Below are 230,686 nucleotides of genomic sequence, written 5' to 3'. Positions count from 1 at the left end.
GTGATGAACGCGGCATTGCCGGCTGCTTTGAAACTGGCCAGCGAAACCCGTATAGTACTTAATCGCGAATATGAGATAGATAAGGCTACGCTTCACGATAAAGAATTTTTAATTGTTGAGGCCCTTGAAATTCAGCCTGAGCTTACCATTAGCGATATTACTAAGCTGCTGGGCCAAAAAACCGTAATGCCTATATTGAAAATGATGTTTGAAAAGAACATCATCAACATATCAGAAGAAGTAAGTGAGCGTTACAAGCCCCGCAGGCGGACTTTCATTACGCTGAACCCGGTTTATAGTAACCAGGATAATTTACGTGAGTTGTTCCCAATACTGGAAAAACGCGCGCCAAAACAGGCCGATGCTTTACTGGCCTATATTAAATTGTCCCGTCATCAAAAAAATATCACCAAAAACGAGCTCATTGAAGAAAGCGGGGCAGGGGAGTCGAGCATTAAATCTCTTATTGAAAAAGAGATCTTTATTTCGGAAGATAGAAGTGTCAGCCGTCTGCATTTCGAAGAAGAGGACGAAGCCGGTGACAGTTTTGAATTAAGTGAGCAGCAAACTGCTGTACTGCAAAGCATCCGCGAGCAGTTTAAGGAAAAGGATGTTACGCTGTTGCATGGTGTCACCTCATCTGGCAAAACCCAATTATATGTGAGGCTGATAGAGGAGATGATCCATAATGGTAAGCAGGTGCTTTACCTGTTACCGGAAATAGCACTCACAACCCATATTATTGAGCGATTACGGATGTATTTTGGTGCCGATATAGGTGTGTACCATTCACGCTTTAATGATAATGAACGCGTAGAGGTTTGGCAGAAAGTTTTAAGCGGCGAATATAAAATTGTACTTGGCGCACGTTCGTCGGTGTTTTTGCCTTTTGCAGATCTGGGCCTGATCATTGTTGATGAGGAGCATGAAACTTCCTATAAACAATTTGATCCCGCCCCCCGCTATAATGCACGTGATGCCGCTATATTTTTAGCTAATATGCACCAGGGTAAAGTGCTTTTGGGGTCGGCTACGCCATCGTTTGAAAGCTATTACAATGCGCGTACACATAAATATGGATTTGCCGAACTAACCGAGCGTTTTGGTGGTGTTGAACTGCCTGACGTGCAGGTGGTAAGCATTGCGTACGAAACTAAACAAAAAACCATCCAGTCGCACTTTACCAGTGTATTGATGGACGGTATAAAGCAGGCGCTTGAGAATAAAGAGCAGGTGATTCTGTTCCAAAATCGGCGCGGCTATGCACCCATCCTAATGTGTAAAGTTTGCGCCTATACACCAAAATGTATCAACTGCGATGTAAGTCTTACTTACCATAAAAGCAGTGGCAAGCTGCATTGTCATTATTGCGGGTACAAGGAAGATACACCATCTATTTGCCCGGCTTGTGGCTCTACCCATTTAGAGTACAAAGGTTTCGGTACCGAAAAAATTGAAGATGAGCTTAGCGTTTTATTACCCGAAGCCCGGATTGCCCGTATGGATTTGGATACTACCCGCTCAAGAAACTCCCTGCAAACCATCCTCAATGATCTGGAGGAAAAAAAGATAGATATATTGGTGGGCACCCAGATGGTAGCCAAGGGGCTCGACTTTTCGGACGTAACGCTCATCGGCATCGTCAATGCTGATAGCTTGCTGAAGTTTCCCGATTACAGGGCCAATGAACGTGGTTTCCAGTTACTTGCGCAGGTAAGCGGCAGGGCAGGCCGTCGTGGGAAGCAGGGTAAAGTGGTGGTGCAAACCTATGATATTTACCACCGGGTATTGAAGCAGGTAATTGATAATAACTATACCGATCTTTATTTTACGGAGATGGAAGAGCGGAAAAGCTTCAAATACCCGCCATTCTACCGCATTATTAACCTGGATATCAAACACAAAAACCCGGATATACTTTATAACCAGGCCGAATACCTGGGCGCACGCCTCCGTGAGCATTTCGGCGAACGTGTGATAGGGCCGGAGCAGCCGCTTATCAGCAGGATCCGCAATTACTACATTAAAAGCATTATGCTCAAGTTTGAGAAGGACGGGATCTCTATCATAAAAGCGAAATCTGTATTACGGGATATAATTACTCAATATTATACAACCAAGCTTAGCACGGGAAGTATCGTACAACCCGATGTTGATCCGTATTGAAGCGTTTAATTGGAATTGTCAAAAACACGTCATTGCGAGGTACGAAGCAATCGCACATAAGCATGGCCGCCATGTATAGTTCGCGATTGCTTCGTGCCTCGCAATGACATGTAGGAGAGGTGTAATTATTTTTCCAACTCCAATCCCCAGTCTTTCCCTTTATCTACAGCGGGAACTCCCTTGTCCATCCAAACTGGCATAGGGGCACCTTTCAAAAAGTGATCGAAAAATTGCTGCTCACGAATGGTGATATCTTTTTTGTTTTGGCGCAAAACAAGGTTGTGGGCCTCGCCATTATACTGTAACAGCCAAACAGGTTTACCTAACCTGCGTAGCGCTGTAAACATTTCAATACCCTGGTACCAGGGTACGGCCCCGTCGGCATCGTTACTCATGATCATTACCGGCGTTTTAACTTTAGGAAGTTGGAACAGGGGCGAGTTTTCGATATATAACTCCGGCTTTTCCCAAATTGTAGCACCTATGCGACTTTGCGATTTTTCATATTGAAATTGCCTGTTTAGTCCCGATTCCCACCTGATGCCGCCATAGGCCGAAGTCATGTTGGCTACCGGCGCGCCTGCCCATGCAGCCGCATACATATTGGTTTGCGTAATGAGATAAGCTACCTGGTAACCGCCCCAGCTTTGGCCCTGTATACCAATATGAGCCGCATCTACCCAACTATTCTTCTTCAGAGCCTCAACTCCCGAGTTGATAAAATCAACTGCGGAAGCACCCGGGTGACCGGTTTGATAGCTGATATCAGGCGCGAAAACCAGGTAGCCGTTACTAACAAAGAAGGAAATAGGCAAACGGGAAGGCGTAGGGGCCGGAGCTATATAATTGAAAAGCCCGTCCGAAAGTTTTTCGTAAAAGTAAACCACCATCGGGTATTTTTTAGTCGGATCGAAATCTTCAGGTTTATATAATATTCCGTTTGATTGATAGCCTTTTGGCGTAGTCCATTTAACAAGTTCGGCACTACCCCAGTTGTACTCGTTTTGTTGTGGGTTGATGCTGCTTAGTTTGATTTGCTTCTTCAGATCAGATGATACGTAAAGATCCGGCGACTGCTTATAGTTTGCCTTGGTATAGATATATACTTCGGCATTTTTTGCTTTCAGTAGGTTATCATAACTCATTGGTGCCATGCCAACTTTTTCAGGCTGGTTATTAGCCTCCGGGTATTTCCAGAAATATCCCCATTGCTTGGTTTCTTCATTCTGAGCTAAAAGCCACATCGGTGCTTTTACCGGGATAAATTTTTGCTCGGGATCGGTTTGATCATACCTGATGATGAGCTTGTTTTTGCGACCGATGCCCTTGGTGAAGTTAAACGCGTCGCCTGTTGCCGGATCAAAGCGCCAGATATCATATCTGTCATAAATAAACACAGCCTTATCTCCAGCCAGCCACCCCGCTAATCCATAAGCCGAAGCGTAGCCTGGTACGTCATTTAGCTCGTCGCCCATTTTAGTGCCTGTCGCTTTGCTCAGGTTTATTTTTTGCCCCGTCGCGATGGTGTAGCAATACCAGGCCTGATCTTTAACATCAAACCAAAGCACATAATTGCCATGAGGAGAGATATAGTAACGGCCCATAGATGTATTAACGAGCCTATGATTACCACTTTTGGTATCGATTAAAATAGCCTGTTGTTTGGTGCTGCCTTCCCACTGCGCAGATACGCGGGCTCCGGTATCTGTAAGGCCTAAAACATAACGGGCATCCTTGTTTTCGGCGGTTAATATTTCGGGAATGGCCTTGCTGCCTAACTGAACAGTTTTGCTGCCGGTTTCTTCGGGTTTAATGACTGCCAGATAGCTTCGTTTTAATTCAGTTTGCAGGTTTTTAAGCTGCTGGGGCTGTAAATAGTCGTCTTTGTAGTTCCAGATATCCAGTTTGGCCACTTCAAAATCAACAAGGGTTGTATCGGCAGGTTTAGGAATAGGGGCGGTGCCAAAGAAAAGGTTATTGCCACTTTTACTGAAACTTACCTTACCATCGCCGCTTACCGCCCAATTGTTGGGTATACCGGCAAACCCGGCGGCCGCAATAACATCCGCGCTATCTTTTGTTGTATTATAATAATAAAGCTTGAAAAGTTTCACTAAGGCCTTTTCCGGGTTCTTTTCAGCAGTAAAAGCTATTTGCCTGCCGGCATCGTCAATGCTGATGTTATGGTAATTGCCACGGCCGGTACTCAGTCTTTTGACTGTGTTTTTTTCTGAGTCGAACAGATACAGGCCGGATGTAATTTCTTTTTGTTTGGCTGCTGCTGTAACGGCAAAGGCTATCCATTTGCCGTTTTTGCTTACCTGGTATTCGGTAACATATTTAAAGCTGCGTTCGGTGCCTGTTTTTAGTTTTCTAACCGTAAGGTCTGCACCTTCATGGGTAGGTGGGGCTACGGTTGCTGCTACCGCTTTCTTTGATGTATCGCCGGTTGCTGCTTTCCTGAGTGTATCGGCTGTTGCCAGATAGGCGATAACGGGTGCATCCTCCGCTACTTTAAATGAACGGATAGCCGGCACTTTAGTAACAGCTGAAGATCCCAACGCAACTATGCCTAAGGTATCTTTTGGGAAATCGGCCTGCTTTTTTTTCTTGATTTTGGCCTGCCTGGTATCCTTGTAAAAGGGGCGGATCAGGCATACGGCAAATTTCGAATCGCTGGTTAGTTTTACTGTGTCAGCGCGTGGTATCGTTAGTGTCCCTGTATTTTTAGCTGTTTTGATGATAAGCTCGGCATCCCCCTGTTGTGGTTTTATTACATAGCCTATCCATTTGCCATCATTACTGATACGCTGACCGGCTACACTTTGCCATCCATCAAAAACGCTATGGTCTAAGGGTTTTTTGCTTGTCTTTTGGGCAAAACCATGAAGGCCAAGAGCCAATAACAGGCTGGTTGAAAGTAAAAGTTTACGCATACAGGATAGATGTCAAACCTAAATATGCTTAAAACTTATGGTTAAAAGAAATTAACTATGGTAAAGTTACAATTGATGTTGGATAGCTATATGTGGTTATATGTGTCAGAAGGTTTACTAAATAATCTGTTTGTTGCCCGAAAAACCTTGTTTAAGGCGCTCAACAACTGACGTTAAACCGGTGGCTGATTGTGCCCATATATCTAAAGTGTTTAATACCGCCGGATTGTTGACTGATTGTTTATTCGCGGCCAATACTTCTACATAAATGTCGAGTAGTTTTTTTGAATTGGTTAAAGGTTTTTCGGCCATGTTACCAATGCAGGCCGCGAGTAATTTTTCCAGCTCAACGTCATGGGCAGACGAAATATGAAGCATGCCGGAAAGAATAAGGTCTGTAAAACGCTTAAGCGGTGCAAGCCCGTTCTGTTCGTGTTTACCGATTATTTTCCCCAAGTGTTGGCTATCTATGTTTTTTTCACGAACTCCTTTTATCCACAATTCGGCTGCATATAACCGAACGGTTTTATCGTTAAGCAGCATACATGTTGCAATAAACAAATGCCCCATCAAACCATATACATAATTTAAGGTCATTAAAGTTTCGAGGCTGCTGATAACCAGCCGCTTTTCATTTTCTCCTGCTAAATCAAAATAGCGAAATGCTTCTTTGTTAATATAGGCAAGCCAATGCTCGGGCCAGTTTGGATTCAGGTATATAAATCGTTTGATATCATTGTGTTCGGCAGAGAGGTGTTTGTATTTCAATTCCAGAAAGTCAAAATAACCGTCGTCGTCCGCAACCGGGGTTTTATTGCCGGTGAGCTTACCCCACAAGCTTTTTATACCAGAAATGGCGGGACTTACACTTGTTTTATCAATAGACACGGTTACGGTGCTCCGGGTAGCAGGTACCTTTTCATACACACGTTTTTGATAGTTATATTGTTCTTGTTCGTAATGCTCGATATAAGATGACCACGAAAAGTTGGCTAAAAGGTATGCCTGATTCCACTTGCTGTACTGTAACCATTGATGTGCATCATCGCGTCGGTGTGTTAATGCGGCTGCAAGCCAAACTGGTTTAAGCTGATATGTAGGTTTGGGCTGATGCTCTTCGCCTAATATAAATCCTATCAAGTCACGTGCTTCTCCTTGTAAAAGCGCGTTTGCAAGTGAAAGTGCATCAGTATGTTTATCAAAAAAACAACGCATTACAGCTACCTGGTAATCCATCATCCCCGGTCTTGTCCTTTGGTTTTGATATATGCTGATCCTGCGGATTAACTCTTCAATTGAAACAAGACAAGGCTCATGGGTTGGCGTTGAGAGCAAGGGAACCTGAACTTTATGCTCCAGGATCCATAAAGCATTAAGCAAAACATACTTATGTGGTTTGTAGCCCTTTGAATGGGTAAACACATCCCATGCCTTAATCCCGCTGTCAAACCACTTCGTATCCCGCTTCTTTTCTTTTAATTTATCACGATGCGCGTTGTGAAGCTCCTTGATTGAGCGTGCAGCAGCGGGATAAAATTCAATAAGCAGTAAACCATAGCTTGTGAGGAATTTGGCAAGCATGTTATCCAGGTAGCCCCTGGTGCTCACCCAATCATCAGTAATGGTTTTAAATGCCCGTTGAAAGGCCGGCAGCAATTTCCTGATATTCTCTTCGCTCATTTGATCCTGAAATTGAAGAAGCGCCGCAGGTAAAAGATCAAAATGATAAGCCTCATTTTGATCAAATGCCTGGCTGGCCAGGTACACAAGCTCATCAAAGTTTTGCGGGAAGGCTATAGGCTGCCGGTATGCAGGTTCAGTTATTTCAATGAAATTGGCGGCTTCATCATCAGCCGGTTCCTCAGGCATCAGAAAAGGTTCGAGGATAGTTTTAGCCTCAAACAACAGACCTTGCTGATAAGCCGAAACAGCTTCCCAAACGTCTAACGAAGAGCTATCGGCATATTTTGAAATAAGCTTTGCGGCGCGTACCTGTAATTTATCATCCTGGTGAAGGAGTGCCTGGCTCGCCAATATGCTTATTTCGTTTCGCTTATCCTGATGTTTTTTTGCCAGCTTTTCCAAAATCATCAAGGTATTGGTTACCGTTGTTTTTGATTCTGAAGAGAGCACAAGCGGACAATGCTCAAAAAAAGCGATCTCGTCAAAGCCTTCATCGCTGGCTATATCTTTAAAATATTTTAATGCTGCATTTATCGGTTTGGAATGTGGTGAGTTAAAAGTGTTTAATAAATCCTGCTGCAAATCAATTAGCTCCGGCTTTGTGGGTTCAAGTTGTATAAGCAGGTCTACAAACCAGCCACACAGGCTTTGATTAAAGTTGCGGTTAATGGCGGCTGTAGTGGCATTTAATATTTCGCTACGCGATAAAAGGCCCTTTCCTATAAAATCAAGTATGGTTTTTATCCAGAATTGCTCGTTCCCATCAGACCAATGAATTTCATTGCTGTATTCAAACACGTACCAAAAATGTTTTTGCAAAGTAACAGGCCGTTCAAGAAGTAATTGCGGTTCGTAATTTTTTCCTGTTTGAAGAGGACTAAAAATAACACGCGGTAAAAACCGGCCAATTAACTGAGCCGATTCCGTAACATATCCACCTTCTACCAATTCCATATACCACTTATAGTCGATAAAATGCGGGATAAATTCGGTTTCGGCAAAGCGGTTGATATGATCGCTGAACCATGTGGGACAATACCAGGGTAATATAGTTTCAAGAACATCTTTTTGAACAATCCCAATGTTAAGAGCCCGTTCAAAATCTTTTCTATTATAAACTATAAAGTGAGTAATACCAAGAATACGACGCTGGGTGTCGGTAGAAAGATATCCATATTGATCCCCACCCCATCTCGATTTGCCGGTAATACCGAATTTAAAATATTCGGCATCAAGCTTTTTAAGCTCAGGAACAAATTTCTTTTTGTCAGCGTCGGTCAAAGACTGCAGCAAGGGGAGAAGGTCTTGCTCCCGTTCTTTTTTTAAAAGTTTTACATATTGCTCTACAAAGTCGCTCATTGCTATATGTACTTATTTCGCCAATAATTTTTTTACAGCCAGGATATGTTTGCAAATACCGCGCTCGCCCTGGTTTTTACTGAACCACATACAAGTACAGCGTTCTTCGTCATTTTCCAACAATACCATGTGGTGTACACCGCTTCCTTCCACTTCGGCTTCTACCCGGTTTCCCGTGTTTGATTTGATGAGCACTTTGCCTTCGGCTATTAACTTTTCGGCATCTTTTAAGCGTGGGTTTAAAGTTAGGATGCGACTGGTTTTAAAGGGCAAACGACGATAAAAGAAGTTGTTCTCATCCAAATCGAAACCTAATAAACCTATAGCGGAGAGACGCCCTGTTAAATTTTCAACCTTTTTTATGTCAAGCCCTTCATTTACAGCAAGCAGGGTAGGGTTAAACTCCTGGTTAGCATAGCTATAGCTGTCCATCAGTTCGATCCAGTTTTGCGGTACGTCCTCTACCAGCGATTCCAATGCGGCACCCTCACCAGAAAACCCACGCCAGCTGTCCCTTGATATAGATAAACTGAACCGTACCGGGCCGATGTAAACTTGCCAGGTGGTGGATTGCTGGTCTTTATGAACGAAAACCTGTAACTGATCGGCAATAAGCAATAGTGGTTCAATAAGTTTTAAGCGATGAACACCGCCAACAGTTATAGCGTTACCCGCCTGCACCGGCGAAAATACCGGCTTCCCGCCCCGCACCAATAAATAATAATCTGATTTAGGTTTCCCTGTGGGGATACTTTTAAATAATTGTATGGCTTGCAGCCTGTTGAATTTGTAAGCCGGTTTGGATTCTGATAAGAACACCTGCACACTGGTTAAGCCCTTGATCCATTTGGTTGGCAAGGGGACCTTTCTTTCAATCACTTTGCCCTCCTCGCGGTGCAATGCTACTTCTTTCTTGCCTATGGATAGCAATACCTCCTCATTTTTCCGGACGCTGCTTAGCGCAGATAGCATCGGTTGATTAAAATCAACATTGGTGGTACCGTTTTCCAGGAACTCTCCGTCGTGTCCGTCGCCTAATACATCAACCCGGGCATAAACACCCGCGCAATGCGAAAAACCTTCAAACCTGATCTTTTCATTACCCGCTGTTACAATCGGGTCTTTCAGCATCATCAAATCGTAGGGAGATAAGCTAAAGTTTGATTTAACTACGTTTGATAAGGTGAGGAGGCAGCGGGAAACAACATAAGGATCGGTTAGTTTACCCCAGAAAAAGCAGGAGGCATCTTTTTTCTGAACTTCGCTGTATTGCGCCAGAAAAAGCTCGTCGCTGTTGTTTACCTTGCTTAACGACGAAAGCTGGTTGTATTGGTATGTTAAGGTATCGGACATGGAGATAGTTTAGGATGCAATCGCTAAATTAAAAAAATAAAGGTTAGCTGCCATAGCAACTAACCTTCGTCTTTTACCTTTATTCTTCCGCCTTAAAAACTTAGCACATTGCTTTGTTTAAAGCGCGGATAGCTTCGTTAAAATCTTCGCGGGCCACTAAAAACTGGATGTTTACCATTCTTAATGCAAAGCCGCCGCTTTTGATATTGATGCCTTTTTGAGCAAGCGCTGTAGCTGCTTTCGCCAGCAAGCCTGGCTGATCCATATTGGAACCGATCAGGCAAACCATCGCCATTTTTTCGACGGTTACTTTTTCATAATTGTCTTCCAGTTCGCTGATCAATTTTTTATTGAGGTCTTTTTCCCATATCACAATTGAAATGCTGTTGGCGCTGGTAGCTTTAAAGCTGTAGCTGACACCAAACTTGTAAAACAGCTGCATGATGTGAAAATCGGTACCTACGTTGCCAACCATTGAAGGGTCGTAAATATCAATCATTACTACTTTTTCAGTACCGGTAATAACTTCCACACGTTTTTTATCGCAAATGTATTCGCGGGTAATTAACGTTCCCGGGTGCTCCGGCTGGAAGGTATTTTTGATCCTCAGGTCGATGTCGTTTATTTCCAGCGGTTTTGACGCCTTAGGGTGGATAGCTTCCATGCCTACATCGGCCAGCTGATCGGCAACGTCATAGTTGGTGTTACCTACCGGGAAACAGTTTTCAACGCCAACCAATTGAGGGTCGGCAGTACAAAGGTGGTACTCCTTGTGAATGATGGCTTCCTGTGGTTCTACAGCAACGGCAATTTTGCTGAAAGTAACCTCAGAATATCCACGGTCAAATTCGCGCATAATACCCTCGGTACCTTTAGCATAGCCGGTAACAATGGTGATGGTTTTTGAAAAATCGATATGGGTAAGGTCTTTTTTTATACGCTGATCGATGGTTAACGCGCGATGATCATGAAATCCGCTCAAATCAACCAGCGTCGCGTTAATCCTCATGTTTTGCAGGATATTGGTAAAGTTAAAAGCCGAGTGACTTTCACCTATAGAAGCCAGGATTTCACGGGCCGCCTGCAAAATACCTTCCTTGCCTACATAACCGGATGCCAATATATTAGCCAAGTTTTCAAGGTAAGTTTGCGCGTCCTTAATTCTTGTTTCAATGTACTTGTCGGCTTCGGCTATGTTCAGGCCAAGGCTTTCATAAGTTTTATTGATCTGCTTTAAGCGGGTAATAAGTTGTTTTAGCGGTGTATGGAAATCCTTGTAGTTGGCAAGCTTGTGATATACACCCGGAGCGCCTGTCTTTTTGTTTTCGAGCAGGAGGTTAGTTACTCCTGAGAATGCCGATACTACAAATATGCGGTTGTAAAGCTGGTCGCCGCTGCGTTCAAACAGGATAATGTTTTTGATCACATCACCCAAAGCGGTCATAGATGTACCGCCAATTTTTTCTACTGTTAACATTTTATATTGAAAAGATCAACAGCCAAATACCATAACTATACCAAAGTGTTGTAGCTATTTATAATTAATTGAATGTAAATAGCTTGTATCTGAACTGCTTTTTTTAAAATAACTCATTTTGATAAGCCCTATCAAAACGATCGAAATATAATGATTAAAAAACTTTAAGCCGTTGGCCGCAGGCTTTCCGCTTAAATTAACTATCCTTTTTATACAGGTCGCCGGCTTTTTCGGCAGACAGGCGGATCCCTTTGATCATGGCCGAGCTGAAGCCATGGTGTTCCATCTCGTTGAGGCCCGCAATGGTACAACCGCTTGGGGAAGTTACCTTATCAATTTCCTGTTCCGGGTGCGATGCCAGTTGTAATAGCAGGTCGGCCGCGCCTTTGGCGGTTTGTGCCGCCATCTTTAATGCATCATGTGCATGGAAGCCAATCTCCGTTCCGCCTTGTGAAGCAGCGCGGATAGATCTTAGGAAAAACGCAATACCGCAAGCGCAAAGAGCAGTGGCGGAGGTCATCAACTCCTCGTTGATTTGTATGGTAACACCTACCGTATCAAAAAGCGATTTGGCCAGGTTGATATTTTTGTTTGTGCCAGTATCGGTAGCGATACAGGTCATGGAATGGCCGATAGCAATAGCCGTATTAGGCATAGCACGGACTATTTGCACGTTAAGGTCAAGATGCTGGCGAATATCGGCACAGCTAACGCCGGAGATAACAGATATCAATAATTGTTTATCCGGTTTTAACGATGGCTTAATTTCGTCTAATAGTTTATTGAGTTGCTGCGGTAGTACGGCTAATACAATAATATCAGCTTTACGTACGGCACGCAGGTTGTTATCTGACACCAGGTACCCCTGCTCAGCATATTGAGATAGCGCGGCTACATTACGGCGGGTCAACGATATTTGCTGGGGTTTACAAATCCCCGATTTAACTAAACCTTTGGCTAATGACAGGCCTATATTACCGGAGCCTAATATTGAAATGTGCTGTTGTGAGTTCATGCGTTTTTAGTTAAACGTGTTCCAAATGGTTTGTTATCCTTCAATTGACCAAGATCATCTGATTTGCCGATAATTACCGCTTTTACACCGCAAGCAATCGCAGTAAAAGCATTATCAAGTTTAGGCAGCATTCCGCTATGTATTATCTTTTCCACTTTTAAATCCTCATAATGCTGAGGGTTAATTTCCCTTATCAACGATTCTTCGTCATTAATATCTTTTAACACACCTTTTTTCTCAAAACAGTATATCAGTGTGGTGTCATACAATCCCGATAACGATACCGCCAGGGCCGAAGCTATGGTATCAGCGTTGGTGTTTAGCAATTGCCCTTCACCATCGTGGGTTATGGCGCAAAAAACAGGGGTAAAGCCTGCTTCCAGCAAGCGACTAATGTTTTCGGGATTGATAGAGTCTTTAACAATATCGCCCACAAAGCCATAGTCTATTGTTTTTACCGGTCGTTTAACTGCTTTAATAAAGTTACCATCGGCGCCGGTTAAGCCTATGGCATTATTGCCGAAGCGTTGCAGTTGCGCTACTATATTTTTATTGATGAGGCCGCCATAAACCATGGTAACCACTCTTAACGTTTCAATATCGGTGATGCGCCTGCCATCAACCATTTTAGATTCGATACCTAAATCTTCGGCCATTTGCGTGGCCACTTTTCCACCTCCATGTACCAGGATCTTAAGGCCATCAAGGGCTTCAAAGTCCTTTAAAAAATGATACAGGTTTTCGGAGTTATCGATGACGTTTCCACCAATTTTGATTATATAAAGGCCCTTATTAGGGGATAATTTATCCGTTTTGATATGATCTGTATCAATTTTATTCATTCCAGCTGTCAATATAACTCTTTTAGTGCCAAATTTCCACTTTTTTGAGCAGAAAGTTGTTAAAATTACGAAAATATAGTGTGTTTTTTCAAAAAGTGATTTAAAAATGAATGATTGAATTTGCAGTTTAAGTTTACAATTTGATTATGAAAGATTTAGTATTATTGGAAAACTTTAAGGCATCATCCTTGCTTATATCTATCTATGGAGCAAAAAAAGAATACCAGGCCACGGGTGGCAATTATTGGGGGAGGATTTGGAGGGATACAATTAGCTAAGAAATTAAAAGACGCGCCTGTTGATGTACTGATGATCGACAAGCACAATTATCATACCTTTCAGCCCTTATTGTACCAGGTTGCAGGAGGCTCCATAGCTGCAGACTCAATCGGTTTCCCTTTAAGGCGGATTTTTACCAGGCAAAATAATTTCCGCTTCGCGCTTGCTGAGGTAAAGAAGATCAATCCCGAAAGTAATACACTCGATACCGATATCGGTACTATTTATTACGATTACCTGGCTATTGCTACCGGCTCAAATACCAACTTTTTCGGCAACAAAGAGATAGAACATTTTGCAATGCCGATGAAGAATATCCCGGAGGCTTTAAACTTAAGGAGCCTGATCCTTCAAAATCTTGAAACATCGCTGGTATCTAAAGATCCCGAAGAAAAAGCTGCCTTGATGACTTTTGTTGTTGTTGGCGGAGGCCCAACCGGTGTGGAATTATCTGGAGCACTTGCCGAAATGCGCGAGTTGATACTCATGAAGGACTATCATGGCTTACGCAAACACAGCATGAGGGTTTATCTTGTTGAAGGCAAAGCCGAATTACTCGCTTCCTTTTCGGCTGGTGCAAGGGCAAAAGCCAAAAAGTTTTTGGAAGATATGGACGTAACCATTTACAATAGCGCTCATGTGCAAAGTTATAATGGCTACGAACTCAAGATAGATAATGGTACATCGCTTTTAACCCGTAACGTACTTTGGGCGGCAGGGGTAAAGGGCGAGGTGCCGGAGGGGATTTCTGCTGATAATATAGTGCGAGGTAACCGGATCCTGGTTGATGAGTTTAACAAGGTAAAGGGCTACGAAAATATTTATGCCATAGGCGATGTTGCCGCCATGATCACCGATGAATATCCAAACGGGCATCCCGGTGTTGCGCCGGTAGCTATTCAGCAGGGGCAAAATCTTGGCGAAAACGTTTACCGCATGTTTGAGCGTCAGCCGCTGAAGCCCTTTAAATACCGTGATAAGGGTTCATTGGCAACTATCGGCCGGAATAAAGCTGTAGCCGATTTAGGGAAAATTCATTTCCAGGGATTTTTTGCCTGGCTGGTATGGGGCTTTGTGCATATCATGTCGCTTGCAGGCTTTACCAATAAGGGGATCATATTTTTTAGCTGGGCCATTAACTATTTCACCAAAAACAGCGATAACAGACTGATCGTGCGCTTTTTTGACAATGAAACCCGGATGACAGATCCTGAATCAAGATAGTTACAAACAATAGTTCTTTTAAATCCTTACTTGTAAGTATTTATGGATCTGTTTGTTGTAATTGCTTTACTTGTTATTGTCAGCGCGGTTTTCTCATACCTGAACGCGCGCTTTATTAAGCTGCCGGGTACAATTGGCATTGTGCTGCTGGCAACCATCACATCTATAACCATACTTATTGTCGATAAGGTTGATTCGGCAATTGCCGATTATCTTGGTGCGCTGGCTAAAAGTATCAATTTTTCAAAAGCGGTGTTGAATATCCTGCTTGGTTTTCTGCTTTTTTCAAGCTCATTTAACCTGGATGGCCGGAAGCTGAAAAAAGAAATGCGACCGGTATTTGTACTGAGCACCTTGGGCGTAATTATTTCAACAGCCGTATTTGGGTTCCTGTTGTTTTATGCAGCCCCGGTTTTTCATATCCACATGCCATTGATCTATTGCCTGTTGTTCGGCGCTTTGATCTCGCCAACTGATCCGGTAGCTGTATCGGCAATTATCCGTAACTCGAAATTGCCTGCCAACCTTGAAACCATTATTTCGGGCGAATCCCTGTTTAACGATGGGATAGGCCTTATCCTGTTTGTGATCATACTGGAAATAGCCCGTGTAGGCGAAGAGAAAATTGAGCTGGCCAAAGTGACAGTACTAATAGTAAAGGAAATTATCGGAGGGGTAGTAGCCGGAGCTATCTTAGGTTACATTGCTCACCGGTTGATGCACGCCGTTAAAGATTTTCAGACCATTGTATTGATCTCGCTGGCACTGGTAATGGGCTTGTCGGTATTAGCTGTATTAATTGGTTTTTCACTTCCGCTATCGGTTGTTGTAGCTGGATTATTTGCAGGAGGGCAATCTATTAATCAGGACAATAAAGAAAAATCGCACGAGGCGCTTGAAAAATTCTGGAAATTGGTTGATGAGATACTGAACACCATTCTATTTGTGATGATCGGTCTGCAGCTGGTTAACCTGCCCTTTGTAAATAATTATTGGGTTACGGGGAGTATTTCTATTATTACTGTACTAATAGCGCGTTGGCTTAGTATAGCGTTACCGCTCACGTTTTTAAAACAAACCCTTAAGGTAAACTATAGTAATATCAATATCATGACCTGGGCGGGATTGCGCGGGGGTATTTCCATAGCTTTGGCTTTGTCGCTGCCTAATACACCGTACCGGCACCTGATTTTATCGGGAAGCTATTTTATTGTGATATTCTCGGTAATAGTACAGGGATTAACGCTCAATGCTATGATTAACCGGGCATCAAGAAAGGTGGAAGGATAGCGCTTACTTAATATGCGACATGTATTTACCGATCTCTGCTTCAACCGTATCACTACTATTACTTAATGCTTTGGTGATATTCTCCCGCTCCACTTCGCTACGGTTTTGACTCAGCTTTTGTTTACCCTGAAGATCGTCAACTATGATTTCAAAAGCTACAATACCTTTCATCATCCGTTGCTTGTACTCGTCGGGTAGGTTATTCCATTGGATGAGGTAATCGGCCTCATAGTTGCTAATCATTTGGACTAACAGATTGGCAGTTTGTTCACCTTCAGGCAAAATTGTCGCTTTGCCATAGGCATGCACCGCAATGTAATTCCAGGTAGGTACGTTGGTATCCTTTTCGTAATGCTTGGGCGATATGTAAGCATGAGGCTCGGTAAATATCACCAAAATATCTTTCCCAATAATTTCATTTGCCTGGGGATTGGCCTTAGCGAAATGAGACGACAGTACAATTTTGTCATCGCGTTTGCTTACCAAAAAGGGAATATGGGTTGCAAACGGAACATTATCGGTGGCTGTAACGATAGTAGCAAAACTATAGCGCCGCATAAAGTTGATGGCTTCCTGCTCATCTGTTAACTGAAAATGTTTAGGAGTGTACATCTGGAGAAAAGATTAAAGAAGGGAAGAAGCACGAGTCAAGACTGACGCAGTCTGACTCGTGCTTATATAAAAGTACTTTATTTACAAACTTTCCAGCATCTGTTTTAGCACAGCTTGGGCCGCCCAGACGCGATTGCCGGCTTCGTGTACCACAATTGAGCTTGGGCCGTCTAATATTTCGTCAGAAAGCTCCAGGTTACGGCGTACCGGTAAACAATGCATTACTTTGGCATTGTTGGTTTGCTCCAGCTTTTTGTTGGTAAGCATCCATTCTTCATGTTTGCCCAATATGTTACCATAAGGCTCATAAGCCGACCAGTTTTTTACGTAGATGAAATCTGCCCCGGCTAAAGCCTCGTCCTGATTATAGCTGATGTTTGCACCTTGCGTAAAATCAGTACAAAGTTCATAGCCTTTAGGCTGTACAATGGTAAAATCAACATCAGCTTTGCACATCCATTCCGAAAACGAGTTCGGAACAGCTTGAGGTAGTGGTTTAATATGCGGTGCCCAGGTTAATACCACTTTAGGACGTGCTGTTTTCTTTAGCTCTTCAATGGTAATTAAATCGGCCAGGCTTTGCAGCGGGTGACGGGTTGCCGATTCCAGGCTCACAACCGGCACTTTGCAAAACTCCACAAACTTATTAAAAATCATCTCGCTGTAATCTTCCTCACGATTTCTTAAGCCGGGGAACGAACGTACACCAATAATATCAGCATATTGACCCATAACACCTGCGGCTTCACGGATATGCTCAACTGTAGTGCCATCCATAATTACACCGTCGCGCAGTTCCAATGCCCAACCTTCCTTGTCTATATTAAGCACCATTACGTTCATACCAAGGTTCATGGCTGCTTTTTGTGTACTCATACGGGTACGCAGACTCGGGTTTAAAAATACCAGGGCAAGCGTTTTATTTTTACCAAGTTGCTGATGGGCAAATGGATCCTGCTTAAGCGCCAATGCCTCTTTTACAAGTGCGTTAACGTCAGTTACGTCATTAACAGAAGAAAATAATTTCATTGGTTTGAATATTATAGCGGATTATTGATTCAATACATTTACAAAAGCTTCCAGGAACCTATCAGCATGGGCCTTGGTTAAGTTTAACGCAGGTAACAGCCTGATCACGTTGGGTTTGGCTTCGCCTGTAAATATGTGGTGCTTGTTTAACAGTTCTTTACGGGCATGGGCTAATTCCTCAGGTAATTCGATACCGATCATCAAACCGCGACCACGAACTTCTTTAACCTGCTCCAACTTGTTAAGCTCTTTTATCAAGTAACCACCAACTTCAGCCGCATTTTGAAACAGGTTATCTTGTTCAATGGTTTCAAGAACAGCTAAACCTGCGGCGCAAGCCAGGTGATTGCCTCCAAAAGTAGTACCTAACATGCCGTAAGCAGGCTGGATTTTTGGCGAGATAATAATGCCCCCAACAGGGAAACCATTACCCATGCCTTTAGCCATACTGTAGATATCGGCATCAACACCAGCAAAATCATGCGAGAAAAATTTACCGGTACGACCGTAACCGCATTGAACCGAATCGGCAATAAATACGGCATTGTACTGGTCGCACAATGAACGGATCTTTTGCAGGAAGCTTTCAGGGGCAACCTGGATGCCGCCTACGCCCTGAATACCTTCAATAATTACCGAAGAAATTTCGTTGTTTTTAAAGGCTTCTTCTAAAGCTGCTTCATCTGCCCATGGCAAAAAGATCACATTGTCAGTTTCGTTGATAGGGGCAACGATCTTAGGGTTATCAGTTACAGCAACAGCTAACGAAGTACGGCCATGAAATGATTTGCTGAAAGCGATAACTTTCTTTTTACCGTTGTAAAAGGAAGCCAGTTTTAAAGCATTCTCATTTGCTTCAGCGCCAGAATTACACAGGAATAACTGGTAATCTTCCTTGCCTGAAACCTTACCTAACTTTTCGGCTAATTCTTTCTGAATCGGAATCTCAATAGAGTTAGAATAAAAGCCAAGCTTATGTAATTGATCTTCTAATCTTTTTACATAATGAGGGTGCGTGTGACCAATTGAGATTACAGCATGACCACCGTACATGTCAAGATATTCAGTATCGTGATTATCGTACACTAAACTTCCTTGGCCTCTTACTATGTTGATGGGATTTATAGGATATACGTCAAATAGATTCATTGCTTAAATGGGATAAAAATTAGTACTTAATTAATAACAGAACTTTCAGAATTCGGCGAGCAGCTCCGTTAAAAGCCGATCGCCTTAAGTCGTAAGCCTGCGCGCTCGTTCAGTCCGAACAATAAGTTCATGTTCTGTACTGCCTGGCCTGATGCGCCTTTAAGTAAGTTATCCATTATGCTGATAATGAATATTTTGTTATCGTGTTTTTTTACCTGGATAAAGCATTTGTTGGTGTTTACAATCTGCTTTAGATCGATATTGCGGTTAGTTACATGCGTAAACGGATGACCCTCGTAATAACTTTGGTAAAGTGCTAAAGCCTCTTCTTCGCTTAAATCGCTTTCGGTATAAATTGAAGCAATAATGCCGCGGGTAAAATCGCCACGGTAAGGTATGAAGTTGATAGCCTTATCAAAGCCGGCTTGTAACTGCCTTAACGACTGACCAATCTCATTCAAATGCTGGTGACTGAATGCTTTGTAAACAGAGAGGTTATCGTTACGCCAGGTAAAGTGTGAGGTGGGCGATAAGCTTTGCCCCGCACCGGTGGAACCTGTTGTAGCGGTAACGTGCACTTCATTATTTAACAAGCCTTTTGAAGCTAAAGGGAGCAGTCCCAATTGCAAACAGGTAGCAAAGCATCCCGGGTTAGCAATATTAGCAGCCGTTTTAATGGCCTCACGGTTTAATTCAGGTAAGCCATAAACAAAGTTTTTGCCATTTAAAGTTGAGTTTTGATTGAGCCTGAAATCCTGGCTCAGGTCAATGATCTTAACCGTATTGGGGATAGCGTTTGCTTCCAGAAACTTTTTGGCATCGCCATGGCCAACACAAAGGAAAAGTACGTCAACATCGGTAGAAAGTTCGGCGGCAAATTTCAGATCGGTATCGCCAAACAGGTCGGTATGTACTTCGTAAACATAGTTACCAGCGTTGCTGTTACTGTGAACAAAAGCTATCTCCACGTTAGGATGGTTTATCAGGATCCGAAGCATTTCGCCCCCGGTGTATCCCGCTCCGCCAACTATGCCTGCACGCACCTTATTTGATTTCAATTCTGTCATTGTTTGTAGATGGATATGAATATAAAATAAACTCAAGATCGCTCCGGTCGTTATTGCCGATAAAATGCTTTTGACCGGGATGGATCTCGATGCCCTGTTCTGGCTTCAATACTGTAACCTCGCCGTCTATCGAAAATGTAGCACGTCCTTTTAAAATGAAAAATACCTGTGTAGCTTTCTCGTGATAATGCAATTGTTCGGCAGTGTCTGGTGGCATTAACTCCTGCTTAACGGATAACGCTTCTGTATCAATGAAGGTCCATCCATGACAATCGTCGCCCCAGTTATAATGCTTTAGGCATTCACTTTTTGAAAACGCTGTATTAATCATTTTGGCCGTTAACCTTGTGGTAGATCATTACCTGGTTGCCAAATATTTTTGAGAAACCTTTAACGTCTTCGCCACTCCATGCATTGTTCATTTCGCCGTAGCTGCCAAATTTGTTCGACATCAAATCATAAGGTGATTCGATACCAATTACCTGGAAGCGATATGGGTGCAACTGAACAAATACTTTACCGGTAACATTTTTCTGTGTATCAGTTAAAAAAGCTTCCATGTTGCGCATGATAGGGTCATGGAACTGACCTTCATGCAGCCAGTTGCCATAGAAAGATGATAACTGATCTTTCCATGTAAGCTGCCATTTGGTCAATACGTGTTTCTCTAAAGTATGGTGAGCTTTAATGATGATCATTGGAGCTGCGGCTTCAAAGCCAACGCGACCTTTAATACCGATAATAGTATCACCAACATGGATATCCCTGCCAACGCCATAAGGCTGAGCGATAGCCTGCAAGGCCTGGATAGCTTTAGTTGGGTGATCGTATTGTTCGCCGTTGATGGCAACCAGTTCACCTTTTTCAAAGACAAGCTCAAGATCTTTAACTTCTGATTCGGTAACCTGAGTAGGCCAGGCTTCTTCAGGTAGGCCCAGGTTTGAGGTAAGTGTTTCTTTACCGCCTACAGATGTACCCCAGATACCTTTGTTGATAGAATATTTAGCTTTCTCAAAGTTCATATCAACACCGTGTTTTTTCAGGTATTCGATCTCTGCTTCACGGCTCAGTTTCAAATCACGGATAGGGGTGATGATCTTGATATCAGGTACAAGGATATTGAAGATCATATCAAAACGCACCTGGTCATTACCTGCACCGGTGCTACCGTGAGCTACAGACTCAGCACCAATTTCTTTAGCGTAGTTAGCAATAGCAGTAGCCTGGCTTACGCGCTCGGCACTTACAGATAGCGGGTAGGTGTTGTTTTTTAATACGTTACCGTAAATTAAAAAGCGTACGCAGGTATTGTAAAAGTTCTCGGTTTCATCAACCACATGGTGCGAAGTAACACCCATTTTATAAGCACGTTCTTCAACGCCTTTTAACTCTTCCTCGCTAAAACCGCCGGTATTTACAATAACGGAATGAACCTCATAACCAAGATCCTGTGTTAAATAAATACAGCAAAATGAGGTATCTAAACCTCCGCTATAAGCTAATACTACTTTTTTCATTTTTTAAGGTTAAAGGCGAAAGGTTAAAGGTAAAAGGTTTCGCCTTGTACGTTTTATATTAATTATCGCTTCTCAAAAATTTAATAAACCCAATTAACATCGCTTTCACTTCGTTAATCGAGGTGTTTGTTTTGTCGTAAATTTCAGTTGGAATAAATCCCAGATCATAAATCAGATAAACAGTATATTCTACTTCGTGTGCAGACCCCAACGCATTATCCAGGTAATGAGTGAAATCTTTATCGGTATTTTTACCGCATCCCTCAACTATATTTAAAGGGATAGAATAAGTGGATCTACGTAGTTGATTGGTTAAGGCAAATTGTTCTTCACGAGGCATTATGGGCAATATTTCAGCATACACTTGCTTTGTGAGCAAGTGTGCCTTTTTCCAAACATCAAGTTTTTTATAATCTCTCATTATGATGCAGCTACCTTTAACCTTTCGCCTTTAACCTTTTGCCTAAATCCTAAACATCGTGTTTTATACGTTTTTTAATGGCGTTCTCAATGCGCTCAAGCAATGTTGCCTTATGCGTGATCCGCTGCATCTTTTCTTCGTACTCTTTTTGTTTTTCGGCTGGATCAAAAAGCATCGCGGTACACATGCAGTTTTTGCGGCCTTTGCTGGTTAAAATGTCAAAGTTTACGCAGCTTTTGCAGCCTGCCCAAAAGTTTTCGTCCTGGGTAAGTTCAGAGTAGGTTACCGGTTCGTAGCCAAGCTCCGAGTTGATCTTCATTACCGCTAATCCGGTTGTTAAGCCGAATATTTTGGCATCAGGGTATTTGGTGCGCGATAACTGAAAAATGCGGTGTTTAATAGCTTTAGCCAATCCCGCTTTACGAAACTGTGGATTAACTATAAGGCCCGAGTTGGCAACAAAGTCGCCATGGCTCCAGGTTTCAATATAGCAGAAACCTGCCCAGGTGCCATCTTTATGAAGGGCTATAACAGCTTTGCCTTCCAGCATTTTATTAGCAACATATTCGGGCGAGCGTGTAGCTATACCGGTTCCGCGAGCTTTAGCCGATTCGGCCATTTCATCGCATATCATGGTGGCATAGTCTACATGCTGTGCTGTAGCAACCTGAATATCAAAATCTTGTATTGTCATTTAAATAGATAATTACCGTGAAATTAATCGGCCTTTTAAAGCCTTAAATAATTAGATGGTTTTCTTAAAAAGAAGTTTAAAAAACTCTTTTTGTGTGGGCAGAGGAGAAATTAATTCAAGCCCGCGGCATGTAGGTCCTTCGTCGGAGAGGGCAGTTTAAAAAAACAGTTGAACCCAAGGCAGCAGCAACCGGAGCAAAACTTGCTCTTGTAGCGGGCTTATTTAAGCTTGGTATATTCATTTTTTTATTGAATTACTGTGTTTTTAATTTCGCTGCAAAATAGACTATAAAATTTTATTTATACAAGAAAAAAATGCGATTATTTGATGTTGGTTAAATGGTTGATTCGGTTGATTGAGTGAGTGGTTGGTTTATTGTGATAACTTGCAGATTTACAGCAATAACTATTCACTCAATCAACTTAATCAACCATTCACCTCCCAGCCATAATATCCGCGATAATCATATCCGCGTGGATGCGTGAATTTTCAATGAACCAAAGGTGGGTATCCAGACCGCCGCAAACCACCCCGGCAAGGTATAAACCGGGCATATTTGTTTCCATGGTTTCGGGGTTGTACTGAGGGATAAATTTATCTTCGGAAAGGATGATGCCAAGCTTTTTCAAAAACTCAAAATTAGGTTTATAGCCCGTCATCGCCATTACAAAATCATTGGGTATAGTAATAAGTCCATCGGGAGTTTTGATATCTACCTCAGTTTCACGAACGGCTTCCAAATTAGAATTGAAATAAACTTTGATGCTGCCTTCTTTAATACGGTTAATAATATCAGGCCTTACCCAATATTTAACCCTTTGGCTTACTTCGCTGTCGCGGATTACCAGCGTAACATCAGCCCCTTTACGGTAAGTTTCAAGGGCCACATCAATAGCCGAATTGCTTGATCCTACAACCACCACTTTTTGCAGTGTGTAATAATGTGGGTCCTGGTAGTAGTGTTTTACTTTGGGCAGATCTTCGCCCGGAATATCAAGGTTAACTGCTATATCATAAAACCCGGTTGACAAGATCACTTTTTTAGCACGATAAGTATCCTTTTTTGTGGTGATCACATAATGGCCATTTTCAGGTTTTACCCCGGTAACTTCCTCAAAAAGATGAATAGGCAGGTTGTTTGATAGTGCTACGCGGCGGTAATATTCAAGCGCATCGGCGCGGTTTGGTTTGGTATGGGTGGTAACAAATGGTACTCCGCCAATCTCCAGTTTCTCTGAGGTAGAAAAAAAGGTCATGGTTGAAGGATAGTTGTACAGCGAGTTTACCAGCGTGCCTTTTTCAACGATAACAAAACTTAAACCGGCTTTTTGTGCCGCAAGTCCGCAAGCCAAACCAATAGGACCGCCGCCAATAATGAGTATATCGAGCATTTATGTACAATTAAGAAATTAAAGAAATCATGAACCGGTGTAGGTTCGGGCATTTTGCCGGTGCGGCAAAAATAAGAAAATAAAAAAGGGTAAGCTACTTTTATCGCGCCGCTCAACTCTCTACCCTTGCTGTGTTCCCACCCTGGGGGAGTTCAAGAGGAGCTGGCCGTAAAAGACTTACCCCGGCGCAAATATAGAAAAAGGTAGCATTTATGATTAAGAAAATGTTAAAAAAGGCTTATCTGTTGATTTATAGAGGGATAATTTTTAAATTGCCTTGTTGAAGCAAGCTTATCAAGCCTTGTTAGCTCATTTTCGCCACCCCGAAACTCAAATTCTCGGTAAGTTTTGGCGTGTTGATCGATATCCAACAGTAAATTTTTCAAAATAGTAAGCCGGTCAACAACAAATTTTACCTTCATTTCTCTCTTTTGAAAATAGGGCCAAAGCCTTTCAAATTGTTCCGGCGTTATAGCTCTTGCTACTGTGATATGGGGAATAGTACTGCTTTCACCAACTATATCCTTGAGTAATTTAAGCCAATATTGGTTTTGTTCTGATAGTTTGAGCTTTGCAAAAATGGTTTTATTGTAATTGTTACCTTCATTGAAACAATCAAACCCGTCTATCTCAAAAACAATTGATGGCAGCAAGCTAAGTTTCCGGCCCAGGAAAGAGAAACCCTGAACGTCCACATCCAGCGGTTTGCGTGGATAATTATTTATGGTGATATGCGCCCTGGCATGCATGCTTGGGTAGTTGCCAATTAGGCGTTTTGATTCGCTTTTTAATTTACGGATCATGAAATCGACATGATCTGGTATCGGAAGGATAAAATGATAAAATGCGTAGTCCATGATTATTAAATTTTAATTGAATAAATTGATTTGATCGGGATCGCCGGCTTTAAGTAGTTCCAGTTCATCGCGGGTATAACCCGGGCCGGCCATGTTTTTAAACTCAAAAACTTTAAACTTATCCCATTTGGCAAAAGCGTCAAGCGTATCGCGTTTCAATATGGTAAGCTCTTTTACCCAAAATGGTTCAAGCAGCTTTTTATGCCTGAAATGGGGCCAAAGTGCATCAAAATCTTTTTCAGGGATGTCGCGCACTACCGTTATGTGCGGGATAAGATTCTTTTTGATGCGCAGCTTCTTTTTTAAGGTGTTAAACCATTTATCAGTAGCAGGGGTGGCGCGGATACTGGCATAAATAGTCATGCGGTTGTGCAGATGGGAGAAGTGATAAAATCCATCAAGGTGCAACAATACGGGTGGCAAAATATTCAATGCCTGCTCCATTAGCTCAAGGTTTTTATCGGCCATAAAAGGCTTTTGCCTTTCCAAATGCTGGATAGATATATGAGCCGGCGAATCCATACTTTTATAATTGCCGATAAGTCTTGCTGATGCTTTTTTGTAGCGTGCAATCTCATGTTTCACCGTTTCGGGCGGCGACAATAACATCAGGTAGTCTTCATATATACTCATCTGGCTAATAATTTCCTTAATTCAAAATTGCTAAAAAAATTAGCAAAATATCAAATTTATTTTCATTTTTGTTGTGTGGAAGCTAAACGTTATATCGTTCATATCGATCTTGACTCATTCTTCGTTTCGGTGGAGCGGAAGTTTCATCCCGAACTGATCGGTAAGCCAGTTATCATAGGTGGTTCGCCCGAGAGGGGAGTGGTGGCTTCATGCAGTTACGAGGCCAGGGCTTTTGGTGTGCATTCGGCTATGCCAACTAAGCAGGCGCTTAAGCTGTGTCCGCATGCCATCCTCATTAGGGGTTCGCACGGGCGCTATGGAGAAGCTTCACGCGAGGTTACACAGATCATTCATGATACCGTTCCTTTATATCAAAAAACATCGGTTGATGAGTTTTATATCGATTATACCGGCATGGATCGCTTTTTTGACTGCTACCATGAAGCTACTAAGTTGAGGCAGAAGATCATTAAAGAAACCGGGTTGCCAATATCTTTCGGTATGGCATCGGGTAAAACCATTGCTAAAATGGCTACCAACCAGGCCAAACCCAACGGACAGATGTTTGTAAAACATGGCGATGAAATAAAGTTTCTGGCTCCGCTTAATATTGGAAAAATACCTGGTTTGGGCGAGAGTACCCGGAATAGGTTATATCAGTACGGCGTTGAAAAAATTGGTGATCTGCAGCGTACCAATATCCGTTTTCTGGAAACAATTTTCGGCAAGTACGGTCATTCGCTTTGGGAAAAAGCCAATGGTATAGATCATAGCGAAATCGTATCTCATTCCGATAGGAAATCCATTAGCACAGAACATACTTTTCATACCAATGTATCTGATCCCCGTACGCTTGAAACTACGTTGGTATCCATGACCGAAGAGTTGTCGTCCAAATTGCGGCGGGAAAATAAGCTTTCATCATGCCTGGCTATCAAACTACGTTATGGCAATTTTGAAACACATACCCAGCAACAAAAAATAGCGCTTACTGCAGCAGAGCATATACTGATTCCCGGCGTTAAGAATTTGCTGAAAATGGCCTGGGACCAGCATCGGCCAATCAGGTTGATAGGTGTGCGTTTAAGCGATCTCTGCACAGGAAGCTATCAAATCAATCTGTTTGAAGATAATGAGGAACGCATTAAACTTTACCAGGCCATGGATCAGATCAATTTTAAATTCGGGGATAAAACCATCTGCCGCGCTGCAGGGATGGAGATAGGCACAAGGAATTTTAATCCGTTTATGAGGGGCTGAGTACCCCCTCTAAATCTCCCCCGAAAGGGGAGACTTCCCACCGCCGCCGCTCGGCTCCAGCCGAGTGGCAACTATCAATCGGCCTCTGGCCGCCATGGGAAATGTTCTTTTAAGTGACACAATGCGGCTATTGTTTTCAACCAATGGTCAAAGGTTTTTTACCGTTGGTCAAAGTAATTTTATGGGGTGGAAGGGAGTGGCTTCTTTTGATAAAAAAGAAGAAATTATGGAAACCACACAACGTCAAACTTACCTCGATTGGTTGAGGATTCTGTCAATATTGGGGGTGTTATTTTTTCACTCGGCAATGCCTTTTGTTGCTGAGGATGGATGGCATATTAAAAACCACGAAACCAGTAATCTAATGATGGAGTCAAATCATTTTTTGCACCTTTTTCGCATGCCGCTGCTCTTTTTTATTTCAGGTACCGTGAGTTACTACATGATGCAGCGGCGCTCTACACTCAGTTTTATCGGCTTGCGCTTCCGCCGGCTTTTTATTCCGCTTTTGGTGGGCATGTTCATCATTGTTCCGCCGCAGATCTATATGGAACGCTTAGCCAATGGCTACAAAGGATCATTCCTGGATTTTTATCCAAGTACATTTAGCTTTCAGCCTTATCCCAAAGGGAATTTCAGCTGGCACCACCTTTGGTTTATTGCCTACCTTTTTATTTACGATCTGATATTCGCGCCACTATTCACCTGGATGATCTCGCCAAAAAGTGATGGCTTTAAACAAAAACTGGCTGTTTTGGCTACCGGAAAATGGGTTTATTTATTGATGCTTCCCGGAATCCTCTGGTTTACTTTTACCAGTTGGAACCTACCCGAAACCAATGACCTGATCCATGATGGCAGTTATTTTGTTTACTGGTTGTTTTTTCTGCTGGCGGGTTTTATTTGTATCCTGCAACCTAAACTGATGGATAGCCTTGAACGCAACCGTCGTTTTGCCTTAACTATCGGCTTTTTAAGTCTTATGGTCTGGGAAGTTATGCGCTGGAACGGCGTTGAGCCATTACATGCTCACTGGCCTTTTCAAAATATTGCTTTTTCCTACGCCTTTACCGCTTTAAGGCCAATTATTGCCTGGGGATGGGTACTTGCTTTGGTTGGCTATGGTAAACATTATTTTAACCGCAGCCATAAAGTGCTCGGTTATTTAAACCAGGCTGTATATCCATTTTACATATTGCACCAAACCGTTATCGTTTTAGTGGCTTATTATATTGTACAAGTTCAAAACGAAAGCATTCTGTCTAAATACATTTATACAGTGGGTATTACTTTTTTTGTAACTGTGCTTATTTATCATTTACTGATAAGGCCTTATAATTTAGCCCGCTTTTTGTTTGGCATGAAGCCAAAAGATAAACCGGAAGCGTTGTCCCGTAATATGGTAACTGAACTTAAGCCACAACCTGTCCTTTCTGTTTGAAATTTGTAATTTGCTGATATGAAATTTTTCAGGAAATACATTTTTCCGGAATTGTATGGCTTATTGGTATATTTTACCATCAGGCTGTTACATGATACAGACCTTGGCCAGCATTTTTGGAAAAGGGATTTCTATGTCAATGGCATTGAAATGGCCTGTTCGATATTGGTGGGCTATCTGGCAATCTATCTTTTTGAGTGGCTTTTTAGGTACTATGACAGTCATAGGGGCGCGCCATTATCTTACCGGGACGTTGTACGGGAACTGATCATCTTGGTAGGTGTAAACCTAATATTGGTAAACGTAGTATTTGTTCCGATGGATATGGCCCTGCACGTAACCCAGGGTATTGATGAACTAATGCCCTGGGCAGATGTGGCCGATATTAACATGATCCCCACTTTGTACGCTATTATTTATTACGGCGTTGCACGTAGCAGCACCTGGCTTAAAGCCTATGTAAATAATAAAATGCAACTGGAAAAATTAACCAATGATCAGCTGGAAACCGAACTGAAATTTTTAAAGGCGCAATACCATCCGCATTTTTTGTTTAACGCCTTAAATACCATCTATTTTCAGATGGATGAAGATGTGCCCGGCGCAAAGAAAAGCACTGAGCTACTGTCAAGTTTGTTGCGCTATCAGCTTTATGATCAGCAACAACAAGTAACTGTAAAACAGGAACTGGAGTACCTTGAAAATTATATCAGGTTGCAACAGATACGAGCGAGCAGCAGAATGCAGTTGAATGTACATTTTGATGAACGCTTAAACGATCAATTAATTTACCCGTTGCTTTTATTACCGCTGGTTGAAAACGCCTTTAAATACATTGGCGGAGCGTACAAAATAACCATTGATGGAAGCATTATCGATGGTAAGTTTGTATTTAAAGTTTATAACGATACACCGGCAAATATGAAAGCGCCGGATAATTACAGCGGCATTGGTTTAGAAAACCTGAGCCGGAGGTTGCAACTACTTTATCCGGGCAAACATCAGCTCAACACAGGTCGTGAGAATGATCATTATACCGCAGTACTTGAATTGAATATATAAATTATGGCATTAATTAGCTGCATTATTACCGACGATGAGCCCTTTGCCCGTAAAGGGCTGGAGGGCTACGTTACAAAAGCCGGATTTTTTGATCTGAAAGCTCAATGTGAAGACGCGATGGAATTGGGCGCTTTGCTTGCTCAACAATCTGTTGATCTGCTGTTCCTTGATATCCAGATGCCGCATTTAACAGGCGTTGAGTTTATACGTTCGATGCCTAACCCTCCAAAAGTAATTTTTACTACCGCCTTTAAAGAATACGCTACCGACGGCTTTGATCTGGATGTGCTTGACTATCTGCTTAAACCCATCCCGTTTGAGCGCTTTATGAAAGCTGCCTTTAAAGCCAAAGACTATTTTGATTTGAGAAGTAACGCGGGTTCGGTCGATTACATTTTTGTTAAAAGCAATGGCAAGCTTGAAAAGATCGTTTTCGACGATGTGTTATTTATCAAAGGAATGGAGAATTATGTTGAGATCTATACATCTGCCCGCAAAATAATAACTCATAGTACCTTGCGGGCTTTCGCCGATAAACTGCCGGCCCGTAAATTTATGCAAACGCATAAGTCGTACATAATCGCCAGTAATAAAATTACCTCTATAGAAGGGAACATGCTGAATATTGGCGAATTTGAAGTTCCAATCAGCAGGCAGTTAAAAGATCAGGTGTTGCATGCGCTGATTAACCAAAACAGATAATCTTTTTTAAGTCAAAATCCCTAAGTCGAAAGTTCTAAGTCGGAGGCCTTTAAATCTTCATTAATCAAACTGCTCCTGTAGACGTACCAGTCTGTCAATCATCAGGTTTAGTTTCTCTTCCTCGTTTTTAAACATACGCGGTTTAAGATAAAAGGTAGTAAACAAAAACCACACAGCAATCGAACTGTAAGTCACTATTTTGAAAGCTAAAGATGAGTGTTCAAGTACTTCAACAAAGTACATGGCCAATCCTGCACTTATCATGAGTATATAGATATAGTAAAACCAACCTATTACCTTCGAACGGCTTTTTTGGTATTCTTTAAGGCTGTGTAAATATTCGGTTGGGTTTAATGTTGCGTCCTGTTTGCTCAGGATATGGTAATGACGTAAAATGAGAGAGAGGTACATGAGCATTGTAACCAATACTATTAATATACCTACAGTGGTTACGGTTGATTTAAATGCCAGGAAAAATGTAACAATAAACGCGAATGCCGCGATGGCCACCATGGCCACTATAGTCCAGTACAACTTAGTAGTTATGCTGCGAATCCCCTTCTTTACCTGCTTCAGCACCTCATCCACCGAAAGCTGATCTGGTTTTGGCTGTCCCTGCCAAACCGACATCAAATGATCAAAGTCTTTCATACTGGTTATATAACTCCGTTAATTTTTGTTTAATACGATAAATTTTCACCCTCAAGTTCCCTTCTGATATACCCGAAATTTCGGCAATTTCGGGGTATGGCACCTCATCAAGCACCATAGTTATAATAATCCTTTCTGATTCTTCCAGTTTTGAAATACACTTATATAGTAAAGCAACCTGTTCGTTTTTATCCGATAGTTCTTCGCGTTTTGTTTCTGCTAATTGTGGAGTAAGTTCGTCTTTGGCCTGGCGTTTTTCCGAGCGCAAATAGGTTAAACAGGTATTTACAGCAATCCGGTAAATCCAGGTTGATATCATGGCCTGGTTACGGAATTTGTCTAAATTTTGCCAAACCTTTAAAAAGGTTTCCTGTAGCAGGTCGTTGGCGGCATCGTCATCGCCGGTATAACCATAGCACAGATGGAATATCTTTTTAGAATTAGCTTCATATATCTGCTTGAATGCTGCTTCTTTGTTGGCCACTTCAGTTAATTTTATATTTAGACGATGTTAAGCTTTGTATGTTACAACAAATGATCATTCTTTTTAAACCAGCCCAGCTTAGTTTCAGCATCACTTATTAAATTGTTGTAACTGTCCTGGTAATCAAACTGAAGGTCCTCATGTAGTTTAACAATCAATCCACGGATTTTTTCTACCTGACGTATCAGTATCAATCTTAAAGGTTTGTATGATGTGCGCCTGTCGGCATACTCCACGTAATTCTCGCAAAAATTGATCAATAATTCAATTTCGGCACCTTTTGAAGCCATGAACTTGGTGTACTTACTTAGCAGCCTTAATATTTTACGCATGCCTTTTGCGGCGTTATAACTTAATGACGATAGCTGGCTGAACATAAACCCGGCTTCGGCTTTTACCTTTTCGATAAAGGCGGCTTCATCATGAGCTTCAAAGAGCAGGTAGGCGAGAAGTTCTTTGTTTTCCTTTTTATAGCGCGCTAAACGGAGCATTAATTCGGCCATCTGCTCGTTGGGCAGGTGCTGAATTTCCTTTTTTATATGCTGTAGTCCGTAGGCAGTAGTAGTCATGTTGTAAATAAGCGGGCAAAATACTAATTGTTTTTATAAAGTATGATAATGCTAAAACGTGGTAAGATGTTTTATTTGCCTAATGTGAGTTAGTGTAAAATAGAATATTCCGAAGCCTGTTTAAACCGACCGTAAATTTTGTAGTTTTGCAGGCTTATTAAATTAAATGAAAAAAAGCAGACTGACGCTCTTCATTTTTATCGCACTGATTTTGGGTGTGGTAGCCGGTTATATTTATAACACCTACGTTTTTGCCGATCTGAATAAACAGCTTAGTACCGCCGGTGCAACTATTAAAAGTATCGACAAAAATATAGAAGCATTATCCGATACTACGGTATCAGCCTATAAAGATCTTAAACTACAACGAATAGCCCAGGTAAAACTTCAAAGCCAGGCAACCGACGCCCGGGAAGATAAGCTTGAGCTTTATAATATACTGAGCAAGATTTTCCTTAACCTGATAAAAATGATTGTAGCACCATTGGTGTTCACCACATTGGTGGTGGGCGTTGCCAAGGTAGGGGATATTAAGGCTGTTGGCCGGATAGGGGGTAAAACAATGCTCTGGTTCATCAGCGCAACGCTGGTATCCTTATTATTAGGGATGCTATTGGTTAACTTGTTTGAACCAGGTAAAACCATGCACCTTCCGCTTCCTGATAGTCATTTGAGTACAGGTATCAAAAAGACGGCCTTATCATTAACCGAATTTGTTGGTCACGTTTTTCCTAAGAGTTTTATTGAGGCTATGGCAAATAACGAGATCCTGCAGATTGTGGTGTTCTCTTTGTTTTTTGGCGTCGCTACTGCAGCAATAGGCGAGCAGGGCAAAATAGTGATCAAAGCTATGGACGCCTTTGCCCATGTGATCATGAAGATTACCGGTTATGTGATGAAAATGGCCCCTTTAGCGGTGTTTGGTGCAATAACCGCGGTTGTTGCCAAACAAGGGATAGGTGTACTTTCAACTTATGGTATTTTTATCAGCGAGTTTTATTTTTCGCTGATCGTATTGTGGTCGGTGATTATATTGGCGGGATACATTGTATTAAGGAAGCCGGTATTCAGGCTGTTGAACAGTATTAAGGATGCCATGCTAATAGCTTTTAGTACTTCAACAAGCGAGGCAGCCTATCCAAAAGTGTTGGAAGAGCTGGAGAAGTTTGGTTGCAGTAATAAAATAGTGAGCTTTGTATTGCCACTCGGGTATTCATTTAATTTGGATGGCTCTATGATGTACATGACTTTTGCGTCGTTGTTTCTGGCGCAATCCTATGATATTCACCTTTCATTCGGGCATCAATTATCCATGTTGCTGGTATTGATGCTTACCAGTAAAGGCGTGGCAGGCGTGCCAAGGGCTTCGCTGGTTGTAATTGCCGGTACGCTGGCTATGTTCAATATTCCGGAAGCTGGTTTGTTTTTGTTGATAGGTATTGATCCATTGTTAGATATGGGACGTTCTGCTACAAATGTGCTTGGTAACGCTATGGCTACAGCGGTGGTAAGCAAATGGGAAGGAGAAGAGGTAGGTACCCCAATAATAAGAGAATAAAACATGACGTATTGCGAAGAACCATCAGTGAAACGATGGACAAGGCAGCAATGACATGTAAAATATATTTTAGAGATGGTGTGCAGAGGCCGCGTTAGGGATTGCAGTGAAAAGCCCACAGCGCGGAGTAAGGATTATGGGTAGGAAAAGCGAGGACTTGTAACGAAAAGCCCGAGCCGCAGGCAACGCCCACGTTACTAATAAAAAATAATAATCAATAACTTATAACTAAGTCATCATAGAGAACGAATATAATTAACCGACCTAATGGAGATTATTAAGAATTATAAATTGAACATAGCTCTTCATAATTTCTAATAAGCAGAGCCGCTTTGTATAGTTCGCGATTGCCTCGTGCCTCGCAATGACGATTCGGAAAAATCAATAATTCAGTAATTAAACAACTCAACAATTAAATATGTCTCCCCGTTTAAAAAAAGTGTTTTTAATCATGACCGTAGTAGTGCCGTTTATACTATACTGCGTGTATTATTATGGTATGATGATCAAGAATGCGCCATACCGTTTCGTTGATTTTCAATCGATCAGTTTTCAATATGGCCATAAGGATAGCCTGGTAAATAAATATGATTCGCATACCGGCATGTTTCAGTACCTCGACAGGCGCGATTCGCTGGTGAAAGAACATTTGCACTTGACTAAAGATGATCTGTTATACCTGCACCGTAAAGCTGCCGATTTAGGTTTTTGGGATTTTCCGTCGAAAGAAATCGGAGATACGTCGAAAGTTGCCGATGGCAAAGCGGTTAGGTATATCATTGAGTTTAAATACAAAGAGAAAACCAAACGTGTGATTTTTGACACAGACTATTTTGGCAATCCTAAATTGATTGATGCCAATCAACGACTGGTTGCTGAAATTCAGAAAAAACTCACTGATGTAGAGAATCGTGGTAAAAAATAAAATATTGGGATGTTGTTTATTAAATAATCAATCCCTATATTTGCACCTCGAAATTTAAAACAATATTTAACAAACATGTACGCAATAGTAAGTATAGCAGGACAGCAATTTAAAGTTGCAAAAGACCAGCAGATCTTTGTACACAGGTTACAGGGCGATGAAGGCGCTAGTATTGAATTTGACAGTGTATTGTTAGCAGAAAACGAAGGTAAATTCAAATTAGGTTCTGATTTGAAAGGTGCTAAAGTATCGGCTAAGATCGTGTCACATTTAAAAGGTGATAAAGTGATTGTCTTCAAAAAGAAAAGAAGAAAAGGTTACAAAAAGAAAAACGGTCACCGTCAGCAATTTACCAAGATCGAGATCACCGGTATTACATTATAATTAAAGGTTGAACCGGAGTTGTTCTGCAATTCCATAAAAGAAATAAAAAATGGCACATAAGAAAGGGGCCGGTAGTTCAAGAAACGGTCGTGAGTCGCATAGCAAACGCTTAGGTATCAAAATTTTCGGTGGTCAACCAGCAATTGCAGGTAATATCATCGTTCGTCAGCGTGGTACCAAACACAATCCAGGTTTAAACGTAGGTCTTGGTAAAGATCATACTTTATTTGCACTGGCTGAAGGTATCGTAGTTTTCAAAAAGAAAGCTGATAACCGTTCATACGTTTCAGTAGTTCCGTTTGAAGCTGCTGACGTTGAAGAAGTAGCTGCACCTGCACCAAAAGCTAAAAAAGAAGCCGTAGCTGTTGAAGCTCCTGCTGCTGAAGAAGCTCCAAAAGCAAAGAAAGCTGCTGCACCAAAAGCTAAAAAAGAAGAAGCTGCTGATGCCGCTGAAGAAGTAGCTGAGTAATCAGTTAACAGATATTAGGATATAAAAAATCCCGGTCAGGTTTTGATCGGGATTTTTTGTTTGGTGATTATTTTCAACAAGAAGACCTGAAAGAGTTAAAAGAGAGTCATTGTGAGTGATTTAAATCCGTTGGCCTGTGAAGAAGAAATGAAAAAAGGGCTATCGGTCTGAGCTTGTCGATGCATGACACCCATTTTGAAACATGTCATGGGTGGGTACGAAGCAATCCCAAACTATACAGAGTGGCTCTGGCTATCGGGGATTGCTTCGTACCAGCAATGACGTTTTTGTTTATAATATTGCTTTACGAAGCAGACCTGATTCTATTCAATAATCAATTTCTTCAGATAAAAGGTATCCGGGTCAATGACCGGCATGGTTTTGCTGGTTATTGTGATGCCCTTTTTATCAAGCGTATATCGTTTAGTAATACCATCTGCAGTAATATCAATAGGCAATGGCATGTCGATATTTAATAGCTGAACCTGGTATTTATCGCCACGTTGGGCTTTTACGTGTACTTCCAGTTTATTGATGGAATAAATATACAGATCGAATAACGGCTTTAGATCCTGGCCTGCGGCTTTGCTGAAATATTGGATCACGTCATCGGTACTGGCCAAATTACTGTAGGTATATCGCGGATCGGTAACGAAACCTTTAAGGGTAGGGAAGAAGGTACTGTCGCCCATAATATATCTCAGCGTATGCATAAAGAACGCGCCTTTGCCATAGATATCACCGTTATAAGCCGATTCCTCATCGATATCTTTCCCGATAACAAGAGGTATTTTATTGCCGAATGATAAAGCGGAATTTTGGAAGAATTTGATATAAGCTTTCTCTCCTTCAAATTCCCGTACATAAAGGGCATCGCCGTAAGTACAGATGCCTTCGTGGATCCAGTAATCGGCCCAATCCTTAGCGGTAACTTTGTTTCCCCACCATTCGTGACCAAATTCGTGATGCATCAGGCCATCATAATCTTCACCGCCAACTTTGGTGTACCTGAACTTAGCGCCATAGGCATTCATGGTTTGGTGTTCCATACCCAGGTGAGGCGTTTCAACAATGCCTATCTTTTCTTTTGCCCAGGGATATTCGCCAAAGTATTTCTCCTGTTCTTTGATAGTCTTTACAAAAATATCAAGATGGTGTTCGGCCTTGGCAGCATGTTCCTTTAATACATAAAATTGAATTGGTACGTTATGCCCATCGACAGTAGTGTACGGACGGGTTACTACGGTATAATCACCGGCATTAAACACTATGCTATAATTGTTGATAGTGTATTTGGTTTGCCAGTGAAATGTTGCTGTTTCTTTTTGTTTGGTTACGCCCTTTAATAAACCCGGGCCCGCAACCACCAGATCTTTAGGGACGGTGATGAACATATCCACGCCTTCATTGGGCTCATCCGAAGGATGATCTTTACAAGGGAAATACAATTTACCACCGGTACCTTCGGCCGTAATGGCCATCCACTGGTGCCCGGTTGAATCACGCGTCCAAATAAAACCATCGTCCCAGGGCGGGCGAACTGCCACGTGTGGTTTGCCGCCATAAATTACTTTTACGCTTGCTTTACCGGCAGGTAGTTCCTTAGCAGTATTAATAGTAATGAGGTTGTTTTTGTATTCAAAAGATTCCTGTTTACCATTTACCAAAACCTTGGTGATGGACAAAGAATCTAACAGATCAAAAAGTAAAACTTTAGTAGGCTTTGCCATGATCAAATCAATGGTAGTAAAACCATCAATGGTTTTCTGTACAGGATTAACAGCAAGCGAAATGGTATAATGCCGCACATCCATTATGGCTTGTTCCGGTTTTAGTTTTCCTCCTGATGTTAGGGTTTGGGCCTGTAAAATTGCAGCCTGTGTAATAATAGTAAAGAGGGTTAGCAGCGATTTCTTCATTTATTTTGCTCCTTCGTGAAATTTATGCCAATGGTATGTTTGCTTGGAGGTTTCAGCCATGATTCAGTTAGCTTTCGTGCTATCTAAAACTTGTACTGCCTGCATGGTAAAAAACTGTATGGGTACCGAGTATTTTGATTTGATAAAATGACCATCACGCATAGCCGGCACCCATCTCTCCGATAACGCGATAACCCTTAAAGCCTCTTTATTAAAAGGCTCAGTCATGCCTTTAACCACTTTCAGGTCGGTTAAACGGCCGTCGTTTTCAACAAAAAAACTTATGGTAACAATACCTTCACCACTGCTGACGTCCTTAGGCCATTTTAAGTTTTTGCTCAAAAAATTATGAAAAGCATTATCGCCACCACGAAAGTGTGGCGGTGTAAGTTTTTGAGCATTCGCGTTTATTGAACAGATCAGGATGGTAAGGATGGGTAAAAGTTTCTTCATCCTTAAATATAAATCAATTCTCCCTCACCAGCAAACCATCCGCAAAATCGCGAAGGTATTGTTTATGGTCTTCGGGTAAATTAATGGCATCAAGGGCAGCAAAGGATTTTTCGGCATAGGTCTGCATGGCTTCTTCTGCATGCTGCCTGATATCGAGCTGGTTGTAAATCTCTGTTATGGCCTTAACCTTTTCTGCATTATCAAACTCGGTGGCATTTAGCCAATGGTTTAACGTTTGTGCCTGAGCTCCTTTAGCCAGTTCAAGCGCACGGATCAGCAAAAAGGTTTTTTTATTGGAGATGATATCCCCGCCAACCTGTTTACCAAACTTTTCCGGATCGCCATAAACATCTAATATATCGTCCTGCAGCTGGAACGCGATACCCAGGTTTACACCAAACGCATCAATCAGGTCTGCGTCGGTTGAAGCAGCCCCGCCAACAATGGAACCAATTTTTAACGTGCCTCCCAATAATACCGCCGTTTTAAGGCGGATCATGTTGATGTACTCTTCAATACTTACGTCGTTACGTTGTTCAAAGCTCATATCAATCTGCTGGCCTTCACAAACGCCGGTGGCAGTATCGTTAAAAACGTCAAGCACCTTACGTAAAATGGCGTCGTCAACCTTCATCATCATTCGGTTGGCCTCTACCATCATGGCGTCGCCCGAGAGGATAGCCACATTGGCATTCCATTTTTCATGAACGGTTGCCTTGCCACGGCGCAAAGGGGCTTTGTCCATAATATCATCATGCATCAGCGTGAAATTGTGGAATACCTCAATAGCCAATGCCGGTTCAATAGCCTTTTCAACGTCGCCGCCAAAAAGGTCACAAGCCAGCAGGAGCAGGGCCGGGCGCATGCGTTTGCCGCCAATAGATAAAATATAGCTTATCGGTTCATACAAATCGGCAGGATAAGCCGGGTAGCTTAGTTTGCCAACTGCATCATTTATCAGTAACTGTAACTCTGTAAGTTGTTTCATTTTTTAAGTGGAACCTTGATTTTCCTGATTCTTTGATTTCCTGATATGAATTTGCCAATCATACCGGGTAATCCTGAAATCAAGTAAATCAAGGTTAATTTATCAATCCTGTACCAATATAAAATCTATCTGCTTCTTGGTCAGATCAACTTGTTTTACTTTGATCTTGACTTCATCGCCCAATTGATAGATCTTCTTTTTACGCTGGCCAATGATGGCGTAGTTTTTCTCGTCCAAAGTATAAAAATCGTCTGAAATATCGCGCAGGCGGATCATGCCTTCGCACTTGTTTTCGATGATCTCTACATACATGCCCCATTCTGTAACACCTGATATGATACCCATAAAGATGTTGCCAACCTGGTCGCGAAGATACTCAGCTTGTTTATATTTTACTGAAGATCGTTCTGCATCTGCCGCTTTTTTCTCCATTAAAGAGCTGTGCGAGCACAGTTTTTCATAAAACTCGGCATTGGCCGACTGTCCGCCATTTAAATAATGGAACAGCAACCTGTGTACCATCACATCCGGGTAACGGCGGATTGGTGAAGTAAAATGTGTGTAATGATCAAAGGCCAAACCGTAGTGGCTGCTGCTTTTAGTAGTATATACAGCTTTGGCCATAGAGCGTATGGCAAGGTGCGTTAATACGTTCTGTTCTTTTTTACCCTCAACATCTTCCATCAGATAATTAAGTGATTTAGCAGTTTCCTTGTCAGATTTCGTGTTGATCTTATACCCAAACCTTGCGGCAAACTGTGCAAAATTAGCCAGAGCGTCGGGCTTAGGCGAATCATGTACGCGATAAACAAAAGTGTATTTGTGTTTGCCTTTACCCATTTTGCTTACATGCTCGGCTACCTTACGGTTGGCCAGCAACATGAAATCTTCAATGAGTTTATGGGCGTCTTTACGCTCTTTTACATACACTCCAATTGGTTTACCGGTTTCATTAAGTTTGAATTTAACCTCGGTAGTTTCAAAGCTAATAGCGCCGTTTTTAAACTTGCGCTCGCGAAGTTTATAAGCTAACGCGTTTAACTTAAATATTTCTTCCTTAAAGTCGCCTTCGCCGGTTTCTATTACCTCTTGGACCTCTTCATAAGTGAAACGCCTATCAGAGTAAATGACGGTTTTACCATACCATTCGGTAACGATGTTGGCATTCTCGTCCAACTCAAACACCGCCGAAAAGCAAAGCTTTTCTTCTTTAGGGCGAAGGGAGCAAAGACCGTTTGATAATCTTTCGGGAAGCATCGGGATCACCCTGTCAACAAGGTAAACCGAAGTTGCCCTGTCCAAAGCTTCTTTATCCAAAGCCGAGTCAGGGATGATATAATGTGATACATCGGCAATGTGAACGCCAACTTCGTAATTGCCGTTTTCCAGTACGCGATAGGATAGGGCATCGTCAAAATCCTTGGCGTCAAATGGATCGATGGTAAAAGTGGTAATGTTACGGAAATCGCGGCGTTTGGCAATTTCTTCGGGAGTGATCACGTCTGGAATTTCTTCGGCATCATGTTCTACTTCGGCGGGGAATGATAACGGAAAACCATATTCGGCCAGGATGGCATTCATTTCCGTATCGTTTTCGCCCTGTGCGCCTAACACATGTTTGATACGGCCGATAGGGTTTTTAGCTTCTGTTGGCCAGTCGGTAATTTCGGCAACGGCTTTGATGCCATTTTTAGCACCGTTCAACTCGGAGATGGGGATAAAAATATCGTGCATCATCTTGCGGTCGTCGGGAATGAAGAATGCATAGCGCTCGGAAAGTTTAACCACGCCGGTAAACTCCATTTTAGCACGATGGATGATCTCAATAACTTCGCCCTCTTTATGTTTGCCTTTACTTTTGGCATATACGTAAACCTTAACACGGTCGCCATTAAGCGCGGTGCGGAGTTTGCGGGGAGCAATAAAAATGTCGCTCTCAAATTCGTCGTCGGTGACGATGAAAGCCGAGCCATCATTGGTAAGGTCTACCACACCTTCAATAAAGGTTTTAAGTTCAAGCAGCTGAAATTTGCCCGGGGAAATTTCTTTGAGTACTGATTTTTTGACCTCATCTTTTAAGATTTCATAGATGATCTCACGCGCTTCGGAATCACGAACGTTTAGTTTAGCAGAAACCTGTTTATAGTTGAGTGGCGTATTGCCGTTTTGTTCAAATATATCAAGTACCATTTGGGTAAGTACTTGGTGTATAGAAGAGTTGTTTTTCTTACGTTTAGACATAGGATAGTATTTGCATCAAAGATACTGAATTTTGAAGTGCCGGATTGATTCAATTAGTGAGGAGTATACTCCGTTTTATCAACCCGGTATCGAGGCGATCAATCTTTTGGTGTATTCTTCTTTAGGTCGGTAATATATATCATCAGGATAGCCTGTTTCAACTATTTCTCCCTTGTTCATAACCATCATCCGGTCGGAAATATGCTTGATCACAGCCAGGTCGTGGGAGATGAAAATGTAAGTAAGCTTAAGTTCATCCTGCAACTCGCGAATCAGGTTGAGTACCTGGGCCTGCACTGATACATCAAGCGCCGAAACAGATTCGTCACAAATGATGAACTTGGGCTGAAGTGCCAGGGCCCGCGCTATCACGATCCGCTGCCGTTGCCCGCCCGAAAATTCATGTGGATAACGGTTAAAGTGCGCTGGTTGCAGGTTAACCCGTTCAAGCAACTCAAGCACTTTACGTTTGCGAGTGGCATCATTGCTGTAAAACTGGTGTACCTGTAAAGGTTCCATAAGCGATTGCCCAACGGTAAGCTTAGGATTTAATGATGAATAAGGATCCTGAAAAATAATCTGGATATCTTTCCTGATCTGTCTCAACTCATTCTTTTTAAGCCCGCGAAGATCGGTTCCTTCAAAAGAAACCTTGCCCGACGTAGGTTCTATCAATCTTAAAATACTTCGGCCTAAGGTAGTTTTGCCACATCCAGATTCGCCGACCAGCCCTAAAGTCTCGCCCGGATATACATCAAAGCTTACGTTGTTTACTGCTTTTACAACGTGGTCTTTCCGTTTAAACAGGCCTGTATCCGTAGGGAACCATGTATTTAGTTTTTCGGCCTTTAGCAGCGGCTGTTGCGCATATAACCGACGTTTTCTTGCAGCAATTTCGATATCCGGATAATAGTATAACTCCCTGATGCTTTCAATAGTCACTGCGGGTTTTCCTTCGTCCAGGAAATCGGCTACAACAGGCAGCTTTTTTAAATGCTGCTGAGGGGTAGGGCGACAGGCCAGTAAGCCTTTGGTGTATGGATGTTTAGGGCTGGCAAAAAGCTCATCTACGGTAGCTTCTTCCACAATTTCGCCTTTATACATCACCAAAACCCTGTCGGCAATTTCCCTGATCACGCCTAAATCATGCGATATAAAGATAAGGCTCATGTGCCTTTCGGCCTTAAGCTTGTGCAGGAGCTCGATAATGGTTTTTTGTACCGTAACGTCAAGGGCGGTGGTAGGTTCATCGGCAATCAGTATCTCAGGGTTACAGGCCAAAGCCATGGCAATCATTACCCGTTGTTTTTGTCCGCCTGAAATTTGGTGGGGATAGCTGTCAAATATAGCTTCCGGCCGGGGCAGCTGAACTTCCTTGAACAAATCAATAGTTCTTTGTTTTGCTTCGGCTTTTGTTACACCCAAATGCAGCCGGATGGCTTCAGTAAGTTGAAAACCGCAGGTAAGTACCGGGTTAAGCGATGTCATCGGTTCCTGGAAGATCATGGCCACCTGGTTGCCGCGTACCTGCTGCATCTCATTTTCAGATAACCTGCACAGACAGACTCCATTTAAAAGCACAGAGCCGTTTATTACAGCCTGATCTTCATTCAGCAAGCGCATCAACGCAAGGGAAGTTACAGATTTGCCGGACCCGGATTCGCCTACAATGCCAATGGTTTCGCCCTTATCAAGCGTAAAGGAAATTCCCTTTACGGCCTCGAACTGGCTTTTACCATTCTTAAAACTAACCGACAGATCGTTTACTTTAAGCATCAGCCTACAACGGTTATAAATTCGTCGGGAATCAATTCTTCGCCCCGGTAACGCCTCAGCAATTGTGCTGTTGCAACCACATCCTTTTGGCAATACGTGCAAATACGTTCCAACTGGTTTTCATGCCAGTAAACACGACCTACATCGCTGCCGTCAATATCATCCTTGGAGGTTGGAATATTAAAAATAGTAGTGAGCAGGTTTAAGGATGTATAATGTTTGTGATCGCCAAATTTCCAAAGCTCCATGGTATCTAAATGGGCAACCTCCCAGGGCTTTTTGCCCGCTATTTGCAGTTGCTGCGGAAAGGGCATACCATTTACTAACAGTCTGCGGCAGATATATGGGAAGTCAAACTCCTTACCGTTATGGGCACACAAAACGAGGTTAGCGGGCTGACTGAACAACAGGTTCGAAAACTTGGTCAACAATTCTTTTTCATCGTGCGATGCAAACGACTTCACCCGCAAACCTACGTTCTTTCCTGCTGTAAAAATCCCGGCGGAAATGCAAACTATTTTACCAAACTCGGCCCAGATCCCGGCACGCTCGTAGTGAACATCGGCAGGTTCGTCTTTGCGCTGATGCCGGGTTTTTAGTTCCCATAAAACCTGCAGATTTTCGGGTAGCTGTTCGTGACTGCTGTACTGCGGTACAGTTTCAATATCAATTACCAGTAAATTATGCAGATCATACTGTTCAAGCATCCGGTTGAAAATTATGGAGGCAAGATAATGATAGTTTTTATCTTAAGTATGGATACGGCTTTGCATGCTGAATCAATTTTTAAAAATGGTATTTTAATGATGCTTTGAACCATTTAACTTAAAGCCAACACTAAACTGCAACGTTCCGGGATTGGTTTTATAGTTACCAAAATCAGAAATAACCTGGTATCCGTTAAGGCTTTTTTGATACACAGCCTCAAATAGTAACCTGTTAAACTGAACGCTTACGCCGCCCGATAAGCCGAAGTTTATTTTTTGATCGTACCTGGTTGTCTTTATTTTGTTTTGGGCATTAGCAAAGTATATAGTGTCAAGATTCATGTCCAGCCGCTGCAAACTGGTGTTGCTATTGATTTGTTTAATAGGGAGATTAATAACTGGTCCGCCTTTTATGCTGATATTGTTGTTGATCTTGTACATCACGTGGATGGGCACATTTACAAAATAAGCTTTTCGTGAATCGGTTACTTTGACAAATTGTGCAGAATCAACTTGGCTGAAACTCTTATTGTCATATGAGCCACCCAGATTAAGCGGCGTTAAAAATCGTACCTGCGCGTTTATGGCCCATTTATCGTTTAAATGATAGGTACCAAATAGCCCGGGATAAATATCAATAGGGAAACTACCATAGATATTCCTGTTTTGCGAACCTGGTGTAAAGCTTCCGGAAGTATTGGCACCTAATAAAAATCCCCAGTCCATATTAGCGAATACGGCCGATAACGGCCTTGACGATGTGATTTTAGCACCTTTTGCTTTGCCGTTTTTTGCTGATGGATTTTTATTTGCTTTGTTTTTATTGTTTGAGTTTTTGATTTGATTAGCGCTGCCCCGGACTGCTCTATAAGCATCAGTTATTACAAATTTTGATAGGGGCTGATTAGAGAATATCTGAGGCTTAATGAACGAATTATTGTTCATCTCGAATAATTGGGCCATGCTGGTTTTATTGGCTGAAAGCAGCATAACGTTGTTATTTGCAGAATTGCTATTCCGCGTTACCTCATCCGATGAACTTTCCTCAGATGTACCATTGGAGCTTGAATTTGTGCCTTTTTGGGAAATCGCGTTCTCTGCGGATACTTGTAAGTGATTACTTCGGTAATTTCCCGAAGTTAGATAACCAGTACTATTATGATTTAGCGATAAGGTTGAGTTTGCCTGTGTATTACTACCGTTAGCTACTTGCTGGTTTATCGCCGATTTATTGTTTTTTAAAGCTACGCTTCCGTGATTAATATTGTTGCTATTGACCTGGGCCGCAATTGTTACGCTATTATTGCTGTCTGTTTTATTGATGGATGGTGTTAATTTTTGTGAGGCGTATAAGCTATCAGTTTTGGTATTGAGGTCTATTGAGTCAATAGTCATAACGATATTTAAACTGTCTTTGCCTATTGCTTGCCTGTGTTTTTGGGGCTGATGGTGAGATGTATTTTGATGTTGCCTGGTTTTAACAATATAAATGACTGTGCCGCTAACTGTGGCCACAGTTAGCGAGGCTATTAATATCGATGTAGCTTTCATCGCCTTAATAGCTTTTATGGCTTTTGCCACTTTTGAAGCATGTGGAGCGGTAGCTAAAGGTAGCAAAGGTAAATGCTTATCAAGGATAGATTGCATTTCCTGCCATCCGCTTTGAGCTTCAGCATCAACCGGTAGCTGATCGCGTTTTTGCCGCCAAAGATCGGGGTCTTTAAATAAATCTTTCATCGTTTTATTTCACTCCTTTCTTTCGACTGGATGCTGCCTGGTTCCAGCAACTCTCTTAATTTTCTCTTCGCCTCGGCCAAATGCCAGCGGGATGTGCCTTCGCTGATACTAAGTTGTTCGCCTATTTCTTTGTGTGTAAACCCATCAAGTACTGATAGGTTGAAAACAGTTTGGGTAGCAAGGGGCAGGGTACGGATGCTTTGCAGAATATCTTCAAAATAAAGTTTCTCCAGGGCCGAGGCGGAGATGAAATAATCGTCATGCTCATGGATATCAAAACTTACGGTGTTAAATTTCAACTCCTTCCTGCACAGGTCAATTGAGGTATAGATCATGATTTTCCTGATCCATCCACCCAACTCGCCTTTTTCAATATCGAAGTTATTTACAGACTGGAAAACTTTCAGGAACCCGTTATTGAAAGCCTCTTTCGCCAGCTCTTTATCAGGTATGTAACTATAGCAAACGCGAAGCATCTCTGCATAAAATAATTTGTACAAGGCTTCCTGCGCCGTTCGGTCGTTATTGATACACCCTTTTACCAGCCTCTCTGTTTGCTTCTTGCTTAGGTTCATTCAAAAAAATCACGTTTAAATGATTGTAATTACCTCTTCGGATACAAGTCATCAAACGTTGGGTAAAATGTAGATTTTTTTTCAAATTATTTTTCCGCTATATGATTTTACAGGAAAATCGGTCATATCAGTCTGCCGAAGCAAACTGATATGATCGATTTCCTGATAGAATTAATTATCGTGTTAAGGTTTTAGGTGATATTACAATGCCTGTGGAATAATTCCAGTCGAAAGTGATGCTGTTTGCCGAAACGATGATGTTACCGGTATAAGTGGTACCATTAAGGGTTATTTTTAACGGGTGACTGCCGTTTACCAGATAGCTTTTTTGAAAGTTTATCGCTGCCACCATAGGGATATCGCCGGTACCGTGACAAACGAGAGGCTCCTGTACATTGAGAAAATCAATGAAGAAGTTGTTGTTTGCGTCAAGCGTGTTGTGGAATTTCAACAGGCCGTTTGAACAATACCGGTTAGTTGTTACCGCGTTGAAGGAAATGGCAACGCTATCGCCGGCAGCATTTTGATGATACCCGGGAGCCAACGTAATCTTGTCTCCGGTTAGGGCAACAAGCTGGCTGGTATCTGCCGGAGGTGTTTTTACAGTAGTATCGCCGGAGTTTTTTAGGGCATTGTTACTGGTTGCAATTTTTGGACTACTGATTACGTCATTTTTTTTAGTACATCCGGATACGATAAAAAAAGCCAGTAAGAAGGTTACAATGGAATAGGTTAGTTTTTTCATTTTAATTGATTTATGATTTTATTATATCATCGAATCAATTAGTGAAAACGTTGGGTGAACTCTGCTTTTATTTTTTTAATACCTCAAACCCTATGCTTATGGTGTTGCCATTTCCATCAACCAAAGTAAGGATATGCTTTCCCGGTGGTGGGTTCAAAGCCATTTGATGAAAGTCAGTGGTTTCGCCAACGTATTGATCATCCAAATGCCAGAAGATCTTCATACCAGGCTGGCGATGGGCAGCATTGCAGATCATGCGGCCGCGGGTGCCATCTGCTTCAAGGGGGACATATATTTTAGCACCGTTTTTAGGGTAGATCACTTCCATGGCGTTTCCGTTTTCGGCCTGGGTACAATCTGGGCGAAAAGGAGGCAGTACGTGGTATTGATAGTTCCTGGCCTTGTAATAATACTCCATAGATGGTGGCAGCACAAACCAGCTTTTGTTCAGGATATTATCCGGGGGCTCGCAGTTACCGTTTACCTGCCATTTGGCATCGGCGGATAGGTGAACCAATTGATGATACGGGCAAACCGGTGCTTTCAAGCCGCTTTTGGGCACATACTGCTCGTCAATATCCTGGCAGTATTGCCCCGCACGATAACCACTTTGCCTGCACACATTTATTTTTACCATTTCGCCCATGGGCATCTCAAACCAATCGCGCGATACAGGTAGCAACCTGAAGATCTCGAACAGGGCAGGGGCAGCGGTATTAATACCGGTTAATCCCGGTCGCCCTTCACCATCGGTATTTCCAACCCAAACGCCAACTACATATTGGGGTGTAACGCCGATAGCCCAACCATCCCGAAAACCGAAGCTTGTTCCTGTTTTCCAGGCGACACGTTGGCTTGAACTAAACTGCTGCCAAAGCATTTCTTCGCCCGGGCGCATCACTTCTTCCATAGCCTGAAACGTGTAATAAATGGAAGCGGCATCTAATAATCCAGATTTTTGGAGTTCCGGTTTGGCACCGGCCTTTTTTTCATAAACAGGGTTGTGAAAATCGGTGGGATCGTACTTGCTACTGTTTTTGTTGTAATGATTGAGTACACGGGCCATATCGGCGTAGGCACCGCTTAGTTCCCAAAGCGTATTTTCACCTCCACCTAAAATTAAAGACAGACCATAATGATCGGCAGGTTTAGTCAATGTGGTGATGCCTGCTTTGTGTAAAAAATCATAAAAGCGCTCGTATTTATACTGTTGCAACATTTTAACAGCAGGTACATTCAGTGATCTGGACAAAGCGCGCGAGGCAGGTACAGCGCCGTCATAACCCAGATCAAAGTTTTCTGGATGATAGCCGGCTATCATGGTGGGTACATCGGGCATCAGGCTATTGGGTAATATCAGCCCGTCATGCAGCATGGCGGCATAAAGCAGCGGCTTTAAAGTACTTCCAGGACTTCTGGGCGCATCTATGACATCAACGTCGCTTTCCATCTGCGGATCTTCCCGGTGCGCGATGTTGCCGGCATAAGCAAGTGTTGCACCCGTTTCAACGTCAAGTACAATAGCTGCTATGTTGTTGATATCATTTGCTTTTAACAAACTGTGATGCTGTTCCAGGATATCATTTACCTGCTGTTGCAATGATGATTTAATGCTGCTGGTAATGCGGGTATCACCATCGGGCTTTGCCTGGTGATCGGCTTTAAAGCGTTGCAGCAGGTGCGGGGCGAGTTGTGGTAAAGGCATCGGCCTGTCGGGTACGGGTTCCAGCCGGGCAAGGGCAGCAGTTGTGCTGTCTATAATACCGGCGTTATGCAATTTATCCAATAGGGAGTTGCGCTTGCGGAGCAGGATGGCCCTATTCCTGCCTGGGTGTACCAGCGACGGTGAATTGGGTAAAACCGCCATGGCAGCCATTTCGCCCCAGGAAAGCTTATCAGGGCTGCGGCCAAAATATCGCCAGGACGCTGCGTCCAGCCCGATAACGTTGGTGCCGAAGGGGGCATTGCTGGTATATAAAGCCAATATCTCGTCTTTACTGTAGGTTATTTCAAGGCGCATGGCCATGAAAATCTCTTTTAGCTTACTCCAGATATTGCGCTTATGTTTGGTGGCCAGCCTGATCACCTGCATGGTGATGGTACTACCGCCGCTGCTTACTTTTTTTGAGCTCAGGTTTTGTTTGATGGCGCGGCTAAAGGCAATAGGGTCAAAACCGGGATGGTGTTCAAAGCGTTTATCCTCAAAAGTGATGATACATTGCTTGAATTTTTCGGGTACATCTGCATTATAAGGAAAGCGCCACTGACCGTCGTTGGCAATGGAAGCGCCAAGTAATTGACCCTGATCATCGTCAATTACGTATGATGTTGGGCTATTAAATAATGGTTTGGGCAAACAAAACCAAAATATGAGGGTTAAAACAAACAAAAAGAAAAGCGAGACTATGACTTTAGGCTTTTTTAAATAACTTTTAGCTCGTTTTAGCACAAATTGCATTACTAAATATAAAAATATTAAGCCAGTTCAGGTTTATACAACTATAATTGTGGCAAAAATCTACCAGGCAATAATACAATAAATGACGATACAAAAATTATCAATTATTATCCCGGCTTATAACGAAGGTAACACCATACATTTAATTTTAGATAAAATTAAAACGGTAAACCTGATCAACGATATCGAAAAAGAAGTGATCATTGTAAATGATTGCTCAAAGGATGATACCGAAGCCGCCATTTATAAATACAAGCTTGGTAACCCCGAAATTAACATCCAATACTTTAAACATGAGGTAAATAAAGGCAAGGGGGCTGCCTTGCATACCGGTATCTCCAAAGCAACCGGCGATTACCTCATTATCCAGGATGCCGACCTTGAATACGACCCTGCTGAATATAACGATCTGTTAAAACCTGTAGTAGCGGGTTTTGCCGATGTGGTTTACGGTTCGCGCTTTATGGGGAGCAATCCTCACCGCATCCTGTTTTTTTGGCATACCATAGGTAACAGGTGGCTTACGTTTGCCTCAAACTGGTTTTCCAATCTTAACCTTACAGATATGGAAACATGTTATAAATTGTTTAATACCAGGATGATCCAATCTATTAAACTTACTGAAAAGCGTTTTGGGTTTGAGCCCGAGGTAACCCAGAAAATTGCCCGTGTACCCCGGATCCGGATCTATGAGGTGGGTATTTCATATTACGGCCGTACGTACGAAGAGGGTAAAAAGATAGGATGGAAAGATGGTGTAAGGGCCATTTACTGTATCCTGAAATACGGCTTGTTTAAATCGAAGTAAGATCGGTATCGTAAAACCTTAGAGCTGGCTCAGAGTCACTTTCGTAAGCTAATGTTGCCAGATTATCGCTGTCAAGTTTAAAGCTCACCAGCTTTATTGCTTCAGCTGAATTAACAATATCACTGTTTGTTAGATGATCGCCATCAAGGGAGGGGATGTTTTTAATCCTCTCGTCCAATCCCTGACTTGTGAGTTTTGTTGTAGCTTCTTTGCGCGTCCAGAGGAGGACAAACTTTTCTATCGACTCGGTTTGGTTGATAAAGCGGATTTCATCGGCACTGAAGTTGTCAGCAAGGATTTCTTTAAAGGCAAATGACTGGTCGATTTTCTCTGTATCGATACCAACTTTTGTTTGGGATATGGCAATGGTCACCCACTCATCTGAGTGAGATACGTTATAATTTACAATAGCCCCTGTTGTTTTTACGAAGGGCTTTTTATTGGGGCCTATCTCAAAACGGATATTTTCGGGCTTTTGAACCAAATACTTGCCTAAAATGATCCTTAGCGCGGCGCGGCTCACTATAAAACGTTGCCTATCTTTTTCCTGGTAATATCTGCCTGCGCGAGTTATTTCATCGGGCAGCAGCAATGTTTTAAGCTGCCCGATAAGCGAAAGATGGTCAGTAATCTTAATTCGCCATACATCAATATTAACGTCGATAGTTGGGTTGGGATTGGCATTTTGCAGCCAATCAACAGCATCGAGATAGTGTATTGCTACCTTTACTGTATCCATAACTTATTTCTTAGCAGCTTCATTGAGGCAATTTTGCAAAATTTTTGCAAAGATCTTGTCGTTAGGCGCTTTAAAAATTGAGTTATGCTCACCGGGAATAGGATGCACGTTGATACCTTTTAAAGCATAAGGTTGCCAGCCAAGGTATTCAAAATCATCCATGTAAAAGGTATGGTTATCAGCCCTGAACAATTCAATGGAGATATTGTAAGGCTTCAGCTGATAATTTCTTTCGGCTTGCTGGTTCATCTCATCTATCTTGTTTGAGTAGCCAAAAAAGCCTTCCTGGTTTTCATTTTTCTTAAATCGCCATAAAAGCCTCGTAGCATGGCGTTTAATGTTTTTTGTTTTGTCGGCTATATTTTGTGAAAGACCCTCCGGTGTTAAAAGATTATACTTCAGCTTACGTAAAAAGAACTTAGCCCGTTTGGTTTGCATGGTAAGCCACGGATCAAAAAATGGCGAACGGTATGCATAGGTATCAAACATGGCAAGCATTTTTACCTTTTTGCCTTGTGCCTCCAATTGTATGGCCATTTCATAAGCTATGATGCCGCCAAAAGAATACCCCGCAAGTGCATATGGTCCGTCGGGGTTTTGTGCTTGTATAGCGGAGATATAATGAGCAGCAATATCTTTAATCTCGGTAAGCGGTTCATCAACGCCGTTAAGCCCCTTAGCCTGTAAGCCATAAACCGGTTGGTCCGGGTGCATATTGATGGCCAATGCGTTAAATAACAAAACGTTAAGACCAGCCCCATGCACAATGTACAAAGGTGTTTTACTGCCGTTTGGTTTTATAGGTACCAGCGAATCCCATACTATGGATTTACCATCCATTTCAAGCATGAGGGATAGCTTTTCTATCGTGGAGTTTTCGAAAAGCGCGGCCAGGGGCAAACGTTTCTCTGTAAGTTTCTCAATGCGGGTCATTACCTGTACCGCGATAAGCGAGTGACCTCCCAGTTCGAAGAAGTTATCGTAAACGCCGATGTTCTCAATCCCTAAAAACTCACTCCAGATATCGGCAATCATTTTTTCCACGTCTGTGCGTGGTGCTACATATAAATTGATGTTTTCAGCAGTAGGAATAGCATTATTTTGGATCAGTGCTTTTTTATCAACCTTCCCATTTGGCGTAAGGGGGATGGAAGCAATAATGATAAAATCATCAGGTATCATGTAGTCCGGCAGGGAGTTTTTTAACGAAGTCCGCCAGTTTTTTATCAATGTGGATTCCTCTTCGGTAATGTAGTTGTCGTTTATAACAATATAAGCAACAAGTTTATTCACGCCATTTCTATCAGGCTGGGCTACAACCACTGCCTGCTTTATGTCTGGTTTGTTAATCAGGTGATACTCTATCTCCCCGGTTTCAATCCGATACCCACGGATCTTGATCTGCGTATCAGCACGGCCAAGGCATTCAATTTCACCATTATCCATAAACCTGCCTAAATCGCCGGTACGGTACATCTTAGCTCCCGGTTGTGCTGAAAAAGGATCTGCTATGAATTTTTCGGCTGTAAGTTCGGGCTGGTTTAAATAACCGGCTGCCAGGCCATCGCCACCAATAAATATTTCGCCTATGGTACCGGTATCCAGTGGATTAAGGTTCTTATCTAAAATATAAATTGAAGTATTATCGATAGGACGACCAATCGTAATCGCAAGATCTTCGGCCTTGATTTCCTTAATAGTCGACCAAATGGTAGTTTCGGTTGGGCCGTAAACGTTCCATAAAGATGATGCTTTGCCGAGGATCCTTTCGGTCAGTTCCTTAGGAAAAGCCTCGCCGCCGCAAATTACCTTTACCGGGGTATTTGTATCCCAACCTGCTTCAAGCATAATTCGCCAGGTATATGGGGTGGCCTGCATGGTAGTTATCCCTTCCGCACGTATAATATCAAGCAACGCGCGACCATCTTTTGCAGTAGCTGTATCGGCAATAATCACCTGGGCGCCACTCAATAATGGCAAAAAGAGTTCGAGTCCGGCAATATCAAAACTTATTGTCGTTACAGCAAGCAATTTATCCCCGGCGGTCATTCCAGGTTCCTTTTGCATGCTGTATAGGAAGTTCACCAGGCTGTGTTGACCGATCTGAACGCCTTTAGGCATACCTGTTGAGCCTGAAGTATACAGGATATAGGCAAGATCATCACCTGTAACCGTAACTTTCGGAGTATTGGTACTGTAGTTTGAAAGTTTGGCCCACTCAGTTTCTAAGGTAAGTTCGGTAGCGTTTGACTGGTAGAGGCCTTTGTATTTTTCAGAAGTTAGCAGTACCACTGCTTTAGAGTCGCCGAGCATATAATTGATCCGCTCGAGTGGGAACTGGGGATCAAGCGGAATGTAGATACCGCCGGCTTTCATAATACCCAGTATAACCGCCAGCATTTCTATCGAACGATCAATAGCAAAGGCAACCTTATCACCTTTTTTAACTCCCTTATCAATCAATAAAGCGGCTAACTGATTGCTGATATCATTTAGTTGCCTGTAAGTAAATGATTGTGTACCAGATTTTACTGCAACCGAATCACTTTGCCAGTTGATGAGCTGATATAAGGCTTTATCTTTAGGGTGAGCTATTGCCGTATTGTTCCAAACCTTGAGCTTTTCTATCAGCTCTTCCCGGTTAGAAGCGGGTATGGCACCTATTAATGTATCTGGCGCGGCTACCAGTTCATGGAGCAAAAAGCTAAATTCATCCATCATGGTGCGGATAGCATTTTCGCTGAATAACTGTGTGTTATATGACCATTCTAAAACTAAAGCTTCATCGCGACCCGAGATATTGACAAAGATCTCGAAGTTTTCATACTCACGCGGATTACTTATCAGATGATGCTTCAATCCATAAAAATTAACATCATCGTCCATCCCCATATCAATGTTAAACATCACCGGCACCAACGGAACCCGTGAAGCATCTCGGGGGATACTTAGCTTTTTAAGTAATTCGCCGAATGTGTACAACTGGTGATCATACGCATCGAGAATAGAGGAGTTGCGCTGTTTAAGATAACTGCGGAATGATTGATCGCCTTTTGGATAGCTTCTTAACGGAAGCAGATTGACGCAATGCCCTACCAAGTGGTAATTACCCGTGGCTGATTGGCCTGCGGCAGGTAAACCCAATATGATCTCGTCCTGCCCGGTTATTCTTTGCAGAAAAACTTCAAAAGCAGCTAATAGGGTGGTCACAAAGCTACTTCCGTTTGTCTTGCCCAATTGCTTCAGCGCCGAAGCAAGATGCTTATCAAGATCAAAATCAAGGCGATTGCTTTTATAAGTACGTACCGCCGGGCGAGGCAGATCGGCAGGCAAATCAAGCTGATAATTGCTTCCTTTAAATTCGTCTAACCAGTATTGCTCGTTGTTTTTATATTCCTGACTATCAGTAAATAAAGATTGTTCGTTTGAATAATTACTGAATGAAGACGCTTCCGATAATTCAATATATTCACCCTGGGCATAAGCGGAATAAAGCTTGCTTAAATCCTGCATCATGATACCTATTGACCAGCCATCGCAAATAATGTGATGCGCTATAAAAGTTAACCGGTGCTCGTTTTCATCCAATTTAATTAACTGAACTTTAAACAAGGGGCCGACAACCAGGTCAAAAGCAGTAAACGCGTTTTGGTTATTTTGCTCGGTAATAAAGGATTGCTGTTCCTCAGCACTCTTTCCCGACATGTCGGCGAACTTAAAATCAAGCGGTAATTCTTTATAAATACATATTGATTTACCATCGGCACTAAAAGCAGAGCGTAATGCCTCATGCATATTAGTGATTTCCTGTAAAGCTTCCAACATTGCCTCCTGGTCAAGCTGACCGGAGAGCTGTAACGAAAAAGATTCGTTATATGCACAGTTGGCTTCATTGCCGCCAATAATGCAGGACGCCCAGATCTCTAACTGAGGTTCGGTTGATGGCGCTATTGCGATAAGTTCAGGCCCCGCAAAAGGATCAAATTCAACCGGTATAATATCGTATAAGGTATTTGTAGTCAAGTTAGTTATTGCTGATCGTTACCTGTAAATATTTTCCTGGATTATTTGCATCGGTTACAAACCAGCCAGGGTTACCATCTTTATCGCGACCTAATTTTGCACCCGGTACAGGAGGTTCTGCAGGCAGGCCATTTTTAGCTGGTTCTGTTTTTACCGGTTCCGGTTTGTTAGTCGGCATAAAACCAGCCTCAATTAGCTCATAAACGCTATCGCTGAAAGCTTTGATGATCTGATCAACCTCTTCATTGGTATGCGCTGCTGTAATAAAGCAAGGGAACAGATCCCAGATATGGATGCCTTTAAGGCGCATCAGCGTAAACAGCAGTTCGCCGTAAGGCAGTTCGTAGTCAAATTTAATTTTCCATAATGAACCGAATGATGGGATATGCAACGGCAAACCTTCTTTTTCGCAAATTTCGTTTAGGGCATCTGCCAAACGTTTGGTCAAGGCATTAAGACCTTCCTGCAGGGCCGGACCTTTTTCCTTCATGTAGTTCAATGATGCTTTTGCGGTGGCTAAAGCCAAAGGATGTCGTACAAATGTACCTGCAAAATAGGTTACACCGGCTTGAGGCGATGAGTCGTCACCAAATTGCCAGTTGCCTCCATCAAGCGCATCCATGTATTTGCTGATACCCGCAATAGCGCCAATAGGCATACCACCGCCAATTACTTTACCGTAAGTACCCAGATCGGCTTTAATGCCAAACATGGCCTGTGCACCACCCGGGTGCATCCTGAAACCGGTGATCACCTCATCAAATATTAAAACGGTTTCCGACTGCCGGGTAATCTCCCTCACACGTTTTAAAAATTCAACAGGGCGGAAGTCTGGTCGACGGCTTTGGGCCGGCTCAACCAATACTGCTGCTAACTCATGCGCGCGTTCGGCTATAATTTTTAATGACTCTTCGGTACCATAGTCAAGGATCAGCATATTCTGCACCACATCGGGCATAATGCCCGGCGCAGCAGGTACGGTTTTTAATTTTTTAGTGCCACGAACAATAACTTCGTCGTTAATGCCATGGTATGAGCCATTAAATGCAACAATAAGTGAACGGCCGGTTACGGTACGCGCTATGCGCATTGCACCTAAAACTGCTTCGGAGCCGGTATTACACAAAGCAGCACGGTCAAAATTGGTAAACTCGCATATCAGTTTACTAACCTCACCCGCAAGTTCATGCTGTGGACCTATTTCGTATCCCTTTTCAACCTGCTCTAATACAGCTTGTTTTAATACATCGGTTTGGTAGCCAAGAAAGTTTGAGCCAAAGCCGTTTAATGCGTCTATATATTCATTACCGTCGATATCCCAAACACGATTGCCCTTTGAGCGGTTAACTACAAGCGGGTAAACAATCTCTTTGGTTAAAGGGCGGAAACCACTTACCACGCGCGGATCTGCCATGTATGGTCTGTCCTTTTGTGTTTGGGCTTTACTGCCTTTTGTTTTGGCGTTATATTTTTCTGTAAGATCTTTTAAAAATGCCTGCTGCTTATCGGTTAAACCCTGTACCTGTTTTTCGATACGTGCTGTTGCGCCGAAAGGTTTTTTTAATTCAACTTGCTCTTCAGGAGTAAAATCAGCAGCAAGTGAAAGTAAGGATTTAGCCGGCGTAACGGCAGGGGCTGGAGCATTATAAGTTTGCTGAGGCGGCGCCTGTGCGGCGGGTGCATTGCTTTGTATATAGGATAGCTGATTGGCCAGCAATTGCAACTGTTGAGATATTAAACTGATGGCGATGTCGTTGCTCCCCTGATTGGCGATAGGAAAGGCCGGAGCTCCGTTGGTACTAACGGTCTGCACATGGTGCTGAATTGCGGGTTGTGCACCTTGGTTAGTTTCGCCATGTTGAAACGCGGGGTTTACAGCAGGAGCAACCTGCGGCTGAAATGCATCGGCTGGTAAATTGTTATCCAGGTAAATTGCAAGCAGTTCGAGGCTACTATATTCTTCAAACAGTTTTCTGAACGTAATAGGTACGTTGAAGATCTTTTTTAGATTGGTAGCTATTTGTGTAAGCGAAAGCGAGTCGAAGCCTATTTCAATAAAGCTCATGCCCGTTGCTGCCATATCTATTTCAATACCGGCAGCATCTTCAAAGATCTCTTTAAGTTTATCAATTAAAATATCCTTCCTCATCAGTACAGGTTGCGTAGGTTTTGTATTTGTTTGTTGTTGGGTTAAGGTTTCAGGGACAATATTTATCGTTACGGCTGGTTCAAGCCAATACCGTTTATGATCAAAAGCATAGGTTGGGATGTCAATTTTTTTACGGTTTTGCGCTAAATAAGTTGCCTCCCAATTAGGTTGGATACCATTTAGCCATAGCTGGCCCAAGGCTTTTAACGAGCTATGATATTCTGTTAAGGTATCAGTTTGTTCAAAGCCCGCTATTACAGGGATATTCTTACCTGCGTTATGCTGACGGGCAAGCGTAGCTAATATGTTTCCCGGGCCACATTCAAGCAGCAAGCGGCTATCATCTTCCGCAATGGTATCAAGGGCATCGGCAAAACGAACGGTGTTACGCAGGTGTTGTGCCCAGTAATCAGGATCCGTTGCTTGCGCTTCACTTAACCAGGTGCCGGTTACAGTGGATACAAGAGGTTTAACCGGCTTGTTCAACTTTACGGATTTAACTACTTCTTTAAATGGCCCAACAATATCATCCATCATTAATGAATGGAAAGCGTGACTTGTTAAAAGCAGCCTTGCCGGAATTCCTTTTTCAGATAGCTCTGCCGCAAATGCTGTAATTGCACTCTCATGGCCTGCCACTACGCAAAGCTTTTTACTGTTTACTGCTGCTACAGAAAGCCCGGCAGGTAAGATGTCTTTTAGTCGTTCTTCTTCAATGCGTACCGAAAGCATTTGTCCGTGCGGAGCGCTGCTTACCAATCGTGCCCGTTCTGATATCAGTTTTAAAGCATCCGGCAGACTGAACACTCCGGCCAGATGTGCGGCTACAAACTCGCCTATGCTGTGCCCCATTAATATAGCGGGTTCAATGCCTTTGCTTATCCATAAGCGGGCCATAGCATATTCTAAAATGAATAGTGCCGGCTGGGTGTATAATGTGTTTTTTATTCTTTCTGCCGATTGCGGGTTTACAGCATCAGCAAAGATTATCTCAAGAAGATCGGTGTGTATAGTTCCCTGCAACAGATTAATACATTCATCAACCGCATCTTTAAAAACAGGTTCGTTCTGATACAGGTCATGACCCATATTTACATATTGCGACCCTTGTCCGGGCAACATAAATACTACCTCGGCAGGAATAGTGTTGAGCTTTTTAACAGATGAAGGATCTGTGTTTGAAGCATTGAGCTTTAATATCAGGTCGTCAGCATCTGTTGCCACTATAAAACGGCGATAATTAAAATCTGCACGTGTTGTTTGCAGCGTGTAAGCTACATCGTTAAGGTCAATACTTTTATTTTTCTGTACAAATGCGGCAAGTTTCCCGGCGTATTGGGCTAAGCTTTCTTCGCTTTTGGCCGACCAACTGATCAGCTTTGAAGGTTTGCCCGCAGCCGGTTCAATAGTTTCTGTTGTTTTATATTCCTCCAAAACAACGTGCACATTGGTGCCGCCTACACCAAATGAACTGATACCGGCACGTTTGAGTTCAGCATTCCAGGGTTTAAGTTCAGCGTTAACAAAAAACGGCGTATTCTCTATGTCGATATTAGGGTTAATCTTTTTGAAAAACAGCGACGGAGGGATTTGACTATGCCTCATAGCAAGCACGGTTTTGATCAGCCCGGCAACTCCTGATGCCGCGGTAAGGTGGCCAAAGTTACTTTTAACCGAACCTATAGCACAAAACTGATTTTGCTCCTGCTCGCCGAAGGCAAGGTTTAGTCCTTCAATTTCTATAGGATCACCTAATGGGGTAGCGGTGCCGTGCGCTTCTACATAACTTATGGTTGATGCATCTACTCCGGCATCGGCAATGGCCGCGGCTATGGCGCCGGCCTGTCCATAGGCGTTTGGTCCGCCGAAACTACCTTTTTCAGCTCCATCGTTATTTACGCCAATACCTTTTATTACGGCATAAATGGTATCGCCATCGCGCTGGGCATCGTCAAGGCTTTTTAAAAGCACTACGCCTGCGCCATCGCTAAAGACAGTGCCCGATGCTTCGGCATCAAAAGGGCGGCAATGCCCATCGATGCTCATCATTGCACCTTCCTCGTAAATGTGGCCGCTTTTAACAGGCGATGTTACCGATGCAGCGCCTGCGATAGCGACCTGGCATTGCCCGCTACGGATGCTGTTTACAGCCTGTGTAACGGCCAAAAGTGATGTTGAACAAGCCGAATATACCGCAACAGCAGGCCCTTTCAGGTTTAATTGGTAGGCCGTACGGGTAGCTATGTAATCCTTTTCATTTAAAGTACGTACCTGGAAATGACCAACAGTTTCAACAATCTCGGGGTTGGTTAATACATTGTTGTTGTAATAGGTGTTGTAACCACAGCCTGCAAATACACCGGTTAGTCCGTCATATTTTTGAGGCAGATGGCCTGTTTTCTCTAATACTTCCCATGCAAGTTCTAAGAATATGCGCTGTTGCGGGTCCATCAGTTCGGCAGCACGAGGATTAAAGCCGAAAAATCCCGCGTCAAACTCATCGGCGCCGTTGATGATGCCTCTCGCCCTTACATAGGCAGGGTTATTTTTTTCGTAAAGTGGAACGTATTTGTCTAATTCTTCCTGGGTAAAAAAGCTGGTGCCTTCGCGGCCATCGGCAAGCATTTGCCAAAATTCATCAATGGTATCAGCGCCCGGGAAGCGGCCTGCCATGCCAATGATGGCGACATCTGTATTGGCATCTTTCGCCCTCGTTTTTTGTGTCGAAAGGAGGGCGGTTTGTTTGCTTGCGCCGCCGATCAGCTTTGCGATACCGGCAATAGTTGGATATTGGTATAGTTTGGTAATTGGAACTTCGTAGCTAAAGCGCTGTTTTAGTAGCGCTACAGTCTTTAATGCAAGCAGGGAATTACCACCCAATTGAAAGAAATTATCATCGATGCCTACTTTATCAAACTGCAACAGCTCAATTAAAATGACGGCTATATTTTTCTCTGTTGGGTTTGATGGTGCTTTATAGAGCACATCGAGTTCGGGGCGTTTAATATCCGGTTTGGGCAGTGCTTTTCTGTCAACCTTGCCGCTGGTTGTTTTGGGTAATTCTTTCAACCAAACGTAAGCTGAAGGCAGCATAAAATCAGGAAGTTGTTCTTCGAGAGATTTGCGCACAGCTTCAGTATCTTCTTTATTTCCAGATGCTACAAGATAAGCTACCAACCGTTTTTGACCTGCGGCATCTGCGGGGGCGGTTACCACTGCTTGTTTTATATTTTCAAGCTGACTGATCAGCACTTCAATTTCACCAATTTCTACGCGGTTACCGCGGATCTTAACTTGTGTATCCCTGCGGCCAAGATATTCGATATTGCCATCGTTCATAAAACGGGCAAGGTCGCCGGTGCGATAGATCCGGATGGTTTTATCACCTTCTTTCCAGTCGATAAACTTTTCGGCTGTCATTTCGGGCCGGTTCAGGTAGCCGTTTGCCAGGCTTATACCCGAAACGCACAATTCGCCGGTTTCGCCGTCGGCCACTCTTGTGAGGTTTTCATCAAGCAATATGATCTCTGTGTTACTGATAGCAACACCTATGGATGGAAGTGGAGGCCATAAGGAAGCATCACCGTCCAGTCTTAACTCGGTAACTACGTGAGTTTCTGTAGGGCCGTACTGATTAAAAAGTACACATTGAGGAAGCGCATTAAAAAAGCTTACTATTTGCGGGGTGATCTTTAACTGCTCCCCGGCAGTCATTATTTCTTTTAAGGAAACCGGGATATGATTATTCGCTATCGCTGCCTCTGTAAGGTATTGCAATACAACAAACGGCAAAAATATACGGTTGACAGCATGCTTATCAATAAACTGTAACAGTTTAACCGGGTCAATCCGTAGCTCTTCATCTACCAAAAACAAAGTGCCACCGGTACCTAACGTAGCGAAGATTTCCTGGAAAGATACATCAAATGTTAAGGGTGCAAATTGTAAGGTATTGATGCCCGCGGCGGAGATTGAGTTTTCCTGCTGCCATAACAACAGGTTAACCAAAGCCGCATTGCCCATTGATACTCCTTTTGGGGTTCCGGTTGAGCCTGAGGTGTATAACACATAGGCTACATCAGCCAAATGAGTTTGCTGGAATGATTTAGTAGTAGGCTCAAAAGTTCCGTCGGCAAGCAGGATATCGACAGGCAAGCCCTCAAACAGATGCTTTTTATCCGAGGCCGCGATACACGCCTTTATACCCGAATCGGTAATAATGGTTTCAAGGCGATCTTTTGGATATTCCGGATCAAGAGGTAAATAACCTTTGCCGGCTTTTAGTATGGCCAGTACACCAATTATGGTATGAATGCTGCGGGTTGCACTAATTCCGATTATCTCCGAATCCGGATAAAAAGTTAAGATAGCGTCGGCAAGTTCATCGGCTTTTTTGTAAAGCTGATGATAGGTAACACTATCAGTGTTATGTACAACAGCAACGGCATCGGGTAATTTTATCCGCTGTTGTTCAAATAGGTCGTATACAGTTGGGGCAATAGATTCCCCACTTTTTAAAACAATCCCCGGCTCAATACTCATCAGGTTCAATAAGGTTTGACCGTTTGCAACGGTCGGAATATACTTTATAAATTAGTTGACAGGTAATTCAAAAAGCAACTGAAGATAAATTCTCTTAATGCTATCTTCTTTATATTAATTATTTTGATGCCCCCTTTTTATTTATTCAATGTATTAAACTATAAAATAATTATCCTGTTAACTTATAATCAATTATTTACTGTTTCCGTTGTACTTTTTCCCAAACCGCGCTTTGTTTCGTACTGAAATAGCGAATGATGCCGGCCAGTACCGCATAATTCATAACGCAGAAGTAATAGGGAATAAAAAGAACTTTAATGCGCAGTTGCCGCTTTTCCATAAGCAGCCCAAGCAAGGCCAATATATAAAACAATACCTGTGCCAATAGTAACAATTGCATGTCGGTTTCGTTTGGCTTAAGCGCCAATACAACGGTTAAAATAAATGATAGGATAAGCAGGAAGGGGGTGATTGTCCACCTCAAAACCCGGTGACTAACATACTGGAATGATAAAACCGGGTAGGGGAACGGATTAAATAGTTTTTTAAGCCTTAGTATAGATTGAATACCGCCCGCTGCTATTCTCACTTTCCGTTTTAACTCTTCCGAAACATTTTCGGATGCGGTTTCTGTGGCATATGCCTCCGGTTCGTAAACAATGCGGTAGCCTTTGGCTGCTATCAGCATCGATATCATAAAATCATCAAGTACGGTATCCGGCTCAACAGGTTGGTATAATGAGCGGCGTACACTAAACAATTCGCCCGCAGCACCCACAACCGAATATAGCTCGGAGTCCCATTTCTTCAATGCCGATTCATACTTCCAGTAAAAACCTTCACCGGCTGCGCTGGCATCGGCGTTTTCGTCAATGTGTACACGTTTTTCGCCGGCAACGGCTCCAACTGTGGCATCGCTGTAATGCCGGCAAATTTTTATTAAGGCATCCTTATTCAAAAACGTGTTGGCGTCGGTAAATACCACTGCATCGGTATCAACATATTCCATAGCGCGGTGTACGGCAGCAATTTTTCCCGCGCGTTCGGGCTTGTGCAATAATTGTATCTGGGGGTACCGGGCAATAATATCAGGTGTTTTGTCTGATGAGCCGTCGGTAACAAAAAGTAGTTTCAGTTTTCCTTCCGGATAATTTAACTGGAGGCTGTTTTTGATCTTCTGCTCAATAAAATACTCTTCATTGTAGGCAGCTATAACCAGGGTGCATGAAGGAAGCGTATCCGGATTTTCTGCGGGGAGTGCTTTCGTTCCCTTAAAAACTCTTTTGATCCTGATAATGATGTACAGGAAAATTCCGTATCCAACAAAAGTGTAAAAAACAATGAACAGGCTTATGGCTAAAATTATTTTCATGCTATGGTATTAATGGGGTATCCTAAATTGCTGCTGTTTTTTGAATGAGTAAAGTTCCACCATACTGCTTTAAAAAGCATAGGTATAAATCCGTATTGTTTCTCTTTAATATAATTGACCAGGTTTCGGGGCACTACTAAAAACAGGAAATAGAAATAAAAGAAGATCTTTTTAAACAACGGCGCATTCCGCCGGGTAAAAAGAATGCGGTTGCGGTTCATGAAGTACTCTTTAAGCTTGCTTTTTTTACCTACAGAAACCGATTCTTTATGGTAAATAAGTGCATCAGTACAAACCCACGCTTTAAAACCGGCTTTAATGATATGTTCGCACCAGTCAACCTCTTCGTAGTATAAAAAGAAGTTTTCGCACATCATACCAGCCTTTTCAATAGCTTCTTTCCTGATCATCATGGCAGCCCCATGGCAATAAGCAGTAGGGGCAGTTATATGATCAAACTGGCCTTCGTCCTTTTGCTTTAAACCAATAACACTATTACGGCAGGTATAATAATTCATGGGTGTGTAGCCGGCATATTGGATCAGGTTTTTATCGCTAAAATATTTGATCTTGGGCGATATCATGCCAACGGCCGCATTGCCATCCATCACCTCTGTAAGTTTTTCAACCAGGCCTGGGGTAAACTCGGTATCGTTGTTTACCATGAAAATGTAATCGCCTGTGGCAAGGGTAAGTCCGAGGTTATTACCGCCTGCAAAACCCAGGTTAATGTCCGAACGGATAAATATTATTTCCGGATATTTTATTTTCCAATCGGGTACAGGATTTATTTTACTCGCATTATCTACAACAATTATTTCCATATTGCTGTAAGTACTCGTATTTTTAATCGATAATAACATTTCTTCTGTAACAGTAGGCTGATTGAAATTTACGGTAACAACGGAAACTTTTTTCATCTGAGAGGGGTTATTATCAATAAAGCTTTTTACGGCTAATATCAGTAAAAGTTAACCAAATTATACTACGATATTCCTTTGAAGAATAAACTGCCAAATAATGATGAAGTGCTGCTTGATACCAAAGTTGATGAGCTGGTTCTACTGCTAAAAAAAGGAAATATTGATAAAGAATATATTAGGGCAATACAGCAAAAAATAAATAACGCCATTGAGCCTAATCCTTCTCCTCAAAAATTCGATGCCTTTAGCGAAGTAGATGAGGATCAGAGCCGTTTGGACATGGTAAATAACCTTGAGTTTTTGCTGGCCCAGCACCCGGTTGATAGTCGTCAGGCAAAAAAGCACCGGCTGCAGGAAAAGTTAAAGCATGCTGTTTTGATAGGGATAGCCATTACGATGATTGTACTTGGTTTAGCCATGATCATCATGCCTGCGCCGCCGTACTTTGAAATGTTTACCATTTTTTATTTTACAAAGGATGATGGTATAACTTTAATGGATGTTATATCGGTATTAATCGTGTTAACAGGCGTATATTTGTTTATAAACGCTTTACTGCGAAAAAGCAATTCCTGAATATCTGAATTATGCCGAAGCAGTCCCAAATATTACTGGTTGATGATAGCCCGCTTGTTTTAAAGGTTATTGGCCGGGCTTTGGAAAAAGAGGGTTTCATTTGCCATAAAGCGAATAATGCGGAGGAAGCCTTTGCATTGCTTAAAAATGATATCCCCGACCTGATCCTGTCTGATTACCAGATGCCGGGTGTTAATGGTTTTGAGTTCAGGCAAAGTTTAATGGCCGTGCCGGAGTTTAAGAACATTCCCTTTATGTTTTTAACATCGGTTACTGATCATGATCATATGATAGCCGGGATGAGTCTCGATGTTATTGATTATATTGATAAGGATACGCCGATAGCCTTTGTCATTTCAAAGATCAATAATTTCCTGAACAGCATTCGCGAAAGGCATGAGCATACTATACGTGAACTAAGCAGTGCCGCGATGGCGCTAAATCTATATTCAGTTCCGAAAGAAACGCCCCGCATAAATGGTTTTGAAATTGATTTCTGGCACAAATCATTCGAGAATTACCCGGGCGGAGATTTTATTGATGTGATATCTATTAATAACAGGTACACTTTTATTATCCTGGGCGATGTTATGGGGAAAAAGTGGGGAGCCTGGTTTTTTTCGTTTGGTTATCTGAGTTATATAAGGGCTGCGGTAAGGTTATGTGTTTCGGAAGGTGATGTATCGACCAGAAGCATCATGCAAAAGATCAATTCGGTCATTTATCATGATCCGGTTGTGAGCGAAGTATTATCAACACTGTCGCTTATTATGATTGATGCGGAAAGTGAGGAGTTGAGTTACACCGGTGCGGGCGATTTACCGCTCTTGTATTTCTGCAAGGCCAAAAATAGGCTTGACCGGATCTCTTCAGCTGGGCTACTGCTTGGAGTTAGTAAACAAGGTGGTTTTGATGAGCATCTGTTTACCATGCGGCCCGGCGATCAGTTAATGATGATAACTGATGGATTAATTGATAAAGAAACGCCTGCAGGTAAGAAAACCGATTTGAATAGCTTTACCAGCGAAATTGAGAGATATCTTGGTAAATCTGATTCATTCATGACCTTAAAAAATGATGGCTTTTTAAATGAAAAGGCCAATGAACAAATTGACGATTGCAGTTTAATATTTATTCAAAAAAACAGTTAAATGATACTACGTACACATTTGCTTGATAATGCACTAATAGCGGACATACAGCTTAAAGAGGCCAATTTATCAAATGCCGATCAGTTTAAGGCAGAATTGCACAGTCTCATCAATAGTGGAAATAAGTATGTTATAGTAAACTTTGAGCAGGTGATATACGTAGATAGTTCTTTTTTAGGTGCGCTGGTATCGGCACTTAAACTGGCCATGAACAACGGAGGTGATATTGCCGTGGTTGGTTTAAATAGCGATATCAGATCATTGTTTCAATTGGTGCGACTTGACAAAGTGTTCAAGATATATACAAATACACAGGAGGCTTTAACCGGGGCATAAATTAATTTACCACCTTGAAAAAGTTTGTTTTTAATAATGAAACCGAAGGTATTTATCCTTTAACAGTGCAGATCATCGGCTATATAAAAAATATTGCGAAAGATATAGTTGATGACGACGCGGATTTCAGGATAAAAACTATCCTGATTGAATTGCTTACCAACTCACTTAAGCACATGGGGACCGACGTAACCAATATCGGGGTTGATCTGAAAAGCAATAAACTATATATCAGTAAACAGGATAAGGGAAAACCGCTGCAAATTAATACCCGCCAGGCGATACTGACCTGGCCGCTGTTAACCAACAAACTGGCCCAAAACGAAATTGCCATTTATGGGGATGACTTTGGTACATTGAAGGGACGGGTGAAAAACAGCAATCACCTGGAGTTTTTTACCGAAGATTTTGATGTGCAATACGTTAGTAAAGAAACTGTTATGGGGTTGAACGAACACTACGGCCTCATGATCATCGCGCGCGCCAGCGACGCCTTTGATTACAAGCATAAACCTGGTACCGGGATAAATACCTTTACCTCGGTAATTGAACTTAAACAGCGGTAAATATTACTGCGTTATTTTCTGAAAACGTTTTTTAATGTTGAGGAAAGGTTTCTCATACCCAAAGTATGACAATGAAGCCAGTCCAATAGCACAGCCAACGGTGACGGTATATATGATTACGTTTTGCATAACCATATTCATAGTTGGGACATAATTATGTACAAGGTACAGGGTTAAAAACAGGGGGTATTTGTGCAGGAGGTAAATACCATACGAGATCTGCCCTATATAATCAAGTGTTTTACTTTTTATGGTATAAATGCTGGTTTCGGCCTGGCAAAGGTTAACAATAAGCAGCGAGGAAATGACAGCCAGCGGAACATCACCGTGTGGGATGTCATGGACTAAATACAGGTAAACATACGCCAGAAAAATAATGGATAGCGTCACCTGCATATAAGGCTTAAACATCAGATCAAACAGCGGCTGCAATTTAAATTTAAACGATGGGTGCCTTGTATTATGAAATATAACGGCCACAGCCGCGCCAATCATCATGTTGTCAAAACGGGCATAATAAAAAAACTGGCTGAATATTTTCCAAACAGGGTTTTCATGATTAAGGTTGTTAATGCTTAACTGTAATGCCCAAATCAATACAATGAAAATCAGGAAGGCATAAAGGATGTTTTTAGGCTTCTTTATCCTGAAGAAATGCGGGTGAAAAATATAGAATTGTTCTTCAGTACCTATCGACCAGATAGGATTGAAAATTTCCGGCAGCATTTGCAGGCAGAATGCCAGGTTAGGCATAAAAAATACAGATAACCAAAGTCCCGTTGTTACGCCTGTTCCCGGATAGATAAAAAAGCCTACAACCACCAATAAAAAATACAATGGCCAGATCCGGAGCATACGCCTTACATAAAAGGCTTTAAAGTTTACTGCCGAAAAATTGCGCTTTTCTTCTAACAATAAGTAGGTTATCAGAAACCCGCTTAGTGCAAAGAAGATGGTAACGCCTGTTTTGCCAAAATTTAGTATTGTCAGGTGAGGGATCCGCGCTACGTGAAAATCAACCTTATGCAGCTCGATATGGGATATCACTACCATAAGCGCAGCAAGAGCCCTTACTCCATTTAAATTGGAGAAATAAACTCTTGCTTTGCCTGTTGATTTTAAATTCTTTTCGGTAGTAGTAGTATTCATAAGTAGCACCGTCGGTAAAGCTAATTTTAACTAAAAGTTTTAACACGGTTGGTTTATTGGCAGATATGTGACGGTTGGCTTAACTTTTTGCCACCCTGTCCAGACACTTCTGCAGTACTTCGGCAAATTCCTTGTCATTTGGCGGAGCAAATATGGTGTTGTGCTCACCCGGAATCTCGTGTACATTCACACCTTTAATCGCGAACGGTTTCCAGCCTAAAAACTCAAAATCTTCCATATAAAAAGTCCGCTTTTTAGCCCTGAATAGGTCGAGGGTTATGTTTAACGGTTTCAATACGTAGTTGCGTAATGCTTTTTCGCTTGCCTCATCAATCTCGTTATCATAAGCAAAAAAACCTTCGCGTTTTTGGTTAGGCTTAAATACCTTCCAATAAAGTTTAATCATCTGGCGCTTAAGCATCAATCCTTTGTACTCAATGGTACGTTTAGGGTCTTCGGCCAGTAGCACAAAGCTGTGGGCGAATTGCTTAGCACGAAGCGTTGTTTTATCAACTATCTTTTTAGCCTTGCTGTCGTTTATATCTGAGCGATCAGCATAAGTATCAAACATGGCAACCATTTTAACCTCTTTGCCGGCCGCTATAAGTTGATTTGCCATTTCGTAGGCGATAATACCACCTAATGAATAACCCGCCAATGCATACGGCCCTTCGGGGTTTTTAGCTACGATCTCGGCAATATAGTTTGCTGCTATCTCTTCCATTACGTCCAAAGGTTCATCAATGCCGTTCAAACCGCGGGCCTGCAAGCCGTAAACCGGTTGCTCGGCATCCATATTCATGGCAAGGGCATTAAATAATAATACATTTAAGCCTGCACCGTGAACAATATACAAAGGCATTTTACTGCCAGTTGGCTTAATAGGCACCAGCGATTCCCAGCTGATCACCTCATCGCCCTCAAGTCGCGCGGCAAGTTTTTCGATTGTCGCGTGCTCAAATAGGGTAGCTAACGGTAAACGCTTGCCGGTTTCCTGCTCAATAGCGGCCATGATTTTCACCGCAACTAATGAACGACCACCCAATTCAAAGAAATTATCCAGGATACTGATCTGCTCAATACCCATGTTTTGCTGCCATATTTTGGCAACTAACTTTTCGTTATCGGTACGTGGGGCAACAAATTCACCTTCACGATATATGATGTTATAATCGGGCTTAGGTAATGCCTTACGATCTATTTTACCGTTTGGAGTAATAGGTATCGCGTTCATCACCACAAAATCATCCGGAACCATGTATTCAGGTAAAACTTCCAGCAAGCCTTTTTGCCATGCATCAAACTGGTTTTTAAGGTCGAGGCCTTCTTTAGGCTCAGGCGTAATTACGTAAGCTACCAGGCGTGGCATTCCCGGAGTATCTTCACGGGCTATAACTACGGCCTGTTTAATATTATTCTGCTTTAACAGGTTTTGTTCAATTTCTTCCAGCTCAATGCGGTAACCACGCACCTTAACCTGGTGGTCGATACGGCCAAGGCAAACAATTTCGCCATCCTGCCTTATCTTGCCCAGGTCGCCGGTACGGTACATGCGGGCGCCTTCAACGGTTGAGAATATATCTTTCACAAAACGCTCGGCCGATAATTCTGCACGGTTAAGGTAACCAACAGCAACACCATCACCGCCGATATAAATCTCACCTATTGAACCATCGGTAAGGTTATTAAGTGCCTCGTCTAAAATATAGATCTGGGTGTTGGCAACAGGTTTACCAATGGTGATATCTTCATCGCTGGTAATCTGTTTTATGGTGGAGTAAATGGTTGTTTCAGTTGGGCCGTAAAGGTTCCAGATCTCCTCACATTTGGGCAAAAGTTGTGTAACTAAATCCTTTGGAAACGCCTCGCCACCACAATACACCTTTAACGGCAATTTGCTGTCCCAGCCGGATACCAGCATCATGCGCCAGGTAAAAGGAGTGGCCTGCATTACAGTCACATCTTCTGCTTTAACCAGGTCAACCAGGGCACGGCCGTCTTTTGCCGTAGCCGAATCGGCTAACAAAAGCTCTGCACCGGTTATCAGCGGTAGGTATAAATCCAAACCGGCAATGTCGAAAGAGATGGTTGTTACAGCCAGTACCTTATCGGCAGTAGTCATGCCTGGTACCTTTTGGCAACTTAATAAAAAGTTAATCAGGTTAAAGTGCCGGATCTGTACACCTTTAGGTTTACCGGTTGAGCCTGATGTATACAGGATATAAGCAAGGTCTTCGCCGCTTACGCCGGTTTCAGGTTCGGTAACAGGATATGATGGAAATTTCTCTAATGCCGCCTCAATCAAAACCTCAATTGAGTTTGCAGCAAAGTGATTATGATATTTTTCAGAAGTGATCAGAATTTTGGCTGATGAATCTTCCAGCATAAATTCGATACGGTCTTTCGGATATTCAGGGTCAAGTGGTACGTATGCGGCACCGGCTTTCATAACGGCTAAGAGCGATATCACCATTTCGGGCGAGCGGTCAAGTGCTACACCGGCAACATCACCTCTTTTAAGGCCCTGATCAATCAGGTAACCGGCCAGCTTGTTGGCGGCCTCATTTAGCGCCTTATAGGTTAAAATACGTTCATGAAATTTCAGCGCCACTTTATCCGGATACTGATTTGCAGCAGCCGCGGTTAAATGGATAAGAGCCTTTTCTTTTGGATAATCTACAGCAGTATTGTTTAACATGCTTATAACGTCGGTATTCAGAGGGGCATCCATAATTGTTTATATGCTATATTATTCCTGGTTCAATTAATTATCAATCTTGTTTCCGTTATTTAACTGCAGTTGCTTCGTTGTTTACGGGTTCTGTAGGAGCGTGATCATGCGGCGTATGAATAAACTTTTTGTTTGCTCCTTTAAGTTTAAACAACAGCAGGAACATGGTGAAAAATATAAGTGGTAGTTTAAGCATAGCCGTTAAAAGTTTTCCGTTGTAGAACGATGTCGGTATGGCAACTATGATACCAAGGTAACAGGCCACAGTTGCGCCAAGCCATAAATGCCAGTGCGGACCGATGCCCGGAGTGAAAAATGAGATCAGTAACATCAACGGCATCAGGCCCAGCATCAGCACGCGCGGCAGGATTGCCATCTGGTAAATCTCGTTCACATAATCAAAATTGCCGCGGAAAAACTGAGCAGGAGCGGTAGCGCCATATTTTTTAAGCAGGTTAAATTGAGCCGAAAGCCAGCGTTTACGCTGCTTTTCAAATACTGCCGGGTTACTTACTTTTTCGTCATAGATGTACGCTTTTTCGGCATAGGCAACGTGGATCTTATCGCGGGTGAGTAGTAACCCCATTTCTTTATCAAATCCGCCTACAGCATCAATACGCGACATTACATTCACAAAAAGCTTGTATTCTAAAGCCATCCCTGAGCCGATAATTGCAGCCGAAAACTTAAATAACTGCTGCGACTTCCTGAAAATGTGATTGTTAACTTCTTCGCTTACCGCATCAAGTATTGCTACCTGGGTGTTTGAGTTTTTTGCAACGCGATGGCCCTGAACCACAAGATGGCCTGCCTGTAAATAATTATTGATCTGGTGCAAATAATCAGGAGCTGCAATATTATCAATATCAAAAACAACGGCGGCATCGTAACCCGCTGCTGTATTTTCAATGGCTTTATTTAACGCTTTTGATTTGGTACTGGTTTCAAAAACTACCTCAACCACCTGCAACGGCATTTGCTTTAATTTAACAATGGTTTCAGGTTTCATGGAATCGGCAATCACGCAAATCGTAAACATATCTTTCGGATAGTCGATAGTTAAGGCTGCTGCCGCCGAGTTTAAAATAATTTCATCTTCTTTATAAGCGCAGATATAAACAATGAATTTGCTGAGCTTAGTTGCCGTAACCGGCTGTTTAATGGGGATTAATTTCCCCAGTACAGAGAACACAAACAAGTACAAGCTATATACCCCAAGGTATATAAACAGCAAAATGGCGACAACAGATGCAATGAATTTGATGATTTCCATGTGTTTTGATGATAATCCCTGTTTTATATTAATTTATAAGTAACAGGTATGTTTCTCTAAATTTTAACCTTTCTGCTTATTATTCAAATTTGTTGCCAGCAGGCTTTTGATCTCTGTTATACGGTGCTCCCAGGTATTTTGTGCTGCTACTTTTAATCTTTTTTGCTGTAAAAAAGGAGTATCGTTTAACGATAGGTTAATTGCGGCAGTAAATTCGTCAGCATTTTTGCAGATGTACACTGTATCGCCTGTAAATTCTTCCAGGTCACCGTTAAAATCTGTGATCACTACAGGGCGACCAGAGCCAAGATATTCGAATAATTTAAGCGGAAAAATAGAACTGCTTACATCATCCTTTTTAAAAGGAATAATAGCAACATCAAAGCCTTTGAGCACGGCAGGTAACAGTTCATAAGGCACCGCGCCTTTTTTGAAAACATTGGGGGCATTAAAAGCAGGATTGTTTTCGTAATCTATATCAACAGGTCCAACAAAAACAAAGCTTTTATCCGGGTTTTGCGCCGTTAGTTGTGAGAGCAGATCGTAATCAATACGGCGTTCAATATTGCCGAAATAGCCAATGATGGGCTTTTTAACATCCGACAGGATCTCTGCAATGGGCAAAGCCGGATCAAGAGCTTTTTGGCTGTGGCTGATATTGGCTGCATTAGGTACAAAATAGGAGTTAGGGTTAAGTTTTCCCTTGATATTACTCAACTCTTTGCTGGTGCTGATCACCATATCCATATCTTTCACCAAAATATCTTCGGATATAAGGCCATGACGGGTTTGGTATTCTTCAATCAGCGGATCAACACAGTGATAAACCTTAAGCAACGGTTTTTGCTTTAGCAACCGGTGCATGGTGGGATAGTAAAACGCGTAGGAGTTAATGAAGATATAATCTTTAATCCCCAGGTGTTTAATAACCTTGTTGAGCCTGCCTGCTACAATCCCTTCGTTTACTTTCAAGGCCAACCGGTAAATGGCGCCCTCAGGCAACGAATTTATAGAAGGTACGGGAGGTGTTATGATGATCTTTAAATTCGGGATCTCCGTTTGGATAAAACTATCCTTGGGCGAAAAAAAATGCGGCTTGCGGGCATTGTATCCAGGCGTGTTTTTAAACTGGATATAATCTTTCCAGGTGTACGGCCTGTCAACGTAGTATACAAAATTATCCTTAGCCAAATGTTTGGCCATGGTATAGTTGGTTGATTCCAGTCGGCTATCAAACTGCATCTGCGAGAATATAACGATATGCCGGTTTTTTAGCTCCATAAATATAGCTTGCTATTCGGTTAGTTGTTTTCCTTTGATTTTGCCAATCACGACACCAATGAGTTCTTTTAGTTCGATGTAACCTAAAACAAAGATGTCGGATATTTTAAATTGCAGGTTTTTCTTTAATGCCCAGTAACCAAATATGGCACCTGTAAAAAATGTAAAAATAGATGCAATGGCAACGGCATAAAGGCTGTGAAATACCAGGATACCGGTAAAATCACCAATAACGTTAACCGTTAGCATCAGGAACACTTTTATCATGTTAAGATGCGGCTTGTTAATAATATCAAGCGTGATCCCAAAAAACCTGTCGATAGGCAGGAGCATTACGTAGCACATGAAAATCCTGAAAATATTACCGGCATCAGAGTGCTGATATTTAGCACCAAATATTAGCCCGATAATGAGATCGGCAGCGGCGAAACAAACTATAGCGATAGGGGTAAGCGCCATAGTAAGCATGCCCGCGTATTTTTTCATGATGTAGGTTACATGCTTTTTGTCGCCACGTTGTACAGCGGCCGACATGGCGGGCAAAGCTGTAGATATGAAAGCCCTTAACGGGATTTCAAATATCTCCATGAGCCTTTGCGGGATATAGTAAACTGCCAGCAAATCCGGGCTGAACATTGGCTTTACAATCAGTGTATCTGAACTCCTGAGTAGGTACGAGCTTATGGATGTCCCTACACTGAATTTCCCGAAATGGGCCATTTCTTTGATGGTATCCCAGCTTCTGTGAGCTATGGTTTTTACTTTGGTCCACCCTATGATAATGCAAATGATACTGCTTAACAGGTTCGCTGCAAAGTAGGAGTAAATAGTGGTTTCAAAGTTTGATTTTCCTGCAATAGCTAATGCAACCACCAAAACAAGGAAACCTCCCTGGTTCATTAATTGCAGAATGAACATTTTATCAAAGCGTTCTTCGGCCTGCAGGATCCAAAGGCTAACCGCCGATGGCAGCGTACAAAAATAGATTAAACTGAACCATTTAAGCGTAATGGCTATATCCGCATCGGGGTTTCTATAAATGAGATAGATCAACAGGTTGACAACAGCAAATACCAAAGTGATGCTGAAGCCAAGAAACCAGGTTGATCCGGAGATATTTTTCATCCGTTCAACCGTTGAGCCCGAATAGAATTTAATGAGCGAAGTTTGAAGGAAGCCTGTGCGGAAGGTATCTGCCAGCGTAAATACGATCAGGAAAAATACGTAATTACCAAAGTCAGGCTTGCTCAACCTGCGGGCCAGCAATGATAATATTACCATTCCCAAAACCGGCAAAACCGCGTTGGTTGCCAGCGAAAGCGTGTGTTTGTTTATTAACTTTTTAAATAAACCCATGTATATCGTTTTACGCTTTCTCCCACGTTTGAGTTGTGAAATTATACTGTTTTATTACTTTGGCGGGGTTGCCTACAGCTACCGAATATGGCGGGATATCACGTGTTACTACACTGCCAGCCCCAATAACCGAATGCTTACCAATAGTTACCCCGGCTGTTACCACGCAGTTAGCGCCTATCCATACGTTATCGTCGATAGTAATTTGTTTGGTGGTTACCTTTTGATGACGTGGCGGAATACTTACATCCTGATACCCGTGGTTAAGTCCCGAGATAACAACGTGCTGAGCAGTCATGCTGAAATTACCTATTTTAACCGGGCCAATGATTACGGTGCTGATGCCAACGCCCGATCCTTCGCCTATGAAAACATCGCCAACTCCGTTGTTGATCACCGCGAAATCTTCTACAATACTTTTAGTACCGAGAGCGAATTTATTGAATGGAAAAAGGTCCATCCGTGCATTACGTCGTACAACGCTGCCTTTACCTCGCTCATGAAAAAAACGGTTAAGTATTAGCCTTACCCAAAGCCTCGGCCTTGATTGACCGGGAGGGATCAGCATCCAGTGGACTAATTTTTTTAATTTCGGATTTGATTTTATGGATGATACAAATGACATCTGCTTAGTTAATTAGTATTGTCTCTGTACTGTTTTTCTTTTTTAATTCTTCCTGTTCCTGATCATCAATGCGCTTGCATACTACAAGAATAGATATGGCCAGGTAAAACAGGATGTTTGATGGATATTGAACGAGTGCCTGCTGAGGAAAGTTACCTATGTTGAACGCAAAAAGAATAAGCAACATGGCCAGGCAATAATTTTTGAGCTCCGGGTTTTTAATACTGAAATAAAAGTTGATCCCCGTTTTGAGTACCACGAAGAAGAGCGTGCAAAATAGTATGAGGCCCACCCAGCCCATTTCAACGGAAACACGTACATAACCGCTATCTGGTGGGAATTTAGCCAGCATCGAATTTGGCGAAAACTTCCTGCCCCAAACACCTACGGACCCCAGGCCACCGCCGATAGGATGGGAGAGGATAAAAGGTTTGATCTTCTTCTGATTTTCAGCGCGTACATTATAGGATGGGTCATCAGAAGGATTGAAAGCTGTTTGAAAACGTTTGATCAAAGGGTTTGATGTTGGCATCACAATCAAAATACCCAATAAGGCACCTGCCACGAGCGTAAAGGTTAAAACCCGCCGGTTAAAGTTTAACACAGCCAGCATTGAAAGTGCTCCCGGCACTAATACGTAAGCAGCTCTGGTACCAGAGTAAAGCATCACATACAAAAAGAAACCAGCGATACAACCCAGGGTTACCTTGCGCCTAAGCGGAATATCACCCATAAGCAACACAACGCAAAGCAGCGCGCCAATAACCATGTTATACGAAAACGTAACCGGATCCGAAAAGATGCCAAACTTACGCATGTGCCCGTTAATAAATAGCAAGCTTACACGCAATGGGTCGGCGTACAGATACTTATGTTCGAATGGGAAAAAGCCAATGTTTTCTTGTTGGAAAGCAGAGATTCCGGCCAGTATATCCAGGAAGATCCAAAGCTTCAGTAGGGTTTTAATAAACTTTACCGTGCGGATCTGGTAAACAAAAACGTAGTACATGAGCATGATAAAGCCTACTGTACGCACTGTATAAATCCAGGCCAGCCTTGATTCGGCAGATGGATTTACAAATTCGAGCATATTGTACGCCAACCACACCAATATCATGTAACTGATTGGATTTTTGAAGTAGGTCCAGTTCCGTTCTGTACGTTGTTTAATAAAAAAACCGAGGATGAGGAGGTAGGTTGTTACGTCCATCAGAGTACCAATAGGAACCTGATCGGGTAAAAATTCCGAAACGTAGCTGATAAAAAATGCAGCTATAATTAGCGCGCAGATCCCGAATTCGGGATAAACAGTAATTGCGAATACGATAGGCAAGCCTATGGTTAATGCCAAAACAGCACCCACACCTATAAATTCGAGCTTATAAGTTAAAAAGCTTATGGCAAGTGAAGTGATCAGCAGAAAAAGCAGCGCAAAGGGATGCGAAAACTTTTGAACCATAAGGTTTTTCCAAAAGCTTTGCTTAACTCCAGTATTGCCTGTTTGTTCATTACGCATGCAGTAGAATAGAAATGCTTTTTAAAAAATTACAGGAACAGGATTTTTACAGCCCATACAAACACACCAATAAATGCAAATACTATAGCCGCTTTGCGCGTTTTTTTTTGAAGCGGACTTAAATCTTCAAATGGATCCTTTTCTCGTTTAGGAGGGTCTATTCTCATTTTAAGTAGTATTAATAGTTAAACAATGCCTTGCAGCAAGCAACCAATTAAGAATTCTTCTCTTTTTTCTGATTGTATTCAGTTTTATTGAGTACCCAACCCGCAAACTTGTTTTCGAGCCCTTTCAAATAAGTTATGTATTGCTTTTGAGGATTAGTGATCTTTTTATTAGCCTCAAATACCGCTATGGTTTTATTAGCAAATAACAACCACTCTTTTGATTTATTAAGCGCCGTAAGCGGGGCTGTATCAATGATCACAACATCGTATTTAGAGCGCAAATCGTCAAACCTGTTTTTTACAAACGCTTCGCTACCAATTTCAAGCAGGGTTACATCGCCACCGCGATTACCTAAAACAGTAGTGCTTGCACTGCTTATTTCCTGCTGCGCGTTTGGATTATTTTTAAAATAATCTTCCAGATAAATCTGGGGTTGAGCTGTGTTGCTTATGGTAGCATTATTGAAATTACCGTCAATTAACAATACCCTTTTGTTAATCATTGAATAAGAGTAAGCCAAACTTATGGCAAGCAGGGTTTTACCTTCAGAAGGTTCAATGCTTGTTATGGCTAACACTTTTTCGCCCCTTAACTCCTGGTCAATTTCAAACCTTATAGAGCGTAACAGCTCCTTAAAGGTTTTCATCTTATCCCGGTGTTCAACATCCCAAAGCTTACGCAAATCCAGGTTTTCACCGCTTATCTTGTTTAAGTAACCCAATAATGGCAGTTGGGTTTTATTAACCAGTTCGGTAGGGTGCTTAATGGTATCGTCAATATAAAATAACACAAACAGCCAAAAAACACAGGCAAATAAACTGCCTATACCACTCAGAATAATAAGCAGCATTTTTTTGGATGGCTGGGCCACATCTGGCTGGGCCATTTCAACCTGGATAAGTTTTATCGAAACGCTTGAACGCAGGTTGGTTTCGTTGTATTTGTTTAATACATCAAGATATTCTTTACCTGCAATGTCAATATCAAAATCATAGGTTTTTACTTTGGCATCAAACGGAACCAATTTTGAAAACTTAGCGTTCAGATTTGCCAATTCATTTTCTATTGATTTGATGCTATACTTGGCCAAATCACGGGAAACCTCAAGTGTAAGCTTTTGTTTGATCTGATCATCTTTAGCTATAAGTGGATTGGTAATGTATTTATCAGATGTTAAATTAATCTGATTTGACAGTTGTCGCTGTAAGGAGTCAATTGATTCTTTATACTTGTTATTAAACCCGCTTCGCACATACTGATCTTCAAGAGTATGCAGCTGCTCCTGGGTAGAAATAATAGCCTGGTTGTATTTGTTGGTTACAGCTTCAACATATTTGCGGTCATCAGGCGTAAACTTTTGGTTGATAGCGTCGATAGCACCCTGGTTGGCTATCATATCTTTATCGGCCTGCAACTTTTTGTCGTTGTAAACCATGATCTGGCCAAAAATAGCTTTTGATTGCTCATCGAGGTTCAGTACACCGTTTTCAATTTTATATTGCTGCAATTTGCCGGTTTGATCGCTAAGTGCTTTACGTTTAGCATCTAACAGGTTTGATAAAAATGTTACCGCGTTTGATTCGTTTTGCTTTACACTCTGGGTGTAGTAATCAATAAACTGTTTACACAATGTGTTTACGACAAAAGCAGAAAGCTGAGGGTTTTCTGAATCAAAGCTCACTGATATAAAATCACTGTCTTCGTTACGCATAATCACGATGTCTTTCATGATGTTGCGCTCATCGTATTTCATTGACCTGAGCAGTCCTACAACGTAGTTTTCAGTTTTATCATAAACAGATAATGGCTCGAGGGTAGCAAATTTCTTTTTTAAAATGGCTAATACATTGTCCTTTTCATAGGAGTGCAGTTCGAGTAATTCCTTACTTGGTTTGCGAAAAGGATAAGGATCAGTCAGATCATGGATCATGAGCGAATAAGAAACCTGGTCAATAAGTTTCTTTAGTTTCATGATGGCAATCAGGTTGCTGAATTCGCGGTAAACCTGCTGCTCCTGCACGTTGGCAGTGTTATCTTTATCAAGAAGGTGCCTGGAAGCATCAATAATACCGGTAGCAATTTCGGCATGCGACTGGTAGCTATCGGGTAGATTTTTTACGAGAAAAAACGATGCTATAACCGCTACAAGCGGTATTATAATCAGCGTAGTTCTGTATTTCTTTAGTAGAGTGAAAAAATTGCCTATCTCCATCGTTTACTTAACGTCTTCTAATTTAGTACCCAATAATTCTTCAAGATTGGTCTTGGCTGTAAATGTCGCTAATTCAGCTTGTACTTTAAAGGAGTTTTGGTTGTATAAACTGTTAAGTTGTTCGTTATAAATCTGAAAAGTTGTTTCACCTTTTTGGAATGCATATTTTAATTGCTTAACCGCAGTTTCGGCATCTATTACGGCATTGGCACGTAGCCTTAGTTCGGCCTGTGCTTCAAGATAAGCGAAGTAAAAACGTTTAACCTGTGCCTCAAGGGTTAATAAATATGCTGCCTGCTGATATTCAGCTACTTTGTAGGTTTCTTTTGCCTGGCGGATAGCTCCCGGTCTTGAAAACATTTGGCCTATATTTAATGATATGGCTATCTGGTAGCCTTTAAATATTGTGGGCTGCGAAAGATTGATTGAGTTTTGCGGGCTATAAATGTAAGATGCCGTTACACCTTCAAGCCATGAAAATACCGTTGAATTGTAAAGACCTTTAGCGGCATTTACCTGGCTTTGCCTTGCTTTAACTTCAGGATAGTTCTTTTTGGCGGTGGCTATCAATTTTTCAAGGAACGGATAGTTAACGTCATTTATAAATGAACTTTGCTGCGCTTGTACACGGCTGGTAAAAAAAAGAACGATGATAGAAAGATACGTGAGCTTTAGTTTCACAGGCATAGAGTTATACTTTTTCTTTTTGGAATAGTGCGGGAACGGTGCCCACAATAATTTTTAAATCTAACCAAATTGAATATTTCTGAGCATAAAAGTTGTCTAATTTTTTCCTTTCGCGTTCAGACATGTCTTCTTTACCTCGTTTACTGATTTGCCATAAGCCTGTTAAACCGGCAGGGCCCAGGAAACGCATCGACCACTCGTTTGACGTAAGCATCTCAGCCTCATACAGTGGCAGCGGCCTGTTACCAACTACAGACATATCGCCACGTAAAATATTAAACAATTGAGGCAATTCGTCCAGACTTGAGTTGCGCAGGAAATTCCCCAATTTAGTGATGCGCGGATCATTCTTGATTTTTACGAAAGCCACTTTATTATCGCCAGCTTCAGACGCATATTGGTTATTTTCTGCCGATAATTTGGCAAGCAACTGATCGGCATCGGTACGCATTGACCTGAATTTATAAAAATCAAATACTTTATAACCTGTACCTACACGTTTGCTTTTGTAAAATACCGGGCCTTTTGAATCCAGTTTGATCAGGATAGCCACAATCAGCATAACCGGAGACAATACCAGCATCATACCGCCTGAAATTACCAGATCAATAAGGCGTTTGCCAGCTGGCATTTTATATGTTGTGTCAACTACTTTTGATAGCTCAACCAATTTGGGTTTTATCAGTTTAAAGCGTACCAAAAAGTTAAGCCTTTCGCGCAGATCACTGATTGAAAATGGCTCACCGTAAAAGTCATGCACTTTTAATTTAATAGCTTGTTGCTTCAGGGCTTTATCATTTTTTGTTGAAAGCAATACAATGATCAAACCATTTAAAAGGAAGCTTTTCTTAACCTCTTCAACAAGTTTAATCCACTTACCTTCGGCATCAACCTCAACCAACAAAATATCCGGAACGGATAAGATAGATTGCTCGCCTAAATAATCATTAAGCTGATCAATACTATTGTTATACGCGATTTTGAAGCCCTCATTTAAGCCATTAGAGATTTTCTCTTTGAACTCGCTACCGGCGTATGCTATCCTGATGTTAGAACCTGAACTTTCGTTCCAATCAGATGTTTGATGATTCATAAACTTGTAAAACTTGGTTAATGGCTGTTTTTAATGCGGTTGGGTTAAATGGTTTGTGTATGAAAGCATCAACCTTAAAAGGCATGGCGCTTACCTGTGCATCAAGATCGTGGGCTGCAGAAAGCAGTATTACCGGGATATCGCGGTAAAAGCCACTGATCTTAACATTTTTTACGAATGATTGCCCGTCAAAATAAGGCATCTGAAGATCTGATATGATCAATTCGGGCATGTTGCCGTCTTCAAGCCAGCTAAAAGCTTCGATACCATTATTTTTAACTACAATATCATATTCTTTTGAAAGAATGAAGTTAAGCAATTTTAATATACTCAAATCATCATCCACTATAAGTAGCGTTCTTTTCATGCTTAATTAATTGGGGTTTAATTTATAATAGTAAGCAGTTAATTTATTGTTGATGTGTCGTGTTTATTTTTTTTATCGTAAAAATTAGATAATATCAAAAAATATAAATTAATAAATATTATTAATGCTAAAGAAACGAAATTGTAAGCTGTTTTAAATGATAGCTAAGTATAAAAATAAACAGCTCAGCAATTTTTGCCATTTGTTTTACATTGTAATTATAGGCAAAAAACATTCCTCAAATAAAAAACCATTGTAATTATGGCCTTGATGGGCTTTTATACGGGTTTTGTAAAGAATAGTTGTGAAAAAAATGAGAAATTAACGGAAAGTTAATAGTAATACCGAGGAATTTATTCCCACGGCGGGTAGCTGTTATTCCCCAAAGTGGGATTAAATTATACCTGTTTACAGGTAAATGAGAAGTTATTTTTCTATTACTGATAAGAAGTTCCCGGCTGGGTCTTTAAACCAGGCTATTTTTGGGCCGCCGCTAAGAAATACTCCTTTTTCGTTTGTCTTAAAATTTTCCTGATCGTAAATTTCAAATTTAACTCCGCGGGCACTGAGTTCATCAACTGTTTTTTCTACATCAAGAACCGGGAAATTCAAAATAGTAAAAGTAGCAGGAGTATGATTGGGTTTGGTATATATTAATATCGGGGTGCTGCCGGTGATATTAAGATTAAGCAGGCCCTCCATTTCTGGTACTTCAGTTACATTTAAACCGAGCACACCGCCATAAAATGCCTTTGCCTTAGCCGGGTCATCTACCGAAAATCCGCTGAATGCTTTGCTTTCTTCTAACATAACAATTGATTTATATTAACGATACTACCTTGCTTTTAAATGTTTTGTTTGCCGAAACAGGAGATTAGTCTGTCAAAACTTCGGCACGACAACCTAAATCATTCAAAAAGTTGATTAGCGATTTTGCGCATAAAGTGCCGCTATCGCATTGCACCCGCAATATCTTGTCGCAATCATCCAGGTCAAAATTGGCTTTATGGTTTCCAAATGCTTTGTGAATGGCATCCAAAAGCCTGCTGGCCTGACGGCGTTTATTTACATTGGTTTTAAAAACTTCTACCATCATAAGTTTTAGTTTTGTGTACTTTTAATGGAGATAAGAAAGGTAAATACGGGAATGGCAATATTATTCCATTCCCGTTATTTATTAAATTATTACGGACGGTTTGGATTGAATGAGATCATCCAGCTAACACCAAACTTGTCTTTAACCCAACCAAAGTAATCGCCCCAGAATTCTTCGCGCATTGGGCCGCCGCCTTCCTGGCCGGCTGATAAACCTGCATGAAACCTGTCTGCTTCTTCTTTTGATTCGCAGCTGATGGTAAGCGAAAAGTTAGTACCCATGGTTACCAAACCCATGCCGCCTTCTTCAACACCTAAGGCATCGGTACCCATAAGCATATTGCCCGGGCCAAGCGGCAGTGCAATGTGCATAAGCTTGTCTTGATCTTTTTCGGCAAGTTTTGATGCCTCGGGGCCGTCTTTAAAACGCATAACCACGGCAAACTCGCCTCCAAAAACTGATTTGTAAAAGTTAAACGCCTCTTCGGTATTACCGTTAAAGTTTAAATAAGGATTTACGACTAACATGTTGCTTGATTGTTTTTGTTTTATAATTGAGTGATTTTGTATAGTAAAGTTACGTCTTGTAACTTAATATAGGAGGGCGCTATTAAGACATATTAAGGGGTAAATTGCGACATGTAACTTCAGTGAAGTTGCAGTATTAAAAGGTGTCTGCCGTAACATTGTTTGATATAAACCTGTACAGGTAAGGGGCTTTATGAGCCCCGCCGGTCCACTTTTTGGCTATCCGCTCCAAAATACCAAGGCTTAGCATTTTACGCTGAAATGCCGCCCGGAGTAGTTTTTTATTGAGGATAGTTTCATAAAGTGATTGCAGATCGCCCATAGTAAATTCGTCTGTAAGCAGGTTAAAGCCTATCAGTTTCTGGTCGAGGTTGTTTTGCAGTGTTTGCAGGGCTTTTTCAATAATTTGCCGATGGTCCTGCATCAAAACCGGCAAATCATCAAGGCTATACCAATCACAACTGTCAGATATATCATCAGGAGTTGGTACGGCTTTAGTAAAATCAACCAGCGCGTAATAGCCGATTGATACAAAACGTTTCAGTAACCAGTGGTTATCGGGCGCGGTGTAGCCCCTGGCATGCATAATGGCTTTAAGCGGGGTAGGGTCATAACGGCTGTAATCGCCAAATACATAAAATTGTTCCAGGTAAATGTTGGTTAAAGCCGTGCGGCTTTCTAATACCCTGCGCGCTGCCTGGTTTACATCCTCATTGTCATGAATAAAACCGCCGGGCAGGGCATATAATGAAGAGTTTTTGTATGACAGCAGCAATACCTTTAACTGGTTATCATGAAACCCAAATATAACGGTATCAATAGCCAAACCGGGTAAAAAACCTTCGCCACTGATATTACTTTCCTGTTGTTCAAACTCTTTATTCATGCAGTCCTGAAAAAAAATAATTGCACAAGTAACAAAAAAATTTGAAATGTGAGATTAAATAATTTATTATTGTATCATTGTGTTACAATAAGGATTCTGGTTCTTGTTGTCCGTTATCCGCACGCTACAAACCAAATAACCAATAATGAAGAAACCAATTTTATTAATGCTGTTGCTTGCGCAGGTTGCCTCGGTGAGGGTAATGGCGCAGTTATCTGCAAACAAAACAGCCGTTGAGAATGGGGCGCTTGAAGGTACCCGCGAAGCATCGAACGTGTTAAGTTTTAAAGGGATCCCATTCGCGCAGCCTCCTGTTGGCGATTTACGCTGGAAAGAACCTCAACCTGTAAAAAACTGGGAAGGCACATTAAAAGCCGACCATTTTGGCCATAACCCTATGCAAAAGCCAATTTTTGGCGATATGGGGTTCCGGACGTCAGGTATGAGTGAAGATTGTTTATATCTTAACGTATGGACACCTGCAAAATCATCTAAAGAAAAGCTGCCTGTGCTGGTTTATTTTTATGGTGGTGGATTAATGGCCGGTGATGGATCAGAGTCGCGTTATGACGGCGAGAGCATGGCAAAAAAAGGAATTGTTGCTTTAACTGTAAATTACAGGCTTGGTGTTTTCGGTTTCTTTTCGCATCCCGAATTAACTAAAGAATCGCCAAATCACTCGTCGGGTAATTATGGCTACCTTGACCAGCACCAGGCTTTACTTTGGGTACAAAAAAATATCGCGGCCTTTGGGGGCGATCCTACACGGGTTACCATAGCAGGCGAATCTGCAGGATCAATTTCCGTGTCGGTGCAAATGGCTTCACCCTTATCAAAAGACCTGATTGCCGGTGCTATTGGCGAAAGTGGCGCAGGCATTAAACCAACACTTTTCCCTATCCCGTTGGCTGATGCCGAGCAGAACGGTGTAAAGTTTGCCGCAAATGAAAAAGCCAATACACTGGCCGATTTAAGAGCTATACCTGCCGAGCAATTGTTAAATGATGCCTTTAAGCCGGGAACTCCGCCAATGTCGGCCACTATTGATAATTACCTGCTACCAAAATCGCTGCCCGAAATATTTATGGCCGGCGAGCAGGCCAAAGTGCCTTTATTGGTAGGCTGGAATTCGGCCGAAGTGCCATTTCAATTTATGATGCGCGGCGATGCGCCAACACTTGAAAATTATACTAAAACATTGAAGCAACTATACGGAGATAGGGCAGAGGAAGCATTGAAACTATATCCGGCAGCTAATGATGAGGAAGTAGTTAAAGTGGCAACCGATTTGTCAAGCGATCGTTTTATTGTATACAGCACCTGGAAATGGGCTGATCTGCAGGTGCAAACAGGAGGGAAACCTGTTTACCGTTACCTGTTTTCACGTGTACGCCCCGCCATGGTAGCCTCAATGGGTAACGCAACTCCCGGGCTTGCAGGTGGTGTAGTTAAAGGCGATGCCGCAAAACCTGCTCCTAAAATGCCGCCGGCTGTTGGGGCCGCGCACGCTTCGGAAATTGAGTACGCCATGGGCAACCTTGCTGGTAATAAAACTTACGCATGGACTCCTGATGATTTTAAGGTATCTGAAACCATGGAAAACTATTTTGCCAACTTTATTAAAAAGGCAAACCCTAATGGTGCAGGATTACCTAAATGGTCGGCTATTACTGATAATAACAATGTTAAATTCATGAACATTGATGTAAAGAGCGAAGAGAAGCCGGAAGTCAACCGTGCACGCTATTTGTTTTTGGATAAAGATTACATGAAATAAGATTTTTTTTCAGATGTATGGGCTGGCTCCTGTGATTTTTCGCAGGGGCCTTTTTTGTGCGGCGATATCGCTATCTTTATTGAATGAAATTTAACCCGGTAAAAAGCTTCTTATCTAAATGGTTGTTGACGGCCATTTTAATACTCGGCTTTTTTACCTTTTCGGGGCTTAACATTCAAATAGCTAACCGGTTTAATAAAGCAGATACGACCTTGGTTGCTGTTTCACGAAACCAGAGCTCCAGATCAATTTCATACAAAGCTGCTTTAAAAGTAGCCCGCAGAGATAGTCAATTACACTCCCAATTTAGCAACCTGCAATCTTTAAGTCTTTTGCATAGCAGGGAAATAGATATTGACATTAAACAGTTATTTATACTGTTCATGTCAAATAAGCCAGTCAAAACCCTTTTTTTCATCAGAACTTACCATTCCAGCGCTGATGACGGTCATTCTTTTATAGGATAGTCCTTCCTTACTGATTACCAAACGGTAGTCTCTTTCCTTATTAATTATTCAGGGTATTAGCCTTTATAAGGACTGCGCCTGTTATTTATTATGCTATCAAAATGAAAAAAATTAAAAAGCTCATAAGGCTTTGTGGGCTTATTGTATTTATGATATTGGCGGTTGCCGGTATAGGTATATTGGGAGTAGCCCCCACTTTAACTAAAGACAGAAAACTGTTTGCTGACGAATATTCTAAAACGATAATAAAGGAAAACAACGAAAGCGAACCTCAAAGCCCCGATGAATAGCCGATAACTTACCTTAACATGAAATTCATAGCGGTACAGATAATTTGTTAATAGTTATCTTTGCCGCTATGAACTATTTTGAATTTTACGGCATCCCGGAATCTTTTAAGGTTGACCAGGCTTTGCTGAAGAAAAAGTTTTATGAGCTAAGCAAGCTATATCATCCCGATTTTTATGCAAATGAGGACGAAGCAAAACAACAGGAGATCCTGGAATTATCTACCATAAATAACAAAGCTTACCACGCACTTGGCGACCCGGCTAAGCGTTTAGAATACATTTTAAAGCTGCACGACCTGGTATCTGAAAAGGCAAAGCCACAATTACCTGCAGATTTTTTAATGGAAATGATGGACATCAACGAACGTCTTATGGAAGTGGAAGATGCGAAAGAGTTAGCATCAATAACTTCAGAAACACTTGCTATTGAAGGGGATATGAATGAAGAGTTAGCAAAGCTGACCAGTGACTATGAGCAATTGGATGATACGGCCAAAGAAAGCCGTCTGATAGAAATTGCAAATATTTACTATAAACAAAAATATTTGTTGCGAATTAAGGAGAGTTTATCTACATTTGCAGCCCGCTTGTAAGGGAATACACTTACAAAAATGCCCAGATGGCGGAATTGGTAGACGCGCTGGTCTCAAACACCTGTGGGAAACCGTGCCGGTTCGACTCCGGCTCTGGGTACTTTGCCGGAGTAATCACGATAATTCGTTTTTACTCCGGTTTTTTTTTGTTGTAATGTGTTGTTAATGTGGTAGATAAGTGCTGCTGCTTCGTTTACTTCGGCGGTTCGACCTTTCATTTCTGAAAAACGCCATTTTTTTGAGAAGATCGAACCAATTATAAATTGTTTACCTTTTATATCAGCTGACCGATATAAATAAATGAGATCCTTTAATTTATTTACCGCATTCTCTATTAGGTTTTCAATATCGATATCCGCTTCATAGAAACTTGATAAATCAGCAAGGTCAGCTTCTAACGACGATGTCTTAGTTTCGCACTCTGTTTTCATCAATTTGTAATCGGCACTATCAATTGTATCCGACAACAGCATTTCTCGCAGCCTCGTCATCCGATGGTTTTGTTCGGTAATCTGCTCTATAATTTTTTTTCGTTCAGCAATATAGATTGCCTGGGTATCGCCGTATTCGCCGCGAACAATCGCAGTGTATAATTCGGCTACCCCTGGTTTGGGCACGAATTTCATTAATTCATGCTCTAATGATGTATTTACTTCTTCGGCCTTAAGTCTGACTTTACAAGGCGCTTTACAATGGTAGTAATAATAGTATCCCGTCCGGCCTTTTGACGCGCTGCCTGTCAGTGTACGGGAGCATTCAGGACATAACAGAAAGCCTCGTAATGGTAAATTTTTCGGACAAACCGCTTTGATGGCCAAATCTCTTTTCCGGCCAGTTAAAACATCCTGGACCTCGTGGTACAGAGTTTCGGAAATTAATGCCTCGTGTACACCTTGTACTATAGTCATAGGTTCATCATTAAATGCGGGAACTATGACTTTGCCACAGTAACATGGATTTCTTATCGCCTCCCAGAAACTATTTCTGGAACACTTCAACCCTCGACGTCGCGCCATGGCCCATATGTTCTCAATAGCGAAGATGTTCTCGGCAATTTGTTCAAATGCCCATTTCATGTGGGCAGATTCTGGTTCGTTGAATGCGATATATTTTGTCCCGTTTTCCCTTGTTTTATTGATATAACCAGGCAACGCCCTGCCCATCCAACGTCCTTCTTTTTTTCCTCGTCTCATGCCATATTTGACATTTAACGCTCTTCTGTCATTTTCTACTTCGGGCATTGAAAGATAAACTGCAAGCATGATCTTGCTTTCTGGGATGGAGAGATCGAGGGGTTGTTCGATTGCAACGGGTTGTAATCCCAATTTCATCAATACGCTAATCATTCCATAAGCGTCTGCTGTGTTCCGGCTAAAGCGGTCCCATTTGGTAAATATCAATTTGTCATGTGCTTTGCCTTTAGTTTGCTTGAGATTGGACAGCATTTTATTCCAGGCGGGTCGATCAAATGTTTTGGCAGAATGGTCTTCAAAAATAACTTGTCCGACTATTATATTATTACGTTCGCAATATTGCCTAAGTCGCTCATCTTGGTCCCTTTGTGAAAAACCTTTGTCGGCCTGTTCATCAGTACTAACGCGTATATACAGAATCGCTGTTTTCATATCTCTAAATCTCCCTTATTGCCGGTTATCAGCTTTTTTTGCTGTTCTATTGACAATTTAGCGAATTTGTACATGATAACCAAAATGATTCGAGCCTCATCGAGCGTTATTACTGTGCCGTAGGATTTAAGCAAATTCACGGCTGTTTCTGGAGTGATTTTTTGTTTTCTTACTAGTTGGTAATCATTTTTTGACATTGGTTATTACAACATTTAATCATCAAATCAGAAGATGGATTTATCTCAACGCAACAATATCGTTTGTAAGATGGAGAATTAGTCCCTAAGTAAAACTCATTTCATTTATTTTAACCAGCTTAGACCTGTGAAGGGCATAGTAATTAATACAAAAATGACATAGAGGATCATTATATCTGATAAATAATTACAACTGACCAATCCTGAATAATCAGTATTTTATTGCTTTGAATTTTTACTCTATCTTACTTATACAAAAGAAGCAGCTGAAACTATAAGAGTAAACTTCAATGTTCAGTGAACTTTGATTGCAGGTCTGGAAGCCCGGCGAAACAAGGGTTGAACTATATTGGATTTTCCTACGATATAGTCCTTTGGGTCATCCTACATGAGCCACTGCAGGGTGAGACTATGAGTAGATATTGACTGAGGTTACTGGGGTGTTTGTCTAACAGTTTGATTGTTAGGTTTGTAGGTGTATTTTGAAATTAGTACACTCTTTTTGATCGTTATTTACAAAGGTGAAATTGTATTTTCAGAGCGGGAATCGAACTGAGTGTTGAAGCCTTTGATTATCAATATTTTATAGAGGTGTTTTGAACTTGCTCAATGATTTACTCAATAAACACAAAACGGCCATTATCGATTGCTTTTTAAAGGTATTAAAACTCCTGTACATTTCAAACTATTTAAATCATATCCTTTAGCAGAATCAATTTGTTCAGCGGCCCGACAAGGCAATTGAATAATTATTCTTCGATGATGAACCTAAGCTGCGTCTCCCGAGAAAAATTGAATGCATAACTTAATACCGATTCGAGTCCAGTCTGAGGATCCAAAATGCCTTAAAACGTTCAGAATGTACATTTGATGTAAACGTCGTTCGAATTTCGCTGAGTAATAAAAGCATCAGAGGATTTGTGAAACTCCACTAAAATCATTTCATAATGCAGGTTTTTCCGTCGTATTGTCATTGCTCTTTATTGGTCAACTGTAGAATTCAAGCATTGCTTGCAAGGAGTTTTTGCTATGTTTCGCTTCCTTATAACATAGTGCAATTAATCTTGAGATATCCTTCGGTTTAATTGATTTTGAAAGCCCCGTGAGGATTTTAAAAGAGTCGATTTCTATTCCCTCCGCGATAATCAGATGCGCCAGGATTATAGCATCCGTTTCAGGACATTTGGCGTTCACGTGCTCTTTAAGAAACTCTTTTAGGTTTAGACAACCATTTAACATAGGCGGCTTACCAGAGAAGCTTAAGCCCAATAATGTCTTCGCCAAACACACCCGGATGATTTGTCCGTTGATTATGGTAGCAGATTCAAGCATGAGCAACTTCACGTCTTTAGCAAAAGCCATAGAAGAAAAAAAAGGAAGACTTTCGATAAGAGCCAATTTAGAACTGTGAATGTCAGACAGAATAGTTATAAATAAACTTTTTGTTTGTGATGCAGTTAACCTTGTTTGTCTTAATGATAGCTTTTTGTCGAGATTTTCCATTGCAATCAATTTGGTGAATATAGGCAGCCAATAAAAAAGCAACGGAAAAACAAATATAGGTGATTGACAAGCTGTCTTTTATCAATACGTTTCAGATCAAAAAAGTTTTAGATGATCTAAAATATTTTTGTTTTACAAACTGAAGGTAAGCGGGTTACGAGACAGCTTCATAGCGCCAATCCGATTGATGAACGGTCAACGTCGATATTACACGGTGCATTGATAAACCAAAGCTTAAAAGGTATTTTCTGATTACGAATGCGTTGGCCTTTTTTGTAATACCGTTTGATATCTTGACTGGTATATACCGATAGGCTTAGACTTATCAAGTTACTGCTGTGAACCTGCAGGTTTCTACTTTAAGCGGATAGCACATGTGTTTTAAAGATGAAAAATAATTCTTTCTCTAATAGAGTAAATCAGCTATCATGGGTAAAATAAAATTTGCGTTTTTTTGATCACCCAAACCTGTATTTTAACTTACAGGTATTAACTTCCTAAAAACAAAACAATTTGTATGTCAGTTGGTTTTAGCTTTAGTACCATTTAAAACAAGGCATTATTCTGAAAGTCTTGTTAATCTATAACAGCTTGGGAACGGAATTAAATCGGGCTCGTCTGTTTCTATTTTAAACAATTCAATTACCATTCTCTGCTAAGGTAATTTCCTTTTCTGACAGTTATTCAAATTATTCATAATGGTTAAGAACAATTACACCCGTTATTTTCGCGTGTTTAAGAACGACACGGTAGTCACTGAAATTTCTACCAACAATCTTCAAATGCTTAAACTTAGGCCCGTAAAAGAGAACTGGCTCATCGGCGATACAACGGAAGTACTTGGCACTATTGCCGGTATACCATATGTCCTGCCTGTTAACGATCCATTATTTTATGGATACGCTACCCGTTCTAAAGCAATGGAAATGGCCAAAGCAGGTGCGCTAAATTATATTGATAAGCTTATAAATGAAGGGGCCGCCGGCGAAGAAACATTATTACAGTACCGCCGCGACCATTATGAAGATCTACATATTAATCTTGTGTATGATAAGATCGAAAATGAGAAAAGAACTGAAAGAGGTGAGGGTGAGATTATTATACCCCAATATGTGCCTTTATGGTTTTAACGATCAACGCTGGTTCATCCAGCATCAAATTCGGGCTATACGAAGAGGAAGCCAACCCCGAAAAAACATTCGGGGGCCAAATAAGCAGGATTGGATTGTCCGGTTCAATGCTTAGCTATACCAATTTTAAAACAAATCACAGTGCGAATACCGAATCAAAATCAACGGATTATGTTTCGGCAATAAGTTTCCTGGTAAGCTGGCTCGAAAAACAGATCAATTTCAGCGAAATAAATGCCATCGGGCACCGTGTAGTGCAGGGTATGGCGCACACCAAACCTACGCTGATAAGTGCTGAACTGCTGGATGAGCTCAAACTTATTATTCCTTATGATCCCGATCATTTACCTGTTGAGATCGCACTGATAGAAGCATTCCAAAAGTATCACCCGCGCATACCACAATACGCCTGCTTTGACACAGATTTTCATGCCGGAATGCCGCGTGTGGCCCAACTCCTGCCTGTACCACGCCGTTTTGATCAGCGCGGCATCCGTCGTTACGGATTCCATGGCCTGTCTTACAGCTATTTAATGCGGGAACTGGAAAACCGGGTTGGTAAACAGGCGCTTATGGTTCGCATAATCCTTGCCCACTTGGGTAATGGCGCCAGTGTTACTGCTGTTTATAATGGGAAAAGTATGGATACCAGTATGGGTTTCACCCCTGCGGGCGGTTTGCCAATGGCCACACGTTCGGGCGATCTGGATCCTGGAGTGGCCTGGCTCATGATCCAAACCGAAAACCTTTCGGCCGAAAAGTTCAATCATCTTATTAATCACGAATCGGGAATGCTGGGCATCTCGCAGACAACCGGCGACATGAACAACCTATTAACGCAGCAACATACAGATATTCGCTCGGCAGAGGCTGTAGCATTATTTTGTTACCAGGTAAAAAAATGGATTGGTGCTTATGCCGCTGTTTTAGGCGGTGTAGATATCCTTGTGTTTTCGGGCGGTATAGGCGAAAACTCACCCGAAATAAGAGCGAGGGTCTGTGAGGGCCTCGAGTTTTTGGGCATAAGCCTGGATGCTTCGCAAAATAATGAAAATGCGTCCCTGATCTCTGTAAATGAAAGCAGGGTTATGGTAATGGTACTACCCACCAACGAAGAATTAATGATAGCACAGATCGTAAGTAAAATGCTTGTTCATAAACAACTACTAGAATCATAAAACATGAATGTTACCGAAGATATCATCATAGAAGAGCAAACCCCGCTTACTGCGGAGATGTTAAATAAAATTAATGCCTATTGGCGCGCAGCTAATTACCTTTCGGTTGGTCAGCTTTACCTTCGCGACAACCCGTTGTTAAAAGAACCCCTGAAATTAACACATGTTAAAAACATGCAACTGGGACACTGGGGTACAACACCCGGGCAAAATTTTATTTATACCCACCTCAACAATATCATCCAAAAGTATGATCTTAACATGCTGTATATTTCCGGCCCAGGGCATGGTGGTCCGGCTGTAGTTGCCGGGACATACCTGGAAGGAACCTACAGCGAGGTTTATCCGGAAATTACCCAGGACGAAGAGGGTATGAAGATGCTTTTTACGCAATTTTCGTACCCGGGCGGTATATCCAGCCATGCATCTCCCCAAACCCCGGGTTCTATACATGAGGGCGGCGAACTGGGATATTCACTTAGTCATGCTTTTGGAGCGGTACTTGACAATCCCAACTTGATAGTGGCCTGCGTTGTGGGTGATGGTGAGGCTGAGACCGGTCCGTTAGCTACCGCGTGGCATTCCAATAAATTTCTGAACCCGCTGGCAGATGGTGCTGTTTTGCCCATCCTGCATCTTAATGGGTATAAAATCTCCAACCCAACAATTTTAGCCCGGATTTCGGGCGAAGAACTTGAGCAGTTGTTTCGGGGGTATGGTTATGTGCCCATCTTTGTAGAGGGCTCTGAACCGGAACTAATGCACCAGGCTATGGCGGCAGCATTGGAGCAGGCCATGCACCTGCTTAAACAGATAAAATACAATGCCTATGAGCACCCAAACAGCGTACACTCTAAATGGCCAATGATCATACTAAGATCGCCAAAAGGATGGACGGGGCCGAAGGAAGTTGACGGGCATAAGATAGAAGGTACATTCAGGTCGCACCAAATCCCGTTGTCGGTTTCAGCTGCAGATCCTGAAAGCCATCTTCAATTATTGGAAAAATGGATGAAGAGCTATAAGCCTGAAGAGTTGTTTGATGAAAGTGGCAGGTTGATACCAGAACTGGCTGACCTTGCCCCTAAAGGCGACAGCAGGATGGGCTCCAATCCCCATACCAACGGTGGTTTATTACTGAAACCCTTGCGCATGCCGGGATTTATGACTTATGCGATAGCTGTTCCTGAACCGGGGGTAAATGGCGAAGGTGATGTTCATGTAGCAGGGCGTTTCCTGCGCGATGTAATTAAACAGAATCCTGCTAATTTCCGGATCTTCGGCCCTGATGAAACGATATCAAACAGGCTGGATGCTGTTTTTGAAACCACCAACCGTCAATGGAATACTGAAATTAAGGATAATGACGAATACCTTGCCCCGATGGGCCGCGTCATGGAGATGCTAAGTGAACATCAGTGCGAAGGCTGGCTGGAAGGTTACCTGCTTACAGGCAGGCATGGCGTTTTTAACTGTTACGAAGCATTTATCCATATTGTAGATTCGATGTTTAACCAACATGCCAAATGGTTAAAAACTACGCGGGAAATTCCATGGAGAACAAAAATAGCATCATTGAACATTCTGCTTACCTCAACAGTGTGGCGCCAGGACCATAACGGTTTTACCCACCAGGACCCCGGCTTTATTGATCATGTAGTCAATAAAAAATCGGAAATAGTACGGGTATATCTTCCGCCCGACGCCAATTGCCTGCTTTCTGTTATGGATCATTGTCTACGCAGTTATCATTATGTAAACGTGGTTATTGCCGGTAAGCATCCATCGCCACAGTGGCTTGATATGGACGAAGCTGTTGATCATTGTACGCGGGGTATAAGTATTTGGGACTGGGCCAGTAATGACCAGGATTGTGATCCCGATGTTGTAATGGCATGTAGTGGCGATGTCCCTACATTGGAGACGCTGGCAGCAGTATCTATACTTAAAGAACATTTGCCCCAAATAAAGGTAAGGGTAGTAAATGTGGTTGACCTTTTAAAATTGGAAAGGCAGTCAGAGCATCCGCACGGTTTGAACGATCATGATTTTAATGAGCTTTTTACCACGGACAAGCCGGTTATTTTCGCCTTCCATGGTTACCCCTGGTTAATACACCGCTTAACTTACAACCGAACTAATAATCCTAGTATTCATGTGCGCGGCTATAAGGAAGAGGGGACTATAACAACATCTTTTGATATGACTGTTTTGAATGAAATGGACAGGTTTCACCTGGTTATAGATGTGATAGACCGGCTGCCACAAACCGGCAGTAAAGGAACTTACTTGAAACAAAAACTGCAGGATAAGTTAGTTGAACACAGACAGTACATAAATGCCCATGGGCAGGATATGCCAGAAATAACGAACTGGAAGTGGGCAGACTGAAGAAGTTATTAATGATATATTCGATATCTATTTAATAAGCATTAAATGGTAACCCTCAAGGTGATTAACAGCTGTGTCGCAGCTCATTACGCGAGCGAACGGGTCGAATTTTCCCGGATGTTTAGCCCGAACATAACTCGAATCATAAACTGTGCGGTTCGAAAACCGCACAGTCGGGGATCGTTAAAAGTGTTCTAATTCGCGTAAAACGCGCATTTGATCAATGAAGTGGTTCGAATTATGAACAATTAGGGGAACTCAAGATAAAAGATGGTCGCACGGTATAAGTACGGCCACTTTTAATTTCGGCCGTTAAATAAACATATATTTCCAGCCTAATAAAGTACATTTTGGGTTCGAGCTCTATGTCGTTTTTAAGAATATCTAAACCAAAAGCTGTTTGTTACTCCTTTGCTACTTTGACATCTAAAATTTTCTGATACTCAAACCACAATAAATTTCTGGATGGAATGTGAAAATTATTAAAACTAACTCAAAGACCTATATTCTACCGGCATATATCCAGTGCTTTTTGAATGCCCTGGTAAAATGATTAGATATTTAAAACCAAGCTCGCGAGCAACTTCGCTAATAGAACGGCTGGTATCCAGCACGCGTTCCTTGGCAATATCCATTACCTTGAGGCTGATATATTTAAAGGGTGATTTGCATGTTTCCTTTTTGACCACATCACCAAAATAATTGGGTGACAGATGCAGTTGATCGGCACTGTAATTAACTGCAGCAAGGCCGATGATGTGTGGTTTATCGCAACGAAAGTACTCGTTTAGTAAAGCTTCAAATTTGTCAATATTACTGTTCGTAAAGCAAAATACAACAAAGAACTTGATATAATAGCGCACTCATCACGTAAATTGGCGCTATCCAAAATCAGAGAAAAAATCTCGTGCATCAATCTCAAGCACCTCAAATAAGATAAACAGATATTCTATGGAAAAATCGATAGTGCTATCCTCAATACCTGTCAGTAAGGCAATATCAATAGCTGTGCGTTCCGACAATTGTTCCAAACTTAAGGCACGATATTTCCGCTCAAGCGCAATCTTTCGTCCGAATAGTTCCCGATGTGTCCTGGCTTTTGCTTTTTCATCCATAAGTGCGTCTTTATACGCTGCAAAAATACATTTACAACCTTAGATTGTGAATAAAGATAAATATTTCTGTAAAGGTGAGCAAAGGATATCAAATAATGATGTCATCATACGATTGGAAGACCTGTTCGTTTGAAATAATTAGGAGCATTAAGAATGAGAAGACAAAAGCTACCGGCTTAACATCAAGAGAAGTGTGGGGCATAGCGAGGCTGGCTATTTATGATGACGGACACCGGTGATCGTTCGATGGTTGTCATTGGTTTTGATTGTTTTTAAAACAGGCATAACATTAGCCGGGTTCCCTTGTTGTTTTATCGATGCAACACCCCAGCTACCTGAATTTTGACCCAGATAAGTATCCCTGGAAGCCGGATATTGATTACAGGAAATACCCTGAACGCTATCAGGTAGGTAAAGGTGAACAGGGCGTGTTGATCTGCGAACCTTACAAAAGCGAGATCGGGCATTATTGGCGTTTTAAAACAAAACCGATCGCCGGGGAAAGCAGTGAGCGGATATTTAATTTGTTTAATAAATATTTAGCCTCCGGTGATTTTGTTGGTGCAGATATGGCGCGCAAATATTTGCAGATGGGTTACACACGTGCTCGTCGTTACGCGAATTATAAGGGCGGCAGGAAATACGACGGGCAACGGGACTACGCCTTGCTGGAGCGCGGCATCGGTGATCCCGAAAAGGCGGAGGCAGCTCAAGTATTTTATGCCAGATGGAAAGCAGCGGAGGCTAATGAGGTTACGCCGCTATGAAACAAGATTGGAAGCATGCGAGGGGTTAAAAAGGAAAACTTACCGCAGAAGCTATGCGTTACATGCGGCAAACCGTTTCATTGGCGGAAAAAATGGGACAAAGTTTGGGAAGAAGTCAAATACTGTTCAGAGAAATGCAGACGGAAAAAAAAACACTGATATTGACGCTTAGGTTGGATGAGGAAAGCCAGGCATTCTTTGATGAAATGCGGAAGAGGCATTTTCCACAGGAGCGTAATTTTCTTAAAGCGCATTTGACTTTATTCCACCAGTTGCCGAGCGATTTGGTGACTGGAGGATATTTCAGGCGTTTGTAATACCGCACTTTTGAAATGAAAGTGGTTGGCTTACGTCAGCTCGGCGCGGGAGTTGCGTACCAAATTGATTCTACAGAATTGCAGGAGTTGCATAAACAAGTAAGCGTATATTTCCAGAAGGCACTAATTCCACAAGACCGTCAACCATTCAAGCCACACATTACTATACAAAATAAAGTGACACTGGCCGCATCCAAAGATTTGCTGAACGGGCTAAACGCCCGTTTTAAACCGTTCAACGTTTATGCCGCCGGACTGGATTTATGGGAGTACCTGGGAGGTCCGTGGCAGCACATTTTCGGATATGAATTTATATAATGAATTAGAAGCTGGAGTTTCGTTCTAGTATAAATATTTTCAAACAATTTAAGAATAATGAAGTTTCTTCAATGAACAGATAATCTTGTAAAAAGAATGACAACGGCATCAGAAACTAATAGAATGGAAACGTCAGAATGCCAGGAATTTTGCGCAGATGAATTGAAAGACATCTATTGAACGGAAAAACATCTGTCGAAGACCTTATCAAAAATGAAAATGATTACCACCGGACCGGAAGCGGCTCAGGCATTTGAAAAACACATGGCAGAAAACGATGGCCATATTACCATTTTGAATGAAGTTTTCGGACTGCCCTATGAAAAGCCGGCCGATGAGAATTACGATGCGATGACAAGTATTCTGGAAGAAGCTAACGGAATCGTCCGAGAAACGGAAAAAGGTACGATGATCGGCGGCTTCGGATTGATACCGGAGGCGCAAAAGGTTGAGCATCCTGAGGTTGTTACTTACGGCAAGTTTCGCCGGTTGGCAACTGACATGGGCCGCGATCATGTAGCTGCATTGCTCCAAAAAACGTTGTACAATAAAACGCGACTGACGAAGCGCTGACTTTTTGTGCCGAGGGCTGGTAAACAGTCAAGCCGAAGTTGAATATTAAAATACATTGATCAGAATACCCCGATTCATTTCTCGGGATATCATTTAACCGAAAATAATGGAAAAGAAAAATACGCCACCCAAAAAGGGTACCGAAGATGTTATTGATAAAAAGCTTGCACCGCAGCCGGAAAACGCCAAAACGGAAAGCTTAAGGCCTCAGACGGCCGATGCTACAGGAGCGCAAATGACTACCAATACGGGCCTTGCCATTAATGACGATCAGAACTCCTTAAAGGCAGGAGATCGCGGGCCAACCCTGCTGGAAGATTTTATATTGCGGGAAAAGATCACCCATTTTGATCATGAGCGTATTCCGGAGCGCGTAGTCCATGCACGGGGATCAGGGGCGCATGGCATTTTTAAAGCCTATGGAAATGTATCGAACGTTACTAAAGCCAAATTTTTATTGGAAACCGAAAGAGAAACTCCGGTATTCGTGCGGTTTTCAACAGTGGCGGGCTCGAAAGGCTCTACTGACCTGGCCAGGGACGTCCGGGGTTTCGCAGTGCGATTTTATACCGAGGAAGGGAACTTCGATCTGGTAGGTAACAACATGCCCGTATTTTTTATACAGGATGCCATGAAATTTCCTGATCTCATTCATGCCGTAAAGCCGGAACCTGATAATGAGATACCGCAAGCCGCTTCTGCTCACGACACTTTCTGGGATTTTATTTCACTTACACCGGAATCGGCGCATATGATCATGTGGGCAATGAGCGATCGTGCCATACCGAGAAGCCTCCGGATGATGGAAGGGTTCGGGGTACACACCTTCCGGTTCATCGACGAAGCAGGAAAGGCCTGTTTTGTGAAATTTCACTGGAAACCCTTATTAGGTGTTCATGCCGTCGCATGGGATGAGGCGCAGAACATTTCCGGTAAAGACCCGGATTTTCATCGCCGTGACCTTTGGGACGCCATAGAAAGTGGTGCATTCCCCGAATGGGAACTGGGTGTGCAGATCATTCCGGAAGAAGATGAATTCAAATTCGATTTTGATCTCCTTGATCCGACTAAATTGGTTCCGGAAGAATTGGTGCCCGTTCAACGTATCGGTAAAATGACCTTGAACAGGAACCCGGACAACTTTTTTGCGGAAACTGAACAGGTAGCTTTTCACCTGGGACATATCGTGCCTGGGATCGATTTTAGTAATGACCCTTTATTGCAGGGCCGGCTATTCTCTTACACCGATACTCAGTTGAGCCGCCTCGGAGGACCTAACTTCCAGGAAATCCCGATCAATCGCCCGCTCAACGCTGTCCATAACAACCAGCGCGACGGGCACATGCGCCAAACAATAAATAAGGGAAAAACGAGCTATGGACCAAATTCATTAGGCAATAATGACCCGCAACAGGTAAAGGAAACTGATGGCGGGTTTGTGAGTTACCAGGAGCGGATCGAGGCCCGAAAGATCCGAGCAAGGAATAAAAGTTTCTTTGATCATTTTAGCCAGGCCACACTATTTTTTAACAGCCAGTCGCAACCGGAAAAGAACCACATTATCGACGCATTGACCTTTGAACTTGGTAAAGTAAAAACGGTCGCGATCCGCGAACGGATACTGGGTATGCTCCTGCAGATCGATGCGGGACTAGCCAAAATCGTGGCTGACGGTCTTGGCCTACAGGTGCCTGAAGTTCCTGTACTCAATCAAAATATGCCGGCAGATGGCGACCCGGCGGATTATGCTTCTGTGAAAGGCAAAAGTTCGGTAACAAGCTCACCCGCCTTGAGTATGGCGGCTACCGTCAAAGATACGATCAAAAGCCGGAAGATCGCGATCCTGGCATCAGAAGGTGTAAACGCGAAAACGCTTAGCGCTGTCAAAGCGGCATTAGAAGCTGAAGGGGCGGTTGCTGAAATTATCGCTCCGAAGTTGGGTATCGTCAACGATGGCATTGAAGTCGACCAGAGTTTTCTTGGCACTGCATCAGTATTGTTTGATGCAGTTTACGTAGCGGGAGGTAAGGGCTTGGACACTGAAGCCCATGCCTTGCATTTCATGAACGAAGCATTCAAGCACTGCAAGCCCATTGCGTTTGAAGACGGAACAGAGACGATATTGGCGGCTACCAATTTTGCAGAAAAAGCAAAAGATGATCCGGGTGTCGTTAAAGGTCCCGATTTAATAAAGAACTTCGTCACTGCCATCCAGGGGCATAGGGTCTGGGAACTTGAAAAATCAAGATTAATACCTGCCTGAGATGGAAGTTAATAGTATATTGTTTTTTCAGGCGTCCCGGAGCGGTGACCTGGATACCCTGAATCGCCTGCTTCAAGAGGGTGTCGCTGTGGACATTCGTGATGAGAAAGGTTATACGCCGCTGATCATCGCCTGTTACAATAACCAGTGGGATGCTGCAAAGCTGCTACTCGATTCTGGTGCGGACGTTAATTCCGGAGATGCCGGTGGTAACACTGCCCTCATGGGTGTTTGTTTTAAAGGATTTCCGGTCATTGCCGAATTACTGATCCAATATGGTGCGGACCTTGATATTCAGCATGGAAATGGTGGTACAGCCCTGATGTTCGCCGCCATGTTCGGACGCAACGAAATGCTACGGTTATTAATAGCAAAGGGCGCTGACCGGAGTTTAAGGGATAACAGAGGGCTCAGCGCATTTGATCTGGCCGCACAGCAGGGAAATGAAAGTGGAATCGAAATTTTAGAAAGTCAATGAGGCCTTAAAAGCCCCGCGGAGCCATCTGCGGGGCTTCTTGATACAAATTATGAAACGAAAGAAAAACTTTTTCGAACGCTTTTCAGAATGGGCCACTAAAGCTACTGGTAGTTCTGCGGCATTTATCCTGGCCGTATCAGTAGTGGTCGTCTGGGCAGCCAGTGGTCCGGTCGCTAAGTATTCTCAAACTTGGCAGCTGATCATCAATACAGGAACAACAATCATCACTTTCCTGATGGTTTTTCTGATCCAAAAATCACAAAACAAAGATTCCAAAGCGATCCATTTGAAACTAAATGAACTAATTGCTTCCCATGAAGGCACCAGCAACCGGATGGTTGACATAGAAAATCTGACCGAAAGAGAACTCGATCAGCTACATAAGTTTTATGTGCAGATTTCTCAGCTGGCGGAAAAGGAGGACGACCTGACCTGTACGCATTCAATTGATGCGGCCGAAGAAAATAATCGTAACAAGTCTGTAAGCCTTAAAAAAAGGCAGTCCTACATCAAACGAAAAAACTAAAAACGGCTGAAGCAAACGAATGGTTCATACCTGTTTGTTTATCAAAGGTCCACTTTATCACAACTTGAATGTCTTTTTTCCAATGTACAAAAGCAGTTTTCAACAAGTAGCTATTCTCGGCGGGGGGCCTTCCGCACTGTTCATCGTCAAGCGTTTTGTAGCCCGTGCAATACCGGAACTATCCATCACCATTTTCGAAAAAGATGACCGGCTCGGCTATGGTATGCCTTATGGTCAGAACGGGGCTGCGGATGAACATGTAACGAATGTTTCCGGCAACGAGATACCGGAATTGATGAGTGACCTGGCTGACTGGATCAAAAAAGTCCCTAAGGATACGTTGGACAAATACCATATAGACCCGGATAACTTCAATGATTATAAAGTTTTACCGCGTTTGCTTTTTGGACAGTACCTGAATGAACAGTTTAACCTCCTCCTCAAACAGGCTAGGGAAAACGGGATCGAAACCACGGTTTACTATAAAAGCAAAGTAGTTGATGTCATTGATGAACCAATAAAAAAAAACGTAAAGGTTTTGCTGGAGGACAAACGCAAGTTTGATTTTGACCGGGTCATCATATGTACGGGCCATCTTTGGCCGGTCAGGAATGAAGGAAATGTCAGGGGGTGGTTCGATTCACCTTATCCACCCGCCAAGATCAGTATAAAAGCAGATCACGCTGTCGCTATACGTGGTTCTTCACTTACAGCCATCGACGCGATCCGGACTTTAGGCAGACATAACGGTACCTTTGAGAAAATAGACGGGAAGTTATGCTTCAGGGCAGATACCCCCAATTTCAAAATCGACATGTATTCCCGCAACGGTTTGTTGCCCGCAGTAAGGTTTCATTTGGAAGACTCACACTTGGGAAAAGAAACGGTGTTGCCCGTGGATGAGGTAAAAACGATACGGGACCAAAATGAAGGCTTTTTGCCTTTAGACTATGTTTTTGAAAAAAATTTTAAAGCTGGAATCTTAAAGCAGGACCCTGAATTTTATCAGCAGATCAAAGATATGGATATGGAAACCTTCGTGGACTGGATCATGGAACAGCGTGAGCAGGCTGACCCTTTTGAATTGTTGAAACAGGAGTACGCCGAGGCAGAACAGTCTATCAGGAAACGAGAGTCCGTTTACTGGAAAGAAATGCTTGCCATCCTGAGCTTTGCCATGAATTACCCCGCTAAATATTTTTCAGCAGAAGATTGGCTACGGTTGCAGAAAAAGTTAATGCCCCTGATTTCTGTTGTGATCGCATTTGTACCACAGAGCTCGGCTGAAACTTTACTGGCGATGCACCAGGCTGGGAAACTGGATCTTCACGCCGTAGGAGAAGATGGATCTTTCGAACCGGGCGAGGATGGGGGCGTAGTAATCGACGGCATCCATTATCAAACCTTTGTAGATTGCATCGGTCAACCTCATTTGAAATACGAAGAATTGCCTTATCCAAGCCTATTGAAAAACCGCACCCTCAGCCCGGCGCGTTTAAGGTTCAGAAATCCGGAAAGAGGCAGGGAACTAACAACTGTTGGTCAGCAAAAGGCAGTTAGCTATGATCAGGGGCATTATTACGTGACGGTGCCAGGTGTAAGCATCAATGACAGCTTTCAGGCAGTTGATGAGTTCAATGCATTGAACGAACGAATTTATATCATGGCCGTTCCTTTCATCGGAGGCTTTAACCCTGATTATTCTGGCCTGGACTTTTGTGAAGCGGCCTCTAAGGCTATTATTGACAGTTTATGAAATTATTTATGGTCTTACTGGGGGCTAAAAGCTCCGAAACGAAATGTCGAACAGCATGATTTCTTTTTCGGCATAGCTGAAAAGCTTGGCGACCTCAAACAACAATTCATCGATTTCAGGCGGGATGCTGGTGATAGCTTGCATATCGAACGTGTTTTTTTATCAACCGGGGCAGCTATACTTCCGGAATACGGAAGAACAGCATAACAAGGTATTGACGGTACAAGACGACCGGATGCCTGCGCTTAAAGCCAGTAAGATCACCGGATTCTTCAAAAAAGCGATCATAAAAAGATTAAAGGGGCAAACGCCCATATCGATGATAATACGGGACCGATGTAAACGACATTTACCGGATCGAAGATTTATCGTCACCGGAGACACCGGACACAAAAGCCCACTGACATATTATTCGCTTGACCGCGGTTGAAAATGCCTATGCGGACGAAATATACCTCTGCTATTTAAAGATGAATCAGCAAGATTAGCGCTTATTTATCCTCGTCACTCTCAGCCCTGGCGCTGGCTTCGGCTTCCAATAAATTGGTTTCAATAGGGTTTTTCGCAAGCAATTTGGCGAACCAGGATAGATTTTCCGTCATAAATCGCAGACTTTTGTTCGTATAGAAGTAGCGTTCGCCTCCGGCTTCTACATAATCGTCTTCGCCGCCCGCCAGCCCTACCCAATAGGCGTTGGCATTTGGCGGGATCGTAAACCCTACATCCTGCATGGACCATAATACCTGAGCCGCACAACTGTGCGCACCGTCTTCATTGCCTGTAACCAGGCATCCTGCCACTTTATTATAAGGCATGAACTGGCCGGTTTTTTCGTCGATCAGGTTTTTGTCACGAAACACCGCGTCCAGGCGTTCAATAACTTTTTGGGCGGGAGAGGCGAGATGCCCCATCCATATAGGAGCGGCAATTACAAAAATGCTGCAGTCCCTGATCTTTTCAAGCAAGGCGGGCCATTCATCGCCGTCGCCTTCATCGGACGAGTTTCCAGTCAGCACATTATAGTCGTTCAGCCTGATGATTTCTGTTTCAAATCCTTTTTCCCTTAACTGACCAGCTGCTTTTTTGGCAAGTGCTTCTGTATTTGAGAATTTCGGCGCACGTTTAAGCGTACAATTGATAAATAATGCTTTCATTGATATTAAAAAAAAGAGCCGCCATTCGGCAGCTCCTGAAATCTGTTTTTTTTACTTCGAAGCGTCACGCAAAACCTTTACCTCGTCGTGAGCGGCGTTTACACCACTCTGCTGACGTCCAATGATCTCGCGGGCATTTGAACTCAGCTCCGGATCTTCCAGTGCGTCACGATACGCTTTTTTGATAGCATCTTCTCCTCGTTCCGCTTCTGATAAAATGCTTTCGCGCGTATTACCACCAAATACGGATTTCACGTCTATCCATGCACGGTGCAGGCTGCCCGAAACGCTTGTTCCGGTTTCCACCTCACCTCCTTCCGCGCCAACCAATGCGGAAAGTTCCTGGCTGTTCTCGCGGCTTTGGGCTGCATATCGCTGAAAAATTTCTTTCAGGTCAACGTTTTCGTCTTTAATATCTGCTATCGCTTTCTCAAAACCGGCTATCCGGTCATTGTTGATCTCGATCAGTTCGTTAAGAACTGAAGTTGTTTTGGTTTCCATAGGTTTGATTTTAATAGAACATTTACTATCTGATACAACGTCCCGAGAGCTTGATGGTTTTAATTAAAATTAATTATAAAGAAATTATTTATGGTATGATAATCGCTAATTAATAATTATGAAAATCCTCAAGTTGATCCCTAAAGCAAAAACCGTTGTTGAAAGTTCAGTTTCGAAGTTATTTATAGACGGTGACGCGACTATTTTTGCGGGCACACCACGTCAATTCTTAAAAAATAATCCCAAAGTATTTACACCCAATAATGGATTCATTGCCTGACTTAGTTTACCATGAAAAGAATTTCCACATCAACTATCCTATTAGTTTCATTGACGGCTGGTACAGCCTGTTGGCTGATATTCGGTAGTATTTTAAAAAGAACGGTTAAAATACAAGTCAAAAACTCACGGCTGGAATGATCAGTTATGACTCGGATATTTCTATAGAATTAACACGTCTTTTAATGGACATGATTACAAGTTAAGGTTGGACAAGGAAACGTTTTGAGGATGGCAGGTTTTACAGCGCAGCACCCGCTGTATTATTGAAATAAGCATAAACAGTTTTTCCCTCATTTATCCATTCCCGGGTACAGGTTGCATACTCGAAAAAAAAATCAACACCGTAATTGCCCTTGTATCGGCCCTGGCCCATGAAACCAAAGGTAAATCTAATTGTCCACCTTCAGTTCCGTTGGGAAGGCAGAAGCAGGCACATCCTGTAAAACGCTGCAAGCCTGGTACCTGTTTAGTAATTCATATGTATGGCCGTTATGCCACGAGGGGAGACGAAATTCGACCCCCAATGGCCAATCAGTACTTGTTAACATGCCCAGTAATTCATCTAACTGGGCTGACGCCTGGTAGTTCACACCGGGCGGAAACTTGATCAGTAAGGTCCCCTGTCTCTTCTTAGCAGGCGATATCGCGTTCATAAACTCTGTTAAGGCAGCTAAAGAAAACAGCAAGTTCTTTTGACGCGTGATCTCCTTCCATAATTTAAAAGAACCGAAAGCCAGGCGGAACTTCCTCAACCCACCTGTTGATAGTTTTCGCTCTCGGCAGTTTTTAAAAAGAACGGTTCACTTCCAGACTGTTCTTTAGCAGCGCGCAACAGCTCAGCCTCGCCAGGTCTGCATGAACTTAAGGAAATTCGCGCTTAGGTATGGATAATTGCAAACTACCCGCCCCACCATAAAAAAAACATTTTTGCAACAAGCCGGGATACAGGATGTTTTGGTGAAAGGATGATTAGTAAATCAGAATTTCTATTGAATTGGGTGAAGAAAAAATATGGAGGAAAGATCATTCCCGTAAGTGATGTGCCCTATATTGATCACGTAATGGCGGTTGCCGAAATTGCAGCAAATTACGCGGTATTCGGTTATGAAGCGGGCCTGTGCCATGATATGCTCGAAGATCATATTTGTACCGATGTTGAATTGATCGATGCTTTGTCCTCCTGTGCCTACAGTTTAGCGGAAATAAATACTATTATGGTTTTAGTACTTGAATTGACTGATAAGTATACAAGTGGAGCTTTCCCTAAACTAAGCAAGAGAGAACGACGGCGAAAAGAGAACAAGCGACTGAGTAAGGTTAGCGCCACTGCACAAACCATCAAATATGCGGATCTATTATACAATATGGACTGGAAGCTACGATATGAGCCTGAAAAAGCGAAACGTTACCTGAAGCGAAAAATCCGATTATTACAGCGTATGGATAAAGGCAGCACTGCTTTGCGGAAAAAAGCATTAGACCATGCGTATAGCTGCATATCATGCGTGTAGCTATATTTAACGGATAGAGCGCCTGTAAAAGGAGTTAGTAAACCTGCGTTAGTGGCTGGTGGAGAAAAAGGATGAAGTTATTGCCGAAATCATCGCTGAGACGCTACGATTTATCACGTGTTCCAATGTTTGTCTTAAAACCCTTGGGGAACTACATATCATCACCGGGAATAAGTGCAAACTGCCTCAGCCGATCTGGGCGTTCTTCCTGCATTTTTTAGAGGACTGGTTAAAGTATAATAGTGACGCACTTCATTGCGCGGTCATAAGTTCTGAGCGCAATATACGGCCAGCAAAGGTTTTAAGAGATTTCTTATGAACACAGCAATAGGTCGGCGTTTTGCTAGAAGACTCGCTGGGGCTGTTCATTCAGGGAGACAAGCGAGACGCGTCTATTTTGATCCGTTGACCGATGATTCTTTTTTGAATCCGCTGAACAAGGATTATATAACGTTGGCTGGCGCCGGAACAATGAACGCATTCATATCATTTTTCGTTCGTATATCCGGTCAAACCGAAACAGGCAATACTGCGGATCTTCAAAAAGATTAAATGATATCAAAGAGATTACAGCCGATACTTTTCAGGCCGGCAAAAACCAGAAGCGATTTTTCAGATTCATAAGTCCATATTATCGAATCACGCAGCAACAAATGTTGAATAAGTTGCTGTAACTTGTTCTCATTGTAATAAAATATTTTCTTGCCGTAATAATTCTCCGATCTGTTCTTTTACAAGAATTGCGCTAAAAATATATTGGTATTCAAACATTTCACTGCTAATTTGTTTGTTTTTATGTTAATTGCTGAATATGTCTGGTATTAATAAGGTGTTTTTGATTGGTCATTTAGGTAAAGGTCCGGATTTACGTCATCTTGATAACGGCGACGCTGTCGCATCCTTCCCTTTGGTTACCTCGGAAATGATTTGCAAAGGTGACCAGCAACAAGTGGTCACCGAATGGCATAATATTGTCATGTGGCGATCCATCGCAGAAAGTTCGGTACAACTGATAAAAGGGCAATTGGTGTATATCGAAGGTAAGCTCCGTACCCGTAATTTTACGGATCGATCTGGAATTAAAAGATATGTAACAGAAATTGCAGCAGACCATTTCGAAATACTGACCTGATCCTGACCTAAACTTTTTGGAACCAGGCTGTAATTTTTTTGCAGACTGCACTACTGCCATTACTTTGCGGAATTTCTTATTATTAAAACAGGGTTACAATTTGTAACCCCTGTTTTATTTTAACAGCTTGTACCCACCCAATATAATTAAGAGTTTAAATTGGGTTTACCAGCGCGCCTGTAATTGCGGACATCGCTCGGACATTAAAAATTCGTTAGCGTGAAATAGCGCCGCCCATGTTCTCGCTGTAGGAGAGGTATTTAAATTATCAACTTCTTACCTCCCGGCGCATGAAAAGACAATAAGCCAACGCGAAACAGCAGGTCATACAGGCTAGTAGCCCGCTAAACTGTGGCCATACGATCATCAGGCTTTGCGTGAACGGTAGCGGGGATGGAATCGCCCCCGCCATTTGCTCCATTGTCAGCGGGCCCAGACTGCGTACCGATGGCATTAGTAAGGTTGTAACAGAATCAGTATATAGCTGGTTAGGTGATATCCGCAGAATATTCAACACCATATCGTTGTAACTGATCGCCTGCTCTTGCGTGAGCTGCGATGTGTCAGGTAGCAGCGATCTTAGGAACAGGTTAACGATAATCTGGTAAAATATCGTAAAAAAAAGCCAAAGCCCTATTGCTGTGATCGCCGAAGTCGCAGTCTGTCTGAATACAATGGAAAGCATCATCGATAAACTGAGCCAGAAAGCGACGTAGGTGATGGTGATGAAAACAAACCCTCCGATCCGAAACAATTCATCGGGCTCCATCCTTACGCCCGTTAAAATGAGGCCGGCACCGATCATCAGCAATGCAAGAACAATAAATAAGCTGCTTATGATAAGCAACGCGCTGCTAAATTTTGCGAGCAGCAGATTGTCCCGGTAAACCGGCTGGGCCATCAGCCGTATAAGCGTTCCGTTATTCTTTTCTGAATTAATCGCATCAAAGCCCAGGCCAATACCCAGCAATGGTGCTAAGAAGCTTAAAAAGATATGAAAAGGAGGGATCGAGTTATCTGTTACCGTCAGCAGTTTGAGATAAAGTAAATTGTGGTCCGGATCATGTGAATTTCCGGTAATCGGCATGATGTTCGAAAGCGAGCTATACATGGCCGCAATAAATGTTAACACAATCAGCGCTATCAGAACGACGAAGCGCCAGCTGCGAATGTGGTCGGTTATTTCCTTGCTCAGCATCACGGCGAATGCACCTGCTTCAGACTGTTTTTTTGTAATCTCTTTTACTTGTGCCGGTTTCAAAATATTTTTGATAAATATCGTCAAGTTCATAATTCTTTTGATTTACACTGATAATGTTGCAATCATTTTCAACGAAGAAACGCACCAGGGCCGGAGTTATATTCCGGCAGCACCTGAACTCAATCGTGTTGCCTTGATAGGAAATGTCATCGATGGCCTCCCAGGCTTTCAGTATCGCTTCAAGCGGCCAGGGATGAGGTAAGTCGTTTTCCACGACAATCGAGGTCATGTAGCCGTTTTTGCCAAATAATTGCTGGGCTAAGCTTGCCTGGTTACCTTCTGCTAAAACCCGCCCCTCCACAAATATTCCGACGCGGTCACAGACCTGCTGGACATGATGTAAATGGTGCGAGGAAAGTAAAACCGTCAGGCCTTGTTCCCGGCTCAACTTTCTGATCAGTGCCAAAAAATCTTTTACGCCGGTAGGATCAATACCAAGAGTAGGCTCATCTAAGATGATCACCTCCGGGTCCTTTATGAGCAAATCGGCCAAACCCAGGCGCTGTTTCATCCCTCTGGAAAAGGTGGCGGTCTTTTTCATTCCCGCTTCAGCTAGTCCGACTACGTCAAGTACCCGTACTGCTTTGTCTTTAAGCTGCCGCTCAGGCAGGCCATTAAGCCTTCCGATATAAAGCAGGTTATCCAACGCCGTCATGTGATCATAAAAGCCGACGCTGTCAGGCATGTAGCCTACCTTCTTTTTTACTTTTATGGCATCACTCGTCGCGTTATATCCACAAACCGTAGCTGTTCCGCTTGTTGGTTCGGTTAGACCCAGCATCATGAGTATGCTGGTGGTTTTTCCAGCGCCATTGGGTCCAAGCAGTCCGAATATTTCTCCTTTATGGACTTGAAGGTTCAAATTATCGACCGCGAGGTGATTGCCATAACGTTTCGTTAGGGATCTTAGTTGTATAACAGGATCTTTCATGCGTACAGAAAATTATCTTCTTCCATATTTACGAATGAGGTAATAAACGATACCGACGGCAAGGAGAATAACGACCATACCTATCCAGCCAGCCAGAAGGGATGTTTTAACGGCCAGCCTGAAGGATACCTGGGAATTTGTACTGCTATTGGAAGCCGTGAAAGTAGCAGCGTAGTCACCGACAAGTGTCTTATCCGGGACCTTAAGGGTCAATATAACGTTCCGAGAATTTGACGGTTTTATCTCATTGATATTGGAAGGCTCGAAAGTTGCCTCCCATCCAGCCGGCAATTGACTGGATAGGTTGATATTGTTCAGGGATAAGGTACCGGAATTTTTTACAACCAACTGAAGCTGTTTTTGGCTTCCTGATGTAACCTCTTCACTCAATCTTCCAGTCGGGGTAGTTAAGCTTAAGCTGTATGTACCTTTGACCACTGCTTCGAGCGTCAGAGCAATGGTATCTTTACCGGTTATGGCGTGAATTGGAATTTTATATTTCCCTGGTCTGGCCTCCGGCGATGCATTAACCTCAACTGAGATATCCTGTGATTTGCCGCGATCAATATTGATTGAAGTTACCTGGCTGCTTTCGACTTTAAAAGTGATGACCCAACCCGCCGGGAGATTGGTCTGTAAGTCATATACATGCGCCGCATCGGATCCGTTCCGCAACGTCGTGCTGTAACGAAAGGTTTCGTTAGTGGCCGCTTCAATGTTAATGAGCTTTGCACTGAAGCTGGAACCTGACTTGGACTGGGGCGGAGATTGCTGCGCCCGGACATGGACAAACGTAATGATTGATACAAAGATCAGAGTTGTCCGGCGTAATACGCTTAGTGGTGGTGTAGATAATCTGGATAACATAATTCAACGACTAAAATGATTAATAATAGCTTTCAAAAAATGCTGAAAAAAAAATGGTTTAAGAGTTAAAAATTGACGGTCCAAATAAAAAAACCTATTTAAAATCTTACAATAGTTTTAACATTTTTTAACAAAAAAATTGAATGCGGTTACTGGTTCGCGGAGCATCATAATATGGAGAGCGTAGCCAGTTCGGCCACCAGTTTACTGATCGGACACGTGGCAGGTAAAACCGCAACTATTCGTGTCGGCTCAGGTGGCATTATGCTGCCCAACCATTCGCCGTTGGTGGTAGCTGAACAGTTCGGTACCCTGGAAACCTTATATCCCGGACTTATGACCTCGGACTGGGCCGGGCACCGGGCAGTGACCAGGCAACAGCGCTGGCCATACGTGGCCAGAATATGAATGCGGCCTTTCATTTTCCGCAGGATGTAGCCTCAGTCCAGCATTATTTTGCCGGTGATCATACGAACGGCGTTAACGCCGTTCCGGGTGAGGGTTTAAATATCCCGATCTGGATACTCGGTTCCAGCCTGGACAGTGCAAAGCTGGCTGCCACCAGGGGACTCCCTTATGCCTTTGCCAGCCACTTTGCGCCGGCTTATTTTTTTAAGGCCATCGAACTTTACCGGAATATGTTTAGGCCATCACGGTATTTATCCAAGCCTTACGTCATCGCTTGCGTAAATGTGGTAGCCGCCGATACCGATGCGGACGCGGAATATCTGGCCACTTCATTAAAGCAATTGTTCAAGGGAATTATTACCGGCAGGAGGGGACCTTTGCCTCCTCCGGTGGAAAGTATGGACAGCATCTGGAGTGCTGCCGAGCGGGAAGCCGCCATGCAGATGTTAACTTATTCATTTTTTGGCAGCAAAGCCACGATTCAAGCCCAATTGAATGACTTCATCAGCCGTTCGGGCATCAATGAATTGATGGCTACCTCGCATATCTACGATCAAAGAGCCCGCCTGAGATCCTACCGTTTGCTTGCAGAAGCTTTAAATGAATAAATTAGCATATGGAAGATTTAAAAAAACTCGAACGTATCGTCGAGGCGCGAATGAAACGCAAAGCGCGTTTCGAAGAGCAGATACAGTCTACGCCGTCGATGGCGGATGACCTGCCAAAAGGTTCAGGCAGACTCAATCAGTATGGCATGCCAACCATTCCGGTTGCCAGAATGCTACAGTCAGATGGCCCGTTCTCGACCTGGGTTACCATACCAATATTTCGCAGGAACGCTGGCGGCTGACCATTGATGGCGCCGTTGAGCACCCCGTGGTATTGACCTGGAAGGATTTTCTGACCTTGCCGCAAACCAACGATACTTCCGATTTTCATTGCGTCACCAACTGGTCGAAACTGGACATGCACTGGATAGGCGTTAGCCTGCTCGACCTGGCCGCGCTGGTGCTGCCCAAAGCCGAAGCCGCCCATTTGCTTTGCCACGGTTATGACACCTATACTACCAACATCGCACTGGAAGAAGCGTTCAAGCCGGATGTGCTTTTAGTTCACACCTTTAACGGCCAGCCGCTGCCCCTGGAGCATGGCGGCCCTTGCCGCATGATTACGCCGCAACTTTACGCGTGGAAAGGTGCCAAATGGATCAAACGCATTCAGTTCCTCACCGAAAATAAGTTAGGTTTCTGGGAAGAACGCGGCTATTCCAATACTGCATACCCCTGGCGCAATGACCGCTATGACGACTGATCAGAGCGCTGCCATTCGCTAATTCCGGCGTACCCGTTACCCTGCAAATGACATTGGTTTTGTTTTGGAGTTGCTCCCAGTTACTCAATGATCCTTTTCTGGAGGGCCGCTTTGATTCGTTTAATCCTTTTCATAGATATCAGAATCGTCTTCCAGCGTTGCAGGCATAGCCGCATCATCCCTGTTGCTGTTCGATCAATTTAGAACAGCGGACTATTCTCGCAGTCATTCCGGGCTGTTCTGATTTAATTTTTTAAGGAGTTGTTGAAATCTCTGTAATTCGCTGTAACGGGTCTTGGTGTATTTGTTTTGCATGTGCTTTCAACAACACACCGGCAAGGCAGTTTGCACTAAATAAAGACTGTGTTTGCCCTTTTAATTGGAGTGTTCATGCTTCGTCCAAACCAGTTTAGATACATCATAACCCAAAGCCTGGGCCTGCTTAAGGTAGGCAGTTTGGGTTGCTGCAGGCATAGATTTTTCCCGGGACAGCAGCCATAAATAGTTCAGGTTATTGCCGGCCACCAAAGCGTAACGGTAATCCGGATCAATCGCGATGACATTATAACCGGCATAGAACGGACCGAAGAAAGATACTTTCAGGCGGCCTGTCCCTGCGTCCCTGACGGGTTTGGCTTTCCCAATACTTTCTTTCCATTTTTGTTGGACATAGTTGTAGCCTTTGTTATCTACCCTGATCGTCCCGTTATCGTTAAGCGAATAGCTGGCACTGACATCAGACAGGTTACGCTCGAACTTAAAATCCATCCGCGCGACTTCATACCAGGTACCGAGATAGCGTTGTTGGTCGAAAGGCCGCACGGCTCTAGCGCCCTTTGGAATGGTTACACAAGAATTCAATACTACTGCGGCAGCCGCCGCGGCCACACCAGCAGCGAGACCGATCTTCCAGGTTTTTTGTTTCATTGAAGTGTAACAGATGAAGCGCCAACATGTTTAGCTATCCGATGTGAACTATTTACCTCCGGCTTGTTAAACGACCTATCGGATAATACTAAAATGAGGCAGATGATGAATGATTTTTTCCGCGCTGTTATAACGACCCGGGGCACCAACCAAGTGGGTGACGCCTCGTCAAGAACTTTATCAACCATGGCTGTTCAGGATAAGTGTTATGCTATAGCGTTTTCAAAATAATCAGCCTTCCGTCAGCGCCGTGAGTGGCCGGGCAACTTTACGATATAAATTGACTTTTTCCATGTTTCTAAATGATGTTAAATGATCAGCAAAACACAGATAGAATGAAAATCATCGGATCTTTCTCAGCACACGAAGCCCGTCTGAAATTGTATTTATCCCAAGTAGTTTGTCCCGGCTGAAAATATAAGCTGCTTTGTCGAAAAAGTATTTTAACTTCTGCGTTTTTTGCCCTTTCAAAAATTAGTAAACCGGCTTGCGTTCCTTATGCCCGCTGCTATCGAAACGGTCCGATTTGCAACAGAGTATTTCGTTATATCCTTCCAGCAGACGGATGTATTTTTCCATCCAATAATACATAGCCTGGTTTCGGCTCTCACCGGGTAAAGGATCGGCATCCTGGATTTTCAATGCAGACAGCGCTTCCTCATTTGCTAAAGCGGGAAATTCCCCGGAAAAGTCGTGCTCAATTACAGCGCCGATTTTTATAATATCGGCCATATCAAGAATGGGGTTTTTAAACCAACTGTACATGGTTTGCCGGCTAACCCTGATTTTTCCTGAAATTTCACTTAATCCTGTATGGCTCCGGCGTGCAACCGATTCCACAATTTCGCCACGATGGACTATTCGGGCATCTGCTGTGGTTACCGGACCTATCAGTCTGAGGGCTGTATCGCTTGTTAAAATCCCAACATTGTTCATATCGCGCTGAATTATTAAAGATGGCTTAGATTATGGTTTATAATTTTACAGATGAATTGTAACCATATAGCTTGATGAAGTAAAGGAAATGGAATTCTATGAATTAAGGGCTAGTAAGGGTTACCATCGTAAGTTAGGAATTTTTCCTCTTGCTCCTATTTCCAAGGCACGAATGTATCATAGAATGTAAATAAGTTGAGAAATATGTACATGGTTTAAACCATGTGTAAAATCTTTTTCTTGTGGAGTACCTTCAGTGATGCGGTTAAAAGGTGCGCGGGCGAAAAAGTAAAGCGTTTAGTGCGCAAGCAGGTTTAATTGATTGTCAACTTATTAATTATCATAAAATGAAACAAGGAACAGTAAAGTTTTTTAATGACACAAAAGGGTTTGGATTTATCACACCTAGCAATGGTGAAGGCGAAATTTTTGTTCACTCTACAGGGCTGATTGACAACATTCGCGAAGAATGTATTGTCAGTTTTGATGTGGAAGAAGGTCTCAAAGGCCCCAAGGCAGTAAATGTAAAAGTAGCTTAATTCACTATAACTTTATGTGAAGCACCTCTCTTAATAGAAAGGTGCTTTTTTATTGTTTAATTTAACAGTCACCCTCTTAATAATTTCGTACCAGGCATGGCTAATGGCACGTTTTTTAAACTCTCAAACGCATTTCCTTCCAATTTAGGCCACTTTTGCAAAAGCCCTTCAAAATCCCTGGCTACCTGAGGTAAATAGCTTACAAACAAACAGATCGAAAAATCCATTTAATAAAACAACTTGTAGTCTATGTCGAACACTTCACCGTTTTATTAATAGTAAATCCTGTTGTTTGTTCCTTAAATTACCTTCGTGATTTTTTTTTATTATTTTACGAGGCTTTGGACACGGTTTTGTAATAACTGAACCATTAAGCTCGCAGCATATGTCAAAAAAAATTCTGGTCATTGACGACGATGAGGATATCCTCGAAATACTGAACATCGTGTTCCAGGAATCTGGGTACGATGTTGTCTTATCCAACACGGGCGAGGCTGCGGGATATATCCAGGTGATCCACCCGGATCTTATTTTGCTGGATGTAAATATTGTAGGGTCCGGAAAGTCGGGATCGGAGATTTGCAGGGAAATCAAATCTAATTACGAGACTGCAAGTCTGCCGGTGATGCTGGTTTCGGCAGAAACCGATCTTGACCTGATCGCTGCAGGTTGTGGCGCTAACGCTTTTGTCAGGAAACCATTTGATATTTACGAGTTATTGATGCATGTTAAACAATACCTATCTTAGCAGAAAGAAATTATAGCTATGATGGAAAAACAACCTGGTGGCCACGCTCATAAAATCAGTTTGGCGAAAGAAGAACTGAAGTCGTTTTTTATTAGCCACCTCAATAAAATCTATGCAGCGAAAGCACATCTGGTTGCAAACCTTCCGGTAATCGCCGCTGAGGCCCATTTTAAGGATCTCCGGCATGCCATCACAGAAACGGTGGAGGACGTAGAAAAACAAATGGCAAGGATGGAACTGATCTTTGCTTTACTCGACAGCAGTATCGATCCTGGGAACTTCGGCGGATTAGCCGGTTTGGTAGATGATGCTTTTAAGGATATCAAACTGCACGCAAAAAAACACGAGTTACGCGATATGTCCATTTTGTTTTATCTGCACAATATTGAAAGCATGGAAATGGCATCATTTCAGATTCTTCAGATAGCGGCGGTCAAATTGAAAAATAACCAGATTAAACAGTTAATCCGGGAGAATTACGATGAAGCCAAAGCTGACAGGACGTTAATGCTGCTTATTGCTGCGAAGTACGTCACTTCAGTGGCATAGAAATTACTTGATTTCTGCTGTTTGAGGCTGTTTTTGTCTTTAAAAAAAGTCATACAAAAGGTTGCCTGATTTGATAATGATATTCATATGTACAAAAAAACAGATAGTAAGGTAGAAAAAAAAGCCTCATTCGAGGCTTTTCTTCATAGGTAGATTGATATATGATGGTCAGGCGATCGGGCCTGTGAATGGTAAGAGCATGAACAAATTGTAATGTGCCTCATTATGAACAATTTTAGCGAACCATCAGTCTCGGCAAACAGGCAGGTAATGTTATTTTCTCCCGGCTCGGTTTCTTCATTGTTAATATAAATGATGCCTATGTTGTTCATCATGCCAATTCCGTGCCATACATCCTCATTGGCCTGATTCGTGGTAGTTGTAAGTTGTATTCGGCTGCTTACCTTAGAAATAAACACCTTTGCGCCGTTGTAGCACACACAGAAGGCCCTTTCAAAAAGCCTGGTGGTCACCAGGCCCAGCCATCGTCATTCCGGCGAAACAAAATAAGTGCCGCAGCTATCAGTAGCAGGGTTAGCAACATTTTGGTGATCATTTTTCCTCCTGTAAGTTTTTTTGCCTGAATGTTTCCAATGCAATCAGCTTCATATTGTTACCCAGTTCTTCCAGCTTGCAGCATTTACTGCGGATCTTTTCCGGCAGGGCGTCAACGGTTTCGATGAGGTCGATATGGAAAGGGCAACGGTCGTCGATTGTTGGGTTGCCATCCAGGCTATCAAATAAATCGTAGGCTGATTGCCGGTCAAACCCCAGGTTAAATTCTCCGAAGGGTTCATAACTCCTGGGTGTTTTCAGGCTCATTAATAAATAAAACGGTGATTCCATGATGACTAATTACGGCCCCGGTTTGGGGCCGTGTGGTTTTTACGGTCAGTGGGCTTATTTAATTTCAATCTGTCGTCGTACGATTTTAGCTTCCTCTCGTTTGGCGATATCGACCTTCAGCACGCCATCGGTATAGGCCGCTTCGATGCTTTCCGCGTTTGCACTATCCGGAAGCGTGAATGAGCGAACCCATGAACTGTAGCTGTATTCGCGTTTACTATAGTTCTTTTGATTGCTGTTGCGCTCGCTCTTTTGCTCCACCGAAACGTTCAGTACGTTACGGTCAAGATTCAATTTGAAATCATCCTTTCGCAGCCCTGGCGCAGCCAGTTCCACGTGGTAATGGTCTTCAGTTTCACTAATGTTGGCCGCAGGCACACGACTGGTCAGGCGGTCGTTAAAGAAATTGTCATTAAAAAAAGAATCGAATACATCATTAAAGCCTGGGATTAATGAACCACTGTTTTTAACTGGATTAAATTTAACCAATGTCATAGGTCTTTTCCTCCTTAATAAATTAATGATTTGAAACTTATAATGTTAATTAAACTGGTCATGGGAGATCAAGCCGTATGCCAATTACGAAAACTGCGTTCGATGCTGCAAAAATTTCAGTTTTGATGAAAAATTTACAGCATCCCAATGTCAAAATTTCGCTGCGTTGATATTTCCGACATAAAACCTTGTTTCACTGACCCTGGGCATGGACCGATGACAGTTCAGTGAGGGACTACTTTAGATAAAGCATTGGCGTTATTTAACATGCTCGTCCGCTAAGCGTTCGTAAGGATGGCTTGTTTAGCATCCTGGCATACCAGATAGGTCCAGTGTCCCATAGTCTTTGCGATGGTACTCAGCGCTGTTTCGCTTGGATGATCTCCGACGTTGGCGCTGATTAAACATTGACATCCGTCCCTTGATATATTTTTGGCAGATCGTATGCCAAGCTGTTTTTATCAAATAAAGTTTGCCACCGTAGAGATCCGAATTCCCCAATGAATTTACTTCGCTTGTTCATTGATCATGGAATTAATTTGTTTCGTGAGATATTCAAGATCAAAAGGTTTCGCGACAAAAGTATCCCAGCCGTAGTGTCCCAAAGAGTCGATAACCCGCTGGTGGGCTGAAAGCATGATGACCGGGATATGTCCCGTTGTACGATGTTTCTTAAGCTGGGCGCAATATTCACCGCCGTTTATACCGCCTAACAGATAATCGATTAAAACCAGGTCTGGTTGTTGTGCTTCGGTCAGGGCGATAATGTCGGTGACCGTGTCGTAAGCAGCTACTTCATAGCCGGCAGTGGTTAACCATTCGCGCAGGATTTCTAAAATATCCTGATTGTCTTCCAAAATCAATATTTTTTTAAGTGTTTCGTTGATTGCTTTATTCATTTAGTAACCACATTCGCGTTTTGGAAGCTATAACAATAAGCCGTAGAGTTTGTTTAAAAATCCAGATTGCAAAACCATTTTGTGGTGCAGGTGTTAAATTGGTCGGAATTATTCATCGGAATACTCCCACGTGTTGTATTATAAGGCAAAATTCTTTTCTTTCCGGGAAATTAATATTTTAGCCCTGCATCTGCTGAACCTGGCATATTAATCATGATGTCGGCCTGTGTGTGCTTAATTGCGATACAATTACAGGTAAGTGCCGGTTAAAAATGATATGCTTGATGGCTAAGAAGACAACTTACGATTCGGAATTTTGCGGCAGTCTGCCCCTGAACTACATCAATGTGGTTCAATCTTACGGTTACCTGCTTGTCCTTGATCAGGTCAGTTTTCACATTCTCCAGCTCAGTGAAAATTGTACGGATTTGTTTCAGGAGGATTTTCATGAAATTACGGGTAAGGAATTGGGAAAGTTTGCTGATGTGGAACAATTAAAGGATTTGCAGCGACGCTTTGCCGGGCGTTCTAAAGAAAAAATCCCCCTGACGCTGAGCATCTCCGGCCGGCGGCTGTTGGCGCTCGCCCATTTCAAAGACGCTCTTATCATACTGGAGATCGAAGGCGCTGACCAGCCGGTTGAACGCTCTTTCACCAATGTTTATGAGGAAGTAAAATATGCCATGGCAGCTATCGAAGCTGCAGAGACCATAGAAGATGCCAGCCGGGCAGCCGTCCATGAACTACGAAAAATAACCGGGTTTAACGGGGTAATGATGTACCGATTTGATGAAGATTGGAACGGAAAGGTTATCGCAGAGGAGAAAGAAGGAGATTTGGAACATTATCTGGGCCATACTTTCCCCGCGTCGGATGTGCCTAAACAGGCGCGCGAGCTATATCTGAAAAATTCTTACCGTTTGATTCCCGACCGGGAGTATCTGCCGGTACGGCTTTACCCGGTGATTAATCCGGTTACCAACGCTTTTATCGATCTTTCCGATTGCAATCTGCGCGGGGTAGCCGCGGTGCACCTGGAGTATTTGAAAAATATGAACGTGAATGCATCCATGTCCATACGCGTCATATACAATAATACGCTCTGGGGACTGATCGCCTGCCATCACCAGACACCGCATTATTTAAATTTTGAGTTGTGTTCGGTGTGTGAGTTGGTCTCTTCTGTGATTTCCAACCGCATAGCCGCAATCTTAAATACGGATGTTTTCGAGCGGGAACGCGAACTGCAAAGGCAGCAGACCGGTTTGATAGCCCAGGTTTACGCAGCACATGATGTGCTTGCCGGATTGATGCCTGAACAAGGCATCCATTTCATGGCCGCATTCCGGGCGACCGGAGCTATTGCCGTTTATCAGGGTATTTATCATGTTACAGGCGATGTTCCTGAAAAGGACACCGTTGAAAATTTATTGCTTTGGCTTCAAAACAAAAATACGGACGGTGTTTTTAGTACCGATCGGCTGCCGGAGCTTTTTGACGAAATTATCCCTTTTACAGCCATTGCCAGTGGCTTAATGGCGATCCCGATTGATAAAGAGCGCGGTGAATACCTGCTCGCATTCCGTCCTGAAGTGGTGCAAACGATCAACTGGGGCGGCAATCCGGGAAAAACGATTAATTTTGATCCTGACGGTACCAAGTACCATCCGAGAGCCTCCTTTAAAATATGGAAGGAACAAGTTTACCAAACTGCCGAGGCCTGGAATAAACAGGAATTGGATACGGCGGAAAACCTTCGCACATTTATTTATGAGTTCAAAACAAAACAAGCTAATTATAATTAACGCGTGGCCAGGCAGACCTTAACATTTTCTGAAGGAAGAGCAAACGACCGCTATATCGTGGCCATTGGGGCATCAGCAGGCGGCCTTGAAGCGATTCACGAATTTTTTGACCACATGCCTGACAATTCGGGGTTCACTTTTGTAGTTATACAGCATTTGTCCCCGGATTACAAAAGCTTGCTCGCTGAACTGGTGTCCAAGCATACGCGTATGAAGGTTGTGGAAGCGGCTAATGACGAGAAGTTGCAGCGGAACTGTGTTTACATTATGCCGACAAAAAAATTGATGACCATTAAAGGAAATCAGTTGAAACTGGTGGATAAAGTAAAAGATAAGACACCCAACACCGCGATAGATACCTTCTTTTTCAGCCTGGCTAAAGAAAAGCGCGACAAAGCGGTTGCAATCATTCTTTCGGGCACGGGCACCGATGGGACCAAAGGTATAGAAGCAGTTAAAGAAGCTGGAGGCATGGTCATGGTACAGGAACCTGCATCCGCGAAATTTGACGGCATGCCCAACAGCGCTATTACTTCCGGCAACGCCGATTTTATTTTGCCGCCAGCTAAAATGCATCTGGAACTGCACCACTTCGTGCAGCAAAAATTTGCGCCCGAACTGGCACCGGATCAGTTGGACGACAACCTGATGAACGAATTGTTTCAGTTAGTTAGCCAGAACAGCGACCAGGATTTTAATTTATATAAAACGCCGACCATACTCCGCCGAATCGCCCGGCGTATGGCTGCGGTGGAAGTCACAAATATCAGGGACTACGTGGCGCTTCTTCACCAGGATGCCGGGGAAGTAACCTTACTTGCCAAAGATTTCCTGATTGGGGTCACCAAATTTTTTCGTGATAAAGCGGCATTCGAAGTATTGGCCAAAGACATTATCCCGGAACTGATTCGTCAGAAGCAGGAAGGTGACCTGCTTAAAGTCTGGGTTTGTGCCTGCAGCACCGGGGAGGAGGCTTACTCTGTCGCGGTGTTGATCAATGATTGTTTAATGCAGGCCGGTAAGAGCCTGGAGGTAAAGATTTTTGCGACCGACGTAGATGAGAAAAGCATCGAGATCGCCGGGAGGAATATTTATCCGCTGACAGTGGCTAAAGAAATACCTCCAGCCTTACTCAAAAAATATTTTGTAAAAGACCGCAAAGGCTATTCTGTTATTCCCTCTATCCGTAAACAGATCGTGTTCGCGCGGCACAATGTGATTAAGTCGCCGCCCTTCATTAAAAACGACTTGGTGACCTGCCGCAATATGTTGATCTATATGAATAGCCTCCTGCAACAAAAAGTGGTGGCTACGTTTCATTATGCACTTAATAATGGTGGTTTTTTGTTCCTGGGCTCCAGCGAGAATGCAGCCAGTATAAAGGAAGGAATAACCGAGATCAGCAGCAAATGGAAGGTCTATCAGAAATCAGGGACCATCAGTTACGGCCTGCATCATACCTACACGGCAGCTACGCCATCGTTGAAAGTACCGGAGAAAAAAGTGGCCAAACTTGTTTCGCAAGTAAAAACCATAGAACACGATTTCCTGGAGTTGGTCACCGAAGAATTTGATGCCGCTGCTATTTTTATTGACAAAAGCTTCACGGTCAGGGATACTATAGGTAATTACCGCAGGTACCTGAATTTACCTGAGAAAAAGCTGGACCTGAATATCCTTAACCTGGTAGGCCGCGATGTGGCGCTGTTATTGAATACCGCCATCCGCCGGGCATGGAAGGAGAATAAAAAGACTTATTTAAATAAAATCCGTGTTAAAAGGGAATCAGAGGAAATGTTCCTGCAGATCACTGTAAAACCTCCCGTGGACAATGGCTCCGATGCTCGCACCTTATTGATGTTCACGGAAACGCAGGCCGAGCCCGGAACAAAAGAAGGCATCGCTCTGCCGGTCATGGGAACAGCGCAACAGCAAGAGCATATTCTCGAAGTGGAAGCCGAACTGAACGAAACCCGCGCCAATCTGCAAATGGCGATGGAGGAGATGGAAACCACCAACGAGGAGCTGCAATCCAGCAATGAAGAATTGCTGTCGGCAAATGAAGAACTGCAATCAGGAAATGAAGAGCTGCAAAGCCTGAACGAAGAACTACATACACTGAACACCGAACATCAAGTCAAGATTCGCGAATTGGTTGAACTGAACGATGACCTGGACAACTATTTTAAGAGTACTGACATCGGCCAGATCTTTATCGACGCTGGCATGCGAATCCGTAAATTCAATCCGGCGGCTGTGAAGATCGTTAACCTGATCGACGCTGACGTAGGGCGACCGATCAGCCATATTTCCAGTAACATTCAATACGACCAGCTGGTGAATGATATCCATACGGTATTGTCAAATGAACGGGTAGTAGAAAAGGAAGTCAGGGTAAAAGATGGTAAAAACTACCTGATGCGCATAATGCCTTACATCCGGAAAGATCGACAGCGGGATGGGGTGGTGATCACCTTTATTGATATTTCGGTGGTAACGGAACTGAATAATATAATTTCCGGCGTATTCAATGCCAGCTCGGCTGCGATCCTCGCTTTCAAGGGAGAACGCAACCACACCGGCAAGATCACTGATTTCAAATGTATCGCTTATAACAGCGCTGCATTAGCTTTGTCGGAAAAGCAGGCGGAGCAGATGGATGAACAACCTTCTGTCAAGGCTTTCCCTGATCTGTATCAAACCATTACTTTTGAACAGTTTGCCAAGGTAGCGGAGGGCGGAAAGCCATTGCAAACCGAGCTTCAGACTGTTAACAATCAGTGGTATCAGGTCGTTACAGCTAAAATGGACGATGGCTTCGTGATTAGTCTGACGGACATAACCGACAGGCGCAATGCGGAACAAAAACTACGCAGGAATTATCACGAACTGATTACAGCCCGCGAGGGCCTGAAAACCTTAAACAATCAGTTGGAGGACCGGGTTTTTGAGCGTACACGCAAACTTACAGAAAGCGAAGAACGTTTCAACTTGGTTGCTAAGGCCACTAATGACACGATCTGGGACTGGAACCTGATCAATAATACCATTTGGCGCAGTGAAAACTTCACGCTCATGTTTGGCTATGAGCGCAACGACGACACTAACCGTATCGGTTTTTGGTTCGATAAGATTCATCCCGATGACCGGCAGTGGGTACAGGATGGAGTTTATAAGGCCATTAATCACCATGAAAAAAACTGGTCAGCGGAATACCGTTTCCTGAAAGCTGACGATACGTATGCTTATATACTTGACCGGGGGAGTATACTCGAAGATGAATTCCGTACACCTTATCGCCTTGTCGGATCAATTATAGATATCACGAAACAAAAGGAAACCGAAAATAACCTCATCAAGGCTCAGGCAGCGACAGAAGAACTAATGCGTAAAAAGGATGAGTTTATGAGCGTTGCGAGCCACGAATTGAAAACTCCGGTTACCAGTCTGAAAGGTTCGTTGCAAATTCTACAGCGAATGGCTGCCGGAATGGATAAGAAAGATCCAATGGTATCTTTCATCGACAAAGCTGAAAAACAAACCGGTAAACTTACGGTCTTGTTGGATGATCTGCTGGACGTAACCAAGATTCAGGAAGGCAAGCTGCAATTGAACTACGAGCGTTTTGATGCGATAGCTATGGTGCGTGAGAGTATTGAGGAGGTTCGGGCACAGGGTGGTGCCCATAACTTGGTGTTTGAATACGCGGAGAGGGCCGAGATTACTGCCGACCGGGCCCGCCTGGAACAGGTGATCAATAATTTTCTGACCAATGCCATAAAATATTCGCCCAATAATGATCGGGTTGAAATTCGATGCGGAATAGCCGGTGGGCAATTCTGCGTAAAGGTCAAAGATTTCGGAATAGGTATACCTGAGAATAAACGTGAATTTCTGTTTGACCGCTTTTATCGTGTGCAGGAATCATCCACGCACTTTGCGGGTTTAGGACTCGGATTGTACATTTGTTCAGAAATCGTCAGGCGGCATCACGGTAAGATAGGAGTCGAAAGTCAGGAGGGGAAAGGCTCGACGTTCTGGTTTAGTGTACCCGTTCAAATTTAATAGTTCAGCTGTTTATAAAACCGGAGTTAATATTACCGGTTTGCATCCCGGAATATTATGTTTTCAGATAGGGCTCGGCTCGCTGATCAAAAGCAGGGGCCTGTTCAGGAATAATAGCATGACTTCGATGTAAACGCTATCGTTTGAGATTTCCCGGGCAGAAAAGGACACTATGGCATTTCCGCTCTGACTTCGAATGGTCTAAATTCGGATGAACAAGTATTTTGCATGAACGATACAGGCAAAACATGCTGTCGGTTTGCCTGCCACAGGATAAACTGGTCTCATGACGACCTATACGAACCTGTTTTATTATAGCTAATTCTTAGTCGCAGGGAAAGGGGGGTATGATCAGCAAGTTGGGCTTGAGCAATTTGTGGCGAGATTTAACAGCAGTGTCGCTGGCTGATCAATAATGATAAACCAGAGAGCGGGCAGAGATTTTAGAGAGCCGGTTGACCTGGAAGTTTGTTCGGAAAAACGTACAGAAAAAAGGGAAACCTTCCGCCTCTATCCTGTATAAAGTTATGGCATGATATTATATGTATAAATAGCGTCCAATAATCACGCGAATTTTTTATAGTTTACTTTGGCTATTCGAAAACACTTACCCCAGTTACTACTGATCTTCGGCCTCTCCATTCTGCTCGGCTTTGAGGGTTTTTTCAGTTACCGGTTACACGACCTATCGGCCAGGCAGGAAATGATCAAGCTGGATCATTCCACGGTCAATAGTATTTCTTATGGCTTATTGTCCGTTGATCAATGGCGGGACGAGGTCGCGGGGATCGTGAACAGGCAGGTGAAACATTTCAAACTGACACCCAAACAAAAACAGGAATTACAAGCGGAAGTGGAATCTGTGCTTTACGCGCTCATCAACAAGGCCGAAGCCATGGTGGAGAAGAAGCCGCAAAGCCTGGCCGGAAAAATCCGCAAACTGGCCATTAAGACTTTTGTTAAAACCGATAAGATCAAGGCGCAGGTTCCGGATTTCGCCAGTAAGATCATCGCCAAGGCTGACAACCCGAATCAAAAGAATAAGCTGAGCAACCTGGCGATGGGTAAATTTACCCAGCTGCAGCACACTGAAACCATAGACAGTACTTTGCGGGCCAATCGTGCCATCATTGACAGGATGTACCGTAAATACCAGGTACATTCCAAAGAACAGTTGAATGAAAAGCTGGACCAGATGTTGGAAGAGATCCGTGTGGCTATGTATCGTTATTGTTTCCTGATGCTGGGCTGTATCCTCGCCGTATTGGCTTTATGGTGGGTTTTGCGGAAGCGAACCGAATTGCATGGGACGCTGTTCATCCTGTCCCTGTTATTCGCTTTTATATTACTGGCGGTTGGATTAAGCGCTTCGATGATCGAGGTGGACTGCCGGATCAAAGCGCTTGATTTTGTGCTGCTGGGCGAGCATGTCTCCTTTAAAGACCAAGTACTTTTTTATGAGAGTAAAAGCATCCTGGGCGTGGTAGAGGTCTTAATAAAACAGCCCGCTGCCGACTCTATCGCTGTCGGTGTACTCATACTTTGCTTCAGTATCCTCTTCCCGGTTATGAAGCTTACATCTACAGGTATTCATTTATTAAGCAAGCGGCAAATAGCGGAAAATAAAGTGGTCAAATACTTCGCTTTCCAGTCGGGGAAATGGAGTATGGCCGACGTGATCGTGATCGCCATATTGATGACCTATATCGGATTGAACGGCCTTTTAGATAAACAGCTCGCCATGCTGAATATCCGCGGCCAGGACCTGACGCTGATCACCACCAATAATACGGCTTTGCAGCCCGGCTATATTATCTTTATCAGTTTCGTCTTGTACGGGCTGATCCTATCTACCATCCTGAAATACATTACCCCTCATGACAGCCATTAAAAAGAAATATACCATTTTAAATGTCATCCTGCTTGCCGGACTTGGTGTGTTGCTGGGCGGAGCGGCCTATTCGGGTTACCGGCTGGCCGGTATTTCCGCCGAACGGGAACAGGTTAAAGAGGATTACAGTCTGTCCAACAGCGTTACTTTCGGCTTGTTCTCCATCGATCAGTGGCGGGACCGGATCACTGATGTGCTGAGCAACCAGATCCAGGATTATCATATCACGAAAACGCAGCAAAAAGATCTCCTGCTGATGGTTGAAAAGGAATTGCATGAACTGGTGAGTAAAACGGTAGCCGAGATCAACCAGCCGCAGAAAGGACTGGTCGGCAAGTTGAAAAAACTCGCTTTTAATACATTGGTAGACTCTGCCGAACTGCAGGCCCAGGTCAGGCCTTTTGCCAAAACCATCGTGGCCAAAATCAGCAGCCCGGAGAGCGAAAAACGCCTGAAAAACATCGCCGGGAGCAAGGTCGACCAGTTAACGAGCCAGATCTATGACAGCGTAAGCGTAGCCAATTACGCGGTCACCAAATACGTTTATAAAAAATACAAGGTGTCTGATCCGGCTACCTTTAACCAGCGTATTGATCAAAGGCTCGCTGTCCTGAAAATACAACTCATCCAATACGTTTGCGTGATGCTTGGCTGCGTACTGGCGGCACTGGTATTGTGGTTTACCCTGCGCAGGCAGGTGCACCTGCAAACACCCTTATTCATTTTCGCGTTATTGTTCGCGTTCGTGATGCTCGTTACCGGCAGTCTGTTACCCGTCATCGAAGTGGATGCACGTATCCAGTCGCTGGACCTCGAACTCCTGAACGGGAGGGTAGAATTTAAAAATCAGGTGCTTTTTTATCAAAGCAAAAGTATCACAGGGATCGTCGAAACCCTCATCGCGCAATCCAAACCAGACGCCATTTTGGTTGGGGCGCTCATTTTGCTGTTCATACTGGTCCTGCCCTTATTGCGCCTGATCGCCAAAGGCATTTACGTACTCAGCCCTAAAAAGACAGGGCGTAATGGCATCGTCCGCTACCTGACCTTCGAACTGGGTAAATGGGATATGTCCGATGTGATGATCGTCGGCATGCTGATGACCTATATTGGTCTGAACGGCATCCTGAAAAGCCAGCTTTCCGGCTTGAATATCCACAGCGCATCGTTAAACGTGGTCACGGCGAACGGTACCTCATTGCAGCCGGGCTATTTTATATTCGCGGGCTATGTGTTGTTCGCCGCCCTGCTTTCTTATATTTTAAAACAGGTTTCACCCCATGACGGGATTTGAAAGCTTCGCGTAACATACAGCGCCGAACATTTCAGAATGGCAGTCAGCCTCTATTTCCACACCAGATGAGTTTATATATAGGTGAAAGCTTATCAGCAGTTTTGTTTTTGATCATTAGTCTTATTGAAGCAGCAGCTTATCAGTTATCATCGGTCCGTTTACACGCCATGTGCAGCTCGCTTCTTTAGACAAAAAAGATATTTAGCCGGGATCGCTGGTCAAGTTTGAGGAAACGCTGCCTCGGTACAATCGCAATCTCGGAAACAAATGCATAACAGATTACTAACATCAGGAGGCTCAGATAATGGTGGTTATGCGAACGCTGAAATAATTATTTAGATTTTTCGCTCTTCGCCGACCTTTTTAATGACAGGATTGTATCTGCGGTGTTAACGCTCAGAAGTTCATTGTTCACGTGTAACTTCCGCTGCTATCTTTTTAAGGTCTTCCTTGTTAATAATGGTCTTCTTTTCGTAGTGTTCCAAATGAAAGTTTTCCAGCTTTTGTAAAAGATATTGTAACGTGAATTTCTCACTGATAGTTAATCTGCCGGTGATGATCGTACCCACATAGCTGGTATGTTCGAATACCTGAAATAATAGTATTTTCCCCTTATCCGTAATCGCAATATGTTTACTTCTTTTATCCTTTTCATCGTCCCATTGTCTTACCAAACCGTGGGCGATCAAACGTCTGAGCACCTCCGTACCCGATGTTTTTTCCTGTAGATTATAGCTGATCAGTTCACTTTTTGACAAGTGGGTATGCGTTAAAAGGATTGCCAGGGCGGTAAAATCCTCGGCGGTTTGCAGGGGCGTGCCTTCCAGTGCTTTTTTTATATAAGATTTCGCGTAGCGGCTCATGAATACAAACAGGCGTCCGATATTATTATCGAGTTGATAGGCAATGTCCAAAGCGGCGTTGTCGTTGTCGCCAAACCTGACTTCACTACTATGATTGCGGCCGGAGGGCCCACCAACTTTATTCAGCAGAAAGCCTGTAAAATCCTGTATCGATGCTTCCCGTCCCTGGTTCTCTTCTTCCATTTCGGCCACAAGATTGATCAGTTGATGAATAAGTTGGTATGATTTCATGCGTTGGTAAATTTAAGCGTATCGGTTCATAGGTCGAATTTAGCCTCTTTTAATGAGTTCCGGTTTTTGTTTTTTGAACGCAGCGTATGCTGTTTGGTAATTTTTTTTTGTGTCACCATGCGGTTTGAGGCTTTTAAGCAGGTTGAGTGTTTTGATCAGACTGAGTTTGTATAGGGGCAGTTCAGGTGCATTGATGCCAAGCATGTCTGCTACCTCTTTACCGAGGAGGTATCGCATTAAACCCAATATGTCATTGGCCGTAGCGCTGCTTTTATTAACCGAAAGAATATGATTGGTCAGGGATTGTGCCAATTCCCGTCCATGGACGGAAACAGAGAATTGCCTTCGTTTAATTATAGTATCCAATTGCTGAGCCATTTTGGAATTTTCGGGGATCAGGTCTTCATTTAATCCGGACAAGTAACCTACCACTGACCAGATATGCATAAACGCTGCCTGATCTTCCTGGCTTACGCTGTAACCGAGCATTCGTAACCCGCGAATTACGATCAGCGAAAATGACAGGTTTGTTCCGGCCATGTCTTCCTGGTTGATGGGCAATCCCCAGCTGTCGTTCCATTTGCCGCTTTGCAGCGTGTAGTAACGAACGGCCGCATGCATGATCCTCACTTTTAAAATTTCTTCAAAAGCGCTTCCGTTTTTACTGAAAGCATCCGGCCCCATTACTTCCCAAACAAAAACAGCGGTATCAAAAAGCCTTTTGGTGGTTTGCTTGCGGATCAGCTCGGACAAGTATAGCACCATTGCACCATTGGCTGCATTATAACAATAGGGTAATGATAACAACCCAAGTAAACTCATAATGATCTCAGAGTGCCGGGCAAAGAAAACAGCGCCGGTTTTCATTAGCCGTGGCTGTGCCCACGTGGGCAGTTCTGTAGCGTTATCAATAAAGGCAAAACCCGGAAAGGCATCTTGTAATAAATTCAAATGTAAAGTACCAGAAGCGCCACCCATCCAGTCCTGTAATTGCTTTTTCTTTGCCGGATCGCTAAAAACATAACGTATAAACTCATCTGCCTGCGCGTCGCACAATAGCCGTTTACGGTCTAAAAGTTCATTGCTATATAAATTATGATTGATCATTAAAACATGGTATTTATCATGGCCTCTGCAGCCTGCCTGCCACTTTTCATCGCTGCATTAATCGAGCCATTCATCAAATAATCACCACAGGTGAAGCATTGGGCATTCACCAACATAGTTGTATAATCAGGTTCATTGGTTACGTGGTCGTCATTGGGCAGCGCATAATCAATATGGTAGGTTTTTAAATGCTTCCAGCTGACGGCTTCGGGATACCAGAGTTTCAATTCATTAACCACATTTTCCTGGAGTTCGTTTTGGTTGGCTTTAGAATGATCCCCGATAAGCGACAGTGAAATTAAAGTATCACCGTTTTTAGAGTACCCGGTAGAAATACGATCCATTACCGCTATGTTATTTACAATTTTTCCCGGTAACGTATTTAAAGCTATAAGAGGCTTTTCGAACGGTCTTTTTTTAGCGGTGAAATACATATTGCTCACAGAATGATGTTCAATTTTCGAATTTCTGTTACGTATGGGGGAACTTAAAGGATCGGTAGCGATCAAAACATAGTTAGCCTGATAGACAACCCCATCTGTTGTTGTTACCGAGCCGCCATTAACTGCTGATACATTTTGATGAAACAGCAGTTCCTGTGAAGAAAGGCATTCAGCAAGTTGTTTAGGTATCATGCCCATTCCTTTGGCAGGGATCGCAGCATTACCTTCGCTAAACATTTTAAAAACAAACTCAAACATTCTGCTGGAAGTACTTAGCCGGCCTTCGAGAAAGATCCCTGTCATAAAAGGGCGGAAAAACTGGTTCATGATCGTTCCGCTAAAACCTTCTTTTTTCAGGTATTCTGTAGTGGTGATCTCCGGTTCTGAAAATATCTCATCTATACTTTTACCAGCCAATTTTAGCTTTAAGCGGAGCATGCGTAGTTTATCAGCAAATGTAGCGGCTGAAGACAGCAAAGTGCTCACTATCGAACCTGGCTGCCTGGCCGGATCACCTAAAGTAGTGATACCATCCCTATTCAAAATAATTGCGCCGGGATTAAATTTGCATAATTCCAGCGTCTTGTAATCTAATAGTTTTTTGGCTTCGGGATAAGCTGTCAGAAAAACCTGGAAACCCCGGTCGAGCAGGTAGCCATCTACCTCATCTGTTCGCACTCTGCCACCCACTCCATCGGAGGCCTCCAAAACCAAAACCGATTTTCCGGCAGCTTTTAATATTTTGGCAGCTGTTAAACCGGCTATTCCCGCACCTATAATAATCACTTCCGCGTCTTTTTTCATCGCTTATGTATTGAAGTTGACATGTGTATTTAATAGATGAGGTTCAACACCGGGCTTGGCATAGGCGAGTTGCCCAACGGGTTGCGGAAGATAATAAGTATCCAAACCGGCCACGGTCATGGTTCTTGCTTTACCGTGATCAGCTGTTCCATCTTGACCGATCAATCCATCTTCTGTTAGGATATGAACTATTTCACCAATTACAATGGTTGTTCCGTTAACTTCCATATCAATCATCTCACGCAGTTCCAGCCCTATGCGTATGTTGGATGCTGTAACAAAAGGCGCTTTAAAGCCATTCACATAATGCTTTTTGAAATGGCAGGTATCAAATTCAGAAACGCCCGAAGGATAACTTGCGCTGGTTTGGTGTGCCTGCATGTACCATTCGGGCAGCACGTTATTGAGGGTGTATTGTCCTGTTGATCTGATATTACGCAACGTATCATTGTGCTCACGTTCAGGCCGGATCACCATTCCGATAAGCGGCGGGTTGGCACCCAAATGGAAAACAGAACTGATGATACACAAGTTGGTGATACCGTCATTGCCGGTTGTGCCCAAAAGATTCAAAGCCCGGTAGCCTATCAAACTATTGATCAGGCTTGTTCGGTATTGCTTTTCCATCCGATAGATCTGTTCGCTCTTTATATTCTGCATCTTAACTTGTTTTTAATTTACCTAAGCCACCATCCATGCCGATAACCTGCCCGGTCATCCAGCTGGTCTCATCCGATAATAAAAATGCGATCAGCCGGCTGATATCTTCGGGTTGCCCTATCTTTCCTAAAGGATGGCGTTTAGCAGAGGCTTCCCGTTTTTCAGCTGTGCTCAACAAGGTTTGAGCGAGTGGTGTATCTGTTAACGACGGTGCAACCACGTTAGCCCGGACATGCTGAATAGCAAGCTCTGCTGCTAAAGAAAGGGCCATACCTTCAACCGCACCTTTTGCCGCTGCGATACTGGCATGGTATGGCATGCCTGTTTTGGCAGCGACAGAACTGATCAACACGATAGATGAACCGGCGGCATTTTTTATAGGCTTAATAGCTTGCCGGATCATTCGTGCTGCACCTAAAACATTCAGCTGGAAATCCTTCAAAAAGTCTTCATCGGTTAACCTATTGAACGGTTTCAGGGTGATGCTGCCAACCGAATAAACCAGGCCATGTAATTGCTCTGGAAGGAACATTTCTACCGCATCCAAATTTTCTAAAACGTCGGCTTTTAAAAAATGTATATCTTCCGGCCACTCGGCTGATGCCGATCTTGATATCGTATAAATATTGGCTTGCTGCTGATGAAGCAATTTAATCAGCGACAGGCCGATGCCGGAACTGCCACCGACTACCAGGATATTTTTTCCGTTGAAATTCATGATCCGATATACCTTAAAAATTCATTCTTAGTTTCGATATTTAAAAACTGCCCGCTATATTCAGCGGTAAGCGTGGTGCTGCCTGCGTCCCGAATGCCACGGCTGGATACGCAATGATGGTGCGCGTCTATGATAACCGCTACATCTTCCGTGCCCAATGCTTCTTTGAGCATATTGGCTATCTGCATGGTGAGCCTTTCCTGCACCTGCGGTCTTTGCGAACAATACTGAACAATCCTGTTAAGCTTTGATAAACCGATCACCTGCCCGTTACTGATATAGGCAACGTGGGCTTTACCTACAATAGGTACAAAGTGGTGCTCACAGTTACTAAATACAGCAATATTCCGTTCCACCAGCATCTGGTTATAGTTGAATGGATTTTTGAATAAGGTGGGTTTGGGTTTATTAGCGGGATTCAAGCCGCTGAAGATCTCCTTCACGTACATTTTAGCCACCCGCTTAGGCGTGTCTTTCAAACTGTCATCTTCCAGATCCATCCCCAAAGTTTCCATGATCGCTGTAAAATGTTTGGCAATCAGTTCCATTTTGGTATCATCGTCCAGTTCAAAAGCGTCAGGACGGAGAGGTGTGTCAAAGGGAGCATTATAATGATCCTGCTCCAGATCAGTTACCACCCGCGCTAAAGTTAAGTCATTCAATATTTCGTTTTTTATCATGAAATTGTTTTAACATAAGGTAAAGAGCTTTTGCTATTTATCGCCTTTCTCTGATTTTTAAACCAAGGGTAAAACCTCGCGCTTAAACCTGTATAGATCATTACATTTAATAAGATCAAATCCATGCCATAAAAGATATCCTCAACGGGAATGGTCAAAATACGTAAGCCTATAATATGTGCCGGGTTGTACCAAACTACCGGGTTTTCCAGGCCGGTGCCAGTTAGCAAACCATTCACAATGAGAAAAGGAAGTAACAACAGCAAATAAGCATTATAAAACATTGGCAGCCAGCTTGCTTTTGAAATAAACTGTGCGGTAAAAAGTAAGATAGCTAAAGCGGCGAAAGTATAACACGTGTAAAGTTGTTTATGAAAACAGATTGCCATAAATAAAGAAAGGGCTATTAGTAATGAGCTAATGATAATCTGATAACGGGCAGATATCTTTTTTTTGATCGTTACATTTAAACAAGCATAAGTGAACACGCATGAGTAAGGGATACAAAAAAAGAACAACACTTCTTCGACAGGCAAGTTACCGATGTAAATGCCTATGAGGTAAACAGGATTAAATCCCCATATTTTTAAGTGAGTGAAATACATATCCCAGGCAATAAATACTGCCCCTGTTATGAACATTGACGGGAAAAGTGAACGCCAGTTTTTATAAAACTTCAGGCTGGGATGAAATGAAAAAAGAAAGGGCACCAGCACTGAAAAAAGATCGATTAACAGATAAGTAAATCTCATGCCGGGTTATTTTTTGAAGTGTGACGGAAATATTTCCAGGATACCCATAACATACCAAAACTTTCGCCGTCATATTTACCCGTATGCTTATGGTGCATTTTATGCGCCCGGCGGATGGCTTTCAGGTAACGGTTCTCTGAATTACGCCACACTTTTATCCGCTGATGGATAAACAGGTCGTGTACAAAAAAGTAACAAGCGCCATAAAGCGTGATGCCTGTGCCGATACAAGTGCATACCGGCAAACGATATAGTGTTCCTGCTGCAAGACAGGCAATGCCTGGAAGCGCGAAGATCAGGAAGAACAAGTCATTACGTTCCAGAAAGCCGTAATGTTCTTTCAGGTGGTGATCACGGTGCAGCGGCCAGAAAATACCATGCATCACATATTTGTGGGTTAACCACGCCACACCTTCCATTCCTGAAAATGCAGTTAATACAATAGCAATGTTAATAAGCAAATTCATTTTAAATAATTTGACGGTATATTTCCAACACTTGTTCCAGGCATATTTTAAACCAGGCTGTATATTGCTCAGGCTGTTCCAATAATTCAAAACTTAACAGATCTGTATCTATATACCTGAAACCGGCCACTTCTGCAGGATTGGGCAACGGCAACTCATCACTGATGCCCATAAAAACATGATCGTATTCATTTTCGATTAACCCGTTCGCAAATTCATGTCGATAGCTGAACTGAAATAACTCGGTCAGTTCACAATCCATTCCCATTTCTTCCCGCAAACGTCTATGAGCGGCATCCGGCGTAAATTCATATGCACGCGGATGACTGCAGCACGTGTTAGTCCAAAGTCCGCCGGAATGGTATTTATCCAACGCTCTTTGCTGAAGCAGCAACTGACCTTTGCTGTTGAATACAAAAACGGAGAAGGCGCGGTGCAGCGTTCCCGATATGTGAGCCTCCATCTTATCTATTTCACCAATAGCGTTACCGGCTGTATCAACTATAATTATGTTATCTTCCAATTGTTATTTATTTAGGTTACCAGATCTTTCATCATGGATTAAAGCACATTCAACTTGTACCTTACCAGTGAATCAAACATTAAATAAAACTTGTGCCCGTTTGATACCCGTATCCTTTCCGACATTACTTTTTCGGCCGGTACTTTCGCTATCTTCCCGAATAGTTTCTTATAATAAACGTAAGCCAGGTAAACACCCTTGCGGCAGGAACGTGGCAACTCCCTGATCCCTTCCAGGGCTTCGTTAAGTTCTGAAAGAATATCCTGTTCTATAGCACGCTTGTTCTCGTCTGAAAATGCAGACAGGTCAACATCCGGAAAGTAGGTGCGATTCAGTTGCTCATAGTCAGCGTTTACATCCCTTAGAAAATTGACTTTTTGAAAAGCCGATCCCAATTTCATCGCAGGGATTCTCAAGCGCTCAAATTCGGCCTGATTGCCATTGGTGAATACGTGCAGGCACATCAGTCCGACTACCTGGGCAGAACCCATTATATATTGCTGGTATTTTTCTGCATTATAAGATTGTTCACCAAGGTCCATCTCCATGCTGTTCAAAAACTGTATGATCAGATTGTGATTGATTTTGAATTGGTTGACAACCTGTTGAAATGAATTAATTACCGGGTTAATACTGATGCCACGCTCGATAGCGGTAAAGGTGTCAGCCTTTAACTCTGCCAGCATAAGTGATTTTGGATAATTATGGAAACTGTCCACGATTTCGTCGGCTAATCTTACAAAGCCGTAAATCGCGTGTATGGGATGACGTACCTCCTTGTTAAGAAATAATATCCCCAGGGAAAAGCTGGTACTATAAAGCCGGGTTGTTTCCCTGCTGCAAGTAGCAGATAAGATATCAAATCGTTCTTTCATTTATGGTTAAGATATTGTATGAGCAATTGAGCGGAAACCTTACCCGAAATAATTGAAGGTGGTACTCCCGGCCCTGGAACGGTAAGTTGCCCGGCATAAAAAAGATTCTTTACCTTTTTATTTTTGATGGAAGGTTTAAGGTGCGCGGTTTGCATTAATGTGTTGGCCAGGCCGTAAGCATTCCCTTTAAAGGAATTGTAATCTGTCTTGAAATCTTTTACACAGTAGCTTTTCTTATAGTCAAGTGCGGTTCTGATCGATACACCAGTATAATCTTCCAAACGTTCCATAATTAACCCGAAATATTCCGTTCTCAATGCCTCGGTATCTGCTATACCCGGTGCAAGCGGCATGAGGATGAATAGATTTTCATGTCCGTCGGGGGCTACGCTATCATCTGATTTTGAGGGGCAGCAAACGTAAAAAAGCGGTTTTGTCGGCCATTTTGGGTCTTTGTAAATTTCTGTAGCATGCAGCTTTAAATCCGCATCAAAAAACAAAGTGTGGTGTTCAAGTTTTTCGATCTTAAGATTTACACCTAAATAGAAGATCAGGCTCGAAGGAGCCATTATCCTTTTTTCCCAATAATCATCGCTATAGTTCCTGTTAGCTTTATCGAGTAATTGATGCTCCACATGATGGTAGTCTGCAGAGGCAATAACACCATCGTAATCGCTCTCGCCATGTTTACTGCCTACCTTTTTGATCTTTTGCTTCGCAACCTGCAGATGGCTTACTGGTGAATTGGTATGAAAAACTACGCCTTGTGCATCGCATACTTTTTGCATCGCTTCGATGACTTTACCAAATCCACCTTTAGGGTACCAGGTGCCAAGTTTAAGCCCCGCATAATTCATCAGGCTGTATAAGGCCGGGGTATCTTCCGGCATCGCGCCCAAAAAAAGCACGGGAAATTCCATCAGGGTGATTAAGCGCGAATCCTTGAAAAACCGCCGTACATGTTTGGCGAAAGAGTTGAACACCTGTAGCTTAAATGCACCTTTAATAAGATCCCAGTCGGCAAATTCCAATAAAGACAATCCGGGTTTGTGTACCAGCTTATTCATGCCTGCGCGATATTTATAGGCTGCTTCTTCTAAGAAAAGTTTAAGCTGGATGGAACTTCCGGACTCTATCGATTCAAACAGCGTCTCTAAAGCAGCGTAGTCCGCAGGTACATTTAACACATCGCTTTTTCCGAAGACAATAGTGAACCCGGGATCAAGTTGTTTTAATTCATAAAAATCGGACGCTTTATAACCGAAATCATTGAAGAAGTTCTCAAACACTTCCGGCATCCAGTACCAGCTCGGACCCATATCAAACGTGTAACCTTCCTCAACCATTTGACGGGAGCGGCCTCCTATTTCAATGTTTTTTTCATAAACATTGACGCGGTGCCCTGCTTTGGCTAAATAGGCGGCTGCACTCAGGCCGGAAAATCCGGAACCTATTACAGCAACAGAAGATTTTTTAACAGGAATAGTGTGATCAATATGCTTTGGTTTTAACATTTGGTATTTAAGGAAACAGGTTAATTTGAATTGTTAAATCAAATATAATTCAATTATATACTATATTTTCGTAAATGGTATATTTTTGTATTAATTCAGAAAGGTTTTAAATTACCTTTTCTGAAAACATTTTTAATTGATGATCTTACTGTTAGCTAGTAGCTTTGCAACCAAAGTCAGTGAGATATTAGGTAAGCTATCCTGTTTAGGCACGACATGACCGCGCGGCAAAGCCAATCCCAATCAAAACATAAGATTATACGGCCATTACAGCCACTTAATTTTTTAAGGCGGACATGCAAGCAGGAATAGCTCCGTTTTTGAGTATATTCTTGCTGGTCCACAGTTGGCGAGGCGGTCCTGTCGGCACCGTGATGGCCATTGGCGCATTAGGTAGTTAGCAAAGGCGTTTCCTGAGCAGTTTTACCTTGGTTGCAGGATTGTTTTTTCTTGTAGAAAGGGCTGAATAAAACCGGCCTTACGTAAATGTATTATGGCTCGTCGCCCTCCGGCGAGCAGGCCTGACCGAGAATAGCGAAGCGGAGGCTGAAAGCGAGGAAGAAGATGACGAATAAAATTAAATCTGAAAAATAATCACTAAATGTAACACGTCTTTCGACTTTCTTCTTTCTTATTGCGTGTTTGTTAAACAATAAACTCAACTTTCTGATTTTTTGTACGTAATATGCTTAAAATCAGAAGAGGAGAAGTAAGTGTCAGAAAGGCTTTTAAGCTCGCAAATTGAGTTATTAAAAAAAGAGGTCTGCTTTAAAGCAGGCCTGCAATCGGTAGGAGTTGCAGATATAGCGTCACTTACCAGTCAAATTAAAAAGGAAACAAACCTTGATTTGGCCCAGGTTACGTTGAGTAGGTTGTTTGGCCTTACAGCGGGATAATTCGGGCCATCCATGTTTACACTTCATATATTGTCTGTTTACTGCGGATGGGGGAGTTGGGATAATTTCCTACAAGCAAATACTTTTTAAATTATCGAACTATTTATATGAATCATTGTTAACCCCTTCATGCAACACGAAAATACGAAGACGAAATACAGTGACACCGAATTAGATGAGTTCAAAACATTGATCAAAAATAAGATCAATATGGCACGCGGAGAACTGCAGGACCTGGTTGGGACGCTTAGCGCGTCCAATTCAAACGGTGATGATGCCGCGATAGCCGGGAAAACGCTGGAAGATGGTTCGGCTACTTTTGAGAAGGAACAAATTAACCAATTGGCCGGACGGCAGAAGAAGTTTATTGAGCAGTTGGAAGCTGCGCTGACGCGCATCGAAAACAAGACCTATGGCATTTGCCGCTCTACCGGTAAACTGATCCCCAAAGAACGTCTGCGTGCTGTGCCGCACACTACCCAAAGTATGGAAGCAAAACTTAAACAGGCATGAGTTCGGCATTTGTAAAGGAAGGTGAGGCAAGGCATCTCAAGGATGTAGCACCAAACCTTGGCGCGTTGTTGTTATTTTTGCGAATAGAGAATAACGGCACGGTTATCCGCGATGAAAAAATGTACTTTAGCCAAAACCTTGACCGTGATGTTTATGAAATGAGCGACGGCCTTATCTATGCGCTGGACGATGAGAATCACTGGTATATTATCCTCGACTGATGAAAGGAAAATTCTTTGGTGGTACCAGCGGTTTGCAGATTGACATGCCGAAACGTGATTTTCTGCCAGAATACAGCCACCTATCCAGGTTGGGATATTATTCTTTAAAAGAAAACAGTGTCGAAATTAATAGCTCATTCTATAAAATTCCTCAGGCTAAAACCATTGCTCGCTGGACCACAGAAGTAAGTGAAGGTTTTCGTTTCACTTTTAAACTGTGGAGAGGGATTACCCATGAAAAGAACCTGTTTTTTAACCCGCAGGAAGTCAGCCGTTTTATGGACGCGATCCGGTTACCAAAATCTCAACAGGGATGCTTGTTAGTTCAGTTCCCACCCAGCCTGCACGCAAACGCTTTACCTCAGCTGGAAAAATTATTGGATATGTTAAGTACTGACACATGGCCCATAGCTGTAGAGTTTCGTCATTCTTCCTGGTATAGGGACAATGTATTTGAATTATTAAACCGCTATGGTGCCGCGATGGTGCTACAGGATATGCCTAAATCGGCTGCACCAATGGAGATCACAGCTAATGAATTAGTATATGTCCGTTTCCATGGTCCATCCGGTAATTATAAGGGAAGTTATACAGAAAGTTTTCTCATCGAATATGCCGCTTATATCAGCGAATGGCGGGAGGAGGGCAAAACAATTTATGTTTACTTTAATAATACAGCCGGGGCAGCCTTAGAAAATCTACATTTATTAAAACGCTTGCTTGCTGAACAAAACAATTAAGAACTCTTGGATGGGAACGGTAGAATCAATTATTATAGTTCGAATGATAATTTGATGTTCATTTCAACTACTAAATCCTTGAGCACCTCTCGTCCGCTTAGCCACCACCTTAACCGGTTTATCCTTCGGATCTCCTGTCTGTACTTCAACAGATATCTGATAGGTAAATAAGTGGTGATTAAAATATAGGGTATTTATCCCCAATAATATGCGTTTTTATGCACGCATGTAAAAATCCCTAAACCGAACTTTGGTGTAAGCAGAGAAACTGCCGTTTTGCCCACGTTTACCTCAAAAACAATAATGCCGTTCTTAGATTATGTATTGCAAACTCCATCATACGGTTGGAAAGACGCAGCCGGGGCTCTGGTTAAGCCAACTGCCGGTCAGATTCTAAAAGAGTTTTTTTTTAGGTTAAACCTGTTCAATACCCGTAAAAATTGGCTACCCGTATTTAGTTGGCTGAAAGTAATTTGCCTATCCGCCTTTTTCGTGATGTTTTTAATTTATTATTTAAACTGGTGGACCTTACTGGCAGCCTTTGCATATGGAATGATCATTATGGGCACGCATGGTACTATATGGCATCATAGATACTGTACGCATGGCGCTTATAAGTTTCGTAATAACTTCTGGCGTTTCGTGACACAAAATCTGACGATTAACGTAATTCCTGAAGAAATCTATGTTATATCTCATCACGTTCATCATTCCAAATCAGACCAGCCCGGCGATCCTTATAACGCACAGGCGGGTTTTCTTTATTGCTTTTTGGCAGATGTTAATCATCAGCCGATTGCTAAAAATTTAAGTGAACGCGATTACAACAGGGTAAAATCACTCATGAAACATACCGGGGTTAAAGCCAATAACTATACACAATACCGGCAATGGGGCTCTTATGAGAATCCTTACCGGGCGATTTTATCATGGATATTGAACTGGGGTTTCTGGTATGGAACTTTTTACTTGCTGGGTGGCAATGCACTTGCATTTAGCTTGTTTGGAGCGGCGGGTTTTTGGGCGGTTGGTGTACGTACTTTTAATTTTGATGGCCACGCCAAAGGAAGGGATAAACAACGTGAAGGAACGGACTACAATCAAAATGATAAATCAATCAATCAGTTATGGCCGGGTTTAGTAGCAGGCGAATGGCACAATAACCATCATTTATATCCCAAGAGCGCACGTAGCGGTTTTAAACCGCATCAGGTAGATTTAGCCTGGTATTATATCAAAATAATGTATTGGCTGGGTGCGGTTAAAGATTATAGGGATAACAAAAAGCAATTTTATGAACGTTATTATCTGCCTCACAAAAATGCCAAACTGAACCAGTAAAATATTATTAGCCAAACCATCCAAATCAACGCCTTGTGAATCAACCTGCAAAAAATCAAATAACATCTATCTCAATCCTGAAACAGGATTTGCTTCATAGCTTTTTTATTGATCATTTAAGCCGGATCTATTGCGCAAAATCACATCTGTTTGAGCGATTGCCTGAACTTGCAGATCAGGCTCATTTTAAAGATTTAAAGCATGCAGTTTTAGAAACCTGGGAAAATATAGGTAAACAGATAGCCCGGATTGAGGAGATATTTACTTTACTTGACGAGACGCCTTCATTAAAAGACTGTGAGGAGTTGATTGCGTTTATGGAATCAGGTTTTTCGGATATCTATCATAAAAAGGGAGAAACTATCCTACGCGATCTCTCGATATTATTTTATATGTATGTTATTGAAAGTGTGGAACTTGCATCTTTTCAATTATTGCAAATAGCTGCTGTAAAGTTGCCAGATAAACAAATCCAACAGTTGTTGAGGGAAAACTTCGATGAATCAAAAGCCGTCCGCTGTCTGTTTGTCGAGCTAAGCGCTCGGTTTATAAATTAAATCAATTGTTAAAAGGAATCATTAAAAGCAATGTCGGGGATTAATAAAATTATCCTGGTAGGGTACGTAGGGGAAGACCCGACGATTCGTTACGTTGATCCAAACGTAGCAGTCACCAGTTTTATTTTAATTACCGCTGAGCGTACAGTTAAAAACGGTATCAAAACCGAGCATACCGAATGTCATCATATTGTGATGTTGCGAGCTGCGGCAGAGCATGCATTCAAAGTATTAGCAAAAGGTAAATTGATTTGCGTGGAAGGTAAACTTCAAACGCTTTTTTTGGAAGATTCTTCAGGCCTGAAGAAGGTCACCAAGATTGTTGCTCTGGATTTCAGGCTGTTGGATAGAAACAGCGATTTTGAATATATGCCTGACAGAAAAGGCGTATGAAAAAAAGATGGCGAAATGCCCGGATCTCAGATGCCAGCCTCTGTCTGCTGGTACGTTACGGTGGGAAAAAAAGCGCTGAGACGCTGTATGAGGCCTATGCTAATTTCCTTTTCTTAAGCATCATTCGCATAGTACACGACAGGAAGTTGGCGGAGCAACTTCTTGAGGACACCTTCAAAAAAGTTTGGTCCTCAATGTCCGAGTATGATATAGATATCGAACCAATTTATTCCTGGATGAACACAATAGCCAGGGGTTTAGCGAAGAAAGCTTTATTGACTGTAAATAAATGAAAGTAATACCCCAAATATTCAAACCGGAAAACGACAGGGTAGTAGTGATCGGCACTTCTGTCGGAGGAATGAGTGCTTCTATCAAATTATTACAACAACTTCCAACCGACTTTCCGGCTCATATTCTGATGGTACAGCACATGTCTGGCGATGCATCTGGTGATGCCCTTTTGAAGGCCTTGAACGATAGGATTAAACTTAAATGGATTCATGCAACGCAAGAATTGATCCGCTTTTCAGGTCAGCTGCAGTAGCTTTTGGCAACCGGGCGAACGGTATCGTGCTTACAGGGTATCTGGATGACGGTACAGCCGGCTTAATAGCTATTAGACGCTGTGGTGGTACCTGCATGATACCGGCCCCAATGGCGCTGAATTCACCATATGCCACAAAACGCTTTAATCCATGTAAAAACAATTTATTGCCTGCCAATAGCAAAAATGGCCTTTGCAGTGATGAAAATACTGGCGGCCCGGTAAAAAAGCAAGGAAGATCCCTAAAGATATTCAACTGGAATTTAAGATAGCCGAGCGAGTGCTCAGCGACCTTGCTGCAGTTAATGAATTGGGTGATCAGGTACCTTTAAATTGTCCTGGTTGCACTGGCATATTATGGAAAATTAAAAGAGGCTCATTTTTTCGGTATCGATGCCATGCCGGTCAGGCTTACACTGCGGCAACTTTAGTTGCAGAGCAAACTAATAAAATAGAGGAAACTATGTAGGTAGCGTTACGCATGTTTGAGGAGCGACGAAACCTGCTTACTACGCTTGCTAAAGGGCAAACGGGAGCTTCGGCACGTTCTGCGGAAGAGCGCGCTGCTTTATCACAGGCACATATCGACAGTATCCGGGCAATTTTATTGGCTGATGATAAGGCTACTAAACGCGATCTGCCTTCATAGCCTGTTTTAGATCGGTGTAAAGTAGCATATTGATCCGGATTATAATTACCTTTAGCCTTAAACAAACCAGGCAGGAAACAGATGGTCAAATCAAGAAAAGCTGTCGCGCCGGAAATTGCTCAAAAAAAAAAGCCGGTAAAAGCTGCAAGTAAGAAGTCGAAATCGTTTCCTGTTATCGCCATCGGTGGTTCAGCGGGTTCATTTTCTGCCTACGAAAAGTTTTTCGCACACATGCCTGCCGATAGCGGTATGGCCATTGTGCTTATTATGCACCTTGATCCCTTGCACAAAAGCCAGCTTTCTGAGGTGATGCAACGCTATACGGTTATCCCGGTGGTTGAAGCTATCGATGGTTTAACAATCGAGCCGGATCACATTTATATCATCCCGTCCAATAAGGATATGGGTATCCACAACGGCAGGCTCCTGTTATTGGCCGCGTCAAAACCCGAAGGTATCAGGCAGCCGATCGATTATTTTTTTCAGAGCCTGGCTAATGACCAATGGGGCAGATCGGTAGCTGTAGTTCTTTCGGGGATGGGGGCTGACGGGGAAACCGGTCTCCGGATGATTAAAGAGAACCTTGGAATGACTATTGCACAGGATCCGGGAACCGCCGACTATGACAGCATGCCCTTAGCAGCGATAGGCACCAACCTGGTTGATTATGTGCTTGCACCGGAGGAAATGCCTTCAAAGATCATTCAGTACCTTAACCACCCGGTAATTGCAGGGGAAGCTGATGACGACTCGAAAACCTCGCTGAAAAACAATAATGCCATCCAAAAAATATTGATGTTGCTGCGTTCGCATACTGGTAATGATTTTGCACTCTATAAAAAAAGTACAATTACACGTCGCATCGAACGGAGGATTGCTTATTACCAGTTTACAGACTACACGCAATACGCCGGTTATCTCAAAGACAACCCGGAGGAAATTGACAATTTGTTTAATGAACTACTCATCGGTGTAACTAAATTTTTCAGGGATGCCAACGCTTTTGAGTCATTAAAACAATGGCTGAATGAACTGATCCGGCAAAAAAAAGACGATGAGTCTATACGTGTATGGATAGCAGGATGCTCTACAGGAGAGGAGGCGTATTCTGTTGCTATACTGCTGCTTGAATGTCTGAATGCTGTTAAACGCAAGATTGTACCGAAGATCCAGGTTTACGCTACTGATCTTGATCCTGCAGCACTGGAGCACGCGCGATTGGGCGTTTATCACGAAAATATAGTGGCCGAAATATCTCCGGAACGGCTTAGGAAATTTTTTACCCGTGAAGAAGACCGTTACCGTGTAAAAAAAGAATTGAGAGACTTGATCGTATTTGCACAACAAAACCTGATCAAAGATCCGCCTTTTATCAAGCTCGACCTGCTTTGCTGCCGCAATATGCTCATTTACTTTACACCTGAGCTTCAGAAAAAGATCATTCCCTTATTCCACTATGCCCTTAAACCAAACGGGATCATGTTCATGGGGCCGGCCGAAACCATTGGCGGCTTTACAGATATGTTCCGCTCGCTGGATCCTAAATGGAAATTATTTGGACGGCAGGAAGGTAAGGTCATGCTGAATGATATGGTCAGTTTTCCATATCATACCACCCAACAACCATTACACACCATTAAACCTCATGAAGTGACCATCAACAAGCTAAAGCGCTCTTTTTCAGATATTTTCAATAAAGCATTGATCGATAAATTCCTGCCGCCATCGGTGTTGGTTAATGAAAAAGGTGATATCCTGTATAATAACGGAAATACCGGGAAATACCTTGAACTACCCCGCGGAGAAACGGTAGCAAACAATATTATAAAATTAGCCCGCGAAGAACTTAAATACACGTTGTCCAGCAGTTTACAGCAAGCTCTTTTAAACGAAGATACCCAAATAAGGGAACTCATAACTTTAAAGGATGGCAAAAACAGCCACTTGGTCAGTATACGGGTCACGGCTGTAAGAGAAAATGAAATGCCTGCATTAGTCATGTTTGTGTTTGAAGATCAGGGGCTGATCGAAACAAATAGAAAAGGAAATCACTTATCATCATCCGCAGACGGAAATGCAGTTACTGAGGCACTAAAGAAAGAGTTGGTTTACACAAAGCAACAACTTACAACTACCGTGGAGGAGATGGAAAGCTCGATAGAAAAACTCAGACTAAGTAATGAGGAATTGCAGAGTACAAACGAAGAACTCCAAAGCACCAATGAAGAATCGCTGACAACGAAAGAAGAAATGCAGTCCTTAAACGAAGAGCTGATGACTGTGAACAGCCAGTACCAGCTAAAAGCGGAAGAACTAACCAGGCTCAATAATGATATAAAAAACCTGTTGGATGCCACAGAGGTTTGTACATTATTTCTTGACAACGAACTGAATATTCTTCGTTACACCCCACAGGCACGTCATTTGTTTAACCTCATTCCGAGTGATGTTGGCCGGCCCATCAGCCATGTAGTTTCTAATTTTGAGCAGCCTGTTAATGAAAATGATATCCGTGATGTGATAGACAAGCTGACCATCAAGGTGATGGACTTGCGTACAAAAGATAACGAATGGTACCGTATGCGGATCATGCCATACCGCACGCTGGATAACTACATTTCGGGCGCTGTATTAACAATGACCCCAATATCTGATTTCAAACAAATGGAGTCCAACCTCAAGGTTCTTAAAGACTATGCTGCGACAATATTAGACGAGTTTCCCGAGGCTATTCTGCAAATGGACAAGAATTTTCAAATTTCAGGCGCAAATACCATGGCCCTGAAGTTGTTTAAAATAACCTACCATGACCTAAAGGGAAAAAATGCTGTCGAGTTTTTAAAGAAACTATGGAAAACAGAAGAACCCGGACAGTTGTTAAAAAAATGTTTAGATGAACGGAAAGAATTGTCGGCGGCAATACCTACCAAGACCGGACAGCCTAAAATATACCAGCTAAACGCCCGCCCATTTTTCGAGCAAACCGAGACAACGCCTTTAATTGTTTTAAGGATTAATGAAAATCAAGACAGCGCATATTGATTTGATAAATGCAACAAGCGAAGTTTCGCTGAATGAATTGCGCCTGCAAAAAGTGCTTGAAGAGTTGCATTTGCACCAGGCAGAACTGGAAATGCAGAATGATGAACTCCGTATTGCCAATGAAAAGCTGGAACTTCAGCAGCTTAAGTTTTCAGGTATTTATGACCTGGCACCGATTGGTTATTATATCCTGAACAAAGAAGGCCTTGTTAGTGAGGTGAACAATGCGGGTATATTGTTATTGGAAACGGGGAAGGGAAATGTTATCGGTAACAGGCTGCAAAGTTTCGTAGCTCCTGAATATCGCGATGTCTACCATGTTTTTTTTCGCGAACTGATCAATAGCGGGAAAAAACAAAGTCGCCAGTTAAAAATGCTTTCCAGAAAAGGGCGTGAATTTTACGTTCAAATGGAAGGCATATTAGTTGCAGCAGTTCGAAGCCTGTCGATACAATGTGATATTGCTGTAATAGATATCACAGAGCGGGTTGAAGCGGAAAAGGTTTTGGCCAAAACAAAGGAGCGGCTGGAGTTGGCCCTTGAAGCTTCGTCGTCGGGTACATGGGAGCTGGAACTGGACACAATGAAATTTTATCTTGACGAGTTTAATTACCAAACCTGCGCCATACCTGGCGGAAGATTTGACGGTCGATATCAGACATTTATCGGCCTGATCCACCCGGATGATCGTCTTGATGTAGACCACCAGTTCCGCGTAGCGCTTAATAATCAGCAATCCATCGATCTGGTTTGCCGTTTTGATAATCAAAGTGGTAATACCCGTTTTGCAAGTATTCGCGGCCATGTGATTATTGAACCCGGGCACCCAAACCGCTTTGTAGGGATCATGATGGATATCACGGCCAAAAAAGACCTCGAACAGGAAGCAATACGAATTAAGCAAGAGCAGCAAAGAAATATAGCACTTGCAACTATTCATGCTGAAGAAAATGAACGGTCACGAATCAGTGAAGCTTTACATGACGGTGTAAGCCAGCTTTTGTATGGTATCAGGATTAAATTGGGTACGGTACTGGATTCAGGCTCTCCGGTGGAGGAGATGCGGGATGTTTACAAACTGCTTGATATGGCCGTTTTGGAGACGAGGAATATTTCCTTTGAACTGGCTCCCGCAATATTGAATGATTTTGGATTACGGGCTACGGTAGAGGAAATGGCCCGGCGTTTAACTACGCCCAAAATGCTGATAAAAACCAGGCTCACGAGACTGAACGAACGGATGGCGTTACCTGTAGAATCCAATATATTCAGGATATTGCAGGAACTCGTTAATAATGCGATGAAACATTCTGAGGCAAATTTGATTACCATTGAAGTAAAAAAAAATAAGCGCGTTGAATTATCTGTATCAGATAACGGTAAAGGCTTTAAAATAGTAAAGCCGGAAGATATTGCCTCCGGTTCGGGACTTAGCAGCATTAGGAACAGGTTAAGTTTGTATAATGGAAGCATCGATATTGATTCTAAACCCGGCATAGGCACATTAATAAAAGTTACACTCGAAATAAGACCTGAATAATTCCAATGACGAACATGCCAATCAATATCCTATTAGCAGACGACCACCTGATTGTAAGAGGTGGTATCAAATCCATGCTTGAAAAAGAACGATCTTTTCACATCAATGGCGAGGCTAACAATGGTGTTGAAGTGCTGCAATTGTTGGAAAAGGGTTGTAAAGCAGATATAGTATTGGTAGATATGAATATGCCTGTTATGGGCGGAATAGAATTGACCGAACGTTTAAAACAAGATTATCCTGATATAAAAGTGATCATTTTAAGCGCCCTGGATACAGAAAAATATGTTATTAAAGCCTTTAAATCAGGTGCAAAAGGTTACCTGCTTAAAAATATCAACACGGCTGAATTGATCTTTGCGATTTGCCACACGTATGAATTCGGCCAGTATATTTGTGCAGAACTCTCCGGACGTTTCCTGAACCGCCTTTTAACAATTCCCGATCCGGTTACTAATGAAAATATTGAAAATATAGAATTTTCAACGCTTGACGTGGAAATTCTGACACTGATTTCTGAAGGGTTCACCAACCAGGAAGTTGCCGATAAACTTTTTACCAGTAAGCGTACTGTCGAGAACCACCGGCAACAATTGATTGACAAAACCGGTTCACGAAACACCATTGCTTTAATCCGCTTTGCTATACTTAATGGTGTTATTTAGAGTTATTTATAGTTATTTATAGCAAAAAGGAGTATTAACCACATCAGCAAATGGTATTATAACCATTATAGTGAAAATCTGGCCGGGTACCTTTGATAGAAATCTGCGGCTATGCAAAAAATCTTAACCACCGAGCTTTTGGACATCCTCATAAGTCAGGGTTTCCGGTATTGCTTATCGCGCACCACCAGTATTTTCGGCGATGACGCCGACCTCTGTATCACATTAATGCCGGTGAAACGTGCCCCCTCACTAAAGAAGTTGCCGGAAAGATATGACACCTATTTTAAAATAGATGAGGAGCCGAGGCAAATGGCTATGGGTATCGATGAAACCATTGTGCTGGTAGACTTAAGTGAAATAAACATTTATGCGAAGGTGAGCTGATGGGAAAACGCATATTGATATTTGATGATGACGCCGCTATATTGGACTTATTGCAGGTATTACTGGATTACGAGGGGTTTGAGACTTCTATAGCTGGAAGAACAGATGATCTTTTCTACCTAATCAGGTTATGTCGCCCTGAACTGATCTTAATTGATTTTTCTCTTTATGGCATCAATGGAGGAGAATGGTGTGCCAAACTTAAAAGCAGTTTGGAGTTCAGTGTTATTCCTGTTATAATTTCCACGGCGTACACAAACAAAGAATTGAAATCACTCAACAATACCGCTCCTAATGAAGACTATCTGTGTTAAAGATCCCGAATCAGGATTGGTAAGGAAACTGAGAATCAAACCTGTAAATAATTTTACCTTTCCAGGGTGGGTGGTCTTAATTCCTGATAGAAGAAATGTTCTGATTTTTAGAAAAGACGATCAATGGCAGATTATTCCAAACAACATCAGTGCTTTATACGCAGAAAAAATTGGGGAAAAACTTACTGAACTAATTTTATAATTCTGCACTTACTTCATCCCCGCCTTATTTCCCGCACCCGTTTTAATTAAATTATATGCTGATCATTTTTTCTTTTTTTATTTCGCACTGGTTTTTGTCTTTGTTTTTTCAGACATTTTTCCAGCATCGCTATGCTTCCCATCGCATGTTTACCACAAGTAAAACATGGGAGCGGGTATTTTATTTGATGGCCTACTTTTTTGAGGGTGCTTCTTTTTTAAATCCACGTGCCTACGCAGCTATGCACCGTGAGCATCACGCTTATAGCGACACGGAAAAAGATCCGCATTCCCCACATTTTTTTACTGACATTTTCCAGATGGTAAAAGCAACGATACATACTTTTAAAGATCATTTAAACAGGACCAAGGTAACCGATAAGCGCTTTGCAGGATATTATCCGGAATGGCCGCTAATCGACCGCATGGGTTCATCCTTGCTTTCAAGGATCATTTTTGCCCTGGCTTACACCTGCTTTTATATAGCATTTGCTACACACTGGTGGTTGTTTTTCCTGTTGCCGGTTCATTACCTGATGGGCCCGGTACATGGAGCTATTGTCAATTGGTGCGGTCATAAATATGGCTATACCAATTTTGATAATAACGACAAATCTAAAAATACCATCCCGTTTGATTTTTTGATGCTCGGCGAACTGTTTTAAAATAACCATCATCGCCATCCTAACAGTGCTGATTTTGGCAAACGCTGGTTCGAGATCGACCCCGTGTACCCGGTGATGAAAATGATGCATTGGTTGAAGATCATCAAACTAAGAAAATCTTATTAAGCGGCGCACTTCAAGGTAGTTACATTCAGGCAAATTTAGTTTTAATGCATTAGTTTGACTTTAATTGAAGATTTTTTATCATATAAATAAAAAGGGATGGTTCAGCGCTTTAAATTATATAGCATTTAACTAATCAGAACCTAACAACCGATATTGGAGAGGTAAAAAGTGGCGGATTGGGCAGGTATACCGACGTTAATCTAAATGTATCATACGGCTACCTTTAGGGGTTCAAAAAGTGATATGGTAGAGAGGAAAGACTATATATAAATAACGCAGGAAAGGTTAAAACAATGGCGCTCAAGTGATGTGCCAGCCCTCGATCAGGAGATGGAAGTGCATTTAAATTGTCAGTGGCCATAAAAGGCCTAATCAAATATTTTAATAGAGCAAGGTTGATCGGGTCATATCCTTGCCCATTTGGGCGAAGCGTGTTTACGCAGGCTCGCAGTTAGGTAAAGTGAAATAGAAAGTGGAGCCCTCATTCTCCTTGCTTTCTACCCAGATCTTACCGCCGTGGTCAGTAACGATCTTCGAGGCGATATAAAGCCCCATGCCCAGCCCGGCATGGGTTTTACTTACATCGTCAGCACGGTAAAATTTGTCAAAAATGGATTTCATGGTATCAGCAGACATACCGATACCATGGTCTTTTACTGATATAATAATATAACCTTCGCTGTTTAGGCTTGAGCTGACTTCTACGCTGGTATTAATACGTGAATATTTGGCTGCATTGCCTAAAAGGTTTGAAAAAACCTGCTCCATCCGTAAAATATCTATCATTACATCGGCATCATCGCCCAGGGCACAGCTAACGGAGTGATTGGGCATAATGCTTTGCATCACTGCCAGTTGGTCAACAATAAAACTATTCAGTTTTACTTGCTGCATAGCGTAGTGCAGATTGCCGTTTTCTGCCCGCGAAATATCAAGCAGCTGCTGTACCAGTGAATTGAGCTTGGTAGATTGCAGGTCTATTTTATGCAATAATCCCCTCAAACGTTCAGATACCGGGTCTTTTGTGGCTTGCGCCATTTGCGTAAAAGCTTTTAAGACAGTTAAGGGTGTTTTAAGTTCATGGCTGGCAATAGATATAAATTCAGTCTTTTTTTCATCGATCAATTTTGTCCGTTTCAGCTCTTCTTCCTGTTCTGCGGTTAGTTTGTTCAGATGTGAATTTCGCCGTTTTATTTCTTCGTAAGGATTTAGGGGTTCTTCCTCCTGAAAGTATTTTCTGAGTAATTTTATCTTTGCTGCGTCAAGCTTTAATGACCGCGGTAGCCCCAGCCTCATGTCTATAACATAAGCTCCATTTTGGCCCGCAAGTTCAAATTCGGGCACCAGCTTTTGGGCGTAATAAAAGCCTTCATTGCCTGCGGTTAGTTTAATTTCGCTATCAAAGGTCACGTTCGCCTTCAACGCGTAACGCGTTTTATTTTGTTCGATCCCTATAGCGAGCGTGCCATTATCCGTGTATTCAATAATGGCGCGGGCCACTTCAGATACCGCGGTTGCAAATGTTGTTTGTGTTGCTACGGTTAATCCAAGCTTTTCAGCAACCTTCATCGACCGCTTGTGAGCAAGCACCAGGTCCATTTCATTCTCCAGCGAGATGCTTACTACTTCTGTCATTTTATTTAACTTTTGCTATGATCACTGACATGTCATCGTTTTTTCGTGCATGGTCTTTGTATATGGCTGCGGCTAAAACGGAAAGATCGTATTTGTACATTAACGGATATTTCGCCATGTCAATTCTGGTTTTTATCCCGTCAGAACAAAGCATCACCTGGTTAAATTCATCAGCTGGATACTGCTGGTCGTTCATGGTGTTAGGTATGTTATGACCTACGATGCCATTATACGACATATGGTTTTTAAAATTTACCGGTCCGAACATGCGGGCTGCTATATTTCCAATCCCGGCAGATGACCATTTTTTTTCACCGAAATTGTACCCGACAATATTTATTACCGCCCCCCTCGTTTTTTTTATATTTCCATGGATAAAGCGTAACGTTTCTGTTGGACTGTAATCAGGAAATACTTTGAATGCGGCGGCGGCCTCGTTAATAGCTTTGTTGGCTTCAGGCCCATGGCCTAAACCATCGGCCAACATCATTTTTAAGTATTTGTCATTTTTTTTATAAACAAACCCATCTCCGCTCGTTTTTTCACCCGGCTTGGATACTACTATGGATCGCATAATAACCTCGTCGCTCACCTTTACTTTTTCAGGATCACTGTAAACCCGGCTAAGCACTATAGTTCCCCAGCCTGGTTGCGAATAAAGCTCGAATATATCCGAAAGGCGTTTCATACTGCCTAAACCATGGCCCAAAGTTTTGGTTGTGGAAACCCCATCTACCATCATCCTGGCCGGGTTTGCCATTCCGGGACCGTTATCAATACTGATCAGCTCAACATACGGAGAGCCGCCGTTGGCAAAAGTGCCCATCAATATTTCACCATCATCGCTGTATTTATACAAATTTGATGTCATTTCGGCTACGATGAGATCGAGCTCATTGATGCGGTTGGCATTGATACCGGCTTCAGTTGCCAGCCTGTGGATTTCTTTTTTTATCAGCGAGAAATAGCTGCGGTCGTCCGCGGCAAAGCTGATATGTGTAGCATCAACCATTGGCCCATTTTATGATGGTAACAGTTGTGCCTTCGCCAACTTTACTTTTTATGTCAAACTCGTTCACCAGTCGTTTGGTACCTGGCAATCCCAGTCCAAGGCTTTTACCTGTAGAAAAACCATCGCGCATGGCGGCAGTAATATCAGGAATACCCGGGCCTTTATCAGTAAATATCAGCCGGACACCGTTATTACGCCCGCTTGAAACAACCTCTATCTGGCAAACGCCCCCGTTGGCATAACGCATCATGTTGCGTACCAATTCGCTGGCCGCGGTAAGCAGGCGGGTTTGATTAACCAGACCCATTTTAATTTTTACTGCGACTTCTTTCACCCGGTTTTTTAAAAAAACAACGTCCTGCTCCTTTAATACCTGCACGGTGTCTTTACTGAGTGATAATACCATCGTCGGTCGATTCCTGATCTATATCTTCTCCATCTATATCAATCATCGATTTTAACAAGCTCATACCACGCTCCATATCCAAAGCTGTGTGCACTCCCTTCAGCGGTAAGCCCAGTTCTATCAACGTAATAGCAACCGCGGGCTGCATACCAACTACTACGGTTTCTGCATCCAGTATTTTCGACATGCTGGCGATGTTGCCAATAATACGTCCCATAAATGAATCGACAATGGTTACCGCCGATATATCTATCAAAACGCCCCTGGCATTGGTCTTATTTACCATCTGCACGAGGTCGGCCTCCAGGTTAAGTGCCAGCCGATCATACAGATCAACCTGGATAGTAACCAGTAAAAAATTGCCCAGCCTCAGAATAGGAATTTTATCCATTGTAAAGCGATATTAAAATTTAGCGATAGGGGTTGATTTCCTCACTTCCAGCTTCATCAGTTTAAACGAGTGTGATAAAGCGCTGGCTAAAGTTGCTTTGGTAATGATATTAGAAAGATCGATACCCAGGTGAACTACGGTTTGAGCAATCTCCGGGCGGATACCGCTGATAATACATTCGGCTCCCATTAACCGGGTGGCACTTACTGTTTTAATCAAATGTTGGGCAACAAGTGAATCTACCGCGGGTACGCCAGAAATGTCTAATATCGCTATGCTTGATCCTGTTTCTACTATTTCCTGCAGCAGGTTTTCCATTACTATCTGTGTACGTGCGCTGTCAAGGGTGCCAATTATAGGTAGGGCCAGTATGCCATCCCACACACGGATCACCGGGGTTGATATTTCGGCAATCTCGTCGGTTTGCCTTAAAATAACCTCCTCGCGGCCTTTTATAAAAGTTTCAAAAGTAACAACGCTAAGGTTATCCATTAAGCGGTTTATTTTGAGGCTTTCGGAAAATAAATGCTGTGGATCGTTAACTATTTCTTGCTGCAGTACTTCAAGCAATGCTTCTTTCAATGAAAATACAAAGTTGCCTGTTTCGCGGGGGCTAAAGCCCTGGCGCGCACGTGTAATGGCAATGCCACCTAAAATTTCAATGACCGGACTCCATTCGTCAGAATTTAGATCGGTAAAATTTTGGCTTGATAAATTACTCACCAAAGCGTCAACTAACTCTTCAGACTGGCTTCTCAGTTCATCGTTACTGATCAGGTCTTCCCGCAAGCCTTCATCGGCCAGTTGGTTCTTCATCCAGAGTTCAAGGATGTTTTTTTTCTTTTTTTGTAGCAATTGATGTGTTTTAAGTGACATGGATGAAGAATAGGGTAAGTGATTAGTTGACCTTACAACTCAAACTTGGCAAAGTTGAATTAAAGCGGAAAGGTAGATAACCCTTTTCAAAATAAGAAATATATTTATCGTTAACTAAAACGATAAATATTAACATTAAATATCCTTGATCAGACACTGATAATAATAGAAAATAAATAATTTTTTACAACTTATTAGAGTTAGCTTTATAAAATTATCATTTACTTGTAAAGCACCCTGCTGCTAACATATTTGTTGCAAGCTAAAAGTTGAAAAGCACATTAATCTAAGTGCTCGACCCATAAGGCATTCAGGCCATCAGGGAGTAACACCTCTGTACTTTTTACCCGTTAGTTTATCGAAAACCTTACTATTGCTTATTACATCGAAATATATCACCAGCTAAGCCATTATTTAATGTTTTAAAAGGATCAATTAAGAAATTTGGTGTGCAAATTGCCGAAATCTTATTAATATATCTATTACCGCAATGGCTCATAGCGTGTTCTTAATAAGTTAAACTCTTAATTATTCATACACTTATTACAACAATCTGTAGTTAAAGTAGAACACCTTGGTATTTACACCGAGGGCAACATTCCTTACTTATTCGTTAGTTTAGCTTTGGAAATTATATTTATCGTGTTTCAGCGGTTTTGGATATGCTTTTGTTTCGGACTATCTAAATAACCACACAGAAGATGTCTAAAAGAATATTGGCAATCGACGACGATGAGGACATCCTCGAGATTCTTAACATCGTGTTTCAGGAGTCAGGATACGATGTTATTTTATCAAATACAGGCGAGGCAGCAGGTCATATCCAGATCATCCACCCGGACCTTATTCTGTTGGATGTAAATATCGTGGGGTCCCTGAAAACAGGATCAGAGATCTGCAAGGAAATCAAATCTAATTATCAGACTGCGGATCTCCCTGTGATGCTCGTTTCCGCTGAACCCGACCTTGACCTGATAGCAGATGGATGTGGCGCTAACTCTTTATCAGGAAGCCATTCGACATTTATGAATTATTGATTCATGTTAAACAACATTTATAATAGTATAAAGATTATAGATGGATATGATGAAAAACAACCCGGAGGCCCTGCTGAAAAAATCAATTTGGCTAAAGGAGAATCGCGTTCTTTTTTCATCAGTCATCTCAACAAGATTTATTCTGCTAAAGCACACCTGGTTTCAAATCTTCCGAAAATAGCATCCCAGGCACATTTTAAAGATCTCAAACAGGCAATATTGGAGACTATTGACGATGTTGAAAAGCAAATGGCAAGAATGGAAATGATTTTCGCCTTATTGGATAGCAACGTCAGCCCTGGAAACTTTAGTGGATTAGCCGGTTTGATCGATGATGCTTTTAAAGATATTAAACTGCATCAAAAGAAGCACGAACTTCGTGATATGTCTGTTTTATTTTACCTGCACAATATTCAAAGTATGGAAATGGCATCATTTCAAATCCTCCAGATAGCGGCGGTCAAATTAAAAAATAACCAGATCAAACAACTTATCCGCGAAAATTATGATGAAGCCAAGGCCGATAGGATATTAATGTTGCTTATCGCTGCAAAGTACATCACTTCGGTTTAATAATTTTCTGTTTTCTCGCACGCTGTTTTGACATTGAATGCCACTACCAGAATATCTTATACGCTCATTGTTACGATAATTGCAGAGCAATTCTTTCATTCTTATTTTCGGGACAAACCTAAAGGATTTATTTAATCATCGGCCCGTACAAGTGACTGATCATGATTTATTGAAAGAAATAAACAACCAAAATTATTTTTCGCTGCTAATCATTCTGGTAATACAGTATTAAAAAATAGGATAATATTTTAATTTAAAGTTGAAACATTAAGTGTTGATTTTAGTTGTATTAACAAACACGATCCCTCTCTTATCAAGCTCTTTCCCAATCATTTCATTTATCATCTGCTAAAATTTTAATTATGTTTCACCACGTTAAGTCACTACAATTTAATGCCAGGGTTTCGCGCCCTGACCCCCGTTTCGCCAATCTATTATTAGAACAATTCGGCGGCGAAAACGGCGAGCTGGCAGCTGCCATGCAGTATTTTACACAGGCCTTTGGTGCCAAAGTGCCGCATCCCGACAAGTATGATATGCTAATGGATATTGCTACTGAAGAGTTCAGTCACCTGGAAATTGTTGGCGCTACTATTCAAATGTTGCTAAAAGGCGTAAATGGCGAGCTGAAAAATGCTGCTGACAGTTCAGAGATCATGCAGGTAATGAATGGCAAAGCTGCTAAAGAAAACATTATTCACGAAGCGTTGGCAGCCAACCCGCAGTTTGTAATGATCACCGGCGGCGGTGTAACACCGCGTAACAGTCAGGGAATTCCCTGGTGTGCATCGTATATCCATTCCAACGGTGATCTGACCGTTGATTTGCGCAGTAACCTGGCTTCTGAATCGAGAGCAAAATTGGTTTACGAACATCTGATGAAATTTACCGATGATCCTTATATCCATGAAACGTTGTCATTTTTAATGACCCGTGAGGTTGCGCATTATAAAATGTTCGAAGCGGCGCTGGATAGTATCCCGAATAACTTCCCGCCGGGTGTACTGGCAGCTGATCCTCGTTATACCCAACAGGTATACAATCTTTCTGACGGCGTTGTACGTGGTCCGTGGAACGAAGGTGAAATGCCGGGCACGGGCAAAGAATGGATCTATGTTGAACAACCATTGCAACAGGTACAGGAAACAGAAGGTCAAACTAACCTACCGCAGGATTTCACCAAAGCACTAAAGGCTGCTGAAAGGCAAAACCAAAATATGAGCGCTTTAAAAAGTACAGAGGTAAATAATGCTGAACCAAAAGGTGTTGAGCAATGGAGTACTTACGAGGTTGTTAACACGCAAGCGAAGGCATAATTGTAAGCTATTCAACAAAAAATTTAAATAATCAATCTACAACAAACACCTATGGAAAACACAGAAAAAGCGCTTGATGTGATCAATGATATGATCAAAATTAACAATGACCGCGCGGCCGGTTTTGAAAAAGCAGGGAAAGACCTGAACGAAGACGAAAGCGGACTGATTACGGTATTCAACAAGTTATCTGAGGAAAGCCGTGAGAACGTAGCTGAACTGACTGGTTTAGCGCAGCAATTCGGTGAAGATGCTGCCGAGGGTACCAGCACATCAGGTGACCTGCACCGCGCCTGGATCGATATTAAATCAGCATTTACAGGAAACGATCTCAATGCTATCCTGAACGAATGTGAAAGGGGGGAAGACGCTGCCAAAACTGCTTATAAAAATGCCCTTGATCCTGAAAACGAGCTTAGCCCTGAACTGGAGCAGGTATTATTTGCTCAACAACGCTTAATTGTTGACGGACATGACCTTATCAAATCCCTTCGTGATCAATCTGAAGGAAGAAAAGACTTTGATAACAATGTGAATGATACAAATGTAGCTGCCGAACCTTCCTATAAAGGAGCCGCAGGTGAATATCAGACTCAGGCTACTTTTGCATCAGAACCGGAAACCATCATTCCAGGTAACGAATGGGACGTTGAACAGGTTAACAACACCGGTAACTCTAAACTCATGGAGTTTTTCATTAATGAGTTAAAAGATTTGCTTTGGGCAGAAAACGAACTGGTAGAAACGCTGCCGGAAATGGCAGAAGCGGCAACTTCCGCCGAACTCAAAAGTGCCTTTGAACAACATTTGGCGGAAACAGAAGAGCACGTTGCCCGCCTGGAACAGATTTTTGCGATTTTGGGTTTAGAGCCGGATAGCCGCAAGTGTGAGGCTATGGCAGGTATTGTGGACGAAGGCGATGAGATCATCAGCGCTACGGAAGAAGGAACAGCCCAGCGCGATGTAGGCTTGATCTTCGCCGGTCAGAAAGCTGAGCATTACGAGATTGCCTCTTATGGTGGCATGATCTCCTTAGCCAAAACGTTAGGTTACTATGAAATCGCCGAATTGTTGGTGCTAACGTTAGATGAAGAAAAAACGGCGGACGCATTATTAACAGAAATTGCCGAAAGTCAGGCAAACTTCGCGGCCAGCAATGAGCCGGCAGAAGATTAAGAAAGGAGATGATGTGAATAGATGGAGGTCACCTGATTTCGGGTGGCTTTTTTTATTTCTGATAATACGCAATTACTGAAAGCTTTTCCCAATAAAGAGACTTGCTGGTTAATGAACAAGCTGGGTGAATGGTGTTTAAATAATAATGGGTATATTACCGATTTAAAAATTTAATTCATTAAAACACTGAAAATGTATGACGTACCTATTGGTGGCTCCCTCTTGAGATAATATGTACAAAAACATGGATGATTATTCAGTAAAGGCTGAATCGTTTTTAAATTACCTCATAAGCTGCGATATTGATGGCTCCGATTTTAATCTGCAATTTATTAAATGTGGAGTGCTGTCTGGCGAAGTCAAATTTCAAAACAAAGTAACCGCCGAATTATTTGAGGGGTATTTTACCATGAATTACGAACATAAATCAAATAGGATTATTATTGTTATTTTGATTATAAAAGCGGTATTGAGCGAACAATAAGCCCCCGGTTTTTACCACATAGCATGTTCACCACTAGATCGCCTGGCACATGTTGGGTTATCGGGCATGGGCGCATTAGTTTATGAGCCGGACAATAGCCCTTTCGATAGCCAGGAAGTTATCGACCTGGATCATTTAGCCTCGCAAACAGAAGAAATTCTTCAAGGCAGTTTTGAAAAAGTATTAAAAGAATTACTGGTTTTGAACGGATCGTCTGCCGGTGCACGTCCGAAAGCGCTTAACGCAGTTATTGACGACCGTAAACAGATTGTTCATGCTGCCGAAAGACTTACAGAAGGGTTTGAACCCTGGCTGGTAAAGTTCCCAAACACGCAAGGTGGTCAGGTTGCTGAAGCTATTGATTACGTTTATGAATGATGGCAAAAGAAGCAGGTAAATTGATGCCGAATGTGCATTTGTTTTCGTCTCAAAAAGGCGCTGGTTATCTTGCCGTCAACGCTTTGATAGAAATAGCAAAAAACGACTTCACATGTATACTGCAAGTGGACCGCCACATAGCGATTTTAGAGCCCCTTCCCTTGATTACGAAGATTTACTGAACTTAACGTTAATTAACTTGTATATATCATCGCCTGTCAGCATTGTTAAATTGGCGCTTGATCATAAGTAAGCCGGCGATAACTGAGGAAGTAATATAAAACTACATCATTTATTTACCCTGTAAAAATGTTTGTTGTAACCCAGCGATATTTTTTCGACAAGGCCTTCGTTAACGAGTTTCCTGAGCCTGTTATTGAAGGTAGTGTGGCTAATCTTTTTGCCTGGTTCGTTCATGTCCAACCATAATGTTCCGGCGTCCCTTTCTTGGTCCCCGCATCGTATATTGTCATAAATTTCATCCGTTAGCAAATTGTATTTTTCCTGTTGTTTGGTATTCCTGGATTTTGATGATCTGTAAGTCATTCCGTTTTTATGTTTTGCAGGCTGCAACTGTTGAATGTATTCACAAGGTTATCGGCCATGGCACAGCTCGGCGGGATGGTATGGCAGAAGCCGGACGATATAAGTTGACTTTTCAAGTTTTTTCTGCGTTTGAAAAGATTAACTCCGATTATTAATGACAACCTAACGTACGGACTCAATCCGGGCGCATCGCATTTCTGTCGGGTGATAACCAGGATTGGACTTTATGCGTAAAAAAGTCGAGATCGAATGGTTTGGCAATGTAGTCATCTGCATGGCTTTTTGCAGCCAGGGATTCGATATCATTTTTTGCAGAGATCAGTAACACCGGAATAGTTTTGGTCTGCCTGTTTCGCTTCAATGCCCTGCAAAGCACATGGCCGTAACCGTCGCTGAGCCAGTCGTCGAGCAGGATCAGGTCTGGTTGTACATCTCCCAATTTATTGAATGATAGGATATCGCTGACTGTTTCCACCTGGTAACCCTGTTCTTCGAGTACATAACGGATGATCTCCTGGATATCATCATCGTTGTCAACTACAATAATCCTCTTTTGCATTGCTCCTCGAATTAAAATGTTAATAGAATTTTTGATTCGACTATTGGTTAAACCTGTTAAAAATGAAATTAGTAAATATTTCTTAAAAATAAAATGTATCAAAAGAAATTTAAGGAGGTTTTCGAACGGGCTTTGCTCGTTATTTAAATGTCAATGCTATTTCGCTTCAAATCAGATTGATGTTCATTTTAAACATCACGTAATTGCTTTTGTTGTAACTTTTAAAAACTCTCCAGGTTGATTTTTTATTAATTAATAGTAAATAAATGTTTAGCCTGTTATTCTTTACTGCCCTGTTAAGACCAAGTAATACTGGAACGAGCAAAGGCAGCTTAGCCGGTGAACAAAAGATGCTGTTGGCACTGGGGGGCCTGCAGTAATTCCTGATAAGGAAAACGGGCGCCGGACTGCCCGAAAAAAATGTACCGAAAGCTAAGGTCCTGAAATGATTTAAAAGGATCCGACGTAAAAAGAATTTTGTTACCGGCCAATTCTCGCGTACAGCAAGCCTGATCATGGCTTGTAATGGCGATCATGCTGCTAAAAGAGGGGAAGATAGCGCACCGGCTAAACATGATCGCCTTCAAATCTGTATACTTTAAAAACTAACAGCGCGACAGGGGATGCATCGACAATGGATAACAGTGCATCAGTCGGCACTAAAACAAAAAAGGCGGCCAGCTCCAAAATGGATAATGTCAAAAAGTAATGGTAAATCCCGGGACGGCCGAGGTTAAACGAAAATAAATCCGGAAGGGCTGGCAGGAATGCGGTTGCTTCTCAACTGATAGAGGCTTGTCGGTTGTCCCGGTTTTCGTTCTTCATATCTTCTGTAACGGATCCTTCAGTACTAAACTTATCGTAGGGTGTAATGCCTCAATGCAAAATCTGCAAATAACTGAAAGTCTCCTGCGCCTTTTTTATTGGATTTTCAGAGGAGGATAGCGATAGATATCCTGTACCGGGTCAAATTTTCCATCGTGATAGAAGCCCGAGCGTTTCAGCACTTTAGTTGCTGCTATATTCCTGCGGTCAACGACCGCTGCCATGGCATTCTCGCCATCCAGCCGCAAATGTTCAAGCACTTTGAGTAGCAAACGGGACATCAGTTTTTTTCCACTGGCATTGCCTTTCAGGTAAAACTCGATAAAGAAAGGATAAATTTCCATCTCGTAATGTTCCATAGCTACAACCGGCGGGATCAGGTCGATCACGCCCATCAAGGCACCCGTTGTTTTGGAGCGGATCAAATGTACCATATTACGCCCGGAATGGAAATTAAGCATGGCGGCATTCAGCCAGTTTTTGGCATCTGTTAAAGATGTTAACTACTTCTCCGGCAGGAACTGCAAAGTATGCGCATCGGTAAGTAACTGGTAGATCTCTTCCGCCAGTTGTTCATAGTACAGGAGATCCCCGGCGCCCAGGGGATCAATACGGTAAGCTTCACTGTCTATAGCTATCGCTGTCATATACGGAAACGCAGGATAATGGCTTTGGCGATTGCGCTGACTAAGCTTGCCGGAACTCTACTGGCCAAATCTTTCGATTGCCAGCATTTCCCGCTTTTAATAATAGTAAGCGCAACACCGTCTAACAATATATCAATCTCGGTTGTTTCTCGCGTGACCGCTTCCGTGTTCAAGATCCTGAACGAGTAGTCTTTATTTTCAAAATGAAGGCGTAACAATTGTCCCATAACAGCAGACCGGAAATTAAAAAGTTTTCTTAATTCTTCCAACGAGTTTTAATTCCGATAGTCCGGCGTAATTCGTTCATCTCTTTCTGATACCCGGTGATCTTCCCTGCCACTTCTTCCTGCTCGTCAATGTCCAGCAGGCTGCCGTCATAGATCCAATTATCCTGTTCGTCTACCAATATCTGCCCGAGGGCTGTCCCGTGTACCAAGTCATGTAGTGTGTATGTCGATCCAGAATCAGGCATGATGCAGACCCATCGTCCTGCGTAGGTCTGGAGTGTTTTCGGGCTTTCTTCAAACAGTTGACTCTTCATAAAAAACAAAGTTGAAAAATAAATTTCAGGAAGCAATAATAATTGCTAAAAAAATTAGTGTGGCTAGGCCATGGCAGCGGCAAGAACGAGCGCCGTAATGAATCCCGTCTCGGGCAGACAACGGGCATCTAAGCAGAAGCTTGAGTGAATACGCTGAATTCCGGTAGGTAAGGGGATCGTCCTTGCCTACCGCAAATCTTTCCGCTGAACTAAGAGCGTATCAAGCTGCCTGCATAGCAGGAGACGTGCATCCGGAAAAGCTTTTTATAGTCGCCGAATTCAATCTCTTTTATGAACAGAAGGTCATGATTTAATTTTCCGAGAAAAACGTTGAATTTGAATTAGATCGTCGGCGTGGCCGATTTTGCAGCTGCCAAATTGAGTGGAATGCTCAAGAAAAAAATTAGCCACGCCTATTTGAAGCGTGGCTTAATGTGAATTATTCAATACCCCTATTAAAATAACTTTGAGGTAAAACCTCTGTTTTCCGGAAATTGTTTCAATTGTAATCGTAAAAATACAAAAGCCCATCACTTGACGGGCTTGGTAGATGTAGGGCCTATAGGGGTATTAAAGATGCTGATCAGCTATAACAAAGATAATTTATTAAAGCATTATTGGAAGCACAAAAAGAATGAATTAATTGTAAAATATCTATGCATTTTTTAATCATTCGCTAATACGAACGGCAGGGACCGGGTAGGTACTCCTAAATCAGGTGCTGGACCTTGGTGTGTTATTTTACAGAGCGCTGTTGCGTTTTCCTCACTTACCTACCTTTCAAGCTTCAGGCAACAATCCTTAGGGTTAAGGCTACCTTTACAGGTGAGGGTCAGGATGTAAAAGTGTTGGGGATTCATTGCAATATCAACGCTCTTACCGATGAAAAGGTAATTGGCGCAAAACTTTTGGAGGGATCCCTATCGTAAGTCCTAACGGTAATATGCAAACGTAAAAACTTTAAAATTCAGGAAGGTGCTGCATGGAAGAGTGGCTATTTCAGGTTCGATAATACCTCCATTGTACATGCGATGCTGGAGATAGCCTATAGTATGTTATCGGCCGGCAGCCTTTTTATCCCGCTAAATCGACAATTCATATCTCCGTCAAACACATTTTTTAGTCCAAACTATTGTGTTAATCCATCGCTAAATGCGATTAAACAACTGGAGCGACTCGGACAAAAAATATTGAGTTAAATCATTTATTATTTGCATTTTAATAGATATTAAATTAGATAAATCGGTTTGGCAAAATAGATGCCGTAATTTACCTCGATAAGTTAATTATGAAGGGTAAATTGCAGAAAGTGAAATCTAACCTTTTGCTTTTTTATCTCCATGTTTCAATTAGAGAGATGTATAAAGCTAAGGTTGGCTCATAGGAAGAACGCAATAGATGTAATAGTTTGCGGAAATTCCGAAATGTTGTTTCCAGGACTGTCTATCTCCGGGATTAATTTAATCGCACTATGCTCATTTCGTGCCTTAATTATCCATTTTGAAAATAATATCAATAAAATAATGACTAAGAACTTCATTACAGTTGTCCTGTAAGCTTCGAGGGGGATTCTTCGCTTCATCATCGATTGTTTTGTCAAAAGTAACAAAATTATTACCTTGGTTGGTTGTGTCATACACCAGTTTAAACTGGTTGATGGCTTACAAGACCGGTCCCAACCTCATGCCAGTAAAATTGCGCATGCTTTAATCCCTGCTCTGGATCTCTTCTGACAGTTATTCATTTGATCATAAGCTATTATGTTATTTTTATTTTGTAAACGGTTCATCATAAGTAGCAGGAGAAGAACCTTTGCACCACTCACTCCATGATGGCACATTTAACTTCAACTCATTCAAGGAGGTTTTTCTTGTTCAGCTATCAAAGAAATTAAAGAAATCAGACTCCATAAACGAGGATTTAAGCCCTGTCACAATAGCAATAAATCGTCTTCGGGAAGGATTTACAGCTTTATAGCTTTTTATTAACAACTAATTCAGTAAAACTTGGCAATATCATATAGAATCAGCTTGCAGAATACTTTTATTGACATCTGCTAACTTAACATTCGTATAAAAGCAAGTCCTGAACCAATCCCAGGTACATCGCAAGCCTTTACATTAATCTCTGCAAGCTGTCCCGGACAACTTCAACTGCCATTAAAGTATTCCATTTAATGCTTAAATATTGCTGTCTTATCGAGCTATATATGACAGACACAAGTTGTGCCTGAATTTATGGAAGGTGACGGGCAAGAATTCAGCACTGTATTGACCACCTAATGTACAACCTTTAATCGTCAGGACAGATTACAACCAAGGAGTGCCTTTCATAGCTTTTATTGGTTGGAGTGTAAACCATTTACTAGCCGCCTTTGCAACGTCTTTGGCATCAGTTATCTCGAAGAATGACGGAGGCTTTTTCCGGGTGTCGTCTAACGTAGATATATTTTCAAATATTTGAAAAGCTTTGACCTTACGGCGGGGCTATCAAAGGAATTTCCACCATGGGGGGCGTTCGGCAATATCATTAATTCGTTTATAACGCGTGATTGGTTAAGCTTATTGGCCAGTTCTACAGACTGACTGCTATCAACCGCCTGGTCTTTGTCGCCGTGGACAATAAAAAACGGCGGATCATTCCCGTCAATATAAGTAACCGGGCTTGCTTCTGTGGACTTTTCAGGCTCTTTAAATGCTTTGGCACCAAGGAGTAGCTGTACTCCGCTATTGGGGTCAGCAATTCCGGGGCCTTTAAGTGTTACAATATCACTGATACCATAGTAGTCGATGATTAGCTTAATTCTGAATTGCTCGATTTTTCCTTCTTTGTAGAACGTATTAACGTCATTATTATTTGACAAGCCCAACAAAGCTGCAAGATGCCCTCCCGCAGAAAAGCCGATTAATGCTATATTATTTTTGTCCAAGCGATATTTGCTGCCAAATTCTTCGATGAAACTTAAAGCGCGGTTGCAATCCTGTATTTGAGCCGGGAATTTGTCGCTACTGCTATATCTGTAATTTATTGAGACAATGGCATATCCTTTTTCAATCATTTCACGAGCTGAATCATCCATGTTGTCCATTGCAGAAAATTTATCGCCTTTTCTCCATCCGCCTCCATGTATCCAGACGACAACAGGAAAAATATTTTTCCCCGCCGGCGGTAAATATATATCTAATAGATGACGCTTTGAGGTGTCATTAGCATAGGGGATATTGCCGTAAAGAATAGTACCATGAGGAAGCAATTTTAATATGGGGTTTTCAGCCTGCGCCAGGGCCCGATTTGAGATTATCAACAGGTAAAAAAAAATAGCTGAAACGCTTCTCATTTAAATCAGATAATTTCCAAATATAATCTATAACAACAGAAATTTCTTTAGCCAAAGGCAAATGAATCCGGCAACAAGAATTTGAATATCGCTGAGTAATGTTCATCAGAGGAGTTTTATTCAAAGCAATGCAGAAACGCTGAAAGAAAGCCCAAAAAACAGTTCTATTGTAGAGGAAATTTTATTGGTGTTCAAACAATAATACACTTTTCGGCTTTTAAAAGGAAAATTTTTACATGGAACAGAGAGACATAGTTGACCCACTAATAAAAGTTGAGGGGATGGGCGCGGTGATCCTGCCCGATGGGGTATTTTTCCGGGTTTGGGCCCCCAATGCAACAGCGGTATACGTTGCGGGAACATTTAACGATTTCAGTAAGGATGAAGACAGCCTGCAGAGCGAAGGAAATGGTAATTGGGCAGGATTAGTCATCAGCGCGAAAAAGGGTGACGAATATAAATATGTGTTGCACACGCCTAAGGGTGAGCTTTTCAAAAATGATCCCTATGCTCGCGCCGTAACCAGCTCGGTAGGGAACTCTATCGTTTATGATCCCGCTGAATTTAATTGGGGGGACGTCTCTTTTGACATGCCAAGTTGGAATAAGTTGGTCATTTATGAGTTGCATACAGGTACATTTAACGTAAAGGAAGAAGGTAAGCCTGGCGATATGTATGGTATTATTGAAAAATTACCTTACCTGAAAGAGCTAGGAATTAACGCAATCGAAATTATGCCGCCTTTTGAATTTCCCGGCGGATTTTCCTGGGGCTACAACCCTTCTCAGCCCTTTGCTATAGAATCAGAATACGGTGGCCCTGACGCGTTCAAATGCCTGGTCAAAGCGGCGCATGAAAATGGTATAGCGGTGATCCTGGATGTGGTATATAATCATTTCGGTCCGGGTGACCTGGATATCTGGCAATTTGACGGTTGGCAAGAAAACGAAAAAGGAGGTATTTATTTTTACAACGACTGGCGATCCGAAACCCCCTGGGGGGATACCCGGCCGGATTATGGCAGAGGAGAAGTGAGGCAATATATCCGCGATAATGCGATGATGTGGCTCGAAGAATACCGGGTAGACGGCTTGCGCATGGATATGATCCCCTATATCAGGAATGTTCATGCAGATGAGAATCCCGGTAGTGTGCTGGAAGACGGCCTAAGTTTATTACGCTGGATTAACGGCGAGATCGCAGAGAAGTTTCCCTGGAAGCTGACTATCGCGGAAGACCTGCATGGTCTGGATAGTATCACCAACCCGGTCGGGCATGATGACGGATTGGGTTTCGGCGCGCAATGGGATGCGGACTTTGTGCATCCGGTCCGGACAGCTTTGACAGCACCGGAAGATAAAGACAGAAGTATGGCTGCCATGGAGCATGCGTTGATGAGCCAGTACAGCGGAAACCCCTTTAAAAGGGTTGTTTACACGGAAAGCCATGACGAGGTAGCCAACGGCAAAGCCCGTGTAGCGGAGGAAATAGCTGATGACGATGTCAACAACTGGTATTCAAAGAAACGCGCGTCCTTAGGCATCGCCATGGTACTGACCGCGCCCGGTATCCCGATGATTTTCCAGGGACATGAATTGCTGGAAGATAAATGGTTTTCAGACACCGATCCAATTGACTGGAATCGTCAAAAGCAGTTTAATGGATTTGTAAACCTGCATAAAGACCTTATCCAACTTAGGCTGAACTACGATAACAATACGGAAGGGCTTTCCGGGCAAAATACAGAGATGATTCGTGTGGATCAAGATAAAAAAGTGCTTGTTTATCAGCGTTGGCAAAACGGAGGAAAGGGTGATACCACGGTTGTTGTTCTGAACTTCAGCAGCGAAAGCTATGTTGATTACCGCATCGGGATGCCGGAGGCAGGAATGTGGAAGATCCGTTTCAACAGCGACTGGGAAGGCTACGACAAAGAATTCAGTGATTTTACATCACTGGATACAGAAGCGGGGGCCGGAGAATGCGATGGATTGCCGTTTTCGGCCAATGTCAGCGTCGCGGGCTATACTGCGCTTATCTTGTCCCAGGACAGGTAGCAATAACGACATTAAATCCTTTTTAAAGTACAACTTCAGTGTGTACCGACCGCATTTCGCCTGGATATTGATGATGGTATAGAAATTGCATCTGTTGGTTATCTATTTACTTAACTGAAAAACTATGAGATCAATCTTGTACATCGTAGCTGTTATCCTGGTAATAGGATGGGCTATCGGCACATTTGCTTACGCCGCAGGCGGTTTAATTCACATATTATTAGTTATTGCAGTAATTTCATTGGTTCTGGGAATCCTACGTAGGGATACGACCGTAGTTTAATCAAAGGTGTTATAAGCCGGTCCACCCAGAGCCGGCTTATTAAAAGAAAATACCTGTAATAATTCGCCTGCTATGCAGTCTGTATATCTTGGCTACTTGAAGTAGACGGTCACTTCTTCCCGCAATTTATATTATTAACTACAGTCTTTCACTTCAGGTGCCCCGGAAGCCTTGAAGAATAAATTTTCCTGCCGCCCTTACCTGATTTGGGAGCATATTCGAGGATCAGATTAACAGAGACTTCTTTGGGCAGCAATAACGAGTATACAGCCCACTGTAAGCGATAACTAAAAACACTATTATGCTGACAAATTGGTCATTCCGTGTAATAGGCTGCAGCGTTCTGTTCGCACCAACCAATGTCCAGGTGAGTGAAGGCATTTTTAATCAACCGGCAACCGTCAGTGTCCGTTTCAAAAAGTAAAAATAGTAGCGACTTTTCAAAATTCATCGCCTTGGCATGGATAAATTTACCTTAGCACCTGGGCAACGGATGATATATAGCCGCGCCTGGATATAAGAATTTTCTTATTGACCTTCTTTTTGATTGTTGAGGTAACCATACAAAACCAAATCCGCAGGGAGAACGTAAATATATCTGCACTTACGTATTGTTATGGTTACTGAGGAGCTTGTTGCAGCCCGGATAAAAAATATTAGGATAGCTAAAAATTACAGCCAGTTGTATGTAGCTTATAAGATGAAAATTTCCCAAAACACTTTCAGTAAAATAGAACTTGGAAACGTGAAACTTACACTTAAAAGGCTAATTGAGATAGCGAATGTTCTTGAAATTTCGCCGGCGGATTTGGTTAGATGTGATGAAGATATCTTTCTCTCTGTTAAACGATAAATGAAGCATGCTAGGTTAACTATTTGCCTCAATAATTTAATTGGGCTTCTTAGTTATTATTTACAAGTTTATCGCGAATGGAGTTAATTAAAATCAGTCGGAAAACGATAATACATGAATTATTCTTCATCGGCAAAAGGAATATTTTACAAGTGCCGACTCAGAGCCGGCACTTGTAAAAAATGCAGAGAAGTTACCCGACGAGGGAATTGTTCCGCAACTTCGGGACAACCTGAAGAACTGCACCCATTAGTGTGTTGCCCATACCTGCAAGCAGATTGACAGGTTATTTTTGCTGCCATCGTTAGAGGGACAAAAATGAGTTATAGCAAATTTTATAGACGCATGTAACCGTGAAAAGATTGTCTCGAGCTCGTTAATATGTTCAGCTTGTCCCATTAATTAGTGGGGGAAGACTGGTAAATAACAGCTAATCGCGATTTGGAAATATAACCGTGCGCACTGAATTTTACATGATTTAGAGAATTTACTTACAAATTAAATGACTATTATGAATTTCCATTAGATGGTAAGTTGCATGGACGGGACGGGGGAACAATAAAAACTCAAGGTTAAACCAAGGAAGGTGCATGTAAGGTATGAACCGGTAATAAAATACGGTTAAGCATTAATATTGTTAAATTATTAAACGCGTAGCAAATAATCTATTTCTGTATTTAGAATAAGTGCGATCTCCATCAGCCGTACTAAGCTGATGTTGGTGTATCCTAACTCAATTTTGCTGTACGCGTTTTGTGATAAATCCAATGACAGCGCTACATACTCCTGTGAATATCCCAGTCGCTTACGCTCCGTCCGGATCTTGGCCGCAACTAACAATAACTTATTCTCGATATTACTTTTCATAGTTGGTTAAAACTTACGAAAGCATTATAAAATCGGATTTTAATCAATTAGAAGATTCAGGATAAATATCATCTTGTATCGATATGCCGGCAAAATGAAAAATAAGGATGTAATTTATCTTTTGTAAGCAAATACCCTGACCGCAATATTGTCAGTTAAAATTAAAACAAAAGAAAATAGATCTGATCTTATGAGTTAACCGGCTTTAAATGCTTTCGTCTGTGTCAATACAGTCACGATCAACAGGCGCAATAAAGCATTCCATAATACTGCAAAAGATGTAAAGTTTAAATTTGCCCTTCAAGGCTGACAGGTAAAATCAATCCATCAGATTGATGTCTCTTCTTAAAATTTCCAGAAAGTAAAGGTTGCCCGGAAACTCGCTTTCGGGGCAACCAATCAATTAACCTTATCATAACGAAAATTAATATCTTAAACAATTATCCAGGAAACAGGTTTGACTGGAGCTTAACAATAACCAAATAATGGCTTATGTTTTTTTAATCCGGTACCTGAACAATGTTCCAATAATTAGGAACTTATAGAATCCATGATCAGCCTGTTATATTATCAAATGTCATCTCTGCTATCAATCGATAATCGGGGAAAGGGGCAGGCATTTAAAGCAGCCCGACGGGCATATTTACTGTTTTTGTGACCTTTAAAACTATATATTCCAGGTCAACGATGCAAATGGTTACGCAGTTTGTACCTCAGTTCAAGACGGTTTTGCAAACATTGCTAGGTTGCTATTTGCCAAGAAGTGAATTACCGGGATTGTTTGAAACTATTTTAAGCTGTAGGCTTTTGAGTCGCGATTATGCCGCTTTCTTCAGGAATTCAGTTATCTATAAGTTTTTTGTCTGCCATGACAAATGTGACCTTTTCAATGCAATATTTACGATCAGCAGGCCCGTGCGTTTTTCAGTATTTTTCTTCCAAATCTTACTGGCATAATAATGATGGGATTGAGGAAAAATCATGCAGAACGCGTTTAAGCTGATCAGCGGTAGCAAATAATCCCTGCTTTCAATCAAGCTAAAACTGCGGAGCAATAGCTACAGGAAGATATCGGTAGTGTCAGAAATGCCAATGCACCAGCGAGCTTTTGCAAATTGTCCAGTCAATGAATGACTTGATTGATAAAGCAGATCCCGTTTTTCTAATTTGGGTTACTTTCTCAATGTCGTCGTTAAAATGAAACAACAGTCTTGATCATATCAATTAGCTGATAAGCCAGTCTCGCGCTTCGTTTTTGTCATCAAAAAATGCCACTTGCACAACTTCGTATGCTGATGGCAAACTCTTTTTAGCAGCGATACGGCTGAATGTACTTGGTGAATAAATCCACGCAAATTTATTAAGACCGGCTTCCGCCATTGCCGGAAACCAAACTTCGGCTCCCCAGTCCGAAGCTTCTGACCAGTTCCCCTTAACATGCGTGTTGTCGTTTAGCACCTTTTGACAATCATTCTTTTTCATTAGATCAAGCAGGATTTCACAGCCTTTGACAACGGAATCATAATTCTGATAGCCAAGCCAGTCCACATCCATATATTCGCCTACCTGCTGATAACGGATCCTGATAAAACTGCCATCGTAATAAGTAAATCCATCCCCGGCAATGTCAATAAATTCCTGTTTCCCGGATAATGGCAATAAGAAATAGAAAACGGAGCCCTCGCCTGGTTCACTTTCGATCCAGAAACTGCCTCCATGGCGCTTTACGATCTCATTTGCAATAAATAATCCTAAACCCAGGCCCTGAAAACGGCTGGAAGTGTTATCAACCCTGTAAAAACGATCAAAAAGGCCTTTCAGATGTTCTGCGGCAATGCCTATGCCAAAATCCTTGACTGAGACTATAATATTTTGGTTTTCCCGTTCACAATTCAAAATCACCCGGTCGGCATCCGGTGAGTACTTTACCGCATTATTGATCAGGTTGATTAGTACCTGCTCCAAACGGTGCTGATCGCCATGGTAAATTAGACTACAGCTGTTTGATATTTCTATGCGGTGTCCGGGAGCTGCCTGCTGCATATTTTCGACGGTGTCGGCAAGTAGCATCCCGAAATCAAAATCTTCCTTATTGTAGGTCATCTTACCTGCATTGATCTTTGACACATCAAGCAAATCTTCAATCAGGCGGCCGAGGCGTTCCATTTGTCGTTCAGCCTTAGCCGCGAAGGGGTTTAGCTTGCCATTACCCGCACTTTCGCGTTTACTTAACTGAAAAAATGCTTTAATGGTCGTAAGCGGCGTCTTAAGTTCGTGGCTGGCTATGCTGATAAATTCATCTTTCCGGTTCTCATTGTATTTCTGCTGATCTATATTGGTATTCGTGCCAAGCCAAAAAGTTACAGCATTATACTCGATCAGCGGCACCGCCCTTGCCAAATGCCAGTAGTAGTTACCGTCGGCAAATCTTAGTCTGAATTCTGTCAGGTATTCTTTTCCGGATTGCAAAGAACGCCGCCATTTAGCCAATGCAGCAGGAAGATCGTCCGGGTGAACAAAGCCCTGCCATCCCTGGTCCGCAATAATTTCGGCATTTTCACCAAAGTCCCTGCTCACAACGTCGTTTACATAATCGAGTGAACCGTCAGCCCGCGCCGTCCAAACCTGTTGAGGCATGGCATTTAGTAAAAACCGGAACCGGCGCTCATTTTCTTCAGTTTGCAATCTGCCTGATACCTGATCGGTAACATCGATGGTGATCACGATCACGCCAATCACCTCTCCGTTAGCATTTCGATAAGGTTCGTAAACAAAATTCTGATAGACCGTTTCCTCCCGGCCGTTGCGCAAAAGGATAACAGGCGTTTCGTTAGTGCTGTAGGTTTGGCCTTTCTGATAAACATCAGAAAGGATCTGTTTTAACCCCTGATAACGCGCATCCGGCAATGCCTCAAGTATAGGAAGGTTTATTACCCACGCTTCAGATTTTCCCCAAAGATCGATCATGAGTGCATTGGCTACCTTGACCACATGCTCAGGGCCCATAAGAATGCACATCGCAACAGGGGCCTGCGAAATTATATTATGCAGATTGCGTTCGCTTTGCTCAACCTGCTGCCGCGCCAAAACCATGTCTGTCACATCTGCCGCCGTATTCATCACGCCGTAAACCCGCCCGTCCTGGTCGAATAAAGGCGTAAAATTATAATTGAAGTAAAATGGCAGTAATTTTCCTTCCACCACCAGATCAACGCGCTGGCCACGTGTTTGAAACGGTACGCCGGTTGTGAAAACGTTGTCCAGTTGCTCATATATACCGGTACCTGCCAACTCCGTCAAGACTTCAGCATATTTTTTGCCGACCACGTCATTTCCTTTGCCCCATACATCAATAATAGACTGATTGACAAGTTCGATCAACATTTCGCGGCCGGAATAGACTCCAATGGGAAATGGCGCGCTGGCTACAATGCTGCGCACTTTGTGCTCAACGCTGGCAAGATCCGTCAGGGACCGCTGTAGACTGGCTTGGATTTCAAGCAGTTCTTCATTTGTTGCTCTTAATTCTTCATTGATGGCAGATAATTCTTCATTAAGGCCTTGTAGTTTAGTTTCGCTTTCAGCCAGATCAACTGTTCGCAACCTCACTTTATCTTCCAGGCTCGCATTCAACATGGCCAGGGCGGACTGCGTATCAACTAATTCCTCATTTGTGGCAACCAGTTCCTCGTTCAGTGAGCCTAATTCTTCGTTTAGCTGCTGCTCGCGGCTTAGCTCAGCGTCGCGAACACCCATGTCGCGCACCGCCTGTTCGCCCCTGAGGCGCTCCGTAACGTCAGAAGCTGTATGCAGTATATAAATGGACTGACCGTCCTCACTGCTGACGGCACGGTATTTATATGCGTAATAGCGGGTGACGAATGCCCCATGAATGCTTGTCTGTGCGGGAATAATTCCCTCATCAGAAATGCCCGTACGCTGTACTGCCTGGAGCATCATCTTGAAAGGCTGTCCTTTTAATTCCGGTACGGCCTCTTCCAGCTCCAGGCCGACGATGCTCTTATCTTTGCCCCAGAATGACAGCATGGCTGCATTGGCAAATTCAATAATGAGATTTTCTCCGCGATAAACCGCAGTCGCGTCGTCTGATAGGGAGAGAATTTGAAGTAACTGTGAGGCTGAAGACATTAACAGCAAACGCTGGCTGGTAAAAAAGGTTTTGCCGGCAAATGCGTATCGGACCAACAAATTTTAGAGTTGAGGGTTTAACGGTGATCCAGGGTGGGGGATATTGAAATTCAGGTTGCTGTAAATTTTTCCTTAAATGAAATTTTTAAATAGATTTGACGCTTTATCACTTATACAACTTGAGGGAAACAGGAAGGTTTCGCTTTATTCATTCAGGGTGACGGGTCCTGATGATCAAACTGCTGAGCATTACTCAAAATTAAACTTTAAATTTAGTGAACTGAAAAATGATGATGTCACCTCGAAATCGTTTTTTGTCAGGTTATCGGTTTTAACCAGTTGGTTTGAACCGCTGTACCTGTTGGTAAACAATACATATTCCCCGGTATTACTTTTTGCGATAAGACTGATCAGGTAATTCCTGGCCAATAATACATCTTTTTCCAGCACTACCTTCGATTTTAGATTAATTATTATAGGGACATCAGATGTTTTGTATATGTTTTTTTGAAGCGGACTGGTATAGATCATTGTGGCATTGGGAGCAAAGCCCCCTGAGAAGACATCATCGCCCTGCAACCGCTGGATTTTAATGTATAGATCCGCTGAATTGGTCAAAGGCCATCCGGCTTGTGCGAATTGTTCATCAGTATTGTTCCAATATACTTTATCAATAACAATATTTTTAAGGACTAAATCCAGCACGGTTATTTTTTTTGAAGGCGTCGTTTTTTTTCCGTCTTCGGAGGTTGCTGTCAGCATTATCGTGTATACGCCGGCTTTAGAATAGGAAAGTACTGGCCTGTCATCCTTTGAAGTACGGCCGTCGCCAAAGTCCCAGCTTATGCTGGCGGCTCCTTTTACAGCACTGATGAGTGAAGTTGTATCATTTGCGACAAGTTTAAAATCTTCGGAAGTCTGATTGCCAAAATGGAAACTTGCAGAAGGAAGAGGTATGTTCTTTTCGTTTTTGCAAGCTATTATAAGAGTTGCGGCAAATAATAAGATCACGGTCTTTTTCATAGAATATATATTGAAATTCTAAATTAATGAATAAGCATTTTTAAAATATAAATAATATATTATTTTTCACATAAAAGCCGGTTATGTCCCTGAGACCGGCAGCAATCCTGTTCCTGTCAGAACAACGGGGGAGGAATACCAAAAACAACTATATATAATTAGGATGCTAGCAAGCTCAATTGCAGTAGAGCACCGCTAATCTCTCGCCGAAACCGATTGGGCAACGGCCCCGAATTTATATTTCTGATAACAATGTGGTTACATAGGTGTTAATTCATGAGATATTACGAACTTGTATCTGTACCAACTACATCGTTATGCCTGAAAAAGAAACACCTGGTGTGCCCGAAAATGAAAACATTTTAAGTGGTACCCGTCGCGATTTTTTAAAACAATCCGGTTTTTTAACAGCTGTCGCACTTACACCCATCGGGATAGTAAAAGCTGCTGAAAGTCATTTGGATGAAAAGGTTGCTGCTTTTTTTGAAAAGATGCCGCTCAAGATGGAGGTAAACGGCGTATCACATCAGCTTTCCGTAGAGCCCAGAAGTACTCTGCTGGAGGTATTGCGCGAACAACTGGACCTCACCGGCACTAAAAAAGGCTGCGACAGGGGGCAGTGCGGCGCCTGTACGGTTCATGTCAATGGTAAAAGGGTTAATTCCTGCCTCAGCCTGGCGATTACCAATAATAATAAAACGATCACTACCATAGAGGGCCTGGCCGATGGAGATGAACTGCACCCGATGCAGCAGGCTTTTATCGACCACGACGGGTTTCAGTGCGGGTATTGTACATCAGGCCAGATCATGTCCGCCGTGGCCTGTATCCATGAAGGCCATGCCGGTTCTGAAACGGAGATCCGCGAATTTATGAGCGGTAACATCTGCCGTTGCGGCGCTTACCCGAATATCGTAAATGCAATACAGGAAGTATCGAAAGGAGGAAACAAGGCATGAACCAGTTTCAGTATAATAAAGCAAATGAACCGCATAGCGCGGTAAAATTAGTGGCTAAAGATCCGGATGCTCATTTTTTGGCAGGTGGTACCAATCTGATCGACCTGATGAAGATGGGCGTGGTAAATCCCACCAAACTCGTAGATATCAATCATCTTCCGTTTTCAAAAATAGAAAAGCTTCCCCATGGGCTGCGCATCGGTGCGTTGGTGAGCAATAGTGATGTGGCGGACAGTGAACTCGTCAAAGCCGGTTTTCCGTTGCTTTCCCAGGCTATCAACGCTGGGGCATCACCGCAGCTCCGGAACATGGCAACGGTGGGCGGCAACCTGATGCAGCGTACAAGGTGCCCTTATTTTTTTGACACGACCCTGCCATGTAACAAACGTAAACCGGGCAGCGGGTGCGGCGCACTCGAAGGTATCAACCGTATGCACGCCATTTTCGGCGCAAGCGATCAATGCATCGCTGTTAATCCGAGTGACATGAATGTCGCTATGCGTGCGTTGAATGCAACGGTTCATGTAAGCGGACCGAAAGGCGCTAGAGGGATCCCTATTGCCGATTTTCACCGTTTGCCCGGCGAGCAGCCCGAACTGGATAACACTCTGAAAAATGGTGAACTCATTACTGCCGTGGAGCTGCCTTATTCAGCGTTTAATAAAAATCTATCCTATCTGAAAATTCGCGACCGTACCTCCTATGCTTTCGCGCTTGTTTCCGCGGCTGTTGCGCTGCACTTAGAGGGCGAGACAATAAAAGAAGCAAGGCTCGCCATGGGGGGCGTTGCCCACAAACCGTGGCGGCTAAGCGCTGCCGAAGAATTTCTAAAAGGTAAAATGGTCAGTGAGGGAAATTTCAGGCAGGCGGCTCAAATCGCCATGAAAGGGGCGAAAGCGTACCAGTACAACCAGTTTAAACTCAAACTCGCGCCGAATACCCTGATACAAAGTTTAAGAATAGCATCAGGCATTGCCGCTTCATAAAAGCATCATCATGAAAAAAGATACGATAGGAGAACCGCTGAGCCGTGTTGACGGGAGGTTAAAAGTGACCGGCGGCGCGAAATATTCTGGTGAATATAAGTTTCCGGGCTTGACCTACGCCGTACTGGTACCAGCAACTATTGTAAACGGAACTGTCACGGCAGTCGACATTAAGGCAGCGAAATATGCGCCGGGAGTATTGGCGGTGATCACACCTTTTAATGCGGAAAAAGTTCCGGGATACCAACCTGATGCTAAAAAACCTGTAAAAGGTTTAAAACTATTTAATGATAACCAGGTGCATTTCAATGGCCAGCCCATTGCATTGGTTATTGCCGATACATTTGAACGCGCTACTTACGCGGCCACTTTAGTAAAGGCGACCTATCAGGTGCAGCCGTTTGAAACTGATTTTCGTAAAAACATAGACAAAGGTGTAACACCCAATGCCGGAAAATATAAGGATTATGTGCGTGGTGAAGCGGATGCCTATAAAAACGCGCAGGTAAAAATTGAACAGGAATATATACAGCCATCTGAAATGCATAACCCGATGGAACTTCACGTGACCACCGCCTATTGGGAAGGCGATAATAAGGTCACCGTTTATACCAAGTCACAGGGGGTGATGAGCTCACAAAGGGCCATTGCGGCTGCTTTTAATCTTGAACCACAGAATGTGCTGATCAATGCCCGCTTTGTAGGTGGGGCATTTGGCTCCTCACTGCGTACCTGGCCCCATGAGATTGCGGCGGTGCAAGCCGCTAAATTCGTAAAACACCCTGTGAAGCTTACGCTTACCCGCGAGCAAATGTTCACATTGGTTGGCTACCGTCCGTTGACAATCCAAAAAATAGGCCTTGGCGCAACAGCCGATGGCAAGCTCACAGGAATAACTCATGAATCTCATTCGCAAACCGCCGTTTATGAGGAGTTTACTGAAAATGCAGTAAATGTATCCCGGTTCCTTTATCAGAGTCCTAACGTCAATACCCGTTATAAGGTGGTGCCGCTGCATATTGGTGTACCGGCGCCTATGCGCGGACCCGGTGAATCCACGGGTGCTTATGCGCTGGAATCTGCACTGGATGAATTGTCCTATGCACTCAATATAGATCCGATAGAGTTACGTTTAAGGAATTATGCTGACATTGATCAGGAACGGAATCTGCCCTGGTCCAGTAAGCATTTAAAGGAATGCTACCAATTGGGTGCCGATCGTATTGGTTGGGCAAACCGTTCACCAAAGCCCGGCACAATTAAAGACGGAGATTGGCTGGTGGGGTACGGCATTGGCTGCGGCGCCTTCGGCGCTTACCGTGGTCATGCCGAGGCTAAACTCAAATTAATGGCCGATGGCAGCATAAACATTCAAAGCGCTACTACCGATATCGGACCCGGAACAAATACAGCTATGATCGTTATTGCTGCGGATGTTCTGGGGATGCCTGCAGAAAAAATTACCTTTGATCTTGGTAACTCTTCCCTGCCACCTGCACCTACACAAGGCGGCTCGTCGACCGTATCATCAGTAGGATCGGCGGTGCATGATGTCTGCGTAGCCCTGAGACAAAAGCTCTATACCTTACAGGGGAAACCCCGGGACAGCATGGACGAGATCGATTATGCGGCGGTAATAAAGGAGCAGAATCTGCCTTATCTGGAAATTTCTGTGGGTTCTGAAAGCGGCGATAATGCAAAAAACTATTCGATGTACTCCTTCTCGGCACATTTTGCCAAGGTGTATGTTCATCCGCTGACAGGAGTGGTAAAGATCAAGAATCTGATCGCGGTGGTAGACGCCGGTAAGATCGTCAATCAAAAAACTGCCGCCAGTCAGATGAAGGGTGGTGCAGTAGGCGGGATTGGTATGGCCATGACGGAAGAAGCCATTATTGATAACCGTTTCGGACGATATATTAATGGTAACTTCGCTGATTATCATGTTCCGGTAAATGCCGATATACCTCAGATCGAGGCTGTCTTCATTAACAAGCCTGATCCGGTAATCAACCCGGTCGGCACTAAAGGAATCGGCGAAATTTCTTTGATCGGCGTAGCCCCGGCCATAGCGAATGCCGTTTTTAATGCTACAGGAATCCGGGTCAGGGATTTGCCCATTACGCCTGATAAGTTACTGTCATAATTGTCAACTTTTAGGAAATTTTTACGTTAAAAAATAGAGGAGGAATCTCTTTTACTCTTTTTTATATACTCTTGTTTATAAAAGCCATATTGGTAAAATCCAAAGTTGGGCCTCAACACGATATCCCAATATTGCGGTAAAAACATAATATGATTGATTTTTGATCTGCTGGCTACAGGCCTTTTGGGGTGCCACCTTTTTCTTTTAACCTGGTAAGCGACATGTGTGGTGTCCGATTGATTGTCTGAAAGGCGCATTAAACTTATCCTTATATTAAATTAAAAAAATTAATGGGAAATAACAATGGAGGGATGAGATCTGTGGCCAACAAGTAATCCTGAATGATTTTGTGGCTAACCTCCATCGGGAGATCGGCCAATCAATTTGCGGCGCTTTAAAAATTTGCATTCCTATAAAAATTCACTAAAAAAATCGGGTCATAAAAAAGGGATACCTTCCGGCATCCCCTCGTGCTTGACTCCAATGCTGCCCGTACCTGCCAGACGAAAAACAACGCTTTGTACTTCGTAATTATAGGGCCCGTCACTACTGGTTTCAATCCATTCCTGGATATGAGCTTTCAAAGCTTTTCGGAGCGGTCTATCCAGCTTAAAATGCCGGTCATCTTCCAGCGAGAGCATGATGCTGTTCTTTTTACTGACCGTGCCTTTTTTGAGCAGGTCATGATAAGTGCTTTTGGTGGCTCTGATCAGAAAATCATGAACAATGCCTTTGGCGGTCCGCGGTTCTATGCTGATCGCCTTGCCCTTCGCCAGGGTGGCCGAATAGGTCTTTAAAAATAATTGCGCCATCTTCAGCGCCTTTTTCTCTTCAAAACCAAGGTTATCAAAAGCGATAAAAATGCTGGTGACCATACGCACGGTTTCATAACTGGCCGGCGCCAGCAGGCCTCGTCAAAATCATTCAGGTCAAAGTACACCAGCTTGGTATCACCTCTATAGCTGCCGAAATTCTCGATATGCAGGTCGCCGCAAATCCAGGCTGGCGGCGATAATGGCAAGGGTTCGGCAGCTGCAAGGTCCTCGTAAAACAAGTGGCATGTACCCCGGAAAAAACGGAACGCATTTTCTGCCATCGCCTCGTATTTTAATTTAACTTTATCCGGCAACAAGCCTTGATTAAAAGATTTCAGACGTACTTTCAGTTTCATTTGATTTTTTGTTGGCGGCTACCGGATTTACGATAGTGGTTTTCTTCCGCGGCATCGATCGAATGCGTCCGGGTCAGGTCATTATCTTCTTCGGCCAGGGTGCATAGCTGTGCATAAAAATGATGTAGGCGGTCCAGTTCCTTCTCGGTGAGGTTCTCACTATCCACGAGGCGGTTGCTGCTACCCTCGTGCGACGCCAGTAACTCGTTCAACTTTAGGTGAATGGCTTTTGAATCTTTGTTCTGGGATTTCTGGATTAGGAATACCATCAGAAAGGTCACGATGGTCGTCCCTGTGTTGATGACCAGCTGCCAGGTTTCTGAATAGTGGAACAGTGGTCCGGTCACTGCCCAGGCCACCACGGTCGCAACGGCTGTGATAAACGCTGCCGAACTTCCGGCTGCTGCAGTGGCCCAATTGGAAAAAGCCTCAAAAAACCTTTTGTTCTTTTTCATGACCAATGCATATGAATTGTGCTGTTGCCGGGTACCGTAAATTCCTGATGACCGTTTTTTACTTTTTTGCCGCTGAGTACATTCGTCTTTGTTTTTACAGTAAACGTTGGCAGCACTTTTTTACCTGTCTTTAGGATCTGCATGCGGCAGTGAAGGCGATCATCTCCTTTAACGCTGAAGCTGAGCTGGCCGGAGCTGTGGCGGAAATGCGCGGCCGGGTAATCCAGGAAGATCCAGAAATCTTCACCCGGCACCCGGTAAAAATGCCGGGGGATGATCCCGAAAGCCACGCCCGCGCCGTAAACTTCCTGCCCCACTGTGCCCGACTGTTCCCAGCCGTCGTGGATATCTTCGACCGCGATCCATAATTTATGATCGACCTGCCCGGTCTTCACCTTTTCGGACAACATATCCTTGGGCAGGTTGGGCGGGTAATAATAGGGCGCGCGGTTGACCACATAACGCAGGAACTCCGGCACCAGGATATTTACTGCCGGTAAGACAGGTTGGTTTTCTGCATACAGTAAGAAATTATGAAGCGCCGCGAACACTTCCTGCTCTTCGTAAGCCGCCGTGTAAGGGGCGTCGTTCAAAGGGAACACCGCAAAAAAGGTAGGATAGTTTTTGGCGTAGCCGTAATTACAATCCCATAACTGCATATTTTTTAACAGGTTGGCCAGGCATACATAGGCGAGGTCCAGATACAGATGTTCCTTGGTTTCCTGGTAGAGCCACAACATCGCATTGGCGCCAAACGCCGTATTATTAGCCTGGTAAAATAGGTCGAACCCTTTACCCTGCAGCGTTCTAGCGGCGCGCTTGGCTTCCAGCAGGTACTTGTTCTGTTTGGTAAGCTGCCAGGCATGGAGCATCACCAGCGCGTAAAGCCCGGCGACATCCTTCTCACCGCCTTTGCCCGGCTGGGTCTCCGCTTTGACTACTTCCAGCGTTTCCATGTGATATAACACGGGCCACTCATAATTAAAATGCCGGGCTACCTGGATGGTATAGTCCAGGGAATCTAAAAACAGTTTTTTAGCTTGCTGATCCCCACGAACAGCCAGCCGGCCTAAATTTAGTAAAGGATGATGCAGGTACCAGGAATCCATCACATTAGGTTGTAACTGTTCCTCCTCACCGCTCAACTGACCGGCTAAAGCGGGCAGAAAGCGGACAACTGTTTTTAGTTTTTTGCTATAAAAAGCGTCCAGTCCCTTCCGGATCTTTTGGATCGCTGGCAAATCCGTCTTGCACCAGTCGTAATAATCTGTCAGCGGCATCAATACCGCAAGCTGTACCATCAATTCCGGAGGCGTCTGGTAATCGGCTACATAGGCGTTCAGGTAGTCCTGTCCCGCGCCATGCGACCAGCAGCCGTGACTGAATTCCAGGTCGTGCAGTCCTTTGCCTACCATCCCAGGCCAGGGATAATAGCGGGTTTCCGGTTTAGGCAGTACTAAATAGACATCTGCCAGCAGCTCCAAAAATTGTCTGGCCTGGGCTAATTCATCTTTAGGGTTTTCCGGATCAAAAGCGATGAAGGCATCAGACAGGACCACTTCCCGATGCGCAGGGATCGGTTTATTCTTTAAGGTCGGCGGCAAAGCAAAACCCAGTTCCGGCCAGCTGCCGCCTACTGTATTGCTTAAAGATGTTTCCACTAGCTGGGCATAATCATTCAACGCGGTCAAGTTCTGGAAATACAGCAAGGCTCCGCATTCGGGCCGGTCCAGCGTAACATACTGCAAGCCGGAACGCGTGCCCTCCTGACTGACCAAAATGGTTCCCGACATTTCCTGGCTGCCGCCGTCAGGCCCGGTGATAACCATATCGCGCGGCCAAAAAGGGATAAGTAAGGGCTTGTGGGGTTTTATTAGCGTCTGGTAGTGGATGATCGGTTTATCCCGTGCCAGAAAGTTCACCAGCACCGTGTAATCGCCGATCGACCCTTTCAGATGAATCGAAAGACCAAGTTCATGCTTGCTTACGCGGGTAATTTCCAGGTGGTCGTTAGGTGCGTAAGCTGGCCGTAGGATAATCTGTACGCCTTTGGGACAGGTCACGCTTATCCATAATGAATTATTGAGATGATGGATATTGACCGCATACCCGGCAAGATCAAATTTAAACATGGCCGGCAGATCCTGCCCATGAAATAAATTTTGTACTGCTACAGCCCAGGGTGAAAGTCCTTCCATAATAAGCGTAAGGTTGTTAAGTGTGTTATATAACTATACAGTAAATTTTTTGTTTTAAATTCATTGTTAATTAAATATTTAATTAAAAAAATATCTCAGCGCCTTTGATTGTAAAAATAGCACGAACTACGAAAGGTGGAGGGACAGTGTTTTAAGTTATTTCATTTATTATTAAACAAAAAAATTTACTTCAGGTTAATTAAAGACATCGGAACTTAATCGATCTACTTATGAAAGCAACAGTATTTCACAAACCCGGCGACATTCGCTATGACACGGTCGAAGACCCGCGTCTGCTGGAGGATTCGGACGTTATTTTAAAGGTCACCTCGACGGCGATCTGCGGTTCCGATCTGCATATTTTAAGCGGCGGCGTTCCGCAACCCAAACCCATGGTGATGGGCCATGAGTTTATGGGTATCGTTGAAGAAGTGGGCAAAGGCGTCAAAAATCTGAAAAAAGGTGATCGTGTGGTCGTGCCCTTCCCGATCTCCTGCGGACACTGTTTTTTCTGCCAGCATGATGCTTCGCCAGCTTGCGAAAATTCCAATTACAAACATTACGGCCCTAACGGCGACATGGCCGGTCAAAAAGGCGCAGCCTTATTTGGTTACACCGATCTGTATGGCGGTTATTCCGGTGGACAAGCGGAGTATGTACGTGTACCTTATGCAGACATAAGCCCAAGAGTGGTGCCGGAAAATATGAGCGATGAACAAGTATTGTTCCTGACCGATATTTTCCCTACTGGCTGGTCGGCCATTGACTGGGCGCAGTTAAAGGGCGGCGAAGTGGTAGCCATATTCGGCTCTGGTCCGGTAGGTTTGATGGCGCAAAAGGCGGCCTGGATCAACGGTGCCAGCCGGGTGATCGCGATCGATCCGCTGAACTATCGCCTGGAAAAAGCTAAAGCAGTTAATAAAGTCGAAACCCTGAACCCGCATGAAGTGGACGTAGTAGAAGCCATTCGCGCCATGACCGGCGGCCGGGGCGCGGACGTATGCGTGGATGCAGTGGGTTTTGAACCGGAGCGAGATATCCTGGACAAAGCCAAAGCGCTGTTCAATTTTGAGGTGGGCAGCATGAAAGTGCTGGATACAGCTTTTAAAGCGGTACGGCGCATGGGTACGGTTTCGATTGTAGGCGTATATGGTTCCACTTATGATAACTTCCCGCTGCACCGTGTTTTTGATAAAGGCATTACGCTGAAAATGGGCCAGGCACCGGTTTTGAATTATATCGATCACCTGATCGAACTCGTGAAAACCGAAAAAGTGGTACTGGACGATATCATCACTCATACGCTGCCGTTGAGCGAAGTAACCCACGGTTACGAGATTTTTAATAAGAAAGAGGAAGATTGCGTGAAGGTGGTACTTAAACCCTGGGAGCAGCGCAACGAAACTGAAAACAAGAAACTTGTAAAGATCGAGAACTAATGGAAAATCAACGAAAAACTGCTTTGATCACAGGCGGAACGAGCGGGATCGGCAAAGAACTGGCGAAACTTTTCGCTAAAGATAACTATAATTTGATCATCGTAGCGCGGGACCAGGCCGAACTGGACAGCACCAAAAATGAATTGCAAAAGTTCGGTATTACGGTCAAAACGATTGCAAAAGATTTGTCTGATATGGAGCAGGCTAAAACGCTTTGCAGTGATGTGACCGAAAAGGTAGATGTGCTGGTCAATGATGCAGGCCAGGGTGTTTATGGCTTGTTCAAAGACAATGAGCTGGAAAAAGAGCTGGGCATTATTCACCTGAATATCTGCGCCACCGTGATCCTGACCAAACATTTCGTTCAACAGATGGCCGAACGCGGTGAGGGTAAGATCCTGAACCTCGGCTCGGTAGCCGGCAAACTGCCGGGACCCTGGCAGGCGGTGTATCACGCAACCAAGGCATTCGTCTTATCATTTACCACCGCGATCCGGGAAGAACTGAAAGATTCGGGTATCACATTTACCGCACTGATGCCGGGCGCGACAGCTACGGATTTCTTTAACAAAGCGGGCATGCAGGACAGCCAGATCGCGCAGAATAAGGAAGCCCTTTCTGACCCGGAGGATGTCGCTAAGGAAGGCTACGAAGCCCTAATGGCAGGCAAAGACCGGGTGATCGCTGGCTGGAAGAACAGTTTAGAGGTTCACGCTGCTAACCTGATGCCGGACAGCGCGGTCGCACACACGATGTATGAACAGCAAAAACCAGTAAACCAACAATAACAATCATGGCCAAGACACCTGCGAAACAAAACCGGCAGCCGGGCATCGAAGCGAAGATGGACCCGGCGCCGGAATATATCAAAAGCAGCTATGCCGGTTCGGGCAAGCTGCAGGATAAGGTTGCCCTGATCACGGGCGGTGATTCGGGGATAGGCCGCGCGGTCAGCGTGCATTTTGCCCGCGAGGGTGCGGATATAGCGATCGTATATTTAGATGAAGATATTGACGCGGAAGAAACCAAAAGATTGATCGAAGCGGAGGGCCGTAAATGCCTGCTTATCAAAGGCGATGTAAAAAAGGCCGCCTTTTGCAAAAAAGCGGTGGCACAGACGGTCAGTAAACTAGGGAAACTGAATATCCTGATCAACAATGCCGGCATGCAGTTCCCGCAAAAAGACCCCAGGAAGATCGATGAAAAGCAACTGGAGGATACTTTCCGTACCAACATCTTCGCTTATTTCCACTTTGCCAACGAGGCACTGGAGCACCTGGGGGAAGGCGATTGCATCATCAATACGACCTCGGTTACGGCCTACCGTTCCTCACCCAACCTGATCGATTATTCCTCGACCAAGGGCGCGATCACGAGCTTTACCCGTTCTCTGGCTACCAATTTGACCGACAAAAAGATCAGGGTAAACGCAGTCGCGCCGGGTCCGGTCTGGACGCCACTCATCGTGGCGACGTTTGATGAGGAAAAGATCAAATCGTTTGGCAGCGAGACGGCCATGAAACGTGCCGGTCAACCTTCGGAACTGGGTCCGGCTTACGTATTCCTGGCGTCGGATGACGCTTCCTTTATTACGGGGCAAGTGATCCATGTCAACGGCGGGGAGGTAGTTAACGGTTAATTCAATTCAAACAATAACTAATAGCAATCATTATGGCTAAGTACTCAGAAAAAGCACAGGACAAGGTCCACAAGGCTTTACACGAAGAAAAAGAAGGCACGTTGGAAAGCGGTCGCAGCGGTAAAAAAGTAACCAGTAAAAAACAGGCGATCGCCATCGGGTTATCCGAAGCCCGGAAGGAAGGCGCCAAAGTCCCTAAAAAGAAAGATTAACATGAATGAAGAAAATAAAGTGACCCGGCGCCAGGTGGTGGCCGGGTTAGGTACCGCGCTGGCGGCGGCGGCGGTATCACCCGCCTTTGCCGCTAACGGCTTGCATTTGAAAAATGCGGATGGCCCCGTGAAGATCAGCGATCCGACTAACCTTCACCCTAAACCGCCATTTTAGAGCCAGCCGCAGCCCTGGCCGGGTTTGCAGAGCAAAATGGACCCGGTACCTGATTGCGGCGAAACGAGTTATAAAGGTTCCGGTCGATTAATGGGCCGCAAGGCATTGATTACTGGTGGTGATTCCGGCATGGGACGTGCTGCGGCAATCGCTTATGCCCGCGAGGGTGCGGATGTGGCGATTAACTACTACCCGACCGAAGAACAGGATGCGCAGGAAGTGGTGGCGCTCATCAAAAAAGAAGGACGCAAAGCGATCGCTATTCCCGGTGATCTGCGCAGCGAAGAGTTCTGCAAATCTTTGGTACAAAAAGCTGTCGCCGGTTTAGTTGGGTTGGATATTATTGTCAATAATGCCGGAAGGCAGCAATCGATCAATTCCATCACGGATTTAACTACCGAGGAATTTGATTCCACCATGAAGACCAATATTTACGCGCCATTCTGGATCATCCGGGAGGCGCTGCCGCATTTGCCGCCGGGATCAGCGATCATTGGTACGACCTCGGAACAGGCTTATGACCCTTCACCGGATCTTTATGCTTATGCGCAGACCAAAGCGGCAACGATGAACTACGTCAAATCATTAGCTAAACAATTAGGTCCGAAAGGCATCCGGGTGAACGGCGTGGCACCGGGGCCGGTCTGGACCGCTTTACAGATCAGCGGCGGCGCCCAGCCGGAAAAGCAGCAGATATTCGGTAGCTGGACAATGCTGGGCAGACCGGGGCAGCCTGCTGAGCTGGCGTCTATCTATGTTCAATTGGCAGCTGCCGATGCCAGCTTTGCCAGCGGCCAGGTCTATGGGGCCTCGGGAGGGGTCGGTCAGCCATGAGAAAGTTATGTTTATTCGCTCTACTGGGCCTTGTCACAATGGCTAAGGCCCAGATCCCGCAGCCGGACCCGGATACCACGGCCAAACATTTTCTGATCGTGGCCAGTATCAAGAATTTGCAGGAAGTCAGTTCAGGTCAGTTGGCTGTGCAGAAAGCTATGAATCCTGAGGTCAAAATGTTCGGCCAGATGATGGTCAAGGATCATGGGGACACAGAACAAAAGTTATTGACTTTGGCTAAAAGCCGCGGAATCGCCTTGCCGGCAGTCGCGACAAGCGGCATCAAGCCCGACCTGATGCTGGCACACGCCGGTGCAAAATTTGATCAGCTCTATGTGCATGGTATGGTCAGTGGTCATCGGAACACGTTGGATGTTTTCGAGAATTATGCGACCAGGGGCAAGGATCCGGCAGTCAAAGCATTTGCACAGCAGATGCTGCCGGTGCTGAAGCATCACCTTATGGAGATCGAGGCTATCGATCAAAAGCTGAAATAATAAAAAGAGGCGGGGGCTGCTCCGCCTCTTGGTCTATCCACCTTACATTTGTCCCGCCCAATCATCGCCGCTGTCCCCCCGGAGCAGGATGATAGCGAACCAAATGATGAAACTGATACCCAGGAGGTCTTTCAGCCCGGCGGATAGTTGCCGGCGGGACAGCCATTGCATTCCGCCCCATAGCAGCAGTACCAGTATGGCAAGCGCTGCAGCCTGCGGCCAAGGAATATTTTTGTCCTTCATGCCATTTCCTCCAGGTTTTTTAACCGGAAAATTTCCTTGGCTATCAGCTTGCAATTGTGGCCAAGCTCGTCCAGCGTGCAGCAGATCGTCCTGATCTTTACCGGCAAGTCATTTACCGTTTCCATTAAGTCGATATGCAGCGGGCAGCTCTCCCGGAGTTGCTCGGACCCTTTCAGCTGACCGAACAATCCATAGGCCGCCTCCCGGTCATTGCCGAAAAAGTACTGCCCGTAATCTGTGAATCCCTGCAGCGTCTTTACGCTCATCAGGATATAAAATTGTGTTTTCATGGTCGTGTTAAATACCAAGAGCCCCTTGCGCAGGAGCTCTTGTATTAAAAACTAATTACACTTATTTGATCTCGATCTGGCGACGCACTGCTTTCGCCTCTTCGCGTTTGGCAATATCAATGCGGAGGATACCGTCGGTATAGGAAGCATCGATCTGACTGTGATCGGCGCTGTCCGGCAGCGTGAATGAACGCACAAATGAACTGTAACTGTACTCGCGCTTGTTATAGCTCTTTTGGCTGTCATTTTGTTCCGACTGCTGTTCTACCGAAATGGTGAGCTGGTTGCGTTCCAGATTCAGCTTGAAGTCGTCTTTTTTCAATCCCGGTGCAGCCAGTTCAACTTGGTAGCTATTCTCGCTTTCGCTGATATTAACAGCCGGCACTCGGGTGATCATGCGGTCGCTGAAAAATGTGTCGCTAAAGATTGATTCGAAAACATCATTAACTCCTGGTAATAATGTGTTGTTGCGTTTGTTGTTGAATTTAACTAAGGTCATGGCCTTTTCTCCTTTAAATGTTACTCTAAAAAATTAATGTCAATTGTTAATTAAACTATACGCATGTGGTCAAGCAGCGTGCCAACAATCTGACAATGAAAATTTTTCAGTTTCCGGCTGCAATTTTTTCAGCTGCAAGGTCAATATTTCAGTAGCAACGCGCCTAACCCGCCATTCGCTGCAGGGTGCGGCGGTTCATGATTTTTCGTCGCCAGCGTCATGGGCTGGGAATTGTAATCTCCCTGCAGCCAGTTAGTGAAGTTTTGGTCTCCTTTCCCAGGCACTTTACATGTTGTTGATACGCCAGTCGATTTCTTTTTCCAGAAGCTCGCTCAGCGCCAGTGCACCGGATATAAGATTTTTCTCAATTTTATGCAGTTTTAGTTCCTTCAGATGTCAGCGTCATTTTATAAGCTATAGTTGCAGCCACAGCAAAAACAATGTGTGCCGGGATCCGTTGCAGATAGTAGTGGCTGTAGTTTATCCAGGGCGGCAATGGATGCGCTTTAAAAGTGGCTTTCCAGATCAGGTAACCCAGCAATCCGCTGAGCGTACCGAGTATCAACCCGTTTTTTATGCTGTGTTTGATCTTACGATGTTCCCATAACTCCACATAGATAGCTGCAAAAACGAGCCCCATCGCATAATGGGCGCCCCACCCGGCAATTGTTTTCGCGTTACGCGATAACTGAGGCACCAGGCGGCTGATCAAGGTTTCCAGATGCTTAGGTTCTCTGAAATTCTCCTGAAATAAAACGGACATGAGCTCGCTGCCGGCTGTCATGACCGTAGTTCCGGCGATACCGGTTAATGCCGTTTTTGAAAATTGATCCATAATCCGAAGCAGTCAATATCCGTGCCGTGTGCGGCTGGATCAAAATCCGGTTTTAACAGCCTGTTCAGTGCCATTAAATCCGAACAAAAAAAGGTCAGTTGTGTGCTAATGGCTACAGCGATGTTTTAATTGCGGGGCTAAATCGTAGCGATGATTTTCGGTGATCTGGCAAAATAATATTTTTTACTCAGGCGTATTACCGTAAAATTTCTGGATCAGCATACATCGATAAATTTTAATTCCTACACTACTCGTTGCTGAAATGAGCACTGAACGGTATGGTCAAGCCTGACGTAATAACCTCATTTTGACAAATCGTTCTTTGATCGCTTTGAGTGTGTTTAAGTCCTTCATAGCAGCTCTAATTTTGCTGACAGGCTTCTGGTGCTTTAGCAGGTTCAAATGAAAACCGGAAATCGTTTACACATCTTATTCTTAGCTTTGCTGCACGTCCTCATGGCTCGACCGCCCGGATTCGTGCAATATTTCATTTTTTATCAACGCCTCCCGGTCGGTTTTTGGCCCTTTATCCCTGTGATGCAAATAGCCCTGCTCATTTCCATGATCTTCATTATCCGGTTCTTTTGTGAAAACACCGTCGAAATAACCTGCAATTTCGTCGCGGAAAAAATAGGCCGCAGCTCCCGCCGCTATCGAGCCAAAAAGAACCACAGCTAACAATAGCTTATGATCGTTTTTTTGAAATGGATTTTTCATTGATGATTTTAAAATATATAATTGCAACATTGCAAAGGCACTAATGTTAGGTGTTTTGAAAACTAAAAATATCCGTCTGCTATATAGGACAAAAGAACGAAAGCGCAGGTCCGTTGCTATCCGGAATTTACTTTGGCATAAAATTTAGTTTATACCAGGCACGAAAGCAACAGTATCTACCAACTGTGAATTAGTTAAAACGATCGATAAACAATTAAAGGCCATATTGGCCAAAGACATCCGTAAGATTGGAAATTCCAATGTGCGTAACGCGGTCTTTCTGCAATTGATAGCCGCTTAGCAGCCAATAACTCAATATATGTACATCTACCTGTGGACCAGGGCGTTCACTTTTGAACGCCTTTTTTATGCGCAATGAGAACATAAATGGGTCGACATTCCGACTCCTGGTTATGTACCGCTGTTTTTAATTTGGATAGATTTTAAGATCCTCGTCCCGAAAGCTGGTTTCAATAACATTTCCCTCTGATGTTTTAATGAACCATTTTCTTTCCAATATTATTGAACTCATTACAATTTTTATCATAACCGCAATCGTTTTACTATTTCGGAAAAAAGACCAAAGATTTAAATCCGGACATAGTTTCTAAGGACAGGATTGGCGAGCTCCCGGCAGGAACCAGTGTCAATGATGGTCTATAAAGGCATCCGGGAAAAATCTGGCAAAGGTATGATATTGAATGGCCGGAGAAAACACTGGCGATCGTTTGGTTAATTATATCTTTATTGATTTTTGACTACGTAAATAATTTCTGAACTGTCCTGACTTCACGGCTCGTTTTGTCTGATGAAGATGCTACTCAAAGCGGCTTTCGAGTTCCCTGTCACCGAATCGTGAAGATGTAATGGACTTTTATCTTGCTCAACTAAGAAGGTATTCGTAACCGAAGTTGGGAAATACGCAAATTCATTTCTTCGCCTCAAGGGAATGCTGCATTTAGGCAATATCATTCTTTCGCATTTGTTATTCGTGGTCACAGTCCTTTAAAAGAATATTTTTGTTAGTAAGAATTTTATTTTTGGTAAACTTATCACGGGAACACTATAATGGACTTAAATACTGTTGCCATAGAAATAATAACTTCGATCATTATCATGCTCTCACCGATATGATAAGCAAAGAAGAAAGCAAATCTCCCGATGAATTTCAAAAAATAATGAATAAAATCATGAACATATTTTATAATTATTAGGGGGGAATGTCTTCTACGATCAATATAAATCATTTAAAATGCCTTTCGGACATTAAGGCAATAATTGAAGCGGCACGGAATAGTATTGATCGTGAGAACTGCCTGCCATCAATGCAGGCATAGGAAATTGAGGCATTTATAATAAGGTAGAAGCTTGCCACCTTTCAGCGTGAAGTTAATAAGTCGAATATTCGCGTCAACATTATTTTTTGCAATTATCAACGATAGGATGGTTAGGGCTTTTAAACATGAGCTTAAATGACGAGGTCGATGTCTGAATCCTCCAGTAATAAAATTTAATGGGCAATTTTCCTAAGCCATTTACAAAGAGTTAAAATTCGAAGAGTTTGTATAACCCTGATCAAACGCAGACTGCATTGACCGGCAAGTATAAGACTGCTGCTTTGTATTAGATTTTGACACTCCTTTACTTTCATTAGGTTTCAAACTTGATCTTTACTAAGTATAATCGATTCCCCCTTTAAATAGGCCCTAATTCTGCTAAATAAAATCGGCGCGCGTGATCCATGGGCTTTTTGCTGTAGGTCGATAACACAGAGCAGTCATTTGAGGTAAGATCTTTTTAGCTCCCGAAGCGGCCTTATCCTGGTAAATAACTTTAGCTGATCAGAAAGATCAATGGTATTGAAAATCACTTCGAGTAATTCAGGCTCGATATAGCCGCCCGACATTTGAAGCAAGTGCTGTGTCATAACTATGCTTTGAGCGAGCAGGTAAGTATTTTCAGTTATTTGTATCAGATAAGTAAGGTTATTATTGGGATCGGAAAATAGCTCGACATCAAACTGAAAACTCTCATTTTTGAGGGTTCCATTTAAAAACATAAATGGGCGGATTTTTGACACAAGATACGTAATTCACTGGCTTCCAAGAATGAAATATTAATATTAAAGCGGGATTATGCTACACCCTATGAGAATAACCAGCCTCACTCTGCGTAAAAAATACACAATGAAGAAGCCGCATCACTATATGCTAAGCAGAATTCAGCTGGTATCAAAATTGTAATGAAGTAAACCAAGGCCATTTAAATCAGGTCTTATGAAGTGATCAATGATGTTATGGAACAAAATTTAGATCAGAGAGTGAAAAAGGTTGTTTCGGATATCAAAATTATCAGGGAACAAAAAGGCTATAAACAAGTTTATTTAGCCGACAAGCTGAAAATTTCGCAACATGCCTACAGCAAAATTGAGCTTGGGCATACCTCACTTACGGTAGAACGTTTGTTTGCAATTGCACAAATTTTTGAAATGGACGTGATCGACATCGTAAAATATAGGTCTCCGGTTCCGGCAGAAGATATTAAAGTAACCGGTTAATGGCTCAATTAAACCGCCCCCTGTCAAGATCTCTAAAAGCGAATTGGAATTCTTTTTTTCGGGCTGTCAAATATACAAAGATGGCACCGTTATAAATTACCTGCAAAGTCTCAAAGGTAAGGGAAGAGCGTATTTCCATCCGGATGTATTCAGCTTCAGAGACGGAGTGATCTAAGCTTGTCAGTGCCGCGTGATGGTACAGTTTTTTTCTTAGTTCATAAAGATTAGAAATACTAAGTTTGTCAGTCGATAAAATCAGTTTTTTTAAATAAATCTGTAATTCCAGAATAAGCGGGTTATGTGATGCTTGAAACTGAAACGAAACGATCTTCATAAAACGAAACGGTATTATTTACTTTCTCGAAGGCAATATAATTATTTCAGACAATCAAGGGAAATTTTGACGTCCGAATTAGTTGGTAAAGGAGTCAACAACCCGATATGGTAAGCGGTAAAGGGTTGCCAAATAAGGGATCGCTCCATTAATCTGGCAAAGGCACGAGATTTAGTCCCACTAAGAATTGGTGTTCTTGAGAAAGGTCTCCTACCATAATCTTGATTGGCTCAGGAAGCTTTTTAATTAGCGTTGGTGTTGCGAATATTTGTTCTCCTTCCGCCAGATGCGGGTGTTTTAACAAATCGATCACTTCAATGGAATAAGCCCCTTTTAAATGTTCCTGACAATATACTGTAAGGTTTTTAATTGCATTTGCAGATTTGTGGCTGTTACCAGCTATATACAGGCATAACTTATATTGTTGACTCTCCATAAAGCTAGTTTATCAAAATACGGGCCGAACCTGATCAGCTTTTATTTCTTGCTGATTAATTTATTATAAATGGCGCGGGATCGGCGATAAGTTTGGCCGATCAAAAGAAAAACAATGGGAGCACGACTTCGGCAAGAGGCCTAATCAATTGGCGCTAACCTGCTTGAGGCCGCTGAAAAAGCTGACCAGGAAGGTGACACGGAATCACGATCCATCAGCGTTATCACCGGTTAAATCGCCTGGTCAGCAACCGGAGTGATGCTGAAAGGGCATCTGTGAGCGCCGGTGCATCCATCCTCCAGTCCCAGTTACCTTTGGGGGAGGCAGGAGTATTCATGCGGCTGTGCTGACTGAGGCCAAGTACATCCTGCATAGGTACCATAGCTATCGCAGAAACCGAAGCATAACAGGTTTCCAGCAGGAATTGCTTCAGGTTGCCCCGTGTTATTTTGGTCCTGAAGTATGTGTCCAGGTTCTGCCGTTCTTCCCTGCTCATGTCTTCTTCATACCAGCCGAGCAAAGTGTTATTATCGTGCGTGCCGGTATAAGTTATACTGTTCTCCCGATGGTTATGCAAAGCATGTACGGACACCGGCATATCTGCGCCGAACGCGTATTGCAGCACATTCATTCCGGGGAGATTGAATTGATCACGAAGTTCATAAACAGGCTCATCGATATTTCCAAGATCTTCGGCAATAAAGGGAAGGTGGCCTAATTCTTTCTTAACAGCCCGAAAGATCGCTGCGCCGGGTCCCGGTTTCCAGCCACCGCGTACAGCATTTTTTTCACCCGCGGGTACTTCCCAAAATTCCGAGAACCCCCTGAAGTGGTCCAAACGAATAAGGTCATAAAACTCCATATTCTTTTTGATCCGGGCAATCCACCATTCGTAGCCTGTCCGCTCATGGGAAGCCCAGTTGTACACTGGCATATTCCAGAGCTGGCCACCGGCATTGAAATAGTCGGGTGGCACGCCAGCGATGCCCGACATGTTTTTGTCTTTATCCAGACTGAAGAGCTCCGGGTGCGCCCATATGTCAACGGCATCATAACTGAGGTAAAAAGGAAGGTCGCCTATCAGACATAAGCCTTGTCCATGCACGAAAGATTTCAGTTTTTGCCACTGGCGGGAAAATATAAATTGACGCCACATGGACCTACCGATGTCCTGCTGATTTTGCTGCCGGAAGGTTTCGAGTGCTTTCCGATCCTTGCATTTAAGCTCCTCAGGCCACTGGTACCAGGGGGCGCCATCGTGGTGCTGCTTAATGGCCTCGAATAATGCAAAGTCATTAAGCCATGATTGTTCCCTGATCTTAAAGTCTTCGTAGGCCATTCGAAGGGCATCCGTTGCAGACCGGCCAAAACGCTTATAGGCCATCTCCAGCAATTGATCTTTAATGGTCGCTGCCCGGGTGAAATTGACCGTGCTGTTAGCTGTTGCGCGGTATGGTGATATTTCTTCTTCCGTAAGTAACCCATCACTAAGCAAATCGTCCGGACTGATCAGCAGGGTATTACCAGCCATCCCTGAAATGGCGCTGTAAGGCGAATTTGCAGCTGCGGCAATGGTTGGGTTTACTGGCAATAATTGCCAGTACCGCTGGTTGGATGCGCTGAGGAACCGGGCAAAGCGCCGGGCTTCGGGCCCCAGGTCGCCGATGCCATAAGGGGATGGCAAGGAACTGATATGCATGATGATACCAGCGCCCCGGTTGTCAGGAGGCGGAGCTGATTTAAACAATAATAGCGGAAAAGCCTCCATATGATCGCTTAACAGGAGCTGCTCATTCAATATCTTTTTTTTGTTATCGAGCGCGCTGGTCCATTGCAGGGGCGCATCAGGGGGCAGTATGATTTTAGTATCTTTCCAGTTGACTGCTCCATTTTCAAAGACTGCTGTATGCAGGGCGGCTACAACCAGTACCCATTGCCGTTGGTATTTGCGTGCAAAAGCAATCATATGATCCTGATATGCTCCCTCTGCTGTTAACGGAATGTATTCCCCATGACTGAATAGCAAGGGGGAATTCTTTCGCTCGGTCAGCAGTTTATGCGTTAACCACAATTTAAAAGTGCCGTTTGCCCTGTCATGCCATAACTCATCCGGTTTTAGGCTTTTGGATTTCTTGAGTAAGGCGGCGCTCCGTTTGTAGTCAACCGGCCTGCGGTTATCGGGATCAACCAGGCTGAAATCCCAGCGTTCGCAGCCCTGGTATACATCTGGCACTCCCGGACAACTGAATTTTAACAAAACCTGTGCGATCGAATTATTGATAAAAGCAGCGGAGATGTCTTCCTGCAACTGCTTAATGCTTTTCAGGAATACTGCGCTGTTGAGCAGTTGCTGTGCGAATTGAAGCGTGCTTTGTTCATACTGCTCATCGGGCTCGGCCCATCCGGTATGTAATTTGGCTTCCCGGAGCGCTTTGGTCAGATAGGCTTGCAGCCGCGGGCTTATTTGATCCCTGGTTTCTTCATTATCCGTGATGAACCCGGTGATGGTTTGATAGATCAGGTATTCATCGTTGGCATCCGGTGCCCCGCCGGTTTTATATGGCCGGTTTTCCTTTTGCCAGCTTCGTACCTGTTTAAACCATTTTTCGGGGATATCCGTCAACACATTCAGCCTGGCCCGTACATCTTCGCCCCGTTTGGTATCGTGCGTGGAAGTCCCGTTTAGTGAAAGCGGCCGTAACTTTTGCCTTTCCCGCATCAGGTTGTGGAACTTTTGAATGCTCAGCCCGAATTCCCGCGGGGAATCACCTACTTCATTGTGCCCGATAAAACGATCATACGTGTACATCAGCGTATCTTCTACGCCTTTCGCCATCAATGGCCCGGTAAACTGCATTAAACGTTGATAAAGCAGCAAAATACCGGCCTGCATTTTTTGCGGATGTTTTCCGGTAAACAAGTCAACCAGGTATAAGGCCGGCCGTTCCAATTCCGGGTTTTCACTGATGAACTGCCGGAAAATAGTCTGCACCTGTCCCGCTTCTCCGTCGTTAAGGGGAAGCTGGTTGCCATAATAACGGTATACATGACAATGAATAAGAAAACCGCCGATGGTTAACTTCCAATCTTTGGCTGTTATGTCTTTAACATCCCGGCCGGGCGCCGGTATTTTACGTAACAGCTGGTAAAGATTTTCAAGCTCGCCGGCCATATGCCCGTAGAGGATATCGCTTTTCTTTTCGGTGACCGAGCGGCTTAAAGACTTGCGGTCAGCCGCAATTTCCCGGTAAAAATCCGTGAACGCTTTTTTGCTGTTGTTCTCGGTCAGCAGATTGTTGACCATGCCCAGAAAATCATAGCCGGTATTGCCCTGCACAGGCCAATCGGGAGGAAACTGCTCATCCTGCTCCAGGATCTTTTCAACGATAATATAAGTTTCCTCACCCGCCAGTTTTCGCAATCTTTCAAGGTAGGTTTGAGGGTCAAACAGCCCGTCGATATGGTCAACCCGGAGGCCTTGTATCAGGCCTTTATCGAGTAATTCTTTTAAGAAACTGTGGTATTCATCAAAAATCTTCTTATCCTGAATATTCAGGCAGATCAGGCCATTAACGGTAAAAAAGCGCCGGTAGTTGATCAGCTGATCCGTATCCTGCCAGAAACAAAGCCGGTAATACTGCGCGTCAATAAGCTGTCTTATTAACCCAGCGTTTTTGTTAATATGATCCCGGATACTTTCTGCAGCTGGAGCATCCCCCAAGGATTCCAGTATGGTGTTGATCGACGCTTCATTTAAGGGATAGGCCTGCCCGGCATAGTTCAGTGTGAATTTTTCGTCTTGATAAACTACCTTTATTGCTCCGTCAGCGATGGTGTCGTCTAATGGCTTGCCTAAAAAAGGCACCATTAATTTTCCGTTGAAGCCAGGCGCATCCCAGCTGATATCAAAGAATCCGGCGTAGGGAGAGGCTTGTCCTTTTTCCAGAACGTCCATCAGCCGGGGATTTCCGGGATCGAAGGCCATGTGATTGGGTACAATATCCTGCAGCCAGTTCATCCCCCGTTCTTTGAGTTCTGAGCTGATGGTTTCCAGTTCCTGCAAGGTCCCTATTTCGGGATTGATGCGGTGCGGATCGATCACGTCATAACCGTGCACACTGCCTGGAACAGCTTCGAATATGGGAGCCGCATAAATGGTAACCACACCAAGTTCGTGTAAATAGGGGATGATTCCCATGAAATTTCTGAAGTTAAATCCTTTATGGAACTGTACGCGATATGTAGAAACCGGATCAAACATGCTGCTCAAATATTAAAATGCTTTCAGGGGGCAGGGTTACTGAGGAATTTATGATGTCAATATCGCGAACGGCTCCCTTCCATTGTGTTGATGCCGAGTTGAAGATAAGTTCAGCGTCGTGATGGAATTCAGCCAGATCGATCTGCTGTCGGGTTTTCGAGAAATTAAGCAGGCAATGCAAAGTTTGTACTTCTTTACGCCGGCTTACGATAAGCGTATTTTTTTCCTGGTCTGATGTGACTTTCAGGTTGGTCCTTTCAGGCAGCTGCAGTACAGGATGGGTTTTCCGCAGTTTGATCAAAGCTTTATAATAGTTAATCAATGTCTGATGATCTCCAGCACCTGTTTCGTGCCATTGCAGTTTCGATTGCAGAAAAGTAGCCTCTGCCTGCGGATCCGGCGCTTCACCTTCATTATGAAAAGCCGCAAATTCTGCTTTACGTCCTTTGCGCACCGCTTCAATCAATTCAGGATCGGTATGGCTCACAAAATACAGGAAGGGGGTGGATGCCCCGTATTCTTCGCCCATGAACAGCATGGGTATAAAGGGACTGATCATCACCGCCGCCGCCATTAATTTCTGCATTTCAAAGCTGAATAACCTGCCCGACCGTTCGCCCAGCATGCGGTTGCCGACCTGGTCATGATTTTGGGAGAATACGACAAACTGTTGTCCCGGGTTTTCAACCGGATCGGTGCCAAAAGTTTTTTCGCGGTGGGTTGAGTACCGTCCGTTGTAGACATAGGCCTGTTCAAACGCGCGTTTCAGGTCCTCCGTCCCGTTGAAATCGGCATAATATCCGTCTTTTTTGCCGCCAGCACAAACACGTAAAGCATGGTGAAATTCGTCTGTCCACTGGGCATCCATACCATATCCGTCTTTTTCCGGAGCGTCAATAAAGCGGTGGTCGTTCAGGTCGCACTCGGCAACCAGGTAATGTGTCCGTCCGGTTTCCTGCATCAGTTTGTTTATCGCCTGTCTAAGCTCCTTCAAAAAATGTACTGGACTGAAATCCTTAATGGCATGAACGGCGTCCAGCCTTAAGGCATCGATATGAAAATCGCGGAACCACATCAACGCGTTTTGTATAAAATAACGCCTTACTTCATCGCAGCCTGCATCATCAAAATTTACAGCGTTGCCCCAGGGTGTTTGGTATTTACCAGTGAAATAAGGCTCGAATTTCCCAAAATAATTCCCTTCCGGGCCAATATGGTTATAGACCACATCCAGTATCACTGCCAGTCCTTTCGCATGACAGGCATCAATAAGCCGCTGCAGTCCGGATGGCCCGCCGTAACTGTCTTGCACAGCAAAAGGAAATACACCATCGTAACCCCAGTTGCGCTCCCCCGGAAACTGGGCAACCGGCATGATTTCTATGGCTGTAACGCCAAGGTCCGCCAGATAATCCAGCTTTTGCTCAATACCGGCAAAAGTGCCCTCCGGCGTAAATGTACCTGTATGGATTTCGTAGATCAGGTAATTGCCCAAGTGGGGGTTCTTCCAGTTTTGGTCCGTCCATTTCATCGCTGCGAGATCAACTGCAACAGACCGGCCATGAACGCCTTCCGGCTGATGCAGCGAGTAAATATCCGGCCGGACTTCAGTGTCGATGACTATGTTATAGCTCATGCCGGGAAGCAAGGCATCCGTCGCGAGCTCCCAGTAACCGCGGTCACCTTCAGCAAGCGGCAAATTAAAACCCTTGTTTGTTTGAATGGCTACCTGTTTCGCTTTGGGCAGCCACAGTAATATTTCCGCAGTGCCTTCCGCATTGAAATTTACCCCGATGTTCCTTTTGCTCAGGCTCAATTTATCCATGGTTCGTTGTTTCATCCTGTAACAGCACAACCGACCTTCCTTCCACATGCACGGTTTCTTTCGGTTGATAGATCTTATCCGGCAATTCACCCGTTTGACTGGTATCGATGATCACCTTCCACTGGCGGCCATAAGTTTCATGCGGTAATTGATAATCCAAACCCTGGTCATGCGCATTAAAAACCAGGTAGAAGCTATCGTCAAGTACTTCCTTACCGCTAGAATCCACACCATGTATGCCGTGCCCGTTCAGGAACATAGCTACAGACTTGGCATAATCCTGTTGCCAGTGACTTTCTTCCATATGTGTACCATCGGGCAGGAACCAGGCGATGTCCTCCGTTTTTGAATCTTTTACCGCTACCCCTTTAAACCAGTCCTTCCGGGAAAAAACTGAATGTTCGTTCCGCAATTTAATCAGCTGCCGGGTGAATGCCAGTAGTTCCTGGTCTGGAGACGCCCAGTTGATCCATGATATTTCATTGTCCTGGCAATAGGCATTGTTATTGCCCTGCTGGGTGCGGCCCAGTTCATCACCGGCCACCAGCATAGGTACACCCTGGGAGAGGAAGAGGGTAGCTAAAAAGTTTCTTTTTTGTCTTTGTCTCAGGTTGATGATGTCCTGATCATCTGTCGACCCTTCAGCCCCGCAGTTCCAGGAGCGGTTATGGCTTTCCCCGTCTTTATTGTCTTCGCCATTGGCCTCGTTATGCTTTTCATTGTAGGATACCAGGTCATTCAGCGTAAAACCGTCGTGGGCGGTAATGAAATTGATACTTGCTGTCGGGCGACGGTAATCTTTATAAAGATCGGCGCTGCCGGTAATACGGTCTGCAAATCCGGGCAGGGCATTTTCTGAACCGCTCCAGTACTCCCTGATACAATCCCGGTATTTGCCATTCCATTCGGCCCAGCCAGGCGGAAATTTACCCACCTGGTAGCCCCCTTCACCGACATCCCAGGGTTCGGCTATCAATTTAACCTGTGAGATCACCGGGTCCTGGTGAATAATATCAAAAAAGGCGCCTAGCCTGTTTACCTCGTGCAGCTCCCGGGCCAGGGTAGCAGCCAGGTCAAAACGGAAGCCGTCAACGTGCATTTCCGTGATCCAGTACCGCAGGCTGTCCATCATCAACCTTAACACGTTCGGCAAATAGGCATTGAGTGTATTGCCTGTACCTGTATAGTCATTGTAATACCTTTTATCATCGGTGAGGCGGTAATAGGATGCGTTGTCAATACCTTTAAAAGATAATGTCGGCCCTAAATGATTGCCCTCGGCCGTGTGGTTGTACACCACATCGAGAATAACCTGGATGCCTGCCTGATGAAGCTCCTTGACCATGGTTTTGAATTCCTTAACCTGCTCGCCTTTTGATCCCCAGGCTGCATAACGGGAATCCGGTGCGAAAAATCCGATGGTGTTATAGCCCCAGTAATTGCAAAGCCCCCTTTCTTTCAGGTGGCGGTCGGAAATAAACTGGTGTACGGGCATCAGCTCAATGGCCGTGATACCCAGGTCTTTCAGGTATTTTATGCTTGCCGGGTGAGCTATGCCTGCATAAGTACCCCGCAGCTTTTCCGGTATCTCTGGATTAAGCCTGGTAAAACCCTTTACATGCGCTTCATATATTACGGTATTATAGTATTGATAGGAGGGAGCGGTGTCATCTCCCCAGTCGAAATGCTCGTCGATAACTACTGATTTGGGCAGGTAGGGGGCGCTGTCCGTCTCGCTGAAACTCAGGTCTGCTGCCTCGTCGCCCACCTGATAACTGAACAACGCATCATTCCACTCAATAGTTCCGGAAATGGCTTTGGCATAAGGATCAAGCAATAATTTATTGGGGTTGAAACGATGCCCGTTCTCCGGTTCATAAGGTCCGTGTACCCGGAAGCCATATAACTGGCCGGGCGCTAAACCTTCGATGTAAACGTGCCATATAAATTCCGTTTTTTCCGTTACTGTAATTTTTGCCGATTCGCGCTGTCCGTTCACCGACTCGAAAAGACAAAGCTCTACACCGGTAGCGTTTTCAGAATATAAAGTAAAGTTAACCCCTTTTCCGTCCCAGGCCGGGCCAAGCGGGAAGGGTTTCCCTGGTAAGATAGTTGTTGTCATGAATGCAGGTACAGGATGTTATGATATAATTTTTAGATGGAAAATGCCTGGCGGATCCTGCTTTGCAGGTCCGCGGAACAGTGATCAGCTTCCCAGCCGCGGGTGTCTATGTCGAAAATGACCATGCCGCCTTCCTGCTGCAATGCGCTCATCAGGGGTGCCAGTTTATTCCTGGCGGAATCCATTACCTCTTTGCAGATCATTTCGTCAATGCCGCAATCCGAAACATTGGTCAGGTCGTCACCATCGACCACAAATTTCAATTTCGTTCCCATGATGTTGAGTAGGTTTTATGATTAAAAGAGATGAGGGACTGGGAATGTTTTATTTTTTTGCAGTTATATTAAAACGTGTTCCGGGCCTCAATTTTGGCATTACTGAGCGTGATTAAAGTATGGCAAAAACTTGACTGTTTTTAATTTTTTGTTAAATAATTTAAATAAAAAATAAATTACAGTATTTAATTTGTATATTGCGTACTTATTAAAAAAGATATAATGCAAAAAGAAGGAACCGTGAAATTTTTTAATGCCGCAAAAGGCTTTGGATTTATTTCACAAAATGACAACAGGAACGAAATTTTCGTTCACGCTACGGGTTTAATCGATGAGATCCGTGATAACGATCAAGTCGCTTACGATGTAGAGGAAGGCCGTAAAGGCCTTAATGCGATTAATGTTAAAGTAATCTAACTATCACCATATCAAATTCGCAGAAGCATCCGTCAATAAAAGCGGATGCTTTTTTTGTTAAGTCCTGACAATAGTGTGGGTGCAGAACACCTCCTGTCAGGGTTTTTCCGGAGTTGCACAATAAAAAAAACAAACCTATGAGCAAAGACAAAGGCATTAAAAATGTCAAAAAAGCAGCCGTCACTGGCGGTAGCAAGCCGGTTTCAGATTACCAGGCCGGTAAAAAAACGCCGTCAAACGAAAATTTAGCGATTAACAAGAAAAAAAAAGATTGAAGACATACAGGATGATCAATGTTCAGGTAAAGGAATATCTGTTCGATTTGCGAAACACAGCGATAGAGAATGGTTTTAAACCTGATAAGCCATGGCAACTGAAATTAGTTAACAAAGCTGATAAGATTGCGATTGAAAAACAATACCGCGCAAGCATATCAGTTGAGGCACCAGCTGACCAGATTGCGTCTATGCTGAATATGGTTCAGGCCGGGCTCATGTTACCACTTACCGAACCCGTCAGTCTGAAAAACATCCAGGCTAATGAGTTACAATATTTGATTGCTTATAACCCTTTGCAGGAGTGGCGTTAAGATAAAACCTTTCAGGCAAATGGCTGAAGCCGGTGCCAGTTTCATAAAACATTCCGAAAGGTTTGAGTTTCTCTTAATAAAATAAGATATGCGCTACCATGTACTTCCTATGGATTATGATGGCACGCCGGCATATCCGAGCATAATACGGTCGCTGTCGGCGATGCCGAGAATGAAAATGCCATGTTACAATCAGTGGAATGCGCCGTAGCGGTGGATAATGCATTGCAGTTAGTCAAAAATTCGGCGGACTGGACAACGGAACATTGTCATGGCGAAGTGTGGCGGAACTTATCGATGCGCTGATCCGCGATGATCTGGCATCTCTTGATTTGAGGTTAAAGTGGCATTGACTGAAACTTGGTCAGTATACGGATGGAACGGACTTTGAAATAAGTCCGTTGCGTTAACATTATTATTTGGCGATCTTCATTTAAGCAATCAGCTGATACTGGGAAGATCGCGGAGGGGATTTTCATGAGAATTAGCACTAAGCAGTAATTTTTTCGGTACGCGCTGCGGATTTTTGATCAGCACAGATCGTAAGCAAAATGCTCGTTCAAAAACAACTTTTAGAATCATAAAACATAAATATTACCAAAGATAGCATCATAGAAAAACAAACCCCGCCTACTGCCGAGATGTTAAATAAAATTAACACCTATTGCCCCGCAGCTAATTACCTTTCGGTTGGTCAGCTTTACCTTCACGACAGCCCCTTTTTAAAAGAACCCCTGAAATTAACACATTCTAAAACCATGCTGCTGGGGATATTAGGGTATAAGACCCGACCTAAAGTAAGAGCAAACACTCCACTTTAGATTACTAAAACTCAGTATCAGCCGATGGGTAAATTGAGAAAGACAAGGGCTGGTTAATACTGTTGATCGCCTTTAGAGCATTGTCCGCCAAATACTTCAAAGTGGTCCACCGATATTTCCGTCACATATTTGGAGCGATTGTAACCTTTACTGACGCAATGCGTAAAACCAAGTGTAAAAAATCCGGTTATGAATAACCACAAGTTCAAAATATTGGTTCATATAATTCACTTTTTGAGCATCATCACTTTAGCTAAATACTGGCAAAACGGCATTAGGCTGGTGTTCAAAAAGCCCATGAATAAATAATTAATTGATTTCTAAATGTTTTAAGTGTGTAATAAGCTTCCATCGATGAGTAAAATATTCGCACTTTGCTTTCGATTTGTATCATTACTGACAGGGGTAAAATAGGCCCCAAAATTGCACGCTACGGCTTAAACTTCATATTCTTGCCAAGTATGAAGATCAGTAATACAGTAATACATGCAACAGTCAGCACAAGAGCGGGTAAAATCATTATTAAAAACCTGCCAGACGAAACACGCTATTTTATATTCGTCCGTAATGCGGAGCGTACTAATTGGGTATGTACCGATAAACGACTACAGGATTGGCTTGATGCCAGTAATATTCTTGCATTACGACTGCTGGAAGAAGTTTGGCAATAAGACACATTTCGCTAAAATTTCATCAAATAAAAGCGTTACCCACAAAGTTATCGATCCGTTGTGAAGACAACTTTTAACAAATACAAAATAGGTTATAGAAGGCCGGAATTTCCGGCCTTCTATAGTGTCGTTGGTCTTATAAAAGCTGAGGCACTTTTTTTAACAGATAAAAAAACCTTTTTATAATTTAGGATGTATTACTGATGGTTTACGGCATTGCCATTATGCCTAATCTTCATTCAGTAAATTAAACCTTAAGCCGGGGTGAATGCCCGGCTTAAGGTTTAACCTGAATTAAAAGATTCCTACTTTCACAATGTGATCATTATTTTCTACAACCATTCGTTGTAGTATGCCCGATCACCGTATCTTTATCCAAAACCTTTTACCTTATGGATGAAGAAGCCAGAGCGCGCGAGCTAAGAATCAAATCCGGGCGTAAATTTGCACTTGAGCGGGCATATCGCACGCTTACGAGAGCGCAGGTTGCTGAACGAACCGGGATTCCGATTGAAGCGGTTATCGCTATAGAGGAAGGGTTATCAGACTTTCTTTTAGAAGATATGTTAGCGCTGCTTAATGTACTTGATATCGATATAAAGGAATTCTTTGCCGATTTATTTTGACAAATCTCCTTTCAGGAGAAAAATTGTAAATATATTTAGAAGTACCATTATAGAATACGTATCCTCCATAATAGCATATCATTGAATAGATGGGAGTTTTCAAAGTCCGTATCAAATATTAAAATGCCGGGAAGATTCGTTTAATAGTTAAGAAAACATGTTGAAAGCTTACTGAAACATTCTTGGGTTGTCATCTTCTTCAGCTACAAAGACATGGCGAAATGCAGGCCTAACGTTCCATTGTTGAGTGATGGTAATAATATAGAACTGCTGCCCTGATTTTTCTTTTTTTGAAATTCTTTAGGAAGACTTCTGTTTTTCTCCTTTTCACGACCTGCTTTGAAAAGATTGTTTCGGATATAAGGATATAACAAGTATGCTGCTTTTGTAGATAAGATGCCAAAGCCTGCCCCTGCTATCACGTCACTAAACCAATGATCTTTATGATAAATCCTGAATACCCCTGTGGTGGTCGCGAATGCATATCCAATAACACTATAGGCAGCTGAATTATCACCCAGTTCCTGCGACATAAATTCGGCCCCGGCAAAGGCATTACCGGTATGGCCGGAGGGAAATGAGTTATAATCACTATTATCTGGCCGTAACCTATGCGTTAATTTTTTCAATGTAAAGGTGCTGATGTTTAACATACCTTGTGCCATGACGTAAACCAAAGTGCGATCGATAAAAGTGTTCTTGCCATGAATTCCAGCAAAATTTAGCCCGTATACTAAGACCGGGGGAGCATATTGCAGGTAATTCTCAATATGGCTCCTCGTTGCAAAATTATGCTCTCCTGCTTCCTTGTATATGTAACGATCAAATCGCCGCAATGGATGTAACGCAAATGAACTTGCACCATAAGCAATCAATACCGCAGGTGGGATTAAAGTTATAGATTTACTGTGCAGATGCTTTACTGTGTCCGGTGCTGTTAAAACATCTTTCTTAAGGGTATCCGCAATATTGACTTTCCGTAAAGTATCGGAAGAGTTTTCCTGAGCAAACACGTTGAAGGTCAAGCAAGAAAATAAGAGTATATAGAAAATTCTTCCCATAAATTAATCTAAAAAGGATTCTCGTGTCAAAATGTTTGCAATATCAAAAGCAATATTGCTCGAATCTCATTTTATGAATAAGGGGTCAAGAGATAAGTGCTGTAGCGTTAGTTCAGCTTTGCGATACTCGTTTTGGCTGACAAAAGTTTGGCAGCCAAATAGTCTTGACTGTATTATTTTCGACAACCAAATGCTTCGCATACCCTAAATTGTCGGTATGATTATCTTATTTACTACTTCCTGCTTATCCCTCAAATCTTTGGTTATTTTGCTCACTTCTGCACATCATAAATGAGAAGATAGGATGCAGGTTAAAAAGAATGCCGGGACGATCGCCGATCACGTACAGTATTAGGGACCATTAATCTGCATGATTTTTGTCATAAATTACTTAATATCCCGAACAGATAGTTCTAAAAAAAGGTTAGAAAATAGGCGGGAACTGATTTTACAGGTTTAAGTAAATCATTCTCCAGAATTGATCGGTATCTAATGACTTCAACAAACATAGTGTAGTTACAGGGTTTTACCGTTTATCTCCGATTTGTCACTGTACCTTGCCACTAGGAATCCGTCTTGGCAACTTTATAACCGGGGATCACAAATTCATCCATTTAAAGTCAGCACAGTAAGTTTATAAAACAAATTTAAGAAGGAAGACAATAGATGAAATTGTTAAAATGATTCGCCGATATTCAATATTACCGCGCTGTAGCCTCTACTGAAAGCATAATCAATACCGATATTGGTATTAGAGCCTTTATTGAATTTTACCCTTAATCCTGTTCCTGCAGCCGGGTGCCATGATTTTAAGAAAGTGCCTGAACCACTAACCGTATTTACATTGGCGAACGCAACAAAGCCTAAGAGGCCGTTGGCGGTAATATCCCGGCGATATTCACTTTCAAAATAGAACAGCGATTTGCCCCTGTAGCGGTTCTGATCAATGCCTTCACCGGACCGGTTATATGGATCCCATCCGATGCTCGGCAAATCAAGATAGGGCGTGTTGCCACCCAGCACTGTCCAGAAGTAAGACCAAAATGCCAACGTGTTTTGTTGGTTTTTATTAGCGGGGTTGAGCGGGACATATTTCCGGTAATCCAAATACAAGGAATGCCAGCTATCATTGCTACCCATAAAGGCAGGGTTAATACGGTATACAAGATTAAAATAGGACCCTGGCAATGGATTGATGGAATTGTTCCGGGTGTCGTATAACAAGGCCAGATTGATTCCGGAGGAAACCGAGCTGCCGCCGGTACCGAAATTATAGCCGGTGAATTGCTTTAAGTCAATCGCCGGATCATCACTTTTAATGCCGCTGCGATAATCTATATTGTAACCTCCTCCCGCAAAGAAATAGGGGGTAATTCGCTTAAGTGCGCTCTGATAAAAACGAACGTAATTGTAATTGATTAGTGTTTTTTCGCTGTAGTCATTTCTGCTGCCCAAACCCCAGGTATATTGCGGATATCTCAGGAACCGCATATCCCCTTGTATATTCCAGCTATTATCCTTAAGCCAGATACTAGAACGGAGTGGTAAGCCAAACCTACTGTGCAAATTCCAATAGGGTGCAAAAGTCGCGCTGGAAAGATTGGTCGTGCTTTGAGGGCCGAGGTAAGTGCCCGCGGTGGTACTGGTGATCAAGGCCCGGCCGGCTCCGCCCGGCACAGAACCCGGAATGGGAAGGATCGAAAAATATATTTTCTTTTCCCGCTGTACTCTTGGTTTCTGTGGCGCTATATTAAACATGTCCTTAGCAATGTCAATCAGGTCTGTTTGCCTGGAAGTATCTTTAACAGCGCTTTGTTTAGGGATTGTATTGGATGCATCCTGCGCGAATGTAATTGCAGGAAACAGGCAAAAACAGATGGTAAATATTCTCAGCATTATCATATTTAATTTAAAGTCATACATCACTTTACCCCTCAGCGATATCAAATATTAAATTATCGCACATTACAATATAATGATTACCGAACAATCTGTAATTGATGAATTACCCTTAACATCAAGAATGAACAACAATATCTCAGGATGCTGAACGGATTAATCTGATTTGGGATGTTAAAGCTAATACGTGAATAGCTTTCAATTTTAGTAAGGATGTATAAATAAGCAACCATATACCTTACATTATGTTTCTCATATTGCCATTTTTTCTTTTCTCAATTAAATAATTGTTAAATATTTTTACAAAATCGAAAATATGTCAATGTTTTTATCTACCTTGTGGACTTATTAATAATCAATATAATGCAACAAGGAACAGTAAAATTTTTTAATGAAACAAAAGGTTTCGGATTTATCACACCAAGCAATGGTGGCAGCGAGATCTTCGTTCATTCAACAGGTCTGATTGACAACATTCGCGAGAATAGCGCTGTTAGTTATGACGTGGAAGAAGGTCGTAAAGGACCAAACGCAGTAAATGTTAAAATAGCTTAATACACTATATCATCATTGTGAAAGCATCCTCCAATCCGGAGGATGCTTTTTTTGTTACACTAATAGAAAATATGGGTAAGTCAACCGAAACTTTTAATAAAAAAGAGCGTGAGAAGAAAAAGTTCAAAAAGCAACAGGACAAAAAAGAACGATCTGAAGTCCGTAAAACGAACGCAGTAAAAGGCCAGGGCTTGGAAGATATGATGGCCTACGTAGATGCAAGCGGTAACATTACCTCTGTACCCCAGGAGCGTGGTAACCAAAAAAGAGTAATTGCACAGGACATCCAGATCTCTACGCTCAAACAGGAAGAGGTAGAGAGCGAGCCTGTAAGAAAAGGTACGGTCACCTTCTTCAATGAATCTAAGGGATTCGGATTTATCAAAGATGCGCAGACCCATGAAAGCGTTTTTGTTCACATTAATGCGGCCGCGTTTGCGATCAAAGAAAACGATAACGTTACTTTCGAAATAGAGCAAGGATTGAAAGGGGCGAGCGCTGTCAAAGTCTTGAAATCAAATTAATGATACGCAATATTGTCGTAAAAGGAATGATGCCTCCAATGATGCAAAGGCTGCGGTGCGGTTTTAGCGTCAGCGTTAAAAATAATAAGCGAATGATTGTACTTAGATCTTCCGAAGGCATGACTAACGCCTTCCGGAAGAGAGCAACCAGCCTTTTATCACACATTGACAATTGTAGCAGCTCGTTTTAATATTGAAAATTAAAATTCAGTAACACTGTTCGTTGTTCCAACACGCAAGGAGTCGCGTTGACAAGCGACCCCGTGTGTCCAATTTTTAAGCTATCAAAAATTTGCGGAAACTGTCCGGCCATTAACTTTCAGAGATTTGTTCCTTGGACAAGCTGATTCATGAAGCCCATTCATGGGAACAATAAAATTTGCCAAGGCCCCCTGGACACCTTGCGCGACAATTAGGGCACGGGATTTTTGCTTTCAATGGCGTCGATGCTGTCCAATTTTTCCTGAAAAGTTTCTGTCTCGGCAACAAACAAACTCTCTGGTATGATATTGTTTTTGTTTGCCGATTTAAATACTGCGCCTGCCAAAGCGATTGTAATGACAGCTTTGTTAGAAAACGGTTCATGATGAATAACGAATTTACCTTTGAACGCCGCTGGGCCCATCTTGCTTTTAAAAAGCACATTCCCGGATAGCCCGCGAATGTTTTCAAACACAAGATTAAAATGTGCACAATGTACGGGTTGGGTAAGAAGGTATTTAAGAAAAAGGTGATCTATCATTTACTATATTCCTAAAATGGAGAACAGGCTTGAATTTCTGTGGATTAAACTTCACCGCTGGTCGGGATCAATACTACTCAAATTTAATGTAATTGATCATATTGTTAACGTTCAATTTATTCAGTTCCGTTGCCGCACCAAGATGCTGGTTTCCCTGATATATCGTTATTTTTAAGTATTTATCTTTCTCTGGGCTTGACTGCAAAAATATCTTTAAACAATGGGAAGTAACAGGTTTATCAGTGCAAACGAATGCGGATCAAAGTTTTAAAACGTTACCAACAAAATAACGGCGAATGGACTAACCCTCACGGCCATATGATGGTGAAAAAAGTTTAACAGGTTGAGTCAGCGGACAATTGATGGTTATGGAACGAGCAACAGTTCCACACGGCTACCGAGGAGCGGGTGGTAAGATGGTGTGTACCTGATATAGCCATAGTCCTGAAGCTGGCTAATGCATTTGTGATAAGTGATATTACTTTGAATACGGGATAACTTCATAAGTTTCCTTCGGGAAATGTTTATAGATTTTTTCATACCGGTGGACTGCCATAAAAAGTATATCGCCATATAGAGACTCAGGTGCCAGACTGTAATCCGGGTGTCTTCGCTGAAGCAGTGAAATAAACGGGATAAATGTTGAGTAGCAGACATATTAACGAAATGCCTCCCTGCTGTTTTCCAATAATTTAATGATGTCCTGATGACGATAATAATAAGTTCCCCCAACCTTGGAGTAAGATAGTCTGCCTCCCGTCCGGAGATTTTGCAATGTGCCGGGTGATACTTTTAACAGTTGCCTGACTTCAGCACCTTTGAGCCATTCTTTTTGTATATCTTTTTTTGTGTTTAACAAAGCATTGATATCATGAAGTAATTGCAGCCTGAAAGCCTGCAGATCTTCTTTGGTAATAATCTCTACATTCATGGTCTAGGTAATATTTGATCTTGTTGCATCAATTTCTTTTGAATGATGGTATTGATAAAGTATATCCGGCGTCAAATAGATACACGATATGGTTACGATAACTCATACTACCTGAAATCTTTGCGATGTTTATAATTTGATGTTCCATGGTTCTCGTATTGGTGTATATTCTGGCATTATGATTTTTTAATTTCCTGCAGTTAATGTTTATCTTTTGCAAACAGGCAGATCCCGGGGAACAAGAATGATTTTACTGCGCCTCTTCTTATTGAAAGAGGGGAAATACTGTAAATAACCAAACTCATGCAGGTCACGGATACAGCGATGATAGGTAGCCCGCGACGAAATCCGGGCCACCTCCATCACCTCGTAACTATAAGCCTCGATATGATCCGGAAAGCCAGCGCTTTGCCACAACTGCAGGAGCGTAGCAAAAAGGCCGATATGGGCAATACAGATCCGGGGATCGTTGCCGACCCGTTCAAAGAATACCCATAAAGGCCTGTACAACTCCATACTCAGATCTTAACAGCTTGCTTGCGCTGCGGAGCAGGTTCGTGTTTTTGTTCAGCCGCCGCTTGCTGAGCAGCCGGTATTGCCTGGTCCGCAGCCGGAGTGCCCTCTTTGGCTTGTGCTACTTTAGCCATAGCTGCCCGTTGAACTTCCTGCGGTGATGAATCAGATTTCTGGCTTTGCTCAAAGGCCTGCCTGTTCACCGGTTTAATATCCAGCTTTTGGCCGTTCTCATCATAAAAGTCGATGCGCATCATCGGCGCATTCGCGACCATTTTAGCTTTTGTCTCCAGCCCGTCCTGCAATACGTTAACTTCGACCTGGTTGCCTTTTTGCAATTGCGCCAATAAACGCTCCTGCATGTATTTCTCTTCTGCACCGACAATCGGGAATTTTTCCAATACCTTCCCCTGGTCATGCCAGCGGATCATTTTTGGTAGAAAGTTCCCGTGCTGATCCGCTTCCTTGAAGTTAAGCGCCCGCCAGGCCCAGTAGGTTTCACCGGTCGGCACCATTTTCAATTTACCATCGATTTCTTTCTTTTCCAAAACTGGTTGTTCCCGGTAAACCGCACGACCGTCCATCATGTTGTAGCGTTCCTGGAGCGTGTAGTTAAATTTGGGCCCGATAAAGAAAGTCTGTGACAGGTCTTCCATGCCCTCTTTCTTCAGCGTCGAAGTAAAACGGTTAAAAAAGGTAAGGTCTTTAGCGGCATCATCCCCTTTCGAAAAATACAGCACCGAATGCAGTTCATCTTTTCCGAACTTGCGTGTATGGTCGAGTGTAAACTCCGTCAGGTTCTGTTCCATTTTGGTATTTAAAACCTTGACGATGTCTTCGCCGAAACCCATGTAATGGAGTTGATCCCTGTTGTATTCAAAACTTGCCAGCGGGAAAGATCTTGCTCGAAAAATATCAAGTTTTGGTTTAACTCCTGTTTGCTGATAACTTTCATGATGTCGTAAGCAAGCTCTCTTTTAAGATCAGGATGCCTTGACATCAATTGCTCATGCCTGATCAGAAGGGAATCAAGATACAATTTAGTTAATTTGCTTCCGGATACCTCGGTGACGGCGTGTATTCCTTTAATTTCGAACGGGATAAGATCGCTCGTACCTGATGTTAACATCATTTTAATTTTGAGACTTAACAATAAAGTTTCCATATATGGTGTTAACAGGTCATGCTGTAATCCATAAGAAGTATGAACTTTCGTAAATATCGCGCTTACGGCAGCATGCTCTCCATTTCTGAAATGTATATCTGCCGTAATCATCCGCTTGAAAAAATCAAACACAGACAAAGTATTTTGAACCTTGTCGGCAGAAGATAAGAGGCTCAGTTTTCGTAATAGCCCCTTACTGCGGATTCCGGGAAGAAACCCGCAAAAGGTATAAATTCCCAACAAAAAAACCAGGTCGGATGCCGCATTTCCATGCTGAGTTGGCACTTGCAGCAAAAAAGCATTTTTCGCCAACCCCCGCATAAGGTCTGACCGGATCGTGCCATGTTTCAGGTAGTTAAAAATCAGCTCAAGGCAATTTAACGGGTTGAATGAAAAGCCTGCAGAATTATAGCTTTCCATATTCTTAAGCCTGATAATCTGTTTCTCCAGTTCCTTCATATTGAGATTGATAACAGCGATAATACCCAGCGTCGTGTAAACAATGATTTTCTTGTAACTGTTCAACTCAAATTTAAGTAGTGTATTTAACGTTGTTTTGTAATCCTCGTTGATCAGTTCCAGTCCGAAGAAAAAGTCGAACAATCTGTCGCCAGCGTCCTCGTTGAAGAATTGCCAGAAAGATTCTTCCTTTTTCATCGAAACGCTAACCTTCTCCAGCAGGTCGCCTAAAAACAAAATCAGGTCTGATTTCTCGTTTAGGTTAAGATCGGCTCCGGAGAGATACTGGAAACCAGTACGCTGGCCGGTTTTCAGTGCATGCATCAAACACCATTTTAACACCGGAATCTTTGCTTTATGTTTGCCAAAACGGGTATTGATAAGGTCAACCAGCTTTGCGTCAAACCGGTCGCCGTTATCGTTTAACATACTGCGGGCAATCGTATGAAACACAAAATCAGGGTTTCCGAACCGGATGTGGTGGGCAAACTTGTGGCCGGTGCTGATATTGAGCTGCGCAGCACGCCTGCACTTAACAATTCACGAAATGCCTGGTCATACTTATTCAGGATGTTCATTACTTTTAGTTTTTCCACCTGGTAATGTTCATCCCCGAAATCTAACATATCCGCCAATTGCTGCAGGAGCGATACTTTTTCCGCCGCGTAATAGCCAACGTATACCTTATTGAGCATAAATAATGAACTCAGCTCGTAAGATAAAATCCTTTCAGCCCCGGATACCGGAAAGGCTCCTTTCTCCATCTGGCAATAATATTGAAAGTAAAGCGGGTGACAAAAGCTTTCGGCCTGCTCCAGGCTTAACTTCTTCGCTGATCGCGCGCTGATACGATCACGTAATAATTGAATTTCCCTGTAAGAAAACAGCGGCATGTTGATGCACTCTTCGTGGTCGCGAAAGGCAGTAAACCATTTGTTTTCGCCCGATTCCAGTTCATGCTTATAATTAATCCAGGTTGTGGAACGCATAGTCAGCACCAGCTTAAACCACTCGAATTGCCGGTAAAAGGCATGGAGGTGCGACAACTGATTTAATAAAAGGTGGAATTGTTCTTTTTTAAACATATGGTCGTCCATCCCATCCAACACAAGGTAGAATTTACCATTTTCCCTTCCATCGATCATTTCGTTGAAGACCGCCTCGGTATGAAAACCGAGCAAAAAGGCCATCCAGTCGTCTATGCTTTTACCACCATGCAAAACGCTCATTAAAGCAATGCTGCTGTAAAAAAGTACAACATCGTTACTGCTTTCAGATTGCTCATCCAGCCAATGACAAAGTGCAATGGTCTTGCCATAACCTGCAGGACCTGTGATGACCGAGCCCGTCAGGCCGGATTCGTCAAACGCGCGAAAATAATCATCCATGAATTCCCGTGCTATAGTTTGACGGTAGGGAATACCCGATTTGTTCTTCAATGCCTGTAATGTAAAATCGCTGGCCTCGCGTGCGCGGAACTGCAGATGGTACCAACCCATGGGAAGGCCTGCATCAGGAATTTTTTTTATGGGGTAAACACGACAAAAACTGTCCCATCCTTCGAATCCGCAGTAAACAGCCAATGCACTGACTGTAAAAAGAGAAGGACTGAATTTGCTGATAGCCAGGCCGAACAAACGCTTCAAGGTTGTTTCACTTATATTAAGGCTGGTATCTTTCATAATCAGAAAAGATATTATCCGGCAGTCAGAAGGCTTTATCGATTTTATACCTGCCTTTTCAAGGCACAGGTTTTTAATGATTTCCAGGTGAAAGGTGGTTACAATTGCAGACATAGGTATATCTATTGGGCACTGTTAACGAAACGACTGAATGACCGGCTGCAATATGTAAGTGTGCCCGGCAGTATTGAAAAGCTGCCGATAAGTACATATTATAAAATGGGTAGTTTTAAATTCGCAATAGCATTTGGAATATATTGTATAATCTGATCTATCACGTTTATGTTTTAAAGATTGAATTTTTTTTATTCTGTAACAGAGTAAATATAAAATGAATGAAATGAACAAGGGGTATTTTGGGTAATTCTCTATAAAACAAGAATTTAGTTGATTTTAATTCTCATGCCGCATTAATTTCCATACATTGCCGATCCTGCAATGTCCTGACGACTATCCATGGACAGTAATCAAAATCCCCATGAAAAATAACGCTGAACAACCAGATCTAACGAATTCGCAGATACAGGAATATTGTATTCATGCGCATCTCTCAGAAAGGTTAGATGAGCTGAGTTGCATAGAAAGCTCACCAGAAATTCAATCCGAAATTAGGAATGCAGTTTGCCTGCTGGAAATCCGGCTACAAAAAACACGGGAACTATACGATCATTTAACATACGGGGATTTATTTACGAGCTGCGGGGCACTGGTAAGCTTCCTGGAGGAAATGTTTAGCCTGGTACGCCGGAAAGAAGATGGTGGTGTTTTATATGTACCTGCCTTTCTTACCTATCTTACTAACGCCGATGCACTTCTACAATCCGGCACCAGAAATCCAATCGATTGTTTTGTTAACACGAAGGAACATATGCATGCTCCACAAGAGGCGTTTGATCCTGATTTTCTCCGACCTTTAATTAAATTACTTCAGGAACGTCGTCTTGCAGCCTAAATACTGGGACACCTAATTGGTTTAGTATGTTTTATTGAAATAGCATTCTGGTCGTTGCTCATCTGATTTGTTTATAAAAAGTACAGCTAACAAGGAACCTTTCTTTGTTACGAGATAATGGATTCGCACGATATTTAGATAAAAGGTGTATCACGCGGATCATGCAATTCTTTTTACAGTTTAAGCTTTGGTTATTTCGGAATATTTTCGCAGTCGTCAATGATTATTTGCTATCTATTTTGCTTACGCTGAAAGGTTTTTAATAATATTTAATACCATTTTTAAAAGGTATGTTTACAAGTACTTAAAATTAAGCAGATTGTCTTATCTATGCGAAACCTTAAACAAAACATCCGGCTTTTACGCCATCAACAGGGCTGGAGCCAGGAGGATGTGGCTATAAGACTAAATATTTCGATTCCTGCATTTTCCAAAATTGAAACTGGAATTACCGATATTAATTTGTCGAGACTGGAACAGTTGGCAGCTGTTTTTAGTCTTTCGGTAATTCAGCTTTTAACTTTTAATGATGATGAGGAGAGCTCAAACGCTGCTGAGCTCCAAGCGGCCAATCTGAAATTGTTGCAAAGGGAAATTGAGCTGAACGACCTTCAAAAGAAGGTTATTGAACTATTTGAAGAACTCAGACGGTAAAGCGACAGGAGGGTGGCGAATTCCTGCCTCTAAACTTAAATACGATCATGAATTTAGCAAAATCAAAAATGAGGCTCTTCAACGGCCATCTTAAGCTCGACAATAAATCCCTGAAAAAGGTATTTCTGATGCAGCTGGATAATATTTTCATGGTGAAAACCTATCTTGTCACTAATCTGCCAACCATGGCTGAAGGCGCGTCTTTCAAGGACCTTAAGAATGCTATTCTTGAGAATGTTGATGATATCAAAATACAGTTATTAAGGTTGTTGGTAATCTATGATATTATTGGTGAAAAATATAAACGCTCAACCATTACTGGTATTCGGGGACTGATCATGGAAGCATACGTTGTGAACAAAGCAGCAGACCTCTCAGGATTTGAATCTGACCTGATGATGTTATATCATTTAAATACGCTTGAAAGTATCGAGATTTCCTGTTTTACCTGCCTACACGATATCGCTCTGGCTATGCCAACAAAGGAACTCACTTTACTGCTTAAACAAAATATCGATATGGCGAAAGACTGCAAAGAACTTTACGAAATGATCAGCCGCGAATATCTCCACTAATGAAACTATCACCTTGAACCATATTCGTGCTGAAGTGGCCTTATTTATAGCTGAACTTAATATTATATTTACAATAACGTTAATAATGCAGGAAGTAAAGTTGGCGGGGGCGCAAACCTGAATTTTCTTATCTGCAACACACAGATCACGCTTCGTGACCGAAGTTTTAAATCAAGCTGTTACCCGACAGTGAAGAGAATAAATAGAGTTTCTTAATAAATTGGGTCGAGCCCATTAGGATGCACCTTCAGATGCACTCTAATGGGCTCGACCTGAAATAATAAACAAAAATCTTCTTTATTCACGCTTATCAACTTTCGGGTCAAATGAAATAATTTTTCTGGTTCAATTAAAAACGGGTTAGATATTTCGAATAGGCTCAATCATCAAATAGAGAGGCCAAACGGTTAAGGTCATCTAAAAACCGGTTCGTGTGGACGTCGGGTTTTAGTACTATTTTAGGCAAGTTGTCAAAAAAATTGACAACTTTTTTTACGATCGCTCAGAGAACTTAGCGGCAATCCTCAGAATATCGGCCATGCACGGGCGTAAATGATGATCGAAGAGCAAATATTCTTTGAACGAATTTATCATCATTTACATTTTGTTGCGGCGCTTTACTCCGCAAATTCTTATTGCAAGCTGTCAGTCTTGATTTCTCCAGAAAGCGTGCCATTGCATAAAACGCAGACACCGATATTATTTACTTTCAAGTTACGCATGATCGCATTTTTTATCACTTTTTTAAACTATCAGTTATAATTTAAAATAATTGATTTGCAGTAAATTATCCTGTATAGGAGTAGCGATCTTGTAAACATTTTCTACAGGTTCCGGTTGAGTTAAAAACTGTAAATCAAAAAATTATGAGAAAGTTACTGATGGCATTAATGGCCCTGTTGTTCAGCGCGGGTGTCATGGCCCAAACGCACATGAAAATGAAGGATGGGGTGATGATGAAAGATGGGAAAATGATGGTTATGAAAGAGGGCAAAACCATGATGATGGATAAGGATATGACAATGTCCAATGGTACGATGGTGATGACTGATGGCATGGTCAAAATGAAGGATGGCAAAAGTATGATGCTGAAAAACGGCCAGTGTGTCAACATGGATGGTACGATTGAGAAGCCGATGAAGATGAAACACAAGAAAATGGTGAAGGATACCACCATGAAGATGTAGGGATCCGGTAATTGAGATGCGGGGTTATAGCCCCCGCTTTTAAAATCGATATTTGGGGAGAAAAGGGGCTATGGGTTTCCATGAAAAACCGATGATCTGTTTTTTTCGTTTTTTATATAAAGATCAGCAAAAATTCATGGTCAGCGAAAAAGATGTTGCACTGCGCATTCGGACTATCCGGGAGTCCAAAAATTACAGCCAGTATTATGTGGCTTACAAACTCAATATATCTCAAAATACCTTCAGCAAGATCGAACTGGGACATGTTAAATTGACGGTAGATCGCTTCCTGCAGATCGCCAGGGTATTAGACGTTTCGCCAACTGAATTGTTGTTTTACCAGGATCCGTTCTGCATATTAGCATCTCAATAACGGAAATTCAGGATGCGAGGGGAAGTGATTGAACATGAAGTATCGTCCGCAATCTTTTAATTGCTCTGAGAAGTCGGGTTTTAGCTGTTCCAAGGGGTATCTTCAATTGTTCAGCTACTTCTGCATGCGTGTAACCCTTGTAATATATAAGATCGACAATTTCCCGTTCTGTATTGGGCAGGGTGGTGGCAATCTTTTTGATGAAGGCCATATCTGCCTTTTCGGAGGCGCTTTCGGGCTGTATAAAGAATTCCTCGTAACCATCCAGCTCGTGATTAAGCAAACTGTTGCGATAAGTACGAGACCGAACCCTGTCAATCGCCAGGTTTCTGGCGATATTGACCATCCATGTATATATTCGGCCTTTAGAAGCATCATAGCCCTCAAAAGCTGACCATACCCGGATAAAAGTTTCCTGTAGAATATCTTCACTTATTGCCGTCTCTGGCACAATGCGAACGATTAAACCGTAAAGTGAAGAACTGTACATATCATACAATGCCTCGGCACCCAGTGGGTGCCGCTCCCGTATCAGGCTGATCAGTTTATCTTCTGGAAATATTTTTTTCCTGCGTATTGCCATCAGGGTTTTGTATCAGTTGCAGTTTCCGATGTTTTTATAATTGGCTCATTGTTTTGTGCGTCCTTAAAGTCCTTTATGCCTTTACCCAGGCCTTTCATCATTTCCGGTATTTTCTTTCCGCCGAACAGTAACAATACTGCGGCTAAAATTAAGATGATCTCTGGTGCGCCTAATCCCATGATATGTTGTTTTATAGGTAAAAGATAATAGTAGTGATATAGATATATACGCAGACAATATCAGGATAGATTTTTAACCGGTGATTAATATTCAGGTAAATTAAACCTGCAAAGGAAAAAGGAATTACAATATACCCCTTAAAATGTCAATGGCCGACTCAAAAAGGATCGACCATTGTATTTATTCTACTAAGGCAAATGCCTGCTAACGATTAAATCGTAAACGTGATGAGTGAAATTATCGAGTTTTTTGTATTTTACGTTGACAGAATACTGAAGCCTTATGAACTTTTCCAAAGAAAACCCACCGACCAATATTTTGCCGAATGGCTTGGCAGAAGCAGACATAGACAAGGCGATTACAAAGTCTGGATATCCGCTACAATTGATCATAGGCGAAAAATTGAGAAAACGTTTTCATTGCCAAGACGAATGGAGTTACATTGACAGTGATAGTCATGAGATTAGGACAATGGATATTTTGGCTTCTGCAAGATTGTATACTTTTGATAATGACAATCAACCGAGGGTTAGACCAGAGTTAAATTTATTGATTGAATGCAAGCAGTCCGATTTGCCTTATATTTTTTTTCTAACACCAGACAAGATTTTTACAAACGATTTTCCTTTAGTAGCTGGTCTGTTCTCAAAAAACCTTAAGGTGGTCAGTGATTACGACCCTTCGAGTTGGCACTTTAGTGTAATTCACGCACTTCAATTGCAAGAACAGGAATTTTTAAACGGTGATGTGCCTACTTGTTTTACATTTTCCAAATGTGTCCGGAAAGGACCTGATGTTATTTTATCAGGTACAGACGGATATAATAATCTCGTTTTGCCTTTATTGAAGGCGCTGAAACATTTTGACGCGTCCGAAGTTCCGCCAAAAACGGCACATTATTTCGATGCGCACCTTTGCTTGGCGATAGGTGTACTTGATGCACCAATGATTGGTGTGACTGTCACAGAAACTGGGCATATATCCAAACTGCTGCCTTGCGTAAGAGTCTATCGGCATGATTCGATCGAGCATAAGGACTGGAGTCAGCGATCCAAATTGTCTGCGATTGACTTAGTTCATAAAGATTATTTTGATCAATATATGGAAGAGAAAGTAATTCCTTTTGCAAAGCGATATAGTGAGTTGGTATTAAAGCACGGCACGGTTCTCGCAGAGGGTAAGGCGTTTGTTAAAGGAATGGGAGATAATTCCTGGACCGATATTGAACCAAGGCTCACCGAATACTCATTGCTGAAAAAGCGGATTATGCCTAAGCTGTAATAAGGCTTGAACACTACCTTTTACAAAAAGTCATCAATTTTAAAACACCCAACTAATTTTCTAATACCGAATAATTGAGATTCAAACCGAGCTATTTACAATGCTTATAAGTTCGCTTGTAATGGCTGTGGTTCAATTAAAAGCTGAGAAGATATTTCAAACCGGCCTTAAACATGAAAAAGCGCCGCAAAACTTTTAAGATCATCTATAAACTGGCTCGCGTGGACGGCTGGTTCGAGTGATAAAAAGCACATCGCTTGACGTGATCTATGTTATTGATAATGAATTAAATAATTGGAGGTCACTCACAAATTGGTTCGAGAAGCACACAGTTGGGTGCATCTAAAGGTGCGCCAAAATGTGCAACTTACGCACCATTTTTTAGATGATATGCGGCTTCTAGCTAACTTGCTAAAGGATTTTGATGAACCTTAATGGGCAACTTCTGCACCAATTAAATACAGGCATAGCCTTGTTATTTAAATTATATGTGTTTTTTAACATACTTTTTTAATGATCTTCTATAGCCCACCATTCACCAGGACCTTGATTGCCGTTTTGAAGATTTATTTGACCTAAGGCATGCGAAAGAAATAGCCCGTTTTCGGAACCGCTACACTCAAACGCGAAAATGTTTTCATTGGGTCTAATTTGATGAAATTTCCAAAGTTCGCCATGCCCCTGATAAATCGGCTGAAGGCAAGGTTTGGCATAGGCATGAGAAAGATATTCATTTATTTCAGTACTTGCACACGAAAAAACCAAACCGTAATCAGGTAAATTCTCCATCATAAATAATCCGTTGGAATAATCTATGCCATTCATAAGCGACAATTTTCCTCCATTATGAGAAAGAAAAGAACCTATTTGATCACCAAGTGCTTTTAATACAACTCGTCTTGGATTCTTTATAACTGTTGTTGGATTCCTAACCCAAGCCTCACTCGTTATATTATGTAAGGATATTTCATCAATTATACCGAATGAACACCAACTAAAAAATGTATAACCTAAAGCCTGCCCGTTTATGCCGGCAGGCAATGGAACGCCAAACTGATTTGCCAACCAGGATAATGTGCCATATCCGCATAAACTTATACAATGAGTATTGTCTGCACCCTCTTTATTAAGGTTAGTTGCAAACCATACACGCCGCCCACTATTTTCGCATATTTGAAGAATTTGATTTCCACCTACACCTAATTTTACCGGTCCGTTAGTTACCGCGTTTCTTAATATTGACCCATCATTCCAATTAACAGGACTATATCCACCATTGTTAAACATAACACCGTCCATTACAAATCCACTTACCTGCATTTGATCTAATACATAACTAATTTGTGCACCATTAAGAACGCCATGATCTGATGCCCATACTATAGCCATTTCATTAGGAAAATCAATCTCAGGATGGCTACAAGCTTTCGCGAATGCTTCTTCAGCGGTAACACAATCACCGTATTGATCGTTACCCCAAATGTACAAACGTGGTGGTAGTTGAATTAAAAAATTATTTGGAGTCGTTCCAACGGGTTTATAAGGCGTGGCTGCGGCTAGCGCCCACCTTGGCGACGGGATAGCCCCGGTCTTAAGCTTTCGTTTGACCTTAGATTTGGATTTTCCCATATTGTAAAATTAGGTTAAAAAGTAAAAAAAATTGGCTGTTATTGCTATGGTTCGTAATTAAATCCAACGCAAGACAAATTACTTTGATGTTGTAATTATTTCTTGGAATAAGGCACCCAATTCCCATTTCTGCAGATATTTAACTGTGTCCCAAATGAATAAATAGCACCTTCTGAATAGTAGAGACTCTGTACTTCGCAAAATTTGCAGTCTTTATTGTGCTTATCGTTACCTACTTCTTGGTTTTCTTTAGATGTAACCCCTTTGGGAGCCTTTTTTATTCTAATCCATGCGCCATTCCTACATTGAAATAACCAAATGGAGTTTAGTGTCGCTGTAGACCCTTGGGAGTACTCCATAGATTGAAAATAACACTTTTCACAGTCGAGTTTTGATTTGTCTGTAACTTTACGAAGTTTATTTGCCTGTTGAGCACTCAATTTAAAAATTAATAAACAATTCACTGATGCTAACAAAATAAAAACTGTCTTCTTCATGGCTTTAATATTAAGATTTCTTTATATTATAGCACAAGTTAAAACAAATTATTTTGTTAATATCAGGTGTTTTCACGGTATTTTCAAAATGTATATAAGTAGACAATAAAGCTGACAGGTAGCTTCTTAATACTTTTGTAATTCTTATTAAAACAAAAAAACCGGCGGAGAAAAATCTTTCCCCGCCGGTTACGGCTTTGCATTAAATGTCAAACCTTGTGCACCCTAATGGGCTCGAACCTATATAAAAAACATTAAACAACTATTATCAACTTTTCTCCGTTGCTAAAATTGATCATCAAATTTAACGATGTTTTAAGGTTCGATTTAAAACGGGTTAGATCTTCCGAAATCGGCCTTAATCATCAAATAGAGCCACAAACCTTTTAAGGTCATCTATAAATTGGTTCGTGTAGATGACGGGTTTGAGTACTATTTTAGGCAAGTTGTCAAAAAATTTGACAACTTTTTTTACGATCGCTCAGAGAACTTAGCGGCAATCCTCAGGATATCGGCCGTGCACGGGCGTAAATGACGATCGAAGAGCATATATTCTTTGAACGAATTTATCATCATTTACATTTTGTTGCGGCGCTTTACTCCGCAAATTCTTATTGCAAGCTATTCGGTCTTGATTTCTCCTGAAAGCGTGCCATTGCATAAAACGCCGACACCACTATTGTTTACTTTCAAGTCACGTCAATAGCATTGCCATCGCTTTTTTCAACTATCAGTTGAGATTTAAAATAATTGATTTGCAGTAAATTATCCTGTATAGGAGTGGTGATTTTGTAAACATTTTCTACTGGTTCCGGTTGTGTTAAAAACTGTAAATCAAAAAATTATGAGAAAGTTATTGATGGCATTAATGGCCCTGTTGTTCAGCGCGGGTGTCATGGCCCAAACGCACATGAAAATGAAGGATGGGGTGATGATGAAAGACGGGAAAATGATGGTTATGAAAGAGGGCAAAACCATGATGATGGATAAGGATATGACAATGTCCAATGGTACGATGGTGACGACTGATGGCATGGTCAAAATGAAGGACGGCAAAAGTATGATGCTTAAAAACGGCCAGTGTGTCAACATGGATGGTACGATTGAGAAGCCGATGAAGATGAAACACAAGAAAATGATGAAGGATACCACCATGAAGATGTAAGGATCCGGTAATTGAGATGCGGGGTTATAGCCCCCGCTTTTAAAATCGATATTTGGGGAGAAAAGGGGCTATGGGTTTCCATGAAAAACCGATGATCTGTTTTTTTCGTTTTTTGTTTAAAGATCAGCAAAAATTCATGGTCAGCGAAAAAGATGTTTCATTGCGCATCCGGACAATCCGGGAGTCCAAAAATTACAGCCAGTATTATGTTGCTTACAAACTCAATATATCTCAAAATACTTTCAGTAAGATCGAACTGGGACATGTTAAATTGACTGTAGACCATTTGTAGATATCAACGCGGTGATCATTACCCATAACCATCCGGACCATTTGGACACCGATAACCTCACCAAGATCATCGGGTTAAGCCACGCGACCATCTATACCAACGCAGAGGTTTCCGAGGAACTTGAGGAAGCCGGCCTGGAAAGTATAATTGTCGAAGAAGGTGAAATGGCGCTCGGGCATTTTCTGTTGCAGGTCATTAATGTTAAGCATGAGCCTTTGCTGAATAGTCGGGCACCTGATATGCAGGCTTATGTCATTGATCGGATTGTCCTTCATCCCGTAGATTCCTTCGATGAAAAATTAAATGAATATCAGGGTATACCCCTGCTGATCCTACCAATTATGGCGCCCTTTACTACCGAACTTGCGGTTCCCGGGCTCGCTGACCGGATCAAGCCGAAAGAGGTGATGCCGGTACACGACGGCTATGCCAAACCTTTCTTTTTAAAACAGCAGTATGAAAATTACACGGAACATTTTGAAAAGAACAATATTAAATTTTACAGTGCGGGAGAGCCGGGTGACGCTGTAGTGATCAGTCAAGAATAATTGCTTTTAGTTCTTTAGGAAGAACCTTAAAATATCAAAAATTAAAATTTTAAATACAATCAACATGAAAGACAACACAATTGAGCGCAGAGATTTTTTAAAAAAATCTATAGCATTGAGCGCAGGCCTGACAGTAGCGGGCGGTATGCTAACATCTTTTAATGCCGAAGCAGCAACTGTTGTCGACAATCCAATGGCAGCCAACGAAAAAGAATTCCGTATGGGCGTAATCGGCCCGGCCGAATTATCTCTGGCGACCAGCCAAATCGCGGTGAATAAAGCCACCAACAAAAACGCGAAAGAATTTGCGGGTTTCGAACTCGGGGAAGCTATTGCGGTAACGGGTGTGCTGAAAGACCTGGGAACACCAGTACCGATGATGGATGCCAAAGCAAAAGCCACATTGGAAAAGATCAAGTCCACCCCTGCAGGTCCTGAATTTGACAAAGCCTACATCAAAGCGCAATTAGAGAACCACGAGTTTTTACGTGACCTCGCGCAAAACTACATCAGCAAAGGAAAAATGGCAGGTGCAGCTGAAAACCAGGGCAGACACTTGGCCACATTGTCACTTGCGGTATTTAAAGAGCATGTGGCCATAACGAGCCGGATAATAAAAGAATTGGGTGCTTAAAATTATTATTTAAATACGCGGTATTTATTAGGCGGGATAAGATCCCGCCTTTTTATTTGGTTTTTCCCGGAGAAACTACGGGACCGAGTTTAAGTTAAGCGCTACAGGCAACTATTCGCCTGTCGGACAGGTAGTATTCCCTTAATTTGTTTATTGCGGCGCGGCAAAGGGTTTTCACGGTGCCCAGCGGCATTTGCAGGGCCTCGGCGACCTCGGTATGTTTAAAGCCTTTAAAATAGATGAGTTCCAGTACCTGGCGTTCCTTGTCCGGCAGGTTAACGACAGCCGAGCGCACGAGTTTGAAGTCGGTGGGATCGAATTGCGGGGACGCCTGCACCAATTCGTTGCCATATTCGGCAAGGTTCACGTGCAGCGCCTGCTGCCGGTAATCTTTTTTACGGAGGGCGTCAATGGCCAGGTTCCGAGCGAGGTTGACCATCCAGGTAAAGAGGCGGCCTTTTAAGGCATCATATTTGTCAAAAGAGTTCCAGATTTTCAGGAACAGTTCCTGCAAAATGTCTTCAGCTAAGCTACTTTCAGGAACGATGCGGCTGATCACACCCAGCAGCGAGCCGGCATACATATCATACAGCGCTTTCGCACCCAGGTCGGTTTTTTCCTGTATCGCGCGGATCAGCAGTTCTTCGCTGAGTTTGATCTCGCGTCTGGCCATAGTTCACCTTTGACCTTTTTTCTGAATGGTTATCGGTGGGTCTGGCAAGCCGGATTAATGATAAAAAAGCAGGGGTCTTTATGTTAGTTATAACACGGCTGAGAAAAAGTTGTTTGCCTGATTTTAAACACTTTGGGACACCGGCTTGCGCGGCGACCGCAACTTCAGGGTCAAGGACCAAATGGTATCGGCTTTGGCAGTCAGTTTGCCGCCCCTGACGGTGGCACCTAAAACGATAGCGCCGGATAAGAGCACAATATTTTTTATAATGTATTGGCCGAGCAGGGTCGGGATAAAAAGTGCGCTGAACGTTTCCTGCGGAAAAAAACAGAGCGGCAGAAAGGTGCCGATCATCTGAAGGTAAAGGAGACCGAGGGTCAGTGTCAGCCAGCGGCGGAACAGCAGGCCCAGCCCGATGGTGCATTCCCAGATGGCCAGTACCGGCAGGGAAACGGCCGGTTTAACCGTGCCGAAAGTAAGTTTGAGGATGGTCCGGCCGGCGATCTCTTCTGCCGGGCTGACACCGTGAAAGAATTTGAGTACGCCGAACCAGATAAACACCAGGCCGAGTGATACCCGCAGGATATTAAGGCCGTTGCGTGCTTTCCACTCGACGGAACTGCGCTCCAGGCGGATCAATTGTCGTATCAACGGCCAGTTTCTCATAGGTGCGTTTATAAGAACTACGAATAAATGCGCTTGCCGGATGCATTTGCGTAAACAATTAGTCATTCTTTCCTGAAATACGATTTTATTGAATATATTGATAAATAATATTAAACAGCTATTATAACTTGACGCCTGTCCCCCAAAGCAATTGTCAAATCAAAGAATTATTTCAGGTTCGACCAAAAACGGGTTAGATTTTGTAATATCAGCCTTAACCATCGAATAGAGCGGCAAATCGCTTCAGGTCGTTAATGAATTGGTTCGTGAGGACATCGGGTTTGAGTACTATTTTAAGCAAGTTGTCAATTTTATTGACAACTTTTTTTATGGACTAAAATTTACTCTTATAAATGTTAGAGGAATCAAGTCGAAGTTTGTCCAAAAACGTTTTATGGAACGCGATTGGACCAATTAACCGACCTGTCGCCAGTTAACCGGGAGCGAAGGCTGTTGCTGATATTGGTAAAATCCCTGGTTTATATCAAATTTGCTCCGGTAAGCAAAGCCGGCTTTGAGCAGGACTTTCTGTGCAACAATATTCTGGTTATTGATCACCGCGCTGACCTCTGAAATACCTCTCGATTCCAGTTCACTGATGATCCGTGGTATTAAATTGGACATGATCTTCCGTCCTTTGACGCTGCTCCGCAGGTAAAACTCAATGAATCTGTCGTAAAGGTATTGTCGGCATAATGCCTTGGTTTTATTCTCCCTGATTCGAAATTCAGCGCTGCCAAAGAAAACTGCGAGTTTGTGAAACAGGTTATCAAAATGTCGGATATGCCTGACCATTAATTTGATTGATGAAAAGTTCTAAAGCGTTTTGAAGATTGATTATAACACCCCGCCAGGCTATAGTGTATAACCAACGGGAAGGGCACGTAAAATATGTTGCCTGGCTATTTTTCAGGCATATTCCTGACAAAACAGGGTGGGATATTTTATCAGGCCGGTTTTTTCATAGGAAGCCAGCTTGTTCTTTCTTGATTGCCCATATCAAACAGGTACAAAGCTTACTATTTCCATATTGCCGGTTATTGATTTTCCGGACACAGATAAGAGTAGTTCAAATAATCCAGCCATTTACAGCCGGGGCTATTTTACATGTTTACATCGGGCTCTTCCGTCTGGTATGTCGTCTTTTATACAATTAAATAATTTTATTAAAACTTTGAATTTGTTAATATTAATAATATTTTAGCTGACATTAAGTCATTCGCAAACCAGCCGTTATCACAAATGAAAACTTCAATTCAAGGAAATAGTTCCTCACCTCCCTTTTTTATATGCCTGCAAGTTCATTTTATCGACCTGTTTAACGACTTCTAACGAAATAAAAAGTTCGGTTTTTTGATCCCGTAATGGATCTGCATGATTATGATTGTCAGAGTGAATCTTTGCCAACTATAACGGTAGTCAGGGGTATTGTTTTTTCCATGTACGGGGTATTTTAAATTTTGAACCTGATTTAATACCCCAATTATTGTATTTTATTATCTAAGTACCTAACCATATCTAAGCATGTTTCGTGTAGTTTCAACTTTTAAATTTTACGCAATAGCAGCCAGTTTCGTGCTATTGTTATCCTTGGGATCGGCAGCGCAGGGGTATGATCCCAGTAAAATTATTCCGCCTACTCCAACGGCAGCTGCCTTGGGCGCTTTTGGAAATTACACGGTTGGGAATGCAAGCGGGCGTCCGAACATTTCAGTGCCGCTGTACAATATCAAATCCCATGATAATTCCCTGGATATTTCGTTGAACTATGATGCATCAGGGGTCAGGGTTTGCCAGGACGCAAGCTGGGTGGGGCTTAATTGGTCACTCGTCGCCGGCGGTGTAATTACACGCACTGTTCGGGGATATGATGACTTCAAGGATGCCGGAGGCTACTATTATGCTTCTGACTTACCGCAAAGTACAGGTAATGGACTGCCAATGCCTGGTGACCGGCCTGCATTTGATGAAGTGTTGAATGGCCGTACGGATATGGAGCCGGATATTTACAATTATAATTTCGGGCCGTATGCCGGAAAGTTCGTACTCGGCAAGCAAGCAAACGGTTCCAAGGCATTTTTTGATGAACGCAATAATTTAAAGGTTGAATATATCAGCGGCAATTGGACGATTACGGACACGAAAGGTTATAAATACAATTTCACAGTCGGCGAGTCTGCCGCCAATTATGGATACAGTAATGCCAATGCACAGATGCCGGTGACAACAGGACTTACAGGTCTGGAGTTCCAGCAAACGATAACCACTACAGGCTGGTATTTATCTTCGATCGTTTCGCCCAACAATGATATTATCAATTTCAATTACGAGCGCGGTGAAAGCTTGAGTCTGATCAGTTTCTCGGAAACACAATACGATCAGGATGTTAACTTGGCACAATGCCTGTTTCAGGCCCCTTACAGTCAGGCATCTGAGCAATATTTGTCCGTATACCGGAATTATAGTGCCGCAAGGCAGGTAAATAACGAGGTTTACCTTAAAAGCATTACGTATAACAATGGATCCGTCGAGTTTAATACAACAGACCGTAAAGATATAGACTTCCAGAATAACGGTACCAAACACCCTGCCAAGCTGAGCACAATGGTGATATACGATAAAGATCATCTGCCGCTGAAGACTTATACTTTTAGTTACACTTATTTTAAGGACAACGCTAATGGTACAGAGACGGCTACAAGTGTTTTACGGTTAAGACTCGACGCCATAACAGAATCAGACGGAGCAGGAGTAGCGAAGCCCCCTTACCAGTTTACTTACAACAGTGCAACTGATCTTCCGGATAAATATTCAAAAGACATCGATCATTGGGGATACTATAACCAGGCAATTAATTCAAGGTTATTGCCAATGCCTGCTTCAATTATACCCAGCGGTTATCTTTTCAACAGTACTGATGCTAACCGGGAACCTGATGTTACGCATGATTTTTATAAACTTGGTTTGTTGGCTTCTATCAAATATCCGACAGGTGGACATACTGACTTTGATTACGAAATGAATGAATACGGGCATCTTCAACCAGGTGAAACTTCAAGAGTTGACCAAAATGTTGGGTATGCGGTAAGTAGTAATCCTTTCAATCAGTTTGGGAATTCAACAGTCACCTTTGATATAAACGATGCGGATCTTGACCAATATACTCATGTTGCCCGGGCCTCCCTGCATACGGAATATACCTATATTAGCGGAACTAAGATATTGCAGGGTGTTAGTAATAATTATGGCTATTTATCAGGCCCAAACGGAGCGATGTTTTCCAACGATATCCAGGCTGACCCTACGGGTACCCATGGCAGCAAAGATATCCTATTAAACCTGCCTGCCGGACACTACACGATGCTGGTAAATTATACGCAGGGGTATTCTGTTTCAGCTAACCTTGTTTTCACTTTACGAGTCCTGGCAACTCAGAAAAAAGGTGACGGAGCGCGGATCAGCAGAATAACAACCGTTGATAATATTGGCGTTTCTCAGATTAAAAAGTATCAGTACACAAATGATGATGGTTCTTCTTCCGGGAAATTGTTGATGACACCTACCTACGGATTTCGGTGCCCCGCTATCCAGATTGTCGGCCAGTCAGCTTGTAACCCGACATCCATGTATGTTTACCGGGTATCCGGTAACGCCTATCCGTCGGGATTGAATTCCAAAAACAGCGGTGTCAGCTATGATAAGGTTACTGAGTTGGCAGGGGAAAATGGTGAGGGCGGCAAGACCGAGTATTACTATCTGAATAAAGAAAGCTGGGCACTTGGTGATCCTGCAATTCCCGGAGCCCCCATGATGGAATATGAAAAGAATGGCAAGCTGGATAAACAAATAGAATATAACGCAGCAGGGCAGGTATTGAAGATAGTACAAAACGACTATGTTTTAAAAGATGTTTCCTCTATTCCGTCGGCGGTGCTTTATAAAGGTCCGCCTATCCCAACTACCTTCACGTTTGTGGGAGCCGGCGACATGCCAACATTTCAAGTGAACAACGGTAATCCATATAGTGTATATTTCTATGGTAACCTGTCGAACTGGCTGGTGCTGAATTCAACAACGGTAACGGAAAATTTCTACCGGAACAATATCAAGGAATCGCTGAATTCCATGACGAACTACTACTACGATAATTTTACGCATCAGGAACTGACGAGAGAAGTGGTGACCCGGAGTGATGGCAAAGTTCAGACGACGGTAACGAATTATCCCGACGACTATCCGTCTGGTACCATGTTTATCGATGATATGAAGACATCGCACCTGACATCCCTGCCGATTGAGCAGGTAACATACCAGGATAGCGGCCCGACGGCTCAGGTTATTTCCGGCACAGTTACGCAGTATAAGACTGGTGGCAAGGGACAGGTAGATCAGGCCTTCAAGCTGGAATCACTGCCTTTGAAGACTCTGTCGGCATTTAAGTTCTCAAATAGTGCTACCGGGCAGTTGCCCTCGGTGGCAAGTATGTCGGCCTATGCCAAAGACGGTAGTTATAATGCGAAGGCCACGGTACTATATGATGCGGCCGGTAATGTGCAGATGGTTACGCCGGTTAACAGCAATCCTATTGTTTTCATCTGGGGGTATAACCGTCAATTTCCTGTAGCGAAAATTGAGAACAGTGACTATGCAACTGTATTGAGCGCCCTTGGAGGGCAAACAGCTTTGGATAGTTTTGCTCAAAGTAACCCCACCGATGCCGCCCTCAGTACGTTTCTTGCGCCCCTGCGGTCGAACCCGTCACTTAAAACTTCTCTGGTAACAACATTCACTTACATTCCGGGTACTGGTATGACCAGTTTGACGGATCCGAAAGGTCTTAAAACGACATTTGAATATGACAGTTTCCAGCGTTTGAAGAATGTAAAGGATAAAGACCTGAATATTACCGAGGCGATCAGATATCATTACCAGCAATAACCGAGACCAATAATTTATCACAGATTGAGTATGAAAAGGAGCAGTATGGCCCGGGTTACGGGTCGTTATATCGGGATGATATTGTTCATTGTTTTATGTTTTTCGGGTGTGGGGGCATCTGGCCAGATGACGATATCAGGGCCGACATGTGCGACGATAGGTCAGAGCAACACGTATAGTGTGAGCAGCAGTTATACCTCGGGTTATCCAACGCAATGGCAGATAAGCGGGGGGACGATTACGGCGACGGGATCGATCAGCCAGAACGGTACGGGCCTGTCCTCGATCACGGTGGTTTGGAATTCGTCCTCCTGTACGGTTAACGTGCACGTTTACAGTCCCTCGGGGCCGAGTGCAACGCTGAACGTCAGCGGGACGTCAGCGCTGGTACCGGGAACGATATCCGGTAATGCAAGCCAAACGGTGTATAATACGACACCTGGAACGATCAGCTGCACGGCGGCAACATATGGGGGGTGTTCGCCGGTAACGTATAATTATCAGTGGCAGCAAAGCACAGACCAGTCTAACTGGTCTGATATCTCCGGGGCAACGGGCCAGAACCTGAGTTTTTCGGGGGTGCCGGCGGTAACGACATATTACCGGCGTTACGTGGTTTCGAATGCCTACCAGAACGGCTATTCGGGTACCGCTGTCGTCAATGTATTGCCTCCGCTGAACGGAGGTACAGCCTTACCCTCCACGCAGACTATTTTCAGCGGTTCAGCACCAGGTTCGCTTAGCGTGAACACGATCAATTCGGGCGGTAATTGCGGCGGGAGCTATAGTTATCAGTGGTTGAATTCCTTTAACGGGAGTTCGTTTTCG

226 protein-coding genes, 1 tRNA gene, 1 other RNA gene and 4 pseudogenes (2 of these 232 only partly in view) are annotated in these 230,686 nt (G+C 42.9%); 108 read left to right on the top strand and 124 right to left on the bottom strand.

Features of this window, described 5'->3' with window-relative positions; translation table 11 throughout:
- Nucleotides 1-2,166, top strand: the 3' portion of a protein-coding gene (gene priA, locus EAH55_RS15155; RefSeq protein ID WP_121810406.1) for a replication restart helicase PriA. It extends 324 nt beyond the left edge of the window; only the last 2,166 of its 2,490 coding nucleotides appear in the window; its start codon lies beyond the left edge, outside the window; its stop codon occupies nucleotides 2,164-2,166.
- 125 nt (nucleotides 2,167-2,291) lie between these two features.
- Here the strand turns inward: priA and EAH55_RS15150 are convergent, their stop codons facing one another.
- The 6 genes from EAH55_RS15150 to argB all read right to left on the bottom strand — a co-directional run bounded on the left by EAH55_RS15150 (nucleotide 2,292) and on the right by argB (nucleotide 12,831).
- Nucleotides 2,292-5,102 (bottom strand): S9 family peptidase, encoded by a 2,811-nt coding sequence (locus EAH55_RS15150; RefSeq protein ID WP_121810405.1) that lies wholly within the window; start codon nucleotides 5,100-5,102, stop codon nucleotides 2,292-2,294.
- A gap of 117 nt (nucleotides 5,103-5,219) precedes the next feature.
- On the bottom strand, nucleotides 5,220-8,144 hold the full coding sequence (locus EAH55_RS15145) for a DUF6493 family protein (RefSeq protein WP_121810404.1): 2,925 nt from the start codon (nucleotides 8,142-8,144) through the stop codon (nucleotides 5,220-5,222).
- A 12-nt stretch (nucleotides 8,145-8,156) separates the two neighbouring features.
- Complete coding sequence (locus EAH55_RS15140; protein WP_121810403.1) at nucleotides 8,157-9,497, bottom strand: SWIM zinc finger family protein; 1,341 nt, start codon at nucleotides 9,495-9,497, stop codon at nucleotides 8,157-8,159.
- A 100-nt stretch (nucleotides 9,498-9,597) separates the two neighbouring features.
- On the bottom strand, nucleotides 9,598-10,974 hold the full coding sequence (locus EAH55_RS15135; RefSeq protein WP_121810402.1) for an aspartate kinase: 1,377 nt from the start codon (nucleotides 10,972-10,974) through the stop codon (nucleotides 9,598-9,600).
- 196 nt (nucleotides 10,975-11,170) lie between these two features.
- Nucleotides 11,171-11,989, bottom strand: a complete 819-nt coding sequence (proC, locus tag EAH55_RS15130) for a pyrroline-5-carboxylate reductase (RefSeq protein WP_121810401.1) — start codon at nucleotides 11,987-11,989, stop codon at nucleotides 11,171-11,173.
- Complete coding sequence (gene argB, locus EAH55_RS15125) at nucleotides 11,986-12,831, bottom strand: acetylglutamate kinase (RefSeq protein WP_121810400.1); 846 nt, start codon at nucleotides 12,829-12,831, stop codon at nucleotides 11,986-11,988. The genes proC and argB overlap by 4 nt, the downstream gene beginning before the upstream one ends.
- A 204-nt stretch (nucleotides 12,832-13,035) precedes the next feature.
- On the opposite strand from argB, the gene EAH55_RS15120 reads away from it, so the two are divergent.
- The gene (locus tag EAH55_RS15120; RefSeq protein WP_121810399.1) at nucleotides 13,036-14,334 is read left to right on the top strand and encodes an NAD(P)/FAD-dependent oxidoreductase; all 1,299 of its coding nucleotides are present in this window, start codon (nucleotides 13,036-13,038) and stop codon (nucleotides 14,332-14,334) included.
- Between the two features lie 42 nt (nucleotides 14,335-14,376).
- The gene (locus EAH55_RS15115; protein ID WP_121810398.1) at nucleotides 14,377-15,624 is read left to right on the top strand and encodes a cation:proton antiporter; all 1,248 of its coding nucleotides are present in this window, start codon (nucleotides 14,377-14,379) and stop codon (nucleotides 15,622-15,624) included.
- Nucleotides 15,625-15,627: 3 nt separating this feature from the next.
- Here EAH55_RS15115 and EAH55_RS15110 read toward each other — a convergent pair whose 3' ends face one another.
- The 12 genes from EAH55_RS15110 to EAH55_RS15055 all read right to left on the bottom strand — a co-directional run bounded on the left by EAH55_RS15110 (nucleotide 15,628) and on the right by EAH55_RS15055 (nucleotide 24,994).
- Nucleotides 15,628-16,236 (bottom strand): FMN-binding negative transcriptional regulator, encoded by a 609-nt coding sequence (locus tag EAH55_RS15110; RefSeq protein ID WP_121810397.1) that lies wholly within the window; start codon nucleotides 16,234-16,236, stop codon nucleotides 15,628-15,630.
- Between the two features lie 81 nt (nucleotides 16,237-16,317).
- A complete protein-coding gene (locus EAH55_RS15105; RefSeq protein ID WP_121810396.1) occupies nucleotides 16,318-17,265 on the bottom strand; it encodes an N-acetylornithine carbamoyltransferase in 948 nt (315 codons plus the stop codon).
- A 21-nt stretch (nucleotides 17,266-17,286) separates the two neighbouring features.
- Nucleotides 17,287-18,414 carry an aspartate aminotransferase family protein gene (locus EAH55_RS15100; protein ID WP_121810395.1) on the bottom strand — a complete coding sequence of 376 codons (1,128 nt, stop codon included), beginning with the start codon at nucleotides 18,412-18,414 and terminating at the stop codon, nucleotides 17,287-17,289.
- Nucleotides 18,415-18,482: 68 nt separating this feature from the next.
- The gene (gene argC / locus EAH55_RS15095; protein WP_121810394.1) at nucleotides 18,483-19,481 is read right to left on the bottom strand and encodes an N-acetyl-gamma-glutamyl-phosphate reductase; all 999 of its coding nucleotides are present in this window, start codon (nucleotides 19,479-19,481) and stop codon (nucleotides 18,483-18,485) included.
- The gene (locus tag EAH55_RS15090; RefSeq protein ID WP_121810393.1) at nucleotides 19,459-19,812 is read right to left on the bottom strand and encodes a cupin domain-containing protein; all 354 of its coding nucleotides are present in this window, start codon (nucleotides 19,810-19,812) and stop codon (nucleotides 19,459-19,461) included. The genes argC and EAH55_RS15090 overlap by 23 nt, the downstream gene beginning before the upstream one ends.
- Nucleotides 19,805-20,998 (bottom strand): argininosuccinate synthase, encoded by a 1,194-nt coding sequence (argG, locus tag EAH55_RS15085; protein ID WP_121810392.1) that lies wholly within the window; start codon nucleotides 20,996-20,998, stop codon nucleotides 19,805-19,807. The genes EAH55_RS15090 and argG overlap by 8 nt, the downstream gene beginning before the upstream one ends.
- Nucleotides 20,999-21,056: 58 nt before the next feature.
- Complete coding sequence (locus tag EAH55_RS15080) at nucleotides 21,057-21,419, bottom strand: four helix bundle protein (RefSeq protein ID WP_121810391.1); 363 nt, start codon at nucleotides 21,417-21,419, stop codon at nucleotides 21,057-21,059.
- A gap of 49 nt (nucleotides 21,420-21,468) precedes the next feature.
- Nucleotides 21,469-22,113, bottom strand: a complete 645-nt coding sequence (locus EAH55_RS15075) for a GNAT family N-acetyltransferase (protein ID WP_112571573.1) — start codon at nucleotides 22,111-22,113, stop codon at nucleotides 21,469-21,471.
- A gap of 434 nt (nucleotides 22,114-22,547) precedes the next feature.
- Nucleotides 22,548-23,504 carry a YpdA family putative bacillithiol disulfide reductase gene (locus EAH55_RS15070; RefSeq protein ID WP_121810390.1) on the bottom strand — a complete coding sequence of 319 codons (957 nt, stop codon included), beginning with the start codon at nucleotides 23,502-23,504 and terminating at the stop codon, nucleotides 22,548-22,550.
- A gap of 84 nt (nucleotides 23,505-23,588) precedes the next feature.
- Nucleotides 23,589-23,687: signal recognition particle sRNA small type (gene ffs / locus EAH55_RS15065), an RNA gene on the bottom strand.
- Nucleotides 23,688-23,731: 44 nt separating this feature from the next.
- The gene (locus EAH55_RS15060) at nucleotides 23,732-24,361 is read right to left on the bottom strand and encodes a 2'-5' RNA ligase family protein (protein ID WP_121810389.1); all 630 of its coding nucleotides are present in this window, start codon (nucleotides 24,359-24,361) and stop codon (nucleotides 23,732-23,734) included.
- Between the two features lie 12 nt (nucleotides 24,362-24,373).
- Entirely contained in the window at nucleotides 24,374-24,994 is a 621-nt protein-coding gene (locus EAH55_RS15055; protein ID WP_121810388.1) for a 2'-5' RNA ligase family protein, read from the bottom strand.
- Nucleotides 24,995-25,069: 75 nt separating this feature from the next.
- Here EAH55_RS15055 and dinB point away from each other — a divergent pair, with 75 nt between their 5' ends.
- From dinB to EAH55_RS15035, 4 genes are all read left to right on the top strand, one after another.
- Nucleotides 25,070-26,254, top strand: coding sequence for a DNA polymerase IV (dinB, locus tag EAH55_RS15050; protein WP_121810387.1), 1,185 nt, complete (start codon nucleotides 25,070-25,072; stop codon nucleotides 26,252-26,254).
- A gap of 121 nt (nucleotides 26,255-26,375) precedes the next feature.
- A complete protein-coding gene (locus EAH55_RS15045) occupies nucleotides 26,376-27,695 on the top strand; it encodes an acyltransferase family protein (protein ID WP_162996891.1) in 1,320 nt (439 codons plus the stop codon).
- Nucleotides 27,696-27,713: 18 nt separating this feature from the next.
- Nucleotides 27,714-28,757: a sensor histidine kinase gene (locus EAH55_RS15040; RefSeq protein WP_121810385.1), complete on the top strand. Its 1,044-nt coding sequence runs from the start codon at nucleotides 27,714-27,716 to the stop codon at nucleotides 28,755-28,757.
- 3 nt (nucleotides 28,758-28,760) lie between these two features.
- Complete coding sequence (locus tag EAH55_RS15035) at nucleotides 28,761-29,459, top strand: LytR/AlgR family response regulator transcription factor (RefSeq protein ID WP_121810384.1); 699 nt, start codon at nucleotides 28,761-28,763, stop codon at nucleotides 29,457-29,459.
- Nucleotides 29,460-29,519: 60 nt separating this feature from the next.
- On the opposite strand, the gene EAH55_RS15030 is transcribed toward EAH55_RS15035, so the two are convergent.
- From EAH55_RS15030 to EAH55_RS15020, 3 genes are read right to left on the bottom strand one after another with little or no spacing between them, the layout of a single operon-like run.
- Nucleotides 29,520-30,110 carry a hypothetical protein gene (locus tag EAH55_RS15030; protein ID WP_121810383.1) on the bottom strand — a complete coding sequence of 197 codons (591 nt, stop codon included), beginning with the start codon at nucleotides 30,108-30,110 and terminating at the stop codon, nucleotides 29,520-29,522.
- Nucleotides 30,097-30,594: an RNA polymerase sigma factor gene (locus tag EAH55_RS15025; protein ID WP_112570152.1), complete on the bottom strand. Its 498-nt coding sequence runs from the start codon at nucleotides 30,592-30,594 to the stop codon at nucleotides 30,097-30,099. The genes EAH55_RS15030 and EAH55_RS15025 overlap by 14 nt, the downstream gene beginning before the upstream one ends.
- Before the next feature lie 41 nt (nucleotides 30,595-30,635).
- Nucleotides 30,636-31,163 carry a hypothetical protein gene (locus EAH55_RS15020; protein WP_114938172.1) on the bottom strand — a complete coding sequence of 176 codons (528 nt, stop codon included), beginning with the start codon at nucleotides 31,161-31,163 and terminating at the stop codon, nucleotides 30,636-30,638.
- 166 nt (nucleotides 31,164-31,329) lie between these two features.
- Here EAH55_RS15020 and EAH55_RS15015 point away from each other — a divergent pair, with 166 nt between their 5' ends.
- The 4 genes from EAH55_RS15015 to rpmA all read left to right on the top strand — a co-directional run bounded on the left by EAH55_RS15015 (nucleotide 31,330) and on the right by rpmA (nucleotide 34,499).
- Nucleotides 31,330-32,721 carry a dicarboxylate/amino acid:cation symporter gene (locus EAH55_RS15015; RefSeq protein WP_121810382.1) on the top strand — a complete coding sequence of 464 codons (1,392 nt, stop codon included), beginning with the start codon at nucleotides 31,330-31,332 and terminating at the stop codon, nucleotides 32,719-32,721.
- A gap of 418 nt (nucleotides 32,722-33,139) precedes the next feature.
- Complete coding sequence (locus EAH55_RS15010; RefSeq protein ID WP_121810381.1) at nucleotides 33,140-33,646, top strand: hypothetical protein; 507 nt, start codon at nucleotides 33,140-33,142, stop codon at nucleotides 33,644-33,646.
- Between the two features lie 75 nt (nucleotides 33,647-33,721).
- The gene (rplU, locus tag EAH55_RS15005) at nucleotides 33,722-34,030 is read left to right on the top strand and encodes a 50S ribosomal protein L21 (protein WP_121810380.1); all 309 of its coding nucleotides are present in this window, start codon (nucleotides 33,722-33,724) and stop codon (nucleotides 34,028-34,030) included.
- 49 nt (nucleotides 34,031-34,079) lie between these two features.
- A complete protein-coding gene (gene rpmA, locus EAH55_RS15000; protein WP_121810379.1) occupies nucleotides 34,080-34,499 on the top strand; it encodes a 50S ribosomal protein L27 in 420 nt (139 codons plus the stop codon).
- Nucleotides 34,500-34,822: 323 nt separating this feature from the next.
- Here rpmA and EAH55_RS14995 read toward each other — a convergent pair whose 3' ends face one another.
- The 10 genes from EAH55_RS14995 to pbpC form a co-directional block, all read right to left on the bottom strand.
- Nucleotides 34,823-36,418 carry a M1 family metallopeptidase gene (locus tag EAH55_RS14995; protein WP_121810378.1) on the bottom strand — a complete coding sequence of 532 codons (1,596 nt, stop codon included), beginning with the start codon at nucleotides 36,416-36,418 and terminating at the stop codon, nucleotides 34,823-34,825.
- Nucleotides 36,419-36,481: 63 nt separating this feature from the next.
- Entirely contained in the window at nucleotides 36,482-36,871 is a 390-nt protein-coding gene (locus tag EAH55_RS14990) for an energy transducer TonB (protein ID WP_121810377.1), read from the bottom strand.
- A 13-nt stretch (nucleotides 36,872-36,884) separates the two neighbouring features.
- Nucleotides 36,885-37,859, bottom strand: coding sequence for a polyprenyl synthetase family protein (locus EAH55_RS14985; protein ID WP_121810376.1), 975 nt, complete (start codon nucleotides 37,857-37,859; stop codon nucleotides 36,885-36,887).
- A 102-nt stretch (nucleotides 37,860-37,961) separates the two neighbouring features.
- The gene (rnr, locus tag EAH55_RS14980) at nucleotides 37,962-40,100 is read right to left on the bottom strand and encodes a ribonuclease R (RefSeq protein ID WP_121810375.1); all 2,139 of its coding nucleotides are present in this window, start codon (nucleotides 40,098-40,100) and stop codon (nucleotides 37,962-37,964) included.
- Nucleotides 40,101-40,178: 78 nt separating this feature from the next.
- Nucleotides 40,179-41,876: an ABC transporter ATP-binding protein gene (locus EAH55_RS14975; RefSeq protein ID WP_121810374.1), complete on the bottom strand. Its 1,698-nt coding sequence runs from the start codon at nucleotides 41,874-41,876 to the stop codon at nucleotides 40,179-40,181.
- On the bottom strand, nucleotides 41,876-42,583 hold the full coding sequence (locus tag EAH55_RS14970; protein WP_121810373.1) for a 3'-5' exonuclease: 708 nt from the start codon (nucleotides 42,581-42,583) through the stop codon (nucleotides 41,876-41,878). The genes EAH55_RS14975 and EAH55_RS14970 overlap by 1 nt, the downstream gene beginning before the upstream one ends.
- A gap of 93 nt (nucleotides 42,584-42,676) precedes the next feature.
- Nucleotides 42,677-44,320 (bottom strand): outer membrane beta-barrel protein, encoded by a 1,644-nt coding sequence (locus EAH55_RS14965; RefSeq protein WP_121810372.1) that lies wholly within the window; start codon nucleotides 44,318-44,320, stop codon nucleotides 42,677-42,679.
- On the bottom strand, nucleotides 44,317-44,895 hold the full coding sequence (locus tag EAH55_RS14960) for an RNA polymerase sigma factor (protein WP_121810371.1): 579 nt from the start codon (nucleotides 44,893-44,895) through the stop codon (nucleotides 44,317-44,319). Before EAH55_RS14960 ends, EAH55_RS14965 begins: the two co-directional genes overlap by 4 nt.
- Before the next feature lie 175 nt (nucleotides 44,896-45,070).
- Nucleotides 45,071-45,640 (bottom strand): hypothetical protein, encoded by a 570-nt coding sequence (locus EAH55_RS14955; protein WP_121810370.1) that lies wholly within the window; start codon nucleotides 45,638-45,640, stop codon nucleotides 45,071-45,073.
- Between the two features lie 67 nt (nucleotides 45,641-45,707).
- Entirely contained in the window at nucleotides 45,708-47,996 is a 2,289-nt protein-coding gene (pbpC, locus tag EAH55_RS14950) for a penicillin-binding protein 1C (RefSeq protein ID WP_317127572.1), read from the bottom strand.
- Between the two features lie 184 nt (nucleotides 47,997-48,180).
- Here pbpC and EAH55_RS14945 point away from each other — a divergent pair, with 184 nt between their 5' ends.
- Nucleotides 48,181-48,906: a glycosyltransferase family 2 protein gene (locus EAH55_RS14945; protein ID WP_112570182.1), complete on the top strand. Its 726-nt coding sequence runs from the start codon at nucleotides 48,181-48,183 to the stop codon at nucleotides 48,904-48,906.
- Here the strand turns inward: EAH55_RS14945 and EAH55_RS14940 are convergent.
- The 5 genes from EAH55_RS14940 to EAH55_RS14920 form a co-directional block, all read right to left on the bottom strand.
- A complete protein-coding gene (locus tag EAH55_RS14940; RefSeq protein ID WP_121810368.1) occupies nucleotides 48,893-49,645 on the bottom strand; it encodes a 4'-phosphopantetheinyl transferase family protein in 753 nt (250 codons plus the stop codon). The two genes, EAH55_RS14945 and EAH55_RS14940, sit on opposite strands and share 14 nt — an antisense overlap.
- A gap of 3 nt (nucleotides 49,646-49,648) precedes the next feature.
- Nucleotides 49,649-53,668 (bottom strand): non-ribosomal peptide synthetase, encoded by a 4,020-nt coding sequence (locus tag EAH55_RS14935; RefSeq protein ID WP_121810367.1) that lies wholly within the window; start codon nucleotides 53,666-53,668, stop codon nucleotides 49,649-49,651.
- Nucleotide 53,669: 1 nt separating this feature from the next.
- Nucleotides 53,670-60,359, bottom strand: coding sequence for a polyketide synthase (locus EAH55_RS31585; RefSeq protein ID WP_121810366.1), 6,690 nt, complete (start codon nucleotides 60,357-60,359; stop codon nucleotides 53,670-53,672).
- Nucleotides 60,360-60,555: 196 nt separating this feature from the next.
- The gene (locus EAH55_RS14925) at nucleotides 60,556-61,731 is read right to left on the bottom strand and encodes a glycosyltransferase family 2 protein (RefSeq protein ID WP_121810365.1); all 1,176 of its coding nucleotides are present in this window, start codon (nucleotides 61,729-61,731) and stop codon (nucleotides 60,556-60,558) included.
- Entirely contained in the window at nucleotides 61,728-62,651 is a 924-nt protein-coding gene (locus EAH55_RS14920; protein WP_121810364.1) for a glycosyltransferase family 2 protein, read from the bottom strand. The genes EAH55_RS14925 and EAH55_RS14920 overlap by 4 nt, the downstream gene beginning before the upstream one ends.
- A gap of 78 nt (nucleotides 62,652-62,729) precedes the next feature.
- Here EAH55_RS14920 and EAH55_RS14915 point away from each other — a divergent pair, with 78 nt between their 5' ends.
- From EAH55_RS14915 to EAH55_RS14900, 4 genes are read left to right on the top strand one after another with little or no spacing between them, the layout of a single operon-like run.
- Nucleotides 62,730-63,230 (top strand): hypothetical protein, encoded by a 501-nt coding sequence (locus tag EAH55_RS14915; RefSeq protein ID WP_121810363.1) that lies wholly within the window; start codon nucleotides 62,730-62,732, stop codon nucleotides 63,228-63,230.
- An 11-nt stretch (nucleotides 63,231-63,241) separates the two neighbouring features.
- Nucleotides 63,242-64,381, top strand: coding sequence for a fused response regulator/phosphatase (locus EAH55_RS14910; protein ID WP_121810362.1), 1,140 nt, complete (start codon nucleotides 63,242-63,244; stop codon nucleotides 64,379-64,381).
- The gene (locus EAH55_RS14905) at nucleotides 64,382-64,717 is read left to right on the top strand and encodes an STAS domain-containing protein (protein ID WP_121810361.1); all 336 of its coding nucleotides are present in this window, start codon (nucleotides 64,382-64,384) and stop codon (nucleotides 64,715-64,717) included.
- Nucleotides 64,718-64,731: 14 nt separating this feature from the next.
- On the top strand, nucleotides 64,732-65,283 hold the full coding sequence (locus EAH55_RS14900) for a hypothetical protein (protein WP_114938148.1): 552 nt from the start codon (nucleotides 64,732-64,734) through the stop codon (nucleotides 65,281-65,283).
- 3 nt (nucleotides 65,284-65,286) lie between these two features.
- On the opposite strand, the gene EAH55_RS14895 is transcribed toward EAH55_RS14900, so the two are convergent.
- The 16 genes from EAH55_RS14895 to EAH55_RS14825 form a co-directional block, all read right to left on the bottom strand.
- Nucleotides 65,287-66,432 (bottom strand): acyltransferase family protein, encoded by a 1,146-nt coding sequence (locus EAH55_RS14895; protein ID WP_121810360.1) that lies wholly within the window; start codon nucleotides 66,430-66,432, stop codon nucleotides 65,287-65,289.
- A 79-nt stretch (nucleotides 66,433-66,511) separates the two neighbouring features.
- A complete protein-coding gene (locus tag EAH55_RS14890; RefSeq protein WP_121810359.1) occupies nucleotides 66,512-69,163 on the bottom strand; it encodes a non-ribosomal peptide synthetase in 2,652 nt (883 codons plus the stop codon).
- 55 nt (nucleotides 69,164-69,218) lie between these two features.
- Nucleotides 69,219-70,436 (bottom strand): glycosyltransferase, encoded by a 1,218-nt coding sequence (locus EAH55_RS14885; protein WP_121810358.1) that lies wholly within the window; start codon nucleotides 70,434-70,436, stop codon nucleotides 69,219-69,221.
- 63 nt (nucleotides 70,437-70,499) lie between these two features.
- The gene (locus tag EAH55_RS14880; RefSeq protein WP_121810357.1) at nucleotides 70,500-71,717 is read right to left on the bottom strand and encodes a glycosyltransferase; all 1,218 of its coding nucleotides are present in this window, start codon (nucleotides 71,715-71,717) and stop codon (nucleotides 70,500-70,502) included.
- A gap of 12 nt (nucleotides 71,718-71,729) precedes the next feature.
- Nucleotides 71,730-73,073 carry a lipopolysaccharide biosynthesis protein gene (locus EAH55_RS14875; protein ID WP_121810356.1) on the bottom strand — a complete coding sequence of 448 codons (1,344 nt, stop codon included), beginning with the start codon at nucleotides 73,071-73,073 and terminating at the stop codon, nucleotides 71,730-71,732.
- Nucleotides 73,074-73,083: 10 nt separating this feature from the next.
- A complete protein-coding gene (locus EAH55_RS31285; RefSeq protein WP_114938142.1) occupies nucleotides 73,084-73,698 on the bottom strand; it encodes an acyltransferase in 615 nt (204 codons plus the stop codon).
- A 4-nt stretch (nucleotides 73,699-73,702) separates the two neighbouring features.
- Nucleotides 73,703-75,214, bottom strand: coding sequence for an O-antigen ligase family protein (locus EAH55_RS14865; protein ID WP_121810355.1), 1,512 nt, complete (start codon nucleotides 75,212-75,214; stop codon nucleotides 73,703-73,705).
- Nucleotides 75,215-75,243: 29 nt separating this feature from the next.
- Nucleotides 75,244-75,381: a hypothetical protein gene (locus tag EAH55_RS30935; RefSeq protein ID WP_162996890.1), complete on the bottom strand. Its 138-nt coding sequence runs from the start codon at nucleotides 75,379-75,381 to the stop codon at nucleotides 75,244-75,246.
- A 47-nt stretch (nucleotides 75,382-75,428) separates the two neighbouring features.
- Nucleotides 75,429-77,594, bottom strand: coding sequence for an exopolysaccharide transport family protein (locus tag EAH55_RS14860; RefSeq protein WP_121810354.1), 2,166 nt, complete (start codon nucleotides 77,592-77,594; stop codon nucleotides 75,429-75,431).
- Between the two features lie 3 nt (nucleotides 77,595-77,597).
- Nucleotides 77,598-78,281, bottom strand: coding sequence for a TolC family protein (locus EAH55_RS14855; protein ID WP_121810353.1), 684 nt, complete (start codon nucleotides 78,279-78,281; stop codon nucleotides 77,598-77,600).
- 4 nt (nucleotides 78,282-78,285) lie between these two features.
- The gene (locus EAH55_RS14850) at nucleotides 78,286-79,374 is read right to left on the bottom strand and encodes a sugar transferase (protein WP_121810352.1); all 1,089 of its coding nucleotides are present in this window, start codon (nucleotides 79,372-79,374) and stop codon (nucleotides 78,286-78,288) included.
- Complete coding sequence (locus EAH55_RS14845; RefSeq protein WP_112570221.1) at nucleotides 79,355-79,741, bottom strand: response regulator; 387 nt, start codon at nucleotides 79,739-79,741, stop codon at nucleotides 79,355-79,357. Before EAH55_RS14845 ends, EAH55_RS14850 begins: the two co-directional genes overlap by 20 nt.
- A 426-nt stretch (nucleotides 79,742-80,167) precedes the next feature.
- Nucleotides 80,168-80,551, bottom strand: a complete 384-nt coding sequence (locus EAH55_RS14840) for a VOC family protein (RefSeq protein ID WP_121810351.1) — start codon at nucleotides 80,549-80,551, stop codon at nucleotides 80,168-80,170.
- Between the two features lie 64 nt (nucleotides 80,552-80,615).
- A complete protein-coding gene (locus tag EAH55_RS14835; RefSeq protein ID WP_208644856.1) occupies nucleotides 80,616-80,837 on the bottom strand; it encodes a hypothetical protein in 222 nt (73 codons plus the stop codon).
- An 89-nt stretch (nucleotides 80,838-80,926) separates the two neighbouring features.
- Nucleotides 80,927-81,364 carry a VOC family protein gene (locus tag EAH55_RS14830; RefSeq protein ID WP_114938136.1) on the bottom strand — a complete coding sequence of 146 codons (438 nt, stop codon included), beginning with the start codon at nucleotides 81,362-81,364 and terminating at the stop codon, nucleotides 80,927-80,929.
- 136 nt (nucleotides 81,365-81,500) lie between these two features.
- Nucleotides 81,501-82,250, bottom strand: coding sequence for an NUDIX hydrolase (locus tag EAH55_RS14825; RefSeq protein WP_121810350.1), 750 nt, complete (start codon nucleotides 82,248-82,250; stop codon nucleotides 81,501-81,503).
- 145 nt (nucleotides 82,251-82,395) lie between these two features.
- Between EAH55_RS14825 and EAH55_RS14820 the strand changes: the two genes are divergently transcribed.
- The 5 genes from EAH55_RS14820 to EAH55_RS14800 all read left to right on the top strand — a co-directional run bounded on the left by EAH55_RS14820 (nucleotide 82,396) and on the right by EAH55_RS14800 (nucleotide 85,477).
- Complete coding sequence (locus EAH55_RS14820; RefSeq protein WP_121810349.1) at nucleotides 82,396-84,027, top strand: carboxylesterase/lipase family protein; 1,632 nt, start codon at nucleotides 82,396-82,398, stop codon at nucleotides 84,025-84,027.
- An 83-nt stretch (nucleotides 84,028-84,110) separates the two neighbouring features.
- Nucleotides 84,111-84,494: a hypothetical protein gene (locus EAH55_RS14815; RefSeq protein WP_121810348.1), complete on the top strand. Its 384-nt coding sequence runs from the start codon at nucleotides 84,111-84,113 to the stop codon at nucleotides 84,492-84,494.
- A 101-nt stretch (nucleotides 84,495-84,595) separates the two neighbouring features.
- On the top strand, nucleotides 84,596-84,784 hold the full coding sequence (locus EAH55_RS14810) for a hypothetical protein (RefSeq protein WP_121810347.1): 189 nt from the start codon (nucleotides 84,596-84,598) through the stop codon (nucleotides 84,782-84,784).
- Between the two features lie 68 nt (nucleotides 84,785-84,852).
- Nucleotides 84,853-85,377, top strand: coding sequence for a Fe-S protein assembly co-chaperone HscB (gene hscB / locus EAH55_RS14805; RefSeq protein ID WP_121810346.1), 525 nt, complete (start codon nucleotides 84,853-84,855; stop codon nucleotides 85,375-85,377).
- A 20-nt stretch (nucleotides 85,378-85,397) separates the two neighbouring features.
- A tRNA-Leu gene (locus tag EAH55_RS14800) sits at nucleotides 85,398-85,477 on the top strand.
- Here EAH55_RS14800 and EAH55_RS14795 read toward each other — a convergent pair.
- Together EAH55_RS14795 and EAH55_RS14785 are read right to left on the bottom strand one after the other, a co-directional pair.
- Nucleotides 85,431-87,002 carry a recombinase family protein gene (locus tag EAH55_RS14795; RefSeq protein WP_121810909.1) on the bottom strand — a complete coding sequence of 524 codons (1,572 nt, stop codon included), beginning with the start codon at nucleotides 87,000-87,002 and terminating at the stop codon, nucleotides 85,431-85,433. The genes EAH55_RS14800 and EAH55_RS14795 overlap by 47 nt on opposite strands.
- 1,184 nt (nucleotides 87,003-88,186) lie before the next feature.
- Entirely contained in the window at nucleotides 88,187-88,702 is a 516-nt protein-coding gene (locus EAH55_RS14785; RefSeq protein WP_121810345.1) for a DUF892 family protein, read from the bottom strand.
- 698 nt (nucleotides 88,703-89,400) lie between these two features.
- On the opposite strand from EAH55_RS14785, the gene EAH55_RS14780 reads away from it, so the two are divergent.
- The 3 genes from EAH55_RS14780 to EAH55_RS14770 are packed head-to-tail and all read left to right on the top strand — an operon-like array spanning nucleotide 89,401 to nucleotide 93,401.
- Nucleotides 89,401-89,832 (top strand): hypothetical protein, encoded by a 432-nt coding sequence (locus EAH55_RS14780; protein ID WP_121810344.1) that lies wholly within the window; start codon nucleotides 89,401-89,403, stop codon nucleotides 89,830-89,832.
- Complete coding sequence (locus EAH55_RS14775; protein WP_121810343.1) at nucleotides 89,823-91,010, top strand: acetate/propionate family kinase; 1,188 nt, start codon at nucleotides 89,823-89,825, stop codon at nucleotides 91,008-91,010. Before EAH55_RS14780 ends, EAH55_RS14775 begins: the two co-directional genes overlap by 10 nt.
- A 3-nt stretch (nucleotides 91,011-91,013) precedes the next feature.
- Complete coding sequence (locus tag EAH55_RS14770; RefSeq protein ID WP_121810342.1) at nucleotides 91,014-93,401, top strand: phosphoketolase family protein; 2,388 nt, start codon at nucleotides 91,014-91,016, stop codon at nucleotides 93,399-93,401.
- A 488-nt stretch (nucleotides 93,402-93,889) separates the two neighbouring features.
- Here the strand turns inward: EAH55_RS14770 and EAH55_RS14765 are convergent, their stop codons facing one another.
- Nucleotides 93,890-94,264: a helix-turn-helix domain-containing protein gene (locus EAH55_RS14765; RefSeq protein WP_121810341.1), complete on the bottom strand. Its 375-nt coding sequence runs from the start codon at nucleotides 94,262-94,264 to the stop codon at nucleotides 93,890-93,892.
- Between the two features lie 18 nt (nucleotides 94,265-94,282).
- Nucleotides 94,283-94,516, bottom strand: coding sequence for a helix-turn-helix domain-containing protein (locus EAH55_RS14760; protein ID WP_121810340.1), 234 nt, complete (start codon nucleotides 94,514-94,516; stop codon nucleotides 94,283-94,285).
- A 95-nt stretch (nucleotides 94,517-94,611) separates the two neighbouring features.
- Here EAH55_RS14760 and EAH55_RS30930 point away from each other — a divergent pair, with 95 nt between their 5' ends.
- From EAH55_RS30930 to EAH55_RS31520, 11 genes are all read left to right on the top strand, one after another.
- Nucleotides 94,612-94,755, top strand: a complete 144-nt coding sequence (locus EAH55_RS30930) for a hypothetical protein (RefSeq protein WP_162996889.1) — start codon at nucleotides 94,612-94,614, stop codon at nucleotides 94,753-94,755.
- Nucleotides 94,756-94,833: 78 nt separating this feature from the next.
- Complete coding sequence (locus EAH55_RS14755; RefSeq protein ID WP_208644855.1) at nucleotides 94,834-95,283, top strand: DUF4385 domain-containing protein; 450 nt, start codon at nucleotides 94,834-94,836, stop codon at nucleotides 95,281-95,283.
- A gap of 15 nt (nucleotides 95,284-95,298) precedes the next feature.
- Nucleotides 95,299-95,442: a DUF2256 domain-containing protein gene (locus EAH55_RS14750; protein ID WP_121810339.1), complete on the top strand. Its 144-nt coding sequence runs from the start codon at nucleotides 95,299-95,301 to the stop codon at nucleotides 95,440-95,442.
- Nucleotides 95,418-95,600 carry a 2'-5' RNA ligase family protein gene (locus EAH55_RS31165; RefSeq protein ID WP_208644854.1) on the top strand — a complete coding sequence of 61 codons (183 nt, stop codon included), beginning with the start codon at nucleotides 95,418-95,420 and terminating at the stop codon, nucleotides 95,598-95,600. Before EAH55_RS14750 ends, EAH55_RS31165 begins: the two co-directional genes overlap by 25 nt.
- A gap of 15 nt (nucleotides 95,601-95,615) precedes the next feature.
- Nucleotides 95,616-95,918 carry a 2'-5' RNA ligase family protein gene (locus EAH55_RS31160; protein ID WP_208644853.1) on the top strand — a complete coding sequence of 101 codons (303 nt, stop codon included), beginning with the start codon at nucleotides 95,616-95,618 and terminating at the stop codon, nucleotides 95,916-95,918.
- Between the two features lie 213 nt (nucleotides 95,919-96,131).
- Nucleotides 96,132-96,491 (top strand): DUF892 family protein, encoded by a 360-nt coding sequence (locus EAH55_RS14740; protein WP_244228211.1) that lies wholly within the window; start codon nucleotides 96,132-96,134, stop codon nucleotides 96,489-96,491.
- Between the two features lie 106 nt (nucleotides 96,492-96,597).
- Nucleotides 96,598-98,754, top strand: coding sequence for a catalase (locus tag EAH55_RS14735; protein ID WP_121810338.1), 2,157 nt, complete (start codon nucleotides 96,598-96,600; stop codon nucleotides 98,752-98,754).
- A 1-nt stretch (nucleotide 98,755) separates the two neighbouring features.
- On the top strand, nucleotides 98,756-99,232 hold the full coding sequence (locus EAH55_RS14730) for an ankyrin repeat domain-containing protein (RefSeq protein ID WP_121810337.1): 477 nt from the start codon (nucleotides 98,756-98,758) through the stop codon (nucleotides 99,230-99,232).
- Nucleotides 99,233-99,281: 49 nt separating this feature from the next.
- Nucleotides 99,282-99,758, top strand: coding sequence for a low affinity iron permease family protein (locus EAH55_RS14725; protein WP_121810336.1), 477 nt, complete (start codon nucleotides 99,282-99,284; stop codon nucleotides 99,756-99,758).
- A gap of 82 nt (nucleotides 99,759-99,840) precedes the next feature.
- Nucleotides 99,841-101,514, top strand: coding sequence for an FAD/NAD(P)-binding protein (locus EAH55_RS14720; protein ID WP_121810335.1), 1,674 nt, complete (start codon nucleotides 99,841-99,843; stop codon nucleotides 101,512-101,514).
- Between the two features lie 72 nt (nucleotides 101,515-101,586).
- Nucleotides 101,587-101,721: a hypothetical protein gene (locus EAH55_RS31520; protein WP_394339776.1), complete on the top strand. Its 135-nt coding sequence runs from the start codon at nucleotides 101,587-101,589 to the stop codon at nucleotides 101,719-101,721.
- Between the two features lie 284 nt (nucleotides 101,722-102,005).
- Here the strand turns inward: EAH55_RS31520 and EAH55_RS14710 are convergent, their stop codons facing one another.
- Nucleotides 102,006-102,668: a flavodoxin family protein gene (locus EAH55_RS14710; RefSeq protein WP_208644852.1), complete on the bottom strand. Its 663-nt coding sequence runs from the start codon at nucleotides 102,666-102,668 to the stop codon at nucleotides 102,006-102,008.
- A 51-nt stretch (nucleotides 102,669-102,719) separates the two neighbouring features.
- A complete protein-coding gene (locus EAH55_RS14705) occupies nucleotides 102,720-103,169 on the bottom strand; it encodes a ferritin-like domain-containing protein (protein WP_091211766.1) in 450 nt (149 codons plus the stop codon).
- A 118-nt stretch (nucleotides 103,170-103,287) separates the two neighbouring features.
- On the opposite strand from EAH55_RS14705, the gene EAH55_RS30925 reads away from it, so the two are divergent.
- Nucleotides 103,288-103,449, top strand: a complete 162-nt coding sequence (locus tag EAH55_RS30925) for a hypothetical protein (protein WP_162996888.1) — start codon at nucleotides 103,288-103,290, stop codon at nucleotides 103,447-103,449.
- Between the two features lie 240 nt (nucleotides 103,450-103,689).
- Here the strand turns inward: EAH55_RS30925 and EAH55_RS31515 are convergent, their stop codons facing one another.
- Both EAH55_RS31515 and EAH55_RS14695 read right to left on the bottom strand, forming a co-directional pair.
- Nucleotides 103,690-103,824: a DUF72 domain-containing protein gene (locus EAH55_RS31515; protein WP_121810333.1), complete on the bottom strand. Its 135-nt coding sequence runs from the start codon at nucleotides 103,822-103,824 to the stop codon at nucleotides 103,690-103,692.
- A 16-nt stretch (nucleotides 103,825-103,840) separates the two neighbouring features.
- A complete protein-coding gene (locus EAH55_RS14695) occupies nucleotides 103,841-104,203 on the bottom strand; it encodes a DUF72 domain-containing protein (protein ID WP_121810332.1) in 363 nt (120 codons plus the stop codon).
- A gap of 237 nt (nucleotides 104,204-104,440) precedes the next feature.
- Here EAH55_RS14695 and EAH55_RS14690 point away from each other — a divergent pair, with 237 nt between their 5' ends.
- From EAH55_RS14690 to ssb, 3 genes are all read left to right on the top strand, one after another.
- On the top strand, nucleotides 104,441-104,962 hold the full coding sequence (locus EAH55_RS14690; protein WP_162996887.1) for a hypothetical protein: 522 nt from the start codon (nucleotides 104,441-104,443) through the stop codon (nucleotides 104,960-104,962).
- Between the two features lie 315 nt (nucleotides 104,963-105,277).
- On the top strand, nucleotides 105,278-105,514 hold the full coding sequence (locus EAH55_RS30920) for a hypothetical protein (protein WP_162996886.1): 237 nt from the start codon (nucleotides 105,278-105,280) through the stop codon (nucleotides 105,512-105,514).
- A 259-nt stretch (nucleotides 105,515-105,773) separates the two neighbouring features.
- Nucleotides 105,774-106,094, top strand: a complete 321-nt coding sequence (gene ssb / locus EAH55_RS14685) for a single-stranded DNA-binding protein (RefSeq protein ID WP_121810330.1) — start codon at nucleotides 105,774-105,776, stop codon at nucleotides 106,092-106,094.
- Nucleotides 106,095-106,362: 268 nt separating this feature from the next.
- On the opposite strand, the gene EAH55_RS14680 is transcribed toward ssb, so the two are convergent.
- The 3 genes from EAH55_RS14680 to EAH55_RS14670 are packed head-to-tail and all read right to left on the bottom strand — an operon-like array spanning nucleotide 106,363 to nucleotide 109,153.
- Nucleotides 106,363-107,385: an ABC transporter permease gene (locus EAH55_RS14680; RefSeq protein ID WP_208644851.1), complete on the bottom strand. Its 1,023-nt coding sequence runs from the start codon at nucleotides 107,383-107,385 to the stop codon at nucleotides 106,363-106,365.
- Nucleotides 107,312-108,286, bottom strand: coding sequence for an ABC transporter ATP-binding protein (locus tag EAH55_RS14675; protein WP_121810329.1), 975 nt, complete (start codon nucleotides 108,284-108,286; stop codon nucleotides 107,312-107,314). Before EAH55_RS14675 ends, EAH55_RS14680 begins: the two co-directional genes overlap by 74 nt.
- A gap of 12 nt (nucleotides 108,287-108,298) precedes the next feature.
- Nucleotides 108,299-109,153: a COG1470 family protein gene (locus EAH55_RS14670; RefSeq protein ID WP_121810328.1), complete on the bottom strand. Its 855-nt coding sequence runs from the start codon at nucleotides 109,151-109,153 to the stop codon at nucleotides 108,299-108,301.
- Between the two features lie 174 nt (nucleotides 109,154-109,327).
- Between EAH55_RS14670 and EAH55_RS31405 the strand changes: the two genes are divergently transcribed.
- From EAH55_RS31405 to EAH55_RS31275, 4 genes are read left to right on the top strand one after another with little or no spacing between them, the layout of a single operon-like run.
- The gene (locus tag EAH55_RS31405; RefSeq protein WP_262707301.1) at nucleotides 109,328-109,561 is read left to right on the top strand and encodes an LLM class flavin-dependent oxidoreductase; all 234 of its coding nucleotides are present in this window, start codon (nucleotides 109,328-109,330) and stop codon (nucleotides 109,559-109,561) included.
- On the top strand, nucleotides 109,477-110,169 hold the full coding sequence (locus EAH55_RS14665; RefSeq protein WP_317127582.1) for an MsnO8 family LLM class oxidoreductase: 693 nt from the start codon (nucleotides 109,477-109,479) through the stop codon (nucleotides 110,167-110,169). Before EAH55_RS31405 ends, EAH55_RS14665 begins: the two co-directional genes overlap by 85 nt.
- 8 nt (nucleotides 110,170-110,177) lie before the next feature.
- Nucleotides 110,178-110,411 carry a hypothetical protein gene (locus EAH55_RS31280; RefSeq protein WP_244228210.1) on the top strand — a complete coding sequence of 78 codons (234 nt, stop codon included), beginning with the start codon at nucleotides 110,178-110,180 and terminating at the stop codon, nucleotides 110,409-110,411.
- A gap of 32 nt (nucleotides 110,412-110,443) precedes the next feature.
- Nucleotides 110,444-110,872: a molybdopterin-dependent oxidoreductase gene (locus EAH55_RS31275; protein WP_244228208.1), complete on the top strand. Its 429-nt coding sequence runs from the start codon at nucleotides 110,444-110,446 to the stop codon at nucleotides 110,870-110,872.
- Nucleotides 110,873-111,247: 375 nt separating this feature from the next.
- Here EAH55_RS31275 and EAH55_RS14655 read toward each other — a convergent pair whose 3' ends face one another.
- Nucleotides 111,248-111,694 carry a lipocalin family protein gene (locus EAH55_RS14655; protein ID WP_244228207.1) on the bottom strand — a complete coding sequence of 149 codons (447 nt, stop codon included), beginning with the start codon at nucleotides 111,692-111,694 and terminating at the stop codon, nucleotides 111,248-111,250.
- 579 nt (nucleotides 111,695-112,273) lie between these two features.
- Nucleotides 112,274-112,735: a hypothetical protein gene (locus EAH55_RS14650; protein WP_121810326.1), complete on the bottom strand. Its 462-nt coding sequence runs from the start codon at nucleotides 112,733-112,735 to the stop codon at nucleotides 112,274-112,276.
- A gap of 347 nt (nucleotides 112,736-113,082) precedes the next feature.
- Here EAH55_RS14650 and EAH55_RS14645 point away from each other — a divergent pair, with 347 nt between their 5' ends.
- From EAH55_RS14645 to EAH55_RS14635, 3 genes are all read left to right on the top strand, one after another.
- Complete coding sequence (locus tag EAH55_RS14645) at nucleotides 113,083-113,274, top strand: cold-shock protein (RefSeq protein ID WP_121810907.1); 192 nt, start codon at nucleotides 113,083-113,085, stop codon at nucleotides 113,272-113,274.
- Between the two features lie 385 nt (nucleotides 113,275-113,659).
- Nucleotides 113,660-114,022, top strand: a complete 363-nt coding sequence (locus EAH55_RS14640; protein ID WP_091211869.1) for a response regulator — start codon at nucleotides 113,660-113,662, stop codon at nucleotides 114,020-114,022.
- Between the two features lie 18 nt (nucleotides 114,023-114,040).
- The gene (locus tag EAH55_RS14635; RefSeq protein ID WP_091211776.1) at nucleotides 114,041-114,571 is read left to right on the top strand and encodes a DUF892 family protein; all 531 of its coding nucleotides are present in this window, start codon (nucleotides 114,041-114,043) and stop codon (nucleotides 114,569-114,571) included.
- 552 nt (nucleotides 114,572-115,123) lie between these two features.
- Here EAH55_RS14635 and EAH55_RS14625 read toward each other — a convergent pair.
- From EAH55_RS14625 to EAH55_RS14615, 3 genes are all read right to left on the bottom strand, one after another.
- Nucleotides 115,124-115,417: a hypothetical protein gene (locus EAH55_RS14625; protein WP_121810324.1), complete on the bottom strand. Its 294-nt coding sequence runs from the start codon at nucleotides 115,415-115,417 to the stop codon at nucleotides 115,124-115,126.
- A 54-nt stretch (nucleotides 115,418-115,471) separates the two neighbouring features.
- A complete protein-coding gene (locus tag EAH55_RS14620) occupies nucleotides 115,472-115,912 on the bottom strand; it encodes an Hsp20/alpha crystallin family protein (RefSeq protein WP_121810323.1) in 441 nt (146 codons plus the stop codon).
- A 506-nt stretch (nucleotides 115,913-116,418) separates the two neighbouring features.
- Nucleotides 116,419-116,811, bottom strand: a complete 393-nt coding sequence (locus tag EAH55_RS14615; RefSeq protein WP_121810322.1) for a response regulator — start codon at nucleotides 116,809-116,811, stop codon at nucleotides 116,419-116,421.
- 284 nt (nucleotides 116,812-117,095) lie between these two features.
- Here EAH55_RS14615 and EAH55_RS14610 point away from each other — a divergent pair, with 284 nt between their 5' ends.
- The 4 genes from EAH55_RS14610 (at nucleotide 117,096) to EAH55_RS14595 (ending at nucleotide 125,866) form a co-directional block, all read left to right on the top strand.
- On the top strand, nucleotides 117,096-118,616 hold the full coding sequence (locus tag EAH55_RS14610; protein WP_121810321.1) for a GAF domain-containing protein: 1,521 nt from the start codon (nucleotides 117,096-117,098) through the stop codon (nucleotides 118,614-118,616).
- Between the two features lie 3 nt (nucleotides 118,617-118,619).
- Complete coding sequence (locus EAH55_RS14605) at nucleotides 118,620-122,681, top strand: chemotaxis protein CheB (protein WP_262707300.1); 4,062 nt, start codon at nucleotides 118,620-118,622, stop codon at nucleotides 122,679-122,681.
- Between the two features lie 589 nt (nucleotides 122,682-123,270).
- The gene (locus tag EAH55_RS14600) at nucleotides 123,271-124,572 is read left to right on the top strand and encodes a paraquat-inducible protein A (RefSeq protein ID WP_244228204.1); all 1,302 of its coding nucleotides are present in this window, start codon (nucleotides 123,271-123,273) and stop codon (nucleotides 124,570-124,572) included.
- Nucleotides 124,559-125,866 (top strand): paraquat-inducible protein A, encoded by a 1,308-nt coding sequence (locus EAH55_RS14595; protein ID WP_121810320.1) that lies wholly within the window; start codon nucleotides 124,559-124,561, stop codon nucleotides 125,864-125,866. The genes EAH55_RS14600 and EAH55_RS14595 overlap by 14 nt, the downstream gene beginning before the upstream one ends.
- A 404-nt stretch (nucleotides 125,867-126,270) precedes the next feature.
- Here the strand turns inward: EAH55_RS14595 and EAH55_RS14590 are convergent, their stop codons facing one another.
- The 11 genes from EAH55_RS14590 to EAH55_RS14540 are packed head-to-tail and all read right to left on the bottom strand — an operon-like array spanning nucleotide 126,271 to nucleotide 135,503.
- Nucleotides 126,271-126,960 carry a MarR family winged helix-turn-helix transcriptional regulator gene (locus tag EAH55_RS14590; RefSeq protein WP_121810319.1) on the bottom strand — a complete coding sequence of 230 codons (690 nt, stop codon included), beginning with the start codon at nucleotides 126,958-126,960 and terminating at the stop codon, nucleotides 126,271-126,273.
- A 39-nt stretch (nucleotides 126,961-126,999) separates the two neighbouring features.
- The gene (locus EAH55_RS14585; RefSeq protein WP_121810318.1) at nucleotides 127,000-128,067 is read right to left on the bottom strand and encodes an oxygenase MpaB family protein; all 1,068 of its coding nucleotides are present in this window, start codon (nucleotides 128,065-128,067) and stop codon (nucleotides 127,000-127,002) included.
- A complete protein-coding gene (locus tag EAH55_RS14580; RefSeq protein WP_112575288.1) occupies nucleotides 128,067-129,314 on the bottom strand; it encodes an NAD(P)/FAD-dependent oxidoreductase in 1,248 nt (415 codons plus the stop codon). The genes EAH55_RS14585 and EAH55_RS14580 overlap by 1 nt, the downstream gene beginning before the upstream one ends.
- 3 nt (nucleotides 129,315-129,317) lie before the next feature.
- A complete protein-coding gene (locus EAH55_RS14575; protein WP_121810317.1) occupies nucleotides 129,318-129,974 on the bottom strand; it encodes a flavin reductase family protein in 657 nt (218 codons plus the stop codon).
- Nucleotide 129,975: 1 nt separating this feature from the next.
- The gene (locus tag EAH55_RS14570; protein ID WP_121810316.1) at nucleotides 129,976-130,692 is read right to left on the bottom strand and encodes an SDR family NAD(P)-dependent oxidoreductase; all 717 of its coding nucleotides are present in this window, start codon (nucleotides 130,690-130,692) and stop codon (nucleotides 129,976-129,978) included.
- A complete protein-coding gene (gene folE / locus EAH55_RS14565; RefSeq protein ID WP_121810315.1) occupies nucleotides 130,689-131,372 on the bottom strand; it encodes a GTP cyclohydrolase I FolE in 684 nt (227 codons plus the stop codon). Before folE ends, EAH55_RS14570 begins: the two co-directional genes overlap by 4 nt.
- On the bottom strand, nucleotides 131,369-132,124 hold the full coding sequence (locus tag EAH55_RS14560) for a lycopene cyclase domain-containing protein (protein WP_121810314.1): 756 nt from the start codon (nucleotides 132,122-132,124) through the stop codon (nucleotides 131,369-131,371). The genes folE and EAH55_RS14560 overlap by 4 nt, the downstream gene beginning before the upstream one ends.
- Nucleotides 132,121-132,591, bottom strand: a complete 471-nt coding sequence (locus EAH55_RS14555) for a sterol desaturase family protein (RefSeq protein WP_121810313.1) — start codon at nucleotides 132,589-132,591, stop codon at nucleotides 132,121-132,123. Before EAH55_RS14555 ends, EAH55_RS14560 begins: the two co-directional genes overlap by 4 nt.
- 1 nt (nucleotide 132,592) lies before the next feature.
- Nucleotides 132,593-133,114: an isopentenyl-diphosphate Delta-isomerase gene (gene idi / locus EAH55_RS14550; RefSeq protein ID WP_121810312.1), complete on the bottom strand. Its 522-nt coding sequence runs from the start codon at nucleotides 133,112-133,114 to the stop codon at nucleotides 132,593-132,595.
- A gap of 38 nt (nucleotides 133,115-133,152) precedes the next feature.
- Nucleotides 133,153-133,989, bottom strand: coding sequence for a phytoene/squalene synthase family protein (locus tag EAH55_RS14545; RefSeq protein WP_091221228.1), 837 nt, complete (start codon nucleotides 133,987-133,989; stop codon nucleotides 133,153-133,155).
- Nucleotides 133,986-135,503, bottom strand: a complete 1,518-nt coding sequence (locus EAH55_RS14540) for a phytoene desaturase family protein (protein ID WP_121810311.1) — start codon at nucleotides 135,501-135,503, stop codon at nucleotides 133,986-133,988. Before EAH55_RS14540 ends, EAH55_RS14545 begins: the two co-directional genes overlap by 4 nt.
- A 713-nt stretch (nucleotides 135,504-136,216) precedes the next feature.
- Between EAH55_RS14540 and EAH55_RS14535 the strand changes: the two genes are divergently transcribed.
- From EAH55_RS14535 to EAH55_RS14460, 17 genes and pseudogenes are all read left to right on the top strand, one after another.
- Nucleotides 136,217-136,399 (top strand): hypothetical protein, encoded by a 183-nt coding sequence (locus EAH55_RS14535; protein ID WP_121810310.1) that lies wholly within the window; start codon nucleotides 136,217-136,219, stop codon nucleotides 136,397-136,399.
- 129 nt (nucleotides 136,400-136,528) lie between these two features.
- Entirely contained in the window at nucleotides 136,529-136,912 is a 384-nt protein-coding gene (locus EAH55_RS14530; protein WP_121810309.1) for a TraR/DksA family transcriptional regulator, read from the top strand.
- Nucleotides 136,909-137,133, top strand: a complete 225-nt coding sequence (locus EAH55_RS14525; protein WP_121810308.1) for a hypothetical protein — start codon at nucleotides 136,909-136,911, stop codon at nucleotides 137,131-137,133. The genes EAH55_RS14530 and EAH55_RS14525 overlap by 4 nt, the downstream gene beginning before the upstream one ends.
- A complete protein-coding gene (locus EAH55_RS14520; RefSeq protein ID WP_121810307.1) occupies nucleotides 137,133-137,873 on the top strand; it encodes a DUF72 domain-containing protein in 741 nt (246 codons plus the stop codon). Before EAH55_RS14525 ends, EAH55_RS14520 begins: the two co-directional genes overlap by 1 nt.
- 303 nt (nucleotides 137,874-138,176) lie before the next feature.
- Nucleotides 138,177-139,214 carry a fatty acid desaturase gene (locus tag EAH55_RS14515; protein WP_121810306.1) on the top strand — a complete coding sequence of 346 codons (1,038 nt, stop codon included), beginning with the start codon at nucleotides 138,177-138,179 and terminating at the stop codon, nucleotides 139,212-139,214.
- Nucleotides 139,215-139,249: 35 nt separating this feature from the next.
- Nucleotides 139,250-139,771: a DUF892 family protein gene (locus EAH55_RS14510; RefSeq protein WP_121810305.1), complete on the top strand. Its 522-nt coding sequence runs from the start codon at nucleotides 139,250-139,252 to the stop codon at nucleotides 139,769-139,771.
- Between the two features lie 30 nt (nucleotides 139,772-139,801).
- Entirely contained in the window at nucleotides 139,802-140,164 is a 363-nt protein-coding gene (locus EAH55_RS14505) for a single-stranded DNA-binding protein (RefSeq protein WP_121810304.1), read from the top strand.
- Nucleotides 140,161-140,457, top strand: coding sequence for an RNA polymerase sigma factor (locus EAH55_RS14500; protein WP_121810303.1), 297 nt, complete (start codon nucleotides 140,161-140,163; stop codon nucleotides 140,455-140,457). Before EAH55_RS14505 ends, EAH55_RS14500 begins: the two co-directional genes overlap by 4 nt.
- Nucleotides 140,454-140,983: pseudogene (locus EAH55_RS31270) on the top strand (chemotaxis protein CheB). The gene EAH55_RS14500 and the pseudogene EAH55_RS31270 overlap by 4 nt, the downstream one beginning before the upstream one ends.
- A gap of 209 nt (nucleotides 140,984-141,192) precedes the next feature.
- Nucleotides 141,193-141,360, top strand: coding sequence for a hypothetical protein (locus EAH55_RS31265; protein ID WP_244228202.1), 168 nt, complete (start codon nucleotides 141,193-141,195; stop codon nucleotides 141,358-141,360).
- 81 nt (nucleotides 141,361-141,441) lie between these two features.
- Complete coding sequence (locus EAH55_RS14490) at nucleotides 141,442-144,402, top strand: CheR family methyltransferase (protein WP_121810302.1); 2,961 nt, start codon at nucleotides 141,442-141,444, stop codon at nucleotides 144,400-144,402.
- Nucleotides 144,377-145,942, top strand: coding sequence for a PAS domain-containing sensor histidine kinase (locus EAH55_RS14485; RefSeq protein ID WP_121810301.1), 1,566 nt, complete (start codon nucleotides 144,377-144,379; stop codon nucleotides 145,940-145,942). The genes EAH55_RS14490 and EAH55_RS14485 overlap by 26 nt, the downstream gene beginning before the upstream one ends.
- 14 nt (nucleotides 145,943-145,956) lie before the next feature.
- Nucleotides 145,957-146,607 (top strand): response regulator transcription factor, encoded by a 651-nt coding sequence (locus EAH55_RS14480; RefSeq protein ID WP_121810300.1) that lies wholly within the window; start codon nucleotides 145,957-145,959, stop codon nucleotides 146,605-146,607.
- 111 nt (nucleotides 146,608-146,718) lie between these two features.
- The gene (locus EAH55_RS14475; protein WP_121810299.1) at nucleotides 146,719-146,994 is read left to right on the top strand and encodes a hypothetical protein; all 276 of its coding nucleotides are present in this window, start codon (nucleotides 146,719-146,721) and stop codon (nucleotides 146,992-146,994) included.
- A complete protein-coding gene (locus EAH55_RS14470; protein ID WP_121810298.1) occupies nucleotides 146,994-147,308 on the top strand; it encodes a response regulator in 315 nt (104 codons plus the stop codon). Before EAH55_RS14475 ends, EAH55_RS14470 begins: the two co-directional genes overlap by 1 nt.
- Nucleotides 147,289-147,510: a hypothetical protein gene (locus EAH55_RS14465; RefSeq protein ID WP_121810297.1), complete on the top strand. Its 222-nt coding sequence runs from the start codon at nucleotides 147,289-147,291 to the stop codon at nucleotides 147,508-147,510. Before EAH55_RS14470 ends, EAH55_RS14465 begins: the two co-directional genes overlap by 20 nt.
- A 58-nt stretch (nucleotides 147,511-147,568) precedes the next feature.
- Nucleotides 147,569-148,300 (top strand): annotated as a pseudogene (locus tag EAH55_RS14460) (acyl-CoA desaturase).
- Between the two features lie 435 nt (nucleotides 148,301-148,735).
- Here EAH55_RS14460 and EAH55_RS14455 read toward each other — a convergent pair.
- Genes EAH55_RS14455 through EAH55_RS14435 form a run of 5 tightly spaced genes read right to left on the bottom strand, consistent with a single transcriptional unit; the run spans nucleotide 148,736 to nucleotide 152,620 of the window.
- Nucleotides 148,736-149,935 carry an ATP-binding protein gene (locus EAH55_RS14455; protein WP_121810296.1) on the bottom strand — a complete coding sequence of 400 codons (1,200 nt, stop codon included), beginning with the start codon at nucleotides 149,933-149,935 and terminating at the stop codon, nucleotides 148,736-148,738.
- Between the two features lies 1 nt (nucleotide 149,936).
- Nucleotides 149,937-150,947: an ATP-binding protein gene (locus EAH55_RS14450; RefSeq protein ID WP_121810295.1), complete on the bottom strand. Its 1,011-nt coding sequence runs from the start codon at nucleotides 150,945-150,947 to the stop codon at nucleotides 149,937-149,939.
- Entirely contained in the window at nucleotides 150,940-151,353 is a 414-nt protein-coding gene (locus EAH55_RS14445) for an anti-sigma regulatory factor (RefSeq protein WP_121810294.1), read from the bottom strand. Before EAH55_RS14445 ends, EAH55_RS14450 begins: the two co-directional genes overlap by 8 nt.
- Nucleotides 151,334-151,744 carry an STAS domain-containing protein gene (locus EAH55_RS14440; RefSeq protein ID WP_121810293.1) on the bottom strand — a complete coding sequence of 137 codons (411 nt, stop codon included), beginning with the start codon at nucleotides 151,742-151,744 and terminating at the stop codon, nucleotides 151,334-151,336. The genes EAH55_RS14445 and EAH55_RS14440 overlap by 20 nt, the downstream gene beginning before the upstream one ends.
- 12 nt (nucleotides 151,745-151,756) lie before the next feature.
- Nucleotides 151,757-152,620, bottom strand: coding sequence for an STAS domain-containing protein (locus EAH55_RS14435; RefSeq protein ID WP_121810292.1), 864 nt, complete (start codon nucleotides 152,618-152,620; stop codon nucleotides 151,757-151,759).
- 701 nt (nucleotides 152,621-153,321) lie between these two features.
- Between EAH55_RS14435 and EAH55_RS14430 the strand changes: the two genes are divergently transcribed.
- The 5 genes from EAH55_RS14430 (at nucleotide 153,322) to EAH55_RS14400 (ending at nucleotide 157,584) form a co-directional block, all read left to right on the top strand.
- Nucleotides 153,322-153,657 carry a response regulator gene (locus EAH55_RS14430; protein WP_244228200.1) on the top strand — a complete coding sequence of 112 codons (336 nt, stop codon included), beginning with the start codon at nucleotides 153,322-153,324 and terminating at the stop codon, nucleotides 153,655-153,657.
- 3 nt (nucleotides 153,658-153,660) lie between these two features.
- Nucleotides 153,661-154,230, top strand: a complete 570-nt coding sequence (locus EAH55_RS14425; RefSeq protein WP_121810291.1) for a DUF892 family protein — start codon at nucleotides 153,661-153,663, stop codon at nucleotides 154,228-154,230.
- A 362-nt stretch (nucleotides 154,231-154,592) separates the two neighbouring features.
- Nucleotides 154,593-155,546, top strand: a complete 954-nt coding sequence (locus tag EAH55_RS14420) for a manganese catalase family protein (protein WP_121810290.1) — start codon at nucleotides 154,593-154,595, stop codon at nucleotides 155,544-155,546.
- A 51-nt stretch (nucleotides 155,547-155,597) separates the two neighbouring features.
- Nucleotides 155,598-156,722 carry a DUF892 family protein gene (locus EAH55_RS31260; protein WP_244228198.1) on the top strand — a complete coding sequence of 375 codons (1,125 nt, stop codon included), beginning with the start codon at nucleotides 155,598-155,600 and terminating at the stop codon, nucleotides 156,720-156,722.
- A gap of 550 nt (nucleotides 156,723-157,272) precedes the next feature.
- Nucleotides 157,273-157,584 carry a hypothetical protein gene (locus EAH55_RS14400; protein ID WP_121810288.1) on the top strand — a complete coding sequence of 104 codons (312 nt, stop codon included), beginning with the start codon at nucleotides 157,273-157,275 and terminating at the stop codon, nucleotides 157,582-157,584.
- A gap of 288 nt (nucleotides 157,585-157,872) precedes the next feature.
- On the opposite strand, the gene EAH55_RS14390 is transcribed toward EAH55_RS14400, so the two are convergent.
- From EAH55_RS14390 to EAH55_RS14355, 7 genes and pseudogenes are all read right to left on the bottom strand, one after another.
- Nucleotides 157,873-158,130: a hypothetical protein gene (locus EAH55_RS14390; RefSeq protein ID WP_121810286.1), complete on the bottom strand. Its 258-nt coding sequence runs from the start codon at nucleotides 158,128-158,130 to the stop codon at nucleotides 157,873-157,875.
- Nucleotides 158,131-158,305: 175 nt separating this feature from the next.
- Nucleotides 158,306-158,689 (bottom strand): response regulator, encoded by a 384-nt coding sequence (locus tag EAH55_RS14385; RefSeq protein WP_121810285.1) that lies wholly within the window; start codon nucleotides 158,687-158,689, stop codon nucleotides 158,306-158,308.
- A gap of 920 nt (nucleotides 158,690-159,609) precedes the next feature.
- Nucleotides 159,610-159,999: pseudogene (locus tag EAH55_RS14375) on the bottom strand (GNAT family N-acetyltransferase); the annotation flags it as partial.
- Between the two features lie 18 nt (nucleotides 160,000-160,017).
- Complete coding sequence (locus tag EAH55_RS30915; RefSeq protein ID WP_162996885.1) at nucleotides 160,018-160,161, bottom strand: hypothetical protein; 144 nt, start codon at nucleotides 160,159-160,161, stop codon at nucleotides 160,018-160,020.
- The gene (locus EAH55_RS14370) at nucleotides 160,158-160,430 is read right to left on the bottom strand and encodes a hypothetical protein (protein ID WP_162996884.1); all 273 of its coding nucleotides are present in this window, start codon (nucleotides 160,428-160,430) and stop codon (nucleotides 160,158-160,160) included. Before EAH55_RS14370 ends, EAH55_RS30915 begins: the two co-directional genes overlap by 4 nt.
- Entirely contained in the window at nucleotides 160,418-160,597 is a 180-nt protein-coding gene (locus EAH55_RS30910) for a hypothetical protein (RefSeq protein ID WP_162996883.1), read from the bottom strand. Before EAH55_RS30910 ends, EAH55_RS14370 begins: the two co-directional genes overlap by 13 nt.
- A 2,539-nt stretch (nucleotides 160,598-163,136) precedes the next feature.
- A complete protein-coding gene (locus EAH55_RS14355; RefSeq protein WP_121810279.1) occupies nucleotides 163,137-164,039 on the bottom strand; it encodes an alpha/beta hydrolase in 903 nt (300 codons plus the stop codon).
- A 236-nt stretch (nucleotides 164,040-164,275) separates the two neighbouring features.
- Between EAH55_RS14355 and EAH55_RS14350 the strand changes: the two genes are divergently transcribed.
- The 3 genes from EAH55_RS14350 to EAH55_RS31400 all read left to right on the top strand — a co-directional run bounded on the left by EAH55_RS14350 (nucleotide 164,276) and on the right by EAH55_RS31400 (nucleotide 167,232).
- Complete coding sequence (locus EAH55_RS14350) at nucleotides 164,276-166,096, top strand: alpha-amylase family glycosyl hydrolase (protein WP_121810278.1); 1,821 nt, start codon at nucleotides 164,276-164,278, stop codon at nucleotides 166,094-166,096.
- Between the two features lie 124 nt (nucleotides 166,097-166,220).
- Complete coding sequence (locus tag EAH55_RS14345; RefSeq protein ID WP_121810277.1) at nucleotides 166,221-166,379, top strand: lmo0937 family membrane protein; 159 nt, start codon at nucleotides 166,221-166,223, stop codon at nucleotides 166,377-166,379.
- Nucleotides 166,380-166,995: 616 nt separating this feature from the next.
- Nucleotides 166,996-167,232, top strand: a complete 237-nt coding sequence (locus EAH55_RS31400; protein ID WP_121810276.1) for a helix-turn-helix domain-containing protein — start codon at nucleotides 166,996-166,998, stop codon at nucleotides 167,230-167,232.
- 645 nt (nucleotides 167,233-167,877) lie between these two features.
- Here EAH55_RS31400 and EAH55_RS14335 read toward each other — a convergent pair.
- From EAH55_RS14335 to EAH55_RS14320, 3 genes are all read right to left on the bottom strand, one after another.
- Complete coding sequence (locus EAH55_RS14335) at nucleotides 167,878-168,099, bottom strand: helix-turn-helix domain-containing protein (RefSeq protein ID WP_121810275.1); 222 nt, start codon at nucleotides 168,097-168,099, stop codon at nucleotides 167,878-167,880.
- 1,224 nt (nucleotides 168,100-169,323) lie between these two features.
- Entirely contained in the window at nucleotides 169,324-172,248 is a 2,925-nt protein-coding gene (locus EAH55_RS14325) for an ATP-binding protein (protein ID WP_121810273.1), read from the bottom strand.
- 249 nt (nucleotides 172,249-172,497) lie between these two features.
- Complete coding sequence (locus EAH55_RS14320) at nucleotides 172,498-173,271, bottom strand: PKD domain-containing protein (RefSeq protein ID WP_121810272.1); 774 nt, start codon at nucleotides 173,269-173,271, stop codon at nucleotides 172,498-172,500.
- A 317-nt stretch (nucleotides 173,272-173,588) separates the two neighbouring features.
- Between EAH55_RS14320 and EAH55_RS14315 the strand changes: the two genes are divergently transcribed.
- The 3 genes from EAH55_RS14315 to EAH55_RS14305 are packed head-to-tail and all read left to right on the top strand — an operon-like array spanning nucleotide 173,589 to nucleotide 177,362.
- Entirely contained in the window at nucleotides 173,589-174,230 is a 642-nt protein-coding gene (locus EAH55_RS14315) for a (2Fe-2S)-binding protein (protein WP_121810271.1), read from the top strand.
- On the top strand, nucleotides 174,227-175,216 hold the full coding sequence (locus EAH55_RS14310; RefSeq protein ID WP_121810270.1) for an FAD binding domain-containing protein: 990 nt from the start codon (nucleotides 174,227-174,229) through the stop codon (nucleotides 175,214-175,216). The genes EAH55_RS14315 and EAH55_RS14310 overlap by 4 nt, the downstream gene beginning before the upstream one ends.
- 10 nt (nucleotides 175,217-175,226) lie before the next feature.
- The gene (locus tag EAH55_RS14305) at nucleotides 175,227-177,362 is read left to right on the top strand and encodes a xanthine dehydrogenase family protein molybdopterin-binding subunit (RefSeq protein WP_121810269.1); all 2,136 of its coding nucleotides are present in this window, start codon (nucleotides 175,227-175,229) and stop codon (nucleotides 177,360-177,362) included.
- A gap of 437 nt (nucleotides 177,363-177,799) precedes the next feature.
- On the opposite strand, the pseudogene EAH55_RS14295 reads toward EAH55_RS14305, so the two are convergent.
- The 3 genes and pseudogenes from EAH55_RS14295 to EAH55_RS14280 form a co-directional block, all read right to left on the bottom strand.
- Nucleotides 177,800-178,458, bottom strand: a pseudogene (locus tag EAH55_RS14295) (DUF2252 family protein).
- Between the two features lie 71 nt (nucleotides 178,459-178,529).
- On the bottom strand, nucleotides 178,530-178,988 hold the full coding sequence (locus tag EAH55_RS14285; RefSeq protein WP_121810265.1) for a low affinity iron permease family protein: 459 nt from the start codon (nucleotides 178,986-178,988) through the stop codon (nucleotides 178,530-178,532).
- Nucleotides 178,985-181,186 carry a glycoside hydrolase family 88 protein gene (locus EAH55_RS14280; protein ID WP_121810264.1) on the bottom strand — a complete coding sequence of 734 codons (2,202 nt, stop codon included), beginning with the start codon at nucleotides 181,184-181,186 and terminating at the stop codon, nucleotides 178,985-178,987. The genes EAH55_RS14285 and EAH55_RS14280 overlap by 4 nt, the downstream gene beginning before the upstream one ends.
- A 230-nt stretch (nucleotides 181,187-181,416) precedes the next feature.
- Here EAH55_RS14280 and EAH55_RS14275 point away from each other — a divergent pair, with 230 nt between their 5' ends.
- From EAH55_RS14275 to EAH55_RS14250, 7 genes are read left to right on the top strand one after another with little or no spacing between them, the layout of a single operon-like run.
- Entirely contained in the window at nucleotides 181,417-182,625 is a 1,209-nt protein-coding gene (locus EAH55_RS14275) for a zinc-dependent alcohol dehydrogenase (RefSeq protein ID WP_121810263.1), read from the top strand.
- Nucleotides 182,625-183,413: an SDR family NAD(P)-dependent oxidoreductase gene (locus tag EAH55_RS14270; RefSeq protein WP_121810262.1), complete on the top strand. Its 789-nt coding sequence runs from the start codon at nucleotides 182,625-182,627 to the stop codon at nucleotides 183,411-183,413. Before EAH55_RS14275 ends, EAH55_RS14270 begins: the two co-directional genes overlap by 1 nt.
- 5 nt (nucleotides 183,414-183,418) lie before the next feature.
- Complete coding sequence (locus tag EAH55_RS14265; RefSeq protein WP_112575328.1) at nucleotides 183,419-184,264, top strand: SDR family oxidoreductase; 846 nt, start codon at nucleotides 183,419-183,421, stop codon at nucleotides 184,262-184,264.
- Between the two features lie 32 nt (nucleotides 184,265-184,296).
- The gene (locus EAH55_RS14260) at nucleotides 184,297-184,476 is read left to right on the top strand and encodes a DUF6496 domain-containing protein (protein ID WP_091221134.1); all 180 of its coding nucleotides are present in this window, start codon (nucleotides 184,297-184,299) and stop codon (nucleotides 184,474-184,476) included.
- 19 nt (nucleotides 184,477-184,495) lie between these two features.
- Nucleotides 184,496-184,651, top strand: coding sequence for a hypothetical protein (locus tag EAH55_RS30905; RefSeq protein WP_162996882.1), 156 nt, complete (start codon nucleotides 184,496-184,498; stop codon nucleotides 184,649-184,651).
- Between the two features lie 36 nt (nucleotides 184,652-184,687).
- Nucleotides 184,688-185,485 carry an SDR family oxidoreductase gene (locus EAH55_RS14255; protein WP_162996881.1) on the top strand — a complete coding sequence of 266 codons (798 nt, stop codon included), beginning with the start codon at nucleotides 184,688-184,690 and terminating at the stop codon, nucleotides 185,483-185,485.
- Nucleotides 185,486-185,523: 38 nt separating this feature from the next.
- Entirely contained in the window at nucleotides 185,524-185,982 is a 459-nt protein-coding gene (locus EAH55_RS14250) for a DUF4142 domain-containing protein (protein ID WP_162996880.1), read from the top strand.
- 42 nt (nucleotides 185,983-186,024) lie between these two features.
- Here the strand turns inward: EAH55_RS14250 and EAH55_RS14245 are convergent, their stop codons facing one another.
- From EAH55_RS14245 to EAH55_RS14215, 6 genes are all read right to left on the bottom strand, one after another.
- Nucleotides 186,025-186,225 (bottom strand): hypothetical protein, encoded by a 201-nt coding sequence (locus EAH55_RS14245; RefSeq protein ID WP_121810260.1) that lies wholly within the window; start codon nucleotides 186,223-186,225, stop codon nucleotides 186,025-186,027.
- Nucleotides 186,222-186,515, bottom strand: coding sequence for a hypothetical protein (locus EAH55_RS14240; RefSeq protein ID WP_121810259.1), 294 nt, complete (start codon nucleotides 186,513-186,515; stop codon nucleotides 186,222-186,224). Before EAH55_RS14240 ends, EAH55_RS14245 begins: the two co-directional genes overlap by 4 nt.
- Before the next feature lie 61 nt (nucleotides 186,516-186,576).
- Complete coding sequence (locus EAH55_RS14235; RefSeq protein WP_121810258.1) at nucleotides 186,577-187,014, bottom strand: Hsp20/alpha crystallin family protein; 438 nt, start codon at nucleotides 187,012-187,014, stop codon at nucleotides 186,577-186,579.
- 370 nt (nucleotides 187,015-187,384) lie between these two features.
- Nucleotides 187,385-187,849 carry a hypothetical protein gene (locus EAH55_RS14230; protein ID WP_121810257.1) on the bottom strand — a complete coding sequence of 155 codons (465 nt, stop codon included), beginning with the start codon at nucleotides 187,847-187,849 and terminating at the stop codon, nucleotides 187,385-187,387.
- Between the two features lie 435 nt (nucleotides 187,850-188,284).
- The gene (locus EAH55_RS14225) at nucleotides 188,285-188,566 is read right to left on the bottom strand and encodes a hypothetical protein (protein WP_162996879.1); all 282 of its coding nucleotides are present in this window, start codon (nucleotides 188,564-188,566) and stop codon (nucleotides 188,285-188,287) included.
- A gap of 1,777 nt (nucleotides 188,567-190,343) precedes the next feature.
- Nucleotides 190,344-190,625, bottom strand: a complete 282-nt coding sequence (locus tag EAH55_RS14215) for a hypothetical protein (RefSeq protein WP_121810254.1) — start codon at nucleotides 190,623-190,625, stop codon at nucleotides 190,344-190,346.
- 237 nt (nucleotides 190,626-190,862) lie between these two features.
- On the opposite strand from EAH55_RS14215, the gene EAH55_RS14210 reads away from it, so the two are divergent.
- A complete protein-coding gene (locus EAH55_RS14210) occupies nucleotides 190,863-191,123 on the top strand; it encodes a helix-turn-helix transcriptional regulator (RefSeq protein ID WP_121810253.1) in 261 nt (86 codons plus the stop codon).
- A gap of 482 nt (nucleotides 191,124-191,605) precedes the next feature.
- On the opposite strand, the gene EAH55_RS14200 is transcribed toward EAH55_RS14210, so the two are convergent.
- The 5 genes from EAH55_RS14200 to EAH55_RS14180 all read right to left on the bottom strand — a co-directional run bounded on the left by EAH55_RS14200 (nucleotide 191,606) and on the right by EAH55_RS14180 (nucleotide 200,376).
- Entirely contained in the window at nucleotides 191,606-191,893 is a 288-nt protein-coding gene (locus EAH55_RS14200; protein WP_121810251.1) for a circadian clock KaiB family protein, read from the bottom strand.
- Between the two features lie 223 nt (nucleotides 191,894-192,116).
- Nucleotides 192,117-196,154: a malto-oligosyltrehalose synthase gene (gene treY, locus EAH55_RS14195; protein ID WP_121810250.1), complete on the bottom strand. Its 4,038-nt coding sequence runs from the start codon at nucleotides 196,152-196,154 to the stop codon at nucleotides 192,117-192,119.
- Nucleotides 196,147-197,994: a malto-oligosyltrehalose trehalohydrolase gene (gene treZ, locus EAH55_RS14190; RefSeq protein ID WP_244228196.1), complete on the bottom strand. Its 1,848-nt coding sequence runs from the start codon at nucleotides 197,992-197,994 to the stop codon at nucleotides 196,147-196,149. Before treZ ends, treY begins: the two co-directional genes overlap by 8 nt.
- Nucleotides 197,972-200,101 carry a glycogen debranching protein GlgX gene (glgX, locus tag EAH55_RS14185; RefSeq protein WP_121810248.1) on the bottom strand — a complete coding sequence of 710 codons (2,130 nt, stop codon included), beginning with the start codon at nucleotides 200,099-200,101 and terminating at the stop codon, nucleotides 197,972-197,974. Before glgX ends, treZ begins: the two co-directional genes overlap by 23 nt.
- 32 nt (nucleotides 200,102-200,133) lie before the next feature.
- Nucleotides 200,134-200,376, bottom strand: a complete 243-nt coding sequence (locus EAH55_RS14180; protein WP_121810247.1) for a hypothetical protein — start codon at nucleotides 200,374-200,376, stop codon at nucleotides 200,134-200,136.
- A 222-nt stretch (nucleotides 200,377-200,598) separates the two neighbouring features.
- On the opposite strand from EAH55_RS14180, the gene EAH55_RS14175 reads away from it, so the two are divergent.
- The 7 genes from EAH55_RS14175 to EAH55_RS14150 all read left to right on the top strand — a co-directional run bounded on the left by EAH55_RS14175 (nucleotide 200,599) and on the right by EAH55_RS14150 (nucleotide 203,500).
- Nucleotides 200,599-200,793 (top strand): cold-shock protein, encoded by a 195-nt coding sequence (locus EAH55_RS14175; protein WP_091211783.1) that lies wholly within the window; start codon nucleotides 200,599-200,601, stop codon nucleotides 200,791-200,793.
- Between the two features lie 137 nt (nucleotides 200,794-200,930).
- A complete protein-coding gene (locus tag EAH55_RS30900) occupies nucleotides 200,931-201,068 on the top strand; it encodes a hypothetical protein (RefSeq protein ID WP_162996878.1) in 138 nt (45 codons plus the stop codon).
- Nucleotides 201,065-201,382, top strand: a complete 318-nt coding sequence (locus EAH55_RS14170) for a type 2 periplasmic-binding domain-containing protein (RefSeq protein ID WP_162996877.1) — start codon at nucleotides 201,065-201,067, stop codon at nucleotides 201,380-201,382. The genes EAH55_RS30900 and EAH55_RS14170 overlap by 4 nt, the downstream gene beginning before the upstream one ends.
- Nucleotides 201,383-201,565: 183 nt before the next feature.
- A complete protein-coding gene (locus EAH55_RS14165; protein ID WP_244228194.1) occupies nucleotides 201,566-201,688 on the top strand; it encodes an HAD family hydrolase in 123 nt (40 codons plus the stop codon).
- A gap of 335 nt (nucleotides 201,689-202,023) precedes the next feature.
- Nucleotides 202,024-202,203, top strand: coding sequence for a phosphoketolase family protein (locus tag EAH55_RS31510; RefSeq protein ID WP_208644850.1), 180 nt, complete (start codon nucleotides 202,024-202,026; stop codon nucleotides 202,201-202,203).
- Between the two features lie 461 nt (nucleotides 202,204-202,664).
- Nucleotides 202,665-202,874 carry a hypothetical protein gene (locus tag EAH55_RS14155; protein ID WP_121810243.1) on the top strand — a complete coding sequence of 70 codons (210 nt, stop codon included), beginning with the start codon at nucleotides 202,665-202,667 and terminating at the stop codon, nucleotides 202,872-202,874.
- Between the two features lie 392 nt (nucleotides 202,875-203,266).
- Nucleotides 203,267-203,500, top strand: coding sequence for a helix-turn-helix domain-containing protein (locus EAH55_RS14150; RefSeq protein ID WP_121810242.1), 234 nt, complete (start codon nucleotides 203,267-203,269; stop codon nucleotides 203,498-203,500).
- Nucleotides 203,501-203,703: 203 nt separating this feature from the next.
- Here EAH55_RS14150 and EAH55_RS14145 read toward each other — a convergent pair whose 3' ends face one another.
- Together EAH55_RS14145 and EAH55_RS14140 are read right to left on the bottom strand one after the other, a co-directional pair.
- On the bottom strand, nucleotides 203,704-204,561 hold the full coding sequence (locus EAH55_RS14145; protein WP_121810241.1) for a phosphatase PAP2 family protein: 858 nt from the start codon (nucleotides 204,559-204,561) through the stop codon (nucleotides 203,704-203,706).
- A gap of 675 nt (nucleotides 204,562-205,236) precedes the next feature.
- Complete coding sequence (locus EAH55_RS14140) at nucleotides 205,237-206,457, bottom strand: BamA/TamA family outer membrane protein (RefSeq protein WP_121810904.1); 1,221 nt, start codon at nucleotides 206,455-206,457, stop codon at nucleotides 205,237-205,239.
- Between the two features lie 366 nt (nucleotides 206,458-206,823).
- Between EAH55_RS14140 and EAH55_RS14135 the strand changes: the two genes are divergently transcribed.
- Together EAH55_RS14135 and EAH55_RS14130 are read left to right on the top strand one after the other, a co-directional pair.
- Nucleotides 206,824-207,015 (top strand): cold-shock protein, encoded by a 192-nt coding sequence (locus tag EAH55_RS14135; protein ID WP_121810240.1) that lies wholly within the window; start codon nucleotides 206,824-206,826, stop codon nucleotides 207,013-207,015.
- Nucleotides 207,016-207,032: 17 nt separating this feature from the next.
- Nucleotides 207,033-207,539 carry a cold-shock protein gene (locus EAH55_RS14130; RefSeq protein WP_244228193.1) on the top strand — a complete coding sequence of 169 codons (507 nt, stop codon included), beginning with the start codon at nucleotides 207,033-207,035 and terminating at the stop codon, nucleotides 207,537-207,539.
- 412 nt (nucleotides 207,540-207,951) lie between these two features.
- On the opposite strand, the gene EAH55_RS14125 is transcribed toward EAH55_RS14130, so the two are convergent.
- Complete coding sequence (locus EAH55_RS14125) at nucleotides 207,952-208,215, bottom strand: hypothetical protein (protein ID WP_162996876.1); 264 nt, start codon at nucleotides 208,213-208,215, stop codon at nucleotides 207,952-207,954.
- Between the two features lie 82 nt (nucleotides 208,216-208,297).
- Between EAH55_RS14125 and EAH55_RS30895 the strand changes: the two genes are divergently transcribed.
- Nucleotides 208,298-208,456, top strand: a complete 159-nt coding sequence (locus EAH55_RS30895; RefSeq protein WP_162996875.1) for a hypothetical protein — start codon at nucleotides 208,298-208,300, stop codon at nucleotides 208,454-208,456.
- A 191-nt stretch (nucleotides 208,457-208,647) separates the two neighbouring features.
- Here the strand turns inward: EAH55_RS30895 and EAH55_RS31250 are convergent, their stop codons facing one another.
- The 6 genes from EAH55_RS31250 to EAH55_RS14095 form a co-directional block, all read right to left on the bottom strand.
- On the bottom strand, nucleotides 208,648-208,785 hold the full coding sequence (locus EAH55_RS31250) for a hypothetical protein (RefSeq protein ID WP_244228192.1): 138 nt from the start codon (nucleotides 208,783-208,785) through the stop codon (nucleotides 208,648-208,650).
- Between the two features lie 154 nt (nucleotides 208,786-208,939).
- On the bottom strand, nucleotides 208,940-209,212 hold the full coding sequence (locus tag EAH55_RS14115) for a helix-turn-helix domain-containing protein (RefSeq protein ID WP_121810236.1): 273 nt from the start codon (nucleotides 209,210-209,212) through the stop codon (nucleotides 208,940-208,942).
- 207 nt (nucleotides 209,213-209,419) lie between these two features.
- Nucleotides 209,420-209,728: a hypothetical protein gene (locus EAH55_RS14110; RefSeq protein WP_244228190.1), complete on the bottom strand. Its 309-nt coding sequence runs from the start codon at nucleotides 209,726-209,728 to the stop codon at nucleotides 209,420-209,422.
- 2 nt (nucleotides 209,729-209,730) lie between these two features.
- The gene (locus tag EAH55_RS14105; protein ID WP_121810235.1) at nucleotides 209,731-210,576 is read right to left on the bottom strand and encodes a hypothetical protein; all 846 of its coding nucleotides are present in this window, start codon (nucleotides 210,574-210,576) and stop codon (nucleotides 209,731-209,733) included.
- The gene (locus EAH55_RS14100; RefSeq protein WP_121810234.1) at nucleotides 210,543-211,778 is read right to left on the bottom strand and encodes a hypothetical protein; all 1,236 of its coding nucleotides are present in this window, start codon (nucleotides 211,776-211,778) and stop codon (nucleotides 210,543-210,545) included. Before EAH55_RS14100 ends, EAH55_RS14105 begins: the two co-directional genes overlap by 34 nt.
- On the bottom strand, nucleotides 211,772-213,031 hold the full coding sequence (locus EAH55_RS14095; RefSeq protein WP_162996874.1) for a hypothetical protein: 1,260 nt from the start codon (nucleotides 213,029-213,031) through the stop codon (nucleotides 211,772-211,774). The genes EAH55_RS14100 and EAH55_RS14095 overlap by 7 nt, the downstream gene beginning before the upstream one ends.
- Before the next feature lie 478 nt (nucleotides 213,032-213,509).
- On the opposite strand from EAH55_RS14095, the gene EAH55_RS14090 reads away from it, so the two are divergent.
- The 5 genes from EAH55_RS14090 to EAH55_RS14070 all read left to right on the top strand — a co-directional run bounded on the left by EAH55_RS14090 (nucleotide 213,510) and on the right by EAH55_RS14070 (nucleotide 216,772).
- Nucleotides 213,510-213,983, top strand: coding sequence for a hypothetical protein (locus EAH55_RS14090; RefSeq protein WP_162996873.1), 474 nt, complete (start codon nucleotides 213,510-213,512; stop codon nucleotides 213,981-213,983).
- A gap of 330 nt (nucleotides 213,984-214,313) precedes the next feature.
- Complete coding sequence (locus tag EAH55_RS14085) at nucleotides 214,314-214,637, top strand: helix-turn-helix domain-containing protein (RefSeq protein ID WP_121810231.1); 324 nt, start codon at nucleotides 214,314-214,316, stop codon at nucleotides 214,635-214,637.
- A 47-nt stretch (nucleotides 214,638-214,684) separates the two neighbouring features.
- A complete protein-coding gene (locus tag EAH55_RS14080) occupies nucleotides 214,685-215,212 on the top strand; it encodes a DUF892 family protein (protein ID WP_121810230.1) in 528 nt (175 codons plus the stop codon).
- An 866-nt stretch (nucleotides 215,213-216,078) separates the two neighbouring features.
- Complete coding sequence (locus EAH55_RS14075; RefSeq protein ID WP_162996872.1) at nucleotides 216,079-216,399, top strand: DUF6799 domain-containing protein; 321 nt, start codon at nucleotides 216,079-216,081, stop codon at nucleotides 216,397-216,399.
- 91 nt (nucleotides 216,400-216,490) lie between these two features.
- Nucleotides 216,491-216,772 carry a helix-turn-helix domain-containing protein gene (locus EAH55_RS14070; protein WP_208644849.1) on the top strand — a complete coding sequence of 94 codons (282 nt, stop codon included), beginning with the start codon at nucleotides 216,491-216,493 and terminating at the stop codon, nucleotides 216,770-216,772.
- A 7-nt stretch (nucleotides 216,773-216,779) separates the two neighbouring features.
- Here the strand turns inward: EAH55_RS14070 and EAH55_RS14065 are convergent, their stop codons facing one another.
- A complete protein-coding gene (locus EAH55_RS14065) occupies nucleotides 216,780-217,355 on the bottom strand; it encodes an RNA polymerase sigma factor (RefSeq protein ID WP_121810228.1) in 576 nt (191 codons plus the stop codon).
- A complete protein-coding gene (gene tatA / locus EAH55_RS14060) occupies nucleotides 217,355-217,534 on the bottom strand; it encodes a twin-arginine translocase TatA/TatE family subunit (protein ID WP_091207829.1) in 180 nt (59 codons plus the stop codon). Before tatA ends, EAH55_RS14065 begins: the two co-directional genes overlap by 1 nt.
- 283 nt (nucleotides 217,535-217,817) lie before the next feature.
- Here tatA and EAH55_RS14055 point away from each other — a divergent pair, with 283 nt between their 5' ends.
- Nucleotides 217,818-218,816: a hypothetical protein gene (locus EAH55_RS14055; protein WP_121810227.1), complete on the top strand. Its 999-nt coding sequence runs from the start codon at nucleotides 217,818-217,820 to the stop codon at nucleotides 218,814-218,816.
- 510 nt (nucleotides 218,817-219,326) lie between these two features.
- On the opposite strand, the gene EAH55_RS14050 is transcribed toward EAH55_RS14055, so the two are convergent.
- Nucleotides 219,327-220,445: a hypothetical protein gene (locus tag EAH55_RS14050; RefSeq protein WP_121810226.1), complete on the bottom strand. Its 1,119-nt coding sequence runs from the start codon at nucleotides 220,443-220,445 to the stop codon at nucleotides 219,327-219,329.
- Between the two features lie 95 nt (nucleotides 220,446-220,540).
- Nucleotides 220,541-220,942, bottom strand: a complete 402-nt coding sequence (locus EAH55_RS14045; protein ID WP_121810225.1) for a hypothetical protein — start codon at nucleotides 220,940-220,942, stop codon at nucleotides 220,541-220,543.
- An 844-nt stretch (nucleotides 220,943-221,786) separates the two neighbouring features.
- Here EAH55_RS14045 and EAH55_RS14040 point away from each other — a divergent pair.
- From EAH55_RS14040 to EAH55_RS14025, 4 genes are all read left to right on the top strand, one after another.
- Nucleotides 221,787-222,107, top strand: coding sequence for a DUF6799 domain-containing protein (locus tag EAH55_RS14040; RefSeq protein WP_143065079.1), 321 nt, complete (start codon nucleotides 221,787-221,789; stop codon nucleotides 222,105-222,107).
- Nucleotides 222,108-222,177: 70 nt separating this feature from the next.
- Nucleotides 222,178-222,399, top strand: a complete 222-nt coding sequence (locus tag EAH55_RS31505; protein ID WP_121810224.1) for a helix-turn-helix domain-containing protein — start codon at nucleotides 222,178-222,180, stop codon at nucleotides 222,397-222,399.
- Nucleotides 222,378-222,947 carry an MBL fold metallo-hydrolase gene (locus EAH55_RS14030; protein WP_121810223.1) on the top strand — a complete coding sequence of 190 codons (570 nt, stop codon included), beginning with the start codon at nucleotides 222,378-222,380 and terminating at the stop codon, nucleotides 222,945-222,947. Before EAH55_RS31505 ends, EAH55_RS14030 begins: the two co-directional genes overlap by 22 nt.
- A 64-nt stretch (nucleotides 222,948-223,011) precedes the next feature.
- A complete protein-coding gene (locus tag EAH55_RS14025; protein WP_121810222.1) occupies nucleotides 223,012-223,581 on the top strand; it encodes a DUF4142 domain-containing protein in 570 nt (189 codons plus the stop codon).
- A gap of 94 nt (nucleotides 223,582-223,675) precedes the next feature.
- On the opposite strand, the gene EAH55_RS14020 is transcribed toward EAH55_RS14025, so the two are convergent.
- The 3 genes from EAH55_RS14020 to EAH55_RS14010 all read right to left on the bottom strand — a co-directional run bounded on the left by EAH55_RS14020 (nucleotide 223,676) and on the right by EAH55_RS14010 (nucleotide 225,544).
- Entirely contained in the window at nucleotides 223,676-224,254 is a 579-nt protein-coding gene (locus EAH55_RS14020; protein ID WP_121810221.1) for an RNA polymerase sigma factor, read from the bottom strand.
- Between the two features lie 123 nt (nucleotides 224,255-224,377).
- Entirely contained in the window at nucleotides 224,378-224,920 is a 543-nt protein-coding gene (locus tag EAH55_RS14015; RefSeq protein ID WP_121810220.1) for a hypothetical protein, read from the bottom strand.
- Between the two features lie 414 nt (nucleotides 224,921-225,334).
- Nucleotides 225,335-225,544: a hypothetical protein gene (locus EAH55_RS14010; protein ID WP_121810219.1), complete on the bottom strand. Its 210-nt coding sequence runs from the start codon at nucleotides 225,542-225,544 to the stop codon at nucleotides 225,335-225,337.
- Between the two features lie 900 nt (nucleotides 225,545-226,444).
- Here EAH55_RS14010 and EAH55_RS14005 point away from each other — a divergent pair.
- Nucleotides 226,445-229,858, top strand: a complete 3,414-nt coding sequence (locus EAH55_RS14005) for a hypothetical protein (RefSeq protein WP_121810218.1) — start codon at nucleotides 226,445-226,447, stop codon at nucleotides 229,856-229,858.
- Between the two features lie 30 nt (nucleotides 229,859-229,888).
- Nucleotides 229,889-230,686: the beginning of a DUF6443 domain-containing protein gene (locus tag EAH55_RS14000; protein WP_121810217.1), read on the top strand. 6,129 nt of this gene lie beyond the right edge of the window; 798 of the gene's 6,927 nt are visible here — the first part of the coding sequence; its start codon is at nucleotides 229,889-229,891; its stop codon lies off the right edge, out of view.

The organism is Mucilaginibacter kameinonensis, assembly GCF_003675385.1.
Lineage (GTDB): Bacteria > Bacteroidota > Bacteroidia > Sphingobacteriales > Sphingobacteriaceae > Mucilaginibacter > Mucilaginibacter kameinonensis.
The sequence above is the reverse complement of the archived record's forward strand: the minus strand, read 5'-3'. Positions and strand labels throughout refer to the sequence as shown.

Excerpts from the sequence above, each read along its gene's own strand:
- EAH55_RS14215 (WP_121810254.1), bottom strand. The coding sequence starts at position 190,625 with ATGTTTTTAAATGGAACCCTCAAAAATGAGAGTTTTCAGTTTGATGTC.
- EAH55_RS14955 (WP_121810370.1), bottom strand. The coding sequence starts at position 45,640 with ATGAAAAAACTAACCTATTCCATTGTAACCTTCTTACTGGCTTTTTTT.
- EAH55_RS30930 (WP_162996889.1), top strand. The coding sequence starts at position 94,612 with ATGATGTCATCATACGATTGGAAGACCTGTTCGTTTGAAATAATTAGG.
- EAH55_RS14470 (WP_121810298.1), top strand. The coding sequence starts at position 146,994 with ATGGGAAAACGCATATTGATATTTGATGATGACGCCGCTATATTGGAC.
- EAH55_RS14145 (WP_121810241.1), bottom strand. The coding sequence starts at position 204,561 with ATGGGAAGAATTTTCTATATACTCTTATTTTCTTGCTTGACCTTCAAC.
- EAH55_RS14940 (WP_121810368.1), bottom strand. The coding sequence starts at position 49,645 with ATGGATACAGTAAAGGTAGCAATACACTATCTCGATGCTGTTGATTGG.
- EAH55_RS30900 (WP_162996878.1), top strand. The coding sequence starts at position 200,931 with ATGAGCAAAGACAAAGGCATTAAAAATGTCAAAAAAGCAGCCGTCACT.
- EAH55_RS31250 (WP_244228192.1), bottom strand. The coding sequence starts at position 208,785 with ATGAAGTTATCCCGTATTCAAAGTAATATCACTTATCACAAATGCATT.
- EAH55_RS14825 (WP_121810350.1), bottom strand. The coding sequence starts at position 82,250 with ATGAATAAAGAGTTTGAACAACAGGAAAGTAATATCAGTGGCGAAGGT.
- EAH55_RS14045 (WP_121810225.1), bottom strand. The coding sequence starts at position 220,942 with ATGAAGAAGACAGTTTTTATTTTGTTAGCATCAGTGAATTGTTTATTA.
- EAH55_RS14335 (WP_121810275.1), bottom strand. The coding sequence starts at position 168,099 with ATGAAAAGTAATATCGAGAATAAGTTATTGTTAGTTGCGGCCAAGATC.
- EAH55_RS14560 (WP_121810314.1), bottom strand. The coding sequence starts at position 132,124 with ATGAGATTTACTTATCTGTTAATCGATCTTTTTTCAGTGCTGGTGCCC.
- EAH55_RS14595 (WP_121810320.1), top strand. The coding sequence starts at position 124,559 with ATGACAGCCATTAAAAAGAAATATACCATTTTAAATGTCATCCTGCTT.
- EAH55_RS15075 (WP_112571573.1), bottom strand. The coding sequence starts at position 22,113 with ATGACAATACAAGATTTTGATATTCAGGTTGCTACAGCACAGCATGTA.
- EAH55_RS14905 (WP_121810361.1), top strand. The coding sequence starts at position 64,382 with ATGATACTACGTACACATTTGCTTGATAATGCACTAATAGCGGACATA.
- EAH55_RS14625 (WP_121810324.1), bottom strand. The coding sequence starts at position 115,417 with ATGGAATCACCGTTTTATTTATTAATGAGCCTGAAAACACCCAGGAGT.
- EAH55_RS14450 (WP_121810295.1), bottom strand. The coding sequence starts at position 150,947 with ATGGTTGATGCTACACATATCAGCTTTGCCGCGGACGACCGCAGCTAT.
- EAH55_RS15110 (WP_121810397.1), bottom strand. The coding sequence starts at position 16,236 with ATGTACACTCCTAAACATTTTCAGTTAACAGATGAGCAGGAAGCCATC.
- EAH55_RS31165 (WP_208644854.1), top strand. The coding sequence starts at position 95,418 with ATGCAGACGGAAAAAAAAACACTGATATTGACGCTTAGGTTGGATGAG.
- EAH55_RS14910 (WP_121810362.1), top strand. The coding sequence starts at position 63,242 with ATGCCGAAGCAGTCCCAAATATTACTGGTTGATGATAGCCCGCTTGTT.
- EAH55_RS14240 (WP_121810259.1), bottom strand. The coding sequence starts at position 186,515 with ATGAAAACACAATTTTATATCCTGATGAGCGTAAAGACGCTGCAGGGA.
- EAH55_RS14975 (WP_121810374.1), bottom strand. The coding sequence starts at position 41,876 with ATGCTTAAAGTAAACGATCTGTCGGTTAGTTTTAAGAATGGTAAAAGC.
- EAH55_RS14350 (WP_121810278.1), top strand. The coding sequence starts at position 164,276 with ATGGAACAGAGAGACATAGTTGACCCACTAATAAAAGTTGAGGGGATG.
- treY (WP_121810250.1), bottom strand. The coding sequence starts at position 196,154 with ATGTTTGATCCGGTTTCTACATATCGCGTACAGTTCCATAAAGGATTT.
- treZ (WP_244228196.1), bottom strand. The coding sequence starts at position 197,994 with ATGAAACAACGAACCATGGATAAATTGAGCCTGAGCAAAAGGAACATC.
- EAH55_RS14575 (WP_121810317.1), bottom strand. The coding sequence starts at position 129,974 with ATGCAGAATATAAAGAGCGAACAGATCTATCGGATGGAAAAGCAATAC.
- EAH55_RS14095 (WP_162996874.1), bottom strand. The coding sequence starts at position 213,031 with ATGAAAGATACCAGCCTTAATATAAGTGAAACAACCTTGAAGCGTTTG.
- EAH55_RS14555 (WP_121810313.1), bottom strand. The coding sequence starts at position 132,591 with ATGAATTTGCTTATTAACATTGCTATTGTATTAACTGCATTTTCAGGA.
- EAH55_RS14730 (WP_121810337.1), top strand. The coding sequence starts at position 98,756 with ATGGAAGTTAATAGTATATTGTTTTTTCAGGCGTCCCGGAGCGGTGAC.
- EAH55_RS15135 (WP_121810402.1), bottom strand. The coding sequence starts at position 10,974 with ATGTTAACAGTAGAAAAAATTGGCGGTACATCTATGACCGCTTTGGGT.
- EAH55_RS14385 (WP_121810285.1), bottom strand. The coding sequence starts at position 158,689 with ATGCAAAAGAGGATTATTGTAGTTGACAACGATGATGATATCCAGGAG.
- EAH55_RS14040 (WP_143065079.1), top strand. The coding sequence starts at position 221,787 with ATGAGAAAGTTATTGATGGCATTAATGGCCCTGTTGTTCAGCGCGGGT.
- EAH55_RS14465 (WP_121810297.1), top strand. The coding sequence starts at position 147,289 with ATGAAGACTATCTGTGTTAAAGATCCCGAATCAGGATTGGTAAGGAAA.
- EAH55_RS14705 (WP_091211766.1), bottom strand. The coding sequence starts at position 103,169 with ATGGAAACCAAAACAACTTCAGTTCTTAACGAACTGATCGAGATCAAC.
- EAH55_RS14785 (WP_121810345.1), bottom strand. The coding sequence starts at position 88,702 with ATGGAAAATCTCGACAAAAAGCTATCATTAAGACAAACAAGGTTAACT.
- EAH55_RS14390 (WP_121810286.1), bottom strand. The coding sequence starts at position 158,130 with ATGACTTACAGATCATCAAAATCCAGGAATACCAAACAACAGGAAAAA.
- EAH55_RS31405 (WP_262707301.1), top strand. The coding sequence starts at position 109,328 with ATGGAGAGCGTAGCCAGTTCGGCCACCAGTTTACTGATCGGACACGTG.
- EAH55_RS14090 (WP_162996873.1), top strand. The coding sequence starts at position 213,510 with ATGAAAAATAACGCTGAACAACCAGATCTAACGAATTCGCAGATACAG.
- EAH55_RS14820 (WP_121810349.1), top strand. The coding sequence starts at position 82,396 with ATGAAGAAACCAATTTTATTAATGCTGTTGCTTGCGCAGGTTGCCTCG.
- EAH55_RS15035 (WP_121810384.1), top strand. The coding sequence starts at position 28,761 with ATGGCATTAATTAGCTGCATTATTACCGACGATGAGCCCTTTGCCCGT.
- EAH55_RS14260 (WP_091221134.1), top strand. The coding sequence starts at position 184,297 with ATGGCTAAGTACTCAGAAAAAGCACAGGACAAGGTCCACAAGGCTTTA.
- EAH55_RS15105 (WP_121810396.1), bottom strand. The coding sequence starts at position 17,265 with ATGAAATTATTTTCTTCTGTTAATGACGTAACTGACGTTAACGCACTT.
- EAH55_RS14810 (WP_121810347.1), top strand. The coding sequence starts at position 84,596 with ATGAAAAAAATTAAAAAGCTCATAAGGCTTTGTGGGCTTATTGTATTT.
- EAH55_RS14475 (WP_121810299.1), top strand. The coding sequence starts at position 146,719 with ATGCAAAAAATCTTAACCACCGAGCTTTTGGACATCCTCATAAGTCAG.
- rplU (WP_121810380.1), top strand. The coding sequence starts at position 33,722 with ATGTACGCAATAGTAAGTATAGCAGGACAGCAATTTAAAGTTGCAAAA.
- EAH55_RS14155 (WP_121810243.1), top strand. The coding sequence starts at position 202,665 with ATGAAGATCAGTAATACAGTAATACATGCAACAGTCAGCACAAGAGCG.
- EAH55_RS31400 (WP_121810276.1), top strand. The coding sequence starts at position 166,996 with ATGGTTACTGAGGAGCTTGTTGCAGCCCGGATAAAAAATATTAGGATA.
- EAH55_RS14285 (WP_121810265.1), bottom strand. The coding sequence starts at position 178,988 with ATGAAAAAGAACAAAAGGTTTTTTGAGGCTTTTTCCAATTGGGCCACT.
- EAH55_RS14675 (WP_121810329.1), bottom strand. The coding sequence starts at position 108,286 with ATGAAAGATCCTGTTATACAACTAAGATCCCTAACGAAACGTTATGGC.
- EAH55_RS14435 (WP_121810292.1), bottom strand. The coding sequence starts at position 152,620 with ATGTCACTTAAAACACATCAATTGCTACAAAAAAAGAAAAAAAACATC.
- EAH55_RS15115 (WP_121810398.1), top strand. The coding sequence starts at position 14,377 with ATGGATCTGTTTGTTGTAATTGCTTTACTTGTTATTGTCAGCGCGGTT.
- EAH55_RS14985 (WP_121810376.1), bottom strand. The coding sequence starts at position 37,859 with ATGAAACAACTTACAGAGTTACAGTTACTGATAAATGATGCAGTTGGC.
- EAH55_RS15010 (WP_121810381.1), top strand. The coding sequence starts at position 33,140 with ATGTCTCCCCGTTTAAAAAAAGTGTTTTTAATCATGACCGTAGTAGTG.
- EAH55_RS14970 (WP_121810373.1), bottom strand. The coding sequence starts at position 42,583 with ATGCTTGAACAGTATGATCTGCATAATTTACTGGTAATTGATATTGAA.
- EAH55_RS14065 (WP_121810228.1), bottom strand. The coding sequence starts at position 217,355 with ATGGCAATACGCAGGAAAAAAATATTTCCAGAAGATAAACTGATCAGC.
- rpmA (WP_121810379.1), top strand. The coding sequence starts at position 34,080 with ATGGCACATAAGAAAGGGGCCGGTAGTTCAAGAAACGGTCGTGAGTCG.
- glgX (WP_121810248.1), bottom strand. The coding sequence starts at position 200,101 with ATGACAACAACTATCTTACCAGGGAAACCCTTCCCGCTTGGCCCGGCC.
- EAH55_RS15070 (WP_121810390.1), bottom strand. The coding sequence starts at position 23,504 with ATGCTCGATATACTCATTATTGGCGGCGGTCCTATTGGTTTGGCTTGC.
- EAH55_RS30935 (WP_162996890.1), bottom strand. The coding sequence starts at position 75,381 with ATGAGAATAGACCCTCCTAAACGAGAAAAGGATCCATTTGAAGATTTA.
- EAH55_RS14710 (WP_208644852.1), bottom strand. The coding sequence starts at position 102,668 with ATGAAAGCATTATTTATCAATTGTACGCTTAAACGTGCGCCGAAATTC.
- EAH55_RS14505 (WP_121810304.1), top strand. The coding sequence starts at position 139,802 with ATGTCGGGGATTAATAAAATTATCCTGGTAGGGTACGTAGGGGAAGAC.
- EAH55_RS31515 (WP_121810333.1), bottom strand. The coding sequence starts at position 103,824 with ATGGGCCAGGGCCGATACAAGGGCAATTACGGTGTTGATTTTTTTTTC.
- EAH55_RS15140 (WP_121810403.1), bottom strand. The coding sequence starts at position 9,497 with ATGTCCGATACCTTAACATACCAATACAACCAGCTTTCGTCGTTAAGC.
- EAH55_RS14775 (WP_121810343.1), top strand. The coding sequence starts at position 89,823 with ATGGTTTTAACGATCAACGCTGGTTCATCCAGCATCAAATTCGGGCTA.
- EAH55_RS14545 (WP_091221228.1), bottom strand. The coding sequence starts at position 133,989 with ATGAAAGAACGATTTGATATCTTATCTGCTACTTGCAGCAGGGAAACA.
- EAH55_RS14645 (WP_121810907.1), top strand. The coding sequence starts at position 113,083 with ATGAAACAAGGAACAGTAAAGTTTTTTAATGACACAAAAGGGTTTGGA.
- folE (WP_121810315.1), bottom strand. The coding sequence starts at position 131,372 with ATGATAAAAAACGAAATATTGAATGACTTAACTTTAGCGCGGGTGGTA.
- EAH55_RS14840 (WP_121810351.1), bottom strand. The coding sequence starts at position 80,551 with ATGTTAGAAGAAAGCAAAGCATTCAGCGGATTTTCGGTAGATGACCCG.
- EAH55_RS15020 (WP_114938172.1), bottom strand. The coding sequence starts at position 31,163 with ATGACTACTACTGCCTACGGACTACAGCATATAAAAAAGGAAATTCAG.
- EAH55_RS31260 (WP_244228198.1), top strand. The coding sequence starts at position 155,598 with ATGGAAAACACAGAAAAAGCGCTTGATGTGATCAATGATATGATCAAA.
- EAH55_RS14135 (WP_121810240.1), top strand. The coding sequence starts at position 206,824 with ATGCAACAAGGAACAGTAAAATTTTTTAATGAAACAAAAGGTTTCGGA.
- EAH55_RS14720 (WP_121810335.1), top strand. The coding sequence starts at position 99,841 with ATGTACAAAAGCAGTTTTCAACAAGTAGCTATTCTCGGCGGGGGGCCT.
- EAH55_RS14075 (WP_162996872.1), top strand. The coding sequence starts at position 216,079 with ATGAGAAAGTTACTGATGGCATTAATGGCCCTGTTGTTCAGCGCGGGT.
- EAH55_RS14080 (WP_121810230.1), top strand. The coding sequence starts at position 214,685 with ATGAATTTAGCAAAATCAAAAATGAGGCTCTTCAACGGCCATCTTAAG.
- EAH55_RS14230 (WP_121810257.1), bottom strand. The coding sequence starts at position 187,849 with ATGGATCAATTTTCAAAAACGGCATTAACCGGTATCGCCGGAACTACG.
- EAH55_RS14355 (WP_121810279.1), bottom strand. The coding sequence starts at position 164,039 with ATGAGAAGCGTTTCAGCTATTTTTTTTTACCTGTTGATAATCTCAAAT.
- EAH55_RS14865 (WP_121810355.1), bottom strand. The coding sequence starts at position 75,214 with ATGCGTAATGAACAAACAGGCAATACTGGAGTTAAGCAAAGCTTTTGG.
- EAH55_RS14760 (WP_121810340.1), bottom strand. The coding sequence starts at position 94,516 with ATGGATGAAAAAGCAAAAGCCAGGACACATCGGGAACTATTCGGACGA.
- EAH55_RS14500 (WP_121810303.1), top strand. The coding sequence starts at position 140,161 with ATGAAAAAAAGATGGCGAAATGCCCGGATCTCAGATGCCAGCCTCTGT.
- EAH55_RS14430 (WP_244228200.1), top strand. The coding sequence starts at position 153,322 with ATGTCTAAAAGAATATTGGCAATCGACGACGATGAGGACATCCTCGAG.
- EAH55_RS15090 (WP_121810393.1), bottom strand. The coding sequence starts at position 19,812 with ATGATTAATACAGCGTTTTCAAAAAGTGAATGCCTAAAGCATTATAAC.
- EAH55_RS14920 (WP_121810364.1), bottom strand. The coding sequence starts at position 62,651 with ATGAAAAAAGTTTCCGTTGTTACCGTAAATTTCAATCAGCCTACTGTT.
- EAH55_RS14875 (WP_121810356.1), bottom strand. The coding sequence starts at position 73,073 with ATGGGTTTATTTAAAAAGTTAATAAACAAACACACGCTTTCGCTGGCA.
- EAH55_RS14175 (WP_091211783.1), top strand. The coding sequence starts at position 200,599 with ATGCAAAAAGAAGGAACCGTGAAATTTTTTAATGCCGCAAAAGGCTTT.
- EAH55_RS14490 (WP_121810302.1), top strand. The coding sequence starts at position 141,442 with ATGGTCAAATCAAGAAAAGCTGTCGCGCCGGAAATTGCTCAAAAAAAA.
- EAH55_RS14530 (WP_121810309.1), top strand. The coding sequence starts at position 136,529 with ATGCAACACGAAAATACGAAGACGAAATACAGTGACACCGAATTAGAT.
- EAH55_RS14165 (WP_244228194.1), top strand. The coding sequence starts at position 201,566 with ATGTTACAATCAGTGGAATGCGCCGTAGCGGTGGATAATGCATTGCAG.
- EAH55_RS14725 (WP_121810336.1), top strand. The coding sequence starts at position 99,282 with ATGAAACGAAAGAAAAACTTTTTCGAACGCTTTTCAGAATGGGCCACT.
- EAH55_RS14815 (WP_121810348.1), top strand. The coding sequence starts at position 84,111 with ATGAAATTTAACCCGGTAAAAAGCTTCTTATCTAAATGGTTGTTGACG.
- tatA (WP_091207829.1), bottom strand. The coding sequence starts at position 217,534 with ATGGGATTAGGCGCACCAGAGATCATCTTAATTTTAGCCGCAGTATTG.
- EAH55_RS14965 (WP_121810372.1), bottom strand. The coding sequence starts at position 44,320 with ATGAAAGATTTATTTAAAGACCCCGATCTTTGGCGGCAAAAACGCGAT.
- EAH55_RS14055 (WP_121810227.1), top strand. The coding sequence starts at position 217,818 with ATGAACTTTTCCAAAGAAAACCCACCGACCAATATTTTGCCGAATGGC.
- EAH55_RS15150 (WP_121810405.1), bottom strand. The coding sequence starts at position 5,102 with ATGCGTAAACTTTTACTTTCAACCAGCCTGTTATTGGCTCTTGGCCTT.
- EAH55_RS14210 (WP_121810253.1), top strand. The coding sequence starts at position 190,863 with ATGGAACAAAATTTAGATCAGAGAGTGAAAAAGGTTGTTTCGGATATC.
- EAH55_RS30920 (WP_162996886.1), top strand. The coding sequence starts at position 105,278 with ATGAACACAGCAATAGGTCGGCGTTTTGCTAGAAGACTCGCTGGGGCT.
- EAH55_RS14525 (WP_121810308.1), top strand. The coding sequence starts at position 136,909 with ATGAGTTCGGCATTTGTAAAGGAAGGTGAGGCAAGGCATCTCAAGGAT.
- EAH55_RS31585 (WP_121810366.1), bottom strand. The coding sequence starts at position 60,359 with ATGAGTATTGAGCCGGGGATTGTTTTAAAAAGTGGGGAATCTATTGCC.
- EAH55_RS14895 (WP_121810360.1), bottom strand. The coding sequence starts at position 66,432 with ATGAATACTACTACTACCGAAAAGAATTTAAAATCAACAGGCAAAGCA.
- EAH55_RS31265 (WP_244228202.1), top strand. The coding sequence starts at position 141,193 with ATGTTTGAGGAGCGACGAAACCTGCTTACTACGCTTGCTAAAGGGCAA.
- EAH55_RS14115 (WP_121810236.1), bottom strand. The coding sequence starts at position 209,212 with ATGAATGTAGAGATTATTACCAAAGAAGATCTGCAGGCTTTCAGGCTG.
- EAH55_RS14280 (WP_121810264.1), bottom strand. The coding sequence starts at position 181,186 with ATGGAAGGACTTTCACCCTGGGCTGTAGCAGTACAAAATTTATTTCAT.
- EAH55_RS15030 (WP_121810383.1), bottom strand. The coding sequence starts at position 30,110 with ATGAAAGACTTTGATCATTTGATGTCGGTTTGGCAGGGACAGCCAAAA.
- EAH55_RS14750 (WP_121810339.1), top strand. The coding sequence starts at position 95,299 with ATGCGAGGGGTTAAAAAGGAAAACTTACCGCAGAAGCTATGCGTTACA.
- EAH55_RS14620 (WP_121810323.1), bottom strand. The coding sequence starts at position 115,912 with ATGACATTGGTTAAATTTAATCCAGTTAAAAACAGTGGTTCATTAATC.
- ssb (WP_121810330.1), top strand. The coding sequence starts at position 105,774 with ATGTCTGGTATTAATAAGGTGTTTTTGATTGGTCATTTAGGTAAAGGT.
- EAH55_RS14860 (WP_121810354.1), bottom strand. The coding sequence starts at position 77,594 with ATGGAGATAGGCAATTTTTTCACTCTACTAAAGAAATACAGAACTACG.
- EAH55_RS14855 (WP_121810353.1), bottom strand. The coding sequence starts at position 78,281 with ATGCCTGTGAAACTAAAGCTCACGTATCTTTCTATCATCGTTCTTTTT.
- EAH55_RS14010 (WP_121810219.1), bottom strand. The coding sequence starts at position 225,544 with ATGTCCAATTTAATACCACGGATCATCAGTGAACTGGAATCGAGAGGT.
- EAH55_RS14305 (WP_121810269.1), top strand. The coding sequence starts at position 175,227 with ATGAAAAAAGATACGATAGGAGAACCGCTGAGCCGTGTTGACGGGAGG.
- EAH55_RS14585 (WP_121810318.1), bottom strand. The coding sequence starts at position 128,067 with ATGATCAATCATAATTTATATAGCAATGAACTTTTAGACCGTAAACGG.
- EAH55_RS30915 (WP_162996885.1), bottom strand. The coding sequence starts at position 160,161 with ATGACAGCGATAGCTATAGACAGTGAAGCTTACCGTATTGATCCCCTG.
- EAH55_RS14425 (WP_121810291.1), top strand. The coding sequence starts at position 153,661 with ATGTTAAACAACATTTATAATAGTATAAAGATTATAGATGGATATGAT.
- EAH55_RS14615 (WP_121810322.1), bottom strand. The coding sequence starts at position 116,811 with ATGAATAAAGCAATCAACGAAACACTTAAAAAAATATTGATTTTGGAA.
- EAH55_RS31160 (WP_208644853.1), top strand. The coding sequence starts at position 95,616 with ATGAAAGTGGTTGGCTTACGTCAGCTCGGCGCGGGAGTTGCGTACCAA.
- EAH55_RS14005 (WP_121810218.1), top strand. The coding sequence starts at position 226,445 with ATGTTTCGTGTAGTTTCAACTTTTAAATTTTACGCAATAGCAGCCAGT.
- EAH55_RS15015 (WP_121810382.1), top strand. The coding sequence starts at position 31,330 with ATGAAAAAAAGCAGACTGACGCTCTTCATTTTTATCGCACTGATTTTG.
- EAH55_RS14740 (WP_244228211.1), top strand. The coding sequence starts at position 96,132 with ATGAAAATGATTACCACCGGACCGGAAGCGGCTCAGGCATTTGAAAAA.
- EAH55_RS14845 (WP_112570221.1), bottom strand. The coding sequence starts at position 79,741 with ATGAAAAGAACGCTACTTATAGTGGATGATGATTTGAGTATATTAAAA.
- EAH55_RS14345 (WP_121810277.1), top strand. The coding sequence starts at position 166,221 with ATGAGATCAATCTTGTACATCGTAGCTGTTATCCTGGTAATAGGATGG.
- EAH55_RS15040 (WP_121810385.1), top strand. The coding sequence starts at position 27,714 with ATGAAATTTTTCAGGAAATACATTTTTCCGGAATTGTATGGCTTATTG.
- EAH55_RS14570 (WP_121810316.1), bottom strand. The coding sequence starts at position 130,692 with ATGAATTTCAACGGAAAAAATATCCTGGTAGTCGGTGGCAGTTCCGGC.
- EAH55_RS14050 (WP_121810226.1), bottom strand. The coding sequence starts at position 220,445 with ATGGGAAAATCCAAATCTAAGGTCAAACGAAAGCTTAAGACCGGGGCT.
- hscB (WP_121810346.1), top strand. The coding sequence starts at position 84,853 with ATGAACTATTTTGAATTTTACGGCATCCCGGAATCTTTTAAGGTTGAC.
- EAH55_RS14880 (WP_121810357.1), bottom strand. The coding sequence starts at position 71,717 with ATGGAGCTAAAAAACCGGCATATCGTTATATTCTCGCAGATGCAGTTT.
- EAH55_RS14140 (WP_121810904.1), bottom strand. The coding sequence starts at position 206,457 with ATGCTGAGAATATTTACCATCTGTTTTTGCCTGTTTCCTGCAATTACA.
- EAH55_RS14960 (WP_121810371.1), bottom strand. The coding sequence starts at position 44,895 with ATGAACCTAAGCAAGAAGCAAACAGAGAGGCTGGTAAAAGGGTGTATC.
- EAH55_RS14650 (WP_121810326.1), bottom strand. The coding sequence starts at position 112,735 with ATGAACAATGTTGGGATTTTAACAAGCGATACAGCCCTCAGACTGATA.
- EAH55_RS14320 (WP_121810272.1), bottom strand. The coding sequence starts at position 173,271 with ATGAAAAAGACCGTGATCTTATTATTTGCCGCAACTCTTATAATAGCT.
- EAH55_RS31505 (WP_121810224.1), top strand. The coding sequence starts at position 222,178 with ATGGGTTTCCATGAAAAACCGATGATCTGTTTTTTTCGTTTTTTGTTT.
- EAH55_RS14015 (WP_121810220.1), bottom strand. The coding sequence starts at position 224,920 with ATGAGAAACTGGCCGTTGATACGACAATTGATCCGCCTGGAGCGCAGT.
- EAH55_RS14480 (WP_121810300.1), top strand. The coding sequence starts at position 145,957 with ATGCCAATCAATATCCTATTAGCAGACGACCACCTGATTGTAAGAGGT.
- proC (WP_121810401.1), bottom strand. The coding sequence starts at position 11,989 with ATGAACTCACAACAGCACATTTCAATATTAGGCTCCGGTAATATAGGC.
- EAH55_RS14795 (WP_121810909.1), bottom strand. The coding sequence starts at position 87,002 with ATGAAAACAGCGATTCTGTATATACGCGTTAGTACTGATGAACAGGCC.
- EAH55_RS30895 (WP_162996875.1), top strand. The coding sequence starts at position 208,298 with ATGGAGAACAGGCTTGAATTTCTGTGGATTAAACTTCACCGCTGGTCG.
- EAH55_RS15080 (WP_121810391.1), bottom strand. The coding sequence starts at position 21,419 with ATGAGAGATTATAAAAAACTTGATGTTTGGAAAAAGGCACACTTGCTC.
- EAH55_RS14670 (WP_121810328.1), bottom strand. The coding sequence starts at position 109,153 with ATGTTATCCAGATTATCTACACCACCACTAAGCGTATTACGCCGGACA.
- EAH55_RS15055 (WP_121810388.1), bottom strand. The coding sequence starts at position 24,994 with ATGAGTATATATGAAGACTACCTGATGTTATTGTCGCCGCCCGAAACG.
- EAH55_RS14580 (WP_112575288.1), bottom strand. The coding sequence starts at position 129,314 with ATGAAAAAAGACGCGGAAGTGATTATTATAGGTGCGGGAATAGCCGGT.
- EAH55_RS14445 (WP_121810294.1), bottom strand. The coding sequence starts at position 151,353 with ATGGTATTATCACTCAGTAAAGACACCGTGCAGGTATTAAAGGAGCAG.
- EAH55_RS14100 (WP_121810234.1), bottom strand. The coding sequence starts at position 211,778 with ATGTTAAACGATAACGGCGACCGGTTTGACGCAAAGCTGGTTGACCTT.
- EAH55_RS14020 (WP_121810221.1), bottom strand. The coding sequence starts at position 224,254 with ATGGCCAGACGCGAGATCAAACTCAGCGAAGAACTGCTGATCCGCGCG.
- EAH55_RS14835 (WP_208644856.1), bottom strand. The coding sequence starts at position 80,837 with ATGATGGTAGAAGTTTTTAAAACCAATGTAAATAAACGCCGTCAGGCC.
- EAH55_RS14025 (WP_121810222.1), top strand. The coding sequence starts at position 223,012 with ATGAAAGACAACACAATTGAGCGCAGAGATTTTTTAAAAAAATCTATA.
- EAH55_RS14780 (WP_121810344.1), top strand. The coding sequence starts at position 89,401 with ATGGTTAAGAACAATTACACCCGTTATTTTCGCGTGTTTAAGAACGAC.
- EAH55_RS14770 (WP_121810342.1), top strand. The coding sequence starts at position 91,014 with ATGAATGTTACCGAAGATATCATCATAGAAGAGCAAACCCCGCTTACT.
- EAH55_RS14270 (WP_121810262.1), top strand. The coding sequence starts at position 182,625 with ATGGAAAATCAACGAAAAACTGCTTTGATCACAGGCGGAACGAGCGGG.
- EAH55_RS31510 (WP_208644850.1), top strand. The coding sequence starts at position 202,024 with ATGTTAAATAAAATTAACACCTATTGCCCCGCAGCTAATTACCTTTCG.
- argC (WP_121810394.1), bottom strand. The coding sequence starts at position 19,481 with ATGACAGAATTGAAATCAAATAAGGTGCGTGCAGGCATAGTTGGCGGA.
- EAH55_RS14850 (WP_121810352.1), bottom strand. The coding sequence starts at position 79,374 with ATGAATCATCAAACATCTGATTGGAACGAAAGTTCAGGTTCTAACATC.
- EAH55_RS14635 (WP_091211776.1), top strand. The coding sequence starts at position 114,041 with ATGATGGAAAAACAACCTGGTGGCCACGCTCATAAAATCAGTTTGGCG.
- EAH55_RS14255 (WP_162996881.1), top strand. The coding sequence starts at position 184,688 with ATGGACCCGGTACCTGATTGCGGCGAAACGAGTTATAAAGGTTCCGGT.
- EAH55_RS14995 (WP_121810378.1), bottom strand. The coding sequence starts at position 36,418 with ATGAAGAAATCGCTGCTAACCCTCTTTACTATTATTACACAGGCTGCA.
- EAH55_RS14890 (WP_121810359.1), bottom strand. The coding sequence starts at position 69,163 with ATGGATGCCCCTCTGAATACCGACGTTATAAGCATGTTAAACAATACT.
- EAH55_RS14315 (WP_121810271.1), top strand. The coding sequence starts at position 173,589 with ATGCCTGAAAAAGAAACACCTGGTGTGCCCGAAAATGAAAACATTTTA.
- argB (WP_121810400.1), bottom strand. The coding sequence starts at position 12,831 with ATGAATAAAATTGATACAGATCATATCAAAACGGATAAATTATCCCCT.
- EAH55_RS14245 (WP_121810260.1), bottom strand. The coding sequence starts at position 186,225 with ATGAAGGACAAAAATATTCCTTGGCCGCAGGCTGCAGCGCTTGCCATA.
- EAH55_RS30925 (WP_162996888.1), top strand. The coding sequence starts at position 103,288 with ATGAAAATCCTCAAGTTGATCCCTAAAGCAAAAACCGTTGTTGAAAGT.
- EAH55_RS14990 (WP_121810377.1), bottom strand. The coding sequence starts at position 36,871 with ATGAAGAAACTTTTACCCATCCTTACCATCCTGATCTGTTCAATAAAC.
- EAH55_RS15145 (WP_121810404.1), bottom strand. The coding sequence starts at position 8,144 with ATGAGCGACTTTGTAGAGCAATATGTAAAACTTTTAAAAAAAGAACGG.
- EAH55_RS14235 (WP_121810258.1), bottom strand. The coding sequence starts at position 187,014 with ATGACCTTAGTTAAATTCAACAACAAACGCAACAACACATTATTACCA.
- EAH55_RS15100 (WP_121810395.1), bottom strand. The coding sequence starts at position 18,414 with ATGAATCTATTTGACGTATATCCTATAAATCCCATCAACATAGTAAGA.
- EAH55_RS14310 (WP_121810270.1), top strand. The coding sequence starts at position 174,227 with ATGAACCAGTTTCAGTATAATAAAGCAAATGAACCGCATAGCGCGGTA.
- EAH55_RS14150 (WP_121810242.1), top strand. The coding sequence starts at position 203,267 with ATGGATGAAGAAGCCAGAGCGCGCGAGCTAAGAATCAAATCCGGGCGT.
- EAH55_RS14455 (WP_121810296.1), bottom strand. The coding sequence starts at position 149,935 with ATGACAGAAGTAGTAAGCATCTCGCTGGAGAATGAAATGGACCTGGTG.
- rnr (WP_121810375.1), bottom strand. The coding sequence starts at position 40,100 with ATGTCTAAACGTAAGAAAAACAACTCTTCTATACACCAAGTACTTACC.
- EAH55_RS14440 (WP_121810293.1), bottom strand. The coding sequence starts at position 151,744 with ATGGATAAAATTCCTATTCTGAGGCTGGGCAATTTTTTACTGGTTACT.
- EAH55_RS14945 (WP_112570182.1), top strand. The coding sequence starts at position 48,181 with ATGACGATACAAAAATTATCAATTATTATCCCGGCTTATAACGAAGGT.
- EAH55_RS14540 (WP_121810311.1), bottom strand. The coding sequence starts at position 135,503 with ATGTTAAAACCAAAGCATATTGATCACACTATTCCTGTTAAAAAATCT.
- EAH55_RS14640 (WP_091211869.1), top strand. The coding sequence starts at position 113,660 with ATGTCAAAAAAAATTCTGGTCATTGACGACGATGAGGATATCCTCGAA.
- EAH55_RS14885 (WP_121810358.1), bottom strand. The coding sequence starts at position 70,436 with ATGGAAATCATCAAATTCATTGCATCTGTTGTCGCCATTTTGCTGTTT.
- EAH55_RS31280 (WP_244228210.1), top strand. The coding sequence starts at position 110,178 with ATGGAAGATTTAAAAAAACTCGAACGTATCGTCGAGGCGCGAATGAAA.
- EAH55_RS14610 (WP_121810321.1), top strand. The coding sequence starts at position 117,096 with ATGGCTAAGAAGACAACTTACGATTCGGAATTTTGCGGCAGTCTGCCC.
- EAH55_RS14515 (WP_121810306.1), top strand. The coding sequence starts at position 138,177 with ATGCCGTTCTTAGATTATGTATTGCAAACTCCATCATACGGTTGGAAA.
- EAH55_RS14265 (WP_112575328.1), top strand. The coding sequence starts at position 183,419 with ATGGCCAAGACACCTGCGAAACAAAACCGGCAGCCGGGCATCGAAGCG.
- EAH55_RS14735 (WP_121810338.1), top strand. The coding sequence starts at position 96,598 with ATGGAAAAGAAAAATACGCCACCCAAAAAGGGTACCGAAGATGTTATT.
- EAH55_RS15060 (WP_121810389.1), bottom strand. The coding sequence starts at position 24,361 with ATGGACTACGCATTTTATCATTTTATCCTTCCGATACCAGATCATGTC.
- EAH55_RS14275 (WP_121810263.1), top strand. The coding sequence starts at position 181,417 with ATGAAAGCAACAGTATTTCACAAACCCGGCGACATTCGCTATGACACG.
- EAH55_RS14225 (WP_162996879.1), bottom strand. The coding sequence starts at position 188,566 with ATGAAAAATCCATTTCAAAAAAACGATCATAAGCTATTGTTAGCTGTG.
- EAH55_RS14590 (WP_121810319.1), bottom strand. The coding sequence starts at position 126,960 with ATGAAATCATACCAACTTATTCATCAACTGATCAATCTTGTGGCCGAA.
- EAH55_RS15045 (WP_162996891.1), top strand. The coding sequence starts at position 26,376 with ATGCGGCTATTGTTTTCAACCAATGGTCAAAGGTTTTTTACCGTTGGT.
- EAH55_RS14070 (WP_208644849.1), top strand. The coding sequence starts at position 216,491 with ATGATCTGTTTTTTTCGTTTTTTATATAAAGATCAGCAAAAATTCATG.
- argG (WP_121810392.1), bottom strand. The coding sequence starts at position 20,998 with ATGAAAAAAGTAGTATTAGCTTATAGCGGAGGTTTAGATACCTCATTT.
- EAH55_RS31285 (WP_114938142.1), bottom strand. The coding sequence starts at position 73,698 with ATGTCATTTGTATCATCCATAAAATCAAATCCGAAATTAAAAAAATTA.
- EAH55_RS14325 (WP_121810273.1), bottom strand. The coding sequence starts at position 172,248 with ATGTCTTCAGCCTCACAGTTACTTCAAATTCTCTCCCTATCAGACGAC.
- EAH55_RS14485 (WP_121810301.1), top strand. The coding sequence starts at position 144,377 with ATGAAAATCAAGACAGCGCATATTGATTTGATAAATGCAACAAGCGAA.
- EAH55_RS14250 (WP_162996880.1), top strand. The coding sequence starts at position 185,524 with ATGGCTAAGGCCCAGATCCCGCAGCCGGACCCGGATACCACGGCCAAA.
- EAH55_RS14105 (WP_121810235.1), bottom strand. The coding sequence starts at position 210,576 with ATGGGTTTCGGCGAAGACATCGTCAAGGTTTTAAATACCAAAATGGAA.
- EAH55_RS14085 (WP_121810231.1), top strand. The coding sequence starts at position 214,314 with ATGCGAAACCTTAAACAAAACATCCGGCTTTTACGCCATCAACAGGGC.
- EAH55_RS14400 (WP_121810288.1), top strand. The coding sequence starts at position 157,273 with ATGGGCGCATTAGTTTATGAGCCGGACAATAGCCCTTTCGATAGCCAG.
- EAH55_RS15120 (WP_121810399.1), top strand. The coding sequence starts at position 13,036 with ATGGAGCAAAAAAAGAATACCAGGCCACGGGTGGCAATTATTGGGGGA.
- EAH55_RS14680 (WP_208644851.1), bottom strand. The coding sequence starts at position 107,385 with ATGAACTTGACGATATTTATCAAAAATATTTTGAAACCGGCACAAGTA.
- EAH55_RS14925 (WP_121810365.1), bottom strand. The coding sequence starts at position 61,731 with ATGAAAATAATTTTAGCCATAAGCCTGTTCATTGTTTTTTACACTTTT.
- EAH55_RS14830 (WP_114938136.1), bottom strand. The coding sequence starts at position 81,364 with ATGTTAGTCGTAAATCCTTATTTAAACTTTAACGGTAATACCGAAGAG.
- EAH55_RS14755 (WP_208644855.1), top strand. The coding sequence starts at position 94,834 with ATGCAACACCCCAGCTACCTGAATTTTGACCCAGATAAGTATCCCTGG.
- EAH55_RS14200 (WP_121810251.1), bottom strand. The coding sequence starts at position 191,893 with ATGGAGAGTCAACAATATAAGTTATGCCTGTATATAGCTGGTAACAGC.
- EAH55_RS14520 (WP_121810307.1), top strand. The coding sequence starts at position 137,133 with ATGAAAGGAAAATTCTTTGGTGGTACCAGCGGTTTGCAGATTGACATG.
- EAH55_RS14180 (WP_121810247.1), bottom strand. The coding sequence starts at position 200,376 with ATGGGAACGAAATTGAAATTTGTGGTCGATGGTGACGACCTGACCAAT.
- EAH55_RS14110 (WP_244228190.1), bottom strand. The coding sequence starts at position 209,728 with ATGGAGTTGTACAGGCCTTTATGGGTATTCTTTGAACGGGTCGGCAAC.
- EAH55_RS14420 (WP_121810290.1), top strand. The coding sequence starts at position 154,593 with ATGTTTCACCACGTTAAGTCACTACAATTTAATGCCAGGGTTTCGCGC.